The organism is Acinetobacter nosocomialis, assembly GCF_041021905.1.
Lineage (GTDB): Bacteria > Pseudomonadota > Gammaproteobacteria > Pseudomonadales > Moraxellaceae > Acinetobacter > Acinetobacter nosocomialis.
The window spans coordinates 1038085-1268770 of the sequence record NZ_CP157432.1 but is presented as its reverse complement, the minus strand read 5'-3'; the positions used below and the strand labels follow the sequence as shown (position 1 = coordinate 1268770).

Sequence of the window (230686 nt, the reverse complement as noted above, 5' to 3'; positions counted from 1 at the left end):
AATTGCTTCTAAAAAACCTGCAAGGTTTGTACAATTCCTTAATTGTAAAAAAGCGTAAATTTATAAATTACTTACACTATCTAATATTCTTGAAAAAGTTTGTCCTTGCAAGTTGTCTTGCGTGACGATTGTTTAAAATATGATAAAACACATTCCCATCACGCATTTTTTACCGTTAATTACGTTTAAAAAGTTGGCTAATCCATTCCACTAATTGGTTTAGAAAATCCAAAATAGGATTTTTGTTGCCATTATCAGGATGACTTGAATCTTTACTATTTAAATCTAGATCGACAATGACAGGATCATGGTCCGAAGAACGATAAGCATCTTCACCATAAAACAGAGCCTTTTGCTCATCAGTTTTATATTCTTCGTTGTAATCTAGAACAGTTGGTTCATCTGCATTGATATGCCAAGCAAAAGTACGCACTACTTTTGGATATAAATCTGCATCGGCAATTGCATGGTCTAAGTTACCCGCTCCCCCATTACCATTTGCATCACTTGCCACACCAAACACATAGCTATATGCCTGAGCGCCTTGTCCAACCTTAGCATCATTGAGGAGAACCTTATAGTTAGCTTTTTCAAAAGCTAAAATTGGTGCTTCTTTTGCATAGCTATTCATGTCTCCAACGAGTAAAGCATTTTGCTTAGGAACTTGAGTTGGATTTTTCGCTAGCCACTGCACAATTTGGTCAACTGCTTTCACACGGGTTGGATTCCAACATCCTTGACCATCATTTTGATCGGCATCAGTAGAGTTAGCATCTACTCCTGTACAACCTTTTGACTTCAAATGGTTTGGAATAACGGTAAACGTTTTATTACCACGAACAGCCTGGAAAGTTTGTGCTAAGGTTGTTCGGTTTTTATCACCCAAATCAAGCACAACAGGTTTGTTTAAAGGCTTAACACGCTTGCTGTTATAAATAATGGCAACAGCAATAACATCACCACCTAAACGATCCAAATTTTCAGGAATAACATATTTCCAATCAGGACCTAACGCACTGGTTAAATGAGCAATTGCGCTGTTTGGACCATAACCATTGTTAGCAATTTCCATCAAACCGTATACGTCAGCATCAATCGCTTTTAATGCACTCACAATTTTACGGTGCTGTTTATCAAACTCTGCTTGTGTGTTTGCACCACGCTCTGTTGGGAAACCTGTTGCACCATTGTCATAGTTCAAAACGTTAAATGAAGCTACACGAATATGATTGGCATTTTTTGTAATGACACTCTGGCGTGGATTTGTTTGAGTAACAACTTCTGGTTGCGTACGTCCAAGCACTGGCTGTACTCGCCAACCATTAAAACGATACTCTAAAATCCCTTCAACATTTTTAAGCTGATAGCCAGAACGCAATGTATTGGCAGCACTAAAATTTGTTGGTAACCATGGCGTACGGTTTTGATTGTTATAACCATCATCAAAGATAATTTTCGATAATAAATTTTTCTGAGCTAAAGCTTTCGCTTCTGGCGACAAGGCAGGATATAAGTTGGTTGGAATATATAAACGGCCTAAACTTAACGATAACTCACCATAACGACCGTAATTATAGTTTTCACTTACCGTTAAAGTCTGAGGTAATTTAACCAACATCCCTTGATAGCGCTGTGGAGAATTGGTTGAACCGCCTGTTAAGCTGGTAAATGGTAACTCTAGACTAATTGGCTGAACCTGATTTGCCATATTAGTATTACAGGTCTGAATATCTTGTTGTAATTGGTCGATCTGTAGTTGATTTTGATAGCTTGTTAAACGACCACGTAAGATGACCTCATCACCAACTTGGCCACCTTTTACCGTGCTGCTATTTGGTATATAAACAAAAATGGCATTGCTTACATTTGCACGTGCTTTAGTGTCAGGTGTTTGAACATAAAAGCCTGAAAAACCATTAGCATAACGATAGTCAGCAGTAATTACGCCACGTACTGTATAGGTTTGATTTTGTGTTGAAGATGCTAAATCGGCAATTGGTGTATCTGAGCTTGAACAACTGACCGTTTGCACTGGCGGCTGAGTCGTAGAACCCGATAGATTTGAAAAATCATTTCGGTTTGCCCATGCTGTCCACGAGTGGTCCAAATCAAATGCTGCGGTTGGGTCAATACTTAAAGCTGGATTTTCAGTTTCAATACGCTTAAAACTATTTCCTAAACTTGAAACGGCTGTTCCCCAACCTGCCTCTGGTCGTTCACCAATACGCCCAAAACGATCGACAGGTGTGCCTTTATAAACCAGCACAACTGCATCATCACCATTAAAAGATAATGCAGCAACCTGATTTACTTTACTACCAAGCTCAGTTTGCAACTCTGAGCGACCTACTAAAAACTTCTGTTTACTTGGAAGCGTACCTTGTAAACGGAAAGTCGCTGTCTTTGCAGTGCCACCATTATTAAACTGTTGAATCTCATAATCGGCTAAGTTAACTGTAGAACCATCCGGGTTATAAATCTCTAAACCCTTTTTATTACTACTACCATCAACATACTGACTAAACATGAGCTGCGCCTGAGCAACAGAGCTATATGAAAATGCACCAAATGCACTTAAAAAAACCGAAAGTGTTCTTAACTGGAAAGTTTTCATGAGTAAAATTGTTCATGTGAGTTTTAATTAGTCTCTTAGATTAAATATTGATCATGACATCTACATGAAGAAAAACACCGAAATATTTGACTTGACCACCTGAAGACTTAAAATACCGCATTTGAATTTCAATATTGCCAAGGTTATGTCGATCGATCAGTTAGAAACGCAAATTGCAGACTTAGACAATTTGCCTGAACACCGTGAAATTGTGACGTTTATGCGTCGTTCAGCACCACTTAATACGTCTCAACGCACGGCATTAGAACAACATCGCGATTTAATTTTGGAATATCCTGTTGGTGACTTACGTCAACACTTTGAACATCCAGAGCGCCCTTTAACTGTTGAAATCGGTTTTGGGATGGGCCGCTCTTTAGTTCTTATGGCTAAAGCAAATCCTGAACGTAACTATGTAGGCATTGAAGTACACGTACCTGGTATTGCCCAATGTTTATATGAAGCAGGTATAGCAGAACTTAAAAACTTACGTGTACTCGATGCAGACGCGATTCAAGTTTTACGTGAAATGCCAGATAACAGTATCAACTGCGTACAACTTTACTTCCCAGACCCTTGGCAAAAGAAACGTCATTTCAAACGCCGTTTTGTTATTCATGAGCGTATGCAACTGGTCGAACAGAAGCTTGAGCTTGGGGGTACCTTCCATGCAGCAACAGACTGGGAACCGTATGCAGAATGGATGCTTGATGTACTAGACAACCGTCCAAACCTTGAAAACTTGGCGGGTAAAGGCAATAGCTACCCTCGTCCAGACTGGCGCCCAGTGACTAAGTTTGAACGCCGTGGTATTGAGTCGGGTCATAAGATTAATGACTTTATCTTTAAAAAGATTAAGTAAATAATAAAAAAGGCTTAGTAATAAACTAGGCCTTTTCTTTTTAATATCAAAAATAAACATATATCTTATCTATTCTATTTCCACTTATTAATTAATGATTGCCAATCTAAACGAATCTAGCTATTTATAGAGACTGGTACTTGCCATACTAAAAAATACTAAGGAAAACCCATGTTAAAAATTTTAGGGCGTGATAACTCCATTAATGTTCGCAAAGTCTTATGGCTGTGTGAAGAATTAAATCTTGAATATGAAAGAGAAGACTGGGGTCGAGGCTTTCGTTCTGCACAATCACCAGAATATTTGCAATTAAACCCAAATGGTCAAATTCCTGTTGTTTTAGATGGCGATTTAGTCCTTTGGCAATCCAACAGTATTATCCGTTATCTCGCCAATGCTTACGATAAAGAGCATAAACTTTACCCTACTCAAGCAAAAGAAAGGTTCTTTGTTGACCAGTGGATTGATTGGCAAGCGATCGAGCTAAATAACAGCTGGACCTATACGATTATGTCTCTACTTAGACATTCTCCAGATCATCAAGATCCAAACTTATTACAACAAGGTATTGATAACTGGAATCATCATATGCAGATTCTTGATCAACAACTTGCAAAAACTCAAGCCTATGTTGCAGGTACTGAGTTTACTCTAGCTGATATTCCAATTGGTCTGTCTGTACAACGTTGGAAGGCTACTCCTTTTGACCATCCAACGCTTAAACATGTCGATCAATATTTTGAACGTTTAAATCAACATGCGGGTTTCTTAAAATGGGGAAATAACGGCGAACCTTAATTTTAAATAAGCTTTAAACTGAGTGATGGCGCTTCACGATGCCATCACTTAAAAGTTGATAGACCTGTTGTAAATCATCCCGTTCTGCTTGGGCTAATAACCCCTGATGCATTGCCAAGATATTCTGGTCTCCCCTTACCGCAGGCCCAGTTTGCATTTTTTTCGGATCATTTTCAGTGGCTTTTTTTGCTGTTTCCACAATTAATGGATAAAGCAAGCTAAAGTCTACTTGTTCTGCATCTACAATCTGTTTAGCCATATCAAAACAGTAGTTACTAAAATTACAGGCAAACACAGCCGCTAAATGTAAAGTTAAACGTTGTTTTGAGGTGTATTGATATACTCGATTACTTAGGCTATTTGCTAAATCAGAAAGTATGACTAAATCGTTTTTATTAGTCGCCTCTACAAATAATGGTGTGGCTTGCCAATCGACGTCTCTTTCAAAACTAAAAGTCTGCAAAGGATAAAATACCCCAGCTTTTTTATGAATATTACTAATAACTTCAATATTGGTACTACCCGAAGTATGAACCATAAGCGTTTCTGGAAATAACACGTGTACTTGCATTGCAAGTTCACTAATAGCACTGTCTGAAACAGCTAAAATAATTAAGTCACTCGCTTGAAACTCTTGAAGAGACTGACATGCTTTTGCTTGAATTTGTTCTGCAAATTTCTGGGTTTTCTCAAAATCACGTGCATAGACTTGTGTGATGTTATGCCTCTTAGCCAAAAGTGCCTTTGCCAAATGAAAAGCAACACGGCCACTTCCTAACAAACTGATTTTCATACCAACCCAACAATATTGATGTTTATAAAAAAAGCTTCTCAAAATGAGAAGCTTTTTTCAAATCAGAATTCAATAAAATCAAACTTTTTTGTGAATCTATTGATTATTGAGCTACTGAAAACTCAATACGACGGTTTTTAAAGCGTCCTTCTTCAGTTGTGTTTTCTGCAACAGGGTTTTCTGAACCATGGCCTTCGGCAACAAGTTTAGATGCATCTACACCTTTAGAAACTAAGTAATCTACAACGGCTTGAGCACGGCGTTGAGAAAGTGCTTTATTGGCAGCAGCATTACCTGTTGAGTCTGTATGACCACCTACATTTAATTTCACACTAGTCACTTTATTCAACAGTGTTGCAGCTTGGTCAAGAATGGCTTTGTTATCTGCAGGAATTTCACTTGAACCACTCGCGAAGTTAATAATTTGTAGGTTAAGCGCTTTAACCAAAGCATTTACATCTACATTGTTCGGGTCAATTGAGCCTAAAGCAGTTTGTGAAGCAGTTAAGCTATTACTTACAGATTGCTCAGCTGTTTGTGGTGCAGCTGAAACAACTTCAGTATGAGGAACGAGTGCTTTTACTTTTGCAGTTAAAGCTTCTAAAGCTGCGGCATCACCTGCTTTCAAAGTGATTTTGTCACCAACCCATTCTAAAGACGCGTTTGGAACTCCTTTTAAGGCACCGAGCACACCTGCTAACGCATCTTTATCGGTAAATGCAGCAGCATAAGTTTGACTGGTATCAACATTACAGTCTTTAGTCCCTGAAAGAACTTTTTTAACTTGCGTTTGTAAAGTTGCCAAGAAGCCCTGATCACCAATGCCTGCCTGACATTGACTTACTGCCCCTTTATCGTCCGTACTTAAAGTTAAAGTAGCCGGTGCAGCTGCTGCGGCCGCTACACCACTTGCAGGAGTAGTCTCGGGTACAGGTGTAGCTTCTTTATGCTGGCAAGAGCGCCATAACCAAGCAATTAATAAACCAAGAATAATAAGCGCAATAATCGGTAAAAAACCACGAGATTTACCAGTCGTTTCCGTTGCCGCTGCAAGCGGAGGTGCAGTTGATGTTGTTACTGATGATAAACCCGCACCAATACCCAATGGAGCTAATAAGCCGACTGCCCACCCTGGTAAATATGAACGAATAGTTTCCGCATGTTGACGTAAATAGTTCACAATGCTTTGTTGATCGCTTCCAGCGACTTCAGAAATCGTATTAAGACTGGGTTTGATCGCACTATTGAGTGTACTTTCAATCTCGGCAGATGGTGCAGTGCCACTTAGGTGTGTTAGTACCGTATTTTTAATTTGGTCATTATGAGAAAAAAGATCGGATAATGATGGAGCTAAACTGTTTTTTAACTGTCCAATAAGATCAGGTTTAGCAGCTAATAATGAAAGTAGAATTGGATAAAACTTAGAGAGCGCGTTAGTTTTTTCGCCTAGGAATCCATCCTGATTATTCAATATTGTTGATGATACTTTTTCTTTAAGCAGTTCTATAGGGTTTATCGACATTGTTTATTCTCCCGAATCTTATACGTCGTAACCAGCAATTTTTTGATTATTCAAATACTTCTCTTTGCTGATAGTTTTTTATTCTAATGCGCTCGAAATCTTTTGTTGTCTTTTAAATAATTTATATACAATTTTCCATCTAGTATTTACAAAACAGGCAGATCATTATGATCTGCCTGTTTATATTTTGAATAAGCTTTTAACTGTTAGAAACTATACAGCAAAAGTCTGTATCACTTTACCAGTAAGGTTTTGACCCAGTAATGGCGTGTTTTTTCCTTGAGACAAGATAGTGTCTTTAGTTAATGTCCAGTTTAGTTCAGGATCGACTAACACCCACCCAGCTTCAGCTTGCCAACGCGCAGTCATGTTTGCTACCTGTGCAGGAGCACTTGTTACTTTAGTAACCCACTCAAGTGGCTCAAATAAGCCTTCATTAATGAGTTGGATACCTAGAGCTACATAAGTATCAAATGCAGTAATACCAGGTTGGGTTTCAGCAAATGGAGCCATTTTCGCTGAACTGCTTAATGGTTCGTGATGCGTACAAATTGCATCAATTACACCTTGTTTTAAACCTTGGCGTAAAAGCTCTTTATCTTGCTCAGAACGTAATGGTGGACGAACATGTGCAAGTGAGTTAAAGCCATCCGTTAATTGTTCAGTTAAATGTAACTGGTGCATTGCGACGTCGGCAGTAACAGGTAAACCTTTCGCTTTTGCTGCACGAATTAATTCAACCGATGCACCGCAAGACAACAAGCCAAAGTGAGCTTTGACACCTGTCGCTTCAATCATAAGTAGATATTTTGCAATCGCTACAGTTTCAGCAATTGCAGGAATCATTGGCAAACCTTGACGCGATGCGATAAAGCCTTCATGAGCACAGCCATCTTTAGCAAGTTGCGGCTCTTCAGCATAGAACACTACTGTTAGACCGAGACCCGCAGCATACTCAAGCGTGCGCACAACAACATCATCATTTTCAAAAGCAGCATTTGCATTTGAAACAGCAGTACACCCACCCTTTTTAAGACCTGCCATATTTGCTGGTTGTTTACCATTTAGGCCTTGAGTCTGAGCACCAATAATATGCAGATGAATACCGCCGTCATGCCAAGCCTTTTCAATCAAACCATGAATGAGGGCACCATTGTCTTGCACAATTGGCTTTGAGTCTGGTGGGGTAATCACGTGCAAAATACCATTGGCACGTGCAGCCTTTCCTTCAGACTTAAGCGTACCATGCTGCTGTTGACCCGGTTCACGTAAACGTGCACACAAATCAACCATGGTCGGCATTAACCATTTGCCTTGCCCATCAATGGTTTGTTCAACTTGTTCGACTGGAGCAACGAGCTTACCGTCTTGAATATATACAGTTTGTACGCTGTCTGTTTTTTGGATTGGGTCTAACACACGTACATTTTCAATTTTTACAATACTCATGTGATCCATTCCTTACAACGCAATCGCTTCAATTAAACCTTGTTCTTGAAGTTGCCCTTGCATAGACAACGCCAGTACAGCCATACGAACTGCAATACCGTTAGTAACCTGTTTTAAAATCACAGACTGGTCACCATCGGCAATACTCGAATCAATTTCTACACCGCGGTTCATTGGTCCCGGATGCATAACAATACAATCCGGTTTAGCTAAACTTAGGCGCTCTTTGTTTAAGCCATACATTCTATAAAATTCAGATTGCGAAGATAACGCTGGTGAATCAATACGCTCATTTTGAATACGTAGCGCAATAATCACATCACAACCAGTGACGCCTTCATCCATGTTATTGAACAAACGAACATGGTCACCGTATTCTGAAAAGCCAACTGGTAATAATGTATTTGGTGCAATTACACGAATGTCTTTACATCCAAGAGTTTGAAGTGCAGCCACATCTGAACGTGCCACACGAGAATGTTTAATGTCACCAATAATCGCAACACTCAAATCTTCAAATGGTTTTTTCGTCTCACGGCGAATTGTGAGCATATCGAGCATCGCTTGCGTTGGATGGGCATGACGTCCATCTCCGGCATTAATAATTGCGACTTTTGGACATACATCTTTAGCAATGAAATGTGCAGCACCCGAAGATGAATGGCGAACTACAAAAATATCGGCAGCCATTGCTTCGAGGTTCCAAAGTGTATCTCGTAAAGTCTCACCTTTTGACGTGCTTGAACGTGCTATATCAATGTTTAATACATTGGCAGACAAACGTTTTGCTGCTGCTTCAAAAGTAGTACGGGTACGTGTGGAGTTTTCAAAGAAGAGATTCATCACCGTCCGTCCTTCTAAAAGCGGGCGGTTAATTAAATTATTATTATCGTCTAAAAAGCTTTGAGCGTTATCTAAAATCTTAGTGAGGTTTTCTTTTGAAAGGCCCTCAATCGTTAAAAAATGTTTTAAATTTCCGTCTTGATTGAGCTGAACCTGGCTCGGTTGATGCAATGCTGCAATATGCATAATGGATTCCTATGGGTCGAATCGCGAAAACGTGCATAGTGTAGCTGAATTCCATCTTTTTCGCAGAAGAACTTTACAGAATAAGACCCTAAATTGACCAGAAAATTTAGGGCCATGCCGATATTACCTTAAAGCACCAATATAATGGTGCGGAACTTGTGCCCGATAAATGTCTTCAGCCGTGATTTCTTTTTCTTCGTTTAACTGAACATTTTCCGCGATTTGTTTTTGAGGAAGCTCTGGTATGGAGTCAGTCAATGAGTTTAATCGTTCAACATAACGTTTTAATTCATCATCATCTGTTTCCAAAGCCAGCGCTATTACATACTTTGCGTAATCTTTATTTTGGACCACATACAATGCATCTATGACCCGCCCTGTGATCCTACGCATACGCACATATATTTGTGTGGACACTGAAAAAGCTTCCGCATTGGCTACAAAACCATTCCCCATCATATCTTTCATTTATATTCCCCTATGCTTTCAAATCATAAAATTGGTTAAAAACCATTTAATAAATAAGCTTTACTCATAGATGTTTAGCAAAATACATACCAGTTTATAGGATTTAAGCTTTAAAAATCAGTTTATTGGTTGCCAAGTGATAGGTTGCAATAATTTAAAAACCTTTACACATCAAAATAAGTTAAACTTTGCATCGTTAATATTTATATGTTTTGGTCAATCGAGTTTATGAATACCTCTTTACGTTTAAACCACTATTGGATTACTTGTGCTGATGGTTTAGAAAGCCTCTTACAAGAAGAAATAGAACAGCTTGGCACCAAAGTGACAGAACGTAAAGCTGGACGTTTAATCATTGAAGGAACACTTGAACATGCTTATCGCATTTGCATGTGGTCACGTCTTGCCTCTCGTGTTTTACTTCCAATCCATACGTATGAACTTGAACATACACATGATGCACGTGATGTAGCGGAAGAGCTTTACGAAGGTGCAATGAGCTTTGACTGGTCACTTATTTTTGCACCACAAAGTACCTTTGCTATTCGCTTACATGCAGAACGTGAAATTAAAGTTAATACCCAATTTGCAACGCTTAGAGCAAAAGACGGTGTAGTCGATTCCTTTATGGAAGCTGTCGGCCGTCGTCCAAGTATTGATACTAAACAACCAGAAATTACGTTATATGTACTTGCTGGCAAGACTGAACATACTTATTGCCTAGATTTATCTGGTGACTCATTACATAAACGTGGCTACCGTCGTTATATGACGGATGCACCGATTAAAGAAAACCTTGCTGCAGCAATTTTACAAAAAGCTAAGCTCAAAGAACGTAATCCAGAGCTTGTCTTCGACCCAATGTGTGGTTCAGGTACTTTTATCATTGAAGCATTAATGATTTTAACTGACCGCGCACCTGGTCTTGTTCGCCGTTTTGGCTTTAATGGTTGGCATGGTCATGACCGTGAACTTTGGCTTTCACTCAAAGCTGAAGCAGCAGAACGTCATGAAAAAGCGCTTGAGCAACCACTACCTAAGTTCTATGCGTTTGATGCTGACTGGGAAGCTGTAAAAGCAACTCGTGAAAACATTATTGCAGCAGGCTTTGAAAAGCTATTAAGCCAAATTCAAATTGAAGAACGTACTTTAGCTGACTGGCCAGATTTTGCTGCTGAAAAGAAAACAGCTTTTATTGTGACTAACCCTCCATATGGCGAACGTTTAGGTGATAAAGCATCAAACCGTTCTCTTTACTTAGGGTTATCGGCACTTTTACAAAAACATTTCCCAAATCAATATGCAGCCATTATTGCAGCTCAAATTGAACAAGCAGATGTTTTAGCTTTTGAAGCACCTGAAACTTTACGTTTAATGAATGGTAAGTTACCAATTTACATTCGTTTTGGTGCAATCAAACCAGAAAAAGTAACACAGCCATTTTTAGCAACTTGGCAAGCTCAACCTGTTGAAATGGAAGAAGCTCAAGACTTTGCGAACCGTTTGCAAAAAAATATGACTGCCTTGAAAAAATGGGCCACTAAAGAAAATATTTACTGCTTACGATTATACGATGCCGACTTACCTGACTTTAATGTCGCTGTCGATTTATATGGTGACCGTTTACATGTTCAGGAATATGCACCACCAAAAACAATCGATCCTGAAAAAGCAAAAAAACGTTTTAATTTAGCACTTGCTGTAATTCGTGCTGTTACCGGTTTAAACCGCGACGCTATTTTTATTAAAACGCGTGCTCGCCAAACAGGTACTAACCAATATACGAAACAAAGCACAGCTTCAAAACGTTTTATCGTTCAAGAAGGTAAAGCTAAGATTTTAGTAAACCTGACTGACTATCTTGATACAGGTTTATTTCTTGACCATCGTCAAATGCGTTTACGTATTGCTCAAGAAGCTCGTGGTAAACACTTCCTTAACTTATATAGTTATACCTCTACAGCCAGCTTACATGCGGCTTTAGGCGGTGCTGCAAGTACTACAAGTGTCGACTTATCGAACACGTACTTGAGCTGGTCTAAAGAAAACTTCGTTTTAAATGGTTTAACTGTAGATCATGCAGATGAACAACACATGTTCTTTGCAAGTGACTGTTTTGAATGGCTAAAAGAAGGTCACGAACAATACGATCTTATCTTTATTGACCCACCTACTTTCTCTAACTCTAAAAAGTTCTACGGTACTTTCGACGTACAACGCGACCATGTGTCTCTTATTAAACGTGCTATGAACCGTTTAACAAGTGAAGGTACGCTTTACTTCTCAAATAACTACCGCGGCTTTGAAATGGATGAAGAAATTGAAGCGCTATACGACGTTGAAGAAATTACGTCTGAAACAATTGGACCCGATTTTAAACGTAATCAAAAAATCCACCGTGCATGGAAAATTCAGCATTTAGGATTGAACTGATATAAATTTGGCGAGAAGTTATCATTACTTTACGGTAATGATAACTTCGCCATGTACATTTTTCGGTTCAAACTCATAACGTGTAAAACGGTCCGCTCGGTCTGGTAGCGCCACCATTTCTAATTTTTTCTTTTCTTTAATATCTATCACCTGATTTTGTTTTTGTTCTTGATAAGGTGATAACACACTCGATCTTAATGAGTTCCAGCGAACTTCTTGTAAATAATTATCTCCTAATTCTTTGCGAGCTTGGTGCTGCTCTATTTCAGGTTTTTGTGCATCATCTTGAGCCTTAGCAATAATGACGGGTAAAGATGTGGTTACCGCACCTGTTTGAGTGGCTAGCGCACTTTCTGTCATTGGTTGTGCTGCCCAGGCATTTGATAATAATACAAACACACCGCTCAAAACTCCCAGCATATACCCTTGCTTATTATTCATTACCTACTTCCTAAAATTGTTATTGTTCGTTATATGAAATCAAACTAGCAACTTTTTAACCTTGTCGCAATGTTATAAAGAAACTTCCCGATAATTAGCATTGATCATTTTAAAATCTGAAATTCTTCACAGGCCTTTCGTGAATATTCAAGTAGTTTTATAGATTGTTATCTCAGACTTGCACCATAACTCCAGATCACTTACTGTGATTTTATAATGTATTTGCATTTAGATTTATTCATAAATAAACACCATACGAGGTGGAATAATGCTTCAGCAATGCTGTCAATTATTAGAAGATCTTCAACTTAAAGTTGCATTTATTGAAAGTGCCAGTTCAGGTTACTTAACCAGTCAGTTTTCGATTCATAAAAATAGTGGCGCTGATATTTTACTGGGCGGATTAGTGAGTTATGACCCCAGTATTAAAATCAGTGTTTTAAAAGTTGAACCAAAGTTAATCGAAACCTACACAGCAGAATCACCACAAGTAACTGAAGAAATGTGCAGGCTTGGTCAAACTCTATTTCAACAAGCCGATATTATTGTAAGTTGTACAGGTTTACTCAAACATGGCGGAAGTGAAACCACGGAAAAACCTGTAGGTACTTTTTTTATTTGTATTTCTTATCTAGGACGTATTTATCATTACCATTATTTTTTATCAGGACATGCCGAACAAAAACTTAAAACTCTCACGCAAAAAGTGGCAGACTCAATTATTGCGCTTATATCTTCCAATCAGCATAAAAGTTAAATATAAAAAAAGAGAATATGTTTCCATATTCTCTTTTCGGTTTTAGCAGAACAAACTTAGCTGAGTTTCATTTTATCAAAGACCAAGTGACCATGCTCACCTTTAACTAAAATGGTATCACCTGCAACAAACTCACCTGACAAGATTTTTTGAGCCAAAGTGTTTTCAACCTGTTGTTGAATTGCACGTTTTAATGGACGTGCTCCGTATACAGGATCGAAACCAGCATCAATCAATAAGTCAAATGCACTGTCATCTACAGTTAAGCTCATATCACGATCAACAAGACGTGAACGTAAACGATCTAACTGAATATCCGCAATACCACGAATCTGCGCTTTCTTGAGTGAATGGAAAATTACAAGCTCATCAATCCGGTTAATAAATTCCGGACGGAAATGCTGACTTACCGCATTCATCACGACTGTACGCACTTCATCATCAGTGGCACCTTCGCCAAGCTCACGTACATCTTGTGAACCCAAGTTTGATGTCATCACAATAACCGTGTTTTTAAAGTCCACTACTCGACCTTGTGAGTCGGTTAAGCGCCCGTCATCCAACACTTGGAGCAAGATATTGAAAACATCTGGATGCGCTTTTTCAACCTCATCAAACAACACCACGCTATATGGTTTACGGCGAACAGCTTCGGTTAAAACACCGCCCTCTTCGTAACCCACATAGCCCGGAGGCGCACCAACTAAACGGCTGACAGAATGTTTCTCCATGAATTCACTCATATCGATACGAATCATGGCATCATCACTATCAAACAAGAAGTTAGCTAAAGCTTTAGTTAACTCAGTTTTACCAACACCCGTTGGTCCTAAGAACAAGAATGATCCGCTAGGACGATTCGGGTCAGACAAACCGGCACGCGAACGACGTACTGCATTCGATACCGCAACAACTGCTTCATCTTGTCCTACAACACGGTCATGCAAGAACTCTTCCATATGAAGGAGTTTTTCACGCTCGCCTTGCATCATTTTAGCAACCGGAATACCCGTTGCAGCACTAACGACTTCGGCAATTTCATTTTCAGTTACTTTAGTACGAATGAGTTTTGGCTCTTCGTTTTCTTCAGCAACTTCATCTTGCTCAAGCTGTTTTTGAAGCTCTGGAATAACGCCATATTGTAAACGTGCTGCTTCGGCTAAATCACCTTCACGCTGAGCTTTCTCAAAAGCAATACGTGCTTTATCAAGTTCAACCTGAGCTTGTTTAGTGCCTTCTACCAAAGTTTTTTCAGATTTCCACACTTCTTCGAGATCGTTATATTCTTTCTGAACTTCAGCGATCTGTTTTTCAAGATGAGTAACTTCGGCCTTACTGCCTGCATCTTCATCTTTTTTCACCGCTTCCAACTGCATTTTCAACTGGATTAAACGGCGATCAAGTTTATCAAGTGCTTCAGGTTTAGAGTCAATCTCCATTTTGATACGAGAAGCTGCCTCATCAATCAGGTCAATCGCCTTGTCTGGTAATTGACGGTCTGTAATATAACGATGAGACATTTTCGCTGCTGCAATAATCGCTGAGTCTAAAATTTGTACACCATGGTGAGTAGCATACTTTTCTTTTAGACCACGTAAAATCGCAATGGTATCTTCAACGCTTGGTTCATCCACCAGAACTTTCTGGAAACGACGTTCTAAAGCGGCATCTTTTTCAATGTATTGACGATATTCATCTAAGGTTGTTGCACCCACACAGCGCAACTCACCACGAGCCAACGCAGGTTTTAACATATTCCCTGCATCCATCGCGCCGTCACCTTTACCAGCACCAACGAGTGTATGTAACTCGTCAATGAATAAGATGATTTCGCCTTCGTGTTTCGCCAAATCTTTTAAAACAGCTTTTAAACGTTCTTCAAACTCACCACGATACTTAGCACCTGCAAGTAATGAGCCTAAATCTAGTGATAAAACACGTTTATTCTTTAAGCCTTCTGGCACTTCACCATTGACAATACGCTGTGCTAAGCCTTCAACAATAGCGGTTTTACCAACACCCGGCTCACCGATGAGTACAGGGTTGTTTTTTGTACGACGTGACAAGACCTGAATAGTGCGTCGAATTTCATCATCACGTCCAATGACCGGATCAAGTTTCCCCGATAAAGCCCGCTCAGTTAAATCAATTGTATATTTATTAAGTGAGTCACGTTGGTCTTCGTGATTATTACTCATGACTTTGTCACTACCTCGAATATGTTCAATTACTTTGCGTAAGCTGTCGGGAGTTACACCTACGGCACTTAAAATATTTTTTGTTTCGCCAGTTTCTGCTAAGCCCAATAAAACCCAGTCAGTCGACAAAAATTCATCGCCAGCTTTTTGCGCATATCGATCTGCCAAATTAAGTGCTTTAACTGCTTCAGGGTTTAAATTGACATCACCCGTCGGGTTAGCAATAGTCGGAGCATCTTTTAAAGCCTGCTCTAGCTTTTGTTTAAGTTCAGGTAACCGTGCACCTGCTTGTTGCAACAAACTAATATTAGACGGCTCTTCCAATAAAGTACTCAAAATATGAATACCTGCTATAGCCGTATGGTCTTTACCCATTGCTAAGGATTGAGCATCTGAGAGGGCTTGCTGCAAGCGGTTCGTAAATTTTTCAAATCGCATTCTTGTTATTCCTCACAACAAATTCGTACTTGTGTAATAGATGGGAACACTTTTTCGGATTTCAAATAATTTTTTATATATTTTTCATGATCTTATAAAAAATACTATGAGTAAAACTCGATTATAATATGGGTTTGTTTTGTATATATTTCAAGTACACTTCAGCTACATTTTATTAAATCGCTTAAATATTTATATTTGGTTTCGTCTGTTCCACTCTTTTCACAAAGTCTTCATTGAGAATTCCAAAAATAGGAATTAATTTATTAGGCTAATTCCATCCTGTTTTTGAAATTAAAATGCGTTTAAAACATATTATATTAACAACTTGTCTTTTTAGCTCGACTCTAGCAATAGCAGAGTTACCCCAAGACTCAAGAAGACCCGGTGGAATTGCAGTCGTTTCATTATCGACCGATATTACTCAAGTCACTTTTCAACACAAACCCGTTTTAATCAGTCAAGAAGGCCATCAACGTTATGCTGTAGTAGGTATTCCATTATCTACACCACTCGGCAGCATTCAGCTTGATACCAATAAAGCGCCTATTCAAATAGAAGTTAAGTCTTATCCTTATGCTGAGCAAAGGATTAAAGTTACCAATCAAGACTATGTGAACCCCAACCAAAGTCAATTAGACCGCTATGCTCAAGAAGCGAAAGAACAAAATGAGGTTTATAGTTCTTTCACAACAAGTTCATGGCAAAGCTTGCCTAAATTTATACGTCCAACTTCGGGAAAATTTACCAACTCTTTTGGAAGAAAACGTTTCTTCAATGGTGAAGAACGTGCACCTCATTCAGGTCTGGATATTCCAGCACCAATAGGTCAAAAAGTAGTTGCTCCAGCAGATGGTGTAGTCGTTCAAACAGGACACTATTTCTTTAATGGACAAACTGTATTAATTGATCACGGCCAAGGTTTAATTAGCATGTTTTGCCATTTAAGCGAGATAAAAGTAGAAAAGGGCCAGCGTATCCATCAAGGTGAAGTACTCGGCTTAGTCGGTAAAACAGGCCGTGTAACAGGGCCACATTTACATTGGGGAATGAGCCTTAACAATGCTCGGGTAGACCCTCAACTTTTTCTAAACCCAGCTCATTAATTTAAAGCTTTACGAAAGTACTTTGGCGCCTCGACATAACCTTCTCTTAGGTAAAATTGATGCGCTAAAGGCCTTTGCAATCCTGAGTGCAGTTCCATCCGGTCACAACCACGTTCCCTTGCCAACCGTTCTGCTTCTTGTACAAGCAAATGCCCCACTCCTTTACTACGCATATTCTCGTCAACACACAAATAACATATTTTGGCAAAGTCCCCTTTTAAGGCAATTTGCGGAATAAAATAAAGTGATAAAACTCCATATACATTTAAATCGTCAGCTGCGACCAATGTAATTGCGTTAGAATCTTTACTTAATCTTTGGAATTGTTCCTCAATCAATCTTAATGGCTGTGAATATCCCATTTGTTTCAGTAAGTGACATATAAATTCGGTATCTTTTGATTGAGCTAAACGGATATTCACCCAACATTCTCCTTTTATTTTTTGAATTGTTCTTATCATAAAAAAAGCCAACATGACTGTTAGCTTTTCTTTTCAGCTATTCATATAAAATTATGCAGCTTCAATAATCTCAAAATCGTGGGTAATTTCTACGCCACCATCAGAAAGCATTTTACTTGCTGAACAATATTTTTCAGCTGATAGCTCTACTGCTTTTGCAACCTGTTTTTCTTTTACGGCTTTACCTGTCACTACAAAGTGTAAATGGATCTTGGTGAAAACAGCTGGAATTGCATCTGCTCGCTCAGCTTTAAGCTGACATACGACATTCGTCACATCTTGACGAGATTTTTTTAAAATAGTCACAATATCAAACGAAGCACACCCACCAAGTCCCATTAATATCAATTCCATAGGACGTGGTCCACGGTTTTCGCCACCATACTCAGGTGAGCCATCCATCACTACACTATGACCACTCTCTGATTTCGCTTCAAAAGCAACATTCTCTAGCCAATGTACACTTGTTTGCATTGCAACTACCCAAAAAAAATTATAAATTTAAGCAGGGTCTGTTGACATTTCATCTATGGATTGCGTAATAGCTAAAAATTAATCCAAATAAAAACGCAAAACACAGACAAGGGCAATCCTTTGTCCCGTTTTGTAAAAAAGTTTGTTAAATTTCAGCCAAAATCTGAGGTGCGATTTAAGCATCTTAGGTGCAGCGCAAGACCAGATTTTTTTGTGCGTTTCGTTGTTAAGCTCTATTTATTTAGAATGACTAAATTCCATAGTTCTTGCTTCGTAACGTCTAGAAAAATCGTCTTATGTCGCAACCATCTGTGAAATGTCAACAGGCCCTTGTTTTGTACACTAACATAAAATGAGTTGATAAGGAATTTCATCTCTTCTGTGTAATAGCTCATCTCGAGCTTGTGTGAATTGTTTACCCTATTCGGAACATATCAAGCATGACTTCAAATTTTTCACAACTCAGCACAGATGCTTTATCTCCGGGGCAACTACCTGAATCCGTTAAAGCATTGTTAAAGCGTGCTCACATCAACAGATATCCAAAACGAACCACAATTGTTGATGCCGGAACAGAGTCAAAATCTTTATATTTAATTTTAAAAGGCTCAGTTTCAATTATTTTACGTGAAGATGATGAGCGTGAAATTGTTGTGGCATATTTGAATCCTGGTGACTTCTTTGGGGAAATGGGGCTTTTCGAACCGAACCCTCAACGTACAGCTGAAGTTCGTACCCGTGATGTCTGTGAAATTGCAGAAATTTCATATGACAACTTCCATGAACTGAGCAAACAGTATCCAGATCTCAGCTATGCCGTTTTCGCGCAACTTGTTCGTCGTTTAAAAAATACAACTCGTAAAATGACTGACCTTGCCTTCATTGATGTGTCTGGTCGTATTGCGCGTTGCTTAATCGACTTATCTTCACAACCAGAGGCAATGATCTTGCCGAATGGTCGTCAAATTCGTATTACCCGTCAAGAAATTGGACGTATTGTCGGTTGTTCACGAGAAATGGTTGGCCGTGTATTAAAGACCTTAGAAGATCAAGGTATGATCCAGACAGATGGTAAGGCTATTCTTATTTTTGATGCATCATTAGAAGAAACTCCTGTCACTGACGAAGACTATGATGACGAAGAATAATTATTCGTAATGATTTAATAAAGAGCAAACTTCGGTTTGCTTTTTTTATATGCAACAATGAGTTAATACATAAAGCTTACAAACTATTCTATTTTTATGATTTAAGTTGAATACATATTTTCCGTTAGGCTAACTTAAAATTTCTCAAGGATTTCGCAGTATGCAATTCAAACCACTTGGTCACACTGGCATTAACCTTCCAGAAATTTGCTTAGGTACTATGACATTTGGTGAGCAAAACACTCAACAAGAAGCTTTCGAACAACTCAATTACGCTTTAGAGCACGGTTTATATTTTTGGGATACGGCAGAGATGTATTCCGTACCCCCTAAACCAGAAACATATGGTGCGACTGAAACCATTTTAGGCAATTGGTTTGCACAACATGGTCAACGTGACAAAGTATTCCTTGCTTCAAAAATTGCAGGTCCTGGCTTTGGTGGAACTCATATTCGAGAAGGTCATACCAAGTTTAATAGTGAACATATTTCACAAGCGATTGATGGTTCTCTTAAACGCCTCCAAACAGACTATATTGATCTCTACCAATTACACTGGCCAGAACGTCATACCAACTTTTTTGGCACGCTCGCTTATGGTAATCAGCAGGCCCACAATAATTACAACACTACGCCTTTAGAAGAGACATTACTTGCTCTTCAAAAAGAGATTAATCGAGGACGTATTCGTTATATCGGCTTATCTAATGAAACGCCTTGGGGCACTATGAAGTTTTTACAGCTTGCTGAAAATTTAGGTGTAAGTAAATTTGTGAGTGTGCAAAACCCCTATAGCCTGCTTAATCGTACTTATGAAATCGGTATGTCTGAGATTGCTAAATATGAAGGTGTAGGATTACTTGCATACTCTCCTCTTGCTTTTGGTTACTTAACTGGTAAGTTTAGAAATGGGGCACGTCCTGCGAATGCTCGCGTTACTCTATTTCCACGCTTTAGTCGCTATAGCAATCCACAAAGTGAATGGGCAACGGAACAATATGCACAGCTCGCTGAAAAGCATGGTTTAAGCCTGACTCAATTGGCTCTAGCCTTTATTAAACAGCAATTCTTTGTGACGAGTACAATTATTGGTGCGACTAGCTTAGATCAGCTCAAAGAGAATATTCAGGCTTTTGAAATTGAGCTTTCACCAGAAATTTTACAAGGCATAGAAGCTATTCATGTACAACAGCCTAATCCTGCCCCTTAAAAACAAAAAAACGGATGCTTAAGCATCCGTTTTTATACTTATATTAAAGTTTTAAAACTTATCTACGGCCATTATAAATAGCTAATGCTGCAGGTAAGTTTTTACGCATATCATTAATACGCTGAGCGTTAGATGGGTGAGTAGACAAGAAAGATGAACCACCAGCACCTTCAAGTTTGTTCATTTTTTCCCAGAGGGTAATAGCAGCATTTGGGTTATAACCTGCACGTGCCATTAACATTAAGCCCCCTTGGTCAGCACGGCTCTCTAAACTACGCGAATATGGTAAGCCCACCCCTACTTGCGAACCTAGTTGTGCAGCAGCCGCACCTAATTGGTTAACGTTACCGCCACCTGCATAGCTTAAGCCAATATTTAATGCCAAATCAGTTAAAGCCTGTGCGCCAATTTTACTTTTAGCATGCTCTTCTAAAGCGTGCGTCATTTCGTGGCCCATAACAGCTGCAATTTCAGCATCCGTTAGGTTGAGCTTATTCACAATACCTGTGTAGAACACGACCTTACCACCTGGTGCAACGTAGGCGTTAACAGTATCTGATTTCAGTACAGCCAACTGCCAGCTAAATGGCTGCCCTGTTTGATTTACTTGATCAGCATAAGGTTTTAAACGGTTGAAAACAGCATTAATACGGCTATAGGTACTTGAACTTGTATCTAAAGTCCCTTTAGCACGTGCTTCCTGCACCATTTTAGTAAAACCTTGTGCAGACTGCGCATTTAATGTTGCTGTATCTGCACCAGCCATGTCAGCCATTGTTGCGCAACCAGAGATTGTTACAACACCTGCAGCACACAAGCTTAAAAAAAGTTTCTTATTCATCAACATGGGTCACCTAAATCTTAAAAAAACTGTTTATTCTTTTGCACTTATTATAAGAAATAGCACATAAGCTTTGAATCTCTCATTTCTTCACGATCATAGTATTTATGTAACGATCAAGCAGATAAAGTCATCAAATAAATCCAGAACAGTAAACATATTATATTTAGGACAAGATAGACATGGCTTAAAGGCTTAACTTTCTCTTCAAGAGAGGGACTTGTCCTTTTCCATAAGAGATAACTGTTTTGTATAAAAACGACCGGGATTAAGACACAAGCAATCAAAACAGAAAGACTCATAAATGCTGTCATGAAGAAGTCAGGGTTATAATTTTGGCCATAAATGACTAGCATAGCTAACGTTGGCGAACCACCGATCGCAAACAAAAAAGAATAAAAAATGGTTTTTGAAATAGTGGGTTGCAATTTCATTTTAGTTCATCATCCATGACATCACTTATATTTCTGTTTTAATCTGAATTAGACAAAACAGAAACTGCACTTTAGTCGGATATAAAAAAGCCCCCTTTTTCAGGAGGCTTTTATCATCTTTGCAAATTAAGCAGAGAATGGGTGACGTAAAACAATTGTTTCTGCACGGTCTGGACCAGTTGAAACGATATCAATCGGACATTCGATTAATTGTTCAATACGTTTTACATAAGCCAAAGCATTTGCAGGTAATTGGTCAATGCTCGTTAAACCAACAGTTGACTCGCTCCAACCTGGCATAGTTTCATAAATTGGTTTCAAACATTCAAAAGAAACCGCATCAGAAGAACCTACACAACCTGAATCAGTATTTTCATAACCTACACAGATTTTCACTTCTTCTAAACCGTCTAAAACGTCAAGTTTAGTCAAGCAAATACCTGAAAGTGAGTTAACATCTACAGAACGGCGTAAGATTTCAGCATCAAACCAACCACAACGACGTTGACGACCAGTAGAAGCACCAAATTCATGACCTACTGTACCCAAGTGTTTACCAATTGGGTCACCAGAATCAGTTGCTGCATCGTAAACTAATTCTGTTGGGAATGGACCTGCACCTACACGTGTTGTATAAGCTTTAGTGATACCTAATACATAATCAAGATGTAAAGGCCCCATACCAGAACCAGAGCTTACGCCACCAGCAGTTGTATTTGAGCTAGTCACATACGGGTAAGTACCGTGGTCGATGTCTAAAAGTGAGCCTTGAGCGCCTTCAAACATTACAGGCTTACCTTCTTTGCGGTAGTCATGTAATACTTTAGTCACGTCAATCACTAACGGAGCAAGCACTTCACGCCATTCGTTGCAAAGAGCCAACACGTCTTCAAATTTAACTGCTTCTACACCGTAGAACTGGGTTAATTGGAAGTTATGTAACTCAAGCATTTCTTGGAGTTTTTCTTCTAACGCTGCACCACCACGAACAAGGTCAGCAACACGCACTGCACGGCGAGCTACTTTATCTTCGTAAGCAGGGCCAATACCACGACCTGTAGTACCGATTTTAGCGTTACCACGTTTCTTCTCACGAGCCTGATCAAGAGCAATGTGGTTAGGTAAAATAAGAGGACAGTTTGGAGAAATACGTAGACGTTCCTTAACTGGAACACCCTCAGCTTCCAAAATTCCCATTTCTTCAATTAATGCTGCTGGTGAAAGCACCACACCATTACCAATTAAGCACAATACGTTTTCACGTAAAATACCTGATGGAATGAGGTGTAATACAGTCTTTTTACCACCTACGACAAGAGTATGACCTGCGTTATGTCCACCTTGATAACGTACTACCGCAGCCGCTTGATCTGTGAGCAGGTCGACGATTTTACCTTTACCTTCGTCGCCCCATTGGGTACCAAGTACCACAACATTTTTGCCCATAATAGCCTCATTACATCATGCTGTTAAAATTGGAAACCATCAGTAAAAACTTACTGCTGGCGTTTAAATCTTTTCAATATTCCATTGACCGTTTTGCGATACAAGCTGATGCGTCGCATAAGGAATAGAACCTAAATTATCATTACCTAACAATTGGACTACACGTAAGCCTTGTAAACGTGCATTTGCAATTGCCTTAAGTAAATCTGCATCAGTACCTTTAGGCGCTACTACAGTTTCAATTTCGGCAAACTGATTTGCACCTAAGGCATATAAATCACAACTGAAACCAGTAGCAGGACGTGCACGACCGAAGTGTTCACCAATACCATCGTAACGGCCACCTTGCGCTAAAGGTGCAGCACGGTTCGGTGCATAAACTGCATACATCAAACCAGTGTGATAGTGGTAACTGCGAAGTTCGACAACATCAATCCCAACATTCAGTGCTGGCCAACGGTTTTTAATTTGTTCAAGTGTAGTTTTGAGCGCATTTAATGCAGCATCAAATTCAACATCTTTTAAAATATCTGTACTTAAATGAGTTTGTAATGCTTCTAAATCACTTGCATAGCGACCAAGTGCATAGAAGTCTGAACCCATATTTAAATTTTGAGTAAATTCAGCTAACTCAGGTAATGCTTTTCTTTGATAAAGATCAGATAACTCATGCTCTTCATTTTTAGAAAGTCCGGCATATTTTACTAAGCTACGAAATAAGCCTACATGCCCTAGGTCTAAATGTGCACCTTGCAATGTATAAGCATTTTCAATGAGCCCAAGCATTACATCGACCATTTCAACATCAGCTTCAATACTATCGTGGCCATATAGCTCTGCACCTAATTGTAAAGGTGCGCGAGTCGCATTGAAATTTTGTGGTTTTGTATGTAATACAGTCCCTGCATAACAGTAACGTGCAACCCCTTCAACAGGTCTTACATGTGCATCAATACGTGCAACTTGAGGCGTCATATCAGCACGGATACCGAGTAAACGGCCTGAAAGCTGATCAATCACCTTAAAAGTTACTAAATCCAGGTCTTGATTTGATTCTGATAATGAAGACAACGATTCGATGTATTCGATAAATGGTGTATATACCAGTTGATAACCTCTTACTGAGAGGAAATCTATAGCTTCACGGCGAAGTTTTTCAATGACTTGCGCCTGTTCCGGCAATACATCTGCTACCCCGTCAGGCAGCAACCATGTCTCTGAAATGGTCATATTTCAAGCCTAAAATCTGATCAACGTGGAACGACCCCACATAAAAAAATCGGGAACACACCCGATTTCTCTTAGTGTAGCATGATACTTTGTGCCATGCACCTGACAATTTGCATAAATCTTTCTTAATAAACTCTAAAGTCAAAAAGAAGAGATTAACAATTAACAATATTATTCAATACTTTACTCTTATTCACTTTAGTTATTAATAGAGCTTGTTCGACCAAAGAATGGGCCAATATCTGAACTATCACCTTGTTTCCAGTTAACCAACCTTAACTGCTGAACAGCTTTCCTAAGTTATTTCAAATTTAGAAAGAATCACACAAGTCTAATAATCGATTTGCATAGCCCCATTCATTATCGTACCAAGCAAATACTTTAGCTTGATGCCCAACAACCATAGTTTGAGTTAAATCAACAATAAGTGAATAAGGCGAATGATTAAAATCACTTGAAACGAGTGGCTCATCAGTCACTGCCATAATTTCCGCATAATCTGTTTGAGACGCCTTAATCAACAATTTATTAATATGATGAACAGTAATTGGTGATTGTGCGATAAAAGTTAAATCAATGGCAGCCACATTAATGGTGGGAACTCGAATTGAATAACCATCAATACGGTCTTCCATTTTAGGCATTACACGTTTTAATGCACCCAGTGCACTAGACGTAGTTGGAATAATATTTTGACCAGAAGCTCTGGCACGACGTAAATCACGGTGCGCATGGTCAAGCACAGACTGATCTGCTGTTACGGCATGAATTTCTGTCATGAGCGCAGTTTCAATCCCAAATGCGTCATCAATGATTTTTACTAACGGCACTAAAGCCTGTGTCGTACATGACACACTTGATATGATTTGATCAGACGCTTTCACATCGGCATGGTTAACGCCATAGACAATTGCAGCATCGACATGGTCAAAAGGTGCAGCCCCAATAATGACTCTTTTTGCCCCAGCTTCTAAGTGGCGGGTTGCATCAGCATGAGAACGGAACAAGCCTGTACATTCGAGTACAACATCAATTTGCAAGCTTGCCCACGGTAAAAGTTCTGGCTGTTTTTGCTGTAAAACTTCAACTTTCAAATTTCTTTGGTTAGATTGAATATTTAAATAAATCTTTTCATTTTCAATCGCTATGTCAACTTTGCCATTAAAACGACCATGAGTTGAATCATATTTAAATAAATGCACTAGTGTCTGTACATCTGCTATATCGTTAATCGCCACGATTTCAAAATGAAATTGTTTCGGGCTTTCAAACCATGCACGTAAAACATTACGTCCAATCCGGCCAAACCCATTAATGGCGATACGTTGCATGACCTATCCTTATCTACAAAACCAGAAACGAAAGAAGGCATATAGTAAAACACGTGAAGGCCAATTGAATATAGATTTTTAGCCAAATCACAGTTTTGTAAGATATTCCCTCTAAAATCGTTGGTTCGGTGGGGTTTTTCCGTTACAATTTAGCGTTTTTTAAAAATAAGCCCCGTATCACATGCAAGATTTGTGAACAAATAAACTTGTGGTGATGCTTTTAGCCAAATTCGAAAATATGGAGTGACTTGGTTGTGAGTACTCGTTTAATGACATCTGCTGAAATTCGTGAAGCATTTTTGCGCTACTTTGAAACGCAAGGGCATACACGTGTTGCATCGAGTTCTCTTGTTCCTGCCAACGACCCAACTTTATTATTTACAAATGCTGGGATGAACCAGTTTAAAGACTGTTTTTTAGGTCTTGAAAAACGTGATTATGTACGTGCAACAACATCACAAAAATGTGTACGTGCAGGCGGTAAACACAACGATTTAGATAACGTCGGCTATACAGCTCGTCACCATACATTCTTTGAAATGTTAGGTAACTTCTCATTTGGTGACTATTTCAAACGTGATGCACTTAAGTTTGCTTGGGAGTTTTTAACCAGCGAACAATGGCTAGCTTTACCGAAAGATCGCTTATATGTAACGGTTTATCATACAGATGACGAAGCTTATGACATCTGGAATAAAGAAATTGGTTTAGCTCCAGAGCGTATTATCCGTATTGGTGATAACAAAGGCGAAAAATACGCATCAGATAACTTCTGGGCAATGGGTGATACAGGTCCTTGTGGTCCATGTTCTGAAATTTTCTTTGACCACGGTGACCACATTTGGGGTGGCTTACCTGGTTCTCCTGAAGAAGATGGCGACCGTTTCATTGAAATCTGGAATAACGTTTTCATGCAGTTTAACCGTACTGCTGATGGCGTACTTCACCCTCTTCCAGCGCCATCTGTAGATACAGGTATGGGCTTAGAGCGTATTTCTGCAGTATTGCAACATGTTAATTCAAACTATGACATTGACCTGTTCCAACACTTATTAAAAGCTGCTGCAAACATTATTGGTATTGAAGATGAAGGTCAGCCTTCTTTACGTGTCGTTGCAGACCATGCGCGTTCTTGCTGCTTCTTAATTGCTGATGGTGTAAACCCAAGCAATGAAGGTCGTGGTTATGTATTACGTCGTATTATTCGCCGTGCTGTTCGTCATGGTAACAAGCTTGGTGCAACAGGTACGTTCTTCTACAAAATGTTGCAACCATTAATTGAAGTGATGGGTCAGGCTTACCCTGAGTTAGAAGCTCGTCGTGATGTGATTGAAGCAACTTTAATTCGTGAAGAAGAACAGTTTGCTAAAACACTTGAGCAAGGCTTAAAACTTCTCGAAGGTGAACTTGCTCAGTTAAAAGATAAAACTATTCCGGGTGCGACTGTATTTAAACTTTACGACACTTATGGCTTCCCGACAGACTTAACGGCTGATATTGCACGTGAACGTGGCTTTATTATTGATGAAGCCGGTTTTGAAGTTGAAATGGCTGCACAGCGTCAACGTGCACGTGATGCTGGTAAGTTTGCAGTTGACTATAACAGCATTGTAAAAGTCGAAGGCGAAACTCAGTTTGACGGTTATATCAACACAACTGGTCAAGGTCAGATTGTAGCGATCTATAAAGATGGCGTACAAGTTGACGAAGTTTCTGAAGGCGACGAAGCACTTATCGTTTTAAACCAAACTCCTTTCTATGCTGAAAGTGGTGGTCAGATTGGTGATACTGGTATCTTCAAAAATGAAACAGGTATTTTTGAAGTTCAAGACACTAAAAAGTCTGGTGGTGCCTTTGTTCATCAAGGTATTGTGACTGTTGGTAACCTCAAAGCAAATCAAAATGTAGAAGCGATTGTTAAAGCAGACATTCGTGAAGCTACTGCGCGTAACCACTCAGCAACCCACTTGTTACATGCTGCCCTTCGTCAAATTTTAGGTTCTCATGTACAACAAAAAGGTTCTTTAGTTGCAAGTGATATCTTACGTTTTGACTTTGCAAATGACCAACCTGTTTCATTTGAACAATTACAACAAGTTGAACGTCTCGTAAATGCTGAAATCATTGCCAATACTCCAGTGACGACTGAGCTTCTCGACATTGAAGCAGCAAAAGCAAAAGGCGCAATGATGCTGTTCGGTGAAAAATACGGCGATGAAGTTCGTGTACTTTCTATGGGTTCAGTTATTGATGAGAAAAACTTCTCAATCGAACTTTGTGGCGGTATTCACGTAAAACGTACAGGTGATATTGGTTTATTCAAAATCACTTCTGAAGGTGGTGTAGCTGCTGGTGTACGTCGTATTGAAGCAGTGACTGGCACTAAAGCATTAGAAGTGGTACAAAAAGCTGATCATGATATTCAGCACATTAATAGCTTACTAAAAGCACAGAAAGACCAAACAGTTGAGCGTGTACAAGCCAATGTAGAATTGGTTTCTGCATTACAAAAGCAGATTGAACAGCTCAACCAGAAATTGGCAAACTTCCAAGCGGCTGATTTGATTGACCAAGTTCAAACCATTGCTGGTCGTCAAACGCTTATTACTACTGTTCAAGGGGTTGATGCCAAAGCGCTTCGCAACTTACATGACAGTGTAAAATCAAAATTAGAGAACGCAGTGATTGTGTTAGCAGGTGTAGAGGGTGACAAAGTCAGCCTGCTTGCATCAGTCGCGTCACAATACACTGCAAATCTAAAAGCAGGTGACATCATCAAACATCTAGCAACTGAACTAGGTGGTAAAGGTGGTGGTAAACCTGACTTAGCACAAGGTGGCGCGCCACTTAACGAGAAGTTTGGACAAGTGATCGCAGCATTGCCTGCATGGCTTGAACAAAAATAAGACTTCACTTTTTGTGTAACTGACCCTGAAAAGCCTCTCAGGGTCATGGCTTATATGGAACAACTATGGCATTAATCGTTCAAAAATATGGCGGTACTTCTATGGGTACCCCCGAGCGCATTTTAAATGTTGCTCGTCGTGTGAAGCGTTGGCATGATCACGGTCACAAGGTTGTTGTGGTCGTATCTGCAATGAGTGGTGAAACAAACCGCTTACTTGCCCTCGCTAAAGCCATTACCGAAACACCTGACCCACGCGAGTTAGACCAAATGGTTTCAACCGGTGAACAGGTGACGATTTCCATGTTAGCTATGGCACTTAATTCGATTGGTGTGGAAGCTAAATCCTATACCGGACGTCAAGTCGGTATTAAAACTGACAGTGCATTTACCAAGGCGCGTATTGAGTCGATTGACACAGATGTCATGACCAATGACCTAGATGCAGGCCGTGTTATTGTAGTTGCAGGCTTCCAAGGCTTTGACGCTAATGGAAACACAACTACTCTAGGACGTGGTGGTTCAGATACTTCTGGTGTTGCGATTGCTGCTGCACTTAAAGCAGATGAATGCCAAATCTATACTGACGTTGATGGTGTTTACACTACAGATCCTCGTGTTGCTCCTAAAGCGAAGAAAATTGATCGTATTTCTTTTGAAGAAATGCTAGAAATGGCATCATTAGGTTCAAAAGTTTTACAAATTCGCTCAGTAGAATTTGCCGGAAAATATCAAGTTCCTTTACGCGTATTATCAAGCTTTGATAATGATGACGACGGCGCATTTGACGACGAATTTAAAGAAAATGTAGGTACACTCATTACTACTGAGGCAGAAGACACTATGGAACAGCCAATCATTGCAGGTATTGCTTTTAACCGTGACGAAGCAAAATTAACGATTTTAGGTGTACCTGATGAACCAGGTATTGCTTCTAAAATTTTATCACCAGTAAGTGATGCCAACATTGAAGTGGACATGATAGTCCAAAATGTTGAAGAAGATGGCACAACAGATTTTACGTTTACTGTAAACCGTGTTGATTTAGCGAAAGCTGAAAAAATCTTAAATGAAACTGCCAAAAATATTGGTGCACGCGAAGTTTCAACACGTGACGATATTGTAAAAGTTTCAATTGTTGGTGTGGGTATGCGCTCACACGCTGGTGTAGCAAGCAAGATGTTTACTGCCCTCGCAGACGAAGGTATTAATATCCTTATGATCTCAACATCTGAAATTAAGGTGTCTGTCATCATTGATGAGAAATATCTTGAACTTGCAGTTCGTTGCCTACATACCGCTTTTGGTTTAGATCGCGAACACGGTGAAAGCAGCGCCCGCGCTTAATTTTACCAACCGGTCAAGAATTCATTAAAAAATGTTTACTTGTCCGACAATAATCAAAGAAAACACAGAGCCGCTATAGTTTTTTTTATAGCGGCTCTGTTATATTAAACGGAAAGTTTTTTGGCAGAGATTATCAAAATATGACTTTGTTCTCATATTTCTGTTAGAATCTGACTGAAAACTGAGGTTGAGCTTTTTATTTGGGTACCAATATTGCAGTTTTAAGCGTTTAGCAAGGAGATAAACATGCTGATTCTGACCCGCCGTGTCGGGGAAACATTAATGATTGGGGATCAAGTCAGTGTTACTGTGCTTGGCGTCAAAGGAAACCAGGTTCGAATTGGTGTGAATGCGCCAAAAGAGGTTTCTGTTCATCGCGAAGAAATTTATCAACGTATTCAACATGAACGTGCAATGCATGAACACCTTCAACATCTTGATCAAGATTATCAAGTTTCATATGAAGATGATAATTATGCACAGAAAAACTTCAATCGTTAGTATGAAGTTATTCTCTCCCTAATTAAAGCGACTTTATAGTCGCTTTAAATTTTTTGGGAGTATATAAATTTATAGCCCTAATGCACGTTTTACAGGTGCATAACTACGACGATGCTGATCGATTACCCCGTGAGCTGCAATCGCTTCAAAATGCGCTTTAGTTGGATAACCCTTATGTTTGGCAAAACCAAATAATGGATATTGCTGATCTAATTCTGCCATTTGTCGATCACGTGTGACTTTTGCCAAGATACTCGCTGCACTAATCTCGGCATGGCTCGCATCCCCTCCGACAATCGCTTCACAAGGAATAATGATGCCTTTTGGAATTTGGTTGCCATCTACAATGACTTTTTGAGGCTGTGTTTTTAGACCATCCACGGCACGTTGCATAGCCAAAAAAGTTGCTTGCAAGATATTCAGCTCATCAATCTCTGCATGGGTAGCTTCTGCTATTGACCATGCCAAAGCTTTTTCCTGAATTTCGATAAACAACTTTTCACGTTTCTTTTCAGTTAATTTTTTAGAATCATTCAAACCTAAAATTGGATTGTTCGGATCTAAAATAACAGCTGCAGCAACAACTGAACCCACTAGTGGGCCTCGCCCCGCCTCATCTACGCCTGCAACAAACATGTATACTCCAATAAAAAAAGAGGCCGATCAATATGAGTCAGCCTTCTTTGAAACTCAAATTATTAATTACTTTTGCAAAGCTTCTGCTACACAAGCGTTTACAGTATTAGAGACAACCTGATTTACAACTGTTGCACGTGCCGCAGGGTCAAGTGCAGCAGTAGCCAAATCAACTGCTGTAACACTGTTTGGTGCCTTTTCACTTACGCAACCACAAACATTAGTTTGAATACTATCACGTTGTTCAGCAGTCATAAGCTTGGTTGCTGTTTTCCATGCAGCAACATTATTAATTTCTGTAATACATTTCGCGTTTACAGCCACTTTTAATGCAGTCATGCCTAACTGTTGAGTTGCTGTTTCTGTAGAACCTGCACCAGGCGTGGTCGCACATGCCGTTAAAGCTAAAACAACTGGTGCCATAGCAAGCATCAATTTTTTCATCATTTTTTCCTTTGATCGAACGTAAGCAGCGCGTATTTTGCCTAAACTTGTGCTTAGAAGAAACAAATAAATTGATGCATTTGTGCAATCTAACTCTGTTATTTTCCAACTCAAGTTGACTATGTTTCTTCAATTAAAGCGTTCTGTTTATAGCACGCTCCGTTACGAGAACAACATTTCTCAAAATCAACCCTTTCTCATAAAATCTAGCACTAAAATGACAAAAAAATAGGGTCTTTTATGCCTGCCTCATCCTCTCAATACTACACCCGTACTGCACAGATTCTGCATTGGGTCATGGCAATCATTTTCATTACCGCTTGGGTGATTGGCTTTTATAGTGGAAACTTTTTAAGTTACGATGCTGATGGTAGCTTTAAAGGTGATGTCATTACACTACATAAAAACATTGCCACAACCATTATTTTTCTAGTAGTTATTCGCCTTTTCTGGCGTTACACCCACCCAGCCCCACAGCTGCCTGACACCATGTCACCCACTATGAAAACCCTAGCTCACATCGGACATTTATTGCTTTATGTGATTTTAGTGGCTTTACCTGTGACAGGATGTTTATTTAGCTGGAGTGCTGGTCATCCTGCCCCTGTTTTATATTTATTTGAAATTCCACGTTTAGTACAAGATAACCCTGAGATATTAGCGATTGTTAAACCATTGCATATCTATATTTCATGGTTTGCAGGTTTACTTATTGTTGGACATGTTCTGGCAGCTTTAAAACATCACTTTGTGGATAAAGATAATGTTTTAAATAGTATGACTAAACAACCTAAATAAATTCTATGTTAAAAAAAACCGCCTATCACAGGCGGTTTTTTTATTTAGATTTTCTGAATTTCTGAAATCCACTTTTGTTTCTCTTCATCTGAGATGAAAGAGGCTTCAAAAGAGTTAATTGCGAGTTGCTTCAACTCATCATTACTTAAATCTAAGGCCTGCTGAATAGCAATAAAGTTATCATTCATATAACCGCCAAAATATGAAGGATCATCCGAGTTAACAGTCACATGTACGCCTTTTTGTAAAAGACGGCGGATGTTGTGATCTTTCATATCCTTAACGACACATAGCTTTAAGTTACTTAAAGGACAAACCGTTAATGGCATTTTTTCATTAATTAGACGAGCCATTAATTGTTCGTCTTCTTCAGAACGCACGCCGTGATCAATACGGTTTACTTTGAGCAAGTCTAAAGCTTCCCATACATATTCAGGTGGGCCTTCTTCGCCTGCGTGAGCCACGATTAAGAAACCTTCCTCACGTGCCTTAGCAAAAACACGTTCAAACTTAGCTGGTGGATGGCCTACTTCACTTGAATCAAGTCCAACAGCAATAATGTCTTCTTTAAACGGTAAAGCTTGCTCAAGCGTTTCAAATGCAGCTTCTTCGCTTAAATGGCGCAAGAAACACATAATAAGCTGAGAGCTAATACCAAATTTGGTTTTTGCGTCAGCACATGCACGTTTAAGCCCATTGATCACCGTTGCAAACGCAATACCACGGTCGGTATGAGTTTGCGGGTCGAAGAACATTTCTGTATGAACGACACGATCTTCTGCACATTTCTCAAAATATGCCCATGCTAAATCATAAAAATCTTGCTCATGAACAAGAACATTTGCACCAGCATAGTAAATATCTAAAAATGATTGAAGATTATGAAAGTTATAAGCTTGCTTTACTTCTTCAACAGATTTGTAAGGAATCTGAATCTGATTACGCTGTGCAATAGCAAACATTAATTCAGGTTCAAACGTCCCTTCAATATGCACATGCAACTCGGCTTTTGGTAAGGCCTGAATCAGCTCGACTTGATTCATATTAACTCCACATCTAAAGAAAAAAGGGTGTGGTAAGCACACCCTTCTATAATTTCCTTCTTATATCTCTATCAATAAAATAGTTCTAGAAGGAAATTATGAAAAATCATATTAACCGCCAAAAGCGATAAATTTAAATACCCAAAGAGCAGCAATAATCCATACCATGTATGGAACAGTTTTTGCCTTACCTGTGAATAATTTAACTAATGCATAGCTGATGAAGCCCATAGCAATACCATCTGCAATTGAGTACGCAAATGGCATAAATACAATCGTTAAAAAGGCTGGAACAGCTTCTGTAATATCATCCCAATCAATGTGCGTGATCCCTTGGATCATGAGTACACCAATGAACAACAAAGCTGGAGCTGTTGCAAAACCTGGCACAGATTGAGCAAGAGGTGCCAAGAATAAACAGCAAATAAATAAGAAAGCGACCACTACTGCAGTTAAACCTGTACGTCCACCTGCTGCTACACCTGAAGCCGATTCAATATATGGCGTAGTTGATGATGTACCCAATGCTGCGCCAGCAACAATTGCAGTAGAGTCAGCAAATAGTGCTTTTTTCAAACGTGGCAATTTACCATCTTTTAAAAGGCCCGCACGGTGTGAAACACCTACCAAAGTACCCGTACTGTCAAACAAGTCAACAATAAAGAATACAAAGATCACACCCACCATACTTGCAGTAAACAGACCTTTAAAGTCCATTTGCATAAATGTTGGTGCAATTGAAGGAATCTGCCCTACTACACCTTTAAATTCATTTAAACCTAAAGCAGTCGCAATTGCTGTCACCACCAAAATACTAATAATGATGGCACCACGGACTTTAAGCTGATGTAAAACAACAATAAGTAAAAAGCCAAATAAAGCCAGTAGTACAGTAGGTTGTTTAATATCGCCCAAACCCACTAATGTTGCTTTATTTGCAACAATAATTCCGGCATTTTTTAGCGCAATAAGCGCCAGGAATAAGCCAATACCACCACCTATCGCAAATTTAAGCGACATTGGAATTGCATTAACAATCGCTTCACGAACTTTAAAGAAGCTGATTGCAAGAAATACAACGCCTGAAACAAAAACAGCAGCTAAAGCTGTCTGCCATGGCACCCCCATACCCATACATACCGAATAGGTAAAATAAGCATTAAGCCCCATGCCCGGTGCTAAGGCGATTGGATAATTGGCAATAATACCCATCACTAAACAACCGATTGCTGCTGCCAAACAGGTCGCAACGAATACGGCGCCATGATCCATGCCGGTTTCAGATAAAATGAGTGGATTGACAATGATGATGTAACACATCGTTAAAAACGTAGTTACACCAGCAAGAACTTCTGTTCGAAACGTGGTTTTATTGTCGCTTAACTTAAATAAACGCTCTAACCAGCCTGCCGAAGAATTGGGCGCCGCCATAAGTAGCCTCTATGCAAAATCTGAGCTGTGGAATATGTACTTCTATGTAGGTATCTGAGCAATCTTGTTTTTCTGATCAGATCTCTAGACAAAAATCTTCAATAGACGAAGCAACAAATATGCCACTCATTCGATTTCTGCTGTCATACACAGAAAATAGCCACAGCCCCTCTTGAAACACAAAAAAGCTGCATAACCCCTATGCAGCTTTTTTACTATACGTTCAATAAGTTTAACAGATTCAAAAGCAACATGATCAAAATTTATGAAAAGATATGATCAATGGCACAGTTTTTAAATCAAATAATAATGACTACTTTGCTTAGAAAAACACTTTTTTATCGCTGATATATTTTTGCAAATTATATGAAGCTAAATTGCTATGACTAATACGATTAGGATTTCGCTCAATTGTTTGCAAATTTTTTTCAGCTTCCTGAATAATCCTCATGAGCTCTTGATGTCTTTTATTTTGGGTATCTAAATACGCCCAGTACCCTAGTACAAACACGATACTCACACACAACACTATTAATACTTTATTGATCATTATTATTATCTCTATGTTTTTAATGTTAATGATCTTAACAAAAAATAACCAGTTTGTGAATATTTTCACATTTATTTACAATAATTATTAATCACTCAATCTATTGATATAAAAAATGTTTTCTAATTTGCAATTTTAAAAAAGAGTAAAAATAATACTTTTCACTTAAAAATTCATTTTTAAAAATAACTATATTTTTTTAACAAAAACTTATATAGCCTTATTCACCTACTTTTATTTTTAAGTATATTTAAATTTATTTTTCAATTTAACTTCATTAAATTATTGTTCAATCCGTTCAATAATAAAAAGCCCATTTCAATAAATTAAAATGGGCTTTTATAAAGTCATTAACCAGCAACTTCTTCAGCTTTAGGTTTTGCTTTTATCAAATCAGCTTCATAAACCACATCATATTCTTCTAACTTTAAATGATGTAAACGCTGTTTAAGCTTTTTTAACGACCATGGCCATGCCGCGAAGTTGCGACCATTTGCATCGAGATAGTAACTTTTACATCCCCCGCTATTGAATACTGTGGTTTGTAGATGTTTTTGTACCAAGTCGTTGTGCTTTTTAATCACTTCTGATTTCACTGAAAGCTTAGCAATACCTTTTGCCTTCATTTGTAGCAAACCATCTATAATATATTGCAGTTGTGCTTCGGCAAGACCAATAAATGAGTCATAGACCAAAACATTTGGCCCAAGCATAAGAAATGCATTAGGTACATTTTCAATATTGGTTCCTAAATAAGCTTCTGGTGAGGAGTCTTTCCAAAGCTCAGCCAAACATTCCCCTTTTTCGTTATGTACACGTTTACCAATAGGGGGATGAGACACTTCAAATCCAGTACCCCAAATAATCACATCAACTTCGTGGCGTTCACCATTAGCTGCAATCACCGTATTGCCTTCGACTTTAACTAGACCATGTGGAATAAGCGTAGTGTTAGGTGCCTGTAACGCTGGATAATAGTTATTGGCAAACAAAATACGCTTACAGCCAATATCGAAATTAGGCGTTACGTTTTTACGCAAGACTGGATCTTTGATTTGCAGCTTTAACAATTGTTTTGCAGCAAAATTGACAGGCTTTAAAGCTTTTGGGTTGCGTAGGCCAAAATTAATGACATTTAAAGTACCCGCCACAGTCTGTCGCCAAGTCGCTTGAATAGCTGGATATTTGGCAATGACAGATTTACTCAACTCGCCCAAGTCCGTATCGGGCTTCGGTAGTACCCAAGGTGCTGTACGTTGGAATACAAACAACTCTTTGGCTTTAGGTTGAATTTGTGGCACAAACTGAATAGCAGATGCACCAGTACCAATTACAGCAATGCGTTTTCCAGTTAAGTCATAGTCATGGTTCCATTTTGCCGAATGGAACATTTCACCAGTAAAGGTATCTAAACCTTCAAGACGTGGAATTTGTGCTTCGGTAATTGGACCTGTAGCAAATAAAACTGTTTTAGCGATATACAAACCAGAGCTTGTCTCTAGCTTCCAGATATTTTTTTGGTTATCCCACTCTGCTTTTAATAATTCGGTATTGAATTCGATTAAGGACTCAATATCAAACTCACGACTAACATCTTCTAAATAACTTAAAATTTCCGGTTGGCGTGCAAATAAATGGCTCCATTTTGCACTTGGGGCAAAGGAGTAAGAATAAAGTGACGACGGTACATCACAACCACAGCCCGGATAGGTATTTTCACGCCAAGTGCCACCGACGCGGCTGGCTTTTTCAATAATTTTAAAATTGGTTAAGCCTGCTTCGTTTAGCTTAATTGCTGCAGCTAAGCCAGAAATACCTGCACCGACAATAAAAGTGTCATAAACATGTGCAACTTCTTGGGTTTTACGTGTGCGTGTATTTGTTCTAGGTTTAGTGACCATAATTTTTCTGCCTATACAAAATTTTATTTAAATAGCTGATACGAAAGCCCAAGGAACTTTGCATATAGGGTTGGAGACGTTCTTTTCATAAGCCAGAATAATTTGGCGTCGATCTGTGGCGTGGTATACAGCTGCCCTCGATCTAATCGATTCAATGTTAAAGCCGCAACTGCGTCACTGGTTGTCATGGCATAGTTCATGAGTGCATGGTCTGCAAGCTTGGAATAACGGCCCGGAATCCGACCATTTTTAATGATATTGGTAGGTACCAAAGTTGGGCACAGCACATTGACCTTAATATTGAATTTGCGTAGCTCGGCTGAAAGGGTTTCTGATAATGCCAATACACCGGCTTTCGTTACATTGTAGACACTCATTTCTGGTGCTGCGGTATAAGACGCCGCAGAAGCTACATTAATAATTGCACCGTAACCTAGTTTTTTGAGCTTTGGCACAAATGCATGACAACCATGAATAACACCCCATAGGTTTACATGCATACACCATTTCCAGTCTTCCAAACTCATTTCATCAAATTTGCCGCCTAGCCCTACGCCGGCATTATTAATGATGAGTGTTACTGGATGATCAAGTAACTGTTCTGCTTGATCAGCCAAAGCCTGTACTTGTTCTGCTTGCCCAACATCACACTGGACTGCAAATGCTTTTTGTCCAAGCTGTTCAATTAACTTTACAGTTTCTTTTGCAGCTTCTAAATTAATATCTGCACATACTACGTTGCCACCGCGCTTCGCTAGTTCAACTGCAAAGCTACGACCAATTCCACTGCCTGCCCCAGTTACGACCGCATATGCGTTTCGGCTAGGCTGGTCTTTCTTACCAAATAAAATCATAGTAAATCCTAAAAAACTTTAGGTAGACGGCAGTAATTTTCGTATTACTGCCATGACTAATACGCTTATGAAACTGCACGAACTGGTGGTGTAAATTCCTTCACAAAGTAAGGCGCTATAGCACCGCCCTCGTTAAGTAATTTGTTTTTGTAGTACTCAAGGTATTCGGTCGTGTCATGATCATTTGGGTGGAAGTTAGGACGTAAGTAATCAAAAATCTGGCCAATAGTGCTACCAAATACACCATCTTTTGGACTAAAAATTAAGTTGACGCCACGACGTGCATCTTTCCAGAATTTCTTAGTTAGCATTTCTTGTGGTTTACGTAGTACGGGTACAAATAAAGTTGCTGTTGGAATAAGTCCTAAAATAGTGATGAAAGCCATTAAAAAGCCGGTTGCACGTAACGGATAATTACCGTTTAAAACCTGATAGACATCATAAGCAATATCTTTATGCTCAGATTCTTCAAGCATATGCCACATCCATAAAGCACGGCTTTTGGCATCGTCGGTATAATAGAAATTCTTTTCATGCTTCATCATGTATTCGGCAAGTACTGCCGTAAAGTGCTCAATACCCGCCATAAGTGAAAGCTTTAACGGCTGTGGGAATTTTAAAAACACATATTTAAAGAAGTTTTCACCTAAGAAACGATAAAAATCGACCGGATATTCCAGCTCTTTAATTGCATCATTGAACTCATTATGCAATTTTGAATGGATGGCTTCTTGACCAATAAGGGAAGTAACTCGCTGTTTTAAAATCGGGTCTTGAATAAATTCACGGTGGTGACGAGCTGTTTCAATCACCAAATCTTCACCATAGGTCAAGAAAACCGAAAGCGTTGCAAAGAACAATGTTGCAAACTGGTTGTTGACGTAAAACTCGATATCAATTTCTTTACCATCAAATCCGATATTTAAATGGCGAATTGGGATAGTTCCTTTATTTGAGAAATCTATCTTTTGATACTGAGCTATAACTGATTTAGGAGAAATAATATTTCGGATAGCTTGAGCGACCATTTTTGACACCCTATAAAATTTGTTAAATACAAGGCAGCGTCGAATCAAACAGGTAAAGTTGTCTTTAGATTATTTCTTGCAATCTTTAACTGCTCTAGAACAAAAATTTGCTCGAATACATCTGCCTTGCCATGTTTTATGAACCTAAGTGTTGTTAAGTTCACCAAATCAGATTAAATAGTGCGCTTGATGTACCACTCGAACAAGGACAAAAAAAGCCAACCTACTTTGAAACTTTTTGCCAACTTAAATATTTTTTGATTATTTCAAACAACTTATATAACCTACTCTTATTCATAATTATTTAAATAAAATACATTTGTCCTAAAATGATAAAAATATGGCTTTAAAAGATAAAAAATGAAATATTATGCCTACCCTTCCTCGCATCTCATATCAAAATTTCAGCGTTCCAAAAATCACACTAAGCTTTCTGTTTTTAGAGCTTTATTGCATAAATGAAAACGATAAACTGCATTCAGAGAAAAAAATTGGATGAGGAGAATAAATCATGTTTGATATGCGTTTATCTCATGAGCGTGGTGCAGCACATCATGGCTGGTTACAGTCAAAACACACGTTTTCATTTGCAAATTATTGGGACCCGAAACAAGTCGGCTTTTCAGATTTGCTTGTGATTAATGACGATACGGTTGCTCCATCAAAAGGCTTTGGTACTCACCCTCACCGTAACATGGAAATTATTTCTTATGTGCTTGAAGGTGCGTTAGAACATAAAGATTCAATGGGTACAGGTTCGGTTATTGTGCCTGGTGATATTCAGTTAATGAGCGCAGGCCGTGGGGTTGCACATAGTGAATTTAATCACTCTGCTCAAGAAAACGTGCACTTCTTGCAAATTTGGGTGGTTCCAAATGAAGTGAACACAACACCAGGCTATCAACAATTGCATATTTCCGAGGAAGACAAACGCGGTAAATTGCACTTGATGATTTCACCAAAAGGTGGCGAAAAAACTTTATCCATCAAACAAGATATTAATATTTATTCAGGTCTTTTTGATGGTGAAGAAACAGCAGAATTTGCAATTCCAGAAGGTCGTTATGTTTACCTACATGTGGCAAAAGGCCGTATTGATGTAAACGGTAAAACCTTTAATACAGGTGATGCTGCACGAATTCGTGATGGAGGCAAGTTATCATTTACTAATGGTGACAACGCCGAAATTCTGATTTTTGATATGCGTCCGGAAGAAATTCCAACCATGCCATAATCAACAAAAAACACCTGCGAAATATACGCAGGTGTTTTTTTATGTTTATTAAAAAGAAAAATTATGAATGGTCTTCCGAGCGTGCCATTTCAGTGTTGATATAACTCATGATCATAGTTGTTAACCCTTGCACCATTTCATCAAAACTAATAAATGGGTTAGGTAAAATAAGATGCCTTGCTACGTTAAAAATACCGCTATTAATACAAATATAGGTAATTACAGGTAAATTATTAATTTTTAAATATTTAGGATTATGCATCATATATTTCATGATGACTTCCATTAAAGCCTGTTCAATTTTTGGAATATATTTGTCGTATTGCAACTCACCTGCGTAACGTAAAACGGTTAAGTAACGGTCATTATTTTTCTTTAATAAATCACTGAACGTATAAAAAATCATTTCAATGACAGGCTCTAATTCCAACTCTAAAATTGTAGGGGTTAGCTCTTTAATCATGTCGAGAATTTCACTCACAAAGTAGTGATTCATCGCATCATAAATTTCTTCTTTATTTTTAAAATACTCATAGAGAGACCCCACACTCACCCCTGCAATTTCCGCAATATGACGTGTGGTGGTACCACTTGGTCCATGCAAAGCTACGGCAATAAAACCTGCTTCAATAATGGTATCGACCGTGACTTTGGCTCGTGCCTGACGGGGTTTTCGCGTAGACATATTTTCTTATTAATAATCCGAACATAAGCTCAGGTTAGCATGTAATTTAGCCCCACCCTAATAAAAAAACAAAATCCGAATAGTTGTCAAATTTCATAGAGTAATTTTTATAGGAGCATGGCTAAACATACTTATGAGCTCTTTTATTATTAGGTAATTATTTTTAAATAAATTTAAATTATTTAAATAAAAATCAATATATTAATAAATTAAAAAACTATTTTTTTATTCTATTCATGCATTAGATGGGAGCTTATAAAACTTAAAAAGTTACCCGAATTGAATCCGAACATAAACTCAGATTAACATGAAAAAATCCAAAAAGAGGTTGATTCATTTTATCAAGTTCCCCTCTTTTTCCGTTATTCAGTCAAATAATCAAACAAATAACGGAGCAACATCACCGTAGTCAGTAAGCAGACAAAATGCTTTTTGAAAATGGAATTTACAGTGCCCTGTTGGAAATCAAAGCTTTTGGTTTTCGACGTAGCTGCACTATCACTGATTGATCTGAAGGTGTCGCCATGATCTCGACCACAGTTAAAAAATCACTAAACAAACTCAAATTTTACCGTGAAATCGAGTTACCAGATTTTGCCAGTAAAGGATCTATTCCAATCCGTCATTTAAATATCGGGTTTGATGGTAAAGAGATTGATGTTGAATTCTATATGAACAATCAATTTGCCACCTTGTTTTTTGCTACGCTTTCAGTATTTCTAACCTATGGTGAAGATTTGGTGATCGAGACTGCCCGTCACCACCGTGAATTTATTCAAGACCCAGTGTTAAAACAGCGTGTTACTTCCCTTATTGGTCAAGAAGCGATTCATTCTAAGTTGCATAATGAATATAACGATGCACTTAAAGATGTTGAATATCCGGTCGATTTATACCGTTTCTTGGGCGAGAACTTCTTTAAATATGTGTTTTTGAAATTTCCGCAACCGCTTAAATTATCAATGATGGCTGGTATTGAGCATTTTACGGCTGTACTTGCCGAATACATGATGAAACATGAGAAGAATTTCTACTATTCAGACGATGCCAAAAGCCGTGCGCTATGGATGTGGCATATGCTTGAAGAATCTGAGCATAAAGATATTGCCTATGATGTTTATCAATTACTCAATGGTAGCTACCCACTACGAGCTTCTGGCTTCTTCTTAGCTTTCTTTACTATTTTAGGTCTAATCCCAGCAACTACCTTGTTTATTCCTGTTTTAAGAAAACCACAGGAAATGCTGACTAGAAAATTCTGGAAAGACGCTCGCCGTGGTGTCGGACTTATCTTTGGTCCAAAAGATGGCGTATTCGGTAGCACGATTGGCCAGATTTTCGATTACTTACGCCCTGACTTCCACCCAAATGATCATGATACCACTGAATATCTAGAGTACTACAAAGACAAATTACTGAAGGAAGGAGGTGCAATTGCGCCTTACTTTGTGAAGGAATTTACTCCGCCTGTACGCTTGTCTTAACTGGCTTGCAACCAGTCACTCAATGGCTGGTTTTCCTTAAATCTATTTCGGGATGAATCATGATTTTATTTGGTAAAAAGAAAGTTAAACCAAGCCAAAAAGCTTATGCCGTTGTGACTGGCGCAGGCAGTGGAATTGGGCGGAGTTTTGCACTTGAACTGGCAAAACGTGGTGGTAGCGTAGTGTGTGCAGATATTAATTTAGAAGCCGCAGAAGAAACGGTAAAGCTTCTTGAACAAGAAGGCGCAAAAGCTTTTGCCATGCGCTGCGATGTGGGTAATGCAGAACAAGTGAACCACCTAGCTGAAACTGCTGAAATTTTACTTGGTCACCCTGTGACCCTTGTCATTAATAATGCAGGTGTGGGATTAGGCGGTAAGTTTGACGAACTCAGTCTAGAAGACTGGAACTGGGTCATGAATATTAACCTTTGGGGCGTTATTCATGGTTGTCATGCATTTGTGCCAAAGTTCAAAAAACTAGGTTATGGCGCGATTATTAATGTGGCTTCGGCGGCATCGTACACGGCTGCTCCAGAAATGACTGCTTATAACGTAACGAAAGCGGGTGTTCGTGCGCTGTCTGAAACACTTTCGGCTGAACTTCGTAAATTTAACATTAAAGTCAATGTGCTCTGCCCGACTTTGGTACCCACCAATATCATTAAAAATGGTCGTATTCCGGGCCGCTATTCCAAGCTTGCAGACCATGCACTCATGAACTACGCACTCACCACAAGTGACGATGTCGCCAAACTCACACTTAACCGTCTTGATCAGGATGAGCTTTATACCATTCCTCAAATCGACGCGAAGTTGTTCTGGCTCATGAAACGTGCATCTCCAAGCTTGTATACCAAATTCCTTGGTACATCGTACAAATTATTTAAATAAGAAATTTTATAGGTAGTACCCATATGACTGCTCAAATGAAAACAAATACATCAGCAAAAAAAGCTGTCAATTCGCCTAGCCATATTTACGATACCTTTATTGTGGGTGCCGGAATTTCCGGTATTGCCGCAGCAATTCGTCTCGACCAAGTGGGCTATACCAACTACAAAATTATTGAAAAAGCAGCACGTGTAGGTGGTACTTGGCGTGAAAACACGTATCCGGGCTGTGGCTGCGATGTACCTTCAGCTCTGTATTCATACTCGTTTGCCCCAAGTGCAAAATGGAGTCACTTATTTGCACGCCAACCGGAAATTTTAAGTTACTTAGAAGATGTAAGTAACGAGTTTAATATCACGTCTAAAATTGAGTTTAACAACGAACTGCTCAATGCTGCTTGGGACGAAACACGCCATTTATGGGTACTTGATACAACTAGTGGTCAATATCTATCGCGAACTGTTATTTTTGCAACAGGTCCAATTACCGAAGCACAAATTCCACGTCTTGAAGGTTTAGATACCTTTACTGGTGAAATGTTCCATTCGGCAAAATGGAACCATGACTATGACTTAACTGGAAAACGCATTGCTATAATTGGTACTGGTGCATCTGCTATTCAGTTTGTGCCACAAATTCAACCCAAAGCAAAAGAGCTATTTGTGTTCCAACGTACAGCACCTTGGGTACTGCCAAAACCAGATACCGACTTGGGCGAGTTGAGTAAATCCGTCATTGCCAAATATCCAGCGATTCAGGCAAGCTGGCGTAAAAGTGTAGCGCTAACGTTGAATGCAATTAACTTTGGTTTACGTAACCCACTTGCGCTAAAACCAGTAAATGTACTCGGCAAGCAATTACTTAAACTTCAAATTGCAGACCCTGAGTTACGTAAAAACGTAACGCCTAATTTTGATATTGGTTGTAAACGTATTTTGTTTGCTAACAATTACTACCCTGCACTACAAGCACCGAATACCACGCTTATTCCACATGGTTTAGTGAAGGTTGAAGGAAATACGGTGATTGCTGCCAATGGTGAACGCCACGAAGTTGATGTGATTATTTGGGGCACCGGGTTTGAAGTATCTCACCCGCCAATCGGTAAACGTGTGTTTAATGAAAAAGGACAACGTTTAAATGATTTATGGAAAAACACTTCACCAGAAGCTTACTTAGGAACCAACATTGAAAATGTACCAAATGCATTCTTAGTTTTGGGACCAAACGTACTGGTTTATGACTCGTTTATTGGCTTGGCAGAAGCACAGCTCGACTATATTGTAGATGGCTTGCTAAAAATTAAAAACAAAGGGATTAGCAAACTAAACGTTAAGTCTGATGTGATTAAAAAGCACAACGACTTGGTACAAAAGCATCTGCAAACCACTGTATTTAATAGTGGTGGCTGTAAGAGTTATTACCTTGATGCTAACGGTCGCAACTTTGCAGCATGGCCGTGGTCATTGAAAAAGCTGAAACAACGCTTGAAAAAACTAGATTTGAAAGATTATGACGTCATATATCAAACGTCAAAAACACATTAATTTGTAATTTTGACCAAATCAGTTGTAAGTAATAGGCAGTGTATTTTTGTTTTTGATAAAATACACTGCCTTTTTCATTATATCTTCAAGAAATAAAAGAACAGGTTAAAAATGAAAGAAGGTCAATCAAGCCGTACTGCCGAAGCCGCCGCTGCCTTACGCGCAAATCACTTTAAAAATACGACAAACCCTGTATTTTCAGACCCCTATGCTTTTGAAATGACCAGTAAGGGTTGGAAAAAGCTTTTATCTACTCCGCTCATTGTTAAATTAATGAATTCTCCCCTTTTAAACCGCACCTTAGGTTTATTGAGTGGGCAGGTTGTGTGCCGATCACGTTATGCTGAAGACTTACTTAATCAGGCTGTTCAACACAATATTGAACAATATGTTTTGGTTGGAGCGGGTTTAGACTCTTTTGTATTACGTGAGTCACAACATTACCCAACTTTAAAAATTTTTGAGGTCGACCATCCTGATACTCAAGCTGCGAAACAATCCAAACTCAAAAAACTAGGAAATATTCCTACTACTGTTGAATTTGTTGCTATTAACTTTGAAAAAGAATCTATCTCTGAGGCGCTTGCCCGGAGTCACTATGTACGAAAAGCTCCGGCTTTCTTTTCTTGGTTGGGTACTACTCATTATTTAAAACCGGATACTACACTGCAAACTTTAAAAAGTATTGCTGAGTTTGCTGCAAACGGTAGCGAAGTAGTACTCGACTATTCAACCGATTTTCAGGAGCTAAACGGCATTGAGCGACTCGGGAGTATCGGTGTTGCACAGTTTACCCATTTACTGAAAGAACCTTTATTAGGCCAATTTAAACCTTCAGATTTACACAATGCTGTTAAAAACATGGGCTTTGAAGTGGTTGAAGATTTGTCTGGTGAAGCTATTACTGAACGTTATTTTTATAAGCGTGCCGACAATATACGCCATACATCAGCGACGCGCTTATTGCATTTGCGTTTAAAAAAATAAAGATACTTGGGTTATCGGTTATTTAACCGCATGGCATGAGGTGTTTTCCCATGCCATCTTTTATAAGCATGAATAAAGCTGGCAGGCTCTGCATAACCTAACCATTCGGCAATTTGCTCAACCGAAGCTTTTGGTAACGCCAAATATTGCTCTGCTAAAACCTGTCTAACCTCTTCACGAATTTGGATAAAAGTCATTCCCTCTAATGCCAAATGGCGGCGCAGGGTTCTTGTATTTAAATGCAGCCGATCAGCGACTATTTCCATAGATGGCATTTCCCCACGCGTACTCATTAGCTGTTGTTGCACTAAGTTTGTAAATTTATTTTGTGATTGGCGTTTTTCTAATATTTGACGACATTGTTCTTCGGCTGTATGTAAAACTAGATCATTTGCCATAAGTAGCTTCTGGTCTACTTTTTGCGGATCAAGAATCACAAAACTTTTGGCTGCGCCAAATTCCGGCATAACCCCAAATAAATTCCGATAAGGCTCTACATCGCCTTTAGGTTGAAAAGAAAAAGCCAAATATTGGCAAAAATTATCCTGCACCAAATCTCGCTGTACCGTAATGAGCGCAGCCGCATCTCGTTCAATAATGAATTGACGAACTGATAAGGGAATATCTTGCTCATCAATTTCGATACGGATTCCTTCTGGTGTATCCGATACCTCAAAGCGAGTAAAAGCAAAAGTTAACGTGAAATAGGTTAAAGCCAAATCTAGTGCTTCGCGAATGCTGGCGCTACTCATCAGAGCCATGCCTAATGGCCCAAATGTGGTGAAATGATAGCGTGTGCCCACTTCTAAGCCTAATGTCGGTCTGTCTCCTAGTTGCTCAACCAAGTTATGAATCAACTGTAATTCCTGATGGCCTGTCACCACCATATTAGGATCAAGTAATTGTTGTTGGCTAAGTCCAGTCCCTTTTAAAATCGTCTGATAAGAAATGCCTGATTCCATCGCGAAATCAGCCATTAACCGAACACTATGTACACTGCGTTCAAATGCCCATGCATACTTCACTGTATCGCTCAGAATGTCCTCGAATCACAATATTTTGTCCTCATCCATCCTCTAAATCAAGTTAATAAACGTCTATTCTGCATACAGGAAATTGCGATTTTTTCGCTCACTGTTTTTAAGGATTTTAGAGCAGCCTATGTTTAATTCGTCGTCTAATTCAAATAAAAATGTACGCATCGCCATTATTGGCACTGGCTTTGGTGGTCTAGGACTTGCCATTCGTCTCAAACAAGCAGGTTTTGAACAATTTACTCTATTTGAAAAAGCTGCCGATGTAGGTGGTGTCTGGCGTGACAATACTTATCCGGGTGCTGCATGTGATGTGCCGTCGCATCTTTATTCTTTTTCTTTTGAACAGGAACTTGGTTGGAAAAATCGCTACGGGACATCTCAAGAGATTTATCAATATTTGCGTCACTGTGCCGATAAATATGATCTTCGTCCGCACATCAAATTTAATACTGAAATAGCCAGCGCCGAATTTGATGCTTTGCAAGGCGTATGGCATATCCAAAGTACGGCTGGTGAACAGTTTGAAGCAGAATTTTTAGTGGGCGCGGTAGGCCAGCTCAACCGTCCTGCCTATCCAAAACTTAAAGACATTGAAAATTTCAAAGGTAAGGCATTTCACTCAGCACGCTGGGACCATGACTATGACTTAACTGGCAAACGTGTTGCAGTCATTGGTACAGGCGCAAGTGCGATTCAGTTTGTACCTGAAATTGCAAAACAAGTGGCTCACCTAGACGTTTATCAACGCTCGGCACCGTATGTCATTCCTAAACCAGATCGGGTTTATCAACCTTTAGAGAAAAAAGCTTTCCGTAAACTGCCGATCTTGCAAAGTCTAGACCGTGCCTTGCAATATGGTCATCATGAAATTCGCCTACTTGCTTTTACAACTTCACTCAATGAAATGCCTTTGGTGGAATATTTATTTCAGCGCCACATTCGAAAAGTTGTTAAAGATGGAAAGTTACGTCACCGCTTAATGCCAGATTATCCAATTGGTTGTAAACGTATTTTAATTTCTAACCACTGGTATGAAACACTGACTCAACCTCATGTTGATGTGATTGATACAGGCATTCAAGAAATTACCGAACATGGCATTTTAGACACGGAAGGAAATCTACGTGAAGTTGATGCCATTATTTACGGTACAGGTTTTACGGCGACTGAATTTATGGCGCCAATGCAAATTACTGGACTTGATGGTCGCACCTTAAAAGAAACATGGAAAGATGGTGCTGAAGCTTATTTAGGCCTGACAGTAAACGGATTCCCTAACTTCTTTATGCTGTATGGGCCAAATACCAACCTCGGGCATAACTCAATTGTTTATATGATTGAAAGCCAAGTAAATTATATTTTAGATGCGCTGCGCACTACTTTGAAAAATAACCTGCTGTTCACCAACATTCGTGCCGAAATTCAACACGAATTTAATCAAGATATTCAAGAGAAAATGAAAAAAACGGTGTGGGCGCAAGGCTGTACCAGTTGGTACCAAACTGCTGATGGTAAAAATACCAATAACTGGCCGGGTTTCACTCTTGAATATCGTCAACGCACTCGTCGCTTTGACATTGAAAACTACACTCAGGTGTCGGCTATTTCTTAAATAAGCTTCGCCATAGGAAATGAGAAAAATAAACGGAGAATTTTATGAAGTCTTTTAAAAATAAAGTCGCAGCTGTGACAGGTGCGGGTTCAGGTATTGGACAAGCAATTGCCATAGCACTCGCTAAACAAGGCTGTCACCTGGCACTTTCTGATATTAGTGAAGCTGGGTTAGCCAAAACAGTCGAGCTGTTAGCGCCCTACTCTGTCAAAGTCACCACTCAAAAAGTTGATGTCGCTAAACGTGATGACGTTGCAACTTGGGCAAAAGCAGTTGTAGATGAACATGGCCAAGTTAACCTGATTTTTAATAATGCTGGTGTCGCGATTGGTAGTACAGCGGAAGGTGTGAGCTATGAAGATCTTGAATGGCTCATTGGTATTAATTTTTGGGGCGTGGTTTATGGCACCAAAGAATTTTTGCCTTACTTAAAGCAAAGTGGTGATGGGCATATTATTAATATTTCCAGTATGTTTGGCTTAACAGCTCAACCGACCCAAAGTGCTTATAACGCCAGTAAATTTGCCGTTCGTGGTTTTACTGAATCATTGCGCCAAGAACTTGATATGCAAAATGCTGGTGTGAGCGCGACTTGTGTGCATCCGGGTGGTATTCGTACCAATATTGCCAAAGCTGCACGTATGAACAATAGCGTCCAGTCTTTAGGAATGGACCCGCTAAAAAGCCAAGACGCTTTCGATAAATTACTTCGCACTCCTGCTGATGATGCAGCTCAGCAAATTTTGGAGGCTGTTCGTAAGAACCGTCGCCGTTTACTTATTGGAGCCGATGCAAAAGCCGTTGATGTAATTCAGCGTATTCTTCCGCAAGGCTACCAAAAGATCTTTGCAACCGCGACTGCTTGGCAAACTCGACTACTTAATAAGTCAGCAAAATAAAAATAGTGGTCAGCATACTCTTGATTTTCAGAGATGCTGACTAATCTCACCTGCTTAGTATGAGTGCTTATCATGAAGCAACTTCTCGCATGGACCATTCGTACCACACTACGCCCAGCTTTATCTCCTAAAACGCCAGTGAAATTACAACGTTTTTGTAGCGATGCGGCCAGTGCTATTGTGCTTGGGCCACGTGGTTATCAAACTAAAAAGCAAAATATTGCTCAAGTACCGACAGTTCATATTCAGCCTAAAACGACCAAATCAGGGCTCGGCATTTTGTATTTGCATGGCGGTGGCTATGTAGTGGGTAGCTCAAAAAGTCACACGAAGCTTGCAGCTCAGATCGGACATGCAGCTCAGGCACAAGTCTGGTTAGCTGAATATCGTTTAGCCCCAGAACATCCAAGCCCTGCTGCTATTGAAGATAGCATTGCAGTCTATAAGGCTTTACTTGCTCAAGGACAAGATCCCAAAAAACTTGTGATTGCTGGTGACTCCGCTGGTGGCGGCCTGAGCTTAAGTACAGTTATTGCGCTAAGGAACGCAGGTTTACCTTTACCAGCGGCATTAGTTTTACTTTCACCTTGGGTTGACTTAAGTCTTTCAGGAAGCACGCTGAAAACTCATGCTGTTCAAGATGCAATGCTCTCAGAAGACTGGTTAGTTTGGTGTGCAAAAAACTATTGCGGCCAAAAATCGGCAACCGATCCGACCTGCTCCCCACTTTATGCTGACTTAACCGGATTACCACCGGTTCTGATCCATGTTGGTACCGAAGAAGTTTTATTAGATGATGCGAAACGTCTTGCAGAACAAGCCGAGAAATGCGGTATTCCGACCACATTTAAGATTTATGACAAAGTTGGGCACGTTTTTCAATTCCATGCAGGTATACTAAAAGAATCCGATGACTCAATTAAGCGCATTGGACAATTCATTGATAAACACATGCAGTCAATATAAAAAATATCACTAGACAGGAGCCTTTGGCATGGCATCAAACAATTATGACTATGATTATCTCATCATTGGTTCAGGCTTTGGCGGTAGTGTTTCTGCCTGCCGTCTCACCGAAAAAGGCTACTCAGTTGCTGTAATGGAAATGGGGCGTCGTTGGAAAGCTGAAGATTTTGCTAAAAATAACTGGAACACACGCCGCTGGATCTGGCGTCCGGGTATGAAACTTTTTGGTTATTTCAATATGCGTTTTTTTCGCCATGTCACTATTATTTGCGGTAATGCCGTAGGCGGTGGCTCAATTACCTATGCCAATACCCTGCTCGTTCCACCCGAACACATTTGGGATGAAGGCACTTGGGCAGATGCTGCGGACTGGAAAAATGAAATGCCGCAGCACTATGCCGAAGCAGAACGTATGCTTGGAGTGACTGACAATAAAATACTTGGCCCTGCCGATCACATGTTAAAGAAAATGGGTGAAGCGGTAGGTGTAGGCCATACCTTTAAACCGACTCGTGTTGCAACCTTTTTTCCTCCCGAAGGCGAAGAAGGTGGAAAGACTTATCCAGACCCTTATTTTAACGGTGAAGGACCAGATCGTGGCACCTGTACAGCATGTGGTGGCTGTATGACAGGTTGTAAACACAATGCAAAAAATACTCTAGATAAAAATTATTTGTACTTTGCCGAAAAAAATGGCGCCAAGGTTTATGAAGAAACCAAAGTGGTTGATGTTAAACCACTCAATGGCAAAGTCGATGGTAGTGATGGTTATGAAGTCACGACTGAATGCTCAAGCTCATGGTTTAACAAACAACGTCGTACTTGGCGGGTTCGTAACGTAATTTTCTCGGCATCTTCTTTGGGCACCCAAGAAATGCTATTCCGCTTAAAACAATCTGGTTCTCTACCAAATATTTCTGATGATTTGGGTAATCGGGTACGTACCAATGCGGAGTCTATCTTAGGAGTCCGTTTCTTTGATAAAGATGTCGATATGAGTAAGGGCGTTGCAATTGGTTCAAGCATCTATATTGACCATGATACTCATATTGAAGCGACACGCTACCAAAGTGGTTCCGATGCTATGGGTCTCATGTGTACGTATATGGCAAAAGGTAAACCAGGTTGGACACGTATTTTTTATTGGTTATGGGTACTCATTAGCCATCCACTTATATTCTTACGTATGAGCAACCCTGTTGGTTTTGCACGTCAAACCTTAATTTTCTTAGTAATGCAAACTGCCGATGCTTCAATTAACATGCGTTTAAAACGCAATTGGTTCTGGCCTTTTGGCAAGGTTTTGTCGAGTGAAGGAAAAAAGCTTCCTGTTTATATTCCACAAGCCAATACCTTTACTGAAAAAGTCGCCAAAATGTTTAATGGTCATCCAATAACGACCATTACCGAAATTTTATTTAATGTGCCTTTTACTGCTCACTGTATGGGAGGCTGCGCGATTGCATCTAGCCCAGAACAAGGTGTAGTCGATGGCAAAAATCGTGTGTTTAACTATAAAAATTTATATGTTGTAGATGGCTCTATGTTGGGTGCCAATTTAGGTGTAAACCCAAGTTTAACCATTACTGCTCTAGCAGAACGTGCAATGTCTTATATTCCGGCTAAACACACTTTGGATGAACAACCAGACTATCCAATAACGGAAGAAACCATAGAGATCACGAAAGCCTCTGCCTAAACTAGCAAGTTGTTTTATAAAAAAAGCCTATTTAAAAATAGGCTTTTTTATTTAGTTTCTTAAATTACATCGCTACCGCTTTAGCACGAGCTGCATGCAATTTTTTATAACTCTCAATTAGACGTAAATGGCGATCAAGCCCTTCTAGTTTCATGCTTGTTGGCGTTAAACCATAGAAACGAACGCTACCGTCGACAGAACCTAATACCGCATCCATTCGTGTGTCACCAAACATACGGCGGAAGTTAGTCAGGTAGTCTTCAAGCTCTAGTTCTTCATCTAATATTACTTCAAGTACCACGTTCATACATTGATAGAACAAACCACGCTCAACGGTGTTGGTGTTATATTGCAAGTAAGTTTCGACAAGCTCTTTTGCTTCTTCAAATTGTTGTAATGCAACATAAATGAGCAATTTCAGTTCTAAAATTGTGAGCTGTCCCCAAACTGTATTGTCATCAAATTCGATGCCAATGAGTGTGGTAATTTCAGTGTAATCGTCTAGCTCACATTCCTCTAAGCGCTCAACCAACGCCTCAAGCTGTTCATCATCCAAACGATGCAAATTTAAAATATCTTCACGGAATGCAAGTGCCTTATTGGTATTGTCCCAAATCAGATCTTCAACAAGATAAATTTCTGAATAATCAGGAACTAAAATACGGCAAGCGGTCGCACCTAAGTGCTCATAGACTGCCATATACACTTCTTTACCCATCTCTTCGAGAATACCGAACAAAGTTGCAGCTTCTTCTGCATTCGACTCTTCGCCTTCGCCAGAAAAATCCCATTCAACAAAGTCATAGTCAGATTTAGAGCTAAAGAAGCGCCAAGAAACTAAACCGCTTGAGTCAATAAAGTGCTCAACAAAGTTATTCGGCTCAGTCACTGCATTACTTTGGAAAGTCGGTTGAGGTAAATCATTTAAGCCTTCAAAACTACGGCCTTGAAGTAATTCGGTCAGACTACGTTCCAACGCAACTTCAAAACTTGGATGCGCACCGAAAGATGCAAACACCCCACCCGTACGCGGGTTCATTAAAGTTACACACATTACAGGGAACTGACCGCCTAATGATGCATCTTTAACTAATACAGGAAAACCTTGCTCTTCTAAGCCTTTAATACCAGCCACAATACTTGGGTATTTTGCTAATACGTCTTCAGGAACATCTGGAAGTGCAATTTCACCTTCTAAAATTTCACGTTTTACAGCACGTTCAAAAATTTCAGACAAACATTGAACTTGAGCTTCTGCCAAAGTGTTGCCTGCACTCATACCGTTACTTAAGTACAAGTTTTCAATTAAATTTGATGGGAAATATACAACTTCACCGTCAGACTGGCGCACAAAAGGTAGCGAGCAAATGCCACGCTCTATATTGCCTGAGTTGGTATCATATAAATGCGTGCCAAGTAACTCATCATCTGGGTTGTAAATCTCAAGACAATATTCATCTAAGATTTCTTTAGGTAATTCACCATTTGGACCCGGTTTAAACCATTTTTCATCTGGATAATGCACAAATTCAGCATTGGCAATATCTTCACCCCAGAACTGGTCGTTATAGAAGAAGTTACAGTTTAAACGCTCAATAAACTCGCCCAATGCAGATGCCAAAGCACTTTCTTTAGTGGCACCTTTACCATTGGTAAAGCACATCGGAGACTGTGCATCACGAATGTGTAACGACCATACATTTGGGACAATATTACGCCAAGACGCGATTTCTATCTTCATGCCCAAATTTGCCAAAATAGCAGACATATTGGCAATGGTTTCTTCTAATGGTAGATCTTTACCTTGAATATAGGTATGGTTTTCTGAAGTTAAACTTGGCAATAACAATGCTTGTGCATCTGCATCAATGCTTTCAACTTCTTCAATAATAAATTCAGGAACCGTTTGAATGACTTTTTTAACAGTACAGCGGTCAATCGAACGTAAAATCCCTTGGCGATCTTTTTCTGAAATATCGGCTGGTAATTCAATTTGAATTTTAAAGGTTTGCTTATAGCGGTTTTCAGGATCAACAATATTATTTTGCGATAAACGAATATTATCGGTTGGGATATCTCGAGCTGCACAATACACTTTTACAAAGTACGCTGCACACAATGCTGACGATGCTAAAAAGTAGTCAAATGGGCCCGGTGCCGAACCGTCACCCTTGTAGCGAATTGGTTGATCGGCAATTACCGTAAAGTCATCGAACTTAGCTTCCTGTCGAAGATTGTCGAGATAATTAACCTTGATTTCCATGCTGGCACCTAAATATTTTTATGTGTCAGCACAGACACATAAAATTCTAAATATTGAAAAATAAGCCGAATCACAGCGAAGAAATTGACTTAAAAAAATGAGAGATTAAAGCCATGTGTTTAATGAACAACTCAATGGGCTTTAATAAGATTGGCGGTATTATAGAGTGATTTTGTGAAGTTGATAACTAAAGTTAAAACATTGATGGTCACAATGTTTTAACTTGTCTTGAATTTAGTTAAATATTAACCATTAAAATTTAAAGGTGTAATCAACATTCAAACGCGTTTCATTTGCCGAGTGGAAGGTCATATTCGTTGGCATATCATTACGGTAGTGAGAAAAGCGGGCCCGCACTCCTAAGCCTTTTAATTTACCTTCAGGAATTTTATAGCCCAAATCAAACTCCATCGACTCTTCTTTAAAACGCTGATCACCATATTGCAGCAAATCAATATCTTCACCTTTGGCATAACGGGTCATAAAGCGCAGTCCATTCAATGAAACATCCCCCATCCGCGCATTTTTAAAGTCATATTCATAACGAATCGAATAGACTTTTTCATCTTTATTTGAGTAGTCCGAACTCATAAAATCAAGCACAACTGGACTTTCTGTTCCCGACAAAAATGGCAAACCAGTCGAACCAAATGACTGCATATAACCCAAAGAAACCGTATGATTTTGATAGTTCAAACCAAATAGGCCGCTAATATGACGGTTATCAACCTCTCCTATTTTTTTACTTCCAGTTTCCTCACTATTAAAAAAACGTACATCGCTTAAAAAATTAAGCTGATCGTTTAAAGGTTGTTTTCCGTTAAAGCCTAAAAACTGTTGCTGGTAAATGTCTTTGAGTTCAGCATGATAAGCACGTAAACGGTAATCCTTTAACTGATAGCTTCCACCTAGTGTATAAAAAGAATCAGTAGTTGCCGCTTTGTCAAAACGATGGTTGATATTGTCTGTTCCAACATCGGTATAACGGATTGAGTCACGTTGACGCACTTCGTCGACATAAAACCCCTCTAATTGAAGATTTGGAATTTCATTTGAAATAAAGCGGATACCGCGGTAAGTCTGAGGGAACAAACGCGCTGGCGATGAAAATATGGTTGGTAATTGTGGAACTAAATCCCCTACAAAAAGCTCATTTTTTCTAAATTTAGCCTTCCCTGTAATGCCGATTTTTCCATAATAGTCGTCACGCGAGTTATCGGTATTCACTGGGAGTAAGCCACTACGCGCATAGTCATCAGCATGGCTTCCCATCAGGTTAAAACCTGCCATTGCCAGTACATCTACACCAAACCCAACTGTCCCTTCGGTATAACCAGACTGTCCTTTAAAAATTAGACCCTGCGCCCAATCTCTGCCTGCTGTATAGGGATATGGGTCTTTTTTATAGTCTCGGTCAAAGTAAAAATTACGCAGTGTCAGCTCAGCTTTACTGTCGGCTATAAACTCGGCATGTACGACTTGACTAAATAATGGGCACAAGCATACCCCCACCCACAATGGTGTCTTTTTCATTTTTATCTCAACTATTTAATTTTTAATGGATTAAGGTGCTGTTTTAAGAGAGTAGTTTTGCTCTTTTTTACTTCGGTAAAAAGCATTGCCCAAACTTAAAATCAGGAAAATAGCCAAAATAAACACCACACCGTAATAGGCATACAGTGTTGCGGGTGCTATACCTTTATCCAGAAAAATGCCTGCGACCGTTGGCGATAAAATTGCCCCAATTCGTCCAAAACCAATTGCATAGCCCACGCCACGACTACGAATTTCGGCATCATAAATTGTTGGAGAAATAGAATATAAACCTGCCACACAGCCATTAATAAGTGTACCAAGTAATAAACCGACTATAAGCGCAATGCTGACTTGAGATGAGACAGCAACAAATAGGAAAACACATGCCGAGGTTAGCCCTAAAAACAGACTTAAGGCATAAAAGACTTTCATGCGCGATGCCAATAAACCAATAATGGCCGCCCCGAAAATACCGCCAATACTAATTAAAATGCCGGTACTTACGGCTTGTTCAGGCGATATTCCCATTGAAATCAGAATTTTTGGTGTCCAGCTCATGACAAAATAAAAGCCAAACGTTACTAAGAAGAATGCAAACCAAAGACAAAGTGTCTGGAACCCCTGCTGCCCTGAAAATAATTTACCAATATCACCTGTATTTTTTTGATTATTCTGGCCGTAATAAGGTAAAGCTTTTAAAGCAGTTAACCCCATACGATTTACTGTTGCGTTAATACGTTCTAATGCCTGTTTTGGTCTTTTTGCCAACAAATAATCTAAAGATTCAGGTAATAACCAGGCACTAATCAGCAACATCACTATGGTTGTGATCCCCCCTGCCAAAAAGATTGAACGCCAACCTAAATGCTCAATCAAGGCCAGTGAGAGTACTCCGCCTAGTGTCGCACCAATGCCATAACCTGTAGACATTAAGCTCACTGCGAGACTGCGCCAGCGTGCATTGGCATACTCACTTGCCAAGACATTACTACTCGCAAGAATTCCGCCTACCCCAATTCCGGTAATAAACCGAAGTGCTGCCAACATGCCATGACTTTGCACCAAAGCACAGCCCAACATGCTAAGACCTGCAATCACTAAACAAACCAAGATAAGTAAACGGCGACCGATTTTATCGGCTAAAGGCGCAAGAAAAATTGAACCGGCAGCCATCCCAAAAAGACCTGAACTCAGCAATAAGCCAATTTGTGCCCCTGAAAGTGACCATTCTGCTGACACTGATGGAGCAGTAAATGCCATTACCATCACGTCAAAGCCATCAATAATATTGAGACAAATACAGATCAAAATGATGAACCATTGATAACGGCTCATATTATTTTGATTGATCTCACTTAGAACATCTCTTTCCATTTATGCATCTCCCAATGTGGATAAGAGATACACACGACATTGCTAATATGAGCGATTGGGTGGTTATGCATATCCGTATCCATCATGACCTAGAGGAATATTTGTTTTTTGGAGCATCCTGCTCTTTTTCTATACTGAATATTTGGATCCAAAAAATCAACAATATTTTTAAAATTTAATAACCATTAAATTAAATAGCTGAAAAATATAAGTATAATTTATTTAAAATTACAAATATGGATCCATAAAAATTTATCTATTTTCAATTTTACAACTCAAAGGATTTCTCCTTATCCCTCTTTTAACCCAATAAATATGGATCCAAATTAAACTTCAATGACCAAAACTTTTAAAAAATAAAAAAATCTGAATTAATATTAAAGATATAAACAATCAAGGAAAGTAATGTAAAAAAAGATCCTGCTTATCAATTGACCAATATTTTTATTTATTATAAATTGGATCCAATAAGTGATAAGGAGTCGTCACAAATGTTTATTAAAAATGCATGGTATGTAGCTTGCCGTCCAGAAGAAATCCAAGATAAACCATTAGGTCGCACCATCTGTGGTGAAAAAATCGTTTTTTATCGTGCTAAAGAAAACCAAGTTGCAGCTGTTGAAGATTTTTGTCCGCATCGTGGTGCCCCACTTTCACTGGGCTATGTCGAAGATGGCAACCTTGTCTGTGGTTACCATGGCTTAGTCATGGGCTGTGACGGAAAGACCGTTTCAATGCCAGCTCAGCGTGTAAATGGTTTCCCTTGCAATAAAGCATATGCAGTTGTTGAAAAGTTCGGCTTTATTTGGGTATGGCCAGGTGAAAAAGCTTTAGCAGATGAAGCAAAACTGCCAACTTTAGAATGGGCAGATCATCCCGAATGGAGCTATGGCGGAGGCCTGTTTCACATTCAGTGCGACTATCGCCTAATGATCGACAACCTAATGGATTTAACCCACGAAACCTATGTTCACTCAAGCAGTATTGGGCAAAAAGAAATTGATGAAGCCCTGCCAGTGACTAAAGTTGACGGTGACCATGTCATTACCGAACGCTATATGGAAAATGTGATTGCACCTCCATTTTGGCAAATGGCCCTTCGCGGCAATCATTTGGCAGATGATGTACCCGTTGACCGTTGGCAACGTTGCCACTTCTTTGCGCCAAGTAATGTTCACATTGAAGTAGGTGTAGCGCATGCCGGACATGGTGGTTATCACGCACCAAGTGACAAAAAAGTTTCCTCAATCGTGGTCGATTTTATTACGCCGGAAACTGAAACATCACATTGGTATTTCTGGGGAATGGCACGCAACTTCCAGCCAGATAATGCTGAACTCACCGATCAAATTCGTGAAGGCCAAGGCAAAATCTTTACTGAAGATTTAGAAATGCTGGAGCAACAGCAGCAAAACATTTTAAACAATCCACATCGTAAATTACTGATGCTCAATATCGACGCAGGCGGTGTCCAGTCCCGTAAGGTCATTGACCGACTACTTGCCGAAGAAAATAAAACGCCTCCTGAAACGTCCGCACAGAAGTTTCCAAATATTCGGATTATTTAAAGGAGCATGAACATGGACGTTATTATTCAAAAAATTCACCAGCTCACCCCGACTATTCGTGCGTTTGAATTGGTTGCAGCAAATGGTACGGAGCTGCCGAGTTTTGAAGCAGGTGCACATATTGACGTGCACCTGAAAAATGGCCTCACTCGCCAATATTCACTTTCAAATTGCTGTAGTGAAAAGCATCGTTATGTGATTGGTGTTTTACATGATGCCAATTCACGCGGTGGCTCACGTTGCATTCACACCGAATATCGTGAAGGCGATCATTTAAAAATTGGTGAACCTCGTAATTTATTTGAAATTCACCCTCAAACCAAACAAGCGGTTTTATTTGCGGGTGGTATTGGTATTACCCCTATTTTGTCGATGGCGTATCGGCTTAAGTCGGCCAATACTCCTTTCGAACTACACTATTTTGTTCGTAGTTATGAAATGATTGCCTTTTATGGCAATTTAACCGAGCACTTTGGTGACCAAGTCCATTTTCACATTCAAGACCAACCAGACACCGAATGTAATATGGCAGAGCCGTTGAGCCAAGCTTCACCTGATAAACACTTATATGTGTGTGGACCTACAGGGTTTATGCAGTTTGTCATGAATTCGGCCGAGCAAGCGGGTTGGCATAGTGAACAGTTACATCAAGAGCATTTTGTCGCTCAAAAAGTAGATACGTCTAACGATGAAGCTTTTACTATCGAAGTGAAAGGTACGGGCCGCCGAATTGAAGTATTACCAGAGCAGACTGCTACGGAAGCATTGATTGCGAATGGTTTTGATATTCCTGTTTCATGTGAGCAAGGTATTTGCGGCACATGTATTACCCGCGTTGTAGAAGGCACTCCAGATCATCGCGATATGTTTATGACCGATGAAGAACATGCTTTAAATGATCAGTTTACGCCCTGCTGCTCTCGTGCAAAAACTAAACATCTTGTGATTGAGCTTTAATACCCCGAGTTTCCTTTATTCAAAAATAAAGGAACTTTTCACTTTAAGCGCTGAGAACATTTCTTAGGGTTTCACCTAAAATCACCACACTACTGTGTTCGCGCATTAACGTTTCAGCACGCCCTGCCTGACGATTTACCAATGCATCGAAAATCGAACAATGCTGCAGATGTGCATAGTGCAATCGGCGATATTCCGACAAAGCTTGGTTCTGGTCATAAGTAATGGCTTGAGCAGAAGCCATCGGCAATTGATTGTTTTTCGCTAAGGCTTGGATGAGCGCAACGTTTTGCGCGCCTTCAATAATGGTGTCATGAAAGATGACATTAAAATGATGATAACGCTCTAGTTCAGCATCACCGAACTCGTCCTTTTCATTAAACAGTTTTTCAGTTTCCTGAATGCAATGTTGCAACGTCTTTTTCTGCTCTTCGCTTAAGCCTTGTTCTGCCAAAGTTTTCGCAGCCAATCCTTCCAGCACCCCTCGCACTTCAAGTGCGTCATGCACCAGTTTTCCGGAAATTTCACGAACCGTGTAACCACGAGTTGGATTTTTAATGAGGAGACCTTCTTGTTCGAGCAACCGAAAGGCTATACGAACAGGCTGGCGTGAAACGCCAAGTAACTCGGCAGTAGGAATCTCGGCAATTCTGGCACCGCCTTCAAGTTCCCCTGAAATAATCATTTTTCTTAGTTTTAGTAAAACTTGTTGTCCTGAAGACATTCGTTGCCACACATCATCAAAAACGTCACTTCGATGCTAGCAAGTTCATTTGCAAAATGAAATCAATTTTCTGTGTGAATCAGTACTTAGCAATTTATCTCAACCTAAACAAATACACTTATTTAAAATTTTTAAGATTATTGACCATAATATCGAGATTATTACGGATCAAATAAGCCAAGTTAATATCAATGCCTTCAAGCATTTTTTCTTCGACTTTTAAAACCACTTCATTGCATTTATTTAACTTTTCAATCCCGCTTTCGGTCAAGGTAATTAAAATACGGCGGCCATGTGTCGGATCCGGTTTTTTCTCAATCCAGCCATTCACCAGTAAATCTTGCAAAATTTTATTGGCAGATTGCGGCTTTATAAAAGAACGCTCAGCGAGCTTAGCATTAGATAAATTACTTTTTGAAGCTAAAACAGAAAGTGCGGTAAATTGCGGTAAGGTAATTTCAAGCTCTTTTAAATGTTCTGTTAAATGTTTACTAATAATTCGGTCAACACGAGCAATCATGTAACTTAACTTAGGCTCATCTTCTACTTTTTTTTGAACTAAATTCGAACGTACCATAACCTTTCAATCATCATAAGAAAATCTGTAGTGAAAGTATGAGGTTCTAACCCCATACTTTCGTTAAAACTTAGCGAGCACCTGAGCTTTGTACTAAATGTACAGGCTGTTTAGGTTTTTTGACAAGAAGTAATGCAGAGATCGCTGCAATTAAAATCACTGGAATACTTGAACCAATCACAATGGTCGAGCTTTGTCCAAGTGAAAGTAAAAAACCAGCCATTAAAGGCCCAGCAAATGAACCAATACGCCCGATTGCAACCGCTGCGCCAACTCCGGTTCCACGCATTTCGGTTGGATAATACATGGCAGCCAAACCATACAATGCCGATTGTCCACCCACAATGAATAAACCACAACCCACTGCCGAAAGTGCAAGTAAAGCAACGGTTGGAGAAATTGCTAAACAACAAAGCGAAAATAAAATACCGAGATAAATCAGCTTAATCACAAAACTCATGCGTAATTTATCAAGCAAGACGCCCATCAGAACCGAACCTAAAATTCCGCCAACGTTATAGCCCATCTGTACATAGTTTGCCTGTAGTTTTGATAATCCCTGCGCACCCATGAGTAACGGCAACCAGTTCAACAAAAAGTACAACACCACCAATGTGCAGAAAAAACTTATCCAAAGTTGAATGGTTGACATACGACGCTCTTTGGCAAATAAAACCTCAAAGAATGGCGTGGTTTGCTGTGCTTGAACTTTGCGTTGCAGGTAGTCATTTGACTCAGGTAAAAAGCGCATAATTAGTGGTATTAATAAAATAGGCGCAATCCCCCCGATATAGAAAATATGACGCCACTCTGCATCGCCTGCCAACGACATAGCAACCACCGATGTCAGTAAGCCACCAAAAGGAATGCCACTATACATCACACTAACCGCAGTACCTTTGTGCTGGTCAGGTACAGCTTCAGAAGCAAGTGTAATCATCATGGGTAGCGCCCCACCCATTCCCAAGCCGGTACAAAAACGAATGAGTAGTAACAGACTAAAATTGGCCGCATAGGCGGTTAGCAAAGACATAATTCCAAAAAGTAAGATACTAAAAATCAGAATTTTCTTACGCCCGACAATATCGGCAAACCGACCACCTAATATTGCGCCTGGGAGTGTTCCCAAAATTGCAGCACTAAATGCCCACGCCATCTGGGCATTATCCAACATAAACTCAGCCCGCATTCGTGGAGCGGCTACCCCCATTGATTGAAGATCAAAGCCTTCAAAAATTGCTATGGCAAAGCACAGTAGCAATGTGATTTTTGCCCTTGAAGGCTGTCCTGATATTTTTTCCATTGTGTTGTCCTTTATTGACTAGTCGTTCCATTTAGCCCTTTGTGTATTATTTTTAAACACACCAAAAATATCAGTTAAACTTATTAAAAAATCAACACATTTTTATTTAAAATTAATTTTTAAAATAATTAATATTTAAAATACAACAAATTATAAAATATTTATGAAATTTTCCAAAAAAGACTTGAATGTAAGTTTAACTGATATTAGATTAAATCCCAGAACAGCAAAAAATCATTCAAGGAGTATGAAGATGAGTTATGAAAACCGCTGGGAAACAGTAGATGTTAAAGTTGAAGATGGAATTGCATGGGTCACTTTAAACCGCCCTGAAAAGAAAAATGCCATGAGCCCAACCCTCAATCGTGAAATGATTGATGTGCTTGAAACACTAGAGCTTGATCAAAATGCCAAGGTTTTGGTTCTGACCGGTGCAGGTGACTCTTGGACAGCGGGTATGGATTTGAAGGAATATTTCCGTGAAGTCGACACTCAACCAGAAATTTTCCAAGAGCGTATTCGTCGTGACTCATGTCGCTGGCAGTGGCAACTTCTTCGTATGTATTCAAAACCAACGATTGCTATGGTTAACGGCTGGTGTTTCGGAGGCGGTTTCTCACCTTTAGTGGCGTGTGACCTAGCAATTGCAGCAGATGAAGCAACTTTCGGTTTATCTGAAATTAACTGGGGTATCCCACCGGGCAACCTTGTAAGCAAAGCAATGGCAGATACCGTAGGTCATCGTGCATCTTTGTATTACATCATGACGGGTAAAACTTTTAGCGGTAAAGAAGCCGAAACCATGGGCCTTGTGAACAAAAGTGTACCGCTTGCCCAATTAAAAGCAGAAGTAACTGAACTTGCAAATTGCTTACTCGAGAAAAACCCTGTGGTTCTTCGTACTGCTAAAAATGGCTTTAAGCGTTGCCGTGAACTGACATGGGACCAAAACGAAGATTACTTATATGCCAAGCTTGATCAATGTATCCACCGAGATACCGAGAATGGTCGCCAAGAAGGTTTGAAACAATTCTTAGATGAAAAATCAATTAAACCGGGTTTACAGAGTTATAAACGTACTGGTTAACTTTTGATTCTTTAATGGCAATGTAAGGACGCAACCCATGCAAAATGTACAGTTACTTATTCACGGTCAATCTGTTGATGCATCAAATCAGGCAACTTTTGAGCGTATTAGTCCAATTGATGGAACGGTGGCAACTAAAGCTGCTGCTGCAACACTCGAAGATGTTGATCGTGCAATCGATTCAGCGCAGCAAGCTTTTAAAGTATGGTCGAAACTCTCGCCTACCGAGCGCCGTTTACGCTTATTAAAAGCAGCCGATTTAATGGACCAAAAAACCGAGCAATTCATTCAAACTGGAATGCAAGAAACAGGTTCAACTGCAACATGGTATGGGTTTAACGTTCACCTTGCTGCCAACATGTTACGTGAAGCAGCAGCAATGACCACACAAATTGACGGAAGCCTGATTCCGTCAGATGTGCCGGGCAATCTTGCAATGGGTGTACGGGTTCCTTGCGGTGTCATTGTTGGCATTGCACCTTGGAATGCGCCTGTGATTTTGGCAACACGTGCGCTTGCCATGCCTTTGGCTTGTGGTAACACCGTTGTATTAAAAGCATCGGAAGCCTGCCCTGCAACACATCGTCTCATTGGTGAAGTGTTACATGAAGCAGGACTGGGTGAAGGTGTCGTGAATGTGATTACACATGCCGCCGAAGATGCCCCACAAATCGTGGAGCGCTTAGTGTCTCATCCAGCTGTGAAACGCATTAATTTTACCGGTTCAACCAAAGTCGGCAAAATTATTGCCGAGACTGCTGCTAAATATTTAAAACCTGTTTTGCTTGAACTTGGTGGTAAAGCCCCTGTTGTGGTTTTAAATGAGGCTGATATTAATGAAGCTGTAAATGCAGTCGCTTTTGGAGCATTCTTTAATCAGGGGCAAATTTGTATGTCGACCGAACGTGTTTTGGTTCAAGACAATATTGCCGACCAGTTTATTGAAAAACTGATTGAGAAAACCCGTTCCATTCGGGCAGGTAATCCAACCTCAAAAGACAATGTACTCGGTGTTTTAGAAAGTCGCCGCGCTGCAAACCGTATTCAACATTTGCTTGAAGATGCTCAAAACAAAGGGGCTGACTTACCTTTAGGTATCCATATTGAAGACACCACCATGCAACCGACGTTAGTGCTCAATATTAAACCTGACATGCTGCTTTACCGCGAAGAATCATTTGGCCCTGTATGCACAGTTCAACGTTTTTCAAGTATTGAAGAAGGTGTAGCACTGGCAAATGACAGCGAGTTCGGCCTTTCTTCAGCAGTGTTTAGCCAGAATATTTCACAGGCATTAGAAGTGGCTAAACAGATTGATTCGGGTATTTGTCATATTAACGGCGCAACCGTACATGACGAAGCTCAAATGCCATTTGGCGGAACAAAATCAAGTGGATACGGACGATTTGGTAGTAAAGCATCTATTGCCGAGTTTACCGATTTACGCTGGATTACCATTCAAACCCAATCACGTCATTACCCGATTTAGTCAGGCTAATGCGAATACCGACATATTAAATAAAAATTGTATGATGCAAAAAAATAAAGCGCAGTGATGCGCTTTCCATGGAGTGAAAGAAATGCAAATGAATGCCACTCAATCACAAGACCGCGAACGGTTCGTAAAATTAGGGCAACACGATATTCATTATCACTATAAAGATCAAACGCTCTATATCAGCCCAAAAGAGCAATTAAAACCGTATCCACAAAAACTGACAGATCGATTAATTCATTTTGCACAAACCAAACCCGACCATATTTTTGCAGCAAAACGCAATGCTCAAGGTGAATGGGTCAAACTAAGTTATGCAGAAGTTCTACAACGCGCATGGCACATTGCTCAAGCTTTGCATGACCGTAATTTAAGCCAAGAACGACCACTGGTTATTTTAAGTGGCAATGACCTCGAACATTTAACACTTTCTATGGGTGCCATGTTGGCGGGTGTGCCTTTCTCTGCTATTTCCCCTGCCTACTCTCTGATTTCTCAAGACTTTGGCAAACTCAAACATGTATTTGAAGTGCTAACACCTGGTATGGTTTATGCCAGCGATGGTCAGGCCTTTGCCAAAGCCATTCAAGCGTGTATTACATCCGACATTGAAGTGGTAACCAATAAAGGTATTGTAGGCGATCAGATCTGCACGTCTTTTCAGTCGCTGTTAGATACGCCAGTTTCAAATGTACAAGAGTTTTATCAAACCCTTGATGAAAACCAGATTGCCAAATTTCTGTTTACATCAGGTTCAACCAAATTGCCTAAAGCTGTACCGACCACGCATTTAATGTTGTGTGTTAATCAGCAAATGTTATTACAAACTTTCCCTGAGTTTGAAGAAACGCCGCCTGTCCTACTCGACTGGCTGTCTTGGCACCACACCTTTGGCGGCAGTCACAATGTCGGCATCGCGCTCTATAATGGCGGTACGATTTACATTGATGATGGCAAACCCGTTGCAGGAAAATTTGACGAAACCATTCGTAACCTCAAAGAAATTTCTCCAACAGTTTATTTAAATGTGCCAAAAGGCTGGGAAGAACTCACTGAAGCGTTAGAAAAAGATGAAGAATTAAGAGACCGCTTTTTTGCCAAAGTTAAAATTCTATTCTTTGCAGGTGCAGCGCTTTCAGAAGCGGGCTGGAACAGACTCGATAAAATTGCTCAGCAACATTGCGGTGAAAAAATTCGCATTATGAGCGGCTTAGGCATGACTGAAACTGCACCATCTTGTGCTTTCACAACTGGTCCACGCGTGATGGCTGGCTTTATTGGTTACCCTGCTCCGGGATGCGAAATCAAGCTAGTGCCATGTGGTGACAAACTTGAGTTTTGTGTTCGTGGCAAACATGTCATGAAAGGCTATTGGCGGTTAAAGGCAGACCAGCAGAGCACTATTTTTGATGATGAAGGCTTTTTCCATACAGGCGATGCTGTTCGTTTAGTCGACATCAATGATCCAACCAAAGGACTGATGTACGATGGACGAATTGCCGAAGACTTTAAACTCAATACGGGTACTTTTGTGAATGTGGGCACACTACGCAATAAAGTACTCATTCAAGGTAACTTACTGATTCAAGATGTCTGCATTACAGGTTCAAACCTGAATGCTATTGGTTTTTTGATTTTTCCAAAATTAGAAGCGTGTGCTCAATATGCTGGCCTTAAGCTTGGTGAACATTCTGCAATAGAGATATTGCAACACCCTAAAGTCCAGCAATGGTTCCGCCAATTTTTAACGACCTTTAATAAAGATGCGACTGGCAGCTCAAATACAGTCTCAATGCTTTATTTAATGACCGAGCCACCTCAACTCGATGCAGGCGAAGTAACCGATAAAGGCAACCTCAATCAAAGCAGTATTACCAAGCGTCGTGCTGCTTTAATTGATGAACTTTATCAAAAGCAGACTGATAACCCGCTGATTATTCGGGTGCCCACCTTAAAACAATAAGCAATTGAAATAAAAAAGGAAGCTCAAACTTCGGTTTGGGCCTTAGCCTCACTTTTGCCAAAAAAAGGTTCAACATGCTACACGATACAGAATTTGAACTATTTCGGGACAGCTATCGCAGGTTCTTAAAAGAACAGGTTGCTCCGTATTATGAACAATGGGAACACGAAGGCCTCATCCCACGTGATCTATGGCTTCGTCTTGGGGAAAATGGTTTTTTGTGTGTCGATGTGCCTGAGGAATATGGCGGCTATGGCGCTCCTGTTCATTACTCCCTCATGCTGGTTCAAGAAACTGCTCAAGCTGGCTTTGCGTCTTTGGCAGTTGCCATTGGTGGGCAAAATGAGCTGGTCTCTCCTTATCTACAAAATATTGGATCTGAAGAGCAAAAACGTTATTGGCTACCCAAAATGGTGACAGGTGAAGTCGTCACTGCAATTGCCATGACAGAGGCCAATGCTGGTTCAGACTTACAGGCTATACGCACTCAGGCCATTTTAGAAAATGACCAATATCGTGTGAATGGTTCAAAAACATTTATATCAAATGGCTTGCATGCCGACCTGATTGTTCTTGTAGCAAAAACCGATCCGCAAGCCAAAGCAAAAGGCATTTCGATTTTTTTAGTGGATGCTGCATTAGACGGCGTTAAAAAAGGTCGCTCTTTACAAAAAATCGGACTCCATGCCCAAGATACAGCCGAACTATTTTTTGATGATGTTTGTGTGCCTGCAACTCAGCGTTTGGGTGAAGAAGGACAAGGCTTTGCTTATTTAATGCAAGAGTTACCGCGTGAGCGTTTAAGCATTTCCATGATGGCTTTGGGGTCGATTTTAGGCGCCATCGAACTGACCAAAGACTATGTACTGGAGCGTAAAGCTTTCGGACAACCTTTAAGTCAAATGCAAAACACACGCTTTGTGCTGGCAAACGCGCAAATCAAAGCGAAAGCCGCCCAAGCCTTTGTAGATCAATGTGCGGCGCTGTATCAACAACACCAGTTAAGCGTGACTCAAGTTGCCGCACTGAAATGCTTTATTACCGATGTCCAATGTGAAGTGATTGACCAATTACTTCAGCTTTTCGGTGGCTACGGTTACATGCAGGAATACCCGATTTCACGCTTTTTTGTAGATGCGCGGGTACAAAAAATTTATGGGGGAACCAATGAAATTATGAAGGAAATCGTGGCCCGAGAACTGCTCGGAAAATAATTCGATTTAAAAACCGAATAAGACAGACACAACAACTATGCCTTGTTGAAAACAAAAAATGTTATTTCAGGAAGAAATGCTATGTCGAAATTATGGATGTACTCTACCCTTATGCTCTCAGGCTCGGTCTGGGCTGGCAGTTTTATTGATAATAGTTCAGTAGAACTCACCACACGAAATTTTTATTTTGACCGCGACTACCAAGAACAATCCGCTTACCCTGCTGCCAAGGACTGGACACAAGGGTTTATTCTTAAAGCCAATTCAGGCTATACCGAAGGAACCGTTGGTTTTGGGCTGGATGTACTTGCAACGGCAGGCTTTAAACTGGATGCCAGCGCAAAATACGCAGGTACAGGAAACTTACCTAGAGACACGCGTACCAATGAGCCTGCTGACTCTTATGGAGAAATTGGCGTCACAGCAAAAGCTAAAATGAGCCAGACCGAGCTACGCATCGGTACATTAATGCCAATGAACCCTGTTTTAGTGGCTTCACCTGCTCGTTTGCTTCCTCAAACCTATCGAGGAATTTCACTCACCAGTAAAGATATTAAAGATTTTGATTTACAGGCAGCTTACCTCGATAAAGTGAATCATCGTGATTCGACCAACTATGAAAAAATTAAAATTTCAGGCGTAAATGGACGATTTAAAAGTGCTGAAACTGATGGGCTTTATTACTTAGGTGGAAACTATCAGTTTAATCCTGCACTAAAACTCACCGCTTTTTACATGGATGTTGATAATCTTTATAACCAAACTATGGTCGGTGCATTACACCAATATAAAATTAATGATACGACCAATCTGAGTTCACAATTACGCTACTACCGCAGCCGAGACGACGGACAAGCAAAAGCAGGCTTAGTCGATAATGACCTTTACCATGCGCATTTCGAACTCAAACATCAAAACCATAAGTTTATTTTTGGAACTTTCCAACATCACGGCGATACCGCTTTCCCGTATTTGACTGGTGGTGAAACTGGACTCCTTATTGATACATGGCCGGGTGAATTTTTAAACCCAAAAGAAAAGGCCTATAGCTTCCGTTATGAATATGACTTTAAAGATTATGTACCGGGTTTACGTTTTATGACCCGTTACACCACAGGTCACAATATCTATGCACCCAACTTAGGCGGAACCAATCTAAAAGAGCGAGAAACAGACTTTGATTTAGGTTACACCCTTCAAAGTGGCTGGTTAAAAAATTTAGGGTTACGCGCGCGCTATGCCATTTATGACAACAACATGCTCTCTACAGCCAATATCAAACCTGTAAACGAAACCCGTCTCAACATCGACTACACATGGAAATTTAAATAATTAAAAACAGGAGGTTCTGTTACATATAGAACCTCTTTTTATTTTCGGGAAATAAATAATTCAGCATGGACCCTTCATTATGGATCAAAAAACTTTAGAACACTTACCGCCCATTCATCACCATTTGGGTGGACACAATATCCATTGGAATGACAAAAACACTGAACTCACCATCCACTACACAGCACTAGAAAGCTTTACCAATCCACGCGGCACCGTTGAAGGTGGCATGATCTGCGCCATGCTTGACGACGTGATGGGACTTTTTGCATATCTCGCCAATGACCATAAACCCGCCACCACCATCAACTTAACGATGGATTTTTTAAGGCCCTGTGCTGTGGGCGAAGTCATTACAAAATGCCGATTCATTAAACAAGGCAAAACTGTACTGAATCTCGAAAGTGAAGCTTGGCAAAACAACAAAATGATCGCACGAAGCACAGCTAATTTTCTGGTTTTAGATTAATTACAACCATTCATTCAATAAGGATATGAATAAATGAATTATACCAACAATAAACGAATTTTGACCCACTCCGCTTTAGTGCTTGCCATGCTTGGTTCTTTGGCAGGCTGTGGAAGTGATAATGATGACACATCGGCTCCTTCTACAAACAAACCACCGCAGTTGTCTCCTGCTGTTGGCGTAAAAATGACAGGAAGCTGTTCAAACTTACTCGGATTTCAATACAACAATACCGTTATTAGCTCAGCTACCCTTCAAGAAGCAGGCACATTGACTGTCGCCAACAAACCGATTGGTGCACATTGTTTGGTTAAAGGTTATATGGATCAACGGGTAAGCCCTGTTGATGGACAAGCCTATCAAATTGGTTTTGAAATGCGCTTACCAATAGACTGGAACGGCCGTTTCCTCTATCAAGGTAATGGCGGAACCGATGGCAATTTAGTCCCTGCAACAGGTCAGGTCGGCAGCGGCGGTCCACTCACCAATGCCCTGTATGATGGTTTTGCTGTTATTTCCTCCGACGCTGGACATAACGCTTCACAAAATCCAATGTTTGGTTTAGACCCTCAAGCTAGAATTAACTACGGCTATGGTGCAATTACCAAACTCACGCCTATGGCAAAAAACCTAATTAAAGCCGCCTATGGTAAATTGCCAGACCGCTCCTATGCAGGCGGTACATCTAATGGTGGGCGTCATGCCATGATTGCCGCAACCCGTTTGGGCGACCAATATGATGGAATTTTAGCAAGCACACCAGGTTTTCATTTACCTCGTGCAGCTGCAGCCCAACTCTACACCGCACAACAGCTTCGTCGTGTCGCAACAGATGAAAATGACTTAAGTACCGCCCTGACCCTTTCAGAGCGTAAAGTTTTAGCAAAAGCGATTTTAGATCGATGCGATGCTTTAGACGGTGTTGCAGATGGACTGGTTCAAGACGTTGAGGCTTGCCGTACAGCTTTTGATATTCACAAAGATGTACCCGTTTGCTCAAGCACAAGAGATGGCACCTGCCTAAGCACTGAACAAATTGATGTATTAGCCAATATTTACCGTGGTCCTGTAAATTCGGCTGGACAAGCCCTCTATGCAACCCAGCCTTTCGACCCCGGTTTAGTGGGAAGCAACTGGGCAAGCTGGAAATTCGAATCTTCGGTGGGAACAGCACGTGACCCCGTTGCTGTCGGCATCCTTTTTCAGGTTCCACCAGACCCAACTGTGACTCAAAACTCTAGACAATTTGCCTTTAATTTTAACTTCGATACCGACTATCCAAAACTCTCGGCAACCAATGATGTGTATACCGAAAGTTCGATGTCATTCATGATGCCACCTGACGAACTTAATCTAAATAAACTTCGTAATCACGGTGGAAAAATGATTGTGGTACAAGGCACAGCAGATGGCGTTTTCTCTGTAGATGACACCCAAAATTGGTACGATCAACTGTTACAACACTATAAAAATGATGCGAAAGGTACAGCGCCTGAATTTGCGCGTTTCTTTAGAGTTCCGGGCATGAACCATACCCGTGATGGCATTGCGACCGACCAATTTGATGCATTGACTGCTTTAGTTAACTGGGTGGAATATGGGCAAGCACCTGACAAAATTATTGCGACTGCACGCGGCGCAGGCAACCCAAGTGGTCAAATTAATACTGAGCTTCCACAAAACTGGGGGCCAGACCGCACTCGTCCACTTTGCCCTTACCCACTGATTGCTCGTTACAACGGTCAAGGTGATAGCGAAAAAGCTGAAAACTTTAGCTGTAAATAGCTCCCTAAAAATTAAAAGAGAGCTGACCTAGGCTCTCTTTTTTTATTCTAATAAGTATCACTATTGAATCATTATCAAATGATATTTCATCCAATGCCTGCATCACTGCTAAGATAACACCGAAAGTCAAAAACTCATTTCTCTATGCAAAATCAGACTGCTCCAAATCTCCCCTCTACACAACTTGGAAAAGCACTGCTTTGTCTTATGGCATCGGCATTATTATTTTCCATTATGGGAGTGTGCATTCGTTTTGCTTCGCAAACGGTAGACAACGCGACCGTCGTGTTTTTTAGAAATGCAGTCGGCTTATTTATTTTTATTCCGATGCTCTTTAAACAGGGTCTAGATTTTATTAAAACCGATAAACTCTGGATGCACACGTGGCGAAGTCTAGTTGGGTTAGCCGCCATGTATGGCTTTTTCTATGCGATTGCGAACTTAAAACTATCAAACGCTATGGTTTTTAGTTATTCATCTCCTATCTTTATTCCACTGATTGCATGGCTTTTCTTAAAAGAAAAAATTACCAAATCGATGATTTTTGCCGCTGTGATTGGTCTCATTGGGGTTTTATTTGTCGCTAAACCCGACCAAGGTCTATTTAACGCATTATCTTTTATTGGCTTGGGCGCCTGCTTTTTATCAGCAATGGCCTTTGTCACTGTAAGAGCTTTAACCAGTACAGAACCGCCTGAGCGTATTGTTTTTTACTTCTGTATTTTTGGTAGTTTAATTTCCTCTATTCCAATGTTCTGGCATTGGCGTATTTTCACTTGGCATGAACTAGCCCTGCTCATTGCCGCAGGACTTTTAGCAAACATTAGCCAACTGTTTATGTCTTATGCCTACAGCCTAGCCCCGGCAGGACAAATTGGCCCAATGAACTACATTGCTATTATTTTTGCAGGAATATGGGGATTTGTTTTTTGGCATGAATTACCGGATCTGTTTAGCATTATCGGTATATTTATTATTTTATTTGCCATTTTGCTCTGCAATCCATTTTTGCAGAAAAAGTTACTTTCTCGATTTAAGGTTTAGATATAACTCCTTCTAATATTAGTTTTATAACAATTGAAAACTAATTAATTGTTATAAATATTTCCTCATATTCAACCTCTTCAAAAACTCTAGCTCTGCCATGTGCATTTAATCCCTCATATTTAATTTTTGCATTCCACGAATCAACGATTTTTTGCGCGATTAATAAAGCCTGCTCCGCTGTCATCTCGTCATGTAGGCTGGTCAATTCTATGAGATTCATCCAAAATTGAGTTCTATTTATCTCTTCCATCTTTCGCAAATTATCAAATTTGACTTGATCAAACTCACTCGCTAAAAAAATATGATTTTCAATTATAAGGAAATCAGGAAAAACTAAATTTAGAATCTTAAAAAGTAAATCTACGGGGAGTTCTTTAATTTTAAAAATTGAGTAAATATATTCAATATCACCAAAGAAGTTTGGCTTATTTATATTTTTAAAACTTTCAAAACTTAAATCACCATCTTTTTCATCCATACAATTCAACCTATCACTATTTATAAAACTAATTTCTCACGATACTCATTTGGTGAAATGCCTGTCCAATGGCGATAGGCTTTTCTAAAATTAGAAGTATCTGAAAAGCCAATTCTCTCAGCAATTTCATCTATAGTTAAAGTTGTCTCTCGCAAATATTCATCAGCAAGACGGCGCCGAGTCTCATCTAACAATTCTTGATAGGTTAAATCAAAACCTGACAAGCGCCGGTGTAAAGTGCGTTTTGACATATGTAAGCGTTCAGCCATTTCTTGAGCCGACGGAAAAAGCCCCGTTCCATCCAATAATATTAAACGAATCGTTTTCACAAGCTCAGGCTCTTCAAGTTCAGCAGCACCTAGCATCCGCTCACAAAAGGACTTACACATGTCCGCAGTAATCGGGTTAGCATTTGGGCAAGGTACATCGAGCCATTTTAAATCAAAGTGCCATTGCATCACTCCAGCATTAAACTGAACGGGACAATGAAAAACTTTTTCATATTCTTCCGCATAGTCAGGCGCTGGATAGGGCAACAAAAGCTTCTTCGCTTGAAATGGTCCTTCAAGCACCCGTTCAATTAAAGTTTGCATGGAGCTGAACCAAAACTCGCACACCAAAGGCAGAAGCTTACCCAGTGCAATAATGTCCTGCCCTTCAAAAATGGCAACGTCATCTCGAATATAAAAAGACTTCTTTAAAATAGGCCCTGCAAGCTTAATGTGTCGAATGCCAAGCTCTACCGCTTGTCTAAAATTACGCGAAGAATATAGTGCGTAGCCATACACCCCAAAATCTGACAGTCGCTGCTTTTGACCTGCGCGCAGACCAATAAGTGGATCATTTGATAGCTTTTGAATATTTTGAAATAGCTGAATTTTTTGGACTTGAGAAATATATAAAGAAGGCTGATTTATAGCTTCTGGCAAAATATTTGTGCCCGACAGAACTTCTACTATTGAATGACCTTGCAGGCCCATTTCATCAAATAAACTGGTCAAACCCAGCAAATATGTATTCGAGCCTAAGGATGTATTATCATAGTTTCCTTCGATAATAGCATTTGCACTTTTATAAAGCTTTTTAGGCATTTAACTCACACCATCCCTAGAGTGACGTGCATAATGGCACTAAACTACCTCTTGTTGTCTCAATTTAACATCGACCATACAACGCTTCAAGCATAAAGTATGATAAGCAAAAGTATGGAAGGAATAATAATGGAACAGTCCACCTTAAAAGAATATAGCGGCTCTGCCACTGAACATATGGAACTTATTTTTTCCAAACAACGTGCCAATTTTGAGGCAGATCCCTACCCAAGCCTTGAAGCACGCCGCACAAAACTGCATCAACTCAAAAAACAAATTATTCGTTATCAAGATGCTTTAGCTACCGCGATTAATGCTGACTTTAGCTCAAGATCACTCGATGAATCTAAATTACTCGATTTACTTGGCTCTGTGTTGGAAGCCGATCATGCGATTCATCATTTACGTCGCTGGATGCGTCCAAGTAAACGCCGTACCGAGCTTTTATTTTTATCAAACCGTTTAAGTGTGCAATACCAACCTAAAGGTGTGGTTGGTGTGATTGTGCCTTGGAACTTCCCGGTTTATTTAGCACTTGGCCCACTCATTGCCGCGTTAGCTGCGGGCAACCGAGTCATGATTAAGCTGCCTGAAATTACCCCCAATACCAATGCCATGCTACGACGCATGCTTGTCGAAGTTTTCAATGAAGATGAAGTGGCGGTTTTTGGTGAAGAAATTACAGATCCTGCTAGATTTACCACTTTGCCATTTAACCACATTGTCTTTACTGGCTCTCCTGCCATTGGCAAAGTCGTCATGCGAGCTGCTGCTGAAAATTTAACACCTGTTACACTTGAGTTAGGTGGTAAATCACCTGCAATTGTAAGCCGTAATTACCCGCTTGCCGATGCAGCAAAACGTATTACCCATGGTAAAGCAACCAATAGTGGTCAAATCTGTGTAGCACCTGACTATGCATTGGTTCCTAAAGAAAGTATTAATGAGTTTGTAGATGCTGCAAAATCAAGCTTTATAAAAATGTTTGGTCAAAACATCACAAACAATGAAAATTACACATCGATTGTAAATGACCGCCATTTAAAACGTATTCAAGATATTTTGACCGATGCACAAGCAAAAGGTGCACGTGTTATTCCTTGTGATACTTACAGCTTTGACCAACAAGGTCGCAGAATGCCTGTACAGATTGTGCTGAATTGCACGCCAGACATGCGCATTATGAAAGAAGAACTTTTTGGCCCTATTTTACCTGTGGTTGCATATGATTCTTTAGATGATGCAATTACCTACGTGAAATCGGACGAACGACCTTTAGCACTTTATTGCTTTACACATAGTTCAGTAGAACGCGACCGAATTTTACGTGAAACTCATTCAGGTGGTGTGACCATCAATGACTGGGGTTGGCATGTAGTTAACCATGACGCTCCTTTTGGGGGTATCGGCAACTCAGGTATGGGGTCATATCATGGTGAAGAAGGTTTCCGTGAACTTTCACATGCAAAAACTGTATTTATCCGTCATCGATTTTTCCCGACCCAGCTTTTCCACCCTCCTTATGGAACATTCTTGCAAAAACTGGCAATTCGCTTTTTCTTGAAAAAAGGCGATCCAAATATTAAATAATAGATTATAAAAAAAGCCTCGTAATGAGGCTTTTTATTATTTTTTAAACAAATAAAATCACTACACTTTGTTTAAATATAATCAGCCTTTTGTGCTTTTAAAATATCAAGCTGCAACATCTTTTTCTTTTTATATTTATAGGCAATAAATAAACCAATAAACCAGATTGGTGAGCATTCAAGTGCAATTAAAGTGTCGTGATCTAAAGCTAAAATGACAATAGTAAATACTAAAAACAACATAGTCATCCATGCCATAAATAAACCACCAGGCATTTTATATTTTGATTGAATATGTAATTCTGGACTTTTCTTACGATAATAAATATATGACATCACAATCAGCATAAATGTAAAAATACATAAAATTGAAGTGAGCGCTGAAATAATCGTAAATGCCGTCATGACATTTGGAACAATAAATAAAATCGAGGTTCCCACTGTTACGCACGCCATTGAAAACACGAGTCCACGAATTGGAACTTTTCTTTTTGACAGCTTACTAAAGCTTTTAGGTGCATCGTTGTCTAATGCTAAACCGTATAACATACGACTGGTCGCAAAGATTCCACTGTTTGCAGAAGATAAAGCGGAAGTCGCAACAACAAAGTTAATTAAACCGGCTGCAATAGGTAAACCAACTAGAGTGAACATTTCTACAAAGGGACTTTTTTCCGGTGAAACTTTTGCCCAAGATGTAACTGCAATAATACAAACTAGTGCACCTACATAGAATAATAAAATACGTAAAGGAATAGAGTTGATGGCTTTTGGAAGTGAAGTATGCGGGTCTTTTGTTTCTGCGGCAGTTGTACCTACCAGCTCAATACCTACAAATGCAAAAATAGCAATTTGGAAGCCCGCCAAGAAACCTGTTACACCATATGGAAACATCGACTCTGTTTCAAATAAATGACTCACCGAAGCCTTGACCCCATTTGGAGAGGTAAATCCGGTACCAATTAAGTAAATACCCGCCAAAATAAATAAAATAATTGCGGTAATTTTGATGAGTGAGAACCAAAACTCCAGTTCACCAAACAAACGAACGGCCACAAAGTTGAGTATGGTTAATATGGCTAATGAAGTAAATGCAGGAATCCAAACGGGTAAATCAGGATACCAAAACTGCATGTACCCCCCGATCACAATTACATCGGCAATCGCTGTAATAATCCAGTTACACCAATAAGACCAACCGAGAAAAAAACCTGCCCATGGACCTAAATAAGCGGTTGCGAAATCGGCAAATGTTTTAAAGTTCGTATTTGCAAGCAATAACTCACCCATTGCTCGCATCACGAAGAAAAAGAAAAAGCCAATAATTAAATAGGTTAAAATAATTGAAGTACCGGAAACACTTAATGTTTTCCCGGAACCCATAAATAATCCGGTACCAATTGCACCGCCAATCGCAATCATTTGAATATGGCGATTTGTCAATGAGCGTTGCAATTTTTCCTCTTCTTGACCAGTCATATGTTGACTGCCAAGGAGGTCTCCTTCCAGGAACTGCTTTCCTTTATTATTACTCATGTAATATTAACTCCAATTTATAGCAACCGTTATAAATATGTTTTAATAATATGAGTTATGAGTTTCGCTTGAACCGAATAAATCATCCTACAAATATTATTAAAACCACTTATAATTTAGTAAATTCCATTTTTAAATCTTAAAATAGTTATTTAAAACAATAAAATATTAACCATAGAATTATCCCGTTATGCCTCATCATCTTAATCGATAAAAATGAACCTATAAGTCCCTTTCATTCTATTAAGATGATGTATATCCATATCAATTTTTTGACTCAGGGATAATATAGTATTCCACATGAAATTTGGTGAGTTATGAAAACTCACTGCCTAATTAACCACCATTTGCAAATACTGGGTATTTTCCGATCTATTTGCTGCTTTTGGTTTTGAATCCTGTTTAACATTAATACTCAAGACGCGGACTAATGCTCCATTTTCAACGTTCAGTTCTTGAGCCTGTTCGGCGCTTAGCTGTAGTTGTTCCTGATAAGGTGAGCTGTACACCACAATTGCCCGATAGTTTTCATAATCGTCATTAGCAACAATATAAGGCTCATCGCCTAAATTTAGACGAGTAGAGTCTACAACTTTGACTGCTAAAATCTGACTTTCTTTAATAGCGCGTAAATTTTCGATATCTGCCTGTAGCGTCGCGCCACCGTCAAAAATATCTATATAACCTTTATAACGAAGCCCTTCTTCAAGTAAAAGGTTGTAGGCTGGTCGAGTATTTGGATGAACCATACCAATTGCCGCTTTAGCATCGTCTGGCAACATATCGACATAGAGCGGATGTCTCGGCATCAGCTCGGCAATAAAAGCCTTTTGCCCTATTCCGCTTAAATAGTCCGCTTTGGTAAATTCAATATTAAAAAATTTATGGCCTACCGCATTCCAAAATGGTGATTGCCCATTTGCATCGGAATAACCACGCATTTCGGCAACAATGGTTTCTTCGAAATATTGACGAAATGCAGACAAGAACAAGAATCGTACTTTAGATAAAAATTTACCATTTTTATTTAAACGGTAGTCTGGATCTAAAAATAACGTACAAAGCTCGCTACAGTTGGTGTGGTCATTACTCAAATACAAAGTTGGTAAAGCGTTATAGACACTTAAAGGTTCCGAGGCATGCACTTGGGTGCCTACATGGAAATTGTACCAAGGCTCTTTTAAACCAAGCGCAACTTCAATACCGCAAACACCCACAACCTTATTCAGGTCGGTATCTTCTAAAACAAATAAATAAACCTGATCTGCTTTTGGTAATTCACCTGCTACTGTTTTACAAGCCCGTTCAATACGTGCAGCCAATTTTTCCATATTTGGCTGCAAAGATGTCAAACCAAAACCCGCTTTTTGAGCCAAAAGGTAAAGATCATTAACATCCTTAGGTTCAATGTAGCGAATAATCATCATGCTGCTTGTTCATCCTTTTGAATTTCTACAAAGCGAGCAATTGCACGTTCAAAACGTTTTAGACCTTCATCAATATCAGCAAAAGGAATAATTAACGATGGTGTAAAACGGACAACATTTGGACCAGCAATCAGACTTAATAAACCTTCCTCACCCGCAAGGTTATTAATATCTTTTGCTTTACCTGCAAATTTATCTTTTAAAACACAACCAAGAAGTAAACCTTCGCCACGAATTTTTTTAAAGACTTCGTATTTTTCATTTAATTGATTTAAAGCATTTTTATAGTAATCATGACGCTCTTTAACGCCATTAAGTACTTCTGGTGTATTAATAAACTCAAAGACTGCACCTGCAACTGCACTTGCCAGCGGGTTACCACCATAAGTCGTACCGTGTGTACCCACTGAAAAATGCGGCGCAAATTTATCAGTTGTTAACATTGCACCGACAGGGAAACCACCGCCCAATGCTTTTGCAGTAGTAAGCACATCTGGTGTAACACCGTAGTTCATGTAAGCATAAAGTGCACCTGTACGGCCGACACCTGTTTGCACTTCATCAAAAATAAGTAAGGCACCAAACTGATCACACAATGCACGTAAACCTTTTAAAAATTCGATATCAGCAGGAATTACCCCGCCCTCACCTTGTACAGGCTCTACAATTACTGCACAGGTTTGCTCATTAATAACTGCTTTAGCTGCTTCTAAATCATTATAAGCAACATGGCTAATGCCGTTTGGAAGTGGTGCAAAGTCTTGTGAATATTTTGGCTGACCACCAGCCGAAACGGTAAATAAAGTACGGCCGTGGAACGCGTTGTTAAATGCCACAATACCGCTTTTACCTGCGATACCGCTGTCAAGTCCAACTTTACGAGCAAGCTTTAATGCTGCTTCATTTGCTTCTGCACCTGAGTTACAGAAGAATACTTTGTCTGCAAATGTATTTTCAGTGAGTTGTTTAGCAAGACGCAGTACTGGTTCATTGGTATAACCATTGCCGACATGCCAAAGTTTTTTTGCTTGTTCTGTTAACGCATTGACTGCCACTGGATGCGCATGACCTAATGCATTTACTGCAATCCCGCCTGCAAAATCGATATATTCTTTATTTTCTTGATCCCAGATACGTGAACCTTCACCACGTACCGGAATAAAATTTGCCGGTGCAAATACTGGAACCATCCATTCGTTAAAGTCATTTCTGGAAACTGCAAAATTATTCATTGTGGCTTGCCCATCAAATTAAGATTATTAGGATTATCGATGGGTCTATTATTAAAAATCAAAATGACTCACAAAATTTGTAATTTAGTAAAAAATGAATTATTTTTTATCAATCTGATAATTGACAATGACATTATGGACAATATTGATCAAATTATTTTAGGTTTACTTAAAGATAACGCACGGATGTCTGTAACCGAGATAGCCGAAAAAGTTCATGTTTCAAGAGCAACGGTTAAAAAGAGAATGGAATATCTCGAGTCTTCCGGCATCATTACTGGATATACGGTTCGTTTTAAACCAAATGCTGAACGCAATGTCATCCGCGCATGGATGAGCATTATGGTCGAGGGTACTAAAGCACAGTCTGTGATTAAAGAACTACGTCTGGAAAGCGCGGTTGAATGTCTGCATAAAACTAACGGTAAATGGGATATTTTGGTCGAGCTACGCTCCGACACCTTAGAAAACTTTGATAAAGTTTTAGAAAGAATTAGAAATATTTCAGGTATTTACAATAGTGAAACTAGCATTTTGCTGGCGAGTCATAAGACCTAATCATTACGTTAAATCTCAAATTAAATATGGGATGAGCTGACTATACGACTGAGCTCATCCATTTTCCTTTCATTCAAAAAATTCTCTATGGCCGCTCGTTAAATCTAAAAACACCATTCCAACGATGAACCTATTCTAATAATCCTCAATAAATTTTTAATTTTTTTAAATAATCAAAATCAAAAACTTAAAACACCTTCTCAGTTGAACTCACCCTTTTTCTACTTAATCCCCTCATCAAAGCATTTGACAGAAAATTTAAAACATAATACATATAGTATTATATGTTATATGTTAAAACCTAAGGACAAGGTATAAAAAATGGCTAAAACTCAACTACAACACTTCATTAACGGCGAATATGTTGCTAGCAAAGGAAATGATTTCTTCGATTTGGTAAGCCCAGTCACTGGTGAAGTCTATGCACAATCGCCGAATGCGACCGAGGCAGAAGTTGATGCAGCTTATGCTGCTGCAAAAGAAGCATTTAAAATTTGGGGACGTAGTACACCTTCGACTCGTCAAAAAGCATTACTGAATTTGGCAGATGCTATTGAAGCAAATGCTGACCGTTTGATTGAAGCGCAAAGCCGCAATACAGGTCAGTTAAAACATTTAATTGCATCTGAAGAAGTGGGTGCATCAGCAGATCAAGTTCGTTTCTTTGCAGGTGCTGCCCGCTTACTTGATGGCACAGCAACTGGCGAATATTTAGAAGGTTTAACTTCTTCTATTCGCCGCGAACCAGTCGGTGTGGTTGGTCAGGTTACACCTTGGAACTATCCACTCATGATGGCAATTTGGAAAATTGCTCCTGCTTTGGCAGCGGGTAACACTGTCGTATTAAAACCAAGTGACACAACACCTGAAAGTACCCTCTTACTTGCAGAAATTGCTGCACCATTTTTTCCGAAAGGTGCATTTAACGTGGTGTTAGGCCAAGCACAAGTCGGTTCAAAAGTTGTATCACACAAAACCCCTGCTCTCGTTTCTATTACAGGTTCAGTTCGTGCCGGATTACAAGTTGCTGCTTCTGCTGCGGCAAATTTAGCAAAAGCTCATCTTGAACTTGGCGGTAAAGCACCTGTACTGGTTTTTGAAGATGCTGATCTTGATAAAGCCGTAGAAATGATTGCTTTAACAGGCTATTTCAACGCAGGTCAAGACTGTACTGCTGCAACACGTGTGATTGTGGCTGAATCTGTTCATGACGAGTTTTTAGCTAAACTTATTGAAGCTGCAAAAAATACACGTTTTGGCGAACCAGATGATCAAGACGCGCTTTATGGTCCTCTTAACAATGCCAATCAATTAAAGAATGTTAAAGCGTTTATCGACAACTTACCTGCTCATGCCAAAGTTGAAACAGGCGGAAAACAGGCAGACCGCCCAGGCTTCTATTTTGAACCGACTGTTATTAGTGGTTTAAAACAACACGACGATGCTATTCAGAACGAAATTTTTGGACCAGTGATTACCGTTCAGAAATTTACAGATGAAAATGATGCCATTGAAAAAGCCAACGATGTTGAATATGGCCTAGCTTCAAGTGTTTGGACCAAAGATCATGCTCGCGCAACACGTCTGTCACGTGAACTTGATTTCGGTACAGTTTGGATTAATACCCATATTCCTTTAACCGCGGAAATGCCACACGGCGGCTTCAAAAAATCAGGATATGGTAAAGATTTATCTGGCTACGGTTTTGAAGAATATACCCGTGTTAAACATGTGATGAGTTCAAACGAATAATAACAATGCGTTTTGAAAGGAGATCAAAATGAATAAGCAAGAAATGAAAGACTTGGTGACTAAAGCACACCACGAGTTATTTAATTTGCATGACACCACTGCTCTAGACCGTTATTTTTCTGAAGACTTTATAGAGCACTCACCACTCGTTGCAAATGGTATTTCAGGTTTACGTCAACTGGTAGAAGACTGCCCAGATATGCAACACGAAGCTGTACGTGTACTCGCAGATGGTGACTTGGTTGCAATTCATGGCCGCTTTCAGGGCTTAGATGAAAAACCATTGGTTGGGTTTGATATTTACCGAGTAAAAGACGGCAAAATTGTCGAGCATTGGGATGGTCTTGTGGCAGAAGCTGCGCCAAATGTAAGCGGTAGAACTCAACTAGATGGTCCAACTGAAATCGTAACTCACCATGACCCAGAGAAAAACCGCGAGATTGTGACGTCTTTCTTTAAGAAGTCATTAATTGATGGCAATTATGATGCCTTTAAAGAATATACCGACGGCGACCAGTTCATTCAACATAGTCCAGATATTGGTGATGGCGTTAAAGCAGTCATTGATTTTTTGAACAATATCCGTAATGAAGGACAAGGTTTGGTATACTCAAAAACGCATCGCTCCATTGCTGATGGTCAATTTGTATTGACACATTCCGAAGGCAGTATTGCTGGTAACCGACATGCATATTTTGAATTATGGCGTGTAGATAATGGCAAAATTGTTGAACTTTGGGATGCAATACCGGCTGTGCCTGAAGATGAACAGGCTGTCCATGGTTATGGCGTGTTTTAATAACTATTTATCCGCTTCATTAAGCTAAGTCTTTTGACTTAGCTTTTAGAGAATTCGCCATGTCAGCATATACGATAATTTTTGCACCTATTGCTCAAGCAACTCGTTCGGAACAAGTTGTAGAACGCTTGGAAAATGCAATTATCTCTGGTTTGCTCAAAAGCAATGAACAACTTCCTAATGAAGCAGACTTAGCACGCTTAATGGGAGTTTCGCCAATCACTGTTCGCGAAGCATTAAATACTTTACGTGTAAAGGGTTTAATTGATACACGTCGTGGAAGAAATGGTGGAAGTTTTGTTTGTGAGCTACCTTCTGATTTACTTTTAAATCAACATCCTTTGCGCCAAGCTTCAAATGAGTATCTTGCCGATTTAGGCGAGTTTCACAGTGCAATTTTAAGTCATAGTGCCTATCTGGCCGCTCAAAGAACTACTGAATATGAACTTAACAAAATAAAAGAGTTAATTGAACAATTTGAACAAGCTGTTGAAGCAGATACACGTGCACAGCTTGATTTACGTTGTTTGCTAACGCTTACCTCATTTGCCCAATCTGCAAGGCTGGCAAATCAGGAACTCACGATTCAGGCTGAATGGGCTCCGCTTATCGCCGTACTTTATCAAGATGATGATTTTCACCGTGAGGTTGTAAAACAATATCACCATCTTTTGTCGTCTTTTAAGGAAAACAATGAAAATGAAGCTGTGATTCAAGCCCGAAAAATAGTTTCAATGCTCACTGACCAAATGCTTCGGTATAAGTTATCGAGTGAATAAAAATAATAAATATGATGGCTTATCAATAATCAAGTTAGAAATATGGAATTTTAGGAGTTATAGGAATGACCCAACAGTTAGATATAGAAGAGCTACAAAATTTGTTAAAGACGGTGGTTGACGAAACAACCTCTATTACAGAAAAACTCGCAACTAAGGCGAGCAAGATTTTGTCAAAGCATGCATCTGAAAAAAATACAGATATTAAACTTTCAACTTCAGAACGCTCTGCTTTGCAAAAGGAAATTAAAAAAGCACTGAATCAGAGCCATTACAGTCAAGGAACTGGTTTTGCGAGTTATAGTCCGGCAACTCAAGAGGAACAAGACTACTGGACACTCGAATGGTGGTATAAAAAAGAAGATCAATTACAACAAGCAAAACTTGAAAACTATCAAAATGCGCAGCGCTTTTTAGATTTCCGCTCATTTGAGTGGTTCCATAAACCTGCACAAAATAAAAGTCCATGCATACATGGACCTTATGTTGATTATATCTGTAATGGTGCCTACACCATTACCATTGCCCACCCTGTCATGATTCATGACCACTTTATTGGCGTCATTGCGACCGATATTTTAGTTTCGGCTCTCGAAAAACTGCTTATGCCCAAACTCAAAAATATTAAGCAAAAGACTGTCATTATGAATGATTCATCTCGGGTCATTACTTCAAATGACATTAGCATCAGAACCGGGACATTATTTAAAGAAAAGACTGAACAACAGTTTTTCTCGCAACCATGTCAGTCTTTCCAGCTGGTTGTCATCTAAAAAGAATATTGGCCTTTTATTCTCGCTTTAGTGTGCCATCAAGGTGATATAGCACTTTAAGCCCTTAGCTGTTGTTCAAACTTTCTTCAAATAGACTTGTTTATTCAGGTCTAGGGGAAGTTTTGGCCTAAAAATAGCATCGCCTTTCTGGATGAAAAGCAAAAACAACGAAATTTGAGGTTGAAAAGACATGGAAAATAAAGCGTCTTCCTTAAAAAAATATCACTATGGCAAGTCACAATTATTGGTATTGCCTATATGACCCCCATGACGGTTTTTGATACTTTCGGTATTGTTTCCGGAATTACCAATGGTCATGTTCCCCTCGCATATTTACTTGCTTTAGGCGCGATGCTGCTTACTGCTTGGAGCTATGCGAGGTTTAGTAAAAACTCAGAAAGATCAGGTTCGGCCTATAGTTATACTGCAGAAAGTTTAGGGCCTAGAAGTGGATTTTTCGTTGGCTGGTGCTCTCTACTCGACTATCTGTTATTACCGCTTATTAATGTGTTGCTGGCTGCAATTTATCTCACCGCACTCATTCCGAGTATGCCTTATTGGTTTTGGGTGCTGGTATCGGCGGGCCTTGTGACTTTAGTCAACTGTTTCCGTATTCGGTTACTTGCCAACTTAAGTCTCGTATTTGTGTTTGCTCCGATTATTCTCATGGTCATTTTTGTATATTTAGTGGTTCGAGGTATTGGTTCGACCCAAGGTTATGAGCATGTGCTTACTCTGGCTCCACTATGGCATGGTCAACAATCGCTATTACCGCTTGTTGCTGGTGCTTCGGTTTTATGTTTTTCATTTTTAGGTTTTGATGCAGTTACTACCCTTTCAAATGAAACCAAACAACCCACCAAGAATATTCCCCGAGCAGTCATGTTAACCACACTTGCGGGTGGGCTTATTTTCTTCACAGCTGCTTGGTTTATTCAACTTTATTTTCCAAACAATGTTCGCTTTCATCATCCTTCAGAAGCATTACCAGAAATTGTGCTTTATGTGGGTGGTGCTTTGTTTCAGTCCATATTCTTATGCGGCCAAATTATGAACACAGTCGCCTCAGGTCTTGCCTCACATGCCAGTGCTTCGCGTTTACTGTATATAATGGGGTCCGACAATATTTTTCCTAAAAAGTATTTTGGAACCATCCATAGCTCTTTAGGGACACCATTTTTCTCGGTTTTATTTGTCGGGCTTATTTCAATGTCAGCTATTTTCTTAGATTTAGCTCAAGTTGTTAGTCTGATCAGTTTTGGTGCGCTCGTTGCTTTTACAGCCGTAAACTTCTCAGTTTTTATGAAATTTTATATTAAAGATAAACAACGTTCAGGTTTTAAAAATAAATTTCTAAACCTGTTTTTACCGTTGTTATCGGTCATTAGCATTATTTGTTTATGGCTCAATCTCGACTCATCTTCACTGATTTTTGGATGCTTCTGGTTAACTTTAGGCATTCTCTTATTCATTTATAAAACGATTAAAAAACAAAGTATTGCAATTAGTAATGCTTATTAATTTTTTAAGGAACGTCGTCATGAAAATTATTTCTAAACCTCAACTTTTAAAAGATGTGGAATATAAACCAAGTAAGTCTTTACAAGTGGGTAAAGAATGGAGCTGGTTAAATCCAAAACACGCGAAATTTGACTCAACTACGGTTAATGGCACTTCGGTAAATAACCCAGCAAACTACTATGAAAGTTCCCTGTCCGATTGGCATACATTTGACAGTTTAAATGCTGATATTGAATGTGATGTGGTGGTTATTGGTGGTGGTTTATTAGGTTCATCGACTGCCCTACACTTAGCTGAACAAGGCGTAGATACCGTTTTATTAGAAAAAAACCGTATTGGTAGTGCAGCTTCAGGGCGAAATGGCGGACAACTTACCCCAGGTTTAGCACGCTGGGAAGCTCAAGAAATGGCTGACCGATTAAGTTATGAAGATGCCAAAAAGCTATGGCATTTTACTTCTACGGAAGCCATGCAACTCATTGATGATATCTCTGAAAAATACCAACTCAACTTTGACCGTAAATACGGGCATATTACTGCCGCCGTTCATGAAGGACATTTGGTTGGCTTAACCCAAGGTGCCGATGCCCGAAAATACTTAGGTGAAGACCATACTCGTATTGTGGGTAAACATGAACTCATGGACTTTATTAAGTCAGACTACTATACAGGCGGTTTAATTGATGAGTTAGGTGGACAAATTCATCCGTTGGCTCTAAACCGTGGTTTAATTTATGGCTTTTGCAAAAACGGCGGTAGTGTTTATGAACAAACAGAAGTTATTTCAATAGAAGAAAAGGCAGATGGTATTTATGTTCACACAGCAAATGCAGTCGTGAAAGCCAAAAAGTCTGTAGTTTTAGCGGTACACCATGCCTCGTTTAAACTTTTATCTGAGCAGAACAATACCACTATTCCGTTTTACACTTATGTCGCGACCACCGCTCCTTTAGAGTTTGATACCAAAGAGCTTCTGCCATTTGGACATCCGGTTTATGACACTCAGTTCCAGATTGATTACTACCGTCCTGTGTTTAACAACCGCTTATTATTTGGTGGGCAAGGTACTGGCACATGCTGGGGGCCAGAGAAAACTTTAAATTACCTAGAGCATCGAATTCATACAGTTTTCCCTCAAATTAAAAATCTAGAAATGGATTTTGTCTGGAGTGGCACTACTGATTTAACCGTTAATGGTGCAGTCGACAGCCGTAAGTTTGGTAACAAGTTCCCGATTTATGCAGTTCACGGCTGGAGTGGACATGGTGTTGCACAGACGGTACGCATTGGTAAAGCCATTGCAAATGACTTTGTTGGGCAATCTAATGACTTTGAAATGTTATCTAACATTGACCATCAAAATATTATTTTTGGCCGTACGCTTGCCCCTGTCGTTATTCCACTCGCAAAAAGTATGTATGGCATCGGTGCAATGATTAACCCAGGCAAAATGGTATCTTTCTAATTTAGAAAAACATCATTTTCTAAAAAGGATTCGTACAGTTTTGTGCGAATCTTTTTATATAAAGGCAATATTGCTTTTCAAACTAGGTTATCCCTATTCAATCCATTACAATAGCGCCAGCTTTTTTAGACAGCGCATAGTATTTTGAGTAACTCATCTTCCCAATTAAAACGTGGACTTAAAAATCGTCACATCCAGTTAATCGCTATGGGTGGTGCTGTGGGCACAGGACTTTTTTTAGGCTCTGCACAAGTCATTCAGTCTGCTGGTCCTTCAATCATTTTGGGTTATGCCATTGTTGGTTTGGTTGCATTTTTAATTATGCGCCAAATGGGTGAAATGATTGTCGAAGAACCTGTAGTTGGCTCTTTTAGCTATTTTGCACAAAAGTATTGGGGAAGATTTCCCGGTTTTTTATCGGGCTGGAACTATTGGGTTGTGTACATTTTAGTTGCGATGACTGAGCTTACCGCCGTGGCTAAATATGTACATTATTGGTGGCCTCATATTCCAGCATGGGTTTCGGTTTTATTTTTCTTTGTGCTGGTCACGTGCTTGAACTTAGGCAATGTTAAATTTTATGGCGAATCTGAATTTTGGTTAGCCATTATTAAAGTTACCGCAGTCATTTCAATGATTGTGTTTGGCTTATATTTATTACTTACAGCCGGCAATGATTCTATAGCGAGCTTTTCAAACCTATGGCAACATGGCGGATTTTTCCCGCATGGCTTTTCGGGTTTGTTCTATATGCTCGCCTTTTTAATGTTTGCATTTGGCGGTATTGAACTGATTGGAATGACCGCTGCTGAAGCAGAAAATCCTGAAAAAAGTATTCCACAAGCGATCAACCAAGTTATTTTTCGAATTTTGGTTTTTTACGTGGCCTCGCTCGCAATTATTATGTCGCTTATTCCATGGAACCAACTGGACCTTGGTGGTTTAGATAAAAGCCCTTTTGTCATGATTTTTAGTCAGCTTGGCATTGGTTGGGCGGCACATTTACTTAACTTTATTATTTTGACTGCTGCACTTTCAGTTTATAACAGCGGCATGTATGCCAACAGCCGAATGTTGTATGGGCTGGCAGTACAGGGCAATGCCCCTAAAGTCTTTGCAAAAGTAAGCAAACAAGGTGTACCCACAGCTGCTGTGGTCTTCTCTTCTATCCTGATTTTTGGGTGTGTTTTACTCAACTACTTTGTACCAGAAGAAGCTTTAAGCCATCTTATGTATATGGCTGTTGCAGCTTTAGTTTTGAACTGGGCGATTATTAGCTTTACCCATTTAAAGTTTAAGCAAGCTATGAAACTAGATGGAAAAGTTGCCAAATTTCCTGCTCTATTTTCGCCTTTGAGTAACTATGTCGTGCTCGCTTTTATCGGCATGATTTTATACATTATGTGGACTCAAGGCTTTAAAGAATCAGTAATTTTAATTCCGATCTGGATTACTTTAATGCTTGGTTTATATAAAGTGTTAAGGTTAGATAAATCACTCTGAACGTCCTAAAAGGCTTATTCAAACAGAATAAGCCTTTATTGTTTTAAGCGGCTGTAAACAAGTCTCACCTCTTTGCAAATTTCAACAGACCAAATATCTGCATCTCGTCTGATCAATTCTCCATCACTTAGTAGTTTTTAGTTATATGCTATCCCTTTAAAAATGGTGCTTAAGACATTTTTAAGAGATGATTATTAAGGTACAAGTGTTTACATGATCTATAAATATTTGTGTCAATGTTCAGCTAAAATCGTGGCTGACCAGATATATCGCGATCATCAATCAGAAAAAGACGCTTCATAAATAGCTCTTTTATCCACTTTACTGATTTTGCTCCATTCACTGCGTCGCTTAATGATGAAAGACAGGAAAAATTTTATGGAAAAAACGCTGCAATGCCCAAAGTGTGGTTCTACAGAAATTGAAACACGTGACCATGACAAACTACTTAAAACCACTGGCGGTGTTTTATTAACAGCTGCAGGGACTACAGCGGGTACCGTAGGTGGTGCTGCAACAGGTGCTTCTATAGGAGCAGCGATTGGTACTGTAGCTGGACCATTAGGTGTAATTGTTGGCGGTACTGTAGGCACATTTGTCGGTGCAATCAGTGCAGGTATTACTGGCGGTGTAGTGGGTAATATTTTTGGTAAAAAAGCAGGTGTAATGATCGATAAAAATATATTTCAGGACTACCGCTGCCTAAAATGCAAATACCGTTTTAAAGTAAAGAAATAAACTAATTTCAATTGAATTAAGCAGGTAAAATCAATTTTCAACTGACTCTCCTGCTTAAACTCAACTTTTATAAAGCGCTCCAAATCATAAAGATATGAAGCAACTTGTCTAATAAATTAAAACCCAAATTTAGATTTTAATTTACTTCGCAATTCCATCTTGTTGGTACTGAGGTGAGCGTGGGCCATATAATAAGCCTGTACCCGGACTATAAGGAGTCGGAGTAAACAGTTGAGCATTTACCATACTTGCTATTGGATAAGCACGATCATTAAAGTTGCTAGAAATCTGTTCAACCAAAGCACCGACTACAGCACCAAGTAAACCAGAGTTATTATCACTACTTGATTGGGATAACTTTTTCTCACCAGTCCAAATCACATCGCCTGTTTTTAAATCCACAAGTTTTGCATCTGCACTTACTGTAGCAACACTTTGGATCACTTGATATTTAGAGCCATATTCTTTAATTCGAATGTATAAAGCGGCATCTGCACCAAAAATCTCTTGTAATTTTTGAGGAGCAATAGACTGCGCATCACTGCCATTGGTGACACCATTCTCTTTAAACATGTTGTCTACAACAGAGATGGGAAAAACATAATAGCCAGCTTCTGCTACAGGCGCTATTACGGTTGGCCAATAACTGTAAGTCGCTTTTACATCCGGTGAATCATTGACTGGTGGCAATACCAAAATTGACTTTGGCATGTGAGCTTTATAAGCGGTTATGTCTTTATTCGGTGCCGGAGTAACTGCACAACCAGTAAATGTAATGCTAGAAATAACCAAACCAGCAATTAGAAACTTCTTAATCATGATTTTGTATTCCCACCATTCGCATTCATTTTTTGCAATAAGCGATCCATTAAAACTGTAGACTCTGGATAGACTTGACGTTCAAGCTGGAAATACTCGATTGCTTTTTGAGAATTATTTTCTTGTAAATACAATAACCCTAAATGCGCATATAACCCCGGCGGAACAGCTAGGCCCTTACCTTTAGTTTTTTGAATCTCAGCTTCTAATGTCGTGATTTGTGCACTTGGTGTCGCTTTTTCAGGTGCGGTATACATCAAATAAGTTTGATGCGGATAACTTCCCCAATTATATAAAGATTGAGGACCAGTGGCACAGCCCACCAATCCCAAAGCAAGAACACTACTTAAAACAATTTTTTTCATCTAACACATATCCAAAATTATTGAATTGACCAACGGTTATTTTGAATATCTGTTACAAGATTATTTACTGCTTCACGAACAGCTAAATCGAGCACTTTACCATTTAAAGTAGAATCGTAAGAGGCAGTAGAACCAAAGCCTAAAACTTCACGTGCGCCTAATGCATATTCACCAGCACCTTGTACTGAGTGCACAACTTCTGAAGTTTTTACATCAATAATATTTAAATTAACTTTTGCATAAGCAACTTGCTGTTTACCGCGGCCTAAAATACCAAATAGTTGCTGATCACCAACTTCTTTACGGCCAAACTCAGATACATCGCCAGTAATCACGTAACGAGCACCTTTAATAGATTGAGCAGTATTGCTATAACCTACTTCTTGTTTAATTTCAGATAAATTGTCGCGATTTAAAACTGAGAAATAACCAGTTTGCTGTAAATGTGTCTCAAGAATCGTTTTCGCTTGGCCACCTAAACGGTCTACATTATCTGAGAAAACTCCTCTCATATAACTAGAGCGGTTATCAAACTTACCAATAGAAACAGGAGCTTTTACCCCATTATATTTAATTGCAGAAGTAGCTGCGGTTACTTGAGGACTTTGTATCGTTCTTGATGTTTCAGTGGTTGAACATGCGATTAAACCAAAAGAACTCGCCATAGTAATGATTAATATTTTTTTCATGTTTACTCTATAAAGATATCTAAAATACAAAGAATACATATTATATACAAAAAGACTATCAAATGAGCTTCTAAATTAATCTATGAGCAAAAATCTAATCAATTAAATTAAAACTTTTAAGTAACCTACTTATTATTTTATGAATATTTAATCATAAGAATCATATAAATAGTCACTCAAATGAGCTGTGTATGCCTACGAAGTCAGTGAGAGAAATTCAAAATCAGCTACTTACTTTACGCTACTTATTAGATATGAAAGAATTACGACCTCATATAACTTTTGAAATTTAAAATGAGAAAAATATTATTTTTAAGTTTAGTCAGTATGTTTAGCTCGTATAGCTTTGCAGAAGATAATAATTCGGTTTATAGAGGACTTGGTACTGGACCGCAGGATTTCCTAAAGTTCCAAATACTCAAACAAAAAGGCTTTTTAGCAAAAAAACCTAATATTTCACGAGCAGACTATAACGATATATATAAACTCAAAAAGCCTTATGAGTTTATGGGACAAAATGTTGTACTCATTTCAGATGAATATATGTCTGAATATGTGGGCTGTTGTGTGAGTGAAGGTTGGGGAGCTGTATTTAAGCAAACTTCTAATTTGAAATTGATTGAGAAATTTGCAAAAAAGAATCAATGTAATATTACTCCAATAGAAACCGATAGTACTTACTATGGCTTTAAAATTCGTTCTCTACCAAAAGGTAATTATTATGAATTATCTTGCCGTGAACGTGACTTGGCTCAGTCTGAATAGATAGGAATTAACTGTTAAAAAATAAGAGCCAAACAAGTTGTTTGGCTTTGTGCTTTTGAAGTGACTTTAATCTAATAAAGTTCTTTCAAAAACCGCTCCACAACTTTATCTCTTTCGTCCAAATTATTTGTACTTAAAAACTCAAACATTAAGCCATCTATTAAGTTTAAAACCATGTCAGCACTTGGTCTTAAATCACGAGTTTCTAGAGAAAATACCAAATCAAAAAGTTCTCTAGTCAGCCATTTTCTATACTCAATTGCCATACGGTAAGCCTGAGGGTAAGAGAGGTGGATCAGGAAATTTGAACAACACTTATAAGTGATATTTTGCTCCCCAAATGATGTTATAAACATCAATATATGGAGTATTTTATGGCACGTAGACCAAGAAGAAATCATTCAAATGATTTTAAAGCTAAGGTAGCACTTGCTGCGATTAAAGCAGAAAAAACACTTGCTGAATTGAGTGCTGAATTTGATGTTCATCAAAACCAAATTATCGACTGGAAAAATCAACTGATTTCAGCTTCCTCGCAAGCTTTCGATCAATCAAAAGCTCCAACAGAACCACCCATCGATCTAAAAAAACTACATGCAAAAATCGGTGAGCAGGCATTAGAAATTGATTTTTTAGAAGGTGTGTTGAAGAAACTGGGCCGCTTCAACCACAAAAGTTAATCGATGACTCACTTCAGATTTCAGTATCTAAGCAAGCTCAGCTGCTGAAAGTCTCCCGTGGTTGTTATTACTATCGCCCAAAACCTGTGAGTGCATCAGATCTGAAGCTGATGCGCTGTATGGATGAGTTACATATGCAATACCCTTTTGCAGGTAGCCGTATGATGCGTGATTTGTTGAATCGTCAAGGACATCATATAGGACGACGTCATACACGTACTTTAATGAAGAAAATGGGCATTAATGCGTTATATTGCAAACCAAATTTAAGCCAGGCTAATCAAGCTCACCGCAAATATCCATATCTGCTCAAAGGATTGGCTATTCAGCGCAGTAATCAAGTGTGGTCTACGGATATAACGTATATCCCTATGGCAAAAGGCTTTGTTTATTTATGTGCTGTGATTGATTGGCATAGCCGCAAGGTACTTGCGCATAGAGTATCGATTAGTATGGAGGTTACATTTTGCATAGAAACATTAAATGAAGCTATTGAAAAATATGGTCGACCTGAAATATTTAATACAGACCAAGGCAGTCAGTTTACCAGTGATGCATTTATTGATGTATTGAAATCAAATGGCATTCAAATCAGTATGGATGGTAAAGGTCGATGGGTTGATAATGTGATGGTTGAACGATTATGGCGGAGCGTTAAATATGAAGAGGTGTATCTCAAAGCCTACAGCAATGTTTTGGATGCGAAGAAGCAATTAAACGCATATTTTGAATTTTATAATTTGAAACGACCTCATTCGAGTCTGGACAAAATGACTCCAGATGAGTTTTACTATGACCAGCTACCACAACAAAATAAGGTAGCTTAACTAGAGCAGAGTATCACTTATAAATAAGCTTTTAGTTGTTCAAACATGTGGGACCACCTCTAAGTCACTTTAATTTCAAAAAAAGCTTTAAGTAATAAGTGATACAGACTGTTGTAATTGACATGTAAAACTATAATTTCTTTGATTTTATCAGTTGGTGTGCGGTAATGACTTGAGTAAATAATGGCGAGCACCTCTTCTTTAAGCAGGCTTTTTTGAAAGGCAATGCACATTTCAATCAAACCTTCTTTTGAGCGAAAATAGTTATATAGCGTAGCTTTTGGAACGTCGCACTCTTTGGTAATCAGGTCTACACCTGCTGTATGAAACCCGTAGGTTGTAAATAGACCAATAGCTGTTCGAATAATGTGTAATTTTTTGGAAGAGATTTCTAAATCATTTGACATAGTTTTACCGTTATAAATTCTTGTTGTTTCTAAACGAGAAAAAAGCCTGTGCCCTTTTTGGGAGAAAAAAAGGCACAGCAAAGCCATAAAGACTGTGCTTGGCACATCTCAAGTTTTATTGTTGATACAAATTTTTGAGCCGTAATGACTTAAAGCCTGAGAACCTTAAAGGCCAACAAACTGTTTAAAGATGATTTAAGTGGTGTCGTTATAGCTTTTGGCAAAGGCTGCCAAGAAATAATGGATGTGCAAAGCCAACTCCTTTTTATAGGGAGTTCTGCCAAAACATTAAAATTATGGTGGCAGAACGAAAGAGGGTTGACGAACTGGTCACACGAGGCCAGCACACCCGAAGGTGTCCCTCTCCCGTCCTACCGCTACGAGAGGGAGACGAGGAGCTGCACAAAACTATCCCTCAGAAGGAATAATTCTGATACTCGTGTGATTGCGGTTCGTCAAAACCGACTGGCAATGTGGCCAGCAAGCAAAGAATAGTGTCCAAGTTTCTTGCCGTCAAGCACACAAAATGACATTTGCTTTAAATTAGATCACTAAAAAAGTAAGGCTAAATAATCAACAAGTTATTGTTAATTTGAGGTTTATAAAAATAGTGAAAATCTTAATAGCATCTGTAAGACGAAATATTTAGGGCTTAATTAAGAGCAAGATATGGCTTCTTCATTTTTAAATTATCAATTCTATTGTGACTAAATGCTAAGAATTTACCCATACAAAAAAGGAGTGAATTTACTCACTCCTTTCTTATTAAATATTCGTGAATTACCAACCCCAACACGTTCCTGTAGCAGGTTTTCCACATAACTTGTAATTTACCGCATACCAAATACTTCCACCTGTACGCGGTGTTTTATCTTTCTTAATTTCGTCACGGGTCAAATCTGCAAGATTAGAAATTGAAGTCGCAGTAACAGAACCTTTAGCAGCATTTTTCACAAGCTGTAATGCGCCCAAATCTGCGGCAGTTGAAGTACCATAAATAATATCAGTTGGTTTGGTACTTCCCATCAATAATGAATAATCAGCAACCGCTGCCTGATAGCCGGTTGCACTGCCCGATACAGTTAAGTCACTTTTTATTTCAGTAGTTGCCAATACATCTGCAGCGCCATACACACTCGCATCGGTATGATAGAAACTTAAAGGATGTACCAGATTATTAGCAATTTGCTTATTAAACCAATCTTCCCATAAAAACTCAGTATAGTCCGTTGCATTGGCAACTTTGCTATAACCAATATCACGTGTGAAATAGACTAGTGAACGATATGGATTATTTTGCATACCATCAGGGTTAGTTGCAGATTTCAGGCCTAAGTTTTTAGGTAATTGTTGATATGAAATTGGTTGGTTTTTCCCATCTCTTAACCATGCTTGGCCATTGGCAAGCATTTTCGCCCAAAACTCATCCGCAGTTTTACTATCGCTATAATTCCCAACAACTTTTACCCATACTTTAAGTTGACCACCGCCATCAGGCAGCTCACGGAATTCGGTCATTGTATGATGACCATCGGTCAAATAAAGGCGCCCATCATAACCAACAACCACTGTTTTCAAATCAGCCGTTTCAGTGCCCGGCTGTTCTTGACAGTTAAATGTCTCCAATTGTTTTAAATTGGCCTTTTGTAGGTCTTGCAGACTTGTAAAATCATCACGACCTTTTGCACCAATCGCTTCACAATAATCGCTAAACTTTTTGCCAATGGTTTTATTTAAATAAACTAATTGATTGACTGGATCTGCTTGCCAAGTTGGGCGCTGTAAATCACCTTGCCAACGCCCTAATTTATAATAAATTTGATCATAACCAATTGCACCCTGCGTTGGGATCAAATCAGCAATCGTAACTTGAATTACATCATTTGTTTTTGCTGTTAGAAAACGCTGGTCACGGGTATCTGTAGGGGTTGGGGAAACTACTGTAGATTGCTGATCTTGGCTATCATTGCAGGCAGTAATAGCCATCATGCTCGCAACAAGAAATACTAAACTTAGAACTTTATAAGATTTTTTCTGCATGTCTGGAAACTACCCCAATAAATTGGATTACTTTTAATCAACAGAGTTTCATTTAGATGACTAATCGATGTCATTTTGATGAATATAGTTATAGATCAATCGATTAGAGTAACGAAAAAATCGTCAATAATATTATAGTCCATATTAAAAATGGTCTTGTAATATGCTATTTTTAAATTATGCACTGATAAAATATCTATCTTACAAACATAGACCAATACTTCATATAGATCAGTTGCTAGACTGATACTATCTAATTTAAAAACTAGAGAATTAACATCTTCAAATATATCTAAATTATGAGCGTTATTTTCATTAAAAAGCTTTTTTAACTTTTCTATTGAAATATTTTCAATATTCAAATAACTATTATCTAATGTTTTAGCATGCATATTATATACAATACCCTCTATTTAACATTACGTAATATTTAAAGTAGATTTTTCGTTTAAAAGTTCAATTAAGTATTCAAAATCATCAGGGTTATCATAGTTATTAAAAGAATACTTTGTTTCTTCAAAATACTTCCAAGTAATGTTCAAAGGTACAGTTATACAACCAATGCCACCAGTGAGACTATCCGACAAACCACCAAAACTAGAACCAAAGTAGCCCATCAATCCATTCACTTCCTCACCTATACAGCATAAGAAATCATTAAATGACTTAATATTTCTACCATCTATAACTATTGAACTTACTAGGTCTAGAGGCTTGTACTGTTGAACCCAATGCGAAACTTCTATCCACTTCTTTTTCTCTTCTTCGTTTAAATTACACCAATCTTGTAATCTAAGCTGATTTTTTCGATATTTCTTAATTAAATCAAATTTAAACTCATCAAAATAAGTCTCCTCTTCGCATAAATTTAATATCAATTTATTATCTTTCACTTCAAAAGATTCAATACTAGAACCTAAAACCCCGAAATATTCGTTATTTTCTTTTAAGAAGAATAAATTAATGCCATAGATATCATACTTATACTTTTTACTTTTTTTATCTTTATTTATTTCACCCTCACCAAAAAAACCATGAAAAACAACTTGAGTATCAGTGATTACACAATTTTCTGAAAGATATCCGCTCCAAATAGTTACATCATCATCAAACTCACTAAATTCACTTATTTCAATATAAAAAATATACTCTTCTGTAAGTTCAGAACTCATATAATATTTTCCTCTATCTCTGCTTTATTTTTAAATTTTGACGGGTTACTAATATGAAATTTCTAATGACGAGTATTTTTTTAACACTTCAATAAAATCATCTAAATGATAAAAATCTTCTTTCGACTCAAAATTATCTTTAGAGTACTGAAAATTTATCCATTTAACTTTTAAAGGCAAATCCCGCAGTACATCAGCAAATGCATTAAAGTTATAACCTAAGTATCCTAATACCCCATAAACCTCCTCTCCAAAATAACAATACACATCTTCTTCACACAGTAGGTATTTACCATCAACTGTTATATTTAATGATAAAGGTTCCCCTCTTTCGTTCATTCTAAAATAAGCAAAATCTAACCAGCAATTTTTTTCTAGCTTTGTAAAATTTAGCCATCTCTTTTTACCTATAGTTTCATTTGAAAGACGAATCATTAGCTCTTCTTTCTTTTTAAATTTTTCAAAATCTTCTAAGTTGTTTTTTGTTATAAGATCAAAATCTGGATCAAATTCAATAGAGAGTTCTTCAGCATTAAAAGTAAAGTTTTCAGAAAGAATTAAACGATTTGCTATATTATTTTCTTTTAATTCTGTAGTGAGCTTATGCCGAGATTCAATCATTATATAACAATAGCAATAATTATTTTTTCCGAGATAACTATTAAAAATCTCCAAAGATTTTTCAACCTGTTGCAAATTATTAAAATTACTTACTACAACTTTATTATTATCAACGCATATTTTTTCAAAATAAATTTCATCAATAATTTCTTTTTTTTCTTCTTCATAAATGTACTTACATAAGTTTAGTTCAAACAATTTTCGATTGTCCTAATTCTCAGATATATTTATTAAATATCTTATCATATATATCTAATATTGAATAATTTTTATAGATACATGTATGAACTAAATCAGATATGTATCAACTCCTGTTTTTCTTAATTCATATTGCAACCCAGAAGCCAAAGCAACAATCGTTAATACAGCAAAAAATGGATTCCTCTTAGATTCTTTCAATGAATGGTCGTAAAGCATGAGCTTAATCCCATCTGTATATCCTCTTTCATTGACGATAGCGAACATTGTTCCAATTTCTAATCCTTTTAGACTTGATAAATTATCTGAATATCGTTGTTGTATTGCCTTATTTGGTAAGGAAGAGAAGACCTTTAATTCAATTTCATCAAAATTATGATTAATTGTAATAACCCAAAACTTTTTATTAATTTCAAATATTATACTTTCGACTGGGTCTTCAGAATTGGACTCTCCATCTACAACTAAATAAAGATCATCTATTTTTCGAACTTCATCAATATTTTTAATTGCATCAAAAATATCGCTTTGCACCATATTTTTACCTTATTATCAATTTCCAATTCCAAAAGTTATATATTTAAAAAAACCACTCTATGAGTAATTTAATTTCTCAGACTATGAATACTAACACAACAACTAACTTTAAATATCTTCCCTACTTAATTTTCTAATGAAGTTAATAAATATTTTATTATAAGTTAGCTTAAAAACAACATTATAAATAAAAAGCTAAGCCCCGATTAGCGTGACTTAGCTTTTAAAAATAATTCTAATTAAGAAATTACTTATTTGATGTCTGCAAATTCAGAAACAGGTTTGTTCACTTCAACTTTTGTGCCACCAAATTTTTCACTCACGAATTTTTGTACTTTAGGTAAGTGGTAAAGTTCACCAAGTTTCGTATAGATTGGGTCATTTTTGTTTGCTTCAGCTACACCCAATAAATTGACATAAAGTTTAGTAGACTGATCAATTGGCTCACGGAAGATAGAATCTTTCATTACATTGAGGCCACCTTCAAGTGCCAATGTATTACCAAGCACAATTGCATCTACATCGTTTTTAACACGAACCGCTGTAGTCATTTGAATTGGTTTTAATTGTAAATTTTTAGGGTTTTCAGCAATGTCGTTCGTAGTCCCTTTTACAGGATCAAAGTTTGGTTTAAGTTTAATCAGTTTAGCAGATTGTAATAATATTAATGCACGAGCTTCGTTAGCAGTATCGTTTGGAATTGCAATGGTCGCGCCTTGTGGGAATTCATCAACAGTTTTAATTTTATCTGCATAAATACCCATTGGTTCCAAGTAAGTTGTTGCAACAGCAGCAACTTTAGCTTGATTTGAAGCATTGTATGCTGCCAAATAGTTGAACGACTGGAACGCATTTACATCTTGTTCACCATTTGCAACAGATGTATTGAGCACAACATAGTCAGTCAAATTGGTAACTTGAAGTTTAATACCCGCTTCTTTAGTCTCAGGAAGCGTTGCAACATATTTCCATACATCCGTATCTGAACCTGTTGAAACCAGTTTAATTGTTCGAACAGACTCAGTTTTGTCTTTGGTTGTTGCAGTATTTTCAGTTTGTGCAGGTTGTTTATTACATGCAGTCAGTGTTAGTACAGATGCGCTGAACAATACACTAAATAATTTTTTCATAGGTACATCCTAAAATAGGAAACGCCTACCCTACAAAAGAGTGAGACATTTCCAACCATTGGGTCGAAATGCAATATTTGGCCAGAAATAATTTCCAGATATAGGGTTTAGAAGCCTGAATTCAGCACTATTCATTCCTTGAACTTGCTCGCTAAACAATAGAATTATGTTTTGAAACAGCCTCTAAATATGGGATCATCATATATCAACAAGTGAATATTCTACAAATAACTTGTTCAATTCTGATATATAGTCATGCTCACAGCAACATATTGAAAACATAAACATTTTTCAAATACAACATACATATTTGATTTATATGAAATTTTTAGGATTTATTAGCAATATTTAAGCTAAATAGAGTTGTAATTTTTATTTTAGGCATAAAAAAAGCCCCTGCTATTAACAGGGGCTTTTCGAATTTGGCGGAAGCGGTGAGATTCGAACTCACGGAGGACTCACACCCTCGTCGGTTTTCAAGACCGGTGCATTAAACCGCTCTGCCACGCTTCCATGTGCGTAAGAATACAAAGCTTATTCATTTTATTCAAGAAAAATATCATCGCTTTGTGTTCAAGTGCATATTGTTTCATCAATTTTACAGTTGAGCGGCTAATTCTGCTCCTTCTTTGATCGCACGCTTCGCATCTAGCTCTGCTGCAAGCTTTGCACCACCAATAATATGGTAGTTCGCTATAGTCGACTCACCTTCTTTTGGCATCAAGTCTTTTACAGACTCTTGACCTGCACACACCACAACAGTGTCTACACGTAAAAGCTGGTCTTGACCGTTATGTTCAATCCACAGCCCTTCATCGGTAACTGCTTTATATTGCACGCCGCGCAGCATACGTACGCCATGCTTTTTAAGCTGGGCGCGATGTACCCAACCCGAGGTCTTACCAAGACCAATACCGAGTGGTGTTGTTTTACGTTGCAGTAAATAAATTTCGCGTATCGCTGGTTCAACTATAGGAGGTTGCATCCCTCCTTCAGAAATGTAGTTCGGATCTGGGTCTACACCCCACTCGCGCTGCCACTCGGCTAAAGGTTGAGGCTGTGGTTGATGTGGTGGTTTAAGTAAAAATTCTGATACGTCAAAACCAATACCACCAGCTCCAATCACTGCGACTTTTTGTCCTACTTCTGCACCCTGTAAAACTTGAGCATAGGAAAGAACTTGTGGTGAATTACTTCCTTCAATTTTTAAAGCACGTGGTATTACACCCGTTGCCACAATAATTTCGTCAAAACCTTCACGCTCAAGTTGTTCACGATTTACACGAGTGTTTAAACGTACATCTACACCTGTTTTTTGAAGCTGTACTTTAAAGTAGCGAATTGTCTCGTGAAATTCCTCTTTACCTGGTACAACCTTGGCAAAGTTGAACTGACCACCTACATCTGTATTGGCTTCGAACAAGGTCACAGCATGACCACGGCTTGCAGCAACAGTGGCAGCAGACATACCTGCCACACCACCACCAACAACTGCTATACGCTTAGGCTGTTTAGTTTTTAAATAAACCAGTTCTGTTTCATGGCCTGCACGAGGGTTCACTAAACAAGACACACGTTTATTTTTAAATGCATGATCTAAACATGCTTGGTTACAGGCAATACACGTATTAATTTCATCAACACGGTTGGTCGCAGTTTTATTTACCCAAAAAGCATCGGCCAATAATGGGCGTGCCATTTGAATCATGTCTGCCTTGCCTTTTGCCAAAATTTCTTCGGCAGTTTCAGGCATATTAATACGGTTAGATGCAATTACCGGAATTGAAATATGCTGTTTTACATGAGCCGTGTAATCGACAAACGCTGCACGAGGTACAGACGTTACAATAGTTGGCACACGTGCTTCATGCCAACCAATACCCGTATTTAATAAAGTGACACCCGCCTTTTCTAAAGCTTTAGCAACAGTGACTACTTCTTGCATGGTGTTACCGTCATGCACAAGGTCGAGTAGCGATAAACGGAAACAGATAATAAATTTTTCACCAACTTTTGCGCGGATCGCTTTAACAATTTCAACCGGAAAACGCATACGGTTTTCAATTTCACCGCCCCAACGGTCAGTACGCTGGTTTACATGGCGACTTAAAAACTGGTTAATCAGATATCCTTCCGACCCCATAATTTCAACGCCGTCGTAGCCTGCTTTTTTGGCAATATCAGCGCACTGTGCATAGTCTTCAATGGTGCTGAGAATATTTTTTTCAGAAAGTTGACGTGGCTTAAATGGTGAAATTGGTGACTTTATAGCACTTGAAGACACTACAAACGGTTGGTAACCATATCTGCCCGCATGTAAAATTTGCATTAAGATTTTTGAGCCATGCTTATGGACAGCATGAGTCACTAAACGGTGCTGCGGAATGTCAAATAAGCTATTCATCGTTCCGCCAGCTGGAGCCAACCAGCCTTGACGGTTTGGAGAAATACCTCCCGTCACGATCAGACCAACCCCACCTTTTGCACGCTCTTCAAAATAAGCTGCAAGTTTTGGGTAATTATAAAAACGATCTTCAAGTCCCGTATGCATGGAACCCATCACCACACGATTTTTAATAGTGGTAAAGCCTAAATGTAATGGTTTTAATAAATTGGCGTAACTTGTCATGCTGCGTCCCAATAATTTTTTGCAACTTGTTGCATAGTACTTTAATACTTTTTTAAAATGTTAGGATGACCACACATATTTTTTTACGTGTTGAAATTGTCAATTATTCGAGCTTGTGTCCCTTCATTTAATTTTTTATGGGTAATTGAAACGTTGAATCTTTTTCCCATTTAAATAAAGAGAAAAATAGCATCACAACAGCAATTACAGTTCCTATAGGGAACATATTAAGCATTAAGATAGATATCACAATTGAACCGATACGGCTGCTTGTAGTTCCAGTCTTAACACTTCTAGCGCATAAGAACTGTGTAGCGATTGCTGCAATAAGCCCTAAAATACTACCAATAAAGTATTTGGGCGTATGCACAAATATATTGTAAATCGCATAGATAAGATCTGAAATTACAATAAACCCCGTAATACGATGCAATGTCGATAAAATTTGATTGTGATGAATCAACATATTTTGTTTTTTTCCTTTTTAGCATTTCGTCTAAATTGTCATACTTATCGTAAAACTTTATATTTTTCCAATATTAATCTATTTTTCAAATTAAAAAAAAAGAATTCCTTTCCTAACAGAAAAAAAATCGATTTGAAAAGTGATATAGTACTGAGCGAATAAATTCTCTTGGTCACCGAAGTATTAGGGTGCCTATTTCGAAATAGTTAGGACTAGCAATGACTGATAATGCAACGATCTTGCAGCATGTACCAGTAGGCAAAAAAGTTGGGATTGCCTTCTCCGGAGGCTTAGACACTTCAGCTGCTTTATTGTGGATGAAACAAAAAGGCGCTGAGCCTTATGCATACACTGCAAACTTAGGCCAGCCAGATGAAGATGACTACGATGCAATTCCAAAGAAAGCAGAACAATACGGCGCTGTAAAAGCTCGCTTAATTGACTGCCGCTTACAATTGGCACTTGAAGGTATTGCTGCAATTCAGTGTGGTGCATTCCATATCAGTACAGGTGGTGTTCCTTATTTCAATACGACTCCACTCGGTCGTGCAGTAACAGGTACTATGCTCGTTACTGCTATGAAAGAAGATGACGTAAACATCTGGGGTGACGGTTCAACTTATAAAGGTAACGATATTGAACGTTTCTATCGTTATGGTTTGTTAACTAACCCAAATCTTAAAATTTATAAGCCTTGGTTAGATCAAAACTTTATTGATGAGCTTGGTGGCCGTGCAGAAATGTCACAGTTCCTCATCGACAACGGTTTTGACTACAAAATGTCAAAAGAAAAAGCGTACTCAACTGACTCAAACATGTTGGGCGCAACTCACGAAGCAAAAGATCTTGAATACCTAAATGCAGGTATCAAAATCGTTGATCCAATTATGGGCGTTGCTTTCTGGAAAGAAGAAGTTGAAATTAAACCTGAAGAAGTAACTGTACGTTTTGAAGAAGGTGTTCCTGTTGCGTTAAATGGTCAAACTTTTAACAATCCAGTTGAGCTTATTCTTGAAGCAAACCGTATTGGTGGTCGTCATGGTTTAGGTATGTCTGACCAAATCGAAAACCGTATTATCGAAGCGAAATCTCGCGGTATTTATGAAGCACCGGGTATGGCTCTTCTTCATATTGCTTACGAGCGTTTGGTTACTGGTATTCATAACGAAGATACGATCGAACAATACCGCATTAATGGTTTACGTTTAGGTCGTTTACTTTATCAAGGTCGTTGGTTCGACTCTCAAGCGCTTATGCTTCGTGAAACTGCACAGCGTTGGGTTGCTAAAGCGATTACTGGTGAAGTGACCCTTGAACTTCGTCGTGGTAATGACTACACCATCATGAACACTGAATCTCCAAACTTAACGTATGAAGCTGAACGTTTAACAATGGAAAAAGGCGATTCAATGTTTACGCCAATGGATCGTATTGGTCAGTTGACTATGCGTAACCTCGACATTACCGATACACGTGCAAAACTTGGTATCTATACAGATGCTGGTTTGCTTTCAATCGGTCAAGGTTCTGCGATTCCTCAATTAGACAATAAGAAAAAATAATTTTCTTATAACGTCAAAAAAGCCACCTCTATAGGTGGCTTTTTTAAGTCTAATTTCAAGCTAAGCAATTTCTGCAACTTGTAGAGGCTGATAATAAATTTGATTACGGCCAAGCTGCTTTGCTCTATATAAAGCCTGATCTGCGGCATGAATCAATTTATCTTGTCCCATCTTTAATCCACCTGTATATACGGTAAATCCTAAACTGATCGTGACATACTTTGACACTAACGAAGCAGCATGAGGAATGGCTTGCCGTTCAATTGCTTTATAAATATTTGCAGCCACTGCATATGCACCCTGTGCCGGTGTTTCAGGTAAAAGTACAACGAACTCTTCACCACCATAACGCGCAACAAAATCGACATGACGAATCGAGTTTTTAATTGCTGCCGCAATACTAGAGATGACTTTATCCCCCATCTGATGTCCATAAAAATCGTTATAGTTTTTAAAAAAATCGATATCAATAAATAAAACAGCTAACGGACGTTTCTCTTGATTTGCACGGTAATAGAAGAAGTCAAACATTTCGTCAAAGGTACGACGGTTTGAAATTTGAGTAAGCGCATCTTGCTGACTTAAATGCAGAAGTTCAGATGCTTCAATCCGTAAAATCTGCTCATTAATTTCAGCAAGTTGGTTATTTAAAAAAAGACTTCGCTCTCTTGAGATGAGCATAGTGCTAATTGAGAAACCTAAAATACAAGTGCCGAACAAGGCCCGACCGAGGGCAATATAATCACAATTTACATTCAATAAATTAAGAAAAACAAAAACCAATATTGCTGCTGATAAGCCAACGTACAGCATATGTAATGGTTTGATGCCACTTAGAATAAAACCAAGCATATATAAAAATGAAAGAAGCAACATCGACTGATTTTTAAGTGCCATATTTTCGACACTGAGCAACAACATGGCACTTGTAATAATTGAGAAGAAAACAATGCCACAGGCAGCGAAATAAAAGTGATTAGAGAGTTTTTTAAATTTGGCAAAAATCCAAAATAATAAGAGTGCAAGTGCAATATTCATTGCACTCAACAAACAATGAATAAAGTCTAAAGTAATATATGTTTCACCAATTACCAAGTAGTCAGTTGGAAGGGCCAGTAAAATAAAAATTAAATAAGTAAGTACTCCACTTGCTAGAAACTTAGAGATGTTTTGCCGAGTACGATCAAGGTTTAAACACCAGAATTTTTTTTCTAGCTGCTTTGGTAAAGGCATATTGGCGTAACGATGGGTATGTAGTGTGACCAAATACTCGATTTCTTCTTTCGATTTGAGTAATTGATGGACATTTCCCCTATTCGCCACTAGTCGATTCCTACATATTTCGCGTTAACAAAATATAACATTATTTTTTAAAGCTCCCTGCGCTTTATTTTGCCATTTGTCCGTAATTCTCGTTACCATTTTCACACTTTATCGATTATCATTTGTTTTATTTCGAAGTTTGAACTGCCTTGAACTCTATTACCCTGCTCCAGCCAGATGATTGGCATGCACATTTACGTGATGGTTTAGCATTAAAACGTACTGTTCCAGATTTGGCTAAACAATTCGCCCGCGCGATCTGTATGCCTAACCTTGTACCGCCAGTAAAAACAGTAGAAGAAGCTTTAGCTTATCGCGAGCGCATTCTTGCTCATGTTCCGGAAGGCAATAATTTTGACCCTCGTATGGTGCTTTATTTTACTGACCACACTTCACCAGATGAAGTGCGTAAAATTAAAGAATCAGAACATGTCAATGCGATTAAGCTTTATCCTGCTGGTGCGACCACAAACTCTGACAATGGTGTGAGTGATATTCGCAAAGTTTATGCAGTTATTGAGCAATTAGAAGAGCACCAAGTTCCGTTATTACTTCATGGTGAAGTGACTCACAATCATGTAGATATTTTTGATCGTGAAAAACGCTTCCTAGATGAGGTATTATCACCTTTATTGAAACAGTTCCCTAAACTTAAGGTTGTGCTTGAGCACATCACGACTAGTGATGCAGCACACTTTGTTTTAGAACAAGACCGTAATGTGGCGGCAACAATCACTCCACAACATTTATTATTTAACCGTAATGATATGTTGGTCGGTGGTATTAAACCGCATTTCTACTGTTTACCAATTTTAAAACGTCAAACGCATCAAACAACTTTACTTGAAGTTGCAACAAGCGGTAATCCTAAGTTTTTCTTAGGTACAGACAGCGCACCTCATGCACAAAATGCAAAAGAGAATGCTTGTGGCTGTGCAGGCTGTTATAGTGCACCAAACGCAATTGAGCTTTATGCACAAGCGTTTGATCAAGTCGGTAAATTAGAGCGCCTAGAAGGTTTTGCTAGCCATTTTGGTGCAGACTTCTACGGTCTACCACGTAATACTTCTACCATTACTTTGGTTAAAGAAGATAATCTCGTTCCCGAATCTTTTGATTATTTAGATAATCAAAAAATCATCCCGCTGCATGCCGGGAAAACGCTGCAATGGAGAAAAGTGTGACACAAGAAAATTCTGTCCCGGTCATTGGCCAACGTTTTCGTGGCTTCTTACCTGTTGTTGTCGATGTTGAAACGGCAGGTTTTAATGCCCAGACAGATGCATTGCTAGAAATCGCGTGCATTCCAATTGTGTATGATGCTCAGGGACAATTTGTCCCTGGTCCTGCATTTCATGCACATATTAACCCTTTTGAAGGGGCTAACCTCGATCGTCGTTCGCTCGACTTTATTGGTATTGATCCATTCAACCCAATGCGTATTGCAATGGCTGAAGATGAGCGAACCGCTTTACGTCGTATTTTTAAATCGGTCAATGAAGTTCGTAAACAGCAACATTGTACTCATGCAGTACTCGTAGGCCATAACGCGCATTTTGACCTTGGCTTTTTACAAGCAGCGATTGCTCGCTCAGGTACAAAAAACCAAAACCCGTTCCATAGTTTTTCAGTCATGGATACAGTTACTTTAAGTGCAGTAATGTTTGGACAAACAGTGCTTGCAAAAGCATGTATTCAAGCTGGAATTGAGTTCGATGGTAAAGAAGCACACTCTGCTTTATACGATACCCAGAAGACTGCTGAACTGTTTTGCTATATTTTGAACAAACTGTCACCTTACCTCCTTGACAGTTTGGTGGCGGCTTCTTAAGATACCGCCATCCTCAACGTCCCTATCGTCTAGAGGCCTAGGACATCGCCCTTTCACGGCGGTAACCGGGGTTCGAATCCCCGTAGGGACGCCATATTCTTTCTACAAAGAATCATCGCTTCAAATTATTTTATCTCACTTCAAATTTTATCCATGAGATAAGTTCCGTATTTTCAAAATCAAGACTTCAACTTTACTTCATTAATATGTTGTGCAGGTTGCATAGTTGGCTCATCTCTCTCAATAATTATTGCATCAGCAATTAACTTTGTTTTTGTTAAATCTGGTTCTATTGGGACTGGAGCTAATGAACTTGATGCAATATTAAAATCACGATGTATTTGTGCCAGTTCTGGTGTTCGTTTATAGCGTATAACTTTAAAACCTGCTTCTTGAATTAAAGTATCTCGCTCTGCATCAAACTTTTCTTTCCCTTTATGACTAGAATCGTCTAGTTCAACAATAGCAACGATATTAAATGCTTTATCTAACACAACAAAATCAGCAACTTTGCGATTAAATAAATTACGCGTCGCGTATCCTTGCGCTGTCATAAAAGCACTGAAAGCAACTTGCGCCAAAATAATATGTTCCGGCAAAGCTTCCTTTAGTTTCATAAAAGTAGGTTGTTCATTCATAGTAATGATACGCTTTCCCTTGAGGGGGTTACGTTTTGCATTTCTATTTTTGCTTTCCCCTTTCTTTAAAACACTTAAAATCGCCAATATCATTATGGCTATTAAAAATATGCCAACTATCGCAAACATCGAATTTCCCCTAAATAAATATAAAAACTATTTTGATTTTGAAAATACAATTAAAAACGGCTAGCTATAAATTATTTATATGATTTTAAAAGCTATTGTTCTATGTATTTGATACTCTATTTTAGACTTTAATTTATAATTTTTTAACCCTATCTTTTTTGTTTTTAATTTTTGTCATTTATATTTCCAAATAAAATACACTTGCACAAATTTATCACTGATTCTGTATTCCTTTTACATACAGTTACATTATAATAATTCTTATTTTTATACTGATATTTATTATCAACAAGGTTTTAAATGGATCTTAAGCTTCGCCTCCTCTCCCTGAGCATTGCTCAACTATGCTGTATCTCCTCTGCTTTTGCAGATACAGACACTTCTTCAACTACTCTTGCCACTATTAAAATTAAAGCCCAACAGGCATCAGATCAAACTTATAAAGTTGATAGTTCGAGTAGTGCAACACGCAGTGAAATTGCTTTAAAAGATACCCCTCAGTCGGTCAGTGTGGTCACCCAAAAAGTAATTGAAGATATTGGCGCTACTCGTTTAATTGAGGCGCTTGATTTAGCTGGCGGCGTGACTCGTGCTAATAACTTTGGTGGTCAAGGTCTAACTGGTTTTAACGTGCGTGGGTTTACCAGTGGTGAGTTTTATCGAAACGGGTTTCCAATTAACCGTGGCTATCCAAATGCGCCAGATAGTAATACCATTGAACGCATAGATGTTTTACGTGGGCCCTCTTCTAGCTTATATGGCCGTGGTGACCCAGGCGGTACTTTTAACTTAATTTCTAAAACACCAAAGTCTGAGCAACAAACAACTTTAGATGCCCAGCTCAACAGTGAAGGTTTATACCGCACGACGGTAGACACGACAGGAACTGTACCTAATGCGGAAAACATCGGTTATCGCCTCAATGTGATTGCAGAAGGTGGTGATAGTTATCGTGATCATGTTGAATCTAAACGTTATGGCATTGCTCCAGTCATTCAATGGCAGGCCTCAGACATGACTAAAGTTACCTTCGAAGCCGATATTTTAAGGAACCAACATCCGCTTGACCGTGGCCAAAAACGCTATGCAGGTCAGAAGTCTTTTATTAGTTCACCAGACACTTATTTGTGGGAAACGGGTAAAGACAACAACCGACTTTACAATGACAACAATATGGCTCAATTAAGAGTTGAACACGAGCTTGGAAATGACTGGAAGCTCAATGCTGGTGTGCAATATTTAAATGGCAAGTTACATGGCTATGCAGTAGAAGCAAATGGAATTCAAAATGATGGGGAAACGCTAAGTCGAAATTACAACTACCGTGAACTAAAGTGGCAAGATACCGATGCTCAAATTAACCTAACAGGTAAATTCCAGTTTTTGGGTTTAGCAAACACCTTAGTGACTGGGCTTGAATATGAAAACTATGATTATAAGTCATACATTATTCGCTCAAGTGGAGATGTCGGTAGCTACCCTATTAATATCTACAACCCTGTTTTAGGGCAGCCTCTGCCTGAGCTTTATCGTGTAACTACACATGACCGTGAAAACTTAAAAACCACTGCCCTTTTTTTACAAGACCAAGTCGATTTAAATGAGCGTTTAAGCGCGCTACTAGGCTTACGTTTTGAACATTATGAGCATGACTATAAGAACCTATTACCGAATACCGCAAATTGGAATACCAGTCATAATGCATTTATTCCACGTTTAGGTTTAGTCTATAAAGCCAGTGACGATCTTTCCATCTACAGTAATGCTGCAAAATCTTTTAAGCCAAACACTGGTGCTAGCCGTAATGGAGACGGGTTTGATCCTGAAGAAGGCTTAGCTTACGAGTTAGGCTTTAAATGGCAAGCACTTGATAATATGTTATCAATTGATTCCGCTATTTTTTATGCCAACAAAGAAAATGTCTTAACCCTAGATCCTGTTGATTCAGTCTATAAAGTAGCAGCAGGTGAAGTTCGTAGCCGTGGTATAGAGTTAAATATTGCAGGGCAAATTACGCCTGCTTGGAAAATTATTGGCGGCTATGTCTATACAGATGCAGAAGTAACTAAAGACAATAGCTTGCAAAAAGGGACGGCTCTAGCCAACATTCCAAAAAATAGTTTTAATCTTTTAAATATTTATGAATTTCAGAATGGGCCTTTACAAGGGTTGGGCTTAGGTATCAATCAAAAATATATTGATAAACGTGCAGGTCAAACAGCCATTAGTACCTACACCATGAAAGGCTATGCAGTTACTGACCTCGTGTCTTATTATCAGGCAACGCCAAAATTACGCCTTAACTTAGACGTGAAGAATATTTTTGACAGAGTTTATGATGAAAGTGCTTTTAATTTATATGCCTATCCTGGTGAATCACGTACTGTTCAATTAGGTATAAGCTATACGTTCTAAATTAAAAGAACCAAACATCAGCCTTTTACCGCGTAAGATCTCACTAGGGATATTAGTCATTAAAAAAGCCACTGTCTAAAAATACGGTGGCCTTTATTTCCTCATATAAAATATTATAAATTTATGATTTATAAATATTTTATTATACTTAAGCTATGTTCTACCCTATACTAAAAATAGATCAAAACTATAATTTGAACATGACATGCAAATTCGATTATTTCATTTACAAAATTCACGCTCTCAACGCATTATTTGGTTTTTAGAAGAATTAGGGCTCAACTATGATCTCATCACTAAATATCATTCGGACGAAGACAAAAATAATAACTCACCGCATCAACTATCAAAATTTCCAACTCTCGAAATTATTGAACAAGAGCAAACTTCAATTTTGGCTGAAACCTCAGCAATTCTAGATTATTTCTCTCATTTACACCCACAACTGAGCCAGAACAATTTACTAAGCCAACAACTTCAAAACTTTTATTATTGGAAGAATTATTGTGAGGCGACATTCATTCCAGATCTGGTACTCAAGCAAATCTTTCACCAAATTGCAGAACGCACGCCTTTTCTGGTCCGTTTCGTTCCTAAGCTTTTAAAATATGGATTTGATCAAGGCTATCTCAATCAATCATTACAAAGACACATGAGCATGATTGATAAACATTTAGAACGTCACTTATGGTTCGCGGGAGATCAGTTTACTACTGCTGATATTTTGATGTGGTTTCCATTATTGGCTTGCTCACCAAATTACAGCCACTTTAAACATATACAGCGTTATCTTGCCCAGATAGAAAACAGACCCGCCTTTAAAAATGCTCTAATTAAAGGTCAATGGTCTGCTTCTACTTTTCAAACTTACTGGGCTATTGCTTGGTAATTTATTTATGCAGATTTACGCGAATTCACGCGTCCTTGAACAACAGCCTTAATATTGCCCTTGGCATAATTTAAAAACACAATTAAAGGTGACAGTTTAGGATTTGGCTTTTTACCTTGTCCAATAGCTTTAAATTGTGCTGCGTACCAAATGATTTCCATAATCGCCATCTTATCGACAAAAGGCAAACCTGTTTTAATTGGTTTTACGGCATAGCGAACGTCTTGGCCTGCAATTAAACGATCAGTTAAATCCGTTTCGACTGCAAGTGGACGAGCAATGCCAATAAAGTCACATGCACCACTTGCCAGAGCAGCATTCATACCTTCGACTGTACGGAAGCCACCTGTCACCATAAGTTTACATTTTACATGCTGACGGATTTTTTCAGCAAAGTCTAAGAAGTATGCTTCACGTGCAATGGTACTTGCCTTACGTTTATCAGCTTTGACGCCAGCCATTGCTGGTGCTTCGTAAGTTCCACCTGAAATTTCAATTAAGTCAATTCCGGCTTCATCAACGGCTTTAAATACTGAAATCACATCTTCTTCGCTAATACCACCGCGCTGGAAGTCAGCCGAGTTAAGCTTAACTGAAATAATAAAATTCTCTGAGGTTGCTTCACGTACAGCCTTATAAACTTCTAGTAAAAAGCGAGTACGGTTTTCAACTGAACCACCCCATTGGTCTGTACGCTTATTGGTTAATGGTGATAAAAACTGGCTAATTAAATAGCCATGTGCACCATGTAACTGCACCCCTTCAAAACCTGCTTTCTCACAAATGCGGGCAGCTGTTGCAAAGCGTTTAATAATATCTAGAATTTCTTCATGTGTAAGCGCACGTGGCGTACCAAACATAGTCGCTAAAGCTGGGCTAAAAGGAACTGCCGAAGGTGCAACTGTTTCTTTATTTAAGCCTTTAGGGCACTGACGGCCTGGATGAGACAATTGAATGAGCTGTACCATTCCATATTGTTTACCAACCGCTGCCCATTCTTTTAAACGCTCTAGGTCACGCTCGGTTTCAATCACCACCACGCCTGGTTCGTTTTTAGCCTCTACATTGACCATAACATTTCCAGTAATCGCACAGCCCAAACCACCTTTGGCCCATGCACCATACAAACCTAAATGTAAATCATTTGGCTGCCCCTCATAGTTTGCAAGTGCCTCACTCATTGCACCTTTAATAATTCGGTTTTTAAATGTGGTATTTCGAATTGTGATTGGTTGTGCAATCTGGCTCATGGTTAACCTCTTTTAATACTTTAGAGTAATTACTCTAATTTAGATGAGTTATAGGTCATGTCAAGGGAAAATCGATAACTGACAATAGCACATGTCAAATTTAAAAAGTATAGAGAAATGCAACTTTTTGCATAAAAAATTTAAATAATATTTATTATTATAAAACATAGACTTATTTAAATAAATTAAAGACTCGCCGTAATTAATTGCTTGGTATATTCAGTTTTAGGGTCATTAAATAACTGTTCAGTCAGCTGATATTCAACAACTTTTGCATGCCGTAATACCATCACTTTATGACACAGTGCTTTAACCACATTTAAATCATGACTAATAAAAATATAGCTTAGGTGCTCAGTTTGTTGTAAACGTCGCAATAATTGAATCATGGCTTTTTGAGTCGTTCGATCTAAGGCGGACGTTGGCTCATCTAAAATTAAAAGTTTAGGTTGAACCACTAAAGCTCGTGCTAGAGCAACGCGTTGACGTTGTCCACCCGAAAGCTCGTGCGGATAGCGGTGTTGAAAGTCTTTAGCCAACTCAACTTTTACTAAAGCAGATTTAACTTGCTGTTTGATCTCGTGATCGGCTACAGCTTTCACTTTTAAGCCTTCAGCAATAATCTGCCCTACCGTCATACGCGGGTTTAAACTACCAAATGGGTCTTGGAAAACAATTTGTAAGTCTGACCTAATCTTACGCAAAGCTTTTTGTTCTAAGTAGTTTATGTCTTGCCCTAAAAAGATAATTTGCCCCTCACTTTTAATTAATCGAACCAGAGCCAAAGCCAATGAGGTTTTACCCGAACCACTCTCCCCCACAACGCCTAATGCTTCGCCTTGGGCAAGCTCAAAGCTTACATTTTCAATAGCAGTGGTATAACCCTGAATACGGTTAAAGAAACCACGTCGAATTGGATATTTAACATTGAGTTGTTGAACAGATAAAATGTTATGACTGATTGAAGGCTGCTCAGCAAAACCAAGATCATGATCTAACAGTTGCTGAGTATAAATTGACGCAGGATTTTTAAAGATTTGCTGAAGCTGACCTTGCTCTACAACTTGTCCTTCGTGTAATACAATCAGCTCATTGGCATAACGGCGTACCAAATTTAAATCATGGCTAATCAAAATTAGCGCCATGCCATATTTACTTTGCAAAGACCTCAGTAACTCTAAAATTTGCGTCTGTAAAATCACATCAAGCGCGGTAGTTGGTTCATCTGCAATTAAAATTTTAGGTTGAAGCGCTAGCGCAGCCGCAATCATCACCCGCTGTTTTTGTCCACCTGAAAGCTCATGTGGATAACGTTTTAAAATGTACTCTGGATTAGCAATTCCTACGTCTTTTAATAATTGAATTACCTGCTGCTGAGCTTTTGCCTTTGACCAACCTTGTAAAATGAAATGTTCACCGACAATTTTTTCAACACGATGCAATGGGTTTAAAGCCGTAGAAGGCTCCTGAAAAATCATGGCAATTTGGCGGCCACGTATATGTGTTTTTGTCTTTTCATCTGTTTCTAAAATATTTTTTGAATCAATAATAATACGACCAGATGTTTTTAATTTTTCTGGTAATAATCCCATCATTGCCAAACAGCTTATTGTCTTACCTGAACCACTTTCCCCTACAATTGCAAGCGTATCTCCAGCTTGCAAATTTAAATTGAGACCCTCCAATAAAAGCTGATCTTGTGTAGAGATTGAAAGGTTTTCTATATTTAGCAATGTAGCATCTACATTTAAGTTATTTTCTTGGGTCAAATGCATCGCGTGCCGCCTCCCCAATATAAATTAATAATGACAACACAAAAGCCAAGCTAAAAAAGCCCGATAAAGCCAACCACGGTGCATCTAAGTTATTTTTACCTTGCAACAACAACTCACCTAAAGAGGCAGCATCTGGCGGTAAACCATAGCCCAAGAAATCGAGTGCGGTTAAAGCAATAATATTAGTAGTCAAAATAAAAGGTAATTGCGACAGGCTAGAACTTATGGCATTTGGCAAAATGTGCTTAAAGATAATTGCTCTATCAGTTACACCTAAAGCCTGAGCCGCACGCACATAGTCAAGTTGACGCGCTTTTAAAAATTCGGCACGGACAATTCCTACCAGTACAGTCCAGCTAAAGAACAGCATAATAAAAAATAGCCAATATACATTTGGGGTAAACATGCTGACTAAAATCATGACCATAAAGAGCATGGGTAAACCATTCCAGACTTCTACCAGTCGTTGCCCCAACAAATCAACCCAGCCACCATAGTAACCTTGTATAGCACCCACAAAAATACCAAGTAGTGCTGCACAAGCTGTTAAAGCCAAGCCGAAAAGTAATGAGACTCTAAGCCCATAGAGAATACGTGCAAGCACGTCTCGCCCTTGGTCATCTGTCCCTAACCAGTTCTGCTTAGAAGGTGGCGATGGCACAGGTACAGCCAAGTCTAAATTAGGAGTCTGGTAAGAAAATCTTATAAGGGGCCAAATTGCCCATCCGTTATGATTGATAAGCTCTTGTACAGCGGGGTCTTTATAATCTGCTTCTGTTTCAAACACGCCACCAAAAGTAGTTTCGGGATATGATTTAAAAACAGGCAAATAATAAGCGTCCTCATATTTCACCAACAATGGTTTATCGTTAGCAATGAACTCAGCAGCTAAAGACATCGCCAAAATGAGGCTAAACAAAACAAAGCTTGCCCAACCTAATTTATGTTGCCTAAACTTTTGCAGCCGTGACTGCACAATTAAAGACATTATTTGCCTCCTTGTGCGTCAAAGTGAATACGCGGATCAATCCATTGATACAGCACATCGCAAATAAGTCGTAAAAGTAGACTAAACAGCGTGAAGAAAAACAATACGCCGAAAATAACCGGATAGTCTCGTTGAACAATCGCTTCAAAACCTAATAATCCCACACCATCTAGGTGAAAAATAATTTCAATGAAAAGGTTTCCGACAAAGAAAATACCTGCCAAAGTCTCCGGCAATCCGGCGAGTACCACTAAAATGGCATTGCGAAATACATGTTTATATAAAACTTGCTGGCTATTTAGGCCTTTTGCGTAAGCTGCCAAGACATAAGGTTTATTGAGTTCTTCTAAAAATGAATACTTAGTTAAATAAGTTAGGCTCGCAAAACCACCTAAGACCATCGTAATAAGTGGCAAAGTCATATGCCATAAATAGTCCGTAATTTTTCCAAAAAAACTCAATTGATGAAAGTTATCTGATACCAGGCTTTGCAATGGAAACCAGTGAAAATATGACCCACCCGCAAAAAAAACAATAAGCAGTATGCCAAAGACAAAGCTGGGTACCGCATAACCCACCACTAGCAATAAAGAAGTGGAACGATCAAACCAAGAACCTTGTTGTTTCGCTTTTTTAATTCCAAGTGGAATTGAAATAAGATAAATCAGCAAAGTGCTCCATAGCCCAATCGAGATCGACACAGGCATTTTTTCCCAAAGCAACTCAACTACTGGTTTATCTTTAAAAAAGCTTTGTCCAAAGTCTAAAGTCAAATAGCCCTTTAACATCAGTAAAAAACGTTCTACTGGAGGATGGTCAAAACCGTATTGTGCTTTAATTTGCTCTACCATTTCGGGGCTTAATCCTTTAGCACCCTGATAGTACATTTCAGTACCTAATATCCGCCCTGCTCCTACGCCACTTTCTACCTCATGGATTGCTTGTTCTACAGGTCCACCCGGTGCAATTTGCACGACCACAAAGTTGATCAATAAAATAATGAACAACGTTGGAATCATTAAAAGAAGTCGCTTAAGAATATATGAACCCATATAACAGGATTTCCTTTAGATACGTGCTTTTATTGTTGATGTAAATATTGGGCAATTTTTTTGGCTTGGTTTGGATTACTCCACCAATACTCTATACCAGCCGAGAGCACAGGTTTCACTTTAGGTTGCTGATACATATTCCAGTACGCATACCAATAATCCCCTTTCCCATAAGTCGGGATCTGGTAATATCCTGCGCGAAGCAATCGGTCAAGAACATGAGTATAAGTGATTTGCTGATCACGGTCTTTGGCAGTCACCAGTTTTGAAATGACTTCATCAATAACCGGATTACGAATACCAGCGTAATTATAGTTACCATCTTGAACTGCTGCGGCACTTCCCCAGAACTGAGCCTGTTCATTGCCCGGATTTAAAGATTGCGGCAAATTCATCGTAGTCATGTCAAAGTCATAACGGCGTGTACGCTCTAAATATTGCGGCGCATCAACCTGCCGTAAATTAATATTAATTCCTAATTTTTTTAAATTTCTTACAAATGGCATCAGTGTTCTTTGTTTGCCATCTTGCTGAATGAGGAACTCAATTTTTACAGGCTGGCCTTCAGGAGTATATAACTGCCCTTCTTTGATTTTATAGCCTGCTTGAATGAGTAATTGTCTTGCGATTAATAAGTTTTGACGGTTAAAACCACTGGCATCCGAGACCGGATATTTCCAGTCTGTCAAAACAGCTTTTTGCATGACTGGAGAAAGCTTTGGAAAAAGAGGCTTTAATATAGTGAGCTCACTCTTTGAAGGACGTCCTGTTGCTGACAACTCACTATTTTCAAAATAACTTTGTAGTCTTAGATATTGTCCATAAAACAAAGCTTTATTTTGCCATTCAAAGTCATAGACATAGGTTAAGGCTTGTCTAAAGTGAATATCGTTTAAAGGTTTTTGTCGTGTGTTAAACACATAACTTTCAGTTGCAATCGGATTATGGTGTCTAAACTTATATAGCGTGATTAAACCTGATTTTACCGCTGGAAACTTGTAGTCAGTGACCCATTTTTTAGGATTAGTTTCTTCATGCAAGGTATATTGCCCAGATTTAAAACCTTCGAATGCAATATCCCAATTTCGGTAATAAACATATTTTAAATGGTCGAAGTTATAGCGCCCTTTATTAATAGGCAAATCTTTTGCCCAATAATTTGGGTTTCGTTTATAGCTAATACTACGTCCAGCATCAATCTTCTCAACCACATACGGCCCTGAACCTATAATCGGTTGCAAAGTAATACGAGTAAAGTCACGGTTCTGCCAGTCTGCTTTTGAGTAAATCGGTAAGCTCGCCACAACAAATGGCATTTTTGGATTATGGCTAGACTTAAAAGTGAATTTAACTTGATGAGGATTTATAACTTCTGTTTTTGCCAAGTCGGCAAGATACATTTGTAGGCCAAAATTAGATTTGGTTTGATAGATATCAAAGCTAAATTTTACATCCGTTGCTGTTAAAGGCTGTCCATTACTAAAGCGTGCTTTGGGATTTAAATAGAAGGTAATCGATTGCGTTCTTTCTGGATCATAGGAAACTCTCTCAGCTAAAAGTGGATATAAAACTCCAACTTCATCGAGTGACTGAGTCATTAAAGTATCAAAAAGATAATTTACTCCTTCTGTCGCGTTCCCCTTACCGTTCATGCTGTTTAAATTATCAAAAGTCCCTTGCGCAGCCCGACTCAATACTCCACCTTTTGGTGCATTCGGATTGGCATAAGGCATTGCAGCCATTGTTAAATATTTAGGCTTAGAGTGAATTGCGATATAAGGCGTGATTTGCTGTGCAGAGAATACAACTTGTGAAAAGACACTGAGCCCGACTAGCAGGCTCAGTTGAGGATATAACTTTTGCATAAAGTTCTAATTATTCTATAAATTAGGCACTTTAATAATATCGCCAATACGTAATTGAGTCGACGGTGTTAAGTTATTGAGTTCCGCCAGTAAAGTAGTTTCTAAACCATATTTACTTGCAAGACCAATTAAAGTATCACCACGTTTAACTTTGTATTCCACAACAGTTTTTGGAATTACAATATTTTGTCCGCGCTGTAAGTTTGCATTTGCTTTTAATGCATTCATTTCAGCAAGTTCACGAACTGAAATACCTGCACGGCTTGCAATCGTATGTAACGACTCGCCAGCTTTAACCGTATACTTTTCAGTATTTTTTCCGGCTGCAACAGGTTTAGCTGCTGATTTCGCCGTATCAACTTTTGCTGTTTCTACTGGTGGCACATCACCTGTTAATTTTAAACGTTGACCAACACGAACATTACTGTTACGAGATAAACCATTCAATGAGGCAAGGTAATCTAACTGCAAATGATAGCGGTTGGCGATATTCCCTAAGCTATCACCAGATTTGACCGTATAAGTCTCTGGCGTTTCTTCTTTGACATTTTTAGTAGAAGTCTTGCTTGGTGTTTCAACCTCACCTGTCAATTTTAAACGCTGACCAGCACGAACACCTGCTGTACGCGACAAACCATTTAAATCAGCCAAATAACTGGTTTGTAAGTTATATTTAGCTGCAATCGCATGCAAGCTATCGCCAGATTGAACAACATAGTGATCTGGAACACTTACACCAGCAGGTACTTTTAAGTTTTGACCAAGCTGTACATGGCTATTGGCTTTTAAGTTATTTAGTTCAGCAAGTTCAGCTAGGCTAATTTTAGACTTGATCGCGATACTTGATAATGTATCACCACGCTGCACTTTATAGCTTTCAGTTTTATACGACGGTCCTGCTGCAAGTTTTTCATATTTACCAGAAGCTTTATTATCATCAACTTCATCGACAGTAACTTCTTTTGCAGGTACATTGATTTTCTGACCAACCATTAAGTTACTACCAGCCGACAATCCTGGCGTTAGCTCTGCTAATTCTTGGTTAGATAATGCGTAACGATCTGCAATTAACTTCAAATATTCGCCGCGTTTAACTGTATAGCTTTTTGTTGCAATACGACGTGTACTTGCCTGAACTGCTTTAGGTTGTTCTGCTTTAGCAGAAGTACGGTTGCCTTTAGGCTCTTTTAAATGCAACTTTTGGCCAACAAATAGACCATCGCTTACCGATAAATCGTTGTATTCAGCAAGCTGTTTCACAGACAAATTAAATTGATTTGCCACTCCCGTTAAGCTGTCATTTGCTTGAACAACATATACATCAGGTTTAGCTGCCGATTTTGCAGTAGATTCAACCTCTTGCGGTTTAGCATCATACAAATACAGGCTAGTTCCTACAAATAATGTCTTTTCAGGATCAATCTGGTTCCACTTAGCGACATCGCGCCAGTTCACACCATTTTTCATCGCAATAATTGCTAATGTATCACCCGGTTGTACGGTATAGGTACTACGCTTACCTTTAGGCTGTACAACAACAACATCAGTATCCGTTTTAATGTAAGGCTTATCTTTATTACGCTGACCATCTTCAGAGTTCGCAACACTTGCATCTTCAGCTAAAGTTTTCGGGTAAGCAAAGCCTTTACTTAATTCTTTACCTTGCTGTTCAGCAACTGACAAACTCGTTTGAATCGCAGTTAGCTTAATTTTACCGTCATAAGGATCAACAATTTCGGTACCTTGCGGTGCAATTGCTTTTAGCTCGGCAACCACTTGGTCTTTTTCAGCTTGTGTAGCTTGCGGCTGTAAAGCTTGCTCAACTGTTTCTTTCTCACCTTCAGCACGAACTGCCGCTAAAATTTTCTCACGCTCAACTGCTGAAATTGGCGGTTCTGTTCTTACAGGTTTTACATTGGTCGCAGGTGTGACTGCAACTGGAATACGTGGTGCACTCGGTACATCAGCTGAGGCGGCAAAAGCAGCTAAAGCATCAGATCCACGAGGTGTAGAAGTTTTTACCGTTACAGAGCTACCGGTTGTTTTGGTAGGTGTAGTTGGTCTTACAGGCTGAACCTGTGTCGCCGGTGTAGTTTTAACAGTAACTGAAGTTGAGGTGGTTGTAGTTGGTTTAGATGGAGATGTGACATTTGCCCACCAACCTGAACTGCTACCACCAGCTTTCATGGCTTTTAATTTGTTATCAACTGACGGGCTTACATCAGCTGGAATTAAAATACGCATTGGGCTTGCAGGGTCTACTGTTTCACCACGATAGCCTGGGTTTAATGCATATAGCTCAGCACGGCTAAGACCAGTTACTGATGCAATTTCATTTAAAGACAATGGTGCAGATAACGTGACTTCACGGAAATGGGGTCTGTTTGCAATCGGCGGTAATGAAACCCCATAAGCACGCGGATTTTTAATAATTTGAGCAACTGCCAAGAAACGTGGAACATAGTTCATGGTTTCTTGTGGAAGTTTTAGTGACCAGTAGTCCGTTGGTAGACCTGCAGCCTGATTTCGGTTAATCGCTTGTTGAATACGCCCCGGACCAGCGTTATAAGCTGCTAAAGCCAACTCCCATGAACCAAACTGGTTATATAAGCTTCCTAAAAACTCATACGCAGCACGTGTAGATTCAACAACATCACGACGACCATCGTACATACCCGTTTGTTGTAAACCATAAATACGACCAGTACTTGGAATAAACTGCCATAAGCCTGCTGCTGCTGCACTACTTGTTGCAGCAGGGTCATATGAACTTTCAATCACGGGTAATAATGCAAGTTCGGTTGGAAGACCACGGCGTTCTGCTTCTTTCACAGTATGATATAAATAACGACTTGCGCGAGCACTTAAACGGTCAAGGTAGGGCTGACGTGAGATAAACCAACTACGCTGCGCTTCAATGCGTGGATCCCAATGATTGAGGTCCATTTTGAAGCCTACAGCCATACGCTTCCAGACGTCACCGTGTTTTAAAATAAGTAAACGGTCGCCTTCTACAGCACGCATATCCGTTGCTGAAAGTAAATCTTCTAACGAGTCCAGACTGCTTGCATCAAGATAGCCTGCTCCACTGACCTGTTTTGTTTTCGAGGTTTTTGCAGATTGCGGAGTCGAAGAACAGCCTGTTGTAATACCCAACGCAGCTAAAGCAGAGCTAAGTACTGTAATTTTGAATAATGATGCTGCAGATGGCTGCCACACAAATGTGGTTGGTTTATACATAAAAACTTCCAAACAACTCGCGTAATATTTCTTGGGGTCTGCCCACAAACCCTAGGTCTTCGATGCCATTGTAGTAAAGCATGCAAGATAGACAAGGCAATAATTTAATGTCATTTGCATGGAAATGTTACAAGAAATTAAAAAAAGCTTGCTTTGTAACGATGGAACCGAACTTTTTGCGTATACAATACACCATATTCAGTTCTTTTTCTTTCAGTTTAGGTTTCGATTTATGTCTCAAACAATCACACTGTATGTTGATGGTGCATGTCGTGGCAATCCCGGTTTAGGTGGTTGGGGTGCATATGTCATTACCGAACAGGGTGAACATAAATTATTTGGCGGCGAACCCGACACAACCAATAACCGTATGGAACTTACTGCGGCTATTGAAGGAATTTCTTTTTGCCCTCCTGATGCACAATTAATTGTCTGGACAGACTCAAATTATGTAAAGCAAGGCATTACAGAATGGATTCATGGCTGGAAAAAGAAAAATTGGAAAGATGTTAAAAATCCTGACCTATGGCAAAAACTTGATGCTGTTTGCGCAGGTAGAAATATTGAATGGAACTGGATTAAAGGTCATGCAGGACATCCTGGCAATGAAATGGCAGACCAACTTGCAAATTTAGGTGCAGATAAAACAGCTCAAGAAATCAAGCAACCACAGTCTGTGGCTGCACCGCAAGATATAAAAAAGCCTGAACAGGACTGGTTGCTAGATGATCCTTTCGGGTTTGATCTGGTTGAAACAAGCGAAGATGAAGATGTGGCTCTTGAACCATCACAAGAAGTTGAGATGAATACTTTAGACGAAGAAGTAAATGAGATTGAAGCTGTAGAGCAAGAAACAAAGCAACAAAGTAGCAATATTCATCCTCAAATTATTGTTACCGAAGCAAAGCTTAAATTACAAGGCCCTCGTCAGCTCATTCTCGATACTGAAACGACTGGTTTTTATTTCCAAGATGGCGACCGTATTATTGAAGTCGGCGCCATCGAAATGATTAACCGTAAGCTTACAGGCAGTTCGATTCATATTTATATTAACCCTGAAAAACCAGTGGGTGAGTCAGAAAACATTCACGGTATCAGTGATGATTTCTTAAAAGATAAACCTGTCTATGCGGACATTGCAGATACTTTATTTGAGTATCTAAAGGGTGCAGAAATTATCGCTCATAACGCAACCTTCGATATGAACTTCCTAGATATGGAGTTTAGACGTGTTGGGTTACCTGCTCTTTCAGAAGTTTGTGAAGTTACCGATACTTTAGCTTTAGCCAAAAATAAGCATCCTGGACAGAAAAACTCACTTGATGCCTTAGTTAGACGTTATGAAATTCCAGCGCGCGACCGTACCTTCCATGGTGCGTTACTCGATGCTGAAATTCTTTCTGATGTTTACTTGGCAATGACTGGTGGTCAAGTTTCCTTTGATATGGATGCGCTCTCTCAAAGCGAAAGTGATCAACAAAAAACAACCAAAGCTAGAATTCAAATTGATTTACCCGTTATTTACCCTTCAGATGAAGAGTTGAACATACATGAGACTTGGGTCAAAGAATTTGAGAAAAAACATGGAGAACCTTGCTTTTTTGCAAAATAAATTTTTGATTCTCTAATGTTTTTTTAGTTTCCCCTTTTGCAAGTTAAGTTATATTAGTCATATAGATTTTTAGCTCAAAATATTGAGCCATGACGAATATAACAATTGATTTTTTTTGCAAAGGGGAATTTTTATGTCTGAGCATAATTCGATCCAATTTGATCCAACAGCGTTACTTATTATCAAGAATGAAATTGATAACTCAATAAAACTGGTGGAAGGTGCTGTAAGTACATTAATTGAAGAGCAGGCTCTCCCTTTTGGTATTGATGATGCATTAGAACAATTTAAACAATGCACTCAAGTATTACGCCTCATTGATATCCCCTATTTAGCAAAAATCACTCAATATTCAACCGAGTTGATGCAAAAAATTATGGCTAAGCCCGAACACATCAACACCGATGAGGTTGTTGCTCTAAGTGAAGGCACGACTATGGTGAAACGCTATATTGAGTTTATTTGTTTACGTGAAGTTGAAGTCCCTCAGTTTCTTTTGGACACTCTAAACAATTTAGAAAAAGCCTTAAACAAGCCATTAACTTCATCTGGCCAGCAGATTGCTTCAAACCTTACAACAACTTCACTTGAGTTACCGTTACCCGAAGTGCTCATCAATGAAAAAACTCAATTTATCCATCAACTTTATAAATTATCTTTGCATCAGTTTTTAAATAAAACTGAAAGTGCTCGAGACTTTCAGGCATTCAAACTTGTTGGTAGCTATTTAATCAGTATGGCTCATGGTCAACCAAGCCAACAATATTGGCAATTAGTGAACTCCACCTTTAATCATATTGATGAACTTGTTTTAAATGATGCTCGCTTACGTGTATTGATTAATCTTGAAAATGCTATAGGCCTATTTTTAGCATCGCCAGAAAGCTTTGAAGCAAAATTAACTGCATTAGCAGATATCATCAGTATTGTAATTGGACAAGAAGATCACCTCGCAAAGCAAATTCGTGGGCAACTAAACATTGGTCATGAGTTTCTCACCGACACTCAACTTAAAGCACTGAGCCAACATTTGTATGGACCAGACTTTGATACCATGCAAACGGTCAGTCAATTAATCTTAAGCGAAATGAATAAAGTTCGTAATGATATTGAATATAACTACCAAAACATGTCGCCAGAAAAGGCTCAGCAACTTCAAAGCAGCCTTATGCAACTTGCTCATACTTTTAAATTACTTAACTTAAATGAAGCTGCTTCAGAGCTTTCCCAACAAGCCAGCAGTTTAAGTCAAATCAATATATTGAGTAATGAAAACTATGCTCAGCAGCTCATGAAGAGCATTTTATCTGCTATGAACGCTATTGGTATTTTAGTACGCAATTATTCATCCAACCGTCTACAAATTCGTGTGAACAACACTAATATTTCTTTAGATCGCTTAGATGAAGCACATGAAATGTTATTAAATGAGACAAAAAATTTAATCGATTTTGTATGCCAAAGTTTGACCTTATATGCCAACGATCAAACTCAAAATATTGAAGCGATTGCAGGCTCATTAAAAGAATTGGCTGGCGCGGCTGAATTTTTAGGAAGTACGGTTCAACAAAATGCTCTGCTTGAAACTGCTAAATTTGTACAGCAGCAAATCGAACAGAACCAACCTTTTAGTCACGACCAGATTCACTGTATTTTTAACGTATTAGCTGGACTAGATATGTTAGTTGACAATTTAAAAAATAAACAGCCTGTTCTACAATCCATGTTTGATGTAGCATTGCTAAGTAGTCAACAACTTCAAAAAAAGGCAGCTTAATGTCTGAATTATCACTTGCTTATATTTTTCATCACCAACAATTATTGGTTGACCAAAACTTCCAATTACCCAAAGTCGAAAAGTTAGCAAGTGATCTGCTTTTCACTCATGACGAACAGGTCATTGCACGTGACCTGCTGAGTGAAGAAGCTATACCGGAAGGTCTGCAACTCGTTCCAATTCGTCAACTTATTTCCAACTGGTCAAAAGAGCAATTTTTACAGGCAAGTCGTGCTGTACAGTTGCTCGAATGGCGACGTAATCACAAATTTTGTAGCCACTGTGGACACGCTACCGAAGTCCACTCAACCGAATATGCAATGGTATGCCCTGCTTGCGGTTATCATCAGTACCCTCGCGTAAACCCATGTATCATTACTATCATTACTAAAGGTGATGATGAAATCTTATTAGCAAAATCAATTCACAATAAAACCAACATGTATGGTTTGATTGCAGGTTTTGTCGAAGTTGGCGAAACTCTTGAAGAAGCTGTTCAACGCGAAGCTTTAGAAGAAGTGGGGCTTAAACTCAAAAATATCCAATATATGTCAAGTCAACCTTGGCCGTTTCCAAGTAATCTTATGATTGCGTTTAGAGCTGAATATGAGTCAGGTGAAATTTCTTTGCAGGAAGATGAAATTGCCGATGCGCAGTTCTTTAAATTTGATCAGCTTCCTGAAATTCCATTTAAAGGCAGTATTGCACACGCAATGATTACGCAGATTACTCAAGCAAAGTAATCTGCGCGCTCTCAAACAGATGTTTTAGAATACTTCATCAAGAAAGTGCAAAATGGTTCGTTTTGTTCTGAAGTAGTGACTTACAAAACTCGATAGACTGGCCAAAATCGTTATATGGCCAGTTTTAGGGATAATAGCAATATGACTATGATTTCCCTTCTCTCTAAGGGCTTGATCCATATCCAAAGTATTATGCTGCTTTACGAGCTGATCATTTTCAGCCATGAGTAGATAATGCTTAATATTATTTTGTTTTACAAGATAATAAGGCATCACCTCTTTATAAGAAACACCTTGATCAAAAGCATCTTCAGCAAGCGGATCACCCTTATAATCAAAATGATACGGACCAGCTAATCCGACTATTGCCTTAATTTTCCCTAAACATTCAATCTTAGGTGAGTCAGGGTGATAAACAGCCGACATTACATTAAATGCACCTGCCGAATGTCCCATAAGCACAATATTCTCAGTCGAGATTTCGTGTTTTTCCTGATTTTGATGCAAATAATTTAACGCTTGCGTTAAGTCATCTACATAACTTGGAAAAATATTTTTTGGCGCAAGTTGATAGTTAATGACAGCAACGTCATAACCTTCTTTTGTAAATGCTTCGCCAATAAATAAATAGTCTCGTTTATTACCATGTTGCCAAGCACCACCGTGTACAAAAACAATGAGTGGTCGATGAGCTAAGCGTTTAGTAGAACGATAAATATCTAGACGATGGCGAGGCTTTAAGCCATAACGCACATTTAAAACCTGCTCAAAACCATCTTTTGGTGTAAAACGGTTTAAAGCAAAGCTCCCCAAATCATACAGGCGGAACTCTTTATAAAGAGTTCTCGCCTGCTCAATTTTACTTTGTAATTGTTCAATCAGGTTCATATTTTATTGTGCAGTAGATGATGCTGGATCTGTTTGGTCCGGATCAATTGCAACAGGAGTTTGAACTGTTGGTTGAGCAAGAACATTATTAATTACCGGCGTAGTTGTTGTGTTGCCAGTCGATGCTGCCGGAGCAGGCGCTAAATCAATGTTATCAATAAGCGTTACAATCTTAGTCACGTTACCGACATTTTGCAGCACATTGTTTAAGTCATTAATTTCAGCTGTGTTTAAACGACCCATTACATATAAAACACCATCCTCGGTATGGACAAGTACTTTACTGTCCGATACAACTGGCGCTTTCATTAATAAAGCACGTGTATTTGCGGTTACCCCAGCATCTTGCATGATCGTGTTATAGCTTACTTTGTTACCCACTGTAATATAGTTATGTACAGCTTTCACATCACTCATGGCTTTAACGTTATCTTCTGCCAACTGTTTCAAGTATGGATCTGGCACCTGACCAGTTAACAATACTGTGCTATGGAAGCTTTCGATGTTAATACGAGATTGTTTAAAACGCTGATCAAGCTTATAGAGGTTAATATTCGCTGTACGCTTAATTGAAGAATCAATAAATACTTGGCCTAAGCTACGTACACCACTATCTGTTCCAACTGGAGCTGTACCTGTTCCACCAGAAATAAAACTTGCGCAACCTGACAAACTTGCGACACAAAGCGCTGTTACAGCAATACGTTTCAACACTCCACCAGACTCCTATCAATCTCTTCTTGGCTTGATCATAAACATCGGTTTTAATTTGCTCAAAAGAGTAATGAACTCTTAATCCAAAGTAAATGCATTTTCGATCCATTGCAGATCATAATGGAATTTCGAAAAGTCTTGCTGTACTGTTTTTGCAATTTTCTGTGGAAAATCAAAACAAATCACATCAAAACGACAATAAAAATCCTGATAAGATGGGTAGCGCTGTAAAAACCTCATCGCCGTCTTAATTATTTTTTTCTGTTTACTTAAAGTCACCATTTCACAAGCTTGACCATAATTTCCCTGCCCTCGCGCTTTTACCTCAACAAAAATCAATTCGTTACCGCGTTTTACAATCAGATCGACCTCTCCACGGCGTGAATGATAATTACTAGCGACCCATTCATAATTTTGTTCTTTTAAAAGTTTTAGTGCTGTTTGTTCAGCCCATTGGCCCAACTGCTGTGCAACTAACATGATTTTTTTGTTTCCCCCTTTTTTAAATGTAAATGCTCTTAATACCGATTCTGCGTTTTTATATTTTGAATTGAGTAAATCAAAAGCAAATGTTTTGAAAAATAAAAAGCCTACTGACATTGTTCACGCCAAAAACAGAATTTCGGGTACACTAACCGATTAAAATTGTTTATCTGTACGGAGTAAAAACCAAATGAGTGCTCAGTTATTTGTTGTAGCCACCCCAATCGGGCACTTAGATGATATGACTTTCCGTGCAATTGATATCTTAAAATCAGTTTCTGTTGTGGCTGCCGAAGATACACGCCAGTCAGCTCAATTATTCAAACACTATAATATATCTACCCCACTTACCGCATGCCACGACCATAATGAAAGTAATAAAATTGAGCAGTTAGTTCAAAAGCTACTTGCTGGTGAAAATATTGCTTTGATTAGTGATGCAGGCACACCACTTATTAGTGACCCAGGTTTCAAACTGGTTCGAGCTGCTCAAGAAAATGGCATTAGAGTTGTGCCTGTACCGGGTGCATGTGCTGCAATTGCTGCGTTAAGTGCTGTGGGCTTACCAAGTGACCGTTTTAGTTTTGAAGGCTTTTTGCCATCAAAAGCTTCTCAACGTATTTCGCAACTCGAAAAGCTTAAAAATGAAACTCAGACCTTAATTTTCTATGAAGCACCACACCGTATTTTAGAATGCGTCAAAAATATGGCTGAAGTATTTGGTGAAAACCGCCCTGTGGGTTTCGCACGTGAAATTACCAAAACTTTTGAAACGATCAAAAAAATGACCTTAAAAGATCTGGTCAGTTTTATTGAAAATGACCATAACCAAGAAAAAGGTGAAATTGTTCTTGTAGTTGGCGGTGCACCAGAAAAAACAGATCTGGAACAAGAAAAACTAGATGAACTTTTAAAGCGCTTACTTCAAGACTTATCAGTTAAAGCGGCATCTCAACTGGCTGCCGATTTAACGGGTATTAAGAAAAAAGTCGCTTATCAACGTGCGCTTGAGTTAACACAATCTTAATTTATTAACTAAACGGTGATGACCAACGCCTATGTCATCACCGTGCATGAATTTTGCATAACAATATTAAAGATAAAAACAAGAGTAGTGATATGACTGAGTCACTTGGAAAGCTTGGCCCACATGAAGGGCAAGAACTAGAATTATTACTTTCAGGCAAAAAACCTATCGCTTATTTTGGGACTGTTCTAAATTTTGTGTAAGTACTTAATTTTCATTTATCCTTCAGAGGATAATTACAAAAGGTACTTCACATGGATGAAGCAACAATCAAAAGTATGGCTGCCGAATTGGCTAAAGGTCTAAAAACACCAGAAGACTTAAACCAAATGACAGCAGTCTTTAAAAAATTCATGATTGAAACTGCACTCAATACTGAACTTTCAGACCATCTCGGTTATGAAAAGCATCAGCCCAAGAAAGGCTCAAATAGCCGTAATGGGTTTAGTTCTAAAACCATTACAACTCAAGATGGACAACTGGCTTTAGATATTCCCCGTGATCGAGAAGGTTCATTTGAGCCACAAATTATAAAAAAGCACCAAACACGCATCACCAGTATGGATGACCAAATCCTCTCACTGTATGCAAAAGGAATGACTAATAGGGAAATTGTAGCCTTCTTCAAAGAAATGTACGATGCCGATGTGTCAGCATCTCTCATCAGCAAAGTTACCGATGCTGTGATTGAGCAAGTGACTGAGTGGCAAAATAGAGCCTTAGATAGCCTTTATCCTGTTGTCTATCTTGACTGTATTGTTGTCAAAGTCCGTCAGCACTCCAATGTGATTAACAAGTCCGTATACCTTGCTTTAGGCATCAATATGGATGGGCAAAAAGAATTACTGGGTATGTGGATTGCTCAGACAGAAGGTGCCAAATTCTGGCTGTCAGTCATGACAGAGCTAAAAAATCGAGGAGTACAGGACATTCTTGTTGCCTGTGTAGATGGATTAAAAGGCTTCCCTGACGCGATAACCTCTGTTTACCCTCATACTGATATTCAACTGTGTATCGTGCATGTTGTACGCAATAGCCTGAGATTTGTAAGCTGGAAAGACTACAAAGCTGTTACGTCGGGTCTGAAAGCGATTTATCAGGCAAGTACAGAGGAAAATGCTTTAAAATCCCTAGACATCTTCTGTGATCAATGGAATCACCAGTATCCCAAAATTGGAGAATCCTGGCGGGCCAATTGGGAAAATATCCGAACGATCTTTAGCTATCCAGCCGAAATACGTCATGCAATTTATACAACAAATGCGATTGAGTCGTTGAATAGCGTAATACGCCATTCAACGAAGAAAAGGAAAATCTTTTCATCTGATGACTCAGTAAAGAAGGTCATTTACTTAGCAACATCAAATGCTGCGAAGAAATGGACGATGCCAATTCAAAATTGGCGTTTAGCAATGAATTGGTTTACGATTCAGTTCGATGATCGATTAAAAGATCATTTATAAAAAATGGAACTTACACAAAATAATTTACAGGCTCCTTATTTTTATGAGTTATTACCTATTGAATTTATAAAACATCTTGAGCAAGGGTCTTTATCTATGATCAGTAAAGACATTGAAACTTCTCTGCCTTTCCCCTTTTCAATTATGCTGATCTATAAAGATGCTTCTTTAGCAGATTTGAATGAACTCATGTTATGTATTGAAAATTCATTAAAAGCAACTCAACTTGAAGAGCGCCTAGAACTCGACCGTAGAATCGGACAACTTTTAGGTTACTCAGTACAAGATATAGAATTTTATGTTCAACACATCTCAAATCGTCATTTAAGAACTAAGATCTAAAATTATCTCAATATCTCTTTTGCTGACTGAACAATCGTTTCAGTCAGTACATCGAGTTGCTTCGACTGTCTTTTCCAGTGATGCCAATATAAAGGAACATCAAGTTGAGCCTCAGGCATAATATCAATAAGTGTTCCATTTTCGAGTAATGGTTGAACCTGAAGCTCGGGCACCATGCCATAACCTAAACCTAGTTGAATTGCTTTAACGAAAGCATCTGTTGCCGGAATAAAACTATAAGGATAACTCTGCATTGGTAAACCGTATCCTTTTAATAAAACCTCTGAATGCATTAAATCTTTATGGTTAAAAATAACCGCCGGTGTTTTTCTTAAAACTTCTCGGTTAATTCCACCACTAAACCACCGATTTACAAACTCGGCCGATGCCAGCATTTTATAGCGCATTTTACCAAGAGGCTGAGCTAAGCAACCCGCCATCACTTGCTCTTCTGCTGTAATACATGCATTGACCTGCCCTGTTTCTAGCAAAGTATGTGTGTGTGATTGATCATCAATTTTTAGCTCTAACACTATTTTTTCTTTAAAAAGTGTTTGCTGAATACTGGGTAAAAGCCAAGTTGCTAATGAGTCTGCATTTGAAGCCAACGCAATTTTATAAAATTCCGATTCGGATGATTTTCCCATTAAGCCCTGTAATAGATTTTGCTCCATTAATCTTGTATGCCTTAAATGTTGTAGCAAGGTTTGCCCTGCTTGTGTAAGCACACATGGACGGCCACGTATTATTAAAATCTGCCCTAAATATTTTTCTAGTGCTTGTACACGTAGTGATACAGCAGATGGAGTGATACATAAATGTTCTCCTGCTGCATCGAAACTTCCGACTTCTGCAACCGCAAGAAAAGCTTCACACTGCTTACTATCCAACATATAAAACCTAAATTATTTTTAGCCAAACCTAAATATTCTTAATTTTACTTATTTCTTTATAAAAAGACAGATAATTCCCGCATCTGATTTTTTCTACTTAATGGTTATGCTTTCTCTGAGTGTATTTTTTAAAGGTTTAGGTATTGGTAGCGGCCTAATTGTAGCGATTGGTGCTCAAAATGCTTTTGTTCTAAAACAAGGGCTCAAACAGCAATATGTATTTTGGTTATGTTTAATCTGCGCACTGTCCGATTCGATTTTAATTGCTTGCGGTGTATTAGGTTTTGCCGAAATTATGACAGCTTCACCTATCTTAATTACAGTCGCGAAATATTTAGGAGCAACGTTTTTATTTGTCTATGGTGCAAAAGCCTTCTATGCCGCGTTTAAAACGAATCAAGGCATGGAACTTGATAGCAGCCAAAAGCAGACTTTAACCCAAGCACTTGTGACTTGTCTGGCATTTACTTGGCTCAATCCACATGTTTATTTAGATACTATTGTGCTGATTGGTTCGGTTGCAACACAGCTAGAAGATAAAATTAGTTTTGCTTTAGGCAGCATACTTGCTTCTTGGATTTTCTTTTTCAGTTTGGGTTATGGTGCAAGATTCCTAAAACCATTATTTATCAATCCCAAAGCTTGGAAAATTTTAGATTTTATTATTGGTTGCGTTATGTGGAGTATTGCAATATCAATTCTCATCTAATGCATTCAAAAACAAAAAAGTACCATGCTTAAATGGTACTTTTTTGTTTATACGATCAAAATTAAGCTTCTGAGCTCAACATTATCTTTGATTGTTTTCTTTCTTGTAATGACTGCTTAATCACAGCATAACCCGAAGAAACACCTAAATATGCGATCACAAAGGCTACTAATAAATCCGGAAATACAGTGCCTGTTCCAAATACGCCAACCGCCGCTAAAATTACAGCAATATTGGCAATAGAGTCATTTCGACTGCATAACCAGACAGAGCGCATATTCGCATCGCCATCGCGGAATGCATAAAGCATTAAAGCAACTGAAACGTTAGCAATTAAAGCAATTACCCCAATTGCCCCCATAACCATCGGTTCAGGTGAAACACCATGAAAAAATGACCATACCACTTTTGCAATGACGAAGAAACCAAAAGCGGCCATCGTAATACCCTTAATAAGAGCTGCGGTTGCGCGCCAATAAAGGCTCATCGAGAGTACAACTAAAGACAAAGCATAATTTGCTGCATCTCCTGCAAAATCTAATGCATCTGCCCATAATGAAACAGATTGAGCTTTGTAGCCACCTACAATTTCAACTACAAACATGAGTGCATTAATCACAAGTGCAATCCATAGCGCTTTTTTAAAGCGTGGGCTGACTTTCTTTGTAGGTGAACATGTTGAAGCACATCCACATCCGGCCATTTTATTTCCTCAAGAACTCTTTTATAGTCATTAAAAACCCTTGAGTAGCTCCAGAGTCAAGTCTTATGAGTCTTTCTATTGGCCAATTATCAAAAAAAGCAGATGTTCCAATCGACACTATTCGTTATTACGAAAAAGTAGGTGTACTCGACCGTATTCAACGCTCAGAAAATAATTATCGTGTTTACACAGATCAAACACTTGCGGACCTATTATTTATTAAACATTGCCGCGAATTAGATATTTCTCTTAGTGATATTAAAACGTTAAAAGAAATGAAAGCTCAGCCAAAGCAGGCATGTACGGAAATTGATAATTTGGTGAATAAATATTTGATTGAAGTATCGGAAAAAATTGAACGACTTTTGCTTTTAAAAGAAACACTCATCGATTTAAAACAACATTGCTCGACCGACCGTACAGTAGACGAATGCGGCATTTTAAAAGAGCTGCAAAACAACCTTTAACTCAACCTAAAAGCCAATAAAAAAGCATCACTCATGTGATGCTTTTTTATTATTAAAGGTCGCTATGTTCATCTGGCGGAACTTCAGTAATTCTCCCACCACGAGCTAAAAATGCAGCAACTTCATCTTCCAATGCTTGGCGCTGTTTTTGTTTCGCAGTTACGGTAAGCGTTTCTGCTTCAGCAAGATCAGCATCAGTTAAGTTGCCTGCTTCTTCGTCAGCCGCGCCACTCTCAGCCGCTTTGGCTTCATCTTCATCTACAGCAGAATCTTCTGCATCTTCATAATCATTGATATCTGTCATATTTACACTCCCCACAATGATTTGTATTGCATCATCGCTATGGTCTTTGAGACCTCAGAAATTTAGCAATCTCTTTGCATTTAGCAAAGAGCCAAATTGGTCAAATCCGTATCTTTTCTGACCGATTTGGTAATGATATATAAATGATTGTTTAAAAAATATCTACTGATATTTATTTAGACCAGTAGAGCATAAACTTCGTAATTATTTTAACGACTATACTGGGTGTTTTGTAAAGCCCCTAAACCATTTGCTTGTTGCATAAAACGCTCTTTTAAGAGTGAAATTTGTTCAACCTGCTTGAGTCCGGCATTTCTGGCCCAAATCAATGGAAATAGCTCAGAACTTTCCAACCAACCGATAGCCGACATACTATGCATCATCGCATCGTTTTGTCCTTTACGGCGGTGTTCATAACGCATTAAGGTTTGTTCATGCGCCCATACGCCACGGCCTAAATCATGCAATAGTGCATCACAGAGTACCGCTGCATCTAAACAACCAATATTCACCCCTTGTCCAGCAAGTGGATGAATCACATGAGCTGCATCACCGATTAGGGCTAGGCCAGCTTTAACGTATTGTTTTGCAGCGCGCGCTTTCAATGGAAATTGTGCTCTTGAACGAACATCTAACACTTCACCCAACATATGTTGGCTTTCTCGAGTTAAAAGCTGCATAAACTCGCTATCACTTAAAGCCGAATATTCATCTGCATAATCATCTGGCAGTGTCCAGACAATAGACTGCCAATAGCCGTTTTCACTTTCTTCAAGACTTGCCATCGGCAAATATGCCAAAGGGCCTCTAGGTAAAAAGATTTGACGAGCAACATAGTGATGAGGCTTAGAAGTCTTAATTGCACAACTAATCGCTGCTTGCTTGTAATCTAGTACGTCTAGATCAATAAAGGCTTGTTCACGTACAAATGAATTGGCGCCATCTGCGCCAATAAGCAGTTTAGTTTTAAGTGTTGTGCCATCTGCCAATTGAATATGCCAACACCCAACACCTTGCTCAATACGTGTCACGCGGACTTGAGTACGATAATCTGTTAGCTGCTCAAGCATTTTTTGTTGAATAGCAACATTCAATACACTTGGCTCAACCATAGAGCCCAAAGCTTGCTCTGGCATTGGTCTTTGTACAGACTCATGGCCAAAATTAATTTCACCATAGCCATTTAGGTTCCACACTTGCATGCCGGTATAAGGCATTTGGCGTGCCAGATCATCCCAAACATTCACTGTTTTAAGTAAATGAATCGTCGCTTGGCTGAGCGCTAAAACACGCGGATTCATCACGCTCAATGTCTTTTCAACATCAAGTACAGGGGCAGCATCAAGCACGGTAGCCTGTACTCCACCTTGTGCAAGTAATAAAGCAGTTAAGCCACCAACCAGTCCACCACCAACAATGACGACATCTAACACTTCACTCATGCTTTTAACCCCATTGCATAGTTCGCTACCAATGGCTTAACACCCGGAATGACATCAAATGCAATTAATCCCGTATTACGGATTAATTTTAATAATGGGTTTTGGTTACTAAAGCCCCGAACGACCGCATCGCAGAACTTAATCACGCGCTGTTGGTCAGATAAACGGGCTTGTTCATAGGCAAGTAAATTATCTGGATTACCAATATCATCAGATGTACTTAACTGATTTACTAAATAACGAAGCAATACATCTGCATCACGCAGACATAAATTAAAACCTTGCCCTGCAACCGGATGGATTGTATGCGCTGCATTACCCATTAAAATAACGCGTCCAACAGCTTGTTTATGCGCAAGTACTTGTGAAAGCGGATAGCTAAAGCGTTTGCCTGTTTTTTCAAATTTACCCGCTCTGTCACCATAAGTTTTTTGCAAGGCATCTAAAAAGTGTTGGTCATTTTCTTCGCCCAACCACTCATATTCAGTGCCCTTTTTAACAGGCCATACCACTGAGCGACGATATTCACCTGGTAACGGCAATAAAGCTAAAGGTCCTAATGCACTAAAACGTTCAAACCCTACCTGTTCATGCGGTTTTGAAGTCTGAACAGTCGTAACGATCGCAACCTGATCATAGTCGTGGACATCAACACCCACACCAATTGCTTGACGACAGAAAGAATCACGACCATCTGCTGCAATTAATAATTTTGACTCAAGCTTTAAAAGTTCATCACCACGCTGAGCTTCAATATGTACCTGTTCAGCGTCTTGAGTTAAAGCGGTTACTTGTACGCCATCAATCAGTTCAATCAAAGGTTGTTGGCGTACTTGCGTTAACAAAACTCGACCAAGCCACGCATTCTCAATGACTTGTCCAAAGCTTTCGACTTTTTCTTGTTCTGCAACTAAACGTGCTTTACCAAAACTGCCTTGCTCAGTAATGTGAACTTGCAAAATTGGAGTGGCATGCTGTTGTAATGCATCCCATAACCCTAGCTTCTGATAGATCTGTACGCTACGACGCGATAAAGCCGTATTACGTGCATCAAAACTGGAATGATAAGGGGCAACATTTTGATCATCATAGTTTGGGTATTTCACAGCTTCTAATAGCTTTACCGCGATATTAGCCTTCGCCAGCATGAGGGAAAGGCTTAAACCCACCATACCCCCACCTACAATAATCACTTGTTGTTGCATCGAGTTTTGCTCCTTTGGCGAATACGTTTAATTATGCTTTAGCTTGCGCCATTAAATGTTCAATATCTGCAATATCTTTAACCACGTCGGCCGTTAATACTCGTGGGCCTTTTGAAGTTGCGACTACATCATCTTCAATACGAATACCAATACCACGCCATTTTTTATCTACTGTTTCATCGTCGGGCGCAATATATAAACCTGGCTCAACAGTAACAACCATGCCCTCTTCATATTGGCGCCAGTCGTCATCTTTCTTATAAGAACCGACATCATGTACATCCATACCTAACCAATGGCCTGTACCATGCATATAAAATTGACGATATGCCTCGGTTTCAATCAGTTCACTCACATCACCTTTGAGCAAACCTAAATCAACTAAGCCTTCCGTTAAAATTTTGACCGCAACCTCATGAGGCTCACGGTACGAATTACCAATACGTACTGCATCAATCGCCGCATATTGAGAGGCCAATACCACCTCATACAATGCTTTTTGTTCGGGACTAAATTTTCCATTTACAGGAAAGGTACGGGTAATGTCCGATGCATAGAACTCATATTCACAAGCAGCATCAATTAAAACTAAATCACCATCTTTGAGTGGTTGGTTATTTTCAACATAGTGCAAAATACAGGCATTAGCCCCACCACCAACAATACTGTTATATGAAGGCACACAGCCGTTTTGCCCAAATATATAATTGAGTTCGGCTTCTAGTGCATATTCCATCATGCCAGGGCGAACAGTTTGCATCGCACGGGTATGTGCTTTAGCACTAATTTTTGAGGCAATTTGCATCAACTCAATTTCTTGCGGTGATTTAATTAACCGCATTTCATCAATAATGCGATCAAGTTGAACTAACTGGGCTGGAGCGGCTTCATGACGATGCTCGGCATTCGCTTTTTTGATCCATTGGCTTACTCTGGCATCAAATGCAGCATTGTGTCCGATTCGATAATAAAGACGCTCTTTATTTAATAATTTTTCAATAATTTCTTCATCAAGCAGATCAATTGCATAAGCTTCATCTGCTTCGTACTCTTCAATTGCGCCGTCAATTCCCGCACGATATCCATTCCAGATTTCCATCTCGCGATTACGTTCACGGCAAAAAAGACTATAGCTATAGTCTGTAACGTCATCAAAGGTTTCAATGACAGCAACTGCCTCAGGCTCTGCAAAACCCGTTAAATAGAAAAAACTACTATCGGCACGGAATTTATAATCCGCATCACGATTACGATACATTTCCTCACGCGTCGCAATAATCGCAATGCTGTTTGGGCCCATTTTTTCTGCTAGACGGTTTCTGCGATGTTGAAAATCAGCTTGAGGCAATTTCATAATGATCTACTTGATTTAGAATTTTAAAGTCAAAAAATTAAACACAGCCAATAACACATCGCCTCAATTAACTTGGGCGATGTGGTGTAAACATTTCTACAATATTTTGATCTAGAGTGCCTACAGTAGAAGTTTTACTTTTTGCATAAAAGTTTTTCAACAATGAACTTTCAGCCACTGTTACTTTCTTTCTACCAATAGATAAGCTCACTGGAATAAGGCGTACAAACTCATACAATTCTTCGTAACTGCTTTCGCCTTCTTCGTCGTTATCAGAGTCTTCAAACTCTACTGCTGCCACATCTTGCAAATGTTCAATTAATTCGCGCTCATCAGCACGAACATGGCCTGATGCCAAACCAAAGCCAAGAACAACACCAGCACACCAGTCTGATAATGCTTGCACACGATCTTGAAGCGTATGTTCATCGTCTGGAAGCATTGGCAAATAATCCAATTCATCTTCCGACAACGCATGTGCTACATCTTCTGTTTCATCGGTTAAAAGCGCTAAAGCTTCTTCATTTAAATCAGGAACATTAAGAGTTGTTAAAATTTGTGTCCATTCTTCACGCGTAGGCGCTTCTGTCACACAAACAATACCTGTTAGTAAACCATGTAACTCACTAGGGCTTGAAATTTCTTCAATTCCTTCAAAATGAGCGTTCCATTCTGTCCAGCCTGAAATATCGTCTTGCATTCGTTTATCCAATCTCTATACTTCGTATATATTACCTTTGATTGCAATTCTGTGCGACCTCGTTATGTTAGAACAATTACAGCGGCTACAAGCGCATATTGGCGTTTTAAAAACACGCTTACATCATCTAGAGAGTGAAAATTCTACTCTCTTGGAAGCTAAAGAACTGGCTGAAACAGAGCACCACGCACAAGTTGTGCAAAAAAATAGCATCATCACTAAAAAACAAGAGGAAATTGAGACACTAACTGAGCAACTCACTCAGCTACAAGGTCAATTTCAACAATTGAATCAAGATGCTAACACACTTGCCGAGCGTTACAGCCGCCTAGAAAAAAGTACGACCGATTTAAAAAATCGTTTTCAAGAAATTTTGGCTGAGCGTAATGAGTTACGCGTTACCAAAGAAAAACTTCAGTCACACCAACGTCAAACTCAACAAGAGTTACACGACTTGCAGCAAGACCGTGACCTTTTGTTACAAAAAAATGAACTTGCCAAAGCAAAGGTTGAAGCAATTATTCAACGTTTAGCAATTTTAGGTACAGCTCAAGATCAACACGCGCAAGAAATTCAGCAACTTGCTCACCCAAATGCTGAAGCTGGTGAGGAGACCCAATCATGAGTGAACAAGTCATGGTAGAGCTTCGTCTGATTGAGCAAACATTTAGACTTGCAACAACATCAGATAAAAAAGATGAGCTTGAACGTGCAGCTGAACTTCTTAATGAGAGATTCAACGATATGCGCCGTAGTGCCCCTCGTGTTGAGCACAATAAGCTTGTTATTATGGTTGCCTTACAGCTTACCCAAGAAGTGTTAAGTTTAAATAAATCTTTGCAAGAATATACACACTGTGAACGCCTATTACAGGCTATTTTGGAAGATGTTGAACAAACTGTTTAATCGACTTGTATCAATAAAAATGCCTTGCTCTATTCATTTATAGTGCAGGGCATTTTTGTATTGACCTATCTTATGTACCACATGATTGTTATATATACTTTTAGTGTACAAAGCTTCATCAAATGAAGCCTAACTTTATAGTTCAATAAACTCAGATGATTGCCAATGGAACCAGATCGGTTATACTTAAGCTATCTCTGGGATGTTCGCCAGCGGGTCTATTCCCCTGCCGATACTTAAACTTATGGATTGCGTTCTGTATATTTAGAGTGTATGCCTACCTTAGAGTAGGAAACCCAGCAAGTATACGTCGCGTCCACCTTGAACTCGTCGGGTTCAGGGTAACGACACATGCAGCGGCATCTTCGGAGCATTAATTTTATTATATAATTATAATTTAAAGACAGACCTGTCAGTCTATTTTTAGTATTTTGCCTTTCTAGCTCATTAGCTAAACTTAAAAGTTAAATATATTTCTGTTGCTACTTATTGCTCATTTCGATGTAAGCATTCTTGATACCACCCTGTCTGAAAATCTTCGATGGCTTTACGTTTAAAGAAGCTTGTTTTGAATACTTTAGCAGCATAAGCTGAGTTGATTAAGTCTTGATAAAGCTGCTTTGCTTTTTCTTCTGTAAGGCCATCAGCAATTTGTTGTAAATCTTGTGCAGGTACTTTTTTTTGCCTTGCTTCCATTACGTTATAAGCGACTTTTTTTACGATATTACAAATATCAGGATCATTTATATTATCGTTAGCATAACAACCTGTGGCAATAAAACTGAGTAATAATATTTTAAATTTCATATCTCTACCTTGCATTAATTATTAAATTTCACTTAGTTAAAAAACGATTTCCCTTCGTAATTCTGCATATTTGCTAGCAAGATAGAGGCAAGTGTTAAATAGCTACCGACCGTATTAAAACTCTGCAAAAATTTTAATATTTGCATCTTAAGTCCAGCGAAAAATTTAAATAAGGAGCAGAAAGAAATTTAGCACAACTAAATAATGCCAATCAACTCACAATTATTAATTTTTACGTGATAAACAACAAACTTTAATTATCACATTTTATTCCTAAACTTCCCTTATAGTAATCTGTTGCGCTTTTCAGATCTGATAGTAATTTTTCTTCGGTATAAGGCTTAGGCGAAATTTTTATTAATGCAGGCATGTATTGCTTTTTGTAGAGATCAGGATAATCATGGCACAAAATTTTAACTTTAACTTCTTGCGGTGTCTTTGGACTATCTAATTGATCTAAAAACTCGCCAATTTTTCGATCAGACTCTTCGAATTGAGTCTTGTAATCAACTTGAGGAGCCTCAGATTCTGCCTGTTTCGTGCACGCACTGAGCAAAGCAGCACATAGCATCATCAATAAAATTTTTAACTTCATAGACTTTAAAGTTTCATATTCATCTTTAAATATACTTATCCTGATTAAATGTAAATAAATACTGTAAATACGTAAAAAAACTAAAAAATATTATATAGAGGCTTTTTAGGAACACAGTTATTTTTATTTTCGATTCAACTAGACTGTTTTTATAACGTTTAAAGTTCGGTGAAGCTAAAGAAAAATGGATATAATTTTGCACGAATCATCTCAAGTCTTTGTTAGATTTATCCATGAATGAACTCAGCTTTATTAGAAAAAATTTAAGATCTAAAAGACGTTCTTTAACCCAATTTGAGCAAAAAAAGGCTCAGCTTAATGTTTTACACTACCTAAATTACCTTCCTATTTTTCATTCATCCAAAAAAATTGGTTTATATCTGCACGCTTTCGGTGAAATTCATACTGATCTTCTTATCAAATTCTGTTTTAAAAAGAATAAACAAGTTTATTTACCAATGATTTGCTCGATGAATCAACGTTTAGTGTGGATAAAGATAAATAAAAACCAGTATTTAAGTCGTCGCTTTTCTCACCATCCTTTAGGTATGAAGGAGCCTATGGCAACGCGAGGAAGACATGTGTCACAGCTTGATTTGCTACTTATGCCGCTTTTAGCTTGTGATCACTACGGAACACGTATTGGTATGGGTGGTGGTTATTATGATCGTACATTAGCAAGTGCAAAGCATAAACCTTATCGTTTAGGATTGGCTCATCAATTTCAATTTATTGAACATACCTTAGAACGTCAAAGTTGGGATCAACCATTAGATGGTTTACTCACGCCACAGCACTTTTATAATTTTAAGAGATGATTTTTATATAAAAATTTAAATATATTCTTTTGTTTTTTTAGCCTCTTAAAACGAAAAAGTAACCACCTTATGGATGGTTACTCTTACGTGACAGGCTGTTACCAACTTATATTAACACGTCTGTTTGGTGCTAAACATTGAATAAGTTGTGAATTATGTCCACCCGAACATTGCTGATATAAATCAGTCTGGCTATTCGCATGGATTTGAATACGGTTCGGATCTACACCTTGTTTGACAAGTAGTTTTGCCACCGTATTCGCTCGTTTAGATGATAACTCTTGGTTATAACTAAATTTACCTAATGGATCTGCAAATCCAGAAACAATAATAGGTGCTGTTGATGGGCTTTGCTTAATTTGATCGACAACGTTGTCTATATTGTTTAAACCTTGCTGTATTGCACTAGCATCAGATCGATCAAAAGCAAATAAAACGCTCGCTGTACGTCCATTAACCGCAGTACTACTTGCAGGAGGCTGATTATTTTCGCCCCAAGCCATCAACCCTTCACATGCTTCACCTTTCCAAGATAAACGTTCAGCCAAATATTTTTTATTAAAATCAATGCGTAACTGACAACGTTGGTATTGATTACTATTTGGTACACGTATATCTAGTACATAGTTCCAGACTTTTACTGCAAAAAGTCCTTCACTAAATTGTGGATTGCCTAGTAAAGCTCGAATTTGGTCTTTATTTAGCCCTAAATCCAAGCGCGCAACGTCATCGTACTCATAACGCTTAACTTGCTTAAGATAGCTATCTGATACTTTAGGAAATGTGACATTTTTTTGAGATACTGCTTCTTCTTGTGCATAACTAACCATTGCTAGGCCAGAAAGAACAGCAATAAATAACGCTTTAACTGTATTTTTCATATTTTTACTCTCGAAATGGAGAATGAGGAAGGACTATGCCTTCCTCGCCTAGCGAAATTAGTCAATTACACCACTAATACCGATACGAACACTTGGATCACCTTGAGAAGCTGCAGCTACACCACCAGTCAGTGACCAACGTCCATTATCAGCAGTTTTACGTAAGGTCACACCAACAGCATTTTCACCACCGTGATAAGCAGCACCAACAGCATAGGTATATTTACCAGCTACAAATGGTGCATTTTCTAATGCCATCGCAGCAGCAATACCAGCATTCGCTCTTTTCTCGACATCATCAATACGTTGATTTGTCGCATAGAATGCTTGCTCAAGCTTGTTACTTACATTATCAATTTTGGTATTTAATGTTTGGTCAGCTTGATTCAATGCACCTATCGCATCACCAACATTGTTGTAAGATTTATCACCTACGTTATATGTCGGATTTGAGAAGCTTTGGGTAATATTGTCATAACCTGCTCCACCACCTAAGTAGTTTACAAGTGCCTGATTTGTTGTATTAAGCTGAGAACCATTTACTGCATCTTTTGAAGTCGCTGTAACCGCTCCCGCTTTAACACCAGTCACCGTACGGTCACCTGCTGTTCCTGCAACATTAACCTGGGTGCCGCCAGTATCTTTACCAACAGTAATCGCAGCATCTTTATTAGCTTGCTGAACTAAACCTGATTTACCATTGTTAATATTGCTGATGTCAGTCTGAAGGTTCGAGATATCACCTGTATTTTTGTCGACCTGTTGTTGAACAGTCCATAACTGGCCTCCATTAACAGCATCTTTAGAACCTTCTGCTATAGTACCGTTTGCTACATTTTTAATGGTTGTACCATTAGCACCGCCAGCTAAAGTAATAGAGTCTTTGTTAACTGATCCATCACTATTTTTATCGTACTGCACAGCACTATTAGCAAGAGCACCAACATTATTGTTTATGCTACTTATTGCGCTATCCAGTTGTCCTTTGTTTACCGCATCTGTAGAAGAAACACCTGCGGCTACATTACTTATCGTTTTATTACCAGCACTAATTCCAGAAGTAGTGATACTCGGACCGCCAGCAATGATTAGACCTGTTGTTCCTAACTGAACGTTATCACCAACTTTTACGCCAGTCGTATCGATAACTGTAGTACCAGTCGTGACACTATCAACTTTCAAATTTTTGTTTAGCGCAACTTTAATATTGCCTTCATTGTCCGTTTGACTAGTCTGAGCAACAGTTAAGTTATCATCACCCGTAAAATTCACTTTACCATTTGGTTTGATGTTTTTAGCAGTAGCAGCATCACCATTGGCTGAAATTGTCCAGCCTGCATTCGCTGCTGTACCTGCATCAGTGACTGCTTTATCAAGTGCTGTTAAAGCATCACCAACATTGTTTGCACTTGTACCTGCAACATTATAAGTCGGGTTAGAAATTGAACCATCTGTATTAGCTTTAGCACCACCACCAAAGATACTTGCAGTTGTATTTGTAACCTGTGTTACACGATTATCTACATGATCAAGCTGGCCTTTGTTTACTGCATCGGTAGCATTGGTGCCCGCTGCTACATTAGTGATCGTGTTCCCTGCCGCATCAATACCAGTCTTGGTTACACTTGGGCCACCTGCAATGGTTAAACCATTGCTATCCAGCTTGCTGTCACCTGCTGTTACACTGTCAATATTCAGATCACGGTTTAAGCCATACTGAATCGTATTGCCGGTCTTGGTCACTTTCAGGTTGCTTTCACCTGCAACCGTACCAATATCAACTGTATCTCCAGCTTTTACTGCAGCGGCATTGGCACCATTGCTTTGTAGTGTCCAGCCTTTGTCTAATGCCGTGATCGCATCGCCCACGTTATTCACGTTGTTGCCATTCACAGTATAGGTTGGTGAGCTTACCGCACCTGTTGTACTGTCATAGCTTGACCCACCACCCAGATTATTGGCGGTGCTGTTACCTAAGGCATCGGTCTTGTTATTGCTTGAGGTGCTTAATGCATCAAGCTGGCCTTTGTTTACTGCATCGGTAGCTGCTGTACCCGCACCGACATTGGTAACTTTCTCGCCATTCGCATCCAGTCCATTCGCTGTCAACTTCCCTGCAAACACAGGTGCATCTGCAAGTTGAATGTCAACGGTATTGCCACTGATGACCGTCTTCACATTCGAGTTCGAGCCAGATGCTGTCAGGCCACCTGTGATATTTAAGGTTTCACCCAATTTACGGTCAACACTGCCGCTGTTACCCGCAAAGGTAATCGGTTTAACCACTTCATTGTTCAGGTTAGTTAAGGCATCACCGACATTGTTGGCATTAACGGTCGTACCATCAGTTTTAGTAGTGACATAGGTTGGTGAACTTACTGCACCTGTAGTGCTGTCATAGCTTGACCCACCACCCAGATTATTGGCGGTGCTGTTGCCCAAGGCATCAGTCTTGTTATTGCTTGAGGTACTTAATGCATCAAGCTGGCCTTTGTTTACTGCATCAGTGGCATTGGTGCCCGCTGCTACGTTACTGATGGTGTTGCCAGCAGCATCAATACCTGTCTTGGTCACACTTGGTCCACCAGTGATGGTTAAACCATTCGTATCCAGCTTACTGTCACCTGCCGTTACACTATCAATATTCAGATCACGATTTAAGCCATACTGAATCGTATTGCCGGTCTTGGTCACTTTCAGGTTGCTTTCACCTGCAACCGTACCAATATCAACTGTATCTCCAGCTTTTACTGCAGCGGCATTGGCACCATTGCTTTGTAGTGTCCAGCCTTTGTCTAATGCCGTGATCGCATCGCCCACGTTATTCACGTTGTTGCCATTCACAGTATAGGTTGGTGAGCTTACCGCACCTGTTGTACTGTCATAGCTTGACCCACCACCCAGATTATTGGCGGTGCTGTTACCTAAGGCATCGGTCTTGTTATTGCTTGAGGTGCTTAATGCATCAAGCTGGCCTTTGTTTACTGCATCGGTAGCTGCTGTACCCGCACCGACATTGGTAACTTTCTCGCCATTCGCATCCAGTCCATTCGCTGTCAACTTCCCTGCAAACACAGGTGCATCTGCAAGTTGAATGTCAACGGTATTGCCACTGATGACCGTCTTCACATTCGAGTTCGAGCCAGATGCTGTCAGGCCACCTGTGATATTTAAGGTTTCACCCAATTTACGGTCAACACTGCCGCTGTTACCCGCAAAGGTAATCGGTTTAACCACTTCATTGTTCAGGTTAGTTAAGGCATCACCGACATTGTTGGCATTAACGGTCGTACCATCAGTTTTAGTAGTGACATAGGTTGGTGAACTTACTGCACCTGTAGTGCTGTCATAGCTTGACCCACCACCCAGATTATTGGCGGTGCTGTTGCCCAAGGCATCAGTCTTGTTATTGCTTGAGGTACTTAATGCATCAAGCTGGCCTTTGTTTACTGCATCGGTAGCATTGGTGCCTGCTGCTACATTACTGATTGTATTCCCAGCAGCATCAATACCAGACTTGGTCACACTTGGTCCACCAGTGATGGTTAAACCATTCGTATCCAGCTTGCTGTCCCCTGCCGTTACACTGTCAATATTCAGATCACGGTTTAAGCCATACTGGATCGTATTACCGGTCTTGGTCACTTTCAGGTTGCTTTCACCTGCAACCGTACCAATATCAACCGTATCTCCAGCTTTTACTGCAGCGGCATTGGCACCATTGCTTTGTAAGGTCCAGCCTTTATCCAGTGCTGTGATCGCATCGCCCACGTTATTGACGTTGTTGCCATTTACGGTATAGGTCGGTGAGCTTACCGCACCTGTTGTACTGTCATAGCTTGACCCACCGCCCAGATTGTTGGCTGTGCTGTTGCCCAAGGCATCAGTCTTGTTGTTGCTTGAGGTGCTTAATGCATCAAGCTGACCTTTGTTTACTGCATCGGTTGCTGCTGTACCCGCACCAACATTGGTAACTTTCTCACCATTGGCATCCAGTCCGTTCGCTGTCAGCTTCCCTGCAAACACAGGTGCATCTGCAAGTTGAATGTCAACGGTATTGCCACTGATGACCGTCTTCACATTCGAGTTCGAGCCAGATGCTGTCAGGCCACCTGTGATATTTAAGGTTTCACCCAATTTACGGTCAACACTGCCGCTGTTACCCGCAAAGGTAATCGGTTTAACCACTTCATTGTTCAGGTTAGTTAAGGCATCACCGACATTGTTGGCATTAACGGTCGTACCATCAGTTTTAGTAGTGACATAGGTTGGTGAACTTACTGCACCTGTAGTGCTGTCATAGCTTGACCCACCACCCAGATTATTGGCGGTGCTGTTGCCCAAGGCATCAGTCTTGTTATTGCTTGAGGTACTTAATGCATCAAGCTGGCCTTTGTTTACTGCATCAGTGGCATTGGTGCCCGCTGCTACGTTACTGATGGTGTTGCCAGCAGCATCAATACCTGTCTTGGTCACACTTGGTCCACCAGTGATGGTTAAACCATTCGTATCCAGCTTACTGTCACCTGCCGTTACACTATCAATATTCAGATCACGATTTAAGCCATACTGAATCGTATTGCCGGTCTTGCTCACTTTCAGGTTGCTTTCACCTGCAACCGTACCAATATCAACCGTATCTCCAGCTTTTACTGCAGCCGCATTGGTACCATTGCTTTGTAGTGTCCAACCTTTGTCTAATGCAGTGATCGCATCGCCCACGTTATTCACATTGTTGCCATTTACGGTATAGGTCGGTGAGCTTACCGCACCTGTTGTACTGTCATAGCTTGCCCCACCACCCAGATTGTTGGCCGTGCTGTTACCCAAAGCATCGGTCTTGTTGTTGCTTGAGATGCTTAATGCATCAAGCTGGCCTTTGTTTACTGCATCGGTAGCATTGGTACCTGCTGCTACATTAGTGATCGTGTTGCCTGCAGCATCAATACCAGTCTTAGTGACACTTGGGCCACCTACAATGCTTAAACCATTGCTATCCAGCTTGCTGTCACCTGCCGTTACACTGTCAATATTCAGATCACGGTTTAAGCCATACTGGATCGTATTACCGGTCTTGGTCACTTTCAGGTTGCTTTCACCTGCAACCGTACCAATATCAACCGTATCTCCAGCTTTTACTGCAGCGGCATTGGCACCATTGCTTTGTAAGGTCCAGCCTTTATCCAGTGCTGTGATCGCATCGCCCACGTTATTCACATTGTTGCCATTTACGGTATAGGTCGGTGAGCTTACCGCACCTGTTGTACTGTCATAGCTTGACCCACCGCCCAGATTGTTGGCGGTGCTGTTGCCCAAGGCATCAGTCTTGTTATTGCTTGAGGTGCTTAACGCATCAAGCTGACTAACATTGACAGCATCAGTCGCATTGGTTCCAGCTGCAACGTTAGTAATCTTCTGGTTACCCGCATTAATACCTGCAGTCGTTACACTTGGACCGCCGGTAATGGTTAAACCACTGTTATCAACCTTGCTATTCCCAACTGTTAAGCTACCCGCATTGGTTAATGCAATGTTGTCATTTACATTGTATTTATAGGTATTGGTGGCAGGGTCATACACTGCTGTGGTGTTGGTGCCATCTGCAAAGTTAACCGTTTCACCCAACTTCACATTGTCAGCCGTGCCACCATTGACACTAAAGTTCAGGCCTTTGTCTGCCGTTGCTTGTGCAGCTGCTGCATTGGTAACTGCCGTGTTTGCAGTATTTTGGGCTGTTGCCGCATTCGTTACTGCTGTGTTTGCGGTGTTCTGAGCAGTGGTTACGTTTTGATTAGTCGTATTTAACTGGCTACCATTCACTGCATCTGTAGAGGTCGCAGAAATAGTTCCTACTGCTACATTGGTAATCTTCTGGTTACCCGCATTAATCCCTGCAGTCGTTACACTTGGACCACCTGTAATGGTTAATCCACTGTTATCAACCTTGGTATTCCCAACTGTTAGGCTACCCGCATTGGTTAATGCAATGTTGTCATTCACATTGTATTTGTAGGTATTGGTGGCAGGGTCATACACGGCAGTGGTGTTGGTGCCATCTGCAAAGTTAACCGTTTCACCCAACTTCACATTGTCTGCTGTACCACCATTGACACTAAAGTTCAGGCCTTTATCTGCCGTCGCTTGTGCTGCTGCCGCATTCGTTACTGCTGTGTTTGCGGTGTTCTGAGCAGTGGTTACGTTCTGGTTCGTGGTATTTAACTGGCTACCATTCACTGCATCTGTAGAGGTCGCAGAAATAGTTCCAGCTGCAACATTGGTAATCTTCTGGTTACCCGCATTAATCCCTGCAGTCGTTACACTTGGACCGCCGGTAATGGTTAAACCACTGTTATCAACCTTGCTATTCCCAACTGTTAAGCTACCCGCATTGGTTAATGCAATGTTGTCATTTACATTGTATTTATAGGTATTGGTGGCAGGGTCATACACTGCTGTGGTGTTGGTGCCATCTGCAAAGTTAACCGTTTCACCCAACTTCACATTGTCAGCCGTGCCACCATTGACACTAAAGTTCAGGCCTTTGTCTGCCGTTGCTTGTGCAGCTGCTGCATTGGTAACTGCCGTGTTTGCAGTATTTTGGGCTGTTGCCGCATTCGTTACTGCTGTGTTTGCGGTGTTCTGAGCAGTGGTTACGTTTTGATTAGTCGTATTTAACTGGCTACCATTCACTGCATCTGTAGAGGTCGCAGAAATAGTTCCTACTGCTACATTGGTAATCTTCTGGTTACCCGCATTAATCCCTGCAGTCGTTACACTTGGACCACCTGTAATGGTTAATCCACTGTTATCAACCTTGGTATTCCCAACTGTTAGGCTACCCGCATTGGTTAATGCAATGTTGTCATTCACATTGTATTTGTAGGTATTGGTGGCAGGGTCATACACGGCAGTGGTGTTGGTGCCATCTGCAAAGTTAACCGTTTCACCCAACTTCACATTGTCTGCTGTACCACCATTGACACTAAAGTTCAGGCCTTTGTCTGCCGTTGCTTGTGCTGCTGCTGCATTGGTAACTGCCGTGTTTGCAGTATTTTGAGCTGCTGCCGCATTCGTTACTGCTGTATTTGCGGTATTCTGAGCAGTGGTTACATTCTGATTTGTAGTATTTAACTGGCTACCATTCACTGCATCTGTAGAACTTGCTGAAATAGTTCCAGCTGCAACGTTAGTAATCTTCTGGTTACCCGCGTTAATACCAGCAGTCGTTACACTTGGACCACCAGTAATGGTTAATCCACTGTTATCAACCTTGCTATTCCCAACCGTTAAACTGCCTGCATTCGTTAAGCTAATATTGTCATTTACATTGTATTTATAGGTATTGGTTGCTGGGTCATATACTGCTGTGGTGTTGGTGCCATTGGCAAAGTTAACCGTTTCACCTAACTTCACATTGTCTGCTGTGCCACCATTGACACTAAAGTTCAGGCCTTTGTCTGCTGTCGCCTGGGCAGCAGCTGCATTGGTGACTGCCGTGTTTGCCGTATTTTGAGCTGCTGCTGCATTCGTTACCGCTGTATTAGCAGTATTTTGTGCTGCTGCCGCATTCGTTACCGCTGTATTAGCAGTATTTTGTGCTGCTGCCGCATTCGTTACCGCTGTATTAGCAGTATTTTGAGCAGTGGTTACATTCTGGTTCGTGGTATTTAACTGACTACCATTCACTGCGTCTGTAGAACTCGCAGAAATAGTTCCTGCGGCAACATTGGTAATCTTCTGGTTAGCCGCATTAATACCGGCTGTGGTTACACTTGGACCACCAGTAATGGTTAATCCATTGTTATCTACCTTACTATTGCCAACCGTTAAGCTACCCGCATTGGTTAATGCAATGTTGTCATTCACATTGTATTTATAGGTATTGGTTGCTGGGTCATACACTGCTGTGGTGTTGGTGCCATTGGCAAAGTTAACTGTTTCACCTAACTTCACATTGTCAGCCGTGCCACCATTGACACTAAAGTTCAGACCTTTGTCTGCCGTTGCTTGTGCTGCTGCTGCATTGGTAACTGCCGTGTTTGCAGTATTTTGGGCTGCTGCCGCATTCGTTACTGCTGTGTTTGCGGTGTTCTGAGCAGTGGTTACATTCTGATTAGTCGTATTTAACTGGCTACCATTCACTGCATCTGTAGAAGTAGAAGAAACTGTTCCAGCTGCAACATTGGTAATCTTTTGGTTACCCGCATTAATACCTGCAGTCGTTACACTTGGGCCACCAGTAATAGTTAAGCCACTGTTATCAACCTTGCTATTCCCAACCGTTAGGCTACCCGCATTGGTTAATGCAATGTTGTCATTCACATTGTATTTGTAGGTATTGGTTGTCGGGTCATATACTGCTGTGGTGTTGGTGCCATTGGCAAAGTTAACTGTTTCACCTAACTTTACGTTGTCAGCTGTGCCACCATTGACACTAAAGTTCAGACCTTTGTCTGCCGTTGCTTGTGCTGCTGCTGCATTGGTGACTGCCGTGTTTGCAGTATTTTGAGCTGCTGCCGCATTCGTTACTGCTGTATTTGCGGTATTCTGAGCAGTCGTTACATTCTGATTAGTCGTATTTAACTGGCTACCATTCACTGCATCTGTAGAGGTAGAAGAAATCGTACCGGCTGCTAAATTGGTAATTTTTTGATTATTAAGGTTAGCGCCGCCATTTAGGTTACTTGCGCCAGTAACATTTAATGAGCCGCCAGTCGTTAAGTTACCCGCTGTGACAGTACCAGAAAAAACAGGCGCATCCGCCATCTGAATATTAACTGTGTTACCAGTCACAGCCGTTTTTAAGTTATTTCCAGAATAGGTTCCAGCAGTTGAGCCTGCTCCAGTGATATTAAGTGTTGTACCTAAATTATTTGCTGAACTTCCTGTATTACCAGCGAAAGTAATAGGTTTTACAACTTCATTATTTAGATTAGTTAAGGCCCCTGACACTGTATTAACAGGAGTATAAGTTGTTCCATCTGTTTTAGTGATCGTATAACTTGGGGCCGTATATACATCTGTTGCAGGATTATATGCTGCACCACCACCCAATGCGGTCGTATTGCCTACAGCACGATTATTTACATCCTTTAACTGAGCAACCGTAACCGCATCTGAATCGGCAGCACCATCGGCTACGTTTTGAATACGTCGAGTATTTGTTGCTGAGCCCACCGAAACAACACCATTGGTTGTAGATGCTGCAACATTCGTTATATATGAATTACCACTTTGTACCGTAGTTGTAGCACCCGCGCCTAAAGCCACTGAATTCGTTACACTTGCGGTTGATCTAGGCCCAAGGGATACACTATTTGCTGCTGAGGTTAAGCTATTAGTACCTATAGCAACACCATCAACGGCGTTTGTATCTACCGTCGCTGTATTACCAATTGCAGTAGCATTATTTGCCCCACTGTTAACTTGAGCATTTTTTCCTATCGCCATTGCTGCTGTTGAACCAACAACTTGGCTCATCGCACCAATTGCGACACTGTAACTAGAAGCACTATCAACTGCTGTAAAAGATGATCCTGTTGCCAAGCCTTCTGCAACAAGATCTGCATCACTGTTATTTTGAAGTGCAATTGATTGCGCGCCAGCAGCACTTGCTTGTCCCCCAACTACTGTTGAGTTTACCCCTGTCGCATTTACATAATTTCCTAATGCAGTTGAATCTGCTGCGCTGGCATTTGCTCTTGAACCAACGGCTAATCCGTTAGAATCATTTGCAGTAGCCGGAGTACCGGTGTTTGCACCTATGGCAATACCATTACTGATAGTTGGGCTTGTATCAATAATTGAACCATACAAATTTGTGTAGTCAGCCCACACATGTGAAGCGGCTAAACAGGAGATGATAGATAATACAAGGGCCTTAGGTCTAAATTTCTTTTCTCTAGAAATGATCTCATTTTGTGAACTAGTTATTTCAGAAGATGATGAAACAGAACCAGTTCTCGTTTTACTTTTAGCCAATTCTGATACAACAGTCCATGTACCAATAGAAGCATTCCATACAACTTTGTATATCTTATTCATATTCCCACCCGTAAACTTGACGCCTACATTTGTAAAGTTTTGCAATCAAAATAGTTAAATTGCTTATTTTTTGTGAAAATATCTTTTTTATTTTGAGAAGTAAATAACATTTTAAAATATCAAAATCAAACAAAGTCACAACAATTGTCAAATTTTGTTAACTTTTTTTATACTTAGAAAAAAATAGTAATTTAATCAATTTTTTAATTTTTCTTAACGTTAAAAATTAAAAACGCTTTTGTTACATTTTTTTACGATTAAGGTGTTTTTTGTCATTTAAATTCATTAATTATTTCATAAAAAATTTAAGCTATTAATATTTATATTTTTATTCTACTTTTACGTAGGTATAAGATATATTTAGACAATTTTTTATGATTAAATTCTAATATTTTCAATGCATTAATATCTTTCATATAAATATTGGCAGAGTTGTAAATAAGAAAATTCAAATAAAAATAGTTAAAAATTCAAATAGATAAAAATATTAATTATAATTTTTCTTAGTTTTTTATAATCTATAAAAGTAATCCTTTTTAATAGGATTACTTTTATGTGGTAGATCATTTACCAGCTTATATTGACACGTCTATTTGGCGCTAAACATTCAATAAGCTGTGAATTATTTTTTCCTGAACATTGCTTGTATAGATCAGTTTGGCTATTCGCCTGTATCTGTATACGTGTAGGATCAATACCTTGTTGAACCAATAACTTGGCAACTGTATTAGCACGCTGTGAAGACAATTCTTGATTATAGCTAAATTTACCCAATCGATCGGTAAAACCTGAAACAATAACTGGTGTTGTTGTCTGGCTTTTTTTGATCTGTTCAGCAATTTCCTGCACACTATGAACACCTTGTTCAATAGCATTATTATCAAATCTATCAAAGGTGAATAACACACTTGCTGCCCGCTCAAAAATTAAATTAGTATGCTCTGGCGACTGATTATAACCTCCCCAAGTAGCCAAACCTTCGCATGCCTCACCTTTCCAAAATAAATTTTCTGCCAAATATTTTTTATTAAAATCAATGCGTAACTGACAGCGTTGATATTGATTACTATTTGGTATACGTATATCTAATACATAGTTCCAGACTTTTACTCCAAATAGTCCTTCACTAAATTGTGGATTGCCTAGTAAAGCTCGAATTTGATCTTTATCTAATCCTTTATCCAAACGTGCAACGTCATCATACTCACCAATGGCTGCAGCATTTTTACCCTTGGCTTTTGCACCGCCACCTACAGCAGCAGCATTTTCATTTGTAGCCTCAGCCCCTTTACCAATTGCAGCCGAGTTATCGCCTGTTGCTTGGGCACCACTACCAATTGCAGCAGCACTGTTTCCAGTCGCTTTTGCACCTTCACCTGGTTTATTACCAGAACCAATTGCTGTTGAATTTGTACCTGATGCCAATGAGTTAATACCCATTGCAGATGCACCATCACCTGTTGCTTGTGCAACAGCACCGAATGCAGCAGCACCTTTACCTGAAGCATTAGACATGACGCCAAAAGCAGATGAAGCATCACCAGTTGCTTTAGATGTCATACCAAAAGCCGAAGAAAAAGCGCCTGTACCTACTGCTTGAACACCAACAGCCGTTGAGCCGTGATTTGCTTCAGTTGTTGGATAGCTGCCTGCTTTAAGCACACCACCAGTAATTTCTGTATAGGTTTTACTCAGCTCAGCATCTTGGGCAATTTTATCAACATCATCTCCACCAATTGCGACAGAAGAGTTTCCTTTTGCAATAACATCTGCACCAATCGCAATCGACTGATCTCCAATTGCTTTAGTTTGATCACCAATCGCAATTGACTGATTGCTATAGCCAGATGGCGTTCCTTCTGCCCCTTTAGTCGATGCATTACGTCCAATAGCAACGTCACCACGACCAATTGTTTGACTGCTACTTCCCATTGAAATTGCGCCAGAACCTGCTGCTTGTGCATATGCACCAATCGCCATTGCCTCACGAGCAGTAGCCGAAGTATTCACCCCAACAGCAATTGCATTACGTCCAGTTGCTCCATCATTTTCAAAATTACCACCTTGCTGGCCATTATCATTGATACTGACATAGTGAGTACGAGCTGCTTTTAACTGACGTATAGTGGCAGCATCAGAATCTGCTGCACCATCTGCTACATTTTGAATACGGCGCTCACTTCCCACATCGCCAATTGATAAAACGCCAGTTGGAGCGGATTGTTTAGTTAAGAAACTTTCACCAGTAGCTTGGACTGCTTTTGAATCTTTACCTAATGCAATACTATTTTCTGCTTCTGAACGGGCACCTTTACCAATTGCTACACCACCATCAAAAGTAGCCTCAGCTTGGTCTCCAATTACAACCGCATTATCTTTTTGTGCTTTTGCGCCTGTACCAATTGCAACAGATTTTTTACCTTTAGACTCTGAAAATGCACCAATCGCTAAAGCATTTTCTTCCGTTGCTACTGCACCACCACCAAAAGCAATCGAGTCTTTACCCGTTGCTTTTGTTGCCATTTTAGGTTGGTAAGCAGCACCTGCTTGCCCCGCAACTGGGTCAGCATTTTCAATATCTGGCGAACCAATTGCAATTGAACGGTAACCTTCTGCAGTTGCCGAGTGACCAATTGCTAAAGAGCCTTTACCGGTAGCAGCTGCAACATTACCAATGGCTTGAGAAAAATCGGCAGTCGCGGCAGATTGACGTCCAAGTGCGAGAGCAGTATTTCCAGAAGACAAAGCTCCCGTCCCAATTGCTACGCCTGAAATACCTTGAGTTGTCGCATAAGAACCAATTGCGGTACCTAAACCTTTCTCAACTACAGCGCCAGTACCCACACTGATCGCACCGCCCTGTTTCATTGCACCAGCATAAGCACCAGTAGAATTATTATAAGGATTATTACGGTTTGCTATGTTAGAGCCCATTCTGTCTTGTGTTTGAGCTCCACAACCAATAGCAACATCTTTTTCATTGGCTGTACTCGCATTCCCCTCACGACATGAAGTTGTACCTGAAATAGAGGTCCCTTGACCTACTCCCCCTTCGGTATTTGTCCCTGCGAAAGCATTTGGAGCAAAACTAATTACACTTGTTAAAACTACCGCTGATACATTTAAAGTTTTTGATTTAGTCTTTGTTTTACCTTTTGCAATTTCAGATGTTGCAACCCATGCTCCAATTGAAGCATTCCAAATGACCTTATAAACTTTATTCATAAAACTTCTCAGACAAATACCAAAATTAAAGGTCAATAAAAATGTAGAAATACATTTTTAAAAAAATTTGACCAAAAAAAAGAGGCGGCATCCTAATTGAATAAATTTAAGGGGTAAACATTAGATCCTTTAAATTTATGAAAAAGTGAGACAAAATTCACAAAACAAAAATATTGATTAATTTTTAATTATTTGAATTTATTGATATATTTTAAAAGCAAATCATATTATCTCTATTGTGTTAATAATTTGTAAATTTATTTTAAAATAGAATAATAACTCTAAATATATGGTTATTTTTTATAAAATTAATAAATAAATAAACCCTTTAAAATACACTTGCACTCTATTAAAAATAGAATATTAACTCTAAAATAAATATTACTATTAATATAATTATTCTGTAATCACCATCCATTTAAAATACACATGTATATTATAAATAATAGTGCTTTTATACTACTAATAATAAATTATAAAATAAATAAAATTTTAAATATACTTAATAAAAATACATATTATAAAATAAAACTAAATAAAGTATTTTTTGAAAGCTAGTCTCCTTACTTGTACGGCCAAGAATAATTATTAAGTAAAAATGCTCAGCTTCACTACAAAATTTCATTCTTCTTAAGAATTAATCTATTGATTCATAACATTTTTAAAAAAAAGTTGACTAAATTAGTCCTTTTTTCAACATTTTCTATTGTCATGCCCTTGTAATTTTTAAAATACACATCACTATAAAAAACATGGCAACCTCGTTGTCACTCATTAGGAGTGCCCATGTCTGAACTTATTATGAATGAAAAAACTGACTTAGAGCCTCAGGTTCCAAGTGTATTACCACTATTAGCCTTACGTGATGTGGTGGTTTATCCACACATGCAAATTGCGCTATTCGTGGGTCGTGAAAAATCGATCAATGCAGTTGATGTGGCTCGTAACAGTGACAATTTAGTATTTGTAGTTGCGCAAAAAGATTCGCTTACAGAAGAAATTGATCACGACAATTTATACCAGTACGGTACAGTCGCTAAGATTGTACAAGTAGTTAATCATGAAAATGATGAAAACTGCATTAAAGTACTTATTGAAGGCTTGCATCGTTCTAAGCTCACAAAAATTATCGATGAAGATAGTTATTTGACTGCTGAACACGATTTAAGCCCAATGACTATTAATGTAGATAAGGCAACTCAAGAAACTCGTTTACAAGAGTTACGTAACCTATTTGCTCAATATGCAGAAGCAAAATTACGTAATGCACGTGAACTGGTAGCTGCTGCCAATAAAATCGAAGACTTATTGCAATTGATGTTCTTCGTAGCAACTCGTGTACCTCTAAATATTGAAATTAAACAGAAATTTTTAGAGTACGATGAGTTTGAAGCTCATTTGCAAGAGTTGATGAACTACTTGATGAATCAATCTGCTGAACAGCAAATTGAGCAAACTTTACATGACAGCGTAAAACGCCAAATGGAAAAGAACCAACGTGAATACTTTCTAAATGAAAAAATGAAAGTCATTCAACGTGAGCTTTCCGATATGAATGGCGGCGCTGAAGATGACGTTGCTGAAATTGAGAAACGTCTTGCTGAAGCTGATTTACCTGAACACGTACGTAAAAAAGCCGAAGCTGAGTTCCGCAAACTTAAAGCAATGCAGCCTGCATCTAGTGAAGCTGCTGTGGTACGTAACTATCTAGAAGTGATTTTAGATACGCCGTGGAACAAAGCAAGTAAAGTCAGTATTAACTTAAATAAAGCTCAAGAAATTCTTGATGCTGACCACTATGGTCTTGATGATGTTAAAGACCGTATTGTTGAGTACTTAGCTGTTCAATCACGTGTGAAAAAACTCAAAGGTCCTATCCTTTGTTTAGTAGGTCCTCCTGGGGTTGGTAAAACTTCACTCGGTGAATCAGTAGCTAAAGCAACAGGTCGTGAATTTGTTCGCATGGCGCTTGGTGGCGTACGTGACGAAGCAGAAATTCGTGGACACCGTCGTACTTATATTGGTGCGATGCCAGGTAAAATTGTGCAGTCTTTAACAAAAGTTGGCGTGAAGAACCCATTGTTCTTACTCGACGAAATTGACAAGATGGCGCAAGATTACCGTGGTGATCCAGCTTCTGCATTGCTTGAAGTACTTGATCCATCACAAAACAGTAAGTTCAACGATCATTATTTAGATCTTGATCTTGACCTTTCTGAAGTAATGTTTATTTGTACTGCGAACAGTATGAATATTCCAGAAGCATTACTTGACCGTATGGAAGTCATTCGTCTACCGGGTTATACCGAAGATGAAAAAGTAAACATTGCTGAACGCTACCTTGTTCCTAAAGCAATTAAGAACAACGGATTACGTCCAAAAGAGTTAACAATTCATGAAGAAGCGATTCGTGACATTGTTCAACGTTATACACGTGAAGCTGGTGTTCGTAGTTTAGAACGTGAAGTTTCTAAAATTGCGCGTAAAGTGGTAAAAGAAGCCGTAAGTAAAAAATCTAAAAACTTACAGCTTGATGTTACCTCTGCCAATCTTCCTGAATACCTAGGTCCACATAAATTTGACTTTGGTATTGCTGAAGATGAAGCACAAGTAGGCCGTGTAAATGGTTTGGCATGGACTTCTGTAGGCGGCGAGTTACTTACTATTGAAGTTGCAGCTGTTAAAGGTAAAGGTAAATTTATTACAACCGGTTCACTCGGTGATGTAATGAAAGAATCAATTACCGCAGCAATGACTGTAGTACGTACACGTGCTGATGAACTTGGTATTGAAGCATCTCGTTTTGAAGAAACTGATGTACACGTTCACTTACCTGAAGGTGCAACTCCAAAAGATGGACCATCTGCTGGTTTGGCATTAACAACTGCACTTGTATCAGCATTTACTGGTATTGCGATTCGTCCAGACATCGCGATGACAGGTGAAACAAGTCTTGGTGGTCGTGCGATGCGTATCGGTGGCTTGAAAGAGAAACTTCTTGCTGCACACCGTGGTGGAATTAAGCTTGTCTTTATTCCTCAAGATAACGTTCGTGATTTGGCAGAAATCCCTGACAATGTGAAAGAAGGATTAGAAATCAAAGCTGTGAAAAGTATTGATGAGATCTTGCCTTTAGCATTAACTTCAATGCCAAAGCCTTTACCAAAAACACCGATTGTAAAACCGGTGGAAGGCTCAAAAGCAGCACGTCACTAATTAAAAAATAAAAAAGAGAGCTTCGGCTCTCTTTTTTTTGTTACATAATTTGATTGAAAAATATCCAACCATCCTCATAATAAGAAGTAAGAGTGATTAATTTTATTATTTACTCTTATCTATCTTATGTTACAGATAGCCTTGTTTTTATTCTCTATGATCATCTGAACTCCAGACAGATGATCATTTGATCGCAGTCCAACACTGTTTTTTGGACTGCGTTTTTTATGCTCACTTACTCCCCCGCAGTTATTGTCTCCTCAGGTATAATACGTCAGCTGTTTTGACTGAATAGACCACATGAAAATTCGTATTCTGACCATTGGTCAAAAAATGCCTGCTTGGGTACTTACTGGTTTTGAAGATTATTTCAAACGCATCCAACCTTTTGTTCAGACTCAAGTGATTGAACTTCCAATGGCAAAACGCGGCAAAAATGACTCAGAAGCAGATATTTTAAAATACTGCCAAATTGAAGGTGAAAGTATTTTAAATGCGTTAAAACCAAACGAGACACTTATTGCTTTAGAAGTTGGAGGACGCGAACTTAGTACAGAAAAGCTGGCTGACACCATGAAACAATGGATGCTTGAAGGTAATGATGTTGCACTGGCTATTGGTGGCCCAGATGGCTTGTCTGATCAGGTACGTAAAGCTGCTGCCTGGCATTGGTCACTCTCAAAACTTACCATGCCCCATCCTTTAGTTCGAGTTTTATTAATTGAACAACTTTACCGAGCGATGTCTATTAATCATAATCATCCTTATCACCGTGCATAAAAAGAACAAACGTTTCATTTTAAGAACAATCCGTTGAAATCAGGATACTTTTAACATGTCCTGATTTTGGCATAATGACTATTATTCTGCTTTTCAACTCAGGTGTAATGAAATGGAACTACAAACCCTTCCCGGACTGTTTATTTCACATGGTTCACCCATGCTTGCACTTGATCCAGAACAAGTGGGTCCTGCCTTACATCGTCTTAGTGTGAATTTACCTACCCCAAAGGCAATCATCGTGATGTCTGCTCACTGGGAAAGTAAAGCGCTTGAAGTAAGTAGTTCAACACGTCCAGAAACATGGCATGACTTCCGTGGTTTCCCACCAGAGTTATATGAAATTCGCTATAGCGCACCAGGTCAACCAGAACTTGCCGAAGAAATCTTAAAGTTGTTGGCAGATGCTCACTTCGTTGCTCATGCCAATAGTACCCGCCCTCGCGACCATGGTGTATGGATGCCTCTTTTACATATGTATCCAGATGCAGACATTCCTGTTGTTGAAATTTCTTTACCAATGAGCTTAAGCGCACAAGAAATTTATAGAATTGGGCAAACACTTGCGCCTTTACGTGAAAAGCAAATTTTACTGATTGGTTCTGGAAGTATTACCCATAATCTTGCTGAATTGTCATGGCAAGGTGATAGTTCAAAAGTTCCTGAATGGGCTTCAACGTTTAGAAATACTGTTGTTAATAAACTTTCACATCAAGATTACGATGGCGTGTTGGAATGGCAATCATTGCCTTATATAAAACGTAATCATCCAACTCTTGAACATTTTGCGCCGTTGTTTTTCGCTATGGGAACTGGCCATCGTTTTACGATTGTTCATAGCAGCTTCACAATGGGCTCTTTAGGTATGGATATATACCGTTTTGATTAATTTTTAGGAAATACCCCGTTTTTTCGGGGTATACCACTATTTTTATTAAAAATTCGAATAATTTACAAACTTATACATTTTAAAAACCGAAACAATCATATGTTTACATTTTATTTTTTTAAGAATGTTTTAAGCTTAGTGCTGTTGTTTTTTTACTTGAAGTTTTTTAAATGAAAATTAAATATTTAATTCTTGCGTTGTTACCTTTTTCTTTGATGGCGTGTCAAACAGTTTCAAATACTCAAGCTCCAATTGTATCTGAGCAACAACAAAATCTTGCAGCAACTTTAAGTGAATATGCTTGGACTTATCAAAATGTAAAAGCTTCTAAGCCACTTGTTCTTAATTTTAATGCAGATGGTAAATTAGCAATTAACACAGGTTGTAATGGTCAAGGTGGTACTTGGAAAGTTGAAGGCAACCAACTTGTAACCTCTCCTCTCGCATCGACAATGATGGCTTGCCAAGACGATTTAATGAAACAAGAACAATTGTCTAATAGCATCTTTAGTGAAGCAAAATTGCCAATCGAAATTAGTAATAGCAGTGGTCAGGTAATCTTAAGCGTGACAGATAAAGCAGGTCAAAAGCATATTTTCCAAGGCGTAAAAGCAACTAATACTCAAGCTTTAACTGATTATTCATGGTCATACCAACCTGAAAATACTAAAAAGCCGATCGTTCTTAACTTCACAAACGACCGTTTGTCTATCGCAACAGGTTGTAACCGTCAAGGTACAACTTGGAAAGTTGAAAACAATACCATCGTAACTGCTGATGTCATGTCGACAATGATGGCGTGTGAACCTGCGTTAATGAAACAGGAACAATTCTCTAGCAGCCTGTTCCAAAAACGTGCGATTCCATTTGAACTTAATACGACAAATGCTGATCAACCAACATTAACAATCCTTGATGCTCAAGGTCAGAAATATACTTTCACAGGTAAAATGACACCTGAAGCAAAATACCAGTCTGAAGGTAAAACTGTTTTCCTTGAAGTAGCACCAGAAACTAAATCTTGTACGGGTGTTGCGCCACAAACTTGCTTGCAAGTTCGTGAAGTTAAATATGATGACAAAGGCGTAAAAACTTATGCCGACAAAAACTGGTCATTATATTATGGTCAAATCGAAGGTTTTGAACACAATCCAAACCAACGCGTAATCTTACGTGTAAAACGTTTTGAAGTGAAAAACCCAGCAGCTGATCAATCTAGCCAAGCAGATGTGTTAGATATGATTGTAGAGCAAGAAATGGTTAAAAAGCCTAAAAAATAATTTTTAGACTAAAAAATCCGATGCAAAAGCATCGGATTTTTTATTTCTATATTTTAATAAATACCTTGTGCAAGCATGGCATCAGCAACTTTTACAAAGCCCGCAATATTGGCACCATCTACATAGTTCACAGTACCGTCTTCTTTTGTACCGTATCTTACACAATTGGCATGAATGTCTTTCATGATTGCATGTAAACGTTCATCGACTTCAGCATGTGTCCAGCCCAAGCGAATTGCATTTTGAGACATTTCTAAGCCAGAAGTTGCTACACCACCTGCATTAGATGCTTTACCAGGGGCATATAAAATCTTAGCTTCAATAAAATGCTCAACTGCCTCAAGTGTAGATGGCATGTTAGCGCCTTCAGCTACACAAATGACACCATTAGCAATAAGTGTTTTAGCATCTTCGCCTGTTAATTCATTTTGTGTAGCACATGGTAAAGCAATATCTACAGGAATATGCCAAGGGGTTTTACCTTCAAAATATTCAAAACCATGCTTAGAAGCAAACTCCGAAATACGCCCACGCTTAACGTTTTTCAGCTCCATGACCTCAGCAAGCAACTCATCTGTAAAGCCATTTTTTAGATAAACAGTACCGTTCGAGTCTGACAAGGTAACCACTTTCGCACCTAAGAACATTGCCTTCTCTGCCGCATATTGCGCAACGTTACCAGAACCAGATACTGAAACAGTTTTACCAGCAAAAGATAGCCCACGTGTTTTTAGCATTTCTTCTGCAAAATAAACCGTACCATAACCTGTTGCTTCCGGACGCATTAAGCTACCGCCAAATGAAATTCCTTTACCAGTAAATACACATGCCGTGTCATTACTGAGCTTTTTCATCATGCCAGCCATGTAGCCTACTTCACGCGCACCCACGCCAATATCTCCAGCTGGAATATCGGTATTGGGACCTAAATGACGGTAAAGCTCAATCATGAGTGCCTGACAGAACCTCATAATTTCAGCATCAGATTTACCTTTAGGGTCAAAATCTGAACCTCCTTTTCCTCCACCCATCGGCAAAGTAGTCAGTGAGTTTTTAAAAGTTTGCTCAAATCCTAAAAATTTTAAAATAGATAGGTTGACCGACGGATGGAAACGCATACCGCCCTTGAATGGACCAATTGCTGAATTGTATTGAACACGGAAAGCACGGTTTACTTGAGTCTGCCCTTGATCATCCATCCATGAAACACGAAATTGAATCACACGCTCAGGTTCAACCAAACGCTCTAACAATCCCTGCTCTGCATATTCCGGATTTTTTTCAATGAATGGCCACAAACTTGTCATGACTTCTTCGACAGCTTGTAAAAACTCAGGTTGATGCGGATCACGCGCTTGCACGTAATTCAGGAATTCATTCAGATTGTTATATTTCAATGCACGGTCCTCAGCATAGTAATGAATTAAATTGGTGCAATACATTTTAAAATGCATCATTTAGCAGCAAAATATTAAATCCCTTTCCATCAATTTTAACAATAGTTATTTTAAATTATTTTATTTTACTTAATTATCATAAACTTAATTTTAGAAAAACTATCTAAAAATCAAAAATAGTCATTTATCTTTTCAGTTTTATTGATCTATTATTGTGCAATATTAGCTACATTTTAGGTCAATCAAAAAGCCAATAAATTCGTTAAAATCCATTGACCTTACTTAGGTTTTTCTTCATTATCGCATCGTTTTAAGCAAGCTATTTTCCTCTATGAATCCATCTATTTCTCTCATACGCGAGATTGATGCGTTATTACCACAAATACAATGTGGTTTATGTGGACACCGTGACGGCTGTCTACCTTACGCAAAGTCCATTGCTGAAGGTGAAGAAGCAAATAAATGTGTTCCTGGTGGACAGCCAGTGGCAGATGCGCTCGCAAAATTATTAAATCGTTCATCGTTACCTGCTGAAACAAGTGTCTGGCCTGTACAAGCCGATGGACGCCCGCAACGCATGAAAGCGATTATTCGCGAAGACGAATGTATCGGATGTACAAAATGTATTAATGCTTGTCCTGTAGATGCCATTATTGGTAGTGGTAAGCTCATGCATACCATCTTGACTGATTTGTGTACAGGTTGTGAGTTATGTATTCCACCCTGCCCAGTTGACTGTATTGATCTGGTCGAAGACACTCAAGCTTTGCCGAACGAACAACAGCGCATTGCAGAGCAAGATGATTTAAGACAACGTTACTACGCGCATATTCAACGCGAAGAAAAACGTCGTATACATCGTAAAGGGCCTGTTGTACGCGCTGAAATCGATACACAACTTTTTGCACAGTTTTCTCAAGCACTTGATGATTTACCTTCAATTCAAATCATTGAGAAGCCAAAAGAAGCGGTTGTAAATGATGCAAAAACTACGATTGAATTAGCTAAAATTCGCACACAAATTAAAAAGTTGGAAAAGCAGCTCAGTGTTCGAGAAGATGCAAAAAAACGTCTTCAACTTGATGAACTACAACAGCAACTCATTCAATTACAGGAGGTCTGAATGGCCGTCAAAAACATGACGAAAAAGCAGATTCAAATTTTCTTTGAACGCCTTCGTGAACAAAGACCTTCTCCAGAAACCGAATTAAAATATTCATCACCTTTTGAATTATTAATTGCCGTCATGTTATCGGCACAAGCAACCGATGTTAGCGTAAACAAAGCAACAGATAAGCTTTATCCTGTCGCCAATACTGCTGAAAAAATCTATAACTTAGGTGTAGACGGCTTAAAAGAATATATAAAGACCATTGGCCTTTATAACGCGAAAGCTGAAAATGTTATTAAGACCTGTAAGATTTTAATGGAGCAATTTAACGGCGAAGTTCCAAGTAATCGAAAAGACTTGGAAGCTTTACCAGGTGTAGGTCGTAAAACAGCCAACGTGGTTTTAAATACAGCATTCGGGCAACCAACTATGGCTGTCGACACACACATTTTCCGTGTGGGAAATCGTACTGGCTTAGCAGTAGGTAAAAATGTTCTTGAAGTTGAACACCGTTTAGTTAAGGTAATTCCAAAAGAATTTATTATAGATGCACACCACTGGCTGATATTACATGGCCGTTATTGCTGTATTGCCCGTAAACCGAAATGTTTCGAGTGTGTTGTTGCTGATGTATGTAACTGGCCAGACCGCTTTGAATTTGGCGCCACAAAAGCAATTCCAACAAAAAACCTCAGTTAATCCTGAGGTTTTTTAAGCTGCTGCAATTTGGGATGTAGTTGACGTTCTCGTCCGTTCTTTTTATTTTCCAAAGCCTGTTGTTTCTGCACATGACGCAACATTTTTTGACTTTGATATAGTAAAAATAACAATAGTGCCAGACTCAGCAATACCACTAAAAACAAAATGATTTTCATATCGTTCTCCCGCACTCAATGAAAGAAAAGAGCCCTCATAAAGAGGGCTCTTTATCACAAATAATATTAAATTATTTGTCTAAGATGTTGAACAAATCTTTTTGTACATCTTCAATAGTGCGCAAGCCATCAAGCTTGTCATAAGTTGGCGCATTTTCACCAGAAGCAGCACGGCCTTGATAGAAACCAACTAATTGCTCTGTTTCAGTATGATAAGACGCTAGACGCTTACGGATGGTTTCTTCTTGGTCATCTGGACGTTGAACAAGATCTTCACCAGTTTCGTCATCTTTACCTTCCACTTTAGGTGGATTGTATACAGTGTGGTAAACACGGCCAGAAGCTGGGTGCTGACGGCGACCAGAAAGACGTTTTACGATTTCTTCGTCAGGTACATCAATTTCAATCACGTGATCGATGCTGATGCCTTCTTTTTCCAATGCTTCTGCTTGAGGAATCGTGCGTGGGAAGCCGTCAAAAATACAACCATTCACGCAGTCCGGTTGAGCAATACGTTCTTTTACTAAACCAATAATGAGTTCATCTGAAACTAAACCGCCAGATTCCATTACACTTTTAGCTTTTAAACCTAATTCAGTACCTTCACGAATTGCAGCACGGAGCATATCACCGGTTGAAATTTGTGGGATATTGTAGCGCTTACAGATCAACTGAGCCTGAGTACCTTTGCCTGCCCCAGGTGGTCCGAGTAAGATAATGCGCATAAAAAACATCCTCATTTAAAACAATGAATGTGAGGTCTGGCAGATTTAATTTCGTTGATCCTGATAGATCCTGCCCGACTTCGAATTATAAGAAAGCCACAAACAAATGTATTGTACCAGCAATAAATCCGGTTACCCCACCTAGTACAATAAGAATCCACTCGTCCTCTTGGAATGCTGGACGTAACAAATTCTGAAACTCTTTTGGTGTCAGTTCACGAATACGCTCTTTAAACATTTGAAAAATCTTCTGTGCCCGGCTTGCATTCAGTGCAGGGTCACATACGGGTCCCATCGTAATTTCAATTGAACGATCAATCAAGTCCGTCTTTAATCTTGCGTACTCTCTTGGGCCCAAAGAAAGCTGTAAAGATGTACGAACAAGTGGAGTTTCCATAATTTCGTTAATATGACGTTTAACAATACGACGTGTTTTGTCCTTGCGTGAACCGTACATCATTTCTGTCATAATCGATTTTAACGTAATTAGGTCTTCTGTCACTACACTAGAAAAGACTTCAGAGACTTCTTCTTGACGCTTCATGAAAGCACCTTGGAAATTATAGGTACCGATTCGTAAAACAGGCACAATCCAAGGGAACTTGCGATCTTTGGTTAATCTAAATATTTGCGGATAACGAACGTAATGTGGCTCAATTGGGTTAAATACCATCCAGATTGCAATCCAGTTGGTTAAAAAGCCCCAAATAGATGCCCAAAATGGTACCGTCCAATGCCAAGGTACAACAAACCAGACAACCATCTGGAAAATACCGAAGAACATCCCGATTAGAGCACTAATATGCCAAATAAAGTTGATTTCTTTTTGCCCAACTTTTAAAAACATACGTACCATTAAACGGCGGTCACCTTCCATTTGGCTCACCACCATTTCACGCATATCAACCAGTGACTCGACATTCATGGTCAGTTCAGTTACTAATTCTCTTAGCACACCTGGTAACTGCTTATGTGCTTGAGCATAAATACGGCGTTTAATCGAATAAGGTAAATTTTCCCAAAGCACTGCATTACGATCGATCATCACTTCATCAATCAAATGCTCAAGTTCAAATCCGACTTGTTCACCAATAATACGTGCCATGTCTTCAGGGTCCATTGCCTCTAAAAACTCACGTAAAGAGCCTAACTTAGATAGAGTATTATCGGTAATAATTCCTGAGATACGCCCTGCTTTACGTGGCACAATACCTTGCCAGCCGACTGGTAAAGGTCCTAAATGGAATCCCCAAAACTTGATTGGGTAAAACACCATTTTTAAAGCCATCCACACATGTGCCCATGTGACAAAGGCAGTGACCGGAATGATACTCAAAACGGCCCAAAAATCAGGTCTGTGTAAAAAGGTCTGCCACAATCCGCTGACGTACTCTAACATGTAAGACTCTCGTATTTATTTGTGCTCTGCTTATGGCGAGTTAACGATAAGCTGCTTTGTTTTATAAACCAAAACTTAGAGAATAAGAAAATTGTATTTGCGGTTTTGTATTGGCAGCAACGGCTCCATTTTGATCAGTTAATTTTTCAGCTGCTCCAATACCCACACTAAAGGTACTAATCCTTTCTGAATTCAACAATACATATGCCAAATCGACGCCAGCACCTAAACGAGATTTATAATCTCCGTCTACAGATTTGCTATCAAGATGTCCAGCATAAAAGCCAATATAGTAACCATTCTTATCAGTTCCGGTAAGGTAGTAAGGATAGCGAAATCCGACTTGTCCACCGGCAGTTTTATCACCATTTAAAAATGCACCAACTTTTGCATAAGCAATCCCATAAGGATTTACCCACTCACCATTGAGATGTAACAATTTTTGAGTAAAACCTGCGCCTACATTCCAAGTTGCTGCTTTATGATCTGCTAATTTTGCTTCTGGAAGAAATGAATAATCTTGAGCATGAGCCCAACTACTTACTGTCAAAACTGCAAGTAAGGGATAAATTTTTCTCATTATTTTCTCCATTTTCCCTAATCGTATGGTGAGAACAACCCTATTCTATTGAATGAGAGACTTTAACAGAATTATTTTGCTTCTTATATACAAGACTCTACAATTTTGTTGTCTACAAAGTCAAAAAAGCCAATTTGTTTCTTCACTGAAACTTTGAAAATTATGCAATATTTTAACTGCGCTTGCGTTAGAATAAGCAGCTATTTTTCTCATCCTATGTCATTAAGTCGATCCGTATGAAACAGCACTTTCCTTTAAAAGATATCCAGCAAGAAAAGCGCATTTATCGAGGTCGTATATTTTTTGCCGTAGGTCTTGTGATTATTTGTCTATTAGTATTAGCAAGCCGATACGCCTATCTACAAATTTTTCATTACGATGAGTTCTCGACCGCATCGGATAAAAACCGTATTCGCTTACAACCTCTCCCCCCTGCTCGTGGTTATATTTATGACCGTAATGGCGTTTTATTAGCAGATAACTATCCTGTTTTTACCGCAACATTAAGTAAGGCTGATGTTGAAGATCCGGATGCGGTTATTGAACAATTACAACCCATTTTAGAGCTGACTCAAGAAGATGTAGACCGCTTTAAAAGCCGTATTAAAACGGCGCGTAAAACTGAACGCGTAGCAATTAAGCTGAACTTAACCGAGACAAATATTGCCAAGTTTAGTGAAGTTAAATACAAATTCCCTGGGGTGAGAATTGAAACCCAAATGACGCGCTATTATCCGCATGGTGAGTTGTTTGCTCATGTGATTGGATATGTGGGCCGTATTAACGATAAAGAATTAAAAAGTATTGATAAAGATTTATACGCTGGAACAAACCTGATTGGTAAAATCGGCGTAGAGAAAAGTTACGAAGATTTACTTCATGGAACACCGGGTTATGAATCTGTGGAAGCAGATGCTCATAGTAATGTATTGCGCCATTTAGGACGTAAAGACCCAACTCGCGGTAATGACCTGTACTTATCATTAGATTATGGTTTACAAGTCGTAGCATCACAGCAACTTGCTGGACGCCGTGGTGCAATTGTTGCGATAGACCCACGTACAGGTGAAATTCTTGCGTTGGTTTCAAGTCCAAGCTTTAACCCAAACTTATTTGTGACGGGCATTAATCATAAAGATTATAGCTCGCTACGTGACAACATCGATCAACCTCTTTATAACCGTGCTGTTCAAGGGGCATACCCTCCTGGTTCGACCATTAAACCAATGGAAGCGATGGGTGGTTTACATTATGGTATTGTCGACTGGTCTACTGCTATTTCCGATCCGGGCTACTTCCATTTACCTGGAGACTCTCATAAATTCCGTGACTGGAAAAAAACTGGTCATGGCATCGTGAACATGCATAAAGCGATTATCATGTCTTGCGATACCTATTTTTATATTTTGGCAAATCAAATGGGCATCGACCAGATGAACCAATGGATGCGCCAATTTGGCTTTGGTCAAAAAACAGGTGTCGACTTACCAAGTGAAAGTGAAGGTTTATACCCAAGTCCAGAATGGAAAATGCGTACACGCAAAACTAAATGGATGAAAGGTGAAACAATTTCCGTCAGTATTGGTCAAGGTGCATTTACTGCAACTCCATTACAACTTGCAATGGCAACTGCTATTACAGCGAATCACGGCTCTCATGTAGTTCCACATGTTTTACGTGCATCGCATGGTGCAAAACCTTTTACAGTCCGTAATGCGCCTGATGGAAAAATTAATTTCAACGGTACAGACGAAGACTGGGTAAAAATGCGAGAAGCCATGATTGATGTAATTCAATCAGGTACTGGACGTGGTATCCGTACATCGCTCTATCAAATTGCCGGAAAAACAGGTACGGCACAGGTTAAGAGTATCGCGCAAGGTAAACGCTACAACGAAGCTGCGCTTAGTGAACGCCAACTTGACCATGGTCTTTTTGTTGGGTTTGCACCTGCCGATAAACCAGAAATTGCTATTGCGGTCATTTGGGAAAATGGTCGTCATGGTGGTTCCGCAGCTCAACTTGCTAAGCCAATATTTGATTACTGGTTATTAACCCGCAATAAAAATCCAATTCGTCCAGCCAACCATCAAGTTAATGGTGGCCTTATGACAGCCGGAATTAAACCGGGCGAGCTTCCAAGTGGCGGCGAAACAGCTAGCTCTACTCCAGCAGCTGCTACAACTACCGCAGCAGCAACATCTGCTCCACAAGCTGCTCCTGCTCGCCCTGCTACAAATGAGATCGATGAATAATGAAAAATCAGTTGCGCATTATTGGGGGCGAATGGAAAAGACGAGTTTTGCCATTTGCCAGTATTGAGGGTTTAAGACCAACCCCAGATCGTGTCCGTGAAACGTTATTTAATTGGCTCATGTGGGACATTCAAAATGCTCAGGTTCTCGACATCTGTACAGGTTCTGGTGCATTAGGCTTTGAAGCACTTTCGCGCGGTGCCGCATTTGTTTATATGATTGAACCTGATAAGACTCAAGCACGATTTTTAAAAGAGAATATCCAGCTTTTAAAAGCGCAAAATTGTCATTTAGTTAATGCAACTGCTCAACAAGCATTACCGCGCCTAAAAGAACAATTTGATGTAGTTTTTTTAGATCCGCCTTATAGTCTCGATCTATGGCAAGAGCTCGCTCACTTGGCAGATTCACATATTAAAAAGAATGGATACATTTATGTTGAAGCTGACCGAGATTTATCTCAGCTTCAACTTCCTGCAACATGGCAACAAGTTAAAACCACTAAAGCTGGTACAGTCCATGCAGGTCTTTATCAGAAAATTTAATCATGTAGAATTTTTATAACGAATTACTTTAACTGATCTATTTATCTGAATTAGATTATTTTAATTTTGCATTTCAGAATAAATAGATCGTAAAAAATCGTATGAGTTGAGCTCGGTCGTAAGGAAAACTCGAAATATATTCATAACCAATTTTTAGTCTTGGATTAACACTATAGTTAACTCCATACCCAACTGAAATGGATAAATCTTGAATATTAATATGATTCGTTAAACCAGCGATGCTTTTGCTGTGAAGTTGCCCCGTATCATAGGCTGTATAATTATAAATCACCCAACACTCATTTGAATAAAATTCGTTTTTAAGCACATTATAGTTATTAATTTCATCATCATGCTCAATTGCCAACCGCCTTTGTTCCAAGTTTAAATCTGATTGATCTAACAACTGATCTGTATTTAATAAAGCAGAATCATCGCTTTCTGGTTGAAAAAAATCATAAGCCTGAATATATCCACTATAAAGCATAGTGATCACTGTAAAAACAGTATAAAAAATTTTCTCTACACACATTTTATTTTGCAAATTCAAAAAGGTAGCTTAAAGCTACCTTTTTTTGCAAGGTTTTAATTAACTTAAACCAATGACTGCCACAATTGCTGCGCAGGTACCCATAATTTTTTTGCCATAAGGTACATATCGTGTAAATATTGCGCCTAATGCAAGTCCAGCACAATAAATAAGTGCCATACCGGTAACCATACCAGTTACTAATGCAACAATATGCCCTGCATGTGCTAACTCAACTCCATGAGCTACTCCATGAAAACTTGCGAGTAAAGCAGCAGCCATAGGCCATATCCGATTTGATTTTGTCCATAATGCAATCGCTGTAACAATCAAAGAAGCAATAATCCCATATTCAGCGATACTCTCTGGTATTAGACCTTGGGCACCTACTAAAAAGCCTACAATCAAAGCAATACTTAGAGTAATGACACCGGCAATTTTCCATTGTTTAGCTGCTGACCATAATAAGATACCAAAACCTAAAGCCATCACTAAATGATCGAGACCAGTAAAAGGATGAATAAAACCTGCTACAAATCCAGAATGCTCATGATCATGACCCGGGTGTGCCATAGCTAACACAGGTAACATGCTAAGGAGCCCGACACTACATTTTTTAATGAAATTCATAGTTACTCCTTAAGCTTTAAACAGCCCTTGCTTCTCAATAAATTGAATAATTTCTTCAAGCCCATCTTGTGTTTTCATGTTTGAAAATAAAAATGGTTTTTCACCACGCATACGTTTCGCATCTTGGTCCATCACATCAAGATTTGCACCAACCATAGGTGCAAGGTCAGTTTTATTAATAATCAGTAAATCTGACTTGGTAATACCCGGCCCACCTTTACGTGGAATTTTTTCACCACCTGCCACGTCAATAACATACAAGGTTAAATCAGAAAGTTCTGGGCTAAATGTTGCGGCCAAATTATCGCCACCGCTTTCAATAATAATGAGTTCTAAGCCATCAAATTTCTCACACAAATCATCAATCGCGGCCAAGTTAATTGAGGCATCTTCACGAATTGCTGTATGAGGGCAACCACCTGTTTCCACACCCACAATACGATCTGGTGACATCGCTTCATTACGGGTTAAAAAGTTTGAATCTTCTTTGGTATAAATATCATTTGTCACTACAGCCATATTGTATTTATCACGTAAGGCACGGCATAAGTTAAGCGTAAGTGCTGTTTTACCTGAACCGACTGGTCCGCCAATTCCAACTCGTAATGGACTACGTTCTGTCATGATTTTTATCCTTTTATTTCCTAATTTTAAGATCTGAATAATCGTGAATATTGTGTTTCGTGTTTCATACTCAGCATGGCATAGCGAGGTAAAGCACTACTCAGTTGCTCATCTTTAAGTTTTAAAGCCTTCTCTACAGCGTGTGGTACTCGCCCATGCAAATGCCACAAAATTCTTTGTCCTGCCATTTGTCCCAATGGGACTGTTTTTACGGCTGCTAAAACCTGATTTTCTAAAACAGTAAAGGTATACGCCGTGAGTACATCAATATCTTTAAGCTCTAAACGCCCACAAAGCTGTGCATAGACAGGTACAAAACCAAACTGCTTTTTAACCTCAACTGGCTTTTTCAAAACATCTTTAATCCATGCATTTAAAGAAAATGCGAGTTGCTGAGATTCAGCAAGTAGCTCTTTACTTTCTCGGCTTGCCTTATACAAATGTGCCCAAGTCAAGAACTCGTCTGAGTCATCATAATGTTGCATAAGACGCTTAAGTACAGGTAACTCAAAGCGTACCAACAACATTTCAAGCACTTCTTCAAAGTAAGCAATGGCAGAGCTTTCATCGTGTATTAAGCCAATATCAATGGCTGTTTCTACACCTTGTGAATAACAATACGCTCCAACTGGCAATGCCGTCGAAGACAGTGTCAGCAGTTGAAGTAATTGCGCTGCGTTATGAATGGACATGGTGCAAAGCTTTGATTGGGCTTAAACGATGATCATGGCTATGCTGTGCATAGGCACCACTTTCAGGCTCGAACGGATGATCGGTTTCTGTCACAGTAAGCCCCAAACCTTCTACCATTTCAGCAAGTACATGATCAGGCTCAAAATATAAAGCTGTTGGTGTCAGCATTAATGGAACATGTCGGTTACCTAAATGATAGGCCGCTTTAAGCAAATCAAATTCAGTCTGAGCAGTAACTTGCATTAACCGTTCAGGTTTTGCATCAACTCGCAATACATCGCCCTCTTGCGTTGCAATATATGAACCACTACGCAAAATGCCAGTACGAGGCAAATCCGCACCGATATCTACGCCACTTGCTAAAGCCGCTCGAAAACGTGATTTCTGACGGGTATCAAACGTTAGCTCAACCGTTTCAAATGTCTGATCAGGAGAAATATCTTCAAGACGTTGGGTGTAAATTTTCATTTAGCTTTTCTCTCCTTACTTATTTCTTTCATATAAGTTAATGAGGCAAATCACCTCTATAAAATTCATTAAAATAAGAAATAACGCTGTGCCATTGGTAACACGTCAGCAGGCTCACACGTTAGTAATTCACCATCTGCTCGTACCTCGTAAGTTTCGGGATGCACATGCATAACTGGACAATATGTATTGTGTTTCATATCGGCTTTGGTAATTGAACGCGTATTTTTACATGGGCTAATTAACTTTTTCAGATTTAGTTTCTCAGCAACTTTTTCATCAATTGCTGCTTGAGATAAAAAGGTAATACAAGTGTTATGCACACCACGCGGATAAGCCCCAAACATTGGACGGTAATGCACAGGTTGAGGGGTTGGAATGGAAGCATTAATGTCACCCATCGGTGCAGCTGCAATCATGCCACCTTTAATAATCATGGAAGGTTTTACGCCAAAAAACGCAGGCTTCCATAACACTAAATCAGCAAGTTTTCCGACTTCAACCGAACCGATTTCATGGCTTAAACCATGGGTAATTGCTGGGTTAATTGTATACTTGGCAATGTAGCGTTTAACCCGATTATTATCATGAAGCTCATTGTCACCCTCTAATGGGCCACGTTGTACTTTCATTTTGTGGGCAGTTTGCCAAGTACGTAAAATGACTTCACCCACGCGCCCCATCGCCTGCGAGTCTGATGACATCATGGCAATTGCACCTAAGTCTTGTAAAATATCTTCGGCAGCAATAGTTTCACGGCGAATACGACTTTCCGCAAAAGCAATATCTTCAGCAATTGCAGGGTCTAAATGATGACAAACCATGAGCATATCTAAATGCTCGTCAATGGTATTAATGGTATAAGGTCGCGTTGGGTTGGTCGAAGATGGCAAGACATTACTTTGCCCAATTGCTTTTAAAATATCGGGAGCATGTCCACCACCTGCACCTTCAGTATGGTACGTATGAATGGTACGATCTTTAAAAGCTGCTAGGGTTTCCTCTAAAAAACCACCTTCATTTAAAGTATCCGTGTGAATTGCGACCTGAACATCAAACTCGTCTGCCACACTCAAGCAGTTATCAATTGCTGCTGGTGTTGAGCCCCAATCTTCATGTAATTTTAATCCAATTACCCCAGCCTTAATTTGCTCACGAATAGGGTCAGGTAAACTCAAATTCCCTTTGCCTAGCAGGCCAATATTCATAGGCAAATCATCAATCGCCTGCAACATGGTCGCAATATGCCAAGGCCCTGGAGTTACTGTGGTTGCCGAAGTTCCGGCTGCTGGTCCTGTACCCCCACCTACCATTGTTGTTGTCCCAGACATCAGCGCGGTTTCAACCTGCTGCGGGCAGATCCAGTGAATGTGGGTATCAATACCACCTGCCGTTAAAATTTGCCCTTCACCCGCAATCACTTCTGTTGCAGCACCTAAAGGAATAGTAATGTCAGGTTGAATATCGGGGTTTCCAGCTTTTCCTATTTTCCAGATTCGGCCATTTTTTAAACCTACATCGGCTTTAACAATTCCCCACCAATCCAGAATTAAAGCATTGGTTATGACTGTATCGGCAACTTCATCAGCTAAAAGTTGCGATTGTCCCATCCCGTCACGAATGACTTTACCACCGCCAAATTTAACTTCTTCACCATATGTCGTTAAATCTTGTTCAACCTCAATAAAAAGCTCTGTATCAGCTAGTCGAATACGATCTCCAACCGTTGGACCAAACATCTCAGCATATGCACGACGTGACATTTTCATACGATTAGTTCCTTATTTTTCTGATAGCAAAGCATAATATTTTGTCATCGGGATAAACCGGATTCCCCATTTTTCAGCAGCATCACCACTTACAATAAAACCAAATTTTTCATAGATATCTTGAGCATAAAAACTTGAATTCACCGTAATTTTTTCAACGTCTATATTTTCATTTTTAATTTTTTCTTCTATGAAATCCCAAAGTTGTCGCCCTAGACCTAGTTTCAAATGTGTTTTTTTAATAAAAAAATGCATTAAATGTGAGGGTTCCATATAAGCGACTATACCCACGACCTGTTGATCAATCTCTCCAACAAAATAATGAATATCTTCTCGATCAAAAATTGTTTGTATGACTTCTGGTTTAAAGCGTGAGCGCCCTTCATCATTTGCAATCACTTGATCTACATATGGAGCAATTATGGCAACAATATTATCCGTGTCATCTTTCGTTGCTTTTCTAATCAACATTTTCATCCAAACGCCCCATTACCCGACCAGCAAAACCATATACTTCTCGCTTACCAGCTAAAGCAACAAGTTCCACTTCTCGGCTTTGCCCTGGTTCAAAACGTATCGCAGTACCCGCCGCAATATTTAAGCGAAAACCCTTTGCTATCTCACGATCAAACTGTAAGGCATCGTTTGCTTCATAAAAATGAAAATGTGAACCCACCTGAATAGGCCTGTCGCCAAGATTAGCCACCACAACTTTTAAAGTTTCTCGTCCGACATTCAGTTCAATATCAGTGTCTGGAGTAATAACTTCACCGGGGATCATAAGCGTTCCTTTTATACTATTGGCTGATGAACAGTGACTAATTTCGAACCGTCAGGAAAAGTTGCTTCGACCTGAACCTCAGCAATCATTTCCGCTACGCCATCCATAACATCTTCACGCTTTAATAAAGTCGTGCCAAAGTGCATAAGTTCACTCACCGTCATTCCATCTCGAGCACCTTCAAGTAAGGCTGCCGAAATAAACGCAACAGCTTCTGGATAATTCAGCTTTAAACCTCGTGCTTTACGACGCTCAGCCACCAAACCTGCGGTAAAAATGAGTAACTTATCTTTTTCTGTTGGATTGAGTTCCATATCTCTTTCCTAATAGCATCTAGTTTTCTTTAAGCAAAATGCGTGCTCAAAAGCAGCATACTTGTTTTAATCGTTTTTAAAATACGCAATTTAACGTAAATTAAGTTTTCCAAATTCTTGGGAATTCCTCATCTAAATCAAACCAATACCGTCTTAATCTTGCTCTTATAGCCGCGAAAGCATCATGGCAAACTCGCACATCATTTCCTAAAAACCGCGCACACAGCACATCTTCTAGTAACGTCAAAGTCACAGGCACATCCATACGCATAATGAGTTCACGAATGAGTTCAATATGTTGCTCTAAATAAAATGAAGAACGGAATTTTGCTGGCGGTACAGCCCAGAAACTTGCCATTACAGCCAGATTATTCATTCCTAAACATGAGCTTAACCAGCGATCTCCCCCCTCAAAATATAAAGTATCGGCAACTAGTAATTTATTCTCACGCCATAACTTAAATTGATTGTGATAACTTCCATGAACAAAATTCTCAGCTCGAGCCTGTCGGCCCAAAACCAGCATATCCCATCCAATAAAACTTGCTGTTTGTTCAAGGTGAATATGTGTTTCCGAATGTGCTACAGCACCATCAAATAACATCGTTTCTTGTGGCATCCACTCTAAAATAGAGTCATTTTTTACAGTCAGATAAATATGCTGAAAAGCCTGTTTACCATTGGTTCTATACCATTTCCCAGCTCCAGGTGTGGTAATAACTGCATGTGCCTGCTCTGCTGTTTCAATTTGGAAAGTAAGATGATCCCCTCCTGCAATTCCTGCTGGTGGATGAACAATAATAGCGTGGCAAACTCCAGTTTTTTCGGGCCAGAGCATTTTTTGCACCCGAACAGGGCCATGATGTTTTCTATGACTCATTATGGTGCGAGAATTTTTAAAACTAAAACCAAGCTCTAATTGTGCATACCAAAATGGTGCTAAAGAAGTCTGAGAAAATTGCTGAATCCGATTCATTTTGGCTCATTTTTAATAATGGCTTTTTTAGTAAGCAAAATATGCACCAAATACAAAAAGAGGTCATTACAAACTTAGAAACAATTTTTTTATTTTAATGAGTTAAAAAATAGTCAATGTCTAACATAAAACCACAGTAAAGCATGGAATTATTTATACAATAGCGCCCATCCTCGCTCTTATAAATTTTTTCCATGAAAATCTTTTTCGTGTTAGTACCTTTTGTATTTTTAACTGGGTGTATTTTTGGCCAATCTAGTGAGCTCAAACGTGCAGAAAAACTATTAAATAATTTTCAATGTAAAAATGTTGAAACCAGTGAAATGCCTACAAGCTCTATCAATTCTTATTACCAACAAACTTTAGCCGTGAGTAAAGATAAAGCGACCACTTATGTAGAAAGTTATAAAGAGGGTGAAGAATTATTCGCTATGCCTTTAGATGAAGTGGTAAAGAAGCAATATGAACTTTATAAAGCAGCATGCGACTCTCTAGGTGGAGTTTCTGCACAGCCATAATTAAAAACAGGTATCCATTAAATCGCCCGAATGGATACCTCTACCCCACCAACTTAATTTTAAAAATTACTATTAAAAGGTTCCTAATAAGCATTCACTTTACCTTTTGATAAAATTAAGCAACATAGTAACGCTTTTATTTTATTTTCTTTTTTTCTAGGCTTTAAATACTTTTTATTTTTTATTTTGAGGTTTTGGTCATTATGAAAAAATCATTATTAGCAATTGCACTTATGAGTACTCTCCTTGTCGCATGTAATAAACACGAAAATAAAACAGAGACAACTTCTGATGCATCTACCCCTGTACAAACTACTGAAGCAAGTAATGCTGTTGCCGTAGATACTGAACATACAGCAGAGAACTCTCTCGACTGGAATGGTAAATACAAAGGAACACTTCCTTGCGCAGACTGTGAAGGCATCAAAACTGAATTAAAATTAAAAGATGATAAAACTTATGAGTTGAATGAAACTTATTTAGGTAAAGGTGATACAAACCCATTTGAAACACACGGTAAGTTTGCTTTCGATAAAGACAATACTTCTGTTATTACCTTAGATGATAAAGCTCAAAACCGTAAATTCTTTATTGGTGAGAATACTGCTACTGCATTAGACATGGAAGGTAAAAAAGTTGAAGGTTCTTTGGCTGAACATTATGTGTTGAAAAAAGAAGACTAATAAATTTTTTCAATATAAATAAAAAAACCGCTCATTTGAGCGGTTTTTTATGAAGTCAATTCTTAGTGAGCTGAGAATTGGTTCATTGTGTTTTTAGAGTCATCACCAGCTTTAAGTGCGTTTTCACCAGCGAAGATTTCTTTGTGATCATCACCGATGTCTGAACCAGCCATTGCTTGGTGTTTCACACATGCGATACCGCCACGGATTTCTTTACGTTGTACGCCAGCAACATAAGCTAACATACCTTGATCACCGAAGTAACCTTGTGCCAATTCGTGAGTAGAAAGAGCAGCAGTGTGGTATGTAGGAAGTGTGATCAAGTGATGGAACACACCAGCTTCACGCGCAGCGTCTGCTTGGAAAGTACGGATTTTTTCATCAGCATCAGCAGCTAATTCAGTGTTGTCGTACTCAGCGCTCATTAATTTAGCACGGTCGTAAGCAGATACATCTTTACCTTCAGCAACCCAACGGTCATACGCTTGTTGACGGAAGTTTAAAGTCCAGTTGAATGATGGGCTGTTGTTGTAAACAAGCTTCGCATTTGGAACCACTTCTTTAACACGGTTAACCATGTGTGCAATTTCTTTTACGTTTGGAGTCGGAGTTTCGATCCAAAGTAAGTCAGCACCATTTTGAAGGCTAGTGATACAGTCAAGTACAACACGGTCAATCTGAGTACCTTCACGGAATTGATATAAACCAGAAGCTAAACGAGTTGGACGGTGTAACTTGCCATCACGTTTAATTAAGATTTCATCATCAGTTGCTTCAGAAATATCAATTTCTTGAGTGTCTAAGTAGCTAATATATTTAGAGGCGATGTCACCTGGTTCTTTAACTACTGGGATGCTTTGAGTAAGGTCAGCACCTTCAGAGTCAGTACGAGCAACAATAACGCCTTCTTCTACACCTAATTCTAAGAATGCATAACGAAGAGCATGGATCTTAGCGATGAAGTCAGCATGTGGAACAGTTACTTTACCAGCTTGGTGACCACATTGTTTTGCATCAGATACTTGGTTTTCGATTTGAAGCGCACAAGCACCAGCTTCAATCATTTTCTTAGCAAGTAAGTAAGTTGCTTCTTCGTTACCGAAACCAGCATCGATGTCCGCAATAATTGGCACAACGTGAGTTTCGAAGTTGTCGATTTGAGCTGTGATTTCAGCTACTTTCGCAGAGTCACCCGCTTCTTTTGCTTTGTTTAAAGCACGGAACAAGTCATTTAATTCTTTTGCATCAGCTTGACGTAAGAAAGTGTAGATTTCTTCGATTAAAGCAGGTACTGAAGTTTTTTCGTGCATAGATTGGTCAGGAAGTGGACCGAATTCTGAACGAAGTGCAGCAACCATCCAACCAGAAAGGTAGATATAACGTTTGCTAGTAGTACCGAAGTATTTTTTGTTAGCAATCATTTTTTGTTGAGCGATGAAACCATGCCAGCAACCTAATGATTGAGTATATTTGCTTGAATCAGCATCGTATTCAGCCATATCACGACGCATAATCGCAGCTGTATACTTAGCAATATCTAAACCTGTTTTGAAACGGTTTTGAAGTTGCATACGAGCAGCATCTTCTGGGCTAATGTCTGCCCAAGTGTTGCCGAATTTTGATTTTAATTCACGTACTGCATCAATCGCTGTTTGATATGTAGTCATGATATTGTCCTGTATTCATTTTAGGATTTCATCGATCGAAGCCTAGAGTCATGTTACTTAAATTTCTTATGACACCAGCTGCTTCTTCATGTACACAGCTTAGACTTAGCCAATCAATTAATCCAATATCCTTCGTTAATCTTCAGTATTTATTTAAAAAATATACCAATAAATCGATATTATAAGTAAAACTAAAAAACATAACACTTTGTTTATAAAAACAAAATAATCCTAAAGGAGTATAGTATTTTGATCAAAAAACTCTCCAAGTTTTATTTTTATACAGTTCTTAAGATTTTTCCATTCATTTTTAGTGTTAAAAGTCAATTGTAAATTAGGCGACTTTTGCCAATGAAAAAAGTCAATCAACATGCTAGAACAATACTAAATATTAATTAAAAATATTTCTTCCATAACTACAAATATAAAAACATATCAAAGATAACAAAATCGAGCATTTGAGGTGCTTTTCAGGCATACTTAATTTCAACAAAAAATGTCGTTTTTCTCATCATTTTTTCACACAATGTTCTTTAAATATGGCATAATTTGAAACAATTTTAGGGTTTTATTTTCGGTATTTTTTTTATGAATCTGGAGCGGGTAGATCTTAATCTATTAATATATCTTGATGTTCTTCTTCGTGAAAAAAATGTTACTCGCGCAGCCGAACAACTTGGTGTTACTCAACCTGCCATGAGTAATATTTTACGCCGTTTGCGTAATTTATTTAATGACCCTCTCCTGATCCGTTCATCTGAAGGGATGACGCCGACAGAACGTGCGCTTGAATTACAACCACGTATTCGCGATGCCCTTTCTGATCTTTCCATGATTTTGGAACCGCGTACCGAATTCCGCCCTTATACCAGTAATCGCGTTTTCCGTATTATGACTTCTGACTATGCAGAAGCAACCCTAGTTCCTCGTCTTGTTAAAGCTCTACGCTCTGAAGCACCCAACGTTGTACTCGATTTTCTCACTCCAAGTGACGTGTCATATAGAGACATGGAGCAAGGTAAAGTTGATCTAGCAATTAATCGCTTCAATGAAATTCCACAAAGCTTCCACCAAGTTTTAGTTTGGCGTGATAGCTTTAGCTGTATTTTAAATGACAAACACCCTGCTGTTACTCATTTAAACTTAAAAAGCTATTTAGATGCTCAACATATTTGGGTATCTAAAACTGGTATGGGTGTAGGTTTTGGGGTAAACCCTGACAAACAAGGTGGCCTAGGCTGGATTGATCAGGCATTAGAACGTATTGGTCAACGTCGTAAAATTTCTGTGTTTACGCGCCACTATCAAATGCCAGCATTACTTGCTCAAAATGTTGATTTGATTGCGACGCTTCCAACTCGAATGGCTCGTTTGCAAGCACAAAATCCAAAATTAGTCATTAAGGATCCACCGTTTTATATTCCTGAGTTCGAACTCAAGATGGCATGGTGTCCATTATTACATCATCATCCAGCTCATCGCTGGTTACGCCAACTTATTTTATTCGTTGCTCGCCAAATGATCGAAGAGGAAAATCGTGAATTCCTAACTAATAATTCACAATTTTCCCACTATTAAATAAATTTTAATTTAATTGTCTCTTTCAAACATTATCTTAAGCGCTGAGCAATCAATCTGATTACCTCAGCGCTTTTTTGTGTTAAAACATAGTCATAATAATGATGATCCTCGGGTGATTTGTGAGTCTCTTTCAAAATATCATTATCATCGTACTGCTCATCATCGCAGCAGGCTTTTTATCTTTAACTGAAATTGCTCTAGCTGGTGCCAGAAAAGTAAAGTTAAAAATTTTGGCCGAAGCTGGCGAAGAACGTGCTCAACAGGTACTTGATTTACAAGAACAATCTGCAGACTTTTTTGCAGCATCCCAAATTGGCCTAAATGCTGTCGCAATCTTAGGCGGTATCTTGGGTGAAGCTGCATTTCGTCCTTTCTTTGTCAACTTAGTTGACCGCTTTTACCAAGGTCCGTGGACGCAAACAATTGGTTTCGCCCTATCTTTCACCTTGGTAACTTCTTTATTTATTTTATTTGCCGATCTCATGCCAAAACGATTGGCAATGATTGCACCTGAAAAAATCGCAATTAGCGTGATTAATCCTATTCAGATTTTTATTAAAATCTGTAAGCCTTTAGCTTGGGGAATCAACGCAATTGCAAACTTGTTATTTCGCTTATTTAAAGTAAATACAACACGTGAAGATAATATAACTTTTGATGATATTTCAGCAGTTATGGATGCTGGTGCCCAAGCAGGCGTACTTCAGAAACAAGAACATCACTTTATTGAAAATGTATTTGAGCTTGAAGAACGCACAGTGCCGTCAAGTATGACAACGCGTGAAAATGTTGTGTATTTTACTTTAAATGAACATGAAGACAGCATTCGACAAAAACTAGCGGAATATCCTTATTCTAAATTTTTGGTTTGTAATGAAAATATTGATCAGGTTATTGGTTATGTAGATGCCAAAGATTTTTTAGTTCGTATTTTAAATAATCAATCGCCTACACAGTTAAATGAATCAACTATACGTAATGTTCTCATTATTCCTGACACTTTAACACTTTCTGAATTACTTGATCGCTTCCGCTCAACAAAAGAAAAATTTGCCGTTGTAATTAACGAATACGCGCTTGTGGTCGGTGTTATTACCTTAAGCGATATTATGATTACCGTTATGGGCGATTGGGTTACCCCAATTGAAGAAGAGCAGCAAATTATTAAACGTGATAATAATTCTTGGTTAATTGATGGAAGTACACCAATTGATGACCTAAGACATGCTCTAGAAATTGATGAAATGCCTGATGAAGAAAATTATGAAACATTAGCCGGATTTATGATGTACCGTTTACGCAAAATTCCTCGCCCCGCAGATTTTGTTGAATTCGGTGGTTATAAATTCGAAGTTGTCGATGTGGACCATTTTAAAATTGATCAGTTACTGGTAACACGTGTATTAGAAAAATCTGACCTCCCCTCAACACCAGATGAAAATTGATTTATTTTGGTGCAAAATATCCTGCTAATTAAAGCGGGATATTTTTTTAATAAAATAATTTTTAAACTCATACTTATTTTAAGATATTGTCATTTTAAAAGTTTAATTTATTATCTTAATCATATTTTTAAATATATAAATTAACTCTTTAATTAAAATAAAAATTTTTAATTAAATAGAAATAAAAATTTGCACATAAAGCATTTACAGCTTCCTCTTACTTATGTAACGTAGCTATAGCAAGCAATGTAAATGGGTATACTTCTCATTTCAGCATTCAAAAACAAATATAATTGTTAAAAATATATGATAATTCCAAATATGATAAAGGTTTTATATGCTCTAATAATAACTACTATATATTATAAATAGACTATACCAATAATATATATATTCAGTATTTTCCTAGAATATACCTTTCCAAGTGAATATATATTAACCAAATAAACTAAATATATTATTTGTCTTTTTAATAAAAATTCATAAGAATAATCAAAGTCAGAGTTTTGAATAAACTTGTTCAGTAAAACTAAAGGCAAAGGATTGATTGTATGCTGACATTACTTGGTGTTGGCATGATTTTATGCTTCATGTATTTAATCATGTCCAAACGTTTAAGCCCTATTATTGCTTTAATTCTTATCCCATTTATTTTTTCTCTTATCGCCTGGGGCCTTGGTCATTATTTTGAAAGCTTAAGTCATATTGAGCTTAAGGGTCTCAGCGAAATGATGCTAGAAGGCATCAAAAAACTTGCGCCTACTGGCGTAATGCTATTATTCGCGATTTTATATTTTGCCTTAATGATCGACGCAGGTCTTTTCGATCCTCCGGTTAAATGGATTTTGAAAAAAGTTAAAGGTGACCCTCTAAAAATTACATTAGGGACCGTTTTTTTAACTACATTAGTTTCTCTTGATGGTGATGGCTCGACTACATATATGATTTGTGTCGCAGCAATGCTTCCTCTCTATCAACGTCTAGGTATGAATACACTGATCATGACAGCACTTATGTTGTTATGTAGTGGTGTCATGAATTTAACACCATGGGGAGGCCCTACTGCTCGTGCAGCGAGTGCGCTTCAAGTCGACCCAAGCCATATTTTTGTACCAATGATCATTCCAATGGTGATTAGTATTGGCTGGTTATTCTTCTTGGCATATTTATATGGTCGTTATGAGCAAAAACGTCTAGGGGTAATTGAGCTTGAAAGTCACCATGGTGACAACATTACCGTTTCAAAAGATCCGGAAGCGACTCGTCCACATTTACGTAAAGTAAATATGGTACTTACCATTATTCTTATGATTGCGTTGATCAAAGGTATTTTACCAATGTCAGTGTTATTCATGCTGGCGTTCTGTATTGCGATGCTTATTAACTATCCAGATGTTGATATGCAGAAGAAACGTATCGCTATGCATGCAGATAGTATCTTGGCTGTTGTCGGTTTAATTTTTGCGGCAGGTTTTTTTGCAGGTATTTTATCTGGCACAGGCATGGTTGAAGCGATGTCTAAAGAATTTGTCGCAATGATTCCTGCAAGCATGGGACCATATCTTGCACCAATTACAGCGTTGGTAAGCATGCCTTTGACGTTCTTTATGTCAAACGATGCATTCTTCTATGGTGTATTGCCTATTCTTGCCGAAGCTGCTTCACATTATGGTATTAGTCCAGAAGCGATTGCTCGTGCTTCAATTGTAGGTCAACCTGTACACTTATTATCACCTCTTGTTCCATCAACTTACTTGTTATGTGGTCTTGCTAAAGTCGATTTTGCAGATCATCAAAAGTTCACTTTTAAATGGGCATTTATTACTTGTATGGTGTTAATGGGTACAGCTTTAGTGATTGGTGTTTTCCCACTTTTTAGTGCAATCTAAGCATATTCTGCTATAAAAAAAAAAGCCCCAATTGGGGCTTTTTTTTATTTATTCACATACTCAATCATGGCATCTAAGAACGCATGAAAGTGCAAGGTAATATCTTCTTCTAAAATTTTATAGGCATTATCAAATTGCACCATTGGCCAACCTTCTTTCCAAAATGGGAAGATATCATGTAAGTCATGGGTAACTATCCCATCTTCACGAACAATTGCTTGTGAAATTTGTGCCAAAACTTGCGCTGTTTCTGCCCCATCAATAGCTAAATAATCAATACCACGTGCTTTTAAAATACGAATTCGATCTTTTTTATAGCGAATTTTTTTAGCTTGAGCTGCATTTAAACCTAGTGCAAGAGTAACTGCTTCTACAAATTTCTCTTCAAAATTTGTATTTAGTGCTACCAAAGCCTGTTTATGCGCTTCCTGACGTCCTGCTTTTCCCCCGCTACGGATGATCTCATGTGCTTCCGTATCTAGCTTATCTTTTTTCATCGACTGTAAAATGTCTAAAATTTCGATATCGCTTAAAGATTCAGGAGATTGCTCAAACATAGGAGTCCTTATACATACAACTAAAGACACATTCTCTCATAAAAGCAATATTAAAGCAGAACAAAATTTTAAATGGTCGATTATCTTGACTATTTTTATAGTCCTAATCTAAGAGACTACATTCATAAAACCTGATAATTCTTTGGTTATGAATTTTACTATTTGCCAAATTAATTTTACCCTGATAATATTATTTTACCCTGATAAAAATATACGGCTAAAATGAATACTAAAATCACCTATACTGCTTTCACTGGAAGCACGTTTATTGCGAGTGACTCCCTTGTTGAACTTGCAAAAAAACTCAAAGAACTTCCGAAAACAACGGAAAATATTCTGATTTTTAATGATCAAACAGGTCAACAAATTGATCTTGACCTTTCTGGTTCGGAACAAGAATTTCAACAACGTTATGCTGAGCCGGAAGAAATTAAAAAAGTTGGACGACCTAAACTTGGCGTAATTTCGCGTGAAATCACTTTACAGAAAAAACATTGGGATTGGTTAGATCAACAAAGTGCGAGTGCATCAGCAGTGATTCGCAAGTTAATTGATAAAGAGTTAAATAACCCAAATTCGGAAGGCAATATTATGCTCGCCAAACAAGCCATCGATCGTTTTATGTCTGCCATGTTAGGTAATATGCCAAATTATGAAGAAGCAACACGTGCCTTATATCAAGGTGATCGAGATACATTTTTAAAGATGATTCAGAACTATCCTAAAGATTTAAGAGAATATTTAATGTTAAAAACTCAAAATATTTTCTAAACTCAATAAAAAAACCCGCTTACGCGGGTTTTTTTAGAACTCATTTTCAATCTATTAAAGACGAACCAATTCCACGATTTTTTCTACTGCTTCTTCCACAGTTTCAGCAGTTATCTCTGTATCTATACCTTCCACAGAAGTTGTGATAACCACAACACCCGTCTCACGTAATAGAACCAATTGCTCAGCTGTTAAGCTTGCTTTTGCAATTGCAACTACACCTTGCTGAATCAGCAAACTTTCTAAAGCTTGAGCTTTTTCAATTAATTGTGCAGAAACACCAATAGCGGCAGGTTTTTGACCTAAACGAGCAGCACGGTCTTCGGCAGTAACAGCATTGCTATGAGCAGTCCATTCTACAGCCGCCTCTACCATGCCCGCACCAACGGTCACGTTACTTAAACGGTCAATAAATATAAATGAACCTGTGTAACGCGAATCTTGATAACGGTCAAACACGACTGGAGCATCGAACTCAACCACAACATCCGCAATTGCATTTAACTCAAGCTCTTCGACCTGAGTATGCTCAAGTGTATTCACATTTACACGGTAGTGAATGTTCGTCACTTTTGCTGGAACGGTTTGTGTACCAATCTTAATATTGTACAACTTACCTTTTACAAGTGGATGCTCATTCATCCATACCACAGAAGCACGAACGCTACGTGAAATTAATGGTTGCTCACCTGCACGTACCAGCACGTTTCCGCGACTAATATCAATTTCATCATTTAACGTTAATGTAACTGCTTGGCCTGCAACTGCCTGCTCAAGGTTACCGTCAAAAGTAACAATTTCTTTAACTGTAGAACGCTTACCAGAAGGTAACGCTACAATTTCATCACCAACTTTAATTTCACCTAAAGCAACCGTACCCGCAAAGCCACGGAAATCGAGGTTTGGACGGTTCACATATTGAACTGGGAAACGGAATTCATGTTTATTTGACTCACGGCTAATTTCCACAGACTCAAGAATACTCATCAAAGTCTGGCCTTTATACCAAGGAGTATGAGCCGATGGATTTACAACGTTATCGCCATTCAAAGCAGAAATTGGAACAAATAAAATATTGGCTGGGCGACGATCACCTAACTGGCTCACGAATGCATCATATTCAATCTGAATTTCATTAAAGCGCTCAGGTGAATATTCAACCAAGTCCATTTTATTAATGGCAACTACAATATTCTTAATACCAAGCAAACTTGCAATAAATGTATGGCGACGAGTCTGAGTTTGTACACCATAACGTGCATCAATCAAAATGATTGCAAGATCAGCAGTCGATGCACCAGTTGCCATGTTACGGGTATATTGTTCATGTCCCGGTGTATCAGCAATAATAAATTTACGCTTTTCAGTCGAGAAATAGCGATAAGCTACATCAATGGTAATACCCTGCTCACGCTCGGCCTGCAAACCATCTACAAGTAATGCCAAGTCCGGTGCATCACCTGTTGTACCCACTTTCTTACTGTCACGTGTTACAGCTTGCAATTGATCTTCATAAATCAATTTTGAATCGTAAAGTAAACGGCCAATTAAGGTACTTTTACCATCATCTACATTACCGCAAGTCAAAAAGCGTAAAAGGTCTTTTTGTTCATGTTGTTTTAAATAAGCCAGAATGTCTTGGCTGATTAAGTCTGATTGATGAGACATTGCTCAAACTCCACAAATTTAGAAACTGTCTTAGAAATAGCCTTCTTGCTTTTTCTTTTCCATTGAGCCTGCTTCATCATGGTCAATCATACGACCTTGACGCTCAGAACTTGTTGCCAATAACATTTCCTGAATAATTTCTGGCAATGTATCAGCTTCAGACTCGACTGCACCTGTTAATGGATAACAGCCTAGCGTACGGAAACGTACAGACTTCATTTGCGGAACTTCACCCTCTTTTAAACGCATGCGTTCATCATCCACCATAATGAGCGTACCACTACGCTCAACCACAGGACGAACAGCAGAGAAATAAAGAGGAACAATTTGAATATTTTCTAAATAGATATATTGCCAAATATCTAACTCAGTCCAGTTTGATAATGGGAATACACGAATACTTTCGCCTTTGTTCACTTTACCATTGTAAAGATTCCAAAGTTCAGGACGTTGGTTTTTAGGATCCCAACGGTGCTTACTATCACGGAATGAATACACACGCTCTTTCGCACGTGATTTTTCTTCATCACGGCGCGCACCACCAAAAGCAGCATCAAATTGATATTTGTCCAGAGCCTGTTTTAAAGCTTGGGTTTTCATAATATCTGTATATTTTGAGCTACCATGATCAAATGGATTGATACCTGCTTCACGGCCTTCTTTGTTCTGATGAACAATTAAATCAAAGCCATGCGTTTTTGCCATGTTATCGCGAAACGCGATCATGTCTTTAAACTTCCATCCAGTGTCTACATGTAATAAAGGAAAAGGAAGCTTCGCAGGATAAAATGCTTTTAATGCAAGATGGAGCATTACAGCCGAGTCTTTACCAATTGAGTAAAGCATGACTGGGTTTTCAAATTCTGCCGCAACTTCACGAATAATATGAATACTTTCAGCTTCAAGTTGCTTGAGATGTGTAAGTCTTGATTCAGTCATGAACACGTCCTTCTCTATCCATTTTGCCCATAAAATCTAGAAGTGGTATTAAACCACCACTTAGAAGACCATGTGGAGGAACGAGTGCCATAACAACTCCAATTTTTTGTGATAAATAATCCAACCACAAGCCTTTATGAGGCTTATAGCATTAGTTATGCATTATAGTGATTTAAAACTGTTTTCTTTTGCTTGTTTTTTCATATTGATATTCAAATTCATCATATAAATGTAAGATACTGATTCGCATAGATAACATGTCCATCCTAGCTCGCATCGTTAACCGAAGCAAATCACGATCTCATCTTTAGATTTCTTTAAATACAATAAAAAAAGAGAAGCCATTTTAGCTTCTCTCTTTCTATAGCATTATTTAATTCTTAGAAACCAAACATTTTACGTTCTAACGGAATTTCAATACCAATAGATGCACCTGAATCATTACCCTCTAAATCAGAGTCACTAATCCAACCATTAATTTTTAATGGAAGATCTGGTTTGATGTAATGCGTCCAAGTTAAATCAAGCGCTTTAATTTTATCTTCTTTAGGGAAAGCTTTATTGATTGCCAAGTTAGATTCATTCACTTTAACAACCATTGCACGACCACTTAAGCGATTCATCGTGTCAAATCGAATATCGCCACCAACAGAATACATTTGACCATCACCACCCATTGCATGCCCTAGAGGGAAACCATGCTGGTAATAACCATCTGTATAAATATAATGGTTATAAGAAATTCCTTTTACATCGCCATTAGTACGTGTATCTGCCCATTCAGCATAAAGTTGATAAGGCATATTTTTATAGCTAGAAGAATAATCAGCACCAGCTAAATACATTTTCTTCGATGGTAAGTGCCCCGCTTCATCTTCACCTACATATTGACCATAAATACCAACAGGGGCATTTAAAAGTGATTGAAGATTTAAACGAGCATCAAATCCAGCAATTTGATTAGATCTGTCTTCAGCTGCATCATAAACATTATCATTACCTTTAATTGCATTCCATAATGAGTTCCAACTTTCAGAACGCCCTTCACCACCCCATTGTAAAGTTCGTGAAGCACCTAGTTCCAAGTAAGGTAATGGACTTGCAGTAACACGCAAACCTAATAACTTAGCATGTGGAATAGCTTTATAATCATCTAACTGACCTGCAAATAGTTGGTATTGCCAAGGCCCAATCCAAGATAACCATTTGGTATCAAATGCATTTTGTATAGCTCTTTGAGCTGTCACCCCATAAACAGGACGACTTGCATCACCACGGATTAAACTACCATCATGCCCAGGTCCCCACCATGTTGGAATTTGACCGGCAACAACCCATTGGTTCCAGATTTTACCAGCGACATACGAACCTTCCACATTGGCATCATGACCATTATCAATTTGCGGATCTTTTTCTGCGTTTACACGGATTTTTGCATCCCAGTTTTCACCACCAGCATTAAACTCTACAGAGCCTTGATACTGTGATTTATGATTATTCCCAAATGCTTGAGGAATATCTTTGATATCTGTTCCAGCAAAAGCACCCACTTTAACTGTATCGTTATCTGCCTTTAATGCATTGAGAACTGAGTTAATAACTTTTTGTTGAGCTGGATGTGTTACTTTAGCCTGAGAGAGTGCACGCTGAATTTCATCACCACTTAAAGGCCAAGTAGAAGTACTGATGTTAATGACACCTTGCTGATTTAACCAATTTAAATCTGTACGTAAATCATCATTATTAAGCACCAAACCTTGGGCAAAAACAGCTGATGAGGCAGTAGCTAATAATGCAATTGAAAGTGTTTTTCTTAAAAACATGTCAGCACAATTCTCAAAGTTATTTATGAGCAACACATTAATTTTTTTATTGCAAATTTGCAATTGTTAAACTGTGCAATTACATTTTTTAACGAGGTCTTAAGTTTTCTATAATTTAAGTTTTTTTTATATATAAATAGTTAATAAAAAAGGCAGTTTACACTGCCTTTTTTATTGAATATTAAATTAACCTTCTTTACGACGCATATGCGGGAATAAAATTACATCACGAATACTTGGCGCATCTGCAAAAAGCATAACCAAACGGTCAATACCAATACCTTCACCCGCTGTTGGAGGTAAACCATATTCAAGCGCTTCAACAAACTCTGCATCGTAATGCATTGCTTCATCATCACCTGCATCTTTTTCCGCAACCTGAGCTTGGAAACGTTCAGCCTGATCAATCGGATCATTTAACTCGCTAAAGCCATTTGCCAATTCACGTCCGCCGATGAAAAATTCAAAACGATCGGTAATGTGCGGATTGTCATCATTACGACGAGCGAGTGGAGAAGTCTCGGCTGGATATTCAGTAATAAAAGTAGGTTGACGGAGTTTAGTCTCAACCGTTTCTTCAAATACAATTGTTTGAAGTTTACCTAAACCGAAACCAGGTTTAACTTCTTCTTTCAGCTCTTCACGCACAAATTTTGCAAGGAACTCACGATCACCTACATTTTCAGGTGTGAACTGAGGGTTATTCTCTAAAATCGCATCGAACATAGAGATTTTCTTGAATGGCCCTTTAAAGCTAAACACTTCACCTTGGTAAGGCACATCAGTCGTACCTAAAATATCAAGAGCTAGCTTTTCAAGCATGTTTTCAGTTAAAGCCATCAAGTCTTTATAATCAGCATAAGCTTGATAAAACTCGATCATTGTAAATTCAGGGTTGTGACGCGTTGACACCCCTTCATTACGGAAGTTACGGTTAATTTCAAACACGCGCTCAAAACCACCAACAACCAAACGCTTTAAGTAAAGCTCAGGTGCAATACGCAAGAATAATGGCATATCTAGAGCATTGTGATGCGTTTCAAACGGACGTGCAGACGCACCACCTGGAATCACATGCATCATTGGCGTTTCAACTTCCATGAAACGTTCATTTGTTAAAAATGCGCGAATACCTGCAACAACTTTGGCACGAATTTCAAAAGTCTTACGGGTTTCTTCATTTACGATTAGATCAAGGTAACGTTTACGGTATTTAACTTCTGTATCGTTCAAACCATGAAATTTATCTGGCAACGGACGAAGTGATTTTGTAAGAAGTTCAAAACCTTCAAGGTGTACATACAAGTCACCTTTGCCTGAACGACCAATATAACCTTCAGCAGCAATAATGTCGCCTAGGTCTAAACCTTTAATCGTTTCAAGCGTATCTTTTGGTAAACCTTTACGGTCAACATATAACTGAATGCGACCAGTCATATCTTGAATCACCATAAAAGAACCACGGTTTAACATGACACGGCCAGCGACTTTTACATATACATGTTCAGCGCTTTCAATTTGTTCTTTCGACTGATCTTTAAATTGTTCTTGTAGATCAGCAGCGTAATGTTCACGTTTGAATGTATTTGGCCAAGGACTCTTTCCAGTATCCTTTGCAACATCTTGGATTTGCTTTAATTTGGCATGACGCTGTGCAATTAAATCGTTTTCGGAAATAGTTGGTTCAGAAGTCGATTGAGCGTTTTGTTGCGTCATCTCTGCCTCGATTAAGTAAAAATGAAGTGGCATAGCTTAACAGATTGCTGAGGTTTTTCGAATGATTTCAATCAAACAAAAATGAAAAAAGTCAAAGCCATCAAATTAAAGGCGGTTTGAATGATGAAAATTAGTTAGACCAATCGCTAAGATCATTTTTTTTAGCTTTAAGTAAAATATAAAAAAATCCAAATAACCTCGATTTTTAAAAGGCCTATTTTGCCTTTTATTTTATCTATGAGATTGTGTAGCAAATAATGAAAATTCTATTTTTACATGGCTTGGATTCTTCTCGTGAATCAACAAAATTCCATGCCATCTTGCATCCTGAAAAATTTTGTATTGATGTGGATTATCGTAACTTGAGTTATGCCTCAGTGAAGGACTTTTATCATCAAGCAATTGAAACGATTAAACCAGATTTATTAGTTGGTCATAGCCTTGGTGGCTATTGGGCTTTAAAAACAGCTGCTCAACATAAGTTAGCTGTTGTTGTTGCCAATCCAAGCCTTAATCCTAGTTTTCGTAATGATTATCCCGACCTTTGTGATGAAGATCTTGATCACTCTAATCCTAAAATGGCTTATTTAGAATTAGGAGACGAGCAACTTGATATGTACCAAGTACAGGAAAAGCTTTCACCTTATATGACAGTAGAAACATATGACGGAGGCCATCATCGTCTTGCTTATCCTTCTCGTCTCAATGATCTTATTTCTAAAATTCATAAAAAATACTTTGCCTAAACAATTAACTGAATAAGATAAATTAACTTCCTTCAGCAATATGTTTTACAACTTCAAAACCTTGAACAAAGCCACTTTTTAACATACCGATATATTCAGGTAAGGTGGCCAATTCAACTTTTAAAGTTGTAGTATTCCCATTTTGGCTTAAAAAATATTTTTCTAACGAACCACTCCAGCTTTTCACCTCTTCACTTTCTAAGTCTTCTTTTCCTTCTTTAATCATTCCTAAATGTTTAAAAATTAATACTTCAGGCTTTTTCATTTCTTCAATGGTTGAAACCATTCCATTTCCTTCTCCGTCTAGAAAATATGTATTACCGCCAACTTTCCAGTCCGTCTTCATTGAAGAATCCGGTGCAAAGAATTTTGTCCATGCATTATATGTCTCGCTATTCCAGAGTATGTCCCATACTTTTTCTATAGGCGCATTAATTTCTACTTCATATACTAGAATTTCCATATTCAATTTCCTTATCTCTGTTACTCAAGTGTTCAATAAACTTTCTCGTTTTATATAAACATCAATTTATCTGTCTATTTATTAATCAGCTTATGTTTTTAAGAGCTTTATTTATATAAATGCTTTGTTCTTTTTGTAACCCTTCATATCACGTAAGGTCTTATTACATTAGTGAGTGAATAAAAACATATGATTTATTATGCGTTTAAGTGGAAGTTTTGCCTAAATAACCACTTATTTGTCTCGATATGCCATTCATCTTTGCTTACGAATGATTAAACTCCCTTATGTGCTTTACTTTAAATGTAGAACTGCGTAAAAATTTGATACCCGATCAAAGCTACATTAGTTATTATTGAACGGATCGTAGTTACATTATTAATAGATGGAATAGTTTTACTGAAAGGCAGCTTTGAGCAAACTTATCAGTGCGGAGAGTCTCATGAAAAAATATCAATGTATCGTTTGTGGATGGATTTACGATGAAGCAGAAGGTTGGCCACAAGACGGCATTGCAGCTGGAACAAAATGGGAAGATATCCCTGATGATTGGACTTGCCCTGATTGTGGCGTTTCAAAAGCTGACTTTGAAATGATCGAGATCTAATGTCTTAAATTAAAAGGCCATGATTTACATGGTCTTTTTTATATATCACCAATCACCGTATTAAATGAACAATTCTAATTCTGGAGAAAAAAATGCATCCAATCGTCATTATCGGATCAGGCATGGCGGGTTATACCTTAGCACGTGAGTTCCGTAAGCTTAACCCAGAGCAAGAACTTGTGATGATTTGTGCGGATGATGCAGTGAACTATGCAAAACCAACGTTATCTAACGCTTTTGCAGGTAAAAAGGCTCCAGAACAGATTCCTTTAGGTGATGCCGCAAAAATGAGTGCGCAGCTCAATATGCGTATTGAACCTTTTACATGGGTAAAAGAAATTTTAGCTGAGCGTCATGAGCTTGTTCTGGAAAAAGATGGGGTAACTTCAAATCAGCCGTATTCAAAACTGATTTTAGCCGTTGGTGCTAACCCGATTCGTCTTGCAATTGCAGGTGATGGCAGTGATGACATTCATGTGGTGAACTCTCTTATTGATTATCGTTCTTTCCGTGAAAATCTAGCTCAGCGCAAAGATAAACGTGTTGTGATTTTGGGTGCTGGTTTGATTGGTTGTGAATTTGCCAATGACTTACTTCATAGCGAATATGATGTAACGGTAATTGATTTAGCGCCTCAACCGTTAGGCCGTTTATTACCTTCACACATTGCTTCAGCTTTCCAAGAAAATCTTGAAGAAGCTGGGGTTAAATTTGCATTAGGCACAACCGTTGAAAAAGTAAGTAAAATCAATAACGGTGAAGATTACGCGGTTACATTGGCAAATGGTCAGACTTTGGTCGCTGATATTGTGCTTTCAGCCATTGGCTTACAACCGAATATTTCTCTTGCTCAAAGCGCAAATATTCAAACTAGCCGTGGTGTAATTACCAATAGCTTGCTTGAAACCAATCAAGCCGATATTTATGCAATTGGTGACTGTGCAGAAGTGAACGGTACCCTGCTTCCTTATGTAATGCCAATTATGCAACAAGCGCGTGCTCTAGCAAAAACATTAAGCGGTCAACAGACAAATGTACATTACCCCGCTATGCCAGTTGCGGTAAAAACTCCGGCTGCACCGCTTACAGTTTTACCGGCTCCGGTTGATGTCGATGTAAATTGGGAAACTGAAGAATTCGACGATGGTATGCTTGCCAAAGCAATTGACAATGAAGGAACATTGCGTGGTTTCGTATTGTTAGGTGCAACAGCAGGCAAGCAACGTTTAACGTTAACTAAGCTTGTTCCAGATCTTATTCCTGCCCAAGCATAAGGTTTAAATTGGGAATGCTCGCTCGAGAGTATTCCCTTCAAGGAATGCATAACATGAATAGCGCCTTACAATTTAGTATTTCACCCTACACTCCTTTTATGCAAGAAACTAAAGTCAACTTAGGCAATGGTATTGAATTGCATGTAGAAGTAGGAGGAAAAGCAGAACATCCCACCATTTTGCTGATTATGGGTCTAGGTGCCCAAATGCTATTTTGGCCGGACTTTTTCTGTAAATCGCTCATTGATCAAGGTTTTCGTGTTATTCGTTTTGATAACCGTGATATTGGCCTTTCTTCGAAAGTACGTCATCAGGGTAAACGTTTAAATACCATGAAATTGATGGGGCGCTTTGCTTTAGGGTTAAGTAATCAAGGTGCACCTTATACGCTCTATGATATGGCAGATGATGTATCGATGCTTCTCGACCGTTTAGGCATAAGTAAAGCGCATGTGATCGGTGCCTCAATGGGCGGCATGATTGCTCAGATACTTGCTGCAAAATATCCGGAAAAAGTAGAAAAATTAGGTTTAATGTTTACAAGTAACAACCAACCGTTTTTACCTCCACCGTTTCCTAAACAACTTTTAAGCTTAATTGGCAAGCCAGAATCACGTGATGAAGAAGGGATTGTTAACCACAGCTTAAAATTATTCCAATTGATTGGTTCTCCTGGTTATATTAACCATATTGAAGCTGTACAAACTGCACGAAAACTTTATCAACGTAGCTATTATCCTGCTGGTGTACTTCAACAGTTTTTAGCAATATTATGTACAGGTTCCTTACTGCAACTGGACCGTGAAATTAAGCAACCCACTATAGTCTTACATGGCTCGCGTGACCGCTTACTTCCACCAAGCCACGGTAAGGCTGTAGCAAAAGCAATTTCCGGTGCTAAGTTTGAATTAATTGATGGAATGGGGCATGATATCCCTGCCCATTTTATTCCACAGCTTAGCGGTTTATTTGCGCATCATTTTAAATCATCATACTAGGACACTATGGCTGCATTACCCTCACTAAGACAGCTATCATATTTAGTTACGTTGTCGGAAACTTTGCATTTTACTGAAGCAGCACGACGCTCTTTTGTTACCCAATCGACTTTATCGGGCGGTATCATGGAGCTAGAAAGGCTATTAGGTGGCGTTCTGGTTGAGCGTGACCGTCAAAATGTGCGTTTAACGCCATTAGGTGAACAAGTCGTTGCTCGAGCCCGTGTATTGCTAGCAGATGCTCAGGATTTAATGCGTTTAAGCCGTGAAATGAGTGAACCATTAACTGGTGATCTTCATTTAGGTGTTATTCCAACCATTGCACCTTTTATCCTGACACGGTTACTTGATGAAGTGCATCAACAATTACCGAAGATTCAGTTGCATTTACATGAAGCTCAAAGTGAGAAAATTGTAGAACGCTTAGAACACGGTAATTTGGACATGATCGTCCTTGCTCTACCTTTTGACACAAGAAGTCTAAAAGTAGCTGAAATTTCAAAAGAAAATTTATATCTTGTTTGTAGTAAGCAAGATACAAATGCACTTCAAGCAAACTCTCTCGATGACCTTGATTTGTCACGCCTTATTTTGCTTGAAGAAGGCCACTGTTTACGTGACCATGTATTAAGTGCTTGTCCAATTGGTGAACGTAAAAACGATAACCGTTTAAAAGCAAGTTCACTACCAACATTAGTCGAAATGGTTTCTTCTAATTTAGGTTTTACGCTTTTACCAGAAATCGCAATTGAAAATAGTATGATCAAGTTTAATGATCAGATTACTGCAAAACCAATTGAAGATGCACCAAGTCGTACTCTAGCACTCGTTACGCGTAAAAGTACGCCATTGCAAAGCGAGTTTGACGTACTACTGCAAATCATGCAGAAGATCACAACAAATTTATATGAATAAAAAAAAGGAGTCTTCAGACTCCTTTTTCTTTTACTGTGCTGTTAAAGAAGCCCATTTAAAAACCCAAGCCGATCTTAAATCTAAACTCTCATCTGAAATTATTTTTTCTCGAATAATTTGTGCAATCGCAAAATCATTAGCGGGGTCTACCATAACCCTTATTCCTTTTGTGGTTGGGCTAGTCACAATCTTATATCCTTTCGCCTGCAATTGTGACTGGATCATATTTGCTTTATTTTGATTAGGTGCCAACGCTACCTGTACCATCCATTTTTTTTCGCCATTTTCTAAAATTTCTTTAGCGACTGCTGCATCAAGCTGTTTTTTATTCTCAAGATTTTTCTTTTCATCTATTTTTTTTAATTGAGTATCTTCAACTTTCTTTTGTGCTACCAGTTCATCTTGAGTAGGTTTTCTTTTCTGGACCGTTATTACCTTGGTTTGTGATTCATTTTTCTTATTTTTTTCCTTAGAGGGTTGTATAAAGTAGGGATATATCATTTGATCATCATATTTATGAAAAACAATAATATCTCCATAGCACTTTTGATCTGCATATGCAGTCACTGGCATTACCCCTAAAAATATTCTAATAAATAAACTTTTAATAAAGCCTTGCATATTATTCACTTACCAAAGTTAAGTATATTTAATGCCGCGTATTAAAGTAGATTTCACGTAATTTGTATATTTTTAAAATTCAATGTTTTATGTAAAGAATCACATATTTTTAAAACATATTGCGGTGTTTCAAATTATTATCGTATATCCTGCAACCATTTAAGAAATCATATTAAATTACTATGAATTTCAAATAATTAAAAAGCCGACACGAAGCCGGCTTTTTAATATTAAGTTTTATTTAAATGTTTCTAATAATTCTCTTTGAGCATTATGTAATTTTTCACCCTCAGCAGGCTGCGCACGTATCCAAGTACCATCCCCTTGTAATAACCAAGCTTGCTGGTTATCTTGCAAATAATTAAGAAGACCTTGCTGATAAATACGTTTTTTCAACGCAGGATCTTCAATTGGGAAACATGCTTCAACACGATTAAATAAGTTACGGTCCATCCAGTCAGCACTTGAACAATAAATGCGGGCATCACCATTATTACTAAAATAATAAACACGTGTATGTTCAAGGAAACGTCCTACAATTGAACGTACACGAATATTTTCCGATAAATTTGGTAAACCTGGACGTAAGCAACAAATCGAACGAATAATGAGATCTACCTGCACGCCAGCTTGAGAAGCTTCGTATAATTTATTAATGAGTTGAACTTCAGTTAATGCATTTACTTTCACAATAATTTGGGCTTTACGACCAGCCTTTGCATTGGCAATCTCTTCATCAATGAAATTGATGAGCTGAGCATGCAAAGTAAAAGGAGCATGGAGTAATTTTTTCAGTTTTGCCATTTTGCCCATACCAGTCAGCTCTTGGAAAATGCGGTGTACATCTTCACACAAGTCTTTATCGGTCGTCATGAGACCATAATCGGTATAGATACGGGCATTCATAGCATGGTAGTTACCTGTTCCTAAATGAACATAACGTACCAGTTTATTGTTTTCACGGCGTACCACCATAATCATTTTGGCATGTGTTTTATAACCCACAATACCGTAAACAACTACCGCCCCTGCTTCTTGAAGTACATTTGCCACTTCAATATTTGATTCCTCATCAAAACGGGCACGTAATTCAATGACTGCTGTTACTTCTTTTCCATTACGTGCAGCTTCGGCCAAGACTTGAACAATTTCAGAGTCCGCTCCACTGCGGTAAAGCGTTTGTTTAATTGCGAGCACCTGTGGGTCACGTGCTGCTTCACGGAGTAACTGAATAACAGGAGCAAATGATTCAAAAGGATGATGCAGTAAAATATCCTGCTTTTGCATAGCCGAGAAAATACTCTCGGTCTTTTTAAACACTTTCGGTACGACTGGCGTGTGTGAGTCGTAACGTAAATGAGGACGTTTAAAGTTTGAAACCAGACGGGCTAAGTTTACAGGGCCATCAACTTTGTATAGTTGTTCTTCGTTTAAGTCGAATTCTTCAAGCAAATATTCATAAATATGTTGTGGACAGTTGTGAGTTACTTCCAAACGAACTGCACGACCAAATCGTCGTGAACTTAATTCACCTTTTAAAGCTTTAGCTAAATCTTCAACGTCTTCATTGAGCGCCAAATCCGCATTACGAGTTACGCGGAATTGATAGCATCCAGTTGCAGTCATGCCAGGGAACAAGTCTGATACGTGTTCATGAATAATTGCGGACAGCATAACATGATGCTCTTTGCCACCCGTTAGTTCGTCTGGTAATCGTACAACACGTGGCAATGAACGCGGCGCTGGTACAACAGCTAAATCAATTTGACGGCCAAACGCATCTTTACCTTCTAAGGTCACAATAAAGTTTAAGCTTTTATTGACTAAGCGTGGAAATGGATGGGCTGGATCTAAGCTAATTGGTGTCAACACAGGTGCGACCTGTTCCTGAAAATACTTTTTCACCCACGCCGATTGAGCTGGTGTTAACTCCCCACGACGCAAGAAGCAAATATCTTCCTCACGAAGTTTAGGTAAAATTTCTTCGTTTAAAATACGATATTGACGTTCAATTGCAGCGTGAGCAGTTTCAGAGATTTTTTGTAAGACTTGTCTTGGTGTTAAGCCATCTGGACTTCGACTTTCATTACCTAGAGCATATTGCTCCATGACTCCCGCCACACGAATTTCAAAAAACTCATCTAAATTACGCGAAAAAATCAGTAAGAAATTCATTCGCTCTAATAGAGGATGTAAAGGGTCGACTGCCTGTTCCAATACACGCAAATGAAAGTCAAGAATAGACAACTCACGATTAATATAACGGTCGTTATAACTATATTCTGTTGGGGTCGTTGCTGTAATCGCTGTATTCATGTCTAAATCTATCTCTTTCCAACCAAAATCTCTGCAAAACAGTATGCTGCAAAATTATGTCAATTTTATAAAAATTAAAAAAATAACACATCTTTAAGACAGTGTTATTCAGGAATTGGGGTGCTATTCATATAACGTAAAATTACGCGTTTTCGATATTGTAGTTTACGATCATTGCGGTGATCTTGATAATATTTCGGATCAGGCAATAAGGCTGCTAAAAAAGCTGCTTGTTCGCGCGTTAAGCTTTTAGCACTTTTACCATAATAATATTGAGCAGCTGCTTCAACCCCATATAAATGTTTACCAAATTCAACCGAGTTCATATACACCTCAAGAATTCGGCGTTTTGACCACATGCGCTCCATCATCCACGTTGCTATCGTTTCTTGGCCTTTACGAATAAATGAGCGCTGATTATATAAGAACAAGTTCTTTGCAAGTTGTTGAGACACGGTAGAACCACCTGCGACAACTTCACCTTCTTCATTATTACGCTCTAGAGCAAAACGGATACCATCCCAGTCAAAGCCATGATGATGAATAAATTTTGCATCTTCGCCTGCCAAAATCGCATGTTTGAAATTGTCGCTAATATCATCATAGTCGAGCCATTCATGAACAATCGGCCGAGATGTATCTGACCAATAATCAATTCGCATAAACATGGTGGTATCAACTTCATGTGTACGCCACCAAACCAAACTTGAAAAGATCCAAAGCTGAATAAGGAGAATTGCCCCAATAAAAATTAACAACACGCGAACAATAAAAGCTTTCATGTTCGTCTTGATCTCCTGTATTCAACTTTTTTCATGTTAAGCTGTAAAGCATGTTCATATATAACAAAAGCATAGCATGACTCAAACTCAGCCTCCGCACATTAATCGTAAACTCAATGTACAAGCTTGGTGGCTGACCGCCCTACTGATCTCGATCAATGTAGGTTTGTTCATCTGGCAAATTGTATCTGGGGTGGACATAAGTGACCCAGCTATAAAAGATGCACTTCGCTGGGGAGCAGATTTTACACCACTTACTTTCTCTGGACAGCCAGAACGTTTATTTACCAGCATGTTTTTTCACTTTGGTATTATTCACCTTATGCTCAATATATGGGCCCTATATATTTTTGGTAATGTCGCTGAAGCTTTATTTGGTCGCTTATATTTTATTGGTCTATATTTACTTGCAGGTTTGTTTGGTAGTCTTTTGAGTAGTTATATCAATATTCAAAATGGACATGAATTACTACAACATTTTGATCAAAGCTTACTTCCTCACGTAAGTGCAGGTGCATCGGGCGCTGTGATGGGATTAGGTGCAGCGTTAACCGTTCTTTCTTTATTTCCACCCTTGCCACATCAAGTCTACATACTTGATAAAAAAGCATTATTAATGATTATGGCCATTAACCTTATATTTGGTCTGGTTGCCACAGGTATTAATAATGCTGCACATGTCGGCGGTATGATTATGGGTGCCTTACTCGCACTCATTTGGTATTTAAGCTACCGCACTCAATTTAAAAGCCTCCTAAAATTCTTAGGGTTAGTGGGAGGACTTTTCATGACTGTCGGTTTCTATATTTACTGTAATCAGCTTAACTCACCATTACTTCCACTTTGGCATGAAGTTTTAATTCAGAATCCAGAAATACTGCCCTAACTTAAATCTGGTTCAACTCTCTTAAACTTTGTAGTGGCGGTAAATTACAAAGATAACCGAGTCTATATCGACCAATAAGAGCACAAAGTAACATCATGGCAAGCGGTAAAATTAACCATATTTCAATATGCCACTGTAAAGCCATATTCATTTTATAACTTGCAATTGCACTAATTACCTCGGCAAAACAGCAGGCAACAATGCCTGCTAACAGCCCTAAAAATCCAATTTCTAAACTGAGCATTTGCTTCATTTTATTTTTAGACAAACCAAATGAACGTAACAAAGCCACTTCCCGACGGCGTTCATCCATTAATAGATTTAAACAAGCAATTAAAACGAGTATTCCAGAGAAGCCAACTAAAGCTGCAAGCACAGTCACAATTTTAACCAAGACATTCATTAAGCGCTTTACTTCATCCAAAATACGGTCAACATCAATAAAAACCGTATTTGAAAATTGCTGAATCATATGGATCATTTTAGGTTGATCTTGTTTTGGCACATAAAAACTGCCCAAGTAACTACCAGCATTTTCATCTAAAGTTTTAGGTGAAAATATAAAGAAGAAGTTTGGGCTAAAACTTTCCCATTCAACATTTCTAAAATTCACAACTTTAGCCTGTAAAGTACCGTCTGGCAGGCTAAAAGTAAGCTTATCGCCAAGCTGGATACCTAGACTTTCAGCAGTTTTTGCCTCGACCGAAACTTGCCCTACAGCATTAAAAGTGGCCTGCCCCTTTGTAATGACATTGTCATTTGGCAATGTACTTGACTGAGTTAAATTTAATTCACGTCTTAAAGAATTATTTTGCTTGATCGCATCTTCAGAAAAAGGAATATCATTCTTTGCGAGTAATCGCCCCCGAACATTGGGATATAACGGTGTGCTTTGCCAACCATTTTGTTTTAATTGTTGCTCAAAAGCTTTTAAATCAAATGGAGGCAACCCGTATACAAACTGGTTTGGTGTACCCTCAGGTAACTGCTGTTGCCAGCGTTCTAGTAAATCTGTTCTGAGCACGCTTAACACTGTAATAAGACTTAACCCTAAAGCCAAAGCAGTAATTTGTAAGGCACTTTGCGATGGTGAACGAATATAAAAAGACAAACGAGTTTTCATCTTTTTTAAACTACGAAGCACACCCCAAACAACGGTGTATAGCAAAATACAAAGAACGAAAATGGTAGCCAAAACTATAATGCTGAGCATTAAGTTTTCACTTAAAACTAAGCTAAAAATAACAAGACTGGTGATGCCTGCAAAAAACATAAAGAATAATGATTTTCGGGATTTTGCCTGTTCGCGAATAACTCGAATAGGTGGCGTATTTAACAATTCCCAAATGCTTGGCAAAATAAACCCAAGTAGCACAATTACACTGGTAAAAATGGCAATTGGTAAGGGACCAAGTAAAAATCCAACCACAGAAAAACTTAATTCCAGTTGTGGAATCAGTTGTAACATGAGCTCAAGTAAACCATAGCCCATCATTATTCCTAATAGACTACCAATCACAATTGAAATTACGCTGACTACGCAAAGTAGCCCAATATAGGCCCATAAAATTTGAAACTTGCTAGCACCAAAGCAACGTATTACAGCAATATGATCTTGGTTTTGCTGAACATAACGTTGGCTTGTTAAAGCAATGGCGATACCACACAATAAAATCGTTAAAATATTGGCCAATTGCAAAAAGGTATCTAGGTTTTCTAACGGACGTAATAATCTGCTATTTGATTCACTAGCATCGCGTAAACGCAACCCTATGGTTTCTTCCTGATCGTTTGCAGGTTGATGTTGTTGCTTAAATAGTTTACTAAAGTTCTGAACCTGTTCAGGCTGACCAGACATTAACAGTCGATAATCAATTCTACTGCCTGTTTGAATTGCATGGGTTCTAGCAATATCTGCTTGATGAATAATAACTGTGGGCGAAAAACCTGAAAAACCGAGTTCTTGATTTGAATCTCGCACAATTACGCCGCTAAAGTGAAATTGGGCATCTGCAATAGATACCGTATCGCCAAGTTTAACTTTAAGTAAATCAGCTGCTCTTTGACTTAGCCACACTTGACCAGGTTGAATACTCTGTGCACTAGGCTCAATCTCAAGTTTTCCTCTTAATGGGAACGCATGTTCTATAGCTTTCACATTGACCATGACAAACTGATCTTGAGTATGTGCCATTGAACTAAACATAGTCACATGAGTCTGCTTTAAGCCAATCTGTTCCGCCTTTTTTTGCCATTTAGTGTCTAGAGGTTCATTATTCGACAGAACCAAATCAGCTGCTAACATTTGCGAGGCTTGTAGGCTAACCGCATTTTTAACTTGGTCATTACTAAACTTAAGAGCCGTGGTCGCACTAATCGCAAGTGAAAGCGCAATGATGAGTAAATATAACCCTCCAGTGCGAAAGCTTTGTAGCAAAAGTGGCTTAAGTAGATTACGCATAGTCTAACCACCCTGTACTGTCTTTAAACAACCATCATTTAATTCAACATGACGCTGGCAAAGTCCAGCCAAATTGCGATCATGTGTGACCAAAATAAGCGTCGTACCGAGCTCTTTATTTAAATCAAAAAGTAGCCGTTCAATTTCTTGGGCTGTTTGACCATCTAGGTTTCCAGTAGGTTCATCTGCAAAAATAATTTGTGGTTCTGCAATAAGTGCCCGTGCAATTGCCACACGTTGCTGCTCACCACCAGATAAGACTTTAGGCGTTTGTTCCGCTTGACGACTTAAACCTACCCGATGCAACCAGTCTAAGGCCTTCTGCTCAGCAATTTTATAATCAAAATTTTTACGTAACCGAAGCGGCAACATCACATTTTCAAGCGCACTTAACTGCGGTAAAAGTTGGAAAGACTGAAATACAAAGCCAACATGCTGCATTCTGATCTGGGCGCGCTGTTCCTCCGTCAACTCATGAACAGGCTGACCACATAACCATACTTCGCCTTCAGACGGTTGGTCTAAAGTCGCTAAGATACCAAGTAAAGTCGATTTTCCTGAACCGGAACGTCCCGTAATGGCTACCTGCTCCCCTTCATAAATATCTAAATCGATATTTTTTAAAATCGTAAATTGATTTTGGTTAATATGAATAGTTTGTGTAACTTGATGGGCAGCAATGATAGGTTGTGGCATGATGGGGACAGTCCTATATATTTAGTATTCGGGTCGAAACACAAATGTATAAATCTTATTTGTCTGGTTCTAAAAGTCTCTTGCTCATCGCATTGAGCATGTTGCCTATGTTGGTCTCGGCCAAAACTATTTTAATTTTAGGAGATAGTATTAGTGCCGGTTACGGAATAGACCCTAAACAAGGTTGGGTACAATTACTACAAAAACGTCTAGACCAACAGTATCCCAAACAACATAAAGTGGTCAATGCAAGTATGAGTGGTGAAACCACAAGTGGCGCTTTGGCCAGATTACCTAAGCTTTTACAAACGTATAAACCCGAAGTCGTAGTTATTGAATTAGGTGGGAATGATGGTTTACGAGGTCAACCACCACAAATAATTCAACAAAATCTGTCGCAGCTCGTCCATTTAAGCCAACAACAAAAGGCGCAGGTTATTCTTTTTGGTATGAAGATTCCGCCTAATTATGGCACAGCTTATAGCAAAGCATTTGAAACCAATTATAAAACTGTAAGCCAAAAATATCAGGTGAAACTGCTACCGTTTTTCCTTGATGGCGTCGCTGGACAAAAACAACTAATGCAAAATGACTTGATTCATCCAAATGCCCAAGCGCAGTCAAAATTACTTAATTTAGCTTATCCATACATAAAAGGTGCCCTATAGGCACCTTTTAGTTTTAAATCTTTATAGACTGATTAGAAGTCAAAAAAAGTAACTTCACCAGTTTCTAATGAATACTCAGCACCAACAACAATCAACTCGCCTTTTGCAATCAGGTTCTCTAACACAGCCGAACCATGACGTAATTGATTGACCGAAGCAAAAACGTTTGAACGTACTGCATGACATGAAAGTTTTTTCAAATCATTTTTCAGATCAGTTTGCATTAAAATTTCAACTGATGGACGAACACGGTTCACAATCGACATTAAGTTAGATGATGGCGGATGATCAGGGTTCATCAACGTATCAATAGTCGCTTGAATCGCACCGCAATGACTATGTCCTAATACAACTACAACCGGACAATCATAACGTTCTGCCGCAAACTCAACACTACCAACTTGTGAAGGCGCAACAACATTACCAGCAACACGGATTACGAATAAGTCACCAAGACCTTGATCAAATACCATTTCTGCTGGTACACGAGAATCTGAACAGCCTAATACAATTGCAAACGGATTTTGATCCTTTGCCATTTCAGCGCGTTCATGATGCGATAAGGTTTTTGCAAGGGAAGTATTTCCATTTACAAATCGTTGATTACCTGCTTTCAAACGATCTAAAACTTCTTGCGCAGTAGGCATTTTATATTTCCATTGTTTTTTCAAGGTTAGAAATCATTTTAATGTGTCAAAATTTGAATGTCACTGACAAAAAATGAATCCTTTTCTAAGAAAATATTTTTAAAGCTTTAATGAGTTTTATAAGAAGGATAACCGCACAATTCCCTACTGTTTAGTGAAAAAATAGACATACTTTAGTTTATAGATTGACTATAATTTTCTTCATTCCAAACGTTTGGCAAATGACTCATTGGCAAAGTTTTTCAATAATTTTTCAAACTCGTTTAAGCTTCAAGGATGAAATGTATGATAAGGCTGTCCGCTCCAATTAAAGCCTCTATGAAAAAAACTGCTACTGCATTGACTCTAGCTTGTAGTTTGTTGTCAGTAACTAGTATTTCTCAAACGCAGGCAGCCGATAATATTGATGTCAGTTTTCAAACAATATTACAGCAAGAACGTAGCTGGGCCGGACTGCAAAGTAAAAATTTAAAAGTAGGTGATATTACTTGGTCATATAGTGAAGGTGGTTCAACCACAAAACCGACCTTGTTACTTATTCATGGTTTAGGTGGCAGCCGCGACAATTGGAATCGCATGGCGCATTACTTAACTACGAATTACCACGTGATTATTCCGGACTTACCAGGTAGTGGCGAAACTATCGTTACGCAAGACTTCGATTATTCGGTTCCGAACCTTGCTGAAAAATTACGCCGCTTTGTTGAAGCTGCAAATTTGAAGGGGCCTATTCATATTGCGGGGCACTCACTTGGCGGCTCAATTGCCCTACTTTATGCGGGACAATATCCATTTGAAACTAAAAGTCTATTTTTAGTTGATAGCGGTGGTATTTTCCGTTCTGCCAACACAATTTATCTCAAAGATCCTACCTATCTAAAACAACTGTTAGTCTCTAAAAAAGGTGACTTTAACTATTTGTTAAAACAAACCATGTTTAATCCTCCGTTTATTCCTAAAGAGTTCTTACAAGCTCAAGAAAAATTGATGATTAATCAGGCACCTCAAACACAAAAACTAGTTGATCAATTGATTGCACTCAATAAAGTCTATACTCCAGATTCATTTGCTGTACTTACCAAAACGATCGACGCGCCTACACTTATTTTATGGGGCAAACAAGATAAGATTATTAATGTAGAAGTGGCGAGTGAACTCAAACGACTTTTAAAAAATGCACAACCGCCAGTTATTTTAGAAAATGTAGGTCATATGCCGATTTTGGAAGCTGAACAACTGGTCATTCAACAATACGTACCATTTTTACTTAAAGTAGAATCGAATCAGTCAGTAAAAACGGCAACACCTTAAATAAAACTCCGGACTTGTGAGACCTTATGTCTACCCAACCAATTATTGAAAAACTTATTGAAGCTCATCTAGATTTTTTAGATGAGCAATTTGTTCAGGCTCAGGTGATTCAACAAGAGTTTGAACAGTTTTACCATTGGTTGGGGAGTCGGCAATTACAACACCTTTGGACTTTTGAACAGATTCAACATCTCATTCAAAAGCAGATTTTAGATACCCCCGCTTCTGATTTTCTGATCGAACAAATTGCAGAGCATATACGCTTCGCCCTGATTCATCCTGCAAATGAGACGGCAACAGTTGAAGATGTTATTCCTGTTTTAACGATTGACCGCATTGCACAGTATGTTGCAAGTAAAGAAGAGCATCGTAAAAAACTGATTAAAACAATTGTAAATAATCCAGCTTTTTCAGCTCTTTTGACTCAGTTGATTCAACAAACAATGCATGATTATTTAGATGAATCAATGTCAAAACGCGTGCCAGGTGTAGGACGCTTCATGAAAATGGGTAAATCAGTATTAGAAACAGTGACCGATTCTAATCTGGACGATACCATTAACCATTATTTGCAAAAGAATATTTTAAAACTTAGCCAAATGAGTGAGCGCGTTTTAAACCAACATTTTGACAATGATAAGCTCTATCATTTTCAGGCAAATGTTTGGCACAAAGTTAAAACTATGCCACTTGCTGTTTTAAAAAATTATGTAGAAGTTCAAGATTTAACAAAAACTGTAGGTCTAGGGCATGAAATCTGGGACCACATTCGTCAAACCGATTATCTAAAACAGCAAGTCCACGATGGTATCTATACTTGGTATGTCCGTAATCAGGAACGTAGTTTTGACTTACTACTCCGTGACCTCAATATTGATGAAAGTTTGGTGAAGCATGAACTCACCGACTTGCTTGTACCCGTATTACAACAACTCGTTACAACAGGACATTTAAGACGCCGTGCCCGTGTGTATTTAGAGAAGTTTTATTATTCTGAAAAAGCTTTAGATATTTTAAATAACAAAGGCGCTTGAAGCGCCTTTGTTACTTTTATTGATTAGAAAGAATATTTTAAAGAAGCGTAATAAGCTCGACCTGGCTCATTATAAGTTTGGCTAATAGAATTACTGTCTCTTAAAATTTGTTTATCAAATAGATTACTTACACCAACGCGTGTACTTATATTGTCTGAAAATTTATAACCGACATTAATTCCAGCAATACTATAGCTTTTTACAGTACTTGGCTTAAGCGCAGAATTCGCACCTCCTGAACCTATACCAGATTCAAGTCTATTTTCTGCAAACTGGCGTGATTTTTGACGACCATATTGAGTAAATACAAAATTTACATCTAACTGATCCGTAATGTCATAATCAAAAATTGAGTTAATCGTATAGTTTGGTACTAAAGATAATGGGTTCCCTGTTTGTTTATCTTTCGAGTCCATCATATAAGTAAAGTTGTTAGTCCAGCGGATATCACCAAAGTCTAATCCTAAGCTTCCCTCAAAACCTTGAATTAGAGCTTTAGGCGTATTTTCCCAACGCAGAATATTCCACTTCGTATTCGTCACAGCTCCTGTATTTGCATTGGTACTTGAACCATCAACTGTTCCGACAACATTTGTACCAGCCACAATTTTATCTTTATAGTCATTACGGAACCAAGTTAAGCTCGCATTCACAATATCTTTTTGGAACTGAATACCGAGCTCTTTGTTTACCGATGTTTCAGGTTTTAAATCGCCATTACCTTGTAACAAACAACGTGACTCAATATTGGCTGGACAACCATTACCATTTGTACTTAATAAATACCCTTCGGCATTTTGATACATATTTGGTGCTTTATAAGCTTTTGCTACCCCACCTTTTAAAGTGAAATAATCGTTAAGTCTTTGGGTAATATTTAAGCTTGGGCTCCAGTTAGAACCAGATTTACTATGGTCATCAAAACGTAAGCCTAATACAACATCTGTGCTGTCTGTAACTTTCAGGTTATCTTCAATATATGCAGAAGCAATACGTGATTCCATTTTACTACGATCACCTTTCGCCAATTGATCGCCATAACCTGAACCACTGCTGTCTTTACCTTGATTTGTCGAGACATTATCTTTAAATCTGTCTTCAACCCATTCCGTACCTACAGTTAATACTTGGGGTACATAGTATTCGAAAGGAATATTAGCCTCACCGTTAAAGCGAAGAGTTTCTAAACGTGAGGTGGCTTTATCATCAAGGTTATTAATTTTTCCTTCTACACTCCCCGCCAAGCCTTCGGGTAGACGTTTGTTATGCGTTTTATCATATTGAGCAACGAGTTTACTCTTACCCCAAGACCAATCGCCCTCGTGCGTTACCGCATAGCTATCACGATACATGGTATTGGTTTCTTTACCGATGAGCTGCGAAAGAATCGCATCTGCTTCTGCGTTTGCATTTAACTGAGAGTCACCAGAATAAATATTACCTTGTTTGCTAGAAGAAACATCGAACAAGACAGTTTGTTGGTCTGTTGCCTGCCAAGCTAAACGGCCTGAAATATCTTTATTTTTAACACCTTCACGGCCAGCTGCTGTACTGCCAATAGATTTATTAATATCAACATCGTCAGCTTCCGTTTTATTGTAATTACCATATAAACGATAAGACAAAACGTCTTTAATTAATGGCCCACTTACATTAAAACCAACACGATTTGATGAACCTTCTTTGGAGTCTTCAGGCTGTGAAGTATAAAACTCTACTGAACCATGAGTTTCATTAGTTACTTTTTTAGTAATGATGTTAACCACACCACCAGCAGCACCTGAGCCATATCGAGCAGCTGCTGGTCCGCGTAAAACTTCGATCGACTCGATTGCTTCTGCTGGTACCCAGTTTGAGTCGCCTCGTGTATCACGCTCTCCTTTCCAGCCATAACGGACTGAGTTACGAGAGTTAATTGGTTTACCGTCCACTAAAATAAGTGTGTTTTCAGGCCCCATTCCACGAATATCAATTTGTCTATTATTACCACGCTGCCCTGTTGCGCTATTGCCTGTCAGGTTGACACCTGGCATACGACGTACATAGTCAGAAATATCATTACGAACTGGTAGTTTTTCTAAATCTTCTTTGGTAATAACCGATACACCAAGCGATTGCTTCACTTGCTCTTCCGCTGTTACGAAAATTGTTTCCAATTTCACAGGTTCAGCAGGCTTTTCTAATGTTTGTTCAGCTTGTTCTTGCTCATTTTGTGCGGCAAAAGCCATAGACATCATACTTGCCAGTACTGAAACAGAAAGCACTGACTGGATAATACGCTTCGACATAAGTATTCCCAATATATTGATTTATTAAACATCTCTCATTTTCTGTTTCGCATTGTAACAAAGATAAATAAAATTACAAATGATATTGATAATAATTATCATTATTCATATTGAGTAATAAAAAAACCTCATTTCGAGGCTTTTTTATTTCACTTTTCAAATAATTTAATTATTTGAAATAAGCACCTTCTGCTTGCGTATGGTCTGTTTGGTCAACTACACGTTGTAGTTCAGGAATGTGCTCTCTTAATGTTGTTTCTACACCTTGTTTCAAGGTTACATCAATTGCAGAACAACCTTGGCAACCACCACCGAACTTCAATACAGCAGTTAAGCCATGTTCAGGATCATCTTGCACTTCAACTAAGCTACAGTTACCGCCGTGTCCTGCAAGACCTGGATTAATTTCCGCTTGAAGTACATAAGTAATACGCTCTTCAATTGATGCATCTGGCCCTACACGCGGCACTTTAGAGTTTGGTGCACGGAAAGTTAGCTGACCACCGAAACGATCTTTGTTGTAGTCAATAACAGCGTCTAAAAGATATGGAATAGACGGCGCATCAATGTATGCAGGGAAATCAGGATAGTCCTGTTTATAGTCCGTTGGCACCACTTCTTCTGGTGCACTATATGCCATACAGCACTCTGCACGTGGTGTACCCGGATGTTCAACAAAAATTCGAACGCCAATTCCCGGAGTATTTTGCTTCGCCAATAATTCGTGCAAATACTCTTGTGCAGATGGTGTAATCAAAAGGTTCGGAATTTCTTCTGCAACAGCAGTGTTGGTGTTCTCAGTCGACATAACAATATTCCTCAAGCTGATGCCTTTATATTAACCGAAGATGAGGTGGATTTAAAAAAAATCAACTAAATTTGTCGGATTTATACACAACGGGGTTTCAAGTTGTATTTTTAATGGCATTATTGACCTCAGTATCGATCATTTTTTAAATATTTCTTATGTTGCATTTGCCGTTTAACCATACCATTACCCTTATTATTATTACGGTCATTATCTCTTTACTTGCTTTTAGCAATCAAAACGTTATGAACCGCCTAATCTTTTGGCCGCCTGCGATGCAACGTGGACAATTTGATCGCTTCATCACACATGGCTTTATTCACGCAGATGGTACTCATTTACTCTTTAATATGATTACCCTGTTTTTCTTTGGTAGCATCATTGAAAGTTTTTATCGCCAATATTTCTACGACATGGGCTTTGTCTTGTTCTATTTGGGCGGGTTAATTTTTGCGATTTTACCAAGCTATCTACAACATAAAAATGATGCAAACTGGGCAAGTCTTGGAGCTTCAGGGGCAGTATCTGCTGTTCTATTTGCCTATATCCTGTTTCAGCCATGGAAACTTATTTTTGTATTTTTTATTCCAGTACCCGCTATTATTTTTGCAGTTCTCTATGTTGCTTATAGCATTTGGGCAGGTAAACGTGGCAATACACATATTAATCATAGTGCCCATTTATGGGGAGCAGCTTACGGCGTAATTGTAACAATTTTGATTGAACCGCGAGTGATTCCACATTTCTTAGATCAGCTTACCCGCTTACCGTTTTAAACTTAATATTTTTGAAAAGCCCGATATGGGCTTTTCTTTTTTTCTCATTTATTTATCACGATAAATTCTCAGATATTTTTCTGATTTTCTTTGATCAATTCCTTGTTTTGATTGCAAAAACCATCTGATTAAACTCAAGCACAATTCTTTTAATAATTCAGATGATACAATGAAGTACAAAGCTCTTTTATCTAGTCTTTCAATTGCATTATTTAGCTTATCTTTAGCTGGCTGTAACGATAATGATTCACAAGAAACCACGGTAAGTACTCCAAAGCAGCCCAATATTTTATTTATTATGGCCGATGACTTAGGCTATTCAGATTTAGGAGCATTTGGTGGTGAAATTCATACGCCTAATATTGATAGTTTGGCGCAAGAAGGTCGACTTTTAACGGATTATCATACTGCACCCACTTGTTCCCCTACTCGCTCGCAGCTTATTTCAGGAACTGATCATCACCTAGCAGGCATAGGTGCTATGGCAGAGCTTACACCAGACCATTTAAAAGGCCAACCAGGTTACGAAGGCTATTTAAATGAACGCTCTTTATCAATTGCGCAGGTGCTCAAAGACAATGGTTATCGGACATATATTAGTGGTAAATGGCATTTGGGGCTAACCCCTGAAACCAATGCACATGCCAAAGGTTTTGATCATTCATTTACCTTATTACAAGGTTTAGACCATCACTTTAAACAAGCTCCAAGCGCGTTTAAACGAAATTCAACCTATACCGAAGATGGGCAAATTATTCCAATTTCAGCATTACCTGATGACTTTTTCTCGACCAATTATTTTACCGATAAATTGCTGAGCTATTTAGAGTCAGGTAAAAATAGCGGTAAGCCATTCTTTGCTTATGCTGCCTATACAGCACCTCACTGGCCTATACAGGCTCCAGCAGAATACCGTGAAAAATATCGTGGCGTTTACGATGTCGGTTATGACGCCATTAGAAAAGCACGTATAGCACGTCAAAAACAGCTTGGAATTATTCCAGCAAATTTTGAAGCAGCAGAACCAATCGCCACTCAAAATGCACCACAAAAATATGGAAAATGGGAGGAGTTAACAGCTGAGCAGAAAGCACTTGAAGCCCGTAAAATGGAAATCTACGCAGGTATGGTAGAAAATCTTGATGCAAATGTAGGCCGAATTATCCAATACCTAAAACAAAATAATCTTTATGAAAATACTTTAATTTTCTTTGTTTCTGACAATGGTGCAGAAGGTTTCATTCGTGGTGGGTATGGCAGTGAATCTGGTTTTGATAACTCTGTAGCAAACGTAGGCACCCCTACTTCTTACCACTATATTGGACCACGTTGGGCTGAAGTCAGCGCGGCACCTTTTCATTTATGGAAAGATACAGCTGGCGAAGGTGCAACTACAGCTCCTGCTATTGTGAAATTACCAAATCAGAAAAAAGCTGAAGAAACCAATCATAGCTTCGCATCTGTACTCGATGTTTTTCCAACATTATTAGATTATGCCCATATTCCGGTACCTCAAGGACAATATAAAGGCCGAACCATTAATACACCAAGTGGTTACTCTTGGAAGTCTGTACTTGAAAATAAATCACAAACTATCCGTCCAGCTAATTTCAGCTTTGCCGATGAATTACACGGTAGTAAATATGCTAAACAAGGCGAATGGAAAATTGCACTTCAAGGACGCCCTGAATTAGGATCAGGTTCTTGGGAACTCTATAACATTGCTACTGATCGTGGTGAAAATCATAATGTTGCGCAGCTTTACCCTGCAAAAGTACAAGAGTTGCTCTCGGTTTATCAAAAATACACCGAACAAAATGGCGTACAGGAATATAACGCCAAATGAAATTGAAACTGGTTCTAAGCACTACAATCAGCCTGTTATTCATCACAGGCTGTAGTAAGTCTGAACATAGCTCTGACACAAAAACAGTTTTACCAAAGCAAGCCACCTCATCGGCTGCTTTGGGTTCTATCGAACAGTGTAAAAGCTATACAGGGCTTCCTACAAACTGGCTTAAAAATAAAACCGCAGGTATGGTATTCATACCAGATGGACAATTTAATTTTGGTTCTGAAAAAGCTTATCCAGATGAACTTAACTTTGGGAAAAAACAACGGGAAGTTAAAGGTTTCTGGATTGATCAAACTGAAGTCACTGTTGCTCAATTCGCAAGTTTTGTGAAGGCAACTGGTTATATTACCGATGCTGAAAAACAAAAACAGGCTGCTGTTTTTACTCCAGATCCACGTCATCCCCAACAATGGTGGCAACTCAAATCAGGATATACATGGAAAACTCCAAATGGCAAAAATGGAGCTCTCCCTCATCCTCATGAGCCTGTAAGATACGTAACGAAAAATGATGCTGAACATTATGCAGTTTGGCTAGGACGTGATTTACCAACAGAATTAGAATGGGAATACGCCGCTAAAGCAAACTCAAAAACTGACACACCTTTACACCAAGCACCTACCGATGAACATCAGCATCCACAAGCAAATTACTGGCAAGGCACATTCCCTTTTGAAAATTTGAATCACGACCATTTTACTGGTGTTGCTCCTGTCGGCTGTTTTAAATCCAACGGCTTTAAGCTATTCGATATGATTGGAAATGTTTGGGAATGGACATCCTCTCCCTATCAAGGTGCGCATGATCAACATATGGGTAATTATTCTGATTTAAGACAAAAAGAAATGAGCAGCACTCAATATGTGATTAAAGGGGGCTCATTTTTGTGTGCTGAAAATTACTGTTCACGTTACCGTAATAGTAGTCGCTACCCACAAGATTTTGATTTAGCCGCTACTCATGTAGGTTTTCGTACAATTTTACGTACGCCTTAATCGCTAAAAAAACTAGTTTAGAGTGTTGATATTTCTTAACCAAAAATAGATCGAAAAACAATCTAATAATTTCTATAGTAAATAGTAAAAGGGAGAATGATAAAAAGAGAGAACAATATGATGAAAAAATTTCTAGTTTGTGCAGCAGCAATTTTCACACTATCACTATCGGCTTGTGCAGTTTATACCCCTGCTGGCAGTGTAGTAGTTGATCCGGATTCGCCTTATCACAATCATCCAGGAGATTTTTGTCCACCAGGTCAGGCCAAGAAAGGTCGTTGTTAAAAGTTTAGATAGACTATAAGCAAATTAATCTGACTATTTAGAAAGATGATTTACAGCTTATGTATAGGGCTTCACCCAAAATTAGATGGGGCGAAACTAGAAAATTATGGTGTAAAAAAATCACCATATCCCCAAGATTTTTAAAAGACAATCTTACGTTGTCTTCCATCTAGTTTCACCCCAATTCTTTCTTATTCCGTTTGACTTTTCTTATCGTTTAATAAAAAAGTCTAGTTTTTTACTCATCATCGTATCTTTTTTATTGATACATTTTGAACATTTTATCTTCAGCTTAGATCTGATGAATTCGCTCTATACAAAATAATCATTTATGTAACGTAAGTCTATAAAAATGTTCTAGAAATGTGAAAAAAAATGAAGTTAAAATGAGATCAAATTATCATAAAAATTCACTCAAACTACCTTCATCACAAAAATAATTTAATTTTCATTTTGTCAGTTATTGCCACTCGTTTCTTTTAATTGGCATAGATAATGTATACACCTGTATATTAATACTACCGTCCAAGTGAGATATTTTATGTCCAGCCAGAGTCCAGACGAAGGTCTACAATTTCCGATACACGCTTCAACAAAAAAACAAAGTACTTCTCGCACAGGCCAAGAGATTTTGTCAGAAGCTTTATCTATTGTAGATAATAAAACTGCTCAACAGATTTTGACTGAAAAAAACTGGCGGAAAAACTATCCAAGATACTTTAAATCACTTGTTCAACATGGGCTTTCTAATAGCAATAACCCGATTACTATCGCCAAACAGGGCTTACATAAGGCTCATCATCTTTTTGACTATTTCCGCGATGGTAAACACTATCTTTTAAAAGATGCTCTGCACATCCCTACCACTAAGCCTTTAAATACAGTTAAATTTAAAGGTGAAAGTGAAGCTGCACCAGAATGGTATGTTCCATATAAAGGCCAAAAACTTAGCGGGCAAAGCTTACTTGATCAAATTCAAAAATGGGAAAATGCAGGTATTATTGAACCAAGCCATGCCAAGGCTTTACGTGAAGCTGCCGCTCATCCAGAATGGTTTGATTTATCTGATCGAACCATGGTTCTGTTTGGTGCGGCTTCAGAAGCTGGTCCTTTACCTTGGCTAGCAAAGTGGAAAGCGAATATTGTTGCAATTGATTTACCGAACCCACGAGTTTGGGGGAAAATTTTAAATACAATTCAGCAAGGAAACGCAACGCTGATTGCACCTACAATTGAATCAGTTGACTCAACAGCAAAAGCTTCTGAATTAAGAGATAAATTAGGTGCCAATTTACTGACTCAACTACCAGAAATTGCACAGTGGTTAGTTCAATTTCCTCAAAAATTAGATTTAGCTGCTATTGCTTATCTAGATGGTGAAAAACATGTCCGCGTCTCAATGGCCATGGACAGTATTATGCAATATGTGAGTGAACATAAACCTGATACAAGCTTAATGTTTATGTGTACTCCAACCGATGTTTACGCAGTACCTAAAGAAGTTGCAGAGGCAGCTCAAGAGAAATTTAAATCTCGTTCACAACTACAAAAAATGGCTGCAAAAGGTATCTCTACACTATCGCTCAAACGTTTTTTCCAAGCACCTTATCAAGACTTGATTACCAGCGAAAATGGCAAAACTTATGGTATTGCAGACTGCTTGGTAGTTGAACAAGGGCCAAACTACGCATTAGCTAAACGTATTCAACAATGGCGAGCAACACTTGCCCGTCATCAAGGCCAACGCGTGAGTATTAATATTGCTCCATCTACGACAACTCATTCGGTCACAAAAAATCCACTCCTTAAGGCCGCTTTTAACGGTGCGGAACTTTTTGATGTAGAAGCGTTTAGTCCAGAAACCACAAATGCCATTATGGCGGCACTCTGGATCCATGACTTAAGAAATGAATCTTCTGTCGCAAATCCTGAAACTGTGCTTGACCATCCTCTAGAGTTGATGATGGAAGGTGCCAACCATGGCGGTCTATGGCGTGTGGCTTATTTAGCCCGTACAGCCCTTCCTTTTGCTGCAATCTATGGTTTTGCGGCCGAAAAGCTTCCATTTAAGAAATTTTCTAAAAAATAATGAGGTTAAAAGCCCAATTCTAAAATTGGGCTTTTTTTGTGCAATTATTTGTTTTGACTATGTGTTAAATACTTTTGCATTTCATCAGGTGGAACCATACCACCACCAGTCGCCCATACCACATGTGTCGCATGCTGTAACTTTTCAGCTGACAATTGATGCAAGGCCAAATAATCACGAGTAGTTTGCACATAATATGGCCCCATCATGCCTGCCGCTGCCGAGGGCTCAACTTGGATATTCTCAGTTTGATTTAAAAGCGCAATCAGCTCATATAAACACTCATCATGAATGGTGTAGTAACCGTCAATTAACTGCTGCATAGCACGGCCGACAAAACCAGAAGCACGGCCAACAGCCAATCCATCTGCAGCAGTAATGTTATCTAAACCAATATCGTTTACTGAAATCTGATCATGCAACCCTGTATAAACACCTAGTAACATACATGGAGAGTGAGTCGGTTCTGCAAATATACAATGTACATGCTCACCAAAAGCGAGTTTTAACCCAAAACTCACTCCACCAGGGCCACCACCGACACCACATGGCAAATAAACAAATAATGGGTGTTCTGCATCGACTTTAATCTGTTTTTGCTCACACTGTTGTTTTAAGCGTATTCCTGCTACTGCATAACCTAAAAATAAAGTCGTCGAATTCTCATCATCAATAAAAAAACAATTTGGATCTTGTTCTGCTGCTTTACGTCCCTGCTCTACAGCGACACCATAATCACTGGCGTATTCCACAACATTGACACCTAATGAACGCAGTTTATCTTTCTTCCACTGTCTTGCATCGGCAGACATATGCACGGTCACTCTAAAACCGAGCTTCGCGCTCATAATACCGATTGATAAACCAAGATTACCTGTAGAACCTACTGCAATTTGATATTTGGAAAAAAATGCTCGAAATGCATCTTGGTCAAGTTGACTATAATCATCATCTAACTTGAGAAACCCTGCCTCAATTGCTAACTTTTCAGCATGAGCCAAGACTTCATAAATTCCACCACGTGCCTTGATTGAACCCGAAATAGGTAAATGACTATCTTTTTTAAGCCAAAGCTTTCCAGTAAGCTTCTGTTGTTTTTCTACAGATAAGGCTTGTTGCATATCTGCAATTTCAACTAGTTCTGATTCAATTTTTCCATGTAGTGCTTGAGTTTCTGGAAATACTTTTGCTAAGTAAGGTGCAAAACGTTCTAGCCTTGCTTCGGCATCTTTTACATCTTGCTCTGTCAGTCCTACTTTCATGAGAGCTTCTTTTAAAGGATAACGGTTCGGATTAAACCAAAATGTTTCTTGGTAATCTTGTAATGTTTGAATGAGTGGGAATTGTTGTTTGAGTTGATCGAGTTGAACCGTTTTCATCCTATATCCTTTCATCAATTTTTGAGCTAGTCACCTAGCAATAAGTATTTGCAGTAATCATTCATTCTTTACTGAGTTTATTTGAAAAAAGCGATCTTTTTTTTAAATGTGACAATAAAAAAGCCACTAATAATAGTGGCTTTTTAGATTTAAGCAGACAACTTAAATGAACTTTAAGAACAACCAATATAAACCACCTGACAAACAGATGGTCGCAGGTAAAGTAAATATCCAAGCTGACAAAATTGTCTTAATGGTATTAAAGTTTAGACCTGATTTATTTGCAACCATGGTACCCGCAACAGCACTGTTTAAAACATGAGTAGTTGAAACTGGCATACCTAAACCATCTGCTGCTGCAATAGTACTCATTGCAATAAGCTCAGCAGACATACCTTGACCATAAGTCATATGGTTCTTACCAATACGCTCACCTACAGTCACCACAATACGTTTCCAACCAACCATAGTGCCAAGACCAAGCGCTAATGCAACCGCAACTTTCACCCAGTTTGGAATGTACTGTAAGAATGAATCCAAGCTACCGCGATAATCTTTCACAAGCTTTTTCTGTGAATCATCCATTTTTGGTAAAGCATCTGCTTTGTCCAAACGTTTAAACGTGGTTGTGCTTAAATACATATCATTACGAATTTCACTAATCGCAGCTTCAGGAATATCTTTTAAGTCGCTATAGCTAGAAACACGAGCACCTAAATGATCAGTCATACTTGCCAATGCAGGTACAACTTCAGGTGTCTGTTGCTTGGTTTGAATATATTTAGTTAAAACTTCACGCGCTTTTTCATCAGTCAATTCTTGCTGATTATGGTTTAACAAAACAGCAGTTTGAGAAGAAAGCTGGTGGAATGATTGAACCTGTTGTGTATCTAGGTTTTTATTTATTGAATAAGCTAACGGTACTAAACCAACCAAAATGAGCATGATGAGACCCATACCTTTTTGGCCGTCATTTGAACCGTGTGCAAAACTTACACCTGTACAGGTAAAGATTAAAATTGCACGAATGATTGCTGGTGGTGGCTTATTACCTTCAGGTGGCTGGAATAATTCTAATTGGCGTTTGAAAATAGTTTTAACCAACAAGAATAAGATTGCTGCAAAAGCAAAACCAATTAAAGGTGAAAATAATAATGCCTTACCTACTTTAATCACCTGGTCCATATCTACACCACTGGTCGTTACGCCAGTCGATGCACTCAATAGATGGTTCATAATACCCACACCCAAAATTGAACCAATCAAGGTGTGAGAGCTAGAAGCTGGGATTCCTAAGAACCAAGTACCAAGGTTCCAAAGAATTGCAGCGATTAACAATGCAAAAACCATTGCAAAGCCAGCACCGCTACCCATGTTCATGATAAGTTCAACAGGAAGCAATGCAATAATGCCATAAGCAACAGCACCACTTGCGACCATTACCCCAAGAAAATTACAAAAACCAGCCCACATGACTGCAACTGGTGCAGGCAATGCATTTGTATAAATGACCGTTGCAACTGCATTAGCAGTATCGTGGAAACCGTTTACAAATTCAAAGCCCAATGCAATGAAAAGTGCAGTAGATAAAAGAATAACCGAATAAAGGCTCAAAGGTGGAACATGCGCTAAATCAGCACTAACCTGAAACCCAATATAAATAAGTGTTGCAACAATAATCGTCAGAAACACCGGCATAAAAAATTTCGGTGTTGGGACGTGTACATTCGTCGATTTTGCTTGCAGGTTTGCCGCAAGTTTTGAATCCGAAACAGGGGGTAGATTAGAATTCATGCAGACGGTAAGAGGATAATAAAATCCTCTGTATTCTTAAATTAAATTATGACAATTATATGACAAAGAGCCGCCTGATGAAGTCAATTTTTTATATTTTGACCTCATTTGATGCACCTTTCCCCGATCATTTTTATTTTATTTTTAAAATACAATAACTTAATTCATTATTTATGAGCTCCTTTTGTGCTTATTTTTACAGCAAAAAAATAAATAAAATGGCCTATATGTCTATTTTTCATACAGAACAACTGTAATATTTCGGCATATTGAGCATGAAATATTTCAATATCATGATCATTTGATGAATATTTCATGAAAATTCTTTCGTTTTTGTCATAAAACACCCTCTTTTTTATTTTTTTACTTATTGTCTCATGACCTTCGTAGGTCATCATTTGTGCTGCTATTCTGTTACAATAGCGCCGCATTTTTAAATTCATATAAAAGATCGGGGTTTTCTATGTCTACGCTTGCCACCCTAAAAGCGCTTCTTGCTAAACGCATTCTGATTATTGATGGTGCTATGGGAACTATGATCCAGCGCCATAAATTAGAAGAAGCCGACTACCGTGGTGAGCGTTTTGCCGATTGGGCACATGACTTAAAGGGTAATAATGACCTTTTAGTTTTGACACAACCTCAAATTATTCAAGGCATTCATGAAGCTTATCTTGATGCTGGTGCAGATATTATTGAAACCAACAGCTTTAATGGCACGCGTGTTTCAATGTCTGACTATCACATGGAAGATCTTGTTCCAGAGATTAACCGTGAAGCAGCACGTTTAGCCAAAGCAGCTTGTGAAAAATATTCAACTCCAGAAAAACCACGTTTTGTTGCTGGTGTACTTGGGCCTACATCGCGTACTTGTTCAATTTCACCGAATGTAAATGACCCTGCTTTTCGTAACATTACCTTTGATGAGTTAAAAGAAAACTACATTGAAGCGACTCATGCACTGATTGAAGGCGGTGTAGATATCATTTTGATTGAAACCGTATTTGATACATTAAACTGTAAAGCAGCGATTTTTGCAGTCAAAGAAGTCTTTAAACAAATTGGTCGTGAATTACCAATTATGATTTCAGGGACAATTACCGATGCATCAGGTCGTACTTTAACGGGTCAGACTGCGGAAGCTTTCTGGAACTCTGTGCGCCATGGTGATTTGCTTTCAATCGGTTTTAACTGTGCCCTTGGTGCAGATGCTATGCGTCCTCACGTAAAAACCATTTCTGATGTCGCAGATACTTTCGTTTCAGCACACCCCAATGCGGGCTTACCAAACGCATTTGGTGGATATGACGAAACACCTGAGCAAACTGCAGCTTTCTTAAAAGAATTTGCTGAAAGCGGTTTAATTAATATTACTGGTGGTTGCTGTGGTACGACACCAGACCATATTCGCGCCATTGCCAATGCAGTCAAAGATATTGCACCTCGCCAAGTACCTGAAACCGTACCTGCTTGTCGCCTAAGTGGTTTAGAGCCATTTAATATTTATGATGACTCTCTCTTTGTAAACGTTGGTGAACGTACTAACGTTACCGGTTCTAAAAAATTCTTACGCCTCATTCGTGAAGAAAACTTTGCCGAAGCTTTAGAGGTTGCACAGCAACAAGTGGAAGCTGGCGCGCAAATTATTGACATTAACATGGATGAAGGGATGCTCGATTCGCAAAATGCGATGGTGCATTTCTTAAACCTTGTAGCATCAGAACCTGATATTTCACGTGTGCCAATCATGATTGACTCATCAAAATGGGAAATCATTGAAGCTGGCTTAAAATGCGTACAAGGTAAACCGGTTGTTAACTCCATTTCCTTAAAAGAAGGTTATGACGAGTTTGTCGAAAAAGCCCGCCTCTGCCGTCAATATGGTGCCGCAATTATTGTGATGGCCTTTGATGAAGCTGGACAAGCTGACACTGCTGAACGTAAACGCGAAATCTGTAAGCGCTCATACGATATTTTAGTGAATGAAGTAGGCTTCCCTGCTGAAGATATTATTTTTGACCCGAACGTGTTCGCAGTAGCAACTGGCATTGAGGAACATAACAACTACGCGGTCGATTTTATTGAAGCAACAGGTTGGATTAAACAGAACTTACCACATGCCATGATTTCTGGTGGTGTATCGAACGTTTCGTTCTCGTTCCGTGGTAATGAACCCGTTCGTGAAGCCATTCACTCGGTGTTCTTGTACCATGCCATTAAGCAAGGCATGACCATGGGTATTGTGAACGCTGGGCAAATGGCAATTTATGATGATATTCCAGCCGAGCTAAAAGAAGCTGTTGAAGATGTCATATTAAACCAAAACCAAGGTGAATCTGGTCAAGCTGCGACTGAGAAACTGCTTGAAGTAGCAGAAAAATACCGCGGACAAGGCGGCGCAGCTAAAGAAGCTGAAAACCTTGAATGGCGTAATGAGTCGGTTGAAAAACGTCTTGAATATGCACTAGTTAAAGGTATTACGACTTATATTGACCAAGACACCGAAGAAGCGCGCTTAAAATCTAAACGTCCTTTAGATGTGATTGAAGGACCGCTGATGGACGGTATGAACGTGGTTGGTGACTTGTTTGGTTCAGGCAAAATGTTCTTACCGCAGGTTGTGAAATCTGCCCGTGTAATGAAACAAGCTGTAGCATGGCTCAACCCCTACATTGAAGCTGAAAAGTCTGAAGGACAATCTAAAGGTAAAGTCCTCATGGCAACGGTAAAAGGCGACGTACACGATATTGGTAAGAATATTGTAGGCGTGGTACTTGGCTGTAATGGTTATGACATTGTTGACCTTGGTGTAATGGTACCTTGCGAGAAAATCTTACAAACCGCAATTGATGAAAAATGTGACATCATCGGGTTGTCTGGTCTGATCACTCCATCTTTAGATGAAATGGTATTTGTTGCGAAAGAAATGCAACGCAAAGGCTTTAACATTCCTCTATTAATTGGTGGTGCGACGACATCTAAAGCCCACACGGCAGTAAAAATTGACCCTCAGTATCAGAATGATGCAGTAATTTATGTTGCCGATGCTTCACGTGCTGTAGGTGTTGCTACAACCTTGCTTTCTAAAGACATGCGAGGTGCATTTATTGAAGAGCACCGTGCTGAATATGCCAAAATTCGTGAACGTTTAGCCAACAAACAACCAAAAGCGGCCAAACTGACTTATAAAGAGTCGGTTGAAAATGGTTTTAAAATTGATGAAAGCTACGTGCCACCAAAACCAAATCTTTTAGGAACACAAGTTTTAAAGAATTATCCGCTTGCAACACTCGTGGATTATTTTGACTGGACACCATTCTTTATTTCATGGAGCTTGGCAGGTAAATTCCCGAAAATTTTAGAAGATGAAGTGGTTGGTGAAGCTGCAACAGATTTGTACAATCAAGCTCAAGCAATGTTGAAAGATATTATCGACAATAACCGTTTTGATGCTCGTGCCGTATTCGGTATGTTCCCTGCTCAGCGCACTGATGCAGACACAGTGAGCGTATTTGATGAAGCGGGGCAAAATGTTACGCATACTTTTGAGCACTTACGCCAGCAATCTGACAAAGTGACAGGTAAACCAAACTTGTCTTTGGCAGATTACATCCGTGCTGATAGCGAGCAGCAGGACTACTTAGGCGGATTCACTGTATCGATTTTTGGTGCAGAAGAATTGGCAAATGAATACAAAGCCAAAGGTGATGATTACTCTGCAATTTTAGTTCAGTCACTAGCCGACCGTTTTGCAGAAGCTTTTGCCGAACACTTACATGAACGCATTCGTAAAGAGTTCTGGGGTTATAAAGCTGATGAACAGCTTAGTAATGAAGAACTGATTAAAGAGAAATATGTCGGTATTCGCCCTGCACCAGGTTACCCTGCTTGCCCTGAGCACTCTGAAAAAGCAGTATTGTTTGACTGGTTAGGTTCTACCGACAAAATTGGTACTAAACTGACTGAACACTTTGCAATGATGCCGCCATCTTCGGTAAGTGGTTTCTATTATTCTCATCCACAAAGTGAATACTTCAACGTAGGTAAAATCTCTCAAGACCAACTTGAAGATTATGCAAAACGTAAAGGTTGGACACTAGATGAAGCAAAGCGTTGGTTAGCGCCGAATTTAGATGACTCGATTGTTTAAGTTTAAATAGTAATAAAAAATCCCCTCTAGTGAGGGGATTTTTTATCATATTTAATCAATAATTCCTGGAATATAAATCATTCCATTGAAAACATCTTCACCTAATTTAACATTATTAAATCTAAAAGTTTTTTTATCATTATCCATAGATAAACCTGAACAAGATTTATAGCGATCTCCACAAACTATTTTTTCATTTTCTTTCGTAGTTTCAATTGAAATATGACCATTGAATTCTTGAATTACTTCCAATGGATAAGCTCCTGTTTGCCCTATTAAACTAATAGAATATTTTTTCTGATCATTTACGACATAAGCGAAACCATAATTTTGGCGCAATATAGGATATATTTCTTTATTAATTAAAATATTAGAAGTATTCCTAGGAATATTATATTCCAAATCTAACACTCTAAATTTATTTCGTTCTTTATCAAATAAATTCAAGTTCTGTATATTAATAGATAGTATCTTTTCATTATCTCCCCACGAGATCGACGAAGCAGGAACTAAGCCATAAAAGGAAAAACCTGGTTCATAATTTGTTAAATTATAATTTCGAACTTTAAGTTGTATATCTTTAGAATATTGATTATTATTACTTTCTTTAAATATTTCAATATTCACAATATCATCATCTTTTTTAAAAACAAGTTCATCTACACTACCAATGTTTTTATTATTTCCATCTTTATAAATAATAATATCTGAATTCATATCAGATAATTTATATACTTGATTATCTAATTCGAGGATACCTATCCCACTTTTTCTTGGAAATCTATCTTTATTAAAACCCACCCAGTTAGAGGGTATTTTTAATTCTAAGTTACCTGTAATTTTTGCCGTTAAATCTTTTTTTTCTATCCAGTCAACTAAATAATTTTTCCATAATTTATTAAAATTATTTTTAAATCTTATATTTAATTGTCTACTATCATTATCAAAACTATATTCCGTATTATCTGAACAGTCTTCATAATTTATACAAAATAAAACACTCATATCATTATATTTATTTATCCAAGCAAGTGAGGCAAAACGTGCCTTATTACTTTCAGCCAAAAGCTGTAATTCACCATAAATAGGAAGGTCCGTTTTATCGGGTTTGTTAAAATAGAGAGTTACATCTGAGCTATTTCCTTGGGCTATTAAGCTATATTCCTCTTCTTTTACATTCAAGTTAACTTTATCATTAAAATTTTCAGCTTCGATTGTAAGCATATTTTTTTCATACTCATTTTCTTCTCTTTTGGACTCCTCCCCACAACCAATTAAAAAAATAGTACTTAATACACTTATTTTGATTAGTTTATAACTCATAAGATCCTCATATTAATTTTTTGTTTTTTAAATCCCTACAGATATTATCATCAATTACAAATATTAATACCATTAAATTCAATTATTTATTTTGAAAAAAAGATAAAATCAACCTTCCAAGTCTCTATCATAATTTTTAGTTTTAAAAAACTCGATATTTGAAGCAGCTATGCATGGACTAGGATTTGTTTTGGAAAGTAATTTACTCACTCAAAATTATTTGGACTCAGGAAAGTTGGTTAGAGTTTTTGCAGATGAACTATCGATTCCTATTTCTGCTCATCATTTGGTATATCCTCGAACGCATCAATTTATTCCTAAAATTGAACTGTTTTTAAACTGGATTCATGATGAGTTAGCAGATTGAGAAAGTGATTTCTTAAATGATCTGAATTTCCTCAACTCTTAAGTGATGCATCATCTCTCGAACAAATACAAAGTAGGTAAAAACATAAACCTGATCTCGAGCCACTTGGTTTGTGTAGTAGCTTAAACGCTCAATAAAATCATTAAATCCATGCTCAAGCTCAATACGGCTGATTTGCTTTTTAGCACTAAAAAATAACTCACTGAGTTGTGCCATGGCGGTATCAGCCGTAACAACTACCCCACTTATCTTTAAATTTCTGAGGGGCTGAGACTCGATGATTTCTTCAATAAAATAAATCATCTTTTCAACCGCAAGCTCATCAACAACGCCATTGCTGATACTTTTTGAATTAATAAAACCCAAACCCTGTTCAAGTTGAATGTGCTGGTTGTCTAAATCAAATGACAAGCCATTAAGAGCAAGTGAAAATTTTAAAACTGAGACAGAATGAGTCATAAAAATAGCTTACCGCTGAGTTTTATTAATAGGACTAGGGCCAGTTTGTTCAATAGTTAGAGTTAACAGCGCTAATCCTCATTAACACTATATATAATAAAAACCTCTTTAAAAAGACGAAAAATCAATCTTATATTCATGCAATCTAACTATTAAAAAATAGAGTATAAGCATGAAAAAACTAGTAATTTTAGGTGTTACGATTTACAGCTTTGCACAACTGGCAAATGCAGCAACCTTAAATGTAAAGCCATATGGCACGACTCAAGACGGTCAAAAAGTTGAACTCTATACCATGAGCAATAACAAAGGAGTCTCGGTATCTTTTATTAGTTTCGGTGGTGTAATTACCCAGATTTTGACTCCCGATGCACAAGGCAAACAAAATAATATTGTTTTGGGCTTTGATGACTTAAAAGGCTATGAAGTCACTGATACCAAGGAAGGCATTCATTTTGGTGGTTTGATTGGTCGTTATGCGAACCGGATTGGTAATGCTAAATTTAGCTTAGATGGAAAAACGTATAACCTCGAAAAAAATAATGGCCCGAACTCATTACATAGCGGGAATCCTGGTTTTGATAAACGTGTTTGGCAAGTTAAACCCCTCGTCTCTCAAGGTGAAACCGTTAAAGCTTCTCTGAAGTTAACCAGTCCAAATGGTGATCAAGGTTTTCCCGGAAAATTAGATGTAGAAGTAATCTACAGTCTTTCAGATCAAAATGAATTCAAGATTGAATATAAAGCCAAAACTGATCAACCTACAGTCGTCAACCTTACCAACCATAGTTATTTCAATTTATCAGGCGCTGGCAATAATCCTTATGGTGTGCTCGATCATATTGTCCAACTCAATGCAGACCGTATATTAGTAACCGATCAAAACTCTTTACCAACAGGTGAAATTGCTTCAGTTGCAGGTACGCCTTTTGACTTTCGGAAGCCTAAAGCAATTGTGAAAGATATTCGAGCAAATAATCAGCAACTCGCCTATGGATATGGCTATGACCAAACTTGGGTAATTAATCAAAAGTCTCAAGGGAAACTCAATCTTGCAGCGATTGTGGTTGACCCAAAATCTAAACGGACCATGCAAGTCTTAACCACTGAACCAAGTGTCCAAATGTATACAGCCAATCATTTACTCGGAAATATTGTTGGCGCAAATGGCGTACTCTACCGACAAGCAGACGCACTAGCATTAGAAACACAGCATTTTCCAGACAGCCCAAATCAACCGGCTTTCCCGTCTACACGTTTAAACCCAAATCAAACTTATAACAGTGTTAGTGTATTTAAGTTTGGTGTTCAAAAATAGTCTTTTTAATGAGGCTATGTGCATATTAAAAAGACTCTCAGTTGAATATGGCTGAGAGTCTTTTCATTTATTTAACCTTTGTGTTTGGTAAAAGTGCTGTTGCAAAACCAAGTAATGGCAACAATGAACATAAACCAAATACCCATTCAATACCGTTAATATCCGCTAAATGCCCCAGCCCAGCTGCGGCAATACCACTTACCCCAAACATAAGGCCAAACATTAAACCCGCAATCATACCCACACGGCCCGGAACAGCTTCTTGCGCATACACCACCATCGCTGCAAAAGCCGATGACAACACCAAACCAGCAATAATTGAAAAAACTGTTGTCCAAAATAAGTTTGCATACGGCATCATTAATGCAAATGGCGCCATACCAACAAATGAAACCCAAATCACAGCTTTACGGCCAATCTTATCGCCAATTGGGCCACCAGCAAATGTACCTACTGCCACAGCCGCCAAAAAAGCAAATAGGTGTAATTGAGCTGTTTGAATACTGATATGGAACTTTTGAATTAAGTAAAAGGTAAAGTAGTTACTAATGCTCGCAATGTAGGTAAATTTGGCAAACATCAACACACTAATTGTGCCCAAGGCGATAATGAGCTTACGGCCATGCAATTTAGTATGTGCTTGGGTAGCACGCGCAACTACCTGACTTTTAGCATGACTCACGGTCCAACGGCTTACGCCAAATAAAACCCAAATTGCTAAAAGTGCAAATATCACCAAGCCCGCAACTGCATGTTGTCCAAATGGAACAATTAATAACGCTGCTAATAATGGGCCAATGGCAGTACCTGTGTTTCCGCCCACTTGGAAAGTCGACTGAGCTGTACCGAAGCGCCCGCCCGATGCCATTCGTGCTACCCGTGAAGCTTCTGGATGAAAGGTTGCGGACCCGACTCCAATAAGTGCAGATGCACATAACAACACAGCAAAACTTGGTGAAAATGCCAACAAGATAATGCC

At 38.9% G+C, this 230686-nt stretch carries 194 protein-coding genes, 2 tRNA genes, 1 other RNA gene and 7 pseudogenes (1 of these 204 cut by a window edge); 92 read left to right on the top strand and 112 right to left on the bottom strand.

Annotation, left to right across the window (positions count from 1 at the left end):
- Positions 1-175 precede the first annotated feature (175 nt).
- Positions 176-2614, bottom strand: coding sequence for an ExeM/NucH family extracellular endonuclease (locus tag ABLC00_RS05935; protein ID WP_033846186.1), 2439 nt, complete (start codon positions 2612-2614; stop codon positions 176-178).
- Between the two features lie 145 nt (positions 2615-2759).
- Here ABLC00_RS05935 and trmB point away from each other — a divergent pair, with 145 nt between their 5' ends.
- The gene (trmB, locus tag ABLC00_RS05930; RefSeq protein ID WP_002156820.1) at positions 2760-3476 is read left to right on the top strand and encodes a tRNA (guanosine(46)-N7)-methyltransferase TrmB; all 717 of its coding nucleotides are present in this window, start codon (positions 2760-2762) and stop codon (positions 3474-3476) included.
- A 171-nt stretch (positions 3477-3647) separates the two neighbouring features.
- Positions 3648-4274, top strand: coding sequence for a glutathione S-transferase family protein (locus ABLC00_RS05925; RefSeq protein ID WP_033846187.1), 627 nt, complete (start codon positions 3648-3650; stop codon positions 4272-4274).
- Positions 4275-4287: 13 nt separating this feature from the next.
- Here ABLC00_RS05925 and ABLC00_RS05920 read toward each other — a convergent pair whose 3' ends face one another.
- The 5 genes from ABLC00_RS05920 to ABLC00_RS05900 all read right to left on the bottom strand — a co-directional run bounded on the left by ABLC00_RS05920 (position 4288) and on the right by ABLC00_RS05900 (position 9535).
- Complete coding sequence (locus tag ABLC00_RS05920) at positions 4288-5067, bottom strand: Rossmann-like and DUF2520 domain-containing protein (RefSeq protein ID WP_033846188.1); 780 nt, start codon at positions 5065-5067, stop codon at positions 4288-4290.
- Between the two features lie 103 nt (positions 5068-5170).
- Positions 5171-6589 carry an OmpA family protein gene (locus ABLC00_RS05915; protein ID WP_033846189.1) on the bottom strand — a complete coding sequence of 473 codons (1419 nt, stop codon included), beginning with the start codon at positions 6587-6589 and terminating at the stop codon, positions 5171-5173.
- Positions 6590-6802: 213 nt separating this feature from the next.
- The gene (locus tag ABLC00_RS05910; protein ID WP_044423585.1) at positions 6803-8038 is read right to left on the bottom strand and encodes a dihydroorotase; all 1236 of its coding nucleotides are present in this window, start codon (positions 8036-8038) and stop codon (positions 6803-6805) included.
- Between the two features lie 12 nt (positions 8039-8050).
- Complete coding sequence (locus ABLC00_RS05905) at positions 8051-9067, bottom strand: aspartate carbamoyltransferase catalytic subunit (protein ID WP_033846190.1); 1017 nt, start codon at positions 9065-9067, stop codon at positions 8051-8053.
- Between the two features lie 123 nt (positions 9068-9190).
- Entirely contained in the window at positions 9191-9535 is a 345-nt protein-coding gene (locus tag ABLC00_RS05900; RefSeq protein ID WP_004709834.1) for a hypothetical protein, read from the bottom strand.
- A 228-nt stretch (positions 9536-9763) separates the two neighbouring features.
- Between ABLC00_RS05900 and rlmKL the strand changes: the two genes are divergently transcribed.
- Positions 9764-11968, top strand: a complete 2205-nt coding sequence (rlmKL, locus tag ABLC00_RS05895; RefSeq protein WP_006582054.1) for a bifunctional 23S rRNA (guanine(2069)-N(7))-methyltransferase RlmK/23S rRNA (guanine(2445)-N(2))-methyltransferase RlmL — start codon at positions 9764-9766, stop codon at positions 11966-11968.
- Positions 11969-11992: 24 nt separating this feature from the next.
- On the opposite strand, the gene ABLC00_RS05890 is transcribed toward rlmKL, so the two are convergent.
- Positions 11993-12409 (bottom strand): hypothetical protein, encoded by a 417-nt coding sequence (locus ABLC00_RS05890; RefSeq protein WP_004888026.1) that lies wholly within the window; start codon positions 12407-12409, stop codon positions 11993-11995.
- Between the two features lie 268 nt (positions 12410-12677).
- Between ABLC00_RS05890 and ABLC00_RS05885 the strand changes: the two genes are divergently transcribed.
- Positions 12678-13166 carry a CinA family protein gene (locus ABLC00_RS05885; RefSeq protein ID WP_004888028.1) on the top strand — a complete coding sequence of 163 codons (489 nt, stop codon included), beginning with the start codon at positions 12678-12680 and terminating at the stop codon, positions 13164-13166.
- Positions 13167-13222: 56 nt separating this feature from the next.
- Here the strand turns inward: ABLC00_RS05885 and clpB are convergent, their stop codons facing one another.
- Positions 13223-15802 carry an ATP-dependent chaperone ClpB gene (clpB, locus tag ABLC00_RS05880; RefSeq protein ID WP_002156879.1) on the bottom strand — a complete coding sequence of 860 codons (2580 nt, stop codon included), beginning with the start codon at positions 15800-15802 and terminating at the stop codon, positions 13223-13225.
- Positions 15803-16101: 299 nt separating this feature from the next.
- Here clpB and ABLC00_RS05875 point away from each other — a divergent pair, with 299 nt between their 5' ends.
- On the top strand, positions 16102-16908 hold the full coding sequence (locus tag ABLC00_RS05875; RefSeq protein ID WP_033846191.1) for a peptidoglycan DD-metalloendopeptidase family protein: 807 nt from the start codon (positions 16102-16104) through the stop codon (positions 16906-16908).
- Here the strand turns inward: ABLC00_RS05875 and ABLC00_RS05870 are convergent.
- Together ABLC00_RS05870 and ABLC00_RS05865 are read right to left on the bottom strand one after the other, a co-directional pair.
- The gene (locus ABLC00_RS05870) at positions 16905-17330 is read right to left on the bottom strand and encodes a GNAT family N-acetyltransferase (RefSeq protein WP_016804468.1); all 426 of its coding nucleotides are present in this window, start codon (positions 17328-17330) and stop codon (positions 16905-16907) included. The genes ABLC00_RS05875 and ABLC00_RS05870 overlap by 4 nt on opposite strands.
- 90 nt (positions 17331-17420) lie before the next feature.
- Positions 17421-17843 carry an OsmC family protein gene (locus tag ABLC00_RS05865; protein WP_001195082.1) on the bottom strand — a complete coding sequence of 141 codons (423 nt, stop codon included), beginning with the start codon at positions 17841-17843 and terminating at the stop codon, positions 17421-17423.
- Between the two features lie 440 nt (positions 17844-18283).
- On the opposite strand from ABLC00_RS05865, the gene crp reads away from it, so the two are divergent.
- Together crp and ABLC00_RS05855 are read left to right on the top strand one after the other, a co-directional pair.
- Positions 18284-18991, top strand: a complete 708-nt coding sequence (crp, locus tag ABLC00_RS05860) for a cAMP-activated global transcriptional regulator CRP (protein ID WP_002156798.1) — start codon at positions 18284-18286, stop codon at positions 18989-18991.
- 160 nt (positions 18992-19151) lie between these two features.
- Positions 19152-20201 carry an NADP(H)-dependent aldo-keto reductase gene (locus tag ABLC00_RS05855; protein WP_004888034.1) on the top strand — a complete coding sequence of 350 codons (1050 nt, stop codon included), beginning with the start codon at positions 19152-19154 and terminating at the stop codon, positions 20199-20201.
- A gap of 58 nt (positions 20202-20259) precedes the next feature.
- Here the strand turns inward: ABLC00_RS05855 and ABLC00_RS05850 are convergent, their stop codons facing one another.
- The 5 genes from ABLC00_RS05850 to ABLC00_RS05830 form a co-directional block, all read right to left on the bottom strand.
- Positions 20260-21042: a M48 family metallopeptidase gene (locus ABLC00_RS05850; RefSeq protein WP_017393664.1), complete on the bottom strand. Its 783-nt coding sequence runs from the start codon at positions 21040-21042 to the stop codon at positions 20260-20262.
- A gap of 116 nt (positions 21043-21158) precedes the next feature.
- On the bottom strand, positions 21159-21476 hold the full coding sequence (locus ABLC00_RS05845; RefSeq protein WP_002156849.1) for a hypothetical protein: 318 nt from the start codon (positions 21474-21476) through the stop codon (positions 21159-21161).
- A 126-nt stretch (positions 21477-21602) separates the two neighbouring features.
- On the bottom strand, positions 21603-22922 hold the full coding sequence (locus tag ABLC00_RS05840; RefSeq protein WP_002156866.1) for an adenylosuccinate synthase: 1320 nt from the start codon (positions 22920-22922) through the stop codon (positions 21603-21605).
- Positions 22923-22985: 63 nt separating this feature from the next.
- Positions 22986-24152: an ATP phosphoribosyltransferase regulatory subunit gene (locus tag ABLC00_RS05835; RefSeq protein ID WP_004888036.1), complete on the bottom strand. Its 1167-nt coding sequence runs from the start codon at positions 24150-24152 to the stop codon at positions 22986-22988.
- A gap of 311 nt (positions 24153-24463) precedes the next feature.
- Positions 24464-25483 (bottom strand): type I glyceraldehyde-3-phosphate dehydrogenase, encoded by a 1020-nt coding sequence (locus ABLC00_RS05830; protein WP_004888037.1) that lies wholly within the window; start codon positions 25481-25483, stop codon positions 24464-24466.
- A gap of 269 nt (positions 25484-25752) precedes the next feature.
- Between ABLC00_RS05830 and alaS the strand changes: the two genes are divergently transcribed.
- From alaS to csrA, 3 genes are all read left to right on the top strand, one after another.
- Positions 25753-28389, top strand: a complete 2637-nt coding sequence (gene alaS / locus ABLC00_RS05825; RefSeq protein ID WP_004709855.1) for an alanine--tRNA ligase — start codon at positions 25753-25755, stop codon at positions 28387-28389.
- 65 nt (positions 28390-28454) lie between these two features.
- Positions 28455-29735, top strand: coding sequence for an aspartate kinase (locus tag ABLC00_RS05820; RefSeq protein WP_001185176.1), 1281 nt, complete (start codon positions 28455-28457; stop codon positions 29733-29735).
- A gap of 246 nt (positions 29736-29981) precedes the next feature.
- Entirely contained in the window at positions 29982-30236 is a 255-nt protein-coding gene (csrA, locus tag ABLC00_RS05815; protein ID WP_000906487.1) for a carbon storage regulator CsrA, read from the top strand.
- Between the two features lie 69 nt (positions 30237-30305).
- Here csrA and rnhB read toward each other — a convergent pair whose 3' ends face one another.
- Together rnhB and ABLC00_RS05805 are read right to left on the bottom strand one after the other, a co-directional pair.
- On the bottom strand, positions 30306-30872 hold the full coding sequence (rnhB, locus tag ABLC00_RS05810) for a ribonuclease HII (RefSeq protein WP_000495832.1): 567 nt from the start codon (positions 30870-30872) through the stop codon (positions 30306-30308).
- Positions 30873-30938: 66 nt separating this feature from the next.
- Positions 30939-31316, bottom strand: coding sequence for a hypothetical protein (locus ABLC00_RS05805; protein ID WP_002156817.1), 378 nt, complete (start codon positions 31314-31316; stop codon positions 30939-30941).
- 240 nt (positions 31317-31556) lie between these two features.
- Here ABLC00_RS05805 and ABLC00_RS05800 point away from each other — a divergent pair, with 240 nt between their 5' ends.
- Positions 31557-32114, top strand: a complete 558-nt coding sequence (locus tag ABLC00_RS05800) for a cytochrome b (protein WP_002156818.1) — start codon at positions 31557-31559, stop codon at positions 32112-32114.
- Between the two features lie 44 nt (positions 32115-32158).
- Here the strand turns inward: ABLC00_RS05800 and ABLC00_RS05795 are convergent, their stop codons facing one another.
- The 6 genes from ABLC00_RS05795 to ABLC00_RS05770 form a co-directional block, all read right to left on the bottom strand.
- Positions 32159-33157, bottom strand: a complete 999-nt coding sequence (locus ABLC00_RS05795; RefSeq protein WP_002156878.1) for an adenosine deaminase — start codon at positions 33155-33157, stop codon at positions 32159-32161.
- Between the two features lie 111 nt (positions 33158-33268).
- Positions 33269-34588, bottom strand: coding sequence for an NCS2 family permease (locus ABLC00_RS05790; RefSeq protein ID WP_004888055.1), 1320 nt, complete (start codon positions 34586-34588; stop codon positions 33269-33271).
- Between the two features lie 322 nt (positions 34589-34910).
- On the bottom strand, positions 34911-35138 hold the full coding sequence (locus tag ABLC00_RS05785; RefSeq protein WP_004709863.1) for a hypothetical protein: 228 nt from the start codon (positions 35136-35138) through the stop codon (positions 34911-34913).
- A gap of 350 nt (positions 35139-35488) precedes the next feature.
- Positions 35489-37039 carry an NAD(P)/FAD-dependent oxidoreductase gene (locus ABLC00_RS05780; RefSeq protein WP_004888056.1) on the bottom strand — a complete coding sequence of 517 codons (1551 nt, stop codon included), beginning with the start codon at positions 37037-37039 and terminating at the stop codon, positions 35489-35491.
- A 23-nt stretch (positions 37040-37062) separates the two neighbouring features.
- On the bottom strand, positions 37063-37893 hold the full coding sequence (locus ABLC00_RS05775) for an SDR family oxidoreductase (protein ID WP_004709866.1): 831 nt from the start codon (positions 37891-37893) through the stop codon (positions 37063-37065).
- Positions 37894-37958: 65 nt separating this feature from the next.
- Positions 37959-38921 (bottom strand): metal-dependent hydrolase, encoded by a 963-nt coding sequence (locus ABLC00_RS05770; RefSeq protein ID WP_004709868.1) that lies wholly within the window; start codon positions 38919-38921, stop codon positions 37959-37961.
- A gap of 511 nt (positions 38922-39432) precedes the next feature.
- Between ABLC00_RS05770 and ABLC00_RS05765 the strand changes: the two genes are divergently transcribed.
- The gene (locus ABLC00_RS05765) at positions 39433-40155 is read left to right on the top strand and encodes a pirin family protein (RefSeq protein WP_000459994.1); all 723 of its coding nucleotides are present in this window, start codon (positions 39433-39435) and stop codon (positions 40153-40155) included.
- Between the two features lie 61 nt (positions 40156-40216).
- Here the strand turns inward: ABLC00_RS05765 and ABLC00_RS05760 are convergent, their stop codons facing one another.
- Positions 40217-40840: a TetR/AcrR family transcriptional regulator gene (locus ABLC00_RS05760; RefSeq protein WP_002156858.1), complete on the bottom strand. Its 624-nt coding sequence runs from the start codon at positions 40838-40840 to the stop codon at positions 40217-40219.
- A gap of 524 nt (positions 40841-41364) precedes the next feature.
- On the opposite strand from ABLC00_RS05760, the gene ABLC00_RS05755 reads away from it, so the two are divergent.
- The 4 genes from ABLC00_RS05755 to ABLC00_RS05740 all read left to right on the top strand — a co-directional run bounded on the left by ABLC00_RS05755 (position 41365) and on the right by ABLC00_RS05740 (position 45751).
- Positions 41365-42324, top strand: a complete 960-nt coding sequence (locus ABLC00_RS05755; protein WP_004888059.1) for a metal-dependent hydrolase — start codon at positions 41365-41367, stop codon at positions 42322-42324.
- A 59-nt stretch (positions 42325-42383) separates the two neighbouring features.
- A complete protein-coding gene (locus ABLC00_RS05750; RefSeq protein ID WP_002156874.1) occupies positions 42384-43217 on the top strand; it encodes an SDR family NAD(P)-dependent oxidoreductase in 834 nt (277 codons plus the stop codon).
- A gap of 23 nt (positions 43218-43240) precedes the next feature.
- The gene (locus tag ABLC00_RS05745) at positions 43241-44764 is read left to right on the top strand and encodes an NAD(P)/FAD-dependent oxidoreductase (RefSeq protein WP_033854450.1); all 1524 of its coding nucleotides are present in this window, start codon (positions 43241-43243) and stop codon (positions 44762-44764) included.
- Between the two features lie 111 nt (positions 44765-44875).
- Positions 44876-45751 carry a class I SAM-dependent methyltransferase gene (locus ABLC00_RS05740; RefSeq protein WP_004888062.1) on the top strand — a complete coding sequence of 292 codons (876 nt, stop codon included), beginning with the start codon at positions 44876-44878 and terminating at the stop codon, positions 45749-45751.
- Positions 45752-45762: 11 nt separating this feature from the next.
- Here ABLC00_RS05740 and ABLC00_RS05735 read toward each other — a convergent pair whose 3' ends face one another.
- The gene (locus ABLC00_RS05735) at positions 45763-46776 is read right to left on the bottom strand and encodes an AraC family transcriptional regulator (RefSeq protein WP_004888064.1); all 1014 of its coding nucleotides are present in this window, start codon (positions 46774-46776) and stop codon (positions 45763-45765) included.
- A 136-nt stretch (positions 46777-46912) separates the two neighbouring features.
- On the opposite strand from ABLC00_RS05735, the gene ABLC00_RS05730 reads away from it, so the two are divergent.
- From ABLC00_RS05730 to ABLC00_RS05715, 4 genes are all read left to right on the top strand, one after another.
- On the top strand, positions 46913-48400 hold the full coding sequence (locus ABLC00_RS05730; protein WP_004888067.1) for an NAD(P)/FAD-dependent oxidoreductase: 1488 nt from the start codon (positions 46913-46915) through the stop codon (positions 48398-48400).
- Between the two features lie 44 nt (positions 48401-48444).
- Positions 48445-49299, top strand: coding sequence for an SDR family oxidoreductase (locus ABLC00_RS05725; protein WP_004888069.1), 855 nt, complete (start codon positions 48445-48447; stop codon positions 49297-49299).
- A gap of 72 nt (positions 49300-49371) precedes the next feature.
- The gene (locus ABLC00_RS05720; RefSeq protein ID WP_004888070.1) at positions 49372-50265 is read left to right on the top strand and encodes an alpha/beta hydrolase; all 894 of its coding nucleotides are present in this window, start codon (positions 49372-49374) and stop codon (positions 50263-50265) included.
- A 28-nt stretch (positions 50266-50293) separates the two neighbouring features.
- Entirely contained in the window at positions 50294-51964 is a 1671-nt protein-coding gene (locus ABLC00_RS05715) for a GMC family oxidoreductase (protein WP_004888072.1), read from the top strand.
- 64 nt (positions 51965-52028) lie between these two features.
- On the opposite strand, the gene ABLC00_RS05710 is transcribed toward ABLC00_RS05715, so the two are convergent.
- From ABLC00_RS05710 to ABLC00_RS05700, 3 genes are all read right to left on the bottom strand, one after another.
- Positions 52029-54227, bottom strand: a complete 2199-nt coding sequence (locus ABLC00_RS05710) for an OsmC domain/YcaO domain-containing protein (protein WP_004888074.1) — start codon at positions 54225-54227, stop codon at positions 52029-52031.
- A gap of 252 nt (positions 54228-54479) precedes the next feature.
- Positions 54480-55760: an OprD family outer membrane porin gene (locus ABLC00_RS05705; protein WP_033846194.1), complete on the bottom strand. Its 1281-nt coding sequence runs from the start codon at positions 55758-55760 to the stop codon at positions 54480-54482.
- Positions 55761-55790: 30 nt separating this feature from the next.
- Positions 55791-57137 carry an MFS transporter gene (locus tag ABLC00_RS05700; protein WP_044423588.1) on the bottom strand — a complete coding sequence of 449 codons (1347 nt, stop codon included), beginning with the start codon at positions 57135-57137 and terminating at the stop codon, positions 55791-55793.
- A 491-nt stretch (positions 57138-57628) separates the two neighbouring features.
- Here ABLC00_RS05700 and ABLC00_RS05695 point away from each other — a divergent pair, with 491 nt between their 5' ends.
- Positions 57629-58705, top strand: a complete 1077-nt coding sequence (locus ABLC00_RS05695; RefSeq protein ID WP_033846196.1) for an aromatic ring-hydroxylating dioxygenase subunit alpha — start codon at positions 57629-57631, stop codon at positions 58703-58705.
- Between the two features lie 12 nt (positions 58706-58717).
- The gene (locus ABLC00_RS05690) at positions 58718-59662 is read left to right on the top strand and encodes a PDR/VanB family oxidoreductase (RefSeq protein ID WP_033854453.1); all 945 of its coding nucleotides are present in this window, start codon (positions 58718-58720) and stop codon (positions 59660-59662) included.
- A 43-nt stretch (positions 59663-59705) separates the two neighbouring features.
- Here ABLC00_RS05690 and ABLC00_RS05685 read toward each other — a convergent pair whose 3' ends face one another.
- The 3 genes from ABLC00_RS05685 to mhpT form a co-directional block, all read right to left on the bottom strand.
- The gene (locus ABLC00_RS05685; protein WP_080631563.1) at positions 59706-60398 is read right to left on the bottom strand and encodes a GntR family transcriptional regulator; all 693 of its coding nucleotides are present in this window, start codon (positions 60396-60398) and stop codon (positions 59706-59708) included.
- Between the two features lie 106 nt (positions 60399-60504).
- Complete coding sequence (locus ABLC00_RS05680; protein ID WP_000252463.1) at positions 60505-60963, bottom strand: MarR family winged helix-turn-helix transcriptional regulator; 459 nt, start codon at positions 60961-60963, stop codon at positions 60505-60507.
- A 70-nt stretch (positions 60964-61033) separates the two neighbouring features.
- Positions 61034-62266, bottom strand: a complete 1233-nt coding sequence (gene mhpT, locus ABLC00_RS05675) for a 3-(3-hydroxy-phenyl)propionate transporter MhpT (RefSeq protein ID WP_000411717.1) — start codon at positions 62264-62266, stop codon at positions 61034-61036.
- A 247-nt stretch (positions 62267-62513) separates the two neighbouring features.
- On the opposite strand from mhpT, the gene ABLC00_RS05670 reads away from it, so the two are divergent.
- The 8 genes from ABLC00_RS05670 (at position 62514) to ABLC00_RS05635 (ending at position 72655) form a co-directional block, all read left to right on the top strand.
- Positions 62514-63353 (top strand): p-hydroxycinnamoyl CoA hydratase/lyase, encoded by an 840-nt coding sequence (locus tag ABLC00_RS05670; protein ID WP_002040868.1) that lies wholly within the window; start codon positions 62514-62516, stop codon positions 63351-63353.
- Between the two features lie 37 nt (positions 63354-63390).
- On the top strand, positions 63391-64842 hold the full coding sequence (locus ABLC00_RS05665) for an aldehyde dehydrogenase (RefSeq protein WP_004888087.1): 1452 nt from the start codon (positions 63391-63393) through the stop codon (positions 64840-64842).
- A gap of 82 nt (positions 64843-64924) precedes the next feature.
- Positions 64925-66811, top strand: a complete 1887-nt coding sequence (locus ABLC00_RS05660; RefSeq protein ID WP_170318184.1) for a feruloyl-CoA synthase — start codon at positions 64925-64927, stop codon at positions 66809-66811.
- A gap of 74 nt (positions 66812-66885) precedes the next feature.
- Positions 66886-68025, top strand: a complete 1140-nt coding sequence (locus tag ABLC00_RS05655) for an acyl-CoA dehydrogenase family protein (RefSeq protein ID WP_004888089.1) — start codon at positions 66886-66888, stop codon at positions 68023-68025.
- 81 nt (positions 68026-68106) lie between these two features.
- On the top strand, positions 68107-69357 hold the full coding sequence (locus ABLC00_RS05650; RefSeq protein ID WP_033846198.1) for an OprD family porin: 1251 nt from the start codon (positions 68107-68109) through the stop codon (positions 69355-69357).
- Positions 69358-69436: 79 nt separating this feature from the next.
- Entirely contained in the window at positions 69437-69826 is a 390-nt protein-coding gene (locus ABLC00_RS05645; RefSeq protein WP_004702855.1) for a PaaI family thioesterase, read from the top strand.
- Between the two features lie 33 nt (positions 69827-69859).
- Complete coding sequence (locus ABLC00_RS05640) at positions 69860-71611, top strand: tannase/feruloyl esterase family alpha/beta hydrolase (RefSeq protein WP_033846199.1); 1752 nt, start codon at positions 69860-69862, stop codon at positions 71609-71611.
- Positions 71612-71755: 144 nt separating this feature from the next.
- Positions 71756-72655 (top strand): DMT family transporter, encoded by a 900-nt coding sequence (locus ABLC00_RS05635; protein WP_033846200.1) that lies wholly within the window; start codon positions 71756-71758, stop codon positions 72653-72655.
- A gap of 40 nt (positions 72656-72695) precedes the next feature.
- Here ABLC00_RS05635 and ABLC00_RS05630 read toward each other — a convergent pair whose 3' ends face one another.
- Complete coding sequence (locus ABLC00_RS05630) at positions 72696-73136, bottom strand: hypothetical protein (RefSeq protein WP_033846201.1); 441 nt, start codon at positions 73134-73136, stop codon at positions 72696-72698.
- Between the two features lie 20 nt (positions 73137-73156).
- Positions 73157-74227 (bottom strand): AraC family transcriptional regulator, encoded by a 1071-nt coding sequence (locus tag ABLC00_RS05625; RefSeq protein WP_033846202.1) that lies wholly within the window; start codon positions 74225-74227, stop codon positions 73157-73159.
- Positions 74228-74356: 129 nt separating this feature from the next.
- Here ABLC00_RS05625 and ABLC00_RS05620 point away from each other — a divergent pair, with 129 nt between their 5' ends.
- The gene (locus ABLC00_RS05620) at positions 74357-75817 is read left to right on the top strand and encodes a coniferyl aldehyde dehydrogenase (protein ID WP_033846203.1); all 1461 of its coding nucleotides are present in this window, start codon (positions 74357-74359) and stop codon (positions 75815-75817) included.
- Between the two features lie 71 nt (positions 75818-75888).
- On the opposite strand, the gene ABLC00_RS05615 is transcribed toward ABLC00_RS05620, so the two are convergent.
- The 3 genes from ABLC00_RS05615 to ABLC00_RS05605 all read right to left on the bottom strand — a co-directional run bounded on the left by ABLC00_RS05615 (position 75889) and on the right by ABLC00_RS05605 (position 80011).
- Positions 75889-77352, bottom strand: a complete 1464-nt coding sequence (locus tag ABLC00_RS05615; RefSeq protein ID WP_004709911.1) for an amino acid permease — start codon at positions 77350-77352, stop codon at positions 75889-75891.
- Positions 77353-77684: 332 nt separating this feature from the next.
- On the bottom strand, positions 77685-78779 hold the full coding sequence (gene astA / locus ABLC00_RS05610; RefSeq protein ID WP_004888100.1) for an arginine N-succinyltransferase: 1095 nt from the start codon (positions 78777-78779) through the stop codon (positions 77685-77687).
- The gene (locus ABLC00_RS05605; RefSeq protein WP_348941176.1) at positions 78776-80011 is read right to left on the bottom strand and encodes an aspartate aminotransferase family protein; all 1236 of its coding nucleotides are present in this window, start codon (positions 80009-80011) and stop codon (positions 78776-78778) included. The genes astA and ABLC00_RS05605 overlap by 4 nt, the downstream gene beginning before the upstream one ends.
- 135 nt (positions 80012-80146) lie before the next feature.
- Between ABLC00_RS05605 and ABLC00_RS05600 the strand changes: the two genes are divergently transcribed.
- From ABLC00_RS05600 to ABLC00_RS05560, 9 genes and pseudogenes are all read left to right on the top strand, one after another.
- Entirely contained in the window at positions 80147-80569 is a 423-nt protein-coding gene (locus ABLC00_RS05600; RefSeq protein ID WP_009501788.1) for an Lrp/AsnC family transcriptional regulator, read from the top strand.
- Positions 80570-80890: 321 nt separating this feature from the next.
- On the top strand, positions 80891-82321 hold the full coding sequence (locus tag ABLC00_RS05595) for a gamma-aminobutyraldehyde dehydrogenase (protein WP_004888102.1): 1431 nt from the start codon (positions 80891-80893) through the stop codon (positions 82319-82321).
- A gap of 28 nt (positions 82322-82349) precedes the next feature.
- A complete protein-coding gene (locus tag ABLC00_RS05590) occupies positions 82350-83120 on the top strand; it encodes a nuclear transport factor 2 family protein (protein WP_002053578.1) in 771 nt (256 codons plus the stop codon).
- A 59-nt stretch (positions 83121-83179) separates the two neighbouring features.
- Positions 83180-83899 (top strand): FadR/GntR family transcriptional regulator, encoded by a 720-nt coding sequence (locus ABLC00_RS05585; protein ID WP_004888103.1) that lies wholly within the window; start codon positions 83180-83182, stop codon positions 83897-83899.
- 65 nt (positions 83900-83964) lie between these two features.
- Positions 83965-84672: a cache domain-containing protein gene (locus ABLC00_RS05580; protein WP_004888105.1), complete on the top strand. Its 708-nt coding sequence runs from the start codon at positions 83965-83967 to the stop codon at positions 84670-84672.
- Between the two features lie 190 nt (positions 84673-84862).
- Positions 84863-86193: pseudogene (locus tag ABLC00_RS05575) on the top strand (APC family permease).
- 19 nt (positions 86194-86212) lie between these two features.
- Entirely contained in the window at positions 86213-87658 is a 1446-nt protein-coding gene (locus ABLC00_RS05570) for an FAD-binding oxidoreductase (RefSeq protein ID WP_006582057.1), read from the top strand.
- Between the two features lie 144 nt (positions 87659-87802).
- On the top strand, positions 87803-89161 hold the full coding sequence (locus ABLC00_RS05565; protein WP_079377170.1) for an amino acid permease: 1359 nt from the start codon (positions 87803-87805) through the stop codon (positions 89159-89161).
- Between the two features lie 378 nt (positions 89162-89539).
- Positions 89540-89899 (top strand): hypothetical protein, encoded by a 360-nt coding sequence (locus ABLC00_RS05560; protein ID WP_000416091.1) that lies wholly within the window; start codon positions 89540-89542, stop codon positions 89897-89899.
- Between the two features lie 141 nt (positions 89900-90040).
- On the opposite strand, the gene ABLC00_RS05555 is transcribed toward ABLC00_RS05560, so the two are convergent.
- From ABLC00_RS05555 to ABLC00_RS05545, 3 genes are read right to left on the bottom strand one after another with little or no spacing between them, the layout of a single operon-like run.
- Positions 90041-90718 (bottom strand): GNA1162 family protein, encoded by a 678-nt coding sequence (locus tag ABLC00_RS05555; protein ID WP_022574995.1) that lies wholly within the window; start codon positions 90716-90718, stop codon positions 90041-90043.
- A complete protein-coding gene (locus ABLC00_RS05550) occupies positions 90715-91083 on the bottom strand; it encodes a DUF4810 domain-containing protein (protein ID WP_002047997.1) in 369 nt (122 codons plus the stop codon). The genes ABLC00_RS05555 and ABLC00_RS05550 overlap by 4 nt, the downstream gene beginning before the upstream one ends.
- Before the next feature lie 17 nt (positions 91084-91100).
- Positions 91101-91772, bottom strand: a complete 672-nt coding sequence (locus ABLC00_RS05545; protein WP_002048002.1) for a CsgG/HfaB family protein — start codon at positions 91770-91772, stop codon at positions 91101-91103.
- A 294-nt stretch (positions 91773-92066) separates the two neighbouring features.
- Here ABLC00_RS05545 and ABLC00_RS05540 point away from each other — a divergent pair, with 294 nt between their 5' ends.
- On the top strand, positions 92067-92537 hold the full coding sequence (locus tag ABLC00_RS05540; RefSeq protein WP_004888120.1) for a hypothetical protein: 471 nt from the start codon (positions 92067-92069) through the stop codon (positions 92535-92537).
- 71 nt (positions 92538-92608) lie between these two features.
- Here ABLC00_RS05540 and ABLC00_RS05535 read toward each other — a convergent pair.
- Positions 92609-92824 (bottom strand): annotated as a pseudogene (locus ABLC00_RS05535) (TetR family transcriptional regulator); the annotation flags it as partial.
- 87 nt (positions 92825-92911) lie between these two features.
- Between ABLC00_RS05535 and ABLC00_RS05530 the strand changes: the two are divergent.
- Positions 92912-94044, top strand: a protein-coding gene (locus tag ABLC00_RS05530) for an IS3 family transposase (protein ID WP_223235881.1) whose coding sequence is annotated in 2 segments (ribosomal slippage) — positions 92912-93164 and positions 93164-94044 — 1134 coding nt in all. Because the reading frame shifts where the segments join, the coding sequence is not laid out codon by codon here.
- A gap of 65 nt (positions 94045-94109) precedes the next feature.
- On the opposite strand, the pseudogene ABLC00_RS05525 reads toward ABLC00_RS05530, so the two are convergent.
- From ABLC00_RS05525 to ABLC00_RS05480, 10 genes and pseudogenes are all read right to left on the bottom strand, one after another.
- Positions 94110-94451: pseudogene (locus ABLC00_RS05525) on the bottom strand (TetR/AcrR family transcriptional regulator); the annotation flags it as partial.
- Between the two features lie 780 nt (positions 94452-95231).
- Positions 95232-96491: a ParB/Srx family N-terminal domain-containing protein gene (locus ABLC00_RS05520; protein ID WP_004888123.1), complete on the bottom strand. Its 1260-nt coding sequence runs from the start codon at positions 96489-96491 to the stop codon at positions 95232-95234.
- A gap of 95 nt (positions 96492-96586) precedes the next feature.
- Positions 96587-96883 (bottom strand): hypothetical protein, encoded by a 297-nt coding sequence (locus ABLC00_RS05515; RefSeq protein WP_004888124.1) that lies wholly within the window; start codon positions 96881-96883, stop codon positions 96587-96589.
- Positions 96884-96910: 27 nt separating this feature from the next.
- Complete coding sequence (locus ABLC00_RS05510; RefSeq protein ID WP_000093650.1) at positions 96911-97663, bottom strand: barstar family protein; 753 nt, start codon at positions 97661-97663, stop codon at positions 96911-96913.
- Between the two features lie 48 nt (positions 97664-97711).
- Positions 97712-98482, bottom strand: a complete 771-nt coding sequence (locus ABLC00_RS05505) for a hypothetical protein (protein ID WP_004888125.1) — start codon at positions 98480-98482, stop codon at positions 97712-97714.
- A 90-nt stretch (positions 98483-98572) separates the two neighbouring features.
- On the bottom strand, positions 98573-99019 hold the full coding sequence (locus tag ABLC00_RS05500) for a DUF6334 family protein (RefSeq protein ID WP_004888126.1): 447 nt from the start codon (positions 99017-99019) through the stop codon (positions 98573-98575).
- A gap of 251 nt (positions 99020-99270) precedes the next feature.
- Positions 99271-100149 (bottom strand): MetQ/NlpA family ABC transporter substrate-binding protein, encoded by an 879-nt coding sequence (locus ABLC00_RS05495; RefSeq protein WP_004888128.1) that lies wholly within the window; start codon positions 100147-100149, stop codon positions 99271-99273.
- A gap of 423 nt (positions 100150-100572) precedes the next feature.
- Positions 100573-100662 (bottom strand) — tRNA-Ser (locus tag ABLC00_RS05490).
- Between the two features lie 85 nt (positions 100663-100747).
- A complete protein-coding gene (locus ABLC00_RS05485) occupies positions 100748-102778 on the bottom strand; it encodes an NADPH-dependent 2,4-dienoyl-CoA reductase (RefSeq protein ID WP_004888131.1) in 2031 nt (676 codons plus the stop codon).
- Between the two features lie 127 nt (positions 102779-102905).
- Positions 102906-103244 carry a hypothetical protein gene (locus ABLC00_RS05480; RefSeq protein WP_004888134.1) on the bottom strand — a complete coding sequence of 113 codons (339 nt, stop codon included), beginning with the start codon at positions 103242-103244 and terminating at the stop codon, positions 102906-102908.
- A gap of 218 nt (positions 103245-103462) precedes the next feature.
- Between ABLC00_RS05480 and argG the strand changes: the two genes are divergently transcribed.
- Positions 103463-104806 (top strand): argininosuccinate synthase, encoded by a 1344-nt coding sequence (gene argG, locus ABLC00_RS05475; RefSeq protein ID WP_002049558.1) that lies wholly within the window; start codon positions 103463-103465, stop codon positions 104804-104806.
- Positions 104807-104866: 60 nt separating this feature from the next.
- Here the strand turns inward: argG and ABLC00_RS05470 are convergent, their stop codons facing one another.
- Complete coding sequence (locus ABLC00_RS05470) at positions 104867-106129, bottom strand: diguanylate cyclase (protein ID WP_004888139.1); 1263 nt, start codon at positions 106127-106129, stop codon at positions 104867-104869.
- A gap of 149 nt (positions 106130-106278) precedes the next feature.
- Here ABLC00_RS05470 and pyrC point away from each other — a divergent pair, with 149 nt between their 5' ends.
- The 3 genes from pyrC to ABLC00_RS05455 all read left to right on the top strand — a co-directional run bounded on the left by pyrC (position 106279) and on the right by ABLC00_RS05455 (position 108054).
- On the top strand, positions 106279-107313 hold the full coding sequence (gene pyrC / locus ABLC00_RS05465) for a dihydroorotase (protein ID WP_001084867.1): 1035 nt from the start codon (positions 106279-106281) through the stop codon (positions 107311-107313).
- Complete coding sequence (gene rnt / locus ABLC00_RS05460; protein WP_001982681.1) at positions 107298-107960, top strand: ribonuclease T; 663 nt, start codon at positions 107298-107300, stop codon at positions 107958-107960. The genes pyrC and rnt overlap by 16 nt, the downstream gene beginning before the upstream one ends.
- Positions 107961-107978: 18 nt before the next feature.
- Positions 107979-108054, top strand: a tRNA-Glu gene (locus tag ABLC00_RS05455).
- Between the two features lie 85 nt (positions 108055-108139).
- Here ABLC00_RS05455 and ABLC00_RS05450 read toward each other — a convergent pair.
- Positions 108140-108727: a DUF2726 domain-containing protein gene (locus ABLC00_RS05450; RefSeq protein ID WP_004888141.1), complete on the bottom strand. Its 588-nt coding sequence runs from the start codon at positions 108725-108727 to the stop codon at positions 108140-108142.
- Positions 108728-109027: 300 nt separating this feature from the next.
- On the opposite strand from ABLC00_RS05450, the gene ABLC00_RS05445 reads away from it, so the two are divergent.
- Positions 109028-111142 (top strand): TonB-dependent siderophore receptor, encoded by a 2115-nt coding sequence (locus ABLC00_RS05445; protein WP_348941251.1) that lies wholly within the window; start codon positions 109028-109030, stop codon positions 111140-111142.
- Positions 111143-111347: 205 nt separating this feature from the next.
- On the top strand, positions 111348-112031 hold the full coding sequence (locus ABLC00_RS05440) for a glutathione binding-like protein (protein WP_004888147.1): 684 nt from the start codon (positions 111348-111350) through the stop codon (positions 112029-112031).
- Positions 112032-112036: 5 nt separating this feature from the next.
- Here the strand turns inward: ABLC00_RS05440 and ABLC00_RS05435 are convergent, their stop codons facing one another.
- The 6 genes from ABLC00_RS05435 to ABLC00_RS05410 all read right to left on the bottom strand — a co-directional run bounded on the left by ABLC00_RS05435 (position 112037) and on the right by ABLC00_RS05410 (position 122201).
- A complete protein-coding gene (locus tag ABLC00_RS05435; protein WP_004888149.1) occupies positions 112037-113281 on the bottom strand; it encodes an NADH:flavin oxidoreductase/NADH oxidase family protein in 1245 nt (414 codons plus the stop codon).
- Positions 113282-113466: 185 nt separating this feature from the next.
- A complete protein-coding gene (locus tag ABLC00_RS05430) occupies positions 113467-115056 on the bottom strand; it encodes an ABC transporter ATP-binding protein (RefSeq protein WP_004888152.1) in 1590 nt (529 codons plus the stop codon).
- Entirely contained in the window at positions 115034-116044 is a 1011-nt protein-coding gene (locus ABLC00_RS05425) for an ABC transporter permease (protein WP_004888153.1), read from the bottom strand. Before ABLC00_RS05425 ends, ABLC00_RS05430 begins: the two co-directional genes overlap by 23 nt.
- Complete coding sequence (gene yejB / locus ABLC00_RS05420; protein WP_004888156.1) at positions 116044-117096, bottom strand: microcin C ABC transporter permease YejB; 1053 nt, start codon at positions 117094-117096, stop codon at positions 116044-116046. The genes ABLC00_RS05425 and yejB overlap by 1 nt, the downstream gene beginning before the upstream one ends.
- 29 nt (positions 117097-117125) lie before the next feature.
- Entirely contained in the window at positions 117126-118961 is a 1836-nt protein-coding gene (locus tag ABLC00_RS05415) for an extracellular solute-binding protein (protein WP_348941249.1), read from the bottom strand.
- 15 nt (positions 118962-118976) lie between these two features.
- On the bottom strand, positions 118977-122201 hold the full coding sequence (locus ABLC00_RS05410; protein ID WP_004888159.1) for a LysM peptidoglycan-binding domain-containing protein: 3225 nt from the start codon (positions 122199-122201) through the stop codon (positions 118977-118979).
- A gap of 232 nt (positions 122202-122433) precedes the next feature.
- Here ABLC00_RS05410 and dnaQ point away from each other — a divergent pair, with 232 nt between their 5' ends.
- The 3 genes from dnaQ (at position 122434) to nudC (ending at position 126333) form a co-directional block, all read left to right on the top strand.
- A complete protein-coding gene (gene dnaQ, locus ABLC00_RS05405; protein ID WP_004888160.1) occupies positions 122434-123813 on the top strand; it encodes a DNA polymerase III subunit epsilon in 1380 nt (459 codons plus the stop codon).
- A 133-nt stretch (positions 123814-123946) separates the two neighbouring features.
- Positions 123947-125590, top strand: coding sequence for a hypothetical protein (locus ABLC00_RS05400; protein WP_004888161.1), 1644 nt, complete (start codon positions 123947-123949; stop codon positions 125588-125590).
- Positions 125590-126333 (top strand): NAD(+) diphosphatase, encoded by a 744-nt coding sequence (gene nudC / locus ABLC00_RS05395; RefSeq protein ID WP_004709985.1) that lies wholly within the window; start codon positions 125590-125592, stop codon positions 126331-126333. Before ABLC00_RS05400 ends, nudC begins: the two co-directional genes overlap by 1 nt.
- A 24-nt stretch (positions 126334-126357) precedes the next feature.
- Here the strand turns inward: nudC and ABLC00_RS05390 are convergent, their stop codons facing one another.
- The 3 genes from ABLC00_RS05390 to ABLC00_RS05380 all read right to left on the bottom strand — a co-directional run bounded on the left by ABLC00_RS05390 (position 126358) and on the right by ABLC00_RS05380 (position 128415).
- Entirely contained in the window at positions 126358-127221 is an 864-nt protein-coding gene (locus ABLC00_RS05390) for an alpha/beta hydrolase (RefSeq protein WP_004888162.1), read from the bottom strand.
- A 3-nt stretch (positions 127222-127224) separates the two neighbouring features.
- Entirely contained in the window at positions 127225-127935 is a 711-nt protein-coding gene (locus ABLC00_RS05385; protein WP_004709989.1) for a BON domain-containing protein, read from the bottom strand.
- 78 nt (positions 127936-128013) lie between these two features.
- Complete coding sequence (locus ABLC00_RS05380; protein ID WP_000959396.1) at positions 128014-128415, bottom strand: YraN family protein; 402 nt, start codon at positions 128413-128415, stop codon at positions 128014-128016.
- Between the two features lie 193 nt (positions 128416-128608).
- Here ABLC00_RS05380 and rsmI point away from each other — a divergent pair, with 193 nt between their 5' ends.
- The 4 genes and pseudogenes from rsmI to ABLC00_RS05360 form a co-directional block, all read left to right on the top strand.
- Complete coding sequence (gene rsmI / locus ABLC00_RS05375) at positions 128609-129445, top strand: 16S rRNA (cytidine(1402)-2'-O)-methyltransferase (RefSeq protein WP_001275992.1); 837 nt, start codon at positions 128609-128611, stop codon at positions 129443-129445.
- Between the two features lie 92 nt (positions 129446-129537).
- Positions 129538-129636 (top strand): annotated as a pseudogene (locus tag ABLC00_RS05370) (hemin receptor); the annotation flags it as partial.
- 63 nt (positions 129637-129699) lie between these two features.
- Positions 129700-130908 carry an IS256-like element ISAba26 family transposase gene (locus tag ABLC00_RS05365; RefSeq protein ID WP_004832869.1) on the top strand — a complete coding sequence of 403 codons (1209 nt, stop codon included), beginning with the start codon at positions 129700-129702 and terminating at the stop codon, positions 130906-130908.
- A gap of 39 nt (positions 130909-130947) precedes the next feature.
- Positions 130948-131250, top strand: a pseudogene (locus tag ABLC00_RS05360) (hemin receptor); the annotation flags it as partial.
- A 2-nt stretch (positions 131251-131252) separates the two neighbouring features.
- Here the strand turns inward: ABLC00_RS05360 and ABLC00_RS05355 are convergent.
- Positions 131253-132143: a LysR family transcriptional regulator ArgP gene (locus ABLC00_RS05355; RefSeq protein WP_004888167.1), complete on the bottom strand. Its 891-nt coding sequence runs from the start codon at positions 132141-132143 to the stop codon at positions 131253-131255.
- 106 nt (positions 132144-132249) lie between these two features.
- Between ABLC00_RS05355 and ABLC00_RS05350 the strand changes: the two genes are divergently transcribed.
- Positions 132250-132852 (top strand): LysE/ArgO family amino acid transporter, encoded by a 603-nt coding sequence (locus ABLC00_RS05350; RefSeq protein ID WP_004709994.1) that lies wholly within the window; start codon positions 132250-132252, stop codon positions 132850-132852.
- Between the two features lie 61 nt (positions 132853-132913).
- On the opposite strand, the gene ABLC00_RS05345 is transcribed toward ABLC00_RS05350, so the two are convergent.
- Positions 132914-133555: a cation transporter gene (locus ABLC00_RS05345; RefSeq protein ID WP_004888170.1), complete on the bottom strand. Its 642-nt coding sequence runs from the start codon at positions 133553-133555 to the stop codon at positions 132914-132916.
- Positions 133556-133620: 65 nt separating this feature from the next.
- Between ABLC00_RS05345 and ABLC00_RS05340 the strand changes: the two genes are divergently transcribed.
- Positions 133621-134022: a MerR family transcriptional regulator gene (locus ABLC00_RS05340; protein ID WP_004888171.1), complete on the top strand. Its 402-nt coding sequence runs from the start codon at positions 133621-133623 to the stop codon at positions 134020-134022.
- A gap of 52 nt (positions 134023-134074) precedes the next feature.
- Here the strand turns inward: ABLC00_RS05340 and ABLC00_RS05335 are convergent, their stop codons facing one another.
- The 5 genes from ABLC00_RS05335 to ABLC00_RS05315 all read right to left on the bottom strand — a co-directional run bounded on the left by ABLC00_RS05335 (position 134075) and on the right by ABLC00_RS05315 (position 139027).
- Positions 134075-134326: a hypothetical protein gene (locus tag ABLC00_RS05335; RefSeq protein ID WP_002049530.1), complete on the bottom strand. Its 252-nt coding sequence runs from the start codon at positions 134324-134326 to the stop codon at positions 134075-134077.
- Positions 134327-134535: 209 nt separating this feature from the next.
- Positions 134536-135768 carry an FAD-dependent monooxygenase gene (locus ABLC00_RS05330; RefSeq protein WP_033847031.1) on the bottom strand — a complete coding sequence of 411 codons (1233 nt, stop codon included), beginning with the start codon at positions 135766-135768 and terminating at the stop codon, positions 134536-134538.
- Positions 135765-136973 carry an FAD-dependent monooxygenase gene (locus tag ABLC00_RS05325; protein ID WP_004888175.1) on the bottom strand — a complete coding sequence of 403 codons (1209 nt, stop codon included), beginning with the start codon at positions 136971-136973 and terminating at the stop codon, positions 135765-135767. The genes ABLC00_RS05330 and ABLC00_RS05325 overlap by 4 nt, the downstream gene beginning before the upstream one ends.
- A gap of 31 nt (positions 136974-137004) precedes the next feature.
- Positions 137005-138327 carry a Xaa-Pro aminopeptidase gene (pepP, locus tag ABLC00_RS05320; RefSeq protein ID WP_004888177.1) on the bottom strand — a complete coding sequence of 441 codons (1323 nt, stop codon included), beginning with the start codon at positions 138325-138327 and terminating at the stop codon, positions 137005-137007.
- 67 nt (positions 138328-138394) lie between these two features.
- Positions 138395-139027 carry a UPF0149 family protein gene (locus ABLC00_RS05315; RefSeq protein ID WP_002049531.1) on the bottom strand — a complete coding sequence of 211 codons (633 nt, stop codon included), beginning with the start codon at positions 139025-139027 and terminating at the stop codon, positions 138395-138397.
- A 64-nt stretch (positions 139028-139091) separates the two neighbouring features.
- On the opposite strand from ABLC00_RS05315, the gene ABLC00_RS05310 reads away from it, so the two are divergent.
- From ABLC00_RS05310 to ssrS, 3 genes are all read left to right on the top strand, one after another.
- A complete protein-coding gene (locus tag ABLC00_RS05310; RefSeq protein ID WP_033847030.1) occupies positions 139092-139652 on the top strand; it encodes a hypothetical protein in 561 nt (186 codons plus the stop codon).
- Entirely contained in the window at positions 139649-139933 is a 285-nt protein-coding gene (locus ABLC00_RS05305; RefSeq protein ID WP_002049540.1) for a cell division protein ZapA, read from the top strand. The genes ABLC00_RS05310 and ABLC00_RS05305 overlap by 4 nt, the downstream gene beginning before the upstream one ends.
- Before the next feature lie 191 nt (positions 139934-140124).
- A non-coding RNA gene (gene ssrS, locus ABLC00_RS05300) (6S RNA) lies at positions 140125-140309 on the top strand.
- Positions 140310-140419: 110 nt separating this feature from the next.
- Here ssrS and ABLC00_RS05295 read toward each other — a convergent pair.
- From ABLC00_RS05295 to ABLC00_RS05285, 3 genes are all read right to left on the bottom strand, one after another.
- The gene (locus ABLC00_RS05295; protein WP_004710010.1) at positions 140420-140740 is read right to left on the bottom strand and encodes a hypothetical protein; all 321 of its coding nucleotides are present in this window, start codon (positions 140738-140740) and stop codon (positions 140420-140422) included.
- A 32-nt stretch (positions 140741-140772) separates the two neighbouring features.
- Positions 140773-140886, bottom strand: coding sequence for a hypothetical protein (locus ABLC00_RS05290; protein ID WP_099143572.1), 114 nt, complete (start codon positions 140884-140886; stop codon positions 140773-140775).
- A 107-nt stretch (positions 140887-140993) separates the two neighbouring features.
- Entirely contained in the window at positions 140994-141335 is a 342-nt protein-coding gene (locus tag ABLC00_RS05285) for a hypothetical protein (RefSeq protein ID WP_004710011.1), read from the bottom strand.
- A gap of 233 nt (positions 141336-141568) precedes the next feature.
- Here ABLC00_RS05285 and ABLC00_RS05280 point away from each other — a divergent pair, with 233 nt between their 5' ends.
- Positions 141569-142153, top strand: a complete 585-nt coding sequence (locus ABLC00_RS05280; protein ID WP_002049562.1) for a 5-formyltetrahydrofolate cyclo-ligase — start codon at positions 141569-141571, stop codon at positions 142151-142153.
- 98 nt (positions 142154-142251) lie between these two features.
- On the opposite strand, the gene ABLC00_RS05275 is transcribed toward ABLC00_RS05280, so the two are convergent.
- The 4 genes and pseudogenes from ABLC00_RS05275 to ABLC00_RS05260 all read right to left on the bottom strand — a co-directional run.
- Complete coding sequence (locus tag ABLC00_RS05275; protein WP_004888180.1) at positions 142252-143034, bottom strand: OmpA family protein; 783 nt, start codon at positions 143032-143034, stop codon at positions 142252-142254.
- A 57-nt stretch (positions 143035-143091) separates the two neighbouring features.
- Complete coding sequence (locus ABLC00_RS05270) at positions 143092-153078, bottom strand: ESPR-type extended signal peptide-containing protein (RefSeq protein ID WP_369028947.1); 9987 nt, start codon at positions 153076-153078, stop codon at positions 143092-143094.
- A 567-nt stretch (positions 153079-153645) separates the two neighbouring features.
- Positions 153646-154290, bottom strand: a complete 645-nt coding sequence (locus tag ABLC00_RS05265) for an OmpA family protein (protein ID WP_348941301.1) — start codon at positions 154288-154290, stop codon at positions 153646-153648.
- Positions 154285-156303: pseudogene (locus ABLC00_RS05260) on the bottom strand (ESPR-type extended signal peptide-containing protein); the annotation flags it as partial. The pseudogene ABLC00_RS05260 and the gene ABLC00_RS05265, both read right to left, overlap by 6 nt.
- A gap of 786 nt (positions 156304-157089) precedes the next feature.
- Between ABLC00_RS05260 and lon the strand changes: the two are divergent.
- The 4 genes from lon to ABLC00_RS05240 all read left to right on the top strand — a co-directional run bounded on the left by lon (position 157090) and on the right by ABLC00_RS05240 (position 162468).
- Positions 157090-159519: an endopeptidase La gene (lon, locus tag ABLC00_RS05255; RefSeq protein WP_004710036.1), complete on the top strand. Its 2430-nt coding sequence runs from the start codon at positions 157090-157092 to the stop codon at positions 159517-159519.
- A 300-nt stretch (positions 159520-159819) separates the two neighbouring features.
- Positions 159820-160299, top strand: coding sequence for a 23S rRNA (pseudouridine(1915)-N(3))-methyltransferase RlmH (gene rlmH / locus ABLC00_RS05250; RefSeq protein ID WP_002054393.1), 480 nt, complete (start codon positions 159820-159822; stop codon positions 160297-160299).
- 112 nt (positions 160300-160411) lie between these two features.
- Positions 160412-161188 (top strand): dioxygenase, encoded by a 777-nt coding sequence (locus ABLC00_RS05245; RefSeq protein ID WP_004888192.1) that lies wholly within the window; start codon positions 160412-160414, stop codon positions 161186-161188.
- A 170-nt stretch (positions 161189-161358) separates the two neighbouring features.
- Complete coding sequence (locus ABLC00_RS05240; RefSeq protein ID WP_033846675.1) at positions 161359-162468, top strand: META and DUF4377 domain-containing protein; 1110 nt, start codon at positions 161359-161361, stop codon at positions 162466-162468.
- Between the two features lie 53 nt (positions 162469-162521).
- Here the strand turns inward: ABLC00_RS05240 and gdhA are convergent, their stop codons facing one another.
- Complete coding sequence (gdhA, locus tag ABLC00_RS05235) at positions 162522-163925, bottom strand: NADP-specific glutamate dehydrogenase (protein WP_004888194.1); 1404 nt, start codon at positions 163923-163925, stop codon at positions 162522-162524.
- 271 nt (positions 163926-164196) lie between these two features.
- Here gdhA and ABLC00_RS05230 point away from each other — a divergent pair, with 271 nt between their 5' ends.
- Both ABLC00_RS05230 and nth read left to right on the top strand, forming a co-directional pair.
- Positions 164197-164988 (top strand): RnfABCDGE type electron transport complex subunit B, encoded by a 792-nt coding sequence (locus tag ABLC00_RS05230; protein WP_033846674.1) that lies wholly within the window; start codon positions 164197-164199, stop codon positions 164986-164988.
- The gene (gene nth, locus ABLC00_RS05225; protein ID WP_002054431.1) at positions 164989-165675 is read left to right on the top strand and encodes an endonuclease III; all 687 of its coding nucleotides are present in this window, start codon (positions 164989-164991) and stop codon (positions 165673-165675) included. It begins immediately after the preceding gene.
- Here the strand turns inward: nth and ABLC00_RS05220 are convergent.
- The 4 genes from ABLC00_RS05220 to ABLC00_RS05205 all read right to left on the bottom strand — a co-directional run bounded on the left by ABLC00_RS05220 (position 165672) and on the right by ABLC00_RS05205 (position 168555).
- A complete protein-coding gene (locus tag ABLC00_RS05220; protein ID WP_004888196.1) occupies positions 165672-165851 on the bottom strand; it encodes a hypothetical protein in 180 nt (59 codons plus the stop codon). The genes nth and ABLC00_RS05220 overlap by 4 nt on opposite strands.
- Positions 165852-165922: 71 nt before the next feature.
- Positions 165923-166576, bottom strand: a complete 654-nt coding sequence (adk, locus tag ABLC00_RS05215; RefSeq protein ID WP_002054405.1) for an adenylate kinase — start codon at positions 166574-166576, stop codon at positions 165923-165925.
- A gap of 85 nt (positions 166577-166661) precedes the next feature.
- Positions 166662-167975, bottom strand: a complete 1314-nt coding sequence (locus tag ABLC00_RS05210; RefSeq protein ID WP_004710044.1) for a membrane protein — start codon at positions 167973-167975, stop codon at positions 166662-166664.
- A gap of 61 nt (positions 167976-168036) precedes the next feature.
- Positions 168037-168555 carry a hypothetical protein gene (locus tag ABLC00_RS05205; RefSeq protein WP_002054381.1) on the bottom strand — a complete coding sequence of 173 codons (519 nt, stop codon included), beginning with the start codon at positions 168553-168555 and terminating at the stop codon, positions 168037-168039.
- A 236-nt stretch (positions 168556-168791) separates the two neighbouring features.
- On the opposite strand from ABLC00_RS05205, the gene mrdA reads away from it, so the two are divergent.
- Together mrdA and rsmD are read left to right on the top strand one after the other, a co-directional pair.
- Positions 168792-170810 carry a penicillin-binding protein 2 gene (gene mrdA, locus ABLC00_RS05200; protein ID WP_002054406.1) on the top strand — a complete coding sequence of 673 codons (2019 nt, stop codon included), beginning with the start codon at positions 168792-168794 and terminating at the stop codon, positions 170808-170810.
- Positions 170810-171355, top strand: coding sequence for a 16S rRNA (guanine(966)-N(2))-methyltransferase RsmD (rsmD, locus tag ABLC00_RS05195; RefSeq protein WP_004888199.1), 546 nt, complete (start codon positions 170810-170812; stop codon positions 171353-171355). The genes mrdA and rsmD overlap by 1 nt, the downstream gene beginning before the upstream one ends.
- A 73-nt stretch (positions 171356-171428) precedes the next feature.
- Here the strand turns inward: rsmD and ABLC00_RS05190 are convergent, their stop codons facing one another.
- The 10 genes from ABLC00_RS05190 to ABLC00_RS05145 form a co-directional block, all read right to left on the bottom strand.
- Positions 171429-171887 (bottom strand): hypothetical protein, encoded by a 459-nt coding sequence (locus ABLC00_RS05190; protein WP_004888202.1) that lies wholly within the window; start codon positions 171885-171887, stop codon positions 171429-171431.
- 57 nt (positions 171888-171944) lie between these two features.
- Complete coding sequence (locus ABLC00_RS05185) at positions 171945-172514, bottom strand: HupE/UreJ family protein (RefSeq protein WP_004888204.1); 570 nt, start codon at positions 172512-172514, stop codon at positions 171945-171947.
- Between the two features lie 9 nt (positions 172515-172523).
- Positions 172524-173138: an urease accessory protein UreG gene (gene ureG / locus ABLC00_RS05180; protein WP_000140200.1), complete on the bottom strand. Its 615-nt coding sequence runs from the start codon at positions 173136-173138 to the stop codon at positions 172524-172526.
- A 26-nt stretch (positions 173139-173164) separates the two neighbouring features.
- Positions 173165-173830: an urease accessory protein UreF gene (locus ABLC00_RS05175; RefSeq protein WP_002060172.1), complete on the bottom strand. Its 666-nt coding sequence runs from the start codon at positions 173828-173830 to the stop codon at positions 173165-173167.
- Positions 173817-174299, bottom strand: coding sequence for an urease accessory protein UreE (gene ureE / locus ABLC00_RS05170; RefSeq protein ID WP_002126865.1), 483 nt, complete (start codon positions 174297-174299; stop codon positions 173817-173819). The genes ABLC00_RS05175 and ureE overlap by 14 nt, the downstream gene beginning before the upstream one ends.
- A 68-nt stretch (positions 174300-174367) precedes the next feature.
- Positions 174368-176068 (bottom strand): urease subunit alpha, encoded by a 1701-nt coding sequence (gene ureC / locus ABLC00_RS05165; protein WP_004888209.1) that lies wholly within the window; start codon positions 176066-176068, stop codon positions 174368-174370.
- A gap of 12 nt (positions 176069-176080) precedes the next feature.
- The gene (locus ABLC00_RS05160; protein ID WP_033846682.1) at positions 176081-176539 is read right to left on the bottom strand and encodes a GNAT family N-acetyltransferase; all 459 of its coding nucleotides are present in this window, start codon (positions 176537-176539) and stop codon (positions 176081-176083) included.
- Complete coding sequence (locus ABLC00_RS05155) at positions 176529-176849, bottom strand: urease subunit beta (RefSeq protein ID WP_004888211.1); 321 nt, start codon at positions 176847-176849, stop codon at positions 176529-176531. Before ABLC00_RS05155 ends, ABLC00_RS05160 begins: the two co-directional genes overlap by 11 nt.
- An 11-nt stretch (positions 176850-176860) precedes the next feature.
- The gene (gene ureA / locus ABLC00_RS05150) at positions 176861-177163 is read right to left on the bottom strand and encodes an urease subunit gamma (RefSeq protein WP_002054385.1); all 303 of its coding nucleotides are present in this window, start codon (positions 177161-177163) and stop codon (positions 176861-176863) included.
- Between the two features lie 100 nt (positions 177164-177263).
- Positions 177264-178139, bottom strand: coding sequence for an urease accessory protein UreD (locus ABLC00_RS05145; RefSeq protein WP_004888212.1), 876 nt, complete (start codon positions 178137-178139; stop codon positions 177264-177266).
- A 194-nt stretch (positions 178140-178333) separates the two neighbouring features.
- On the opposite strand from ABLC00_RS05145, the gene ABLC00_RS05140 reads away from it, so the two are divergent.
- Positions 178334-178657, top strand: coding sequence for a hypothetical protein (locus ABLC00_RS05140; protein WP_004888213.1), 324 nt, complete (start codon positions 178334-178336; stop codon positions 178655-178657).
- Between the two features lie 203 nt (positions 178658-178860).
- Complete coding sequence (locus tag ABLC00_RS05135; protein WP_004888215.1) at positions 178861-179340, top strand: copper resistance protein NlpE; 480 nt, start codon at positions 178861-178863, stop codon at positions 179338-179340.
- A 62-nt stretch (positions 179341-179402) separates the two neighbouring features.
- On the opposite strand, the gene ABLC00_RS05130 is transcribed toward ABLC00_RS05135, so the two are convergent.
- Positions 179403-181007 (bottom strand): isocitrate lyase, encoded by a 1605-nt coding sequence (locus tag ABLC00_RS05130; protein ID WP_002054455.1) that lies wholly within the window; start codon positions 181005-181007, stop codon positions 179403-179405.
- 588 nt (positions 181008-181595) lie between these two features.
- Between ABLC00_RS05130 and ABLC00_RS05125 the strand changes: the two genes are divergently transcribed.
- From ABLC00_RS05125 to ABLC00_RS05115, 3 genes are all read left to right on the top strand, one after another.
- Positions 181596-182585, top strand: coding sequence for a LysR family transcriptional regulator (locus tag ABLC00_RS05125; RefSeq protein ID WP_001047619.1), 990 nt, complete (start codon positions 181596-181598; stop codon positions 182583-182585).
- A 122-nt stretch (positions 182586-182707) separates the two neighbouring features.
- Entirely contained in the window at positions 182708-184033 is a 1326-nt protein-coding gene (locus tag ABLC00_RS05120; protein ID WP_002054376.1) for a hemolysin family protein, read from the top strand.
- A 551-nt stretch (positions 184034-184584) separates the two neighbouring features.
- The gene (locus ABLC00_RS05115; protein WP_348941159.1) at positions 184585-185922 is read left to right on the top strand and encodes a CitMHS family transporter; all 1338 of its coding nucleotides are present in this window, start codon (positions 184585-184587) and stop codon (positions 185920-185922) included.
- Positions 185923-185966: 44 nt separating this feature from the next.
- Here the strand turns inward: ABLC00_RS05115 and ABLC00_RS05110 are convergent, their stop codons facing one another.
- Positions 185967-186479, bottom strand: a complete 513-nt coding sequence (locus ABLC00_RS05110; protein WP_002054476.1) for a hypothetical protein — start codon at positions 186477-186479, stop codon at positions 185967-185969.
- A gap of 222 nt (positions 186480-186701) precedes the next feature.
- Between ABLC00_RS05110 and ABLC00_RS05105 the strand changes: the two genes are divergently transcribed.
- Positions 186702-187250 carry a DUF2239 family protein gene (locus tag ABLC00_RS05105; protein WP_004888216.1) on the top strand — a complete coding sequence of 183 codons (549 nt, stop codon included), beginning with the start codon at positions 186702-186704 and terminating at the stop codon, positions 187248-187250.
- Positions 187251-187304: 54 nt separating this feature from the next.
- Here ABLC00_RS05105 and cysN read toward each other — a convergent pair whose 3' ends face one another.
- The 5 genes from cysN to lysS all read right to left on the bottom strand — a co-directional run bounded on the left by cysN (position 187305) and on the right by lysS (position 193396).
- Complete coding sequence (gene cysN / locus ABLC00_RS05100) at positions 187305-188918, bottom strand: sulfate adenylyltransferase subunit CysN (protein WP_004888218.1); 1614 nt, start codon at positions 188916-188918, stop codon at positions 187305-187307.
- A gap of 30 nt (positions 188919-188948) precedes the next feature.
- Positions 188949-189857, bottom strand: coding sequence for a sulfate adenylyltransferase subunit CysD (cysD, locus tag ABLC00_RS05095; protein ID WP_000140408.1), 909 nt, complete (start codon positions 189855-189857; stop codon positions 188949-188951).
- Entirely contained in the window at positions 189850-189981 is a 132-nt protein-coding gene (locus ABLC00_RS05090; RefSeq protein ID WP_002054314.1) for a hypothetical protein, read from the bottom strand. The genes cysD and ABLC00_RS05090 overlap by 8 nt, the downstream gene beginning before the upstream one ends.
- Positions 189982-190237: 256 nt before the next feature.
- Positions 190238-191680, bottom strand: a complete 1443-nt coding sequence (locus tag ABLC00_RS05085) for a capsule assembly Wzi family protein (RefSeq protein WP_004888221.1) — start codon at positions 191678-191680, stop codon at positions 190238-190240.
- A gap of 186 nt (positions 191681-191866) precedes the next feature.
- Positions 191867-193396, bottom strand: coding sequence for a lysine--tRNA ligase (gene lysS, locus ABLC00_RS05080; RefSeq protein ID WP_002054306.1), 1530 nt, complete (start codon positions 193394-193396; stop codon positions 191867-191869).
- 257 nt (positions 193397-193653) lie between these two features.
- Between lysS and ABLC00_RS05075 the strand changes: the two genes are divergently transcribed.
- On the top strand, positions 193654-194142 hold the full coding sequence (locus ABLC00_RS05075; protein ID WP_000697206.1) for a YqiA/YcfP family alpha/beta fold hydrolase: 489 nt from the start codon (positions 193654-193656) through the stop codon (positions 194140-194142).
- 22 nt (positions 194143-194164) lie between these two features.
- Here the strand turns inward: ABLC00_RS05075 and ABLC00_RS05070 are convergent, their stop codons facing one another.
- A complete protein-coding gene (locus ABLC00_RS05070) occupies positions 194165-194605 on the bottom strand; it encodes an SRPBCC domain-containing protein (protein WP_004888223.1) in 441 nt (146 codons plus the stop codon).
- A gap of 442 nt (positions 194606-195047) precedes the next feature.
- Here ABLC00_RS05070 and rubA point away from each other — a divergent pair, with 442 nt between their 5' ends.
- The 4 genes from rubA (at position 195048) to oxyR (ending at position 198399) form a co-directional block, all read left to right on the top strand.
- Entirely contained in the window at positions 195048-195212 is a 165-nt protein-coding gene (gene rubA / locus ABLC00_RS05065) for a rubredoxin RubA (RefSeq protein ID WP_000760495.1), read from the top strand.
- Between the two features lie 92 nt (positions 195213-195304).
- Positions 195305-196486, top strand: coding sequence for a rubredoxin reductase RubB (gene rubB / locus ABLC00_RS05060; protein ID WP_004888226.1), 1182 nt, complete (start codon positions 195305-195307; stop codon positions 196484-196486).
- Positions 196487-196539: 53 nt separating this feature from the next.
- Complete coding sequence (estB, locus tag ABLC00_RS05055; RefSeq protein WP_002054414.1) at positions 196540-197484, top strand: esterase EstB; 945 nt, start codon at positions 196540-196542, stop codon at positions 197482-197484.
- A 6-nt stretch (positions 197485-197490) separates the two neighbouring features.
- The gene (oxyR, locus tag ABLC00_RS05050; protein WP_004888227.1) at positions 197491-198399 is read left to right on the top strand and encodes a LysR family transcriptional regulator OxyR; all 909 of its coding nucleotides are present in this window, start codon (positions 197491-197493) and stop codon (positions 198397-198399) included.
- Between the two features lie 30 nt (positions 198400-198429).
- Here the strand turns inward: oxyR and ABLC00_RS05045 are convergent, their stop codons facing one another.
- The 3 genes from ABLC00_RS05045 to mtgA form a co-directional block, all read right to left on the bottom strand.
- The gene (locus ABLC00_RS05045; RefSeq protein WP_004888230.1) at positions 198430-199020 is read right to left on the bottom strand and encodes an SPOR domain-containing protein; all 591 of its coding nucleotides are present in this window, start codon (positions 199018-199020) and stop codon (positions 198430-198432) included.
- 237 nt (positions 199021-199257) lie between these two features.
- Positions 199258-201336, bottom strand: coding sequence for a polyphosphate kinase 1 (ppk1, locus tag ABLC00_RS05040; RefSeq protein WP_002054335.1), 2079 nt, complete (start codon positions 201334-201336; stop codon positions 199258-199260).
- 104 nt (positions 201337-201440) lie between these two features.
- Positions 201441-202118 (bottom strand): monofunctional biosynthetic peptidoglycan transglycosylase, encoded by a 678-nt coding sequence (mtgA, locus tag ABLC00_RS05035; protein WP_004710069.1) that lies wholly within the window; start codon positions 202116-202118, stop codon positions 201441-201443.
- Between the two features lie 76 nt (positions 202119-202194).
- Here mtgA and ABLC00_RS05030 point away from each other — a divergent pair, with 76 nt between their 5' ends.
- A complete protein-coding gene (locus tag ABLC00_RS05030; RefSeq protein WP_033846671.1) occupies positions 202195-203004 on the top strand; it encodes a rhomboid family intramembrane serine protease in 810 nt (269 codons plus the stop codon).
- A gap of 1 nt (position 203005) precedes the next feature.
- Here the strand turns inward: ABLC00_RS05030 and ABLC00_RS05025 are convergent, their stop codons facing one another.
- Together ABLC00_RS05025 and ABLC00_RS05020 are read right to left on the bottom strand one after the other, a co-directional pair.
- A complete protein-coding gene (locus tag ABLC00_RS05025) occupies positions 203006-205465 on the bottom strand; it encodes an ABC transporter permease (protein WP_004888234.1) in 2460 nt (819 codons plus the stop codon).
- Between the two features lie 3 nt (positions 205466-205468).
- Entirely contained in the window at positions 205469-206161 is a 693-nt protein-coding gene (locus ABLC00_RS05020) for an ABC transporter ATP-binding protein (protein WP_004888235.1), read from the bottom strand.
- Positions 206162-206205: 44 nt separating this feature from the next.
- On the opposite strand from ABLC00_RS05020, the gene ABLC00_RS05015 reads away from it, so the two are divergent.
- Positions 206206-206829 carry an arylesterase gene (locus ABLC00_RS05015; protein ID WP_006581004.1) on the top strand — a complete coding sequence of 208 codons (624 nt, stop codon included), beginning with the start codon at positions 206206-206208 and terminating at the stop codon, positions 206827-206829.
- 32 nt (positions 206830-206861) lie between these two features.
- Here the strand turns inward: ABLC00_RS05015 and ABLC00_RS05010 are convergent, their stop codons facing one another.
- Positions 206862-207476 carry a carbonic anhydrase gene (locus ABLC00_RS05010; RefSeq protein ID WP_001141692.1) on the bottom strand — a complete coding sequence of 205 codons (615 nt, stop codon included), beginning with the start codon at positions 207474-207476 and terminating at the stop codon, positions 206862-206864.
- Between the two features lie 285 nt (positions 207477-207761).
- On the opposite strand from ABLC00_RS05010, the gene ABLC00_RS05005 reads away from it, so the two are divergent.
- Together ABLC00_RS05005 and ABLC00_RS05000 are read left to right on the top strand one after the other, a co-directional pair.
- Entirely contained in the window at positions 207762-208787 is a 1026-nt protein-coding gene (locus ABLC00_RS05005; protein ID WP_348941157.1) for an alpha/beta hydrolase, read from the top strand.
- Between the two features lie 26 nt (positions 208788-208813).
- Entirely contained in the window at positions 208814-209821 is a 1008-nt protein-coding gene (locus ABLC00_RS05000) for a hypothetical protein (RefSeq protein WP_004888238.1), read from the top strand.
- A gap of 23 nt (positions 209822-209844) precedes the next feature.
- On the opposite strand, the gene ABLC00_RS04995 is transcribed toward ABLC00_RS05000, so the two are convergent.
- Positions 209845-212109 carry a TonB-dependent siderophore receptor gene (locus tag ABLC00_RS04995; protein WP_004888239.1) on the bottom strand — a complete coding sequence of 755 codons (2265 nt, stop codon included), beginning with the start codon at positions 212107-212109 and terminating at the stop codon, positions 209845-209847.
- A gap of 169 nt (positions 212110-212278) precedes the next feature.
- A complete protein-coding gene (gene nfuA / locus ABLC00_RS04990; RefSeq protein ID WP_002054458.1) occupies positions 212279-212917 on the bottom strand; it encodes a Fe-S biogenesis protein NfuA in 639 nt (212 codons plus the stop codon).
- A 158-nt stretch (positions 212918-213075) separates the two neighbouring features.
- Here nfuA and ABLC00_RS04985 point away from each other — a divergent pair, with 158 nt between their 5' ends.
- The 5 genes from ABLC00_RS04985 (at position 213076) to ABLC00_RS04965 (ending at position 218917) form a co-directional block, all read left to right on the top strand.
- Positions 213076-213693 carry a rhomboid family intramembrane serine protease gene (locus tag ABLC00_RS04985; protein WP_004710083.1) on the top strand — a complete coding sequence of 206 codons (618 nt, stop codon included), beginning with the start codon at positions 213076-213078 and terminating at the stop codon, positions 213691-213693.
- A 169-nt stretch (positions 213694-213862) separates the two neighbouring features.
- Positions 213863-215539 carry an arylsulfatase gene (locus ABLC00_RS04980; protein ID WP_006581217.1) on the top strand — a complete coding sequence of 559 codons (1677 nt, stop codon included), beginning with the start codon at positions 213863-213865 and terminating at the stop codon, positions 215537-215539.
- Positions 215536-216543 (top strand): formylglycine-generating enzyme family protein, encoded by a 1008-nt coding sequence (locus tag ABLC00_RS04975; RefSeq protein ID WP_004888241.1) that lies wholly within the window; start codon positions 215536-215538, stop codon positions 216541-216543. Before ABLC00_RS04980 ends, ABLC00_RS04975 begins: the two co-directional genes overlap by 4 nt.
- A gap of 120 nt (positions 216544-216663) precedes the next feature.
- Positions 216664-216828, top strand: a complete 165-nt coding sequence (locus ABLC00_RS04970; protein WP_004710089.1) for a hypothetical protein — start codon at positions 216664-216666, stop codon at positions 216826-216828.
- Positions 216829-217369: 541 nt separating this feature from the next.
- Positions 217370-218917: a hypothetical protein gene (locus tag ABLC00_RS04965; protein ID WP_004888242.1), complete on the top strand. Its 1548-nt coding sequence runs from the start codon at positions 217370-217372 to the stop codon at positions 218915-218917.
- 44 nt (positions 218918-218961) lie between these two features.
- On the opposite strand, the gene ABLC00_RS04960 is transcribed toward ABLC00_RS04965, so the two are convergent.
- From ABLC00_RS04960 to ABLC00_RS04950, 3 genes are all read right to left on the bottom strand, one after another.
- The gene (locus ABLC00_RS04960) at positions 218962-220296 is read right to left on the bottom strand and encodes a D-serine ammonia-lyase (protein WP_006582066.1); all 1335 of its coding nucleotides are present in this window, start codon (positions 220294-220296) and stop codon (positions 218962-218964) included.
- Positions 220297-220458: 162 nt separating this feature from the next.
- On the bottom strand, positions 220459-222090 hold the full coding sequence (locus ABLC00_RS04955) for an inorganic phosphate transporter (protein WP_004710095.1): 1632 nt from the start codon (positions 222088-222090) through the stop codon (positions 220459-220461).
- A 167-nt stretch (positions 222091-222257) separates the two neighbouring features.
- Positions 222258-222488, bottom strand: a complete 231-nt coding sequence (locus tag ABLC00_RS04950) for a hypothetical protein (protein WP_033845555.1) — start codon at positions 222486-222488, stop codon at positions 222258-222260.
- A gap of 65 nt (positions 222489-222553) precedes the next feature.
- Between ABLC00_RS04950 and metH the strand changes: the two genes are divergently transcribed.
- Complete coding sequence (gene metH, locus ABLC00_RS04945) at positions 222554-226240, top strand: methionine synthase (protein WP_006581215.1); 3687 nt, start codon at positions 222554-222556, stop codon at positions 226238-226240.
- A gap of 51 nt (positions 226241-226291) precedes the next feature.
- Here the strand turns inward: metH and ABLC00_RS04940 are convergent, their stop codons facing one another.
- Positions 226292-227563 carry a hypothetical protein gene (locus ABLC00_RS04940; protein WP_004710102.1) on the bottom strand — a complete coding sequence of 424 codons (1272 nt, stop codon included), beginning with the start codon at positions 227561-227563 and terminating at the stop codon, positions 226292-226294.
- Positions 227564-227723: 160 nt separating this feature from the next.
- Between ABLC00_RS04940 and ABLC00_RS04935 the strand changes: the two are divergent.
- Positions 227724-227930: pseudogene (locus ABLC00_RS04935) on the top strand (LysR substrate-binding domain-containing protein); the annotation flags it as partial.
- A 12-nt stretch (positions 227931-227942) separates the two neighbouring features.
- Here ABLC00_RS04935 and ABLC00_RS04930 read toward each other — a convergent pair.
- Positions 227943-228389, bottom strand: coding sequence for a hypothetical protein (locus tag ABLC00_RS04930; RefSeq protein WP_033846669.1), 447 nt, complete (start codon positions 228387-228389; stop codon positions 227943-227945).
- Positions 228390-228561: 172 nt separating this feature from the next.
- On the opposite strand from ABLC00_RS04930, the gene ABLC00_RS04925 reads away from it, so the two are divergent.
- Positions 228562-229707, top strand: coding sequence for an aldose epimerase family protein (locus ABLC00_RS04925; RefSeq protein WP_033846668.1), 1146 nt, complete (start codon positions 228562-228564; stop codon positions 229705-229707).
- 67 nt (positions 229708-229774) lie between these two features.
- On the opposite strand, the gene ABLC00_RS04920 is transcribed toward ABLC00_RS04925, so the two are convergent.
- On the bottom strand, positions 229775-230686 hold the 3' portion of the coding sequence (locus ABLC00_RS04920) for an MFS transporter (RefSeq protein WP_004888253.1). Its footprint extends 309 nt past the window's final position; 912 of the gene's 1221 nt are visible here — the last part of the coding sequence; its start codon lies off the right edge, out of view; its stop codon occupies positions 229775-229777.

What these genes read in the sequence shown, in the direction of transcription:
- ABLC00_RS05935 (WP_033846186.1), bottom strand. Translation starts at nt 2,614, where the DNA reads ATGAAAACTTTCCAGTTAAGAACACTTTCGGTTTTTTTAAGTGCATTT.
- trmB (WP_002156820.1), top strand. Translation starts at nt 2,760, where the DNA reads ATGTCGATCGATCAGTTAGAAACGCAAATTGCAGACTTAGACAATTTG.
- ABLC00_RS05925 (WP_033846187.1), top strand. Translation starts at nt 3,648, where the DNA reads ATGTTAAAAATTTTAGGGCGTGATAACTCCATTAATGTTCGCAAAGTC.
- ABLC00_RS05920 (WP_033846188.1), bottom strand. Translation starts at nt 5,067, where the DNA reads ATGAAAATCAGTTTGTTAGGAAGTGGCCGTGTTGCTTTTCATTTGGCA.
- ABLC00_RS05915 (WP_033846189.1), bottom strand. Translation starts at nt 6,589, where the DNA reads ATGTCGATAAACCCTATAGAACTGCTTAAAGAAAAAGTATCATCAACA.
- ABLC00_RS05910 (WP_044423585.1), bottom strand. Translation starts at nt 8,038, where the DNA reads ATGAGTATTGTAAAAATTGAAAATGTACGTGTGTTAGACCCAATCCAA.
- ABLC00_RS05905 (WP_033846190.1), bottom strand. Translation starts at nt 9,067, where the DNA reads ATGCATATTGCAGCATTGCATCAACCGAGCCAGGTTCAGCTCAATCAA.
- ABLC00_RS05900 (WP_004709834.1), bottom strand. Translation starts at nt 9,535, where the DNA reads ATGAAAGATATGATGGGGAATGGTTTTGTAGCCAATGCGGAAGCTTTT.
- rlmKL (WP_006582054.1), top strand. Translation starts at nt 9,764, where the DNA reads ATGAATACCTCTTTACGTTTAAACCACTATTGGATTACTTGTGCTGAT.
- ABLC00_RS05890 (WP_004888026.1), bottom strand. Translation starts at nt 12,409, where the DNA reads ATGAATAATAAGCAAGGGTATATGCTGGGAGTTTTGAGCGGTGTGTTT.
- ABLC00_RS05885 (WP_004888028.1), top strand. Translation starts at nt 12,678, where the DNA reads ATGCTTCAGCAATGCTGTCAATTATTAGAAGATCTTCAACTTAAAGTT.
- clpB (WP_002156879.1), bottom strand. Translation starts at nt 15,802, where the DNA reads ATGCGATTTGAAAAATTTACGAACCGCTTGCAGCAAGCCCTCTCAGAT.
- ABLC00_RS05875 (WP_033846191.1), top strand. Translation starts at nt 16,102, where the DNA reads ATGCGTTTAAAACATATTATATTAACAACTTGTCTTTTTAGCTCGACT.
- ABLC00_RS05865 (WP_001195082.1), bottom strand. Translation starts at nt 17,843, where the DNA reads ATGCAAACAAGTGTACATTGGCTAGAGAATGTTGCTTTTGAAGCGAAA.
- crp (WP_002156798.1), top strand. Translation starts at nt 18,284, where the DNA reads ATGACTTCAAATTTTTCACAACTCAGCACAGATGCTTTATCTCCGGGG.
- ABLC00_RS05855 (WP_004888034.1), top strand. Translation starts at nt 19,152, where the DNA reads ATGCAATTCAAACCACTTGGTCACACTGGCATTAACCTTCCAGAAATT.
- ABLC00_RS05850 (WP_017393664.1), bottom strand. Translation starts at nt 21,042, where the DNA reads ATGAATAAGAAACTTTTTTTAAGCTTGTGTGCTGCAGGTGTTGTAACA.
- ABLC00_RS05845 (WP_002156849.1), bottom strand. Translation starts at nt 21,476, where the DNA reads ATGAAATTGCAACCCACTATTTCAAAAACCATTTTTTATTCTTTTTTG.
- ABLC00_RS05840 (WP_002156866.1), bottom strand. Translation starts at nt 22,922, where the DNA reads ATGGGCAAAAATGTTGTGGTACTTGGTACCCAATGGGGCGACGAAGGT.
- ABLC00_RS05835 (WP_004888036.1), bottom strand. Translation starts at nt 24,152, where the DNA reads ATGACCATTTCAGAGACATGGTTGCTGCCTGACGGGGTAGCAGATGTA.
- ABLC00_RS05830 (WP_004888037.1), bottom strand. Translation starts at nt 25,483, where the DNA reads ATGCAACGTATCGCCATTAATGGGTTTGGCCGGATTGGACGTAATGTT.
- alaS (WP_004709855.1), top strand. Translation starts at nt 25,753, where the DNA reads ATGACATCTGCTGAAATTCGTGAAGCATTTTTGCGCTACTTTGAAACG.
- ABLC00_RS05820 (WP_001185176.1), top strand. Translation starts at nt 28,455, where the DNA reads ATGGCATTAATCGTTCAAAAATATGGCGGTACTTCTATGGGTACCCCC.
- csrA (WP_000906487.1), top strand. Translation starts at nt 29,982, where the DNA reads ATGCTGATTCTGACCCGCCGTGTCGGGGAAACATTAATGATTGGGGAT.
- rnhB (WP_000495832.1), bottom strand. Translation starts at nt 30,872, where the DNA reads ATGTTTGTTGCAGGCGTAGATGAGGCGGGGCGAGGCCCACTAGTGGGT.
- ABLC00_RS05805 (WP_002156817.1), bottom strand. Translation starts at nt 31,316, where the DNA reads ATGAAAAAATTGATGCTTGCTATGGCACCAGTTGTTTTAGCTTTAACG.
- ABLC00_RS05800 (WP_002156818.1), top strand. Translation starts at nt 31,557, where the DNA reads ATGCCTGCCTCATCCTCTCAATACTACACCCGTACTGCACAGATTCTG.
- ABLC00_RS05795 (WP_002156878.1), bottom strand. Translation starts at nt 33,157, where the DNA reads ATGAATCAAGTCGAGCTGATTCAGGCCTTACCAAAAGCCGAGTTGCAT.
- ABLC00_RS05790 (WP_004888055.1), bottom strand. Translation starts at nt 34,588, where the DNA reads ATGGCGGCGCCCAATTCTTCGGCAGGCTGGTTAGAGCGTTTATTTAAG.
- ABLC00_RS05785 (WP_004709863.1), bottom strand. Translation starts at nt 35,138, where the DNA reads ATGATCAATAAAGTATTAATAGTGTTGTGTGTGAGTATCGTGTTTGTA.
- ABLC00_RS05780 (WP_004888056.1), bottom strand. Translation starts at nt 37,039, where the DNA reads ATGGTCACTAAACCTAGAACAAATACACGCACACGTAAAACCCAAGAA.
- ABLC00_RS05775 (WP_004709866.1), bottom strand. Translation starts at nt 37,893, where the DNA reads ATGATTTTATTTGGTAAGAAAGACCAGCCTAGCCGAAACGCATATGCG.
- ABLC00_RS05770 (WP_004709868.1), bottom strand. Translation starts at nt 38,921, where the DNA reads ATGGTCGCTCAAGCTATCCGAAATATTATTTCTCCTAAATCAGTTATA.
- ABLC00_RS05765 (WP_000459994.1), top strand. Translation starts at nt 39,433, where the DNA reads ATGTTTGATATGCGTTTATCTCATGAGCGTGGTGCAGCACATCATGGC.
- ABLC00_RS05760 (WP_002156858.1), bottom strand. Translation starts at nt 40,840, where the DNA reads ATGTCTACGCGAAAACCCCGTCAGGCACGAGCCAAAGTCACGGTCGAT.
- ABLC00_RS05755 (WP_004888059.1), top strand. Translation starts at nt 41,365, where the DNA reads ATGATCTCGACCACAGTTAAAAAATCACTAAACAAACTCAAATTTTAC.
- ABLC00_RS05750 (WP_002156874.1), top strand. Translation starts at nt 42,384, where the DNA reads ATGATTTTATTTGGTAAAAAGAAAGTTAAACCAAGCCAAAAAGCTTAT.
- ABLC00_RS05745 (WP_033854450.1), top strand. Translation starts at nt 43,241, where the DNA reads ATGACTGCTCAAATGAAAACAAATACATCAGCAAAAAAAGCTGTCAAT.
- ABLC00_RS05740 (WP_004888062.1), top strand. Translation starts at nt 44,876, where the DNA reads ATGAAAGAAGGTCAATCAAGCCGTACTGCCGAAGCCGCCGCTGCCTTA.
- ABLC00_RS05730 (WP_004888067.1), top strand. Translation starts at nt 46,913, where the DNA reads ATGTTTAATTCGTCGTCTAATTCAAATAAAAATGTACGCATCGCCATT.
- ABLC00_RS05725 (WP_004888069.1), top strand. Translation starts at nt 48,445, where the DNA reads ATGAAGTCTTTTAAAAATAAAGTCGCAGCTGTGACAGGTGCGGGTTCA.
- ABLC00_RS05720 (WP_004888070.1), top strand. Translation starts at nt 49,372, where the DNA reads ATGAAGCAACTTCTCGCATGGACCATTCGTACCACACTACGCCCAGCT.
- ABLC00_RS05715 (WP_004888072.1), top strand. Translation starts at nt 50,294, where the DNA reads ATGGCATCAAACAATTATGACTATGATTATCTCATCATTGGTTCAGGC.
- ABLC00_RS05710 (WP_004888074.1), bottom strand. Translation starts at nt 54,227, where the DNA reads ATGGAAATCAAGGTTAATTATCTCGACAATCTTCGACAGGAAGCTAAG.
- ABLC00_RS05705 (WP_033846194.1), bottom strand. Translation starts at nt 55,760, where the DNA reads ATGAAAAAGACACCATTGTGGGTGGGGGTATGCTTGTGCCCATTATTT.
- ABLC00_RS05700 (WP_044423588.1), bottom strand. Translation starts at nt 57,137, where the DNA reads ATGGAAAGAGATGTTCTAAGTGAGATCAATCAAAATAATATGAGCCGT.
- ABLC00_RS05695 (WP_033846196.1), top strand. Translation starts at nt 57,629, where the DNA reads ATGTTTATTAAAAATGCATGGTATGTAGCTTGCCGTCCAGAAGAAATC.
- ABLC00_RS05690 (WP_033854453.1), top strand. Translation starts at nt 58,718, where the DNA reads ATGGACGTTATTATTCAAAAAATTCACCAGCTCACCCCGACTATTCGT.
- ABLC00_RS05680 (WP_000252463.1), bottom strand. Translation starts at nt 60,963, where the DNA reads ATGGTACGTTCGAATTTAGTTCAAAAAAAAGTAGAAGATGAGCCTAAG.
- mhpT (WP_000411717.1), bottom strand. Translation starts at nt 62,266, where the DNA reads ATGGAAAAAATATCAGGACAGCCTTCAAGGGCAAAAATCACATTGCTA.
- ABLC00_RS05670 (WP_002040868.1), top strand. Translation starts at nt 62,514, where the DNA reads ATGAAGATGAGTTATGAAAACCGCTGGGAAACAGTAGATGTTAAAGTT.
- ABLC00_RS05665 (WP_004888087.1), top strand. Translation starts at nt 63,391, where the DNA reads ATGCAAAATGTACAGTTACTTATTCACGGTCAATCTGTTGATGCATCA.
- ABLC00_RS05655 (WP_004888089.1), top strand. Translation starts at nt 66,886, where the DNA reads ATGCTACACGATACAGAATTTGAACTATTTCGGGACAGCTATCGCAGG.
- ABLC00_RS05650 (WP_033846198.1), top strand. Translation starts at nt 68,107, where the DNA reads ATGTCGAAATTATGGATGTACTCTACCCTTATGCTCTCAGGCTCGGTC.
- ABLC00_RS05645 (WP_004702855.1), top strand. Translation starts at nt 69,437, where the DNA reads ATGGATCAAAAAACTTTAGAACACTTACCGCCCATTCATCACCATTTG.
- ABLC00_RS05640 (WP_033846199.1), top strand. Translation starts at nt 69,860, where the DNA reads ATGAATTATACCAACAATAAACGAATTTTGACCCACTCCGCTTTAGTG.
- ABLC00_RS05635 (WP_033846200.1), top strand. Translation starts at nt 71,756, where the DNA reads ATGCAAAATCAGACTGCTCCAAATCTCCCCTCTACACAACTTGGAAAA.
- ABLC00_RS05630 (WP_033846201.1), bottom strand. Translation starts at nt 73,136, where the DNA reads ATGGATGAAAAAGATGGTGATTTAAGTTTTGAAAGTTTTAAAAATATA.
- ABLC00_RS05625 (WP_033846202.1), bottom strand. Translation starts at nt 74,227, where the DNA reads ATGCCTAAAAAGCTTTATAAAAGTGCAAATGCTATTATCGAAGGAAAC.
- ABLC00_RS05620 (WP_033846203.1), top strand. Translation starts at nt 74,357, where the DNA reads ATGGAACAGTCCACCTTAAAAGAATATAGCGGCTCTGCCACTGAACAT.
- ABLC00_RS05615 (WP_004709911.1), bottom strand. Translation starts at nt 77,352, where the DNA reads ATGAGTAATAATAAAGGAAAGCAGTTCCTGGAAGGAGACCTCCTTGGC.
- astA (WP_004888100.1), bottom strand. Translation starts at nt 78,779, where the DNA reads ATGATGATTATTCGCTACATTGAACCTAAGGATGTTAATGATCTTTAC.
- ABLC00_RS05605 (WP_348941176.1), bottom strand. Translation starts at nt 80,011, where the DNA reads ATGAATAATTTTGCAGTTTCCAGAAATGACTTTAACGAATGGATGGTT.
- ABLC00_RS05600 (WP_009501788.1), top strand. Translation starts at nt 80,147, where the DNA reads ATGGACAATATTGATCAAATTATTTTAGGTTTACTTAAAGATAACGCA.
- ABLC00_RS05595 (WP_004888102.1), top strand. Translation starts at nt 80,891, where the DNA reads ATGGCTAAAACTCAACTACAACACTTCATTAACGGCGAATATGTTGCT.
- ABLC00_RS05590 (WP_002053578.1), top strand. Translation starts at nt 82,350, where the DNA reads ATGAATAAGCAAGAAATGAAAGACTTGGTGACTAAAGCACACCACGAG.
- ABLC00_RS05585 (WP_004888103.1), top strand. Translation starts at nt 83,180, where the DNA reads ATGTCAGCATATACGATAATTTTTGCACCTATTGCTCAAGCAACTCGT.
- ABLC00_RS05580 (WP_004888105.1), top strand. Translation starts at nt 83,965, where the DNA reads ATGACCCAACAGTTAGATATAGAAGAGCTACAAAATTTGTTAAAGACG.
- ABLC00_RS05570 (WP_006582057.1), top strand. Translation starts at nt 86,213, where the DNA reads ATGAAAATTATTTCTAAACCTCAACTTTTAAAAGATGTGGAATATAAA.
- ABLC00_RS05560 (WP_000416091.1), top strand. Translation starts at nt 89,540, where the DNA reads ATGGAAAAAACGCTGCAATGCCCAAAGTGTGGTTCTACAGAAATTGAA.
- ABLC00_RS05555 (WP_022574995.1), bottom strand. Translation starts at nt 90,718, where the DNA reads ATGATTAAGAAGTTTCTAATTGCTGGTTTGGTTATTTCTAGCATTACA.
- ABLC00_RS05550 (WP_002047997.1), bottom strand. Translation starts at nt 91,083, where the DNA reads ATGAAAAAAATTGTTTTAAGTAGTGTTCTTGCTTTGGGATTGGTGGGC.
- ABLC00_RS05545 (WP_002048002.1), bottom strand. Translation starts at nt 91,772, where the DNA reads ATGAAAAAAATATTAATCATTACTATGGCGAGTTCTTTTGGTTTAATC.
- ABLC00_RS05540 (WP_004888120.1), top strand. Translation starts at nt 92,067, where the DNA reads ATGAGAAAAATATTATTTTTAAGTTTAGTCAGTATGTTTAGCTCGTAT.
- ABLC00_RS05520 (WP_004888123.1), bottom strand. Translation starts at nt 96,491, where the DNA reads ATGCAGAAAAAATCTTATAAAGTTCTAAGTTTAGTATTTCTTGTTGCG.
- ABLC00_RS05515 (WP_004888124.1), bottom strand. Translation starts at nt 96,883, where the DNA reads ATGCATGCTAAAACATTAGATAATAGTTATTTGAATATTGAAAATATT.
- ABLC00_RS05510 (WP_000093650.1), bottom strand. Translation starts at nt 97,663, where the DNA reads ATGAGTTCTGAACTTACAGAAGAGTATATTTTTTATATTGAAATAAGT.
- ABLC00_RS05500 (WP_004888126.1), bottom strand. Translation starts at nt 99,019, where the DNA reads ATGGTGCAAAGCGATATTTTTGATGCAATTAAAAATATTGATGAAGTT.
- ABLC00_RS05495 (WP_004888128.1), bottom strand. Translation starts at nt 100,149, where the DNA reads ATGAAAAAATTATTTAGTGTATTGTTCAGCGCATCTGTACTAACACTG.
- ABLC00_RS05485 (WP_004888131.1), bottom strand. Translation starts at nt 102,778, where the DNA reads ATGACAAGTTACGCCAATTTATTAAAACCATTACATTTAGGCTTTACC.
- ABLC00_RS05480 (WP_004888134.1), bottom strand. Translation starts at nt 103,244, where the DNA reads ATGTTGATTCATCACAATCAAATTTTATCGACATTGCATCGTATTACG.
- argG (WP_002049558.1), top strand. Translation starts at nt 103,463, where the DNA reads ATGACTGATAATGCAACGATCTTGCAGCATGTACCAGTAGGCAAAAAA.
- rnt (WP_001982681.1), top strand. Translation starts at nt 107,298, where the DNA reads ATGGAGAAAAGTGTGACACAAGAAAATTCTGTCCCGGTCATTGGCCAA.
- ABLC00_RS05450 (WP_004888141.1), bottom strand. Translation starts at nt 108,727, where the DNA reads ATGTTTGCGATAGTTGGCATATTTTTAATAGCCATAATGATATTGGCG.
- ABLC00_RS05445 (WP_348941251.1), top strand. Translation starts at nt 109,028, where the DNA reads ATGGATCTTAAGCTTCGCCTCCTCTCCCTGAGCATTGCTCAACTATGC.
- ABLC00_RS05440 (WP_004888147.1), top strand. Translation starts at nt 111,348, where the DNA reads ATGCAAATTCGATTATTTCATTTACAAAATTCACGCTCTCAACGCATT.
- ABLC00_RS05435 (WP_004888149.1), bottom strand. Translation starts at nt 113,281, where the DNA reads ATGAGCCAGATTGCACAACCAATCACAATTCGAAATACCACATTTAAA.
- ABLC00_RS05430 (WP_004888152.1), bottom strand. Translation starts at nt 115,056, where the DNA reads ATGCATTTGACCCAAGAAAATAACTTAAATGTAGATGCTACATTGCTA.
- ABLC00_RS05425 (WP_004888153.1), bottom strand. Translation starts at nt 116,044, where the DNA reads ATGTCTTTAATTGTGCAGTCACGGCTGCAAAAGTTTAGGCAACATAAA.
- yejB (WP_004888156.1), bottom strand. Translation starts at nt 117,096, where the DNA reads ATGGGTTCATATATTCTTAAGCGACTTCTTTTAATGATTCCAACGTTG.
- ABLC00_RS05415 (WP_348941249.1), bottom strand. Translation starts at nt 118,961, where the DNA reads ATGCAAAAGTTATATCCTCAACTGAGCCTGCTAGTCGGGCTCAGTGTC.
- ABLC00_RS05410 (WP_004888159.1), bottom strand. Translation starts at nt 122,201, where the DNA reads ATGTATAAACCAACCACATTTGTGTGGCAGCCATCTGCAGCATCATTA.
- dnaQ (WP_004888160.1), top strand. Translation starts at nt 122,434, where the DNA reads ATGTCTCAAACAATCACACTGTATGTTGATGGTGCATGTCGTGGCAAT.
- ABLC00_RS05400 (WP_004888161.1), top strand. Translation starts at nt 123,947, where the DNA reads ATGTCTGAGCATAATTCGATCCAATTTGATCCAACAGCGTTACTTATT.
- nudC (WP_004709985.1), top strand. Translation starts at nt 125,590, where the DNA reads ATGTCTGAATTATCACTTGCTTATATTTTTCATCACCAACAATTATTG.
- ABLC00_RS05390 (WP_004888162.1), bottom strand. Translation starts at nt 127,221, where the DNA reads ATGAACCTGATTGAACAATTACAAAGTAAAATTGAGCAGGCGAGAACT.
- ABLC00_RS05380 (WP_000959396.1), bottom strand. Translation starts at nt 128,415, where the DNA reads ATGTTAGTTGCACAGCAGTTGGGCCAATGGGCTGAACAAACAGCACTA.
- rsmI (WP_001275992.1), top strand. Translation starts at nt 128,609, where the DNA reads ATGAGTGCTCAGTTATTTGTTGTAGCCACCCCAATCGGGCACTTAGAT.
- ABLC00_RS05365 (WP_004832869.1), top strand. Translation starts at nt 129,700, where the DNA reads ATGGATGAAGCAACAATCAAAAGTATGGCTGCCGAATTGGCTAAAGGT.
- ABLC00_RS05355 (WP_004888167.1), bottom strand. Translation starts at nt 132,143, where the DNA reads ATGTTGGATAGTAAGCAGTGTGAAGCTTTTCTTGCGGTTGCAGAAGTC.
- ABLC00_RS05350 (WP_004709994.1), top strand. Translation starts at nt 132,250, where the DNA reads ATGCTTTCTCTGAGTGTATTTTTTAAAGGTTTAGGTATTGGTAGCGGC.
- ABLC00_RS05345 (WP_004888170.1), bottom strand. Translation starts at nt 133,555, where the DNA reads ATGGCCGGATGTGGATGTGCTTCAACATGTTCACCTACAAAGAAAGTC.
- ABLC00_RS05340 (WP_004888171.1), top strand. Translation starts at nt 133,621, where the DNA reads ATGAGTCTTTCTATTGGCCAATTATCAAAAAAAGCAGATGTTCCAATC.
- ABLC00_RS05335 (WP_002049530.1), bottom strand. Translation starts at nt 134,326, where the DNA reads ATGACAGATATCAATGATTATGAAGATGCAGAAGATTCTGCTGTAGAT.
- ABLC00_RS05330 (WP_033847031.1), bottom strand. Translation starts at nt 135,768, where the DNA reads ATGAGTGAAGTGTTAGATGTCGTCATTGTTGGTGGTGGACTGGTTGGT.
- ABLC00_RS05325 (WP_004888175.1), bottom strand. Translation starts at nt 136,973, where the DNA reads ATGCAACAACAAGTGATTATTGTAGGTGGGGGTATGGTGGGTTTAAGC.
- pepP (WP_004888177.1), bottom strand. Translation starts at nt 138,327, where the DNA reads ATGAAATTGCCTCAAGCTGATTTTCAACATCGCAGAAACCGTCTAGCA.
- ABLC00_RS05315 (WP_002049531.1), bottom strand. Translation starts at nt 139,027, where the DNA reads ATGCAAGACGATATTTCAGGCTGGACAGAATGGAACGCTCATTTTGAA.
- ABLC00_RS05310 (WP_033847030.1), top strand. Translation starts at nt 139,092, where the DNA reads ATGTTAGAACAATTACAGCGGCTACAAGCGCATATTGGCGTTTTAAAA.
- ABLC00_RS05305 (WP_002049540.1), top strand. Translation starts at nt 139,649, where the DNA reads ATGAGTGAACAAGTCATGGTAGAGCTTCGTCTGATTGAGCAAACATTT.
- ABLC00_RS05295 (WP_004710010.1), bottom strand. Translation starts at nt 140,740, where the DNA reads ATGAAATTTAAAATATTATTACTCAGTTTTATTGCCACAGGTTGTTAT.
- ABLC00_RS05290 (WP_099143572.1), bottom strand. Translation starts at nt 140,886, where the DNA reads ATGCAAATATTAAAATTTTTGCAGAGTTTTAATACGGTCGGTAGCTAT.
- ABLC00_RS05285 (WP_004710011.1), bottom strand. Translation starts at nt 141,335, where the DNA reads ATGAAGTTAAAAATTTTATTGATGATGCTATGTGCTGCTTTGCTCAGT.
- ABLC00_RS05280 (WP_002049562.1), top strand. Translation starts at nt 141,569, where the DNA reads ATGAATGAACTCAGCTTTATTAGAAAAAATTTAAGATCTAAAAGACGT.
- ABLC00_RS05275 (WP_004888180.1), bottom strand. Translation starts at nt 143,034, where the DNA reads ATGAAAAATACAGTTAAAGCGTTATTTATTGCTGTTCTTTCTGGCCTA.
- ABLC00_RS05270 (WP_369028947.1), bottom strand. Translation starts at nt 153,078, where the DNA reads ATGAATAAGATATACAAAGTTGTATGGAATGCTTCTATTGGTACATGG.
- lon (WP_004710036.1), top strand. Translation starts at nt 157,090, where the DNA reads ATGTCTGAACTTATTATGAATGAAAAAACTGACTTAGAGCCTCAGGTT.
- rlmH (WP_002054393.1), top strand. Translation starts at nt 159,820, where the DNA reads ATGAAAATTCGTATTCTGACCATTGGTCAAAAAATGCCTGCTTGGGTA.
- ABLC00_RS05245 (WP_004888192.1), top strand. Translation starts at nt 160,412, where the DNA reads ATGGAACTACAAACCCTTCCCGGACTGTTTATTTCACATGGTTCACCC.
- ABLC00_RS05240 (WP_033846675.1), top strand. Translation starts at nt 161,359, where the DNA reads ATGAAAATTAAATATTTAATTCTTGCGTTGTTACCTTTTTCTTTGATG.
- gdhA (WP_004888194.1), bottom strand. Translation starts at nt 163,925, where the DNA reads ATGATGCATTTTAAAATGTATTGCACCAATTTAATTCATTACTATGCT.
- ABLC00_RS05230 (WP_033846674.1), top strand. Translation starts at nt 164,197, where the DNA reads ATGAATCCATCTATTTCTCTCATACGCGAGATTGATGCGTTATTACCA.
- nth (WP_002054431.1), top strand. Translation starts at nt 164,989, where the DNA reads ATGGCCGTCAAAAACATGACGAAAAAGCAGATTCAAATTTTCTTTGAA.
- ABLC00_RS05220 (WP_004888196.1), bottom strand. Translation starts at nt 165,851, where the DNA reads ATGAAAATCATTTTGTTTTTAGTGGTATTGCTGAGTCTGGCACTATTG.
- adk (WP_002054405.1), bottom strand. Translation starts at nt 166,576, where the DNA reads ATGCGCATTATCTTACTCGGACCACCTGGGGCAGGCAAAGGTACTCAG.
- ABLC00_RS05210 (WP_004710044.1), bottom strand. Translation starts at nt 167,975, where the DNA reads ATGTTAGAGTACGTCAGCGGATTGTGGCAGACCTTTTTACACAGACCT.
- ABLC00_RS05205 (WP_002054381.1), bottom strand. Translation starts at nt 168,555, where the DNA reads ATGAGAAAAATTTATCCCTTACTTGCAGTTTTGACAGTAAGTAGTTGG.
- mrdA (WP_002054406.1), top strand. Translation starts at nt 168,792, where the DNA reads ATGAAACAGCACTTTCCTTTAAAAGATATCCAGCAAGAAAAGCGCATT.
- rsmD (WP_004888199.1), top strand. Translation starts at nt 170,810, where the DNA reads ATGAAAAATCAGTTGCGCATTATTGGGGGCGAATGGAAAAGACGAGTT.
- ABLC00_RS05190 (WP_004888202.1), bottom strand. Translation starts at nt 171,887, where the DNA reads ATGTGTGTAGAGAAAATTTTTTATACTGTTTTTACAGTGATCACTATG.
- ABLC00_RS05185 (WP_004888204.1), bottom strand. Translation starts at nt 172,514, where the DNA reads ATGAATTTCATTAAAAAATGTAGTGTCGGGCTCCTTAGCATGTTACCT.
- ureG (WP_000140200.1), bottom strand. Translation starts at nt 173,138, where the DNA reads ATGACAGAACGTAGTCCATTACGAGTTGGAATTGGCGGACCAGTCGGT.
- ABLC00_RS05175 (WP_002060172.1), bottom strand. Translation starts at nt 173,830, where the DNA reads ATGTCCATTCATAACGCAGCGCAATTACTTCAACTGCTGACACTGTCT.
- ureE (WP_002126865.1), bottom strand. Translation starts at nt 174,299, where the DNA reads ATGAAAATTTACACCCAACGTCTTGAAGATATTTCTCCTGATCAGACA.
- ureC (WP_004888209.1), bottom strand. Translation starts at nt 176,068, where the DNA reads ATGAAAATGTCACGTCGTGCATATGCTGAGATGTTTGGTCCAACGGTT.
- ABLC00_RS05160 (WP_033846682.1), bottom strand. Translation starts at nt 176,539, where the DNA reads ATGTTGATTAGAAAAGCAACGAAAGATGACACGGATAATATTGTTGCC.
- ABLC00_RS05155 (WP_004888211.1), bottom strand. Translation starts at nt 176,849, where the DNA reads ATGATCCCCGGTGAAGTTATTACTCCAGACACTGATATTGAACTGAAT.
- ureA (WP_002054385.1), bottom strand. Translation starts at nt 177,163, where the DNA reads ATGGAACTCAATCCAACAGAAAAAGATAAGTTACTCATTTTTACCGCA.
- ABLC00_RS05145 (WP_004888212.1), bottom strand. Translation starts at nt 178,139, where the DNA reads ATGAATCGGATTCAGCAATTTTCTCAGACTTCTTTAGCACCATTTTGG.
- ABLC00_RS05140 (WP_004888213.1), top strand. Translation starts at nt 178,334, where the DNA reads ATGAAAATCTTTTTCGTGTTAGTACCTTTTGTATTTTTAACTGGGTGT.
- ABLC00_RS05135 (WP_004888215.1), top strand. Translation starts at nt 178,861, where the DNA reads ATGAAAAAATCATTATTAGCAATTGCACTTATGAGTACTCTCCTTGTC.
- ABLC00_RS05130 (WP_002054455.1), bottom strand. Translation starts at nt 181,007, where the DNA reads ATGACTACATATCAAACAGCGATTGATGCAGTACGTGAATTAAAATCA.
- ABLC00_RS05125 (WP_001047619.1), top strand. Translation starts at nt 181,596, where the DNA reads ATGAATCTGGAGCGGGTAGATCTTAATCTATTAATATATCTTGATGTT.
- ABLC00_RS05115 (WP_348941159.1), top strand. Translation starts at nt 184,585, where the DNA reads ATGCTGACATTACTTGGTGTTGGCATGATTTTATGCTTCATGTATTTA.
- ABLC00_RS05110 (WP_002054476.1), bottom strand. Translation starts at nt 186,479, where the DNA reads ATGTTTGAGCAATCTCCTGAATCTTTAAGCGATATCGAAATTTTAGAC.
- ABLC00_RS05105 (WP_004888216.1), top strand. Translation starts at nt 186,702, where the DNA reads ATGAATACTAAAATCACCTATACTGCTTTCACTGGAAGCACGTTTATT.
- cysN (WP_004888218.1), bottom strand. Translation starts at nt 188,918, where the DNA reads ATGTCTCATCAATCAGACTTAATCAGCCAAGACATTCTGGCTTATTTA.
- cysD (WP_000140408.1), bottom strand. Translation starts at nt 189,857, where the DNA reads ATGACTGAATCAAGACTTACACATCTCAAGCAACTTGAAGCTGAAAGT.
- ABLC00_RS05085 (WP_004888221.1), bottom strand. Translation starts at nt 191,680, where the DNA reads ATGTTTTTAAGAAAAACACTTTCAATTGCATTATTAGCTACTGCCTCA.
- lysS (WP_002054306.1), bottom strand. Translation starts at nt 193,396, where the DNA reads ATGACGCAACAAAACGCTCAATCGACTTCTGAACCAACTATTTCCGAA.
- ABLC00_RS05075 (WP_000697206.1), top strand. Translation starts at nt 193,654, where the DNA reads ATGAAAATTCTATTTTTACATGGCTTGGATTCTTCTCGTGAATCAACA.
- ABLC00_RS05070 (WP_004888223.1), bottom strand. Translation starts at nt 194,605, where the DNA reads ATGGAAATTCTAGTATATGAAGTAGAAATTAATGCGCCTATAGAAAAA.
- rubA (WP_000760495.1), top strand. Translation starts at nt 195,048, where the DNA reads ATGAAAAAATATCAATGTATCGTTTGTGGATGGATTTACGATGAAGCA.
- rubB (WP_004888226.1), top strand. Translation starts at nt 195,305, where the DNA reads ATGCATCCAATCGTCATTATCGGATCAGGCATGGCGGGTTATACCTTA.
- estB (WP_002054414.1), top strand. Translation starts at nt 196,540, where the DNA reads ATGAATAGCGCCTTACAATTTAGTATTTCACCCTACACTCCTTTTATG.
- oxyR (WP_004888227.1), top strand. Translation starts at nt 197,491, where the DNA reads ATGGCTGCATTACCCTCACTAAGACAGCTATCATATTTAGTTACGTTG.
- ABLC00_RS05045 (WP_004888230.1), bottom strand. Translation starts at nt 199,020, where the DNA reads ATGCAAGGCTTTATTAAAAGTTTATTTATTAGAATATTTTTAGGGGTA.
- ppk1 (WP_002054335.1), bottom strand. Translation starts at nt 201,336, where the DNA reads ATGAATACAGCGATTACAGCAACGACCCCAACAGAATATAGTTATAAC.
- mtgA (WP_004710069.1), bottom strand. Translation starts at nt 202,118, where the DNA reads ATGAAAGCTTTTATTGTTCGCGTGTTGTTAATTTTTATTGGGGCAATT.
- ABLC00_RS05030 (WP_033846671.1), top strand. Translation starts at nt 202,195, where the DNA reads ATGACTCAAACTCAGCCTCCGCACATTAATCGTAAACTCAATGTACAA.
- ABLC00_RS05025 (WP_004888234.1), bottom strand. Translation starts at nt 205,465, where the DNA reads ATGCGTAATCTACTTAAGCCACTTTTGCTACAAAGCTTTCGCACTGGA.
- ABLC00_RS05020 (WP_004888235.1), bottom strand. Translation starts at nt 206,161, where the DNA reads ATGCCACAACCTATCATTGCTGCCCATCAAGTTACACAAACTATTCAT.
- ABLC00_RS05015 (WP_006581004.1), top strand. Translation starts at nt 206,206, where the DNA reads ATGTATAAATCTTATTTGTCTGGTTCTAAAAGTCTCTTGCTCATCGCA.
- ABLC00_RS05010 (WP_001141692.1), bottom strand. Translation starts at nt 207,476, where the DNA reads ATGCCTACTGCGCAAGAAGTTTTAGATCGTTTGAAAGCAGGTAATCAA.
- ABLC00_RS05005 (WP_348941157.1), top strand. Translation starts at nt 207,762, where the DNA reads ATGATAAGGCTGTCCGCTCCAATTAAAGCCTCTATGAAAAAAACTGCT.
- ABLC00_RS05000 (WP_004888238.1), top strand. Translation starts at nt 208,814, where the DNA reads ATGTCTACCCAACCAATTATTGAAAAACTTATTGAAGCTCATCTAGAT.
- ABLC00_RS04995 (WP_004888239.1), bottom strand. Translation starts at nt 212,109, where the DNA reads ATGTCGAAGCGTATTATCCAGTCAGTGCTTTCTGTTTCAGTACTGGCA.
- nfuA (WP_002054458.1), bottom strand. Translation starts at nt 212,917, where the DNA reads ATGTCGACTGAGAACACCAACACTGCTGTTGCAGAAGAAATTCCGAAC.
- ABLC00_RS04985 (WP_004710083.1), top strand. Translation starts at nt 213,076, where the DNA reads ATGTTGCATTTGCCGTTTAACCATACCATTACCCTTATTATTATTACG.
- ABLC00_RS04980 (WP_006581217.1), top strand. Translation starts at nt 213,863, where the DNA reads ATGAAGTACAAAGCTCTTTTATCTAGTCTTTCAATTGCATTATTTAGC.
- ABLC00_RS04975 (WP_004888241.1), top strand. Translation starts at nt 215,536, where the DNA reads ATGAAATTGAAACTGGTTCTAAGCACTACAATCAGCCTGTTATTCATC.
- ABLC00_RS04970 (WP_004710089.1), top strand. Translation starts at nt 216,664, where the DNA reads ATGAAAAAATTTCTAGTTTGTGCAGCAGCAATTTTCACACTATCACTA.
- ABLC00_RS04965 (WP_004888242.1), top strand. Translation starts at nt 217,370, where the DNA reads ATGTCCAGCCAGAGTCCAGACGAAGGTCTACAATTTCCGATACACGCT.
- ABLC00_RS04960 (WP_006582066.1), bottom strand. Translation starts at nt 220,296, where the DNA reads ATGAAAACGGTTCAACTCGATCAACTCAAACAACAATTCCCACTCATT.
- ABLC00_RS04955 (WP_004710095.1), bottom strand. Translation starts at nt 222,090, where the DNA reads ATGAATTCTAATCTACCCCCTGTTTCGGATTCAAAACTTGCGGCAAAC.
- ABLC00_RS04950 (WP_033845555.1), bottom strand. Translation starts at nt 222,488, where the DNA reads ATGATGACCTACGAAGGTCATGAGACAATAAGTAAAAAAATAAAAAAG.
- metH (WP_006581215.1), top strand. Translation starts at nt 222,554, where the DNA reads ATGTCTACGCTTGCCACCCTAAAAGCGCTTCTTGCTAAACGCATTCTG.
- ABLC00_RS04940 (WP_004710102.1), bottom strand. Translation starts at nt 227,563, where the DNA reads ATGAGTTATAAACTAATCAAAATAAGTGTATTAAGTACTATTTTTTTA.
- ABLC00_RS04930 (WP_033846669.1), bottom strand. Translation starts at nt 228,389, where the DNA reads ATGACTCATTCTGTCTCAGTTTTAAAATTTTCACTTGCTCTTAATGGC.
- ABLC00_RS04925 (WP_033846668.1), top strand. Translation starts at nt 228,562, where the DNA reads ATGAAAAAACTAGTAATTTTAGGTGTTACGATTTACAGCTTTGCACAA.